This window comes from bacterium (genome assembly GCA_016699125.1).
GTDB lineage: Bacteria > Babelota > Babeliae > Babelales > Vermiphilaceae > AWTP1-30.
Map to the genome: position 1 here is coordinate 692,058 of CP064961.1, position 230,686 is coordinate 922,743.

Below are 230,686 nucleotides of genomic sequence, written 5' to 3' on the forward strand. Positions count from 1 at the left end.
ATCTGCTGCGCTGTCATTCTGGATGGCTCGACTGCTTCAAGTCCGTACTCACCAAAAAATACCTCTCTGGCACCCTTTGACAAACCCGTAAGTCGCCCTTTTTGCACTTTTCTGTATTTAACTTTTTTTGGCATTAACATGATAATTTCTCACCTTAAGACGGAAGGTTAAATGTCCTATATTCACCCCTACAAATCCACACCTTTACACCAATCTTACCATAGGTAGTAAGCGCCTCCGCCAAAGCATAATCAATATCAGCTTTCAATGTATGCAAAGGGACAGATCCAACTCGCGTCCACTCAGAACGAGCAATTTCCGCACCATTCAAACGACCAGAACAACAGATTTTAATCCCTTTTGCTCCTGCCCTCATTGAAGCCAGTGCCGCTGTTTTCATCGCTTTTTTATATGAACCACGTGCAGACAGTTGATCCGCTATACTTTTTGCTACTAATCTGGCGTTCAACTCAGGCTTTTTTAGTTCTTGTACTGAAAGTTCAACAACTTTAGACTTACCTAAAAATGTCGCAATATCTTTACGCAAACCTTCAATGCCTTGTCCTTTTTTGCCTATCACAGCACCAGGACGACCTGAATGCAATACAATTCTAATACTATTTCCAGCTTTTTCAATTTCGATACGCGCAATATCAGCAGATTTTAAGTGCTTCTCAAGATAAGCTCGCAACTTAATATCTTCAAGCAAAGATTTGCCATACTGATTTGGACGCGCAAACCAACGCGCATCCCACGGCCTGTATACACCAATTCTAAAACCTACCGGATGTACCTTTTGACCCACCTTACACCTCTTTCGTTAAAGCAACCAACTGAATTTGTATGTGGCTGGAACGTTTTTTTTGAACATTCGCACGCCCTTGTGCACCAGGTTTAAAATATTTATAAGTTGGACCATGGTCAACACGAATATCTTTAATAACAAGTTCTTCAGCAGAAATATTTTGCAGCGATTTTGCATTCGCAATAGCCGAATTCAACAACTTCAAGATCGGAACAGCACGCCTCGTTTTATAGGTATGCAACCACCACAAAGCTGCTTGCGCTGTTTTGCCCCGCATTACATCGACCAGTGGCCGCAATTTAAACGGAGAAAATTTTATATATAAAGCCTTAGCAGAAAAATTCATTCTAACCTCGAAAATACACCTATGACATCTATTTTTATAATTATAATGTAAAAGAACAAAAACAACAATCTGTGAATCACCACTTGTTACTTCTGGTTACCACCAGCCGCCTGTCTTTGTCCACTATGCCAACGGAAAGTACGAGTTGGAACAAATTCCCCCAAGTAATGCCCTACCATATTTTCAGTAACAAATACGGAAACAAATTTTTTACCATTGTGCACAGCAAAAGTAAGCCCTACAAATTCTGGAATCACCATACTTCTACGTGACCATGTTTTTATAGCATCACGTTTACTATTTTGTTTTGCTTTTAACACTTTTTGATACAACGAAGGTTCAACGTATGGACCCTTGTATGTCGATCTAGCCATCTTTTATACCTCGACTCTAATTTATGGACGTCTTCTACTAATAATCAACCTATTGGTACGCCTTGGTTTTCGAGTTCTTGTACCTTTGCAACCTTTACCCCAAGGCGAACGAGGGTGCGATCCCGATTTTGAACGACCTTCGCCACCACCATGTGGATGGTCCACAGGGTTCATTGCCATACCCCTGACACTTGGACGAAAACCACGATAACGCGTCCGCCCTGCTTTACCCCAAGAAATATTCTTAAAGTCAGCATTACCTAATACGCCTACCGTAGCCCACACATCAAGTGGCACCATGCGAACTTCCCCAGAGGGCATCCGCAGAGTTGCATGCGTTTCAGATTTGCTTACCAGCTGCGCAAACATACCCGCACTACGTGCAAAGGTACCACCAGAACCAGGTCTAATTTCCACATTGTGAATCATAAATCCAGCCGGTATATTACGCACACGTGTAGCATTTCCAACACGTGCTTCAGCATCTTCACCAGACAAAATGCGATCACCAACTTTAAGACCTTCTGGCATCAAGATATACTTTTTCGCTCCGTTCAAATACACTACAAGCGCAATACGAACGTTACGATTTGGATCATACTCAACCGAGGCCACATAGCCCTGTACTCCTCGTTCTGAGCGCGCAAAATCTATCTCTCGATATTTCCTTGCCGCGCCTCCTCCGCGATGCCTACAGGTAATGCGCCCATACGCATTTCTGCCACCACTTCTTTTTATACCTTTTGCAAGCGCTTTTTCAGGAGATTTTTTTGTAATATCATTGTTACTCAAGAAAGACTGGAACCTTAACGCTGCACTTCGCGGCTTTCTTCGATTAATTGCCATACCATTTCCTCGTTAATCTTTTTTGCTAACATTTGACTCAATATGGTCAAAGAAACTAAGCTTGTATCCATCTTTCAAAGTCACATACGCTCGTTTTTTTATAGCACCATCTATAAACGCTCTACCAACACGTCTTCGCTTACCAACCGTAATTAACGTATTAACCTTGGCAACCTTGACATCGAAAAACTTTTCCACAGCCTCTTTTATCATAACGGCATTAGCATTTTTATGCACATGCAACACAACCTTATTTGATTGACTCGCTTTGTATGCCTTATTTGAGACGACTGGACCTTGTATAACATCATAAATACTTATAGCCATCGCGACACCATCTGTTTAAATTGTTCAGCATCTTTTTCTAAAAAGACCCATTTTTTTGCTACTGATAAATGATAGGCGTTTGGTTCATCAAAAAACACAATCTGCACTCTATTTAAATTTGCAAAAGAAGCATAATGTAGATGATCGTTTTGGTTCAAAAAAACAATCACACGTTCACCTTCAATTTGCAAAGCATGCAATATTCCTTTTGTATATTTTGTTTTTGGACGCTCTTCATTCAAAAGCCAATCAACTGCAAAAACAGACTTATTGTGTACTCGATCGTTAATAAGTCCTTCAAAAACAGCTTTTCTTGCTTTTTTGTTTACCGAAAGCACTCGCACTCTTGCTTGAGGACCATGAATAACACCGCCTCCTCTCCACAAAGGAGATCGAGCTGTACCGGCACGTGCACGACCAGTACCCTTCTGTTTCCAAGGTTTTTTACCTGAACGAGCTACATCAGCGCGTCCCTTACAAGCAACCGTTCCCTGTCTCCACTGATTTAACAAAACTCTTATGGAAACAGCAAAACTCATCTTTGAAACTGTTTTATTCTCACTACCATGCAAACCAAGGTCTTTCAACTCTACCAATCTGAAAGCAACCGGGTTACTATCTATTTTTTTTGTACTTTTTTTCACCATACGTCACCTAAGATTATAACCCTTGCCTTTTGACAAATACCAATGTACCAGATTTGCCTGGCACAGATCCTTTAATCATAAGAACATTTTCAGATTGAAGAATTTTTACAACAGTCAAATTTAAAATAGAAATACGTTTATTTCCGGCATGTCCAGCCATCATCTGCCCACGCATAATCTCACCAGAACTTCTTGTAAACCCTATCGAACCTGGCCTTCGACCCATCATCGAACCATGGCTTTTAGCCGCACCACCAAAATTATGTCTTTTATAAACACCAGCAAACCCGATACCCTTTGATAGTCCAGAAACTCTTACCAGGTCACCTATTGCAAAAAACTGCAATAAATCAACTACTGATCCCAAAGCAGCTGTCGCAAGTTGCTCAGAAGAACAACGCACCTCTTTGGTATAAAAGAAATACTTCTGTTTATTTTTCAACCATAACAAATCGAAAGGAATTGATCGATAACGCTTGCGCAGACATCCAACTTGCAATGCGTTATATCCATCTTGGGCCACAGTCTTAGTACCACACACAATCCAATGCCCGACATTAACTGCCGTCACTGGAACAGCTTTTCCATCAACAAAAAGCTGTGTCATGCCAATTTTTTGGCCCCACAAACCATTTACCATACTTATACTTTCTTCTCAAATATTAGACATGCTTACTTTATTTCTACTTCAACGCCCGCTGAAACATTCAGCTTCATTAAAGCATCCATTGTTACATTTGAAGGAGAAACGATGTCCATCTTTCTTTTATGCAAAACTAACTCAAACTGTTCTCGAGATTTTTTGTTAACATGCGGCGAGCGCAAAACAGTAAAATCCTTATGCTCACTTGGCAAAGGAATAGGCCCAATAATTTGGGCCCCAGTTCTTTTTGCAGTTAAAGCAATCTGCTTCACCGCAGCATCCAACAATCTATGATCGAGTGATTTTAATTTTAATTTAATACGTTGCTTTTTCATCAAAGTTCCATCAAACGTTATTCATTAATTTCAGTAACAACACCGGATCCAACCGTTCGACCACCTTCACGAATTGCAAATCTCAAATCTTTGTCCATCGCAATAGTGCTAATTAATTCAACGGTAAGTTCAACAGTATCACCAGGCATAACCATTTCACGACCAGCAGGTAACGTTACAATACCAGTGACGTCGGTGGTACGGAAATAAAATTGCGGCCTGTAACCAGTAAAGAACGGACTATGTCGACCACCTTCTTCTTTGCTCAAAATATAACACTTACATTTGAACTTTTTATGTGGAGTAATCGAACCTGGCTTTGCAAGCACCTGTCCACGTTCAACTTCCTCTTTTTTGGTACCACGAAGCAATACACCAACGTTTTCGCCAGCAAGACCTTCTTTGAGCTCTTTTCTGAACATTTCAACGCCCGTTACAGTTGTTTTTTTAGTATCACCCAAACCTACAATAGCAACTTCTTCACCAACAGCAACTTTTCCAGTTTCAATACGACCAGTCACCACAGTGCCACGACCTGCAATTGAAAAAACAGCCTCAATTGGCATACAAAATGGTTTGTCAACCTGACGTTGAGGTTCTGGAATATAGCTATCAACCGCTTCCATAAGACGCAAAATTGACGGCTCACCCATCTCGCTTTGATCACCTTCGAGTGCTTTTAACGCAGACCCACGAATCACAGGAATCTTATCACCGGGAAAATCATATTTTTTCAACAAATCCCTGATCTCTTCTTCAACCATATCGATCATGTCTTTATCGTCAACCATATCAACCTTGTTCAGATACACAACAAGTGCAGGGACGTTCACGTTTTTTGCCAAAACGATATGTTCGCGTGTCTGAGGCATTGCACCATCCATAGCCGATACAACCAAGATCGCACCGTCCATCTGCGCTGCACCAGTAATCATATTCTTTACATAGTCAGCATGGCCAGGGCAATCAATGTGCGCATAGTGTCTTTTATCAGTTTCATACTCAACATGTGATGTTGAAATGGTAATACCACGTGCTTTTTCTTCTGGTGCTTTGTCAATCTCATCATATTTTTGAGCTTCAGCATACCCTTTTTTTGCCAAAACGGTCGTAATTGCAGCCGTTAACGTTGTTTTACCATGGTCAACGTGACCGATAGTACCAATATTAACATGTGGCTTTTTACGTTCAAATATACCTTTTGCCATTGTTTTATACTCCTACAACAGTTATATTATTTTTTTTGTCCTACTAGTGCCTCTTGAACATTCTTTGGAACCTCGCCATAACGCTCAAATTCCATCGAATAGCTAGCTCTACCTTTAGTCATAGATCGCAAGTCTGTTGAATACCCAAACATACTTCCTAACGGAACTTCTGCAACAATTTCTTGTTTTCCCAGATCCCCCTCCATGCCCAAAATTCTTCCTCTTCGAGAGTTTAGATCACCCATTACATCACCCATATATTCTTCAGGCGTGTCAACAACTACTTTCATAACAGGCTCAAGCAGTACAGGACTAGCAGAAGCCATTGCTGACTTAAATGCCATCGAAGCTGCAATTTTAAATGCAATTTCAGACGAGTCAACATCATGATATGAACCATCGTACAAAGTAATTTGACAATCAACGACCGGATATCCACCCAAAATACCAGAAGTAAGTGCTTCTTTTATCCCTTTTTCAACACCAGGGATGTATTCTCGTGGAACAGTTCCACCGATAATACCATTGATAAATTTAAAACCCGCACCCCGTTCGAGCGGCTCCATTTTAATCCACACATGACCATACTGACCACGTCCACCGGACTGCTTAATAAACTTACCTTCGGCATCAACAGCTTTTTGAATAGTTTCTCTATACGCGACTTGAGGTTTTCCTTGGACCACCTCAACTTTGTGCTCGCGCTTCATTCGATCAACAATAATTTCTAAGTGTAACTCACCCATTCCCTTGATAACCGTTTGACCTGTCTCGTCATCAAAAGAAAACTGGAATGATGGATCTTCTTGCATTAACTTACGCAATGCAATTGACATCTTATCGTGATCAGACTTGTTTTTTGGCTCAACAGATGCTGAAATTACTGGGACTGGAACAACAATCGATTCTAACAACGCACCATCTTTATCTGAACTGAGCGTATCTCCCGTAATGGTGTCTTTTACACCCACAATCGCGGCAATATCACCAGCGCGCACAGAATCGATCTCTTCCCGTTTATTTGCATGCATTTTTAAAAGACGACCAACGCGTTCTCGTGTTCCACTGCGAATATTATATACATAAGAACCGGATTCAAGGGTACCCGCATACACGCGAATAAAGGTTAAAATACCCACGAAAGGATCAGTCATAATTTTAAAAGCAAGTGCAGAAAAAGGAGCGCTCGGATCAGCAAGAATGGCAACCTTTTCTTCTGAATCCTGTTTTGTGCCTTGCACAGGAGGAATATCTAAAGGCGATGGAAGATAGTCAACCACCGCATCCAATAAGAGCTGTACACCTTTGTTTTTAAAAGCAGTACCGCAGAATGCTGGCGTTACTTTCTGAACTAACACACCTTTGCGCAAGCCACGTTTGATAGCATCAATCGACACATCACGTCCTGCAAGGTACGCTTCTGCTACCTCATCATCAAAATCAGCTGCCGCTGCAACAATTTTTTCATACAGCTCTTGAAGTTTTGCTGTATATTCAGAAGGAACATCAGACCATGTAATCGTCACACCACCATCTTCTTCACTGAACGTTGCCATCTTTCTTGTGAGCACGTCTATAATCGCACTAAACTGCTCCGCTTGACCAACTGGAAGCTGCATAGCAACCGCATTGCCATGCAAACGTGTATTCACATCGTTAATCACATGAAAAAAATCGGCCCCAACGCGATCCATTTTATTGGCAAAAATAACGCGCGGAACCTTATAGCGGCTTGCCTGTTTCCATACGGTTTCAGACTGAGGCTGCACCCCATCAACTGCAGAAAAAACAGCCACAACACCATCCAAAACACGTAATGATCGTTCAACTTCAATCGTAAAATCAACGTGTCCTGGTGTATCAATAATATTGATTTGATGATCTTTCCAAAGACAGGTTGTTGCAGCAGACGTAATAGTAATACCACGCTCCTGCTCCTGCTCCATCCAGTCCATGGTAGCTGCGCCTTCATGAACTTCGCCAATCTTGTGCACAACGCCTGTATAAAATAGAATACGCTCCGTAACAGTAGTTTTGCCAGCATCAATGTGCGCTGCTATACCAATATTACGATATCTTTCTAACGGCCTACTCATCAGATACTCCTTTTACCATGCATAATGAGAGAATGCTCGGTTAGCTTCAGCCATTCGCTGAACTTCCGTACGTTTCTTTAAAGCGCCACCACGGCCTTCAAGTACATCCAAAATTTCATGTCCTAAACGTAGACCCATTACCTTATCAGAACGTTCTTGCGCTGCCTGAACAAGCCAACGCAATGCCAATGATTTCTGTCTTTTAGGGTTCACTTCTACCGGAACCTGATACACACCACCACCAACACGGCGAGAACGCACTTCAACATGAGGCACAATCTGATCAAATGCTTTTTCAAAAGCTTGTAAGATCTTCTGATCATCGCCACTAATTTTTTTACCTACAAGGTCCATCGCATCGTACACAATTCTACGCGCAATGCTCTTTTTGCCACATTTCATCACAACATTAATCAACTTTTGCACCAGAGAAGAACTGAAACGTTCATCAACACCGACATCTCTTACAAATTCTTTGTTTCTACGCCTTGGCATGAAAAACCCTTTTAATTAAAAACTAACTTTTTGGCTTCTTAGCACCATACAAAGATCGAGCCTGCTTTCTTCCTTCAACACCAGCTGCATCAAGCGCCCCCCGAACAATGTGATATTTCACACCTGGTAAGTCTTTCACGCGACCACCACGAATCAAAACAACAGAGTGCTCCTGAAGATTATGCCCTTCGCCAGGAATATATGCGGTTACTTCATATCCATTAAGCAACTTCACCCGAGCGACTTTACGCAAAGCTGAGTTAGGCTTTTTAGGTGTTGCCGTAAACACTTTAATACACCTACCACTTGCAAATGGGCTCTTCTGCCCTCCCTTGCCCTTTAATGCATGGCTTTTAGACTTCGATTTCATCTGTCTTCTACCAAAACGGCACAACTGGTTTATTGTTGGCATATGCGCTATTCCTTGCTTCTTAATATAGTTTTACGACAACTTTTCTGTTGATTTTTTAAAATCGTCAAAAAGCCTATGTTTATAACTCAAATGCTTACTTTATGAAACGCATTTTCAGCTATTCTACCTTTTCTATAGATTTTTTCAAGTAAAAAGCAATTCTCGCAATAACTTTCAAGAAAAAAAGAAAAAAAAGCAAATTTAAAAATTATCCGTTTGAAAAAATAGCAACTTATGTGTTATCATGAAAAAACATATTTATATTAAAAACACAAAGGAAAATAATGATTTTTTCATCGCTCTTCACTCTATTAAACCATTTCCCCTTTATTTTAGCAGGGCTTGTCGGATTAGCATTCTTGATAGCATTTCATGAGTTTGGGCACTTTCTGTTTTGCAAACTGTTTAATATCTACACCCCATCATTTTCTATAGGCTTTGGACCGGTACTCTTTTCAAAAATGATCGGTGACACCCTATTCAAACTCTCTTTGATCCCGCTGGGAGGATATGTTGAAATAGCTGGCGCACAGGAAGTTGGCCAGGGTGATCAGGCACACGCACAACTGCAAGATGAACGCTCATTTGGCAAAAAACCTTTCTGGCAGCAGTTTGCAGTCATGATCGGTGGCATACTTTTCAACCTGATCTTTGCTTACCTTGTTTTTATCACCATCTTTTTTGTAGGAACCCCCAAAACACAACTGCTGTATCCAACTAATGCAACTACCACAGTGGCACACGTCATACCTCAATCTGCAGCAGATGGCAAGATTATGCCAGGCGACGTGATAAAAACAATCAATAAGCTTCCTTTAGAAAAAGGCATTGCAACCTACACAGGTCGCACCACCGAACTAAGCGAAGCAAATGTAGAAATAGTGCTTGAACGAAACGGAAAAGAGATAACAACCTCATTAAAACCAAAAATCACTTACCAACGCGGACAACAGACAGCATCGATGGGCATTATTTTCGAAACAGAATCAGAAAAAGCCGCTTCCCTTTTTGATGCAATCAAACGTGGCATTACCGAAACACATCGCTGGATTGGAAACATCATTAACGACTTCAAACATCTTTCTTTGAGCAAAAATGTCAAAGAGATGGCCGGACCACTCATGATTGTTCACATGAGTGCGAAAATGGCAAATGAAGGCATTTTATTGTTTTTCATATTTTTGGCAATTATCAGCATCAACCTTGCGGTTTTGAACATGTTACCAGTGCCTATTTTGGATGGTGGACAGATTGTGTTTTACACTATTGAAGCGATCATGGGATTTCCGCTCAATGAAAAAGCAAAAATCGGCATCCACATGGCCTGCTGGATCGGATTCATGGCATTATTTGCTTATTTGAGCTGGCAAGATATTATGCGGATCGCCGCACCTCTTTTGAAACATTTATTTTAAAAGCTCTAAAATACCCCGGTCAATTGAGCGTCCCTCTTTTGACCGGGGTATTTTCATGCACGCATCAGATTATTATTAATTCAAATTGGCTTATTTTTTATTCATGATATGCTTGAAAGTAAATGGAGGATATCATGAAGTCATTACGGTCTTTACTATTATTTTTTCTATGCATGCAGCTTTTTGGGCCTGTTTGCGCAATGGTTACAAAACTAACGCTAAAACAGATTGAGGCCGATATCCGCATGTTGGAAACGAATGCGATCGCAGAATTAAAAAAGGCGTTTCCATTGATTTCCGAATCGGAATGGGCAGAAACGTTTAAAGATATTGAAAAATGCAAAGCAGATTTAAAAATACACCTTGCACAGAAAGATGCGGCGATCACCATGCCATCCGTTTACCCTGCCAATACACCCTTTGTTTATGAAAAGTTTGAAGAATATACAAAACGGTGTACCGTGGCACGTGGCATAAACCCTGAAAAAATAGGAATCTTAATCGAATCCAGCAATGGATGGTCCCCTGTACAATCTGCCTCTGCATGGGCCATTACTAACTATGAATACAGACAGACCTTAACAAACAACACATGGCGAATAATTGGCGGAACAAACTTCAGACCAATGGTTGGTTTTGATACAAAACAAAATTGGGATAAGTATATACACAATCAAACTATATGGATGGACTACGTCAAAAAATTTTCATTCCCAGCCGAATACAAGGAATTCAAAAACATAACTGACCAAATAAAGCTTGAATTAAAAACATTTAAAAAGGATCTAAAAGATTTCATTTTTCCAAAACACGCACGTCCAGCTGCGCCACTATTCCATAAACAGTTCATAGAACACACAATTCATCATGAAATCACGCATATTATCGAGGGACACGGAATAACTACCCAACATGTAAAAATGCTTATAGAAAAATACTATGGTAAAACAACAAATAATAACCCGAGCTGGTTTGCCTTTACTAAAACACATGAATATATGGCAGAACTCATGCCTTCACTATTGTTCAACGACATAGCACAATATGCATACAAGCTTGCAAAGTTCAGGACAAATCCACCATCATGGATAGTCTTACATGAAAAAGAACGTTTTTCAAAAACCCATGCAACAGACGCAGAACTACTTCCATGGCTCCAGCGAATTGTACAGGCACACTCGCAGAGTTAAATTTACTCGAAGCTACTATTTTACTTTTGGTGCAAAACCAATTTCTTGCGCTTTGTGAGGATGCTCGGAACCAGCGTACACTTTTAATTTACGATAGATGTCACTGTTAAGGGTATTTTTTGGCAACATTCTTTTGACTGCAAGTTCAACAATTTTTGTTGGGTGCTTTTTCATAAGATCTTTTGCTAATGTAACCTTTTTACCGCTCATCCAGCCGCTGTAGGTCACGTATTCTTTGTCGCTCATTTTTTGACCGGTCATGACCACTTTGTCAGCATTGATAACCACCACATAATCACCACAATCGGTGTGCGGCGTGTAATATGGCTTGTCTTTGCCACGCAATGCATCGGCAATCTGTGTTGCCAAACGGCCTAAAATCTTACCCTCTGCATCGATAACTCGCCATTTTGGGGCACGATCTTCTTTTTTCAAATAAAACGCTTTATTCATAATCATGATCGCAAGACCTTTATTTTCAGAAATTTATATGATTTTTTAAACTCTCCTGTCAAAGATAAACAAAAAACTGATTTTGGTCAATATAATTGTCAAAGACAAACAATGCATCTTTACTTTTTTCAAAACAGCGTGGCTGCAACCTGCAAAATGATTGACAAAAAAACGATTGCATCGCAGAATAGACAGCAACTATTGACCTTTTAAAGCCAAATTCTGTTTGCTTATACACAACCCTTGAAAAACGAAATTTTAAACCATGATTGAAAATGCAGTTCCGATAATCCCTTTTTTGACGGTCATTTTTGTAACTTTATTGTCAGGACAGGTCCAAAAAGGACTTTTGATAGGAATTGTTGTGGGCGTCTGGCTGCTATCTGCCGGATCATTGTATACCTTTTTCCAGCTCTTTTTTTCACAAATTAACGACCAGATTGCAAACAAGGATAGCTGGTTTTTATACCTCTTTTTAATCGCTCTGCCCTCATTAATTGAACTGTTTTTAAAAACAGGGAGCGCGCAGGCATTTGCGCAGCGCATGACCCGAAAAATAAAAACAAAACGGGGCATTGAACTTGCTGCGGTCGCTTCATCATTTTGCCTGTCAATCGACGATTATCTGAGCATCTTGACCACGGGCCAGGTACTCAGATCACTGACCGACACGGTGGGTATTCCCCGCGTCAAACTCGCCTATTTGATTCATGCACTTTCCGGCACCGTGGTCATTTTGATGCCACTTTCAAGCTGGGTCGCAACGCTCACCTCCTATCTGACCGCATCAGGAATCGGTAAAAACGACATCATCGCGTCCGACCCGTTCACCGTCTATCTTTACAGCATGCCACACACCATGTATTCGATTTTGACAATCATGACGGTGCTTTTTATCGTGTTAAAACGAATAAGTTTTGGTCCCATCAAACAGGCTGAAAAAGACGAAACACCACAACAGATTTTTCATGGAAACGAACCTGTATCTCATACAGCAAAAACAGTTCATCTTTTTGGCCCCCTGCTTTTGCTGATCGGGCTCATTGTGTGCCTCATTCTTTTTCAAAATGATGCAGCTCTGTTTGGTGGTAGCCGATCGATTTTTCAAGCATTCAAACATAACACCGACATATTTTTTATTTTGGCTGTTGCAAGCAGCACCACCTTTGTCTTAACAAGCCTTTATTTCTGGCAGACCGGAATGCTGAGCGCGTTTGACTGTCTGCACGCAATCAAAAACAGTTTTGGCCTCATGTACAACGTACTGTTCATTATTTTTCTGCTTTCCATTTTCAGCCATCTTGCACGCAATGACCTGAAAACGGGTGCCTTTTTGGCCACAATCGCACAGACCTATGTTTCAACCGGGCTCATGCCACTCATCTTCTTTTTGACCTCACTTGCAATCGCCTTTTCAACAGGAACGTCATGGGGAACCTTTGGGCTCCTTTTGCCGATCGGTATTCCGATGCTTTTGAAGCTACACAACATCGAAACTGCAGTTGAAAGTAGTCAGATTCCTCTGCTTTATCAGACCATCGGCGCTATTTTTTCAGGCGCATTGTGTGGCGACCATCTGTCACTTTTTTCTGAAACGACGGCAATGTCGGCCGCTGCCGCACAGGTGACTGCCGAACAACATTTTAAAACGCAACTTGCGTACGCCATGCCGGTGGTTTTTGGCTGCATCATCTATTTTGCATCGGTCGGTTTTTTTGCACATACCTGGCATTCATTGGCATACCCACTCTGTTTTGGATTAAGCGCCACGGTCAACCTTGGACTGATCATGTTTTTGAAAAAACGGTGGTAAAAAGCGAATACCTCAAAACAGTTTGTACATAAAGTTTGACTTTCATCATAACCCTTTTTACACTTTGTCACTGAAGTTAAGGTTTTTATTGTTAATTACATTTTTTTCGAAGGTGACGTTATGAACTACAAAGTATATTAAGGTGTGTCCTCAATTTAATTAGTAGGGCATAAAAGCTTCAACCATATGTGCATAGATGCGATGTAGAGCATAGATTGGAAGTTTCTAGCAAGTTTTTCAAAACGCATAGCAATGCCACGAAAATGCTTGAGTCGTGCAAAAGATTTTCAACTAAGTGTCGATTTTTATACAAATGAGCATCAAATTCTGGATCTGGTCTAGTGCTGTTTTTTTCTTTTGGTATAATTACTTGCATTCCTTTTGTCCGTCCATAGATACGAATACTATCAGCATCATAGCCTTTGTCAGCGATAAAATATTCCGCTCCTTCGGCCAGGTCGATTAATTCGTTTGCAACCTTTGAATCGTGCACTTGACCCCAGTGATTTTAAAATTGAGCGGATTTCCATGCGCATCGGTGCACATATGAATCTTTGTAGTAAGTCCACCAGCGGATCTTCCAATTGCTCGCTCTTGACCACGCTGAGCTCCAGTCGCATGTTGGTGAGCTCTAACATAACTTCCGTCGGCGAATACCCATTCTTTATCAACTTCTTTTCGTAGCATAAAAAAAACCTTCCCATAGCCCTTTTTTTGACCAACGATTAAATCGATTAAATGCTGTTTGCCACGGACAAAATTCGGATGGAATATCCCTCCATGGTCCTCCAGTCCGCAATTTCCAAAGGATTGCTTCCATTATATTCCGCTCATTGCCCCACAGGTGGCATCCATGTTTACATAGTATCTCTTCTAGTTGTGACCAAATACTGTCTGTAATAACTCGACGTACCATTGCTTATCCTCGTTGCTGATTTCTGATACAAAAAACTTATCATTTTGTAGTGAAAATGCAACGTCATTACCTCATTTCAAATTGAGGACACACCTTATGCAAGTGCGAGCATGCTGTTTTCGTGCAATTTTTTAATAAGTATGCAGCAAACAAAAATTACAATTAATCAAACTGAGTTTAACGAGTGGAAGATAGACCAACAGGAAAAAAATGCACAAGATCCTAAAAAAAATGGAGCATTTGATTTTGCAGTCGCAACCAAACGCTTAAATGAAAAAAATATGCCAACCTACAAAACACTTGAAATCGCTCAGAATATCTTTTCGAAAGGTTCTGCTAACTATACATCAGGGACAATCAGATTGGGTTATATAGGAGGTGGACTTATTTTTACCATGTTCATTATAGATTATTTGAACTGGCGTGCGCACAGCTATTCTTTTAAAAATTCGACCCTCATAACGCCATATGGCGCTCCTGGAATCTTTGCACTTTCATTAATAATGGATGCTTGGTTGCTAGATAATTTAAACAAAAGCTCGAATACGATGAAGATGGCAAAAAAGGATCACGAAAAAGCATTAAAAAACATTAATTTTGTTTATGAATAATAATCCTTGACTTTGATAAGTTATAACCAAAACTCAAAAGGCAGCAGTCAATCTGCTGCCTTTTTTTATTGCCTTTTTTCTACCCATTCCAAAAGCTTTTCAGCTGCATTTTTTGGCAACAGATGCGTAGTATCAACCGTAAAATCATAGTTTTTGCGAATCCCTTCATGAATGCGATGAAACTGATCATTTGCAAGGCCCGGCTTTCTGTCTTTGCGCATAATCTCACGCTGTTGCAGCTGGGCAAGCTCGCACAACACACCAACATACAAAAACTGATGCTCACGCAAAACCGATCGGTACAATGCCAACGTCTGCTCATCAAACAGTACCTCGTCAATAATCAGGTCATGACCACGATCGGCACACAACTGCACAAAAGAGGGCAGTTGGCCAAAAAACGTAACTCCTGCTGGCGTATTTTCAACGCGCATGGTCGGTCCGTACCGGTTATGTCCAGGAATCTGTACAAAATAATGCTCCATTTTGTGTTGCGGCACCATGTCAATAAAAGCGTCGATACCGGTTGCAAGCCAGAACGACTGACTCATGCCTTGAAACGCCCGAATTAATGAGCTTTTGCCCGACGAACTGCATCCATTCAACAAAACTATTCTGCTCATACACGTCTTTGTAATCAAAAAAATCAGAATGAGTGTACCACAGCTTTGCCAAAAGCCTACACCCAGACCGACAGCCTTTTATTCAATAGCTTTATCATGTATGAGGCGTAACACATTGCACTCAATAATTTTTAACAACCGCTGCGCCTGCGAAACCCATTTTTGGGCCAGACGCTTTGTCAATCGTTTCTGGTCAATGACATGATACTGCTTCAGGTACTGGTGATAATATGAAAAATCTATCTGATCTTCTGCTTCATCAGGATCGAAAAAATCATGTGAACGGTACGACGGTGCAATAATCAATCTAATCGATCCGTCTTGACCATTAAACACGTACAACGCAACATCTTTGAACCAGAGCATATGTTTTTTTGCAACTGAAATACCAGATTCATCATACGTAACTCCAAGTGCTCTTGCTTTCACCTTTGCAAGCGTAAAAAAGGTTGCATGGGCATACAACTTTCCCAACAATAGTGCCTGTGATTCTGGCAAAATAAGTTTTTGTGCAATCGCTGCACCAATTTTTTCGATAATTACATCAAGATCATGGCGTATATCATCAAAAGCGGATATGCCGTTATTTAAATTATAGGTCTGATCGTTAAGGTACAAAATAATAGCAGCACCTTCAAAACAGGTGATTGCATTCAGATTTTCAGACGGCAAGATGAACTCTATTTTTGCATGACTATCTATATGAAACGTTACCACTGTGCGAGTCGTAACTTTATTCATTGTTTTCCACAACGTTAAAGATCAATGACCAATGCAAAAGTCGGTTACACAAGCAGCTTGCCCTTTCTGGTAATCAAACGGTTGGTAATGAGCGCAGTCTGTACATCCTCCATGCCACCATATCCACTAGAGACAATCTCATCCCAGGTCATGGTATATCCATGATACTCGCCTTCTGCAGTTTTGTTAAAAATAACAATCTCACCGTCACAGACACTCACACGCCGTCTTGCATTTCCTTCAACTGCAATGGACCTATCTAATGCCCTTTGACCATTTTTTGGCGCAGGACTTTTTCTGCCATTTTGTATCGATTTATGATACGAAGCACCTTTATACACACCGTACGGATGGGTACTTGACTGCTCATCATCTTCGTCATCATCATCATTGGGAAACAGAGGTGGCCCAGGGGTATAAAAGATACCATCATTTAATCCCGGCTCACATGACAGTTTGCCATCAAAATCTTTTGCAAAATGGGCACCAAAATAGAGACCAAATGCAATGAACCCTGCAAAAACAGTGGTACCAACAAACTGTATCCCTTCGCCAAACGCAAACAGAAAACTGATACTCAAAAACGGTGTTATATTATGAGCAATAATATGTCGTGAACCAACCAGTAGTTCATGAGGGGGATCAACAGTTAAACCATACAAAAGATGGGGTCCATCTATCAACTCAATAGCAGTAATTTCAAGCGGACCAGAAATAGCACTTAACAGATGATCGCCGGGTGCAAAATCAACTGCGGCAAGCCAGTCTTCATGTTCAACCGACCAGAACAGTTGCTCCTTTGCACAGATAATTACCTGATCGGCAACGGTGATCTTAATAACACTATCTTTATAAAAAATCTGCCTTGAGCGCAGTCGCTGTAATTGTAAATCCTGCGACACAATAGAAGCATACTCAGAAAGTTCTGCAACATGGTCAAGGCCAGAGTCGGTCAAAATTTTTATCTCTTTTGTAAACCCATGACCGGCAAGTTCAGCAAAAATAAGAAGTAAAAGAATACGAACCACCACACTAACCTGTCTAAAAAAAAATGCCAGTTTAATGTAGTGTTATTTTTCAGAGTTTGCAAACAGAAGGAATAAAAAACCGCACACTTGCGAGTTAGAACAACTCAGCAATAGAGATCTATTTTTTTGTAAACGGTTGCCGAGAAAATACAAACTTTGTAAAAATTAACCTATTTTCTGGTGGGATATTACCACGTTCATAAAGTGTTTGAAGATAACGACTCATCGCATGAGCCTTCAAAAAGAAAAACCGTTTTTGCGGTTTTAAGATTACAATAGGCTCAGGAAAAACTAATCCCCGACAGGTCGGATTAAAAGGAGCAGGATCACCAGAATGATGAAATGCCGTAGTACTAATGTTCTGAGTAGCCAGCCAACTGTTAAAAAAAGCACAGCCAACTGGTGGCGCACCGAACGTAAAAAGCTTAATGTTCGTTAACTCAGTCAACACCGTTCGCATATATCCGGCAGCAAGTGTTGCAACAGCACCTCCCAAACTATGCCCAGTCACTACAACTTTCCAATCGTCCATCTGATGCTGTAATCGCAGCTCTTTGATGATATTGTTAATGGCATCCGCAGCATTTTTAAGAATCGCAAGGTACCCAGCATGTACTTTTATACTCATATCATTAATAAAAAATGGTTGTTTTTTTTTAAAATTAAGATTGTGGAACCAATCCAAGAGCCTTTTCGAACCACGAAAGCTCATGATAATAGTTTTTTGCTCACTGTTGTATGCAAACATACCCACAAGCATCTTTTTTGAACAATGTTTCCAGTCTGACTTTCCAACGCACGCCAGAATGGGCCTAAACTGCCACCCGGCAATCAATTGCTTGTTTGAAATATATTTTTCTAAAAAGAGATACCGCTTAATGATCGGTACTGCACAGACTTTTTTAAAATCAATAGCAAAATTAACATCATTTTGATCATCTGATGAAAGATCATACAAACTAAATGCCTGCCCAACAAGCATCGCATGATGAGCAGCATTTATCTCTTCCGGATACACGACAGAGGCGGATTCGGCAACAAATACTGAAGACATAATACAACTACTTAAAAAAATATATAAAAGCATTTTTACTACTTTTTTCATAAAAAAATATCACGTAAAGTACTTTTTATCGTAACAACAAAACTGAAAAAAGCAACAAAAAAGGGAAGTAATTTTACAACCACTTCCCTTTTTTAAGGTATAACTACCGGTTATACAAGCACAAGCAGCAATGAAACAACCGACATAAGCTTTATCAAAATGTTCAATGCTGGACCGGAGGTATCTTTGAATGGATCACCAACCGTGTCACCAATAACCGCAGCTTTATGAGTCACTGAACCCTTGCCACCAAGATTACCGGCTTCAATATATTTTTTAGCATTGTCCCACACACCACCACTGTTTGCCATCATCAACGCAAGCACCACACCGGAAACGGTCGCTCCAATCAAAAGACCACCAAGCGCATATTTGCCAAAAGCAAAACGAACCAAAATTGGCAGACCTACTGAGACTACACCAGGCAAAATCATCTCATACAGCGATGCCTGTGTGGCAATAACCACGCACTGTTTATAGTCAGGCAATGCTTCGCCTGCCATTAAACCAGGGATCTCTTTGAACTGACGACGCACCTCTTTGACCATTTTCAAAGCAGCATCGCTCACCGAACGCATGGTAAAGGATGAGATCAAAAATGGAACCGTTGCTCCCACAAACATGCCTGTCATGATAAATGGATCAAGCACATCAAGTACCTGAATAGCCGCTTCCTGACAATATGCTGAAAGCATTGCCAATGCGGTCAAAAGTGCAGAACCGATCGCAAAACCTTTTCCGATCGCCGCCGTTGTATTACCAAGCGCATCAAGTTTGTCGGTGATTGCTCGAACTTCAGGACCAAAGCCTGCCATCTCTGAAATGCCACCCGCATTATCCGCAATCGGTCCGTATGCATCAACCGTCATGGTAATTCCCACTGTTGCTAACATAGCAACAGCAGCAAGTGATACACCATATAATCCACCAAGTTGATATGATGCCAATACAACACCAGAAAGCAGTACAACCGGCAATACGGTTGATTCCATGCCAACCGAAAGGCCATAAATCACATTGGTCGCAGCCCCTGATTCAGAGCTTGCAGCAACCTTGTGTACCGGAGTACTGCCTGTGTAATATTCGGTGACCAGACCGATCACAACACCCGCAACGCACCCCAAAACGATCGTTGCAAATAGTACTGTTTCAATACCAACAAAATACATATATCCGTACGCCATGCATAAAAAGATTCCGATTGCAACATAGGTCGCATTTCGAAGCATCGCCGCCGGTTCAGATTTGAGAACCAGATTCGACATAAGTCCAGCCAACGATGAAAACATTCCCATCGCAGCAAGCACAAGCGGCAACAACACATAAATTGGATCTGATTTTCCCGTATTTAATGCAAGAATAATGGTTGAAACCAACGCACCGACGTACGATTCATAAATATCTGCGCCCATGCCCGCGGTGTCACCCACACAATCACCAACGTTATCTGCAATCACTGCAGGATTTCGGGGATCATCTTCCGGAATGCCCACTTCAACTTTGCCAACCAGGTCAGCACCAACGTCAGCAGATTTGGTAAAAATACCACCACCGACACGTGCAAAAAAGGCTACCAGACTCGCGCCAAGTGAAAAACAGGTCAAAATGGTGACAAAATGTTCATGTGCTGAAAATGTATAAAACAGTGCACTCAGACATAAAAGACCAAAGCTTGCAACCGCAAAACCCATCACGCCACCACCAAAAAACGCCATCAAAAAGGCTTCGTGTTCACCCTTTTCTTTTGCTTGCATAGTAGTACGGACGTTTGCCATCGTCGCCGCACGCATGCCAACAAAACCGGTCAACATTGACGACAACGCACCTAACGCGAATGAACCAGTTGCAAAAAATGTTTTAAAAATAACGCCAAGTAACAGACCAACCAACAGTACCATGAACGAGATAATCTTGTATTCTTCTTTTAAAAACGCCATCGCGCCCTGACAGATCGCCTGTGCAATGTTTGCCGCACCCTTATGATTGACCGGCACCACATAAATAGATCTGAACAGAAATAAAACTGCTAACAGACCTAAACACCCAGCTGCTACAACAAACAGCAGTGTGTTCTGTAACCATACACTTTCTACCATAGAATCTTCCTTGTAAAAAATAAGAAAACATTATAATTCAAACGTTTTAATAGTACGTCCAATGTTTGATTTTGTAAAGATTCAAACGTGAAAAGTTTTTTAGCTGAACACCGCTACTCTTTTTTTCTGAGTCACCGCTTTTTTGCAAACCATTTTTTGTAAATCACATAACCAGATAAAGCTGTGATTACACAAACATTGGTCAATACTGAGAGGGAAAATAAAAATTTTTGATAAGCTTTATCAAATGTTGACTCAAACTTATTCATCAACCAGTTTATCTTTTTGTTTAATTCCTGCATATCGCTATCAGAAGCGGCTTTGCTTAGTTTTTCAAGTTTTGCATAAGTATCAATATTATTGCGAATCTCCATAAAATATTTAACCCAAACAGAAGTTTGATGCAGAGGAAATAAACATCTATATTTAAGCGAAGATGAAAACTTTTTTACTTCATCTTTTTTCATATTAACGACAAAATCAATTTTTGACATTAAATTTTCATATAATTCTTTATACCCATCAGCAATAGCCTGCACATCATTCTTTTGCACAGTATTTTCCGATTTTTGCAAACAGAAGCTAATTTTTTCACCAACCTCTTGAAAAGAAACAATTAGATCAACATAGGATTGAAGATTCTCCCAATTGATTCTCTTCATACAATCTTCATAGGATTTTAAGTTAACTTTCAGATCATCAAGCTCAGCATTGTCAATCATTAGCGATGTTTTTGGCTCATCAAATTTAGAATTGCGAGGCAGCGCCGCATCTCCGAACAAAACATATTGAGCGTACCAATTCCAATCTATTGCTTGGCTACTCATAAAAAATATAGCGAAAGCAATGTATATGCATTTCTTCACAAAAATCTCGAGTAATAAAGCAATATACACACAGGTAGCTTACTCGACTACTATCATTTTGGCAACTCTATGCAGTCATTTTTTTTGGCTCAAGCTCAAGTTCCTTTTTTGCATCCCATTTTTTATAGGCTGCATAACCGGCAGCTGCTGCAGCTGTAACTGTAGCGGAGATACTCAAGCATATTAATGCCACGCCTTTTTTCCACTTATACAATGCGGCGTTTGTAACCTTATCACACAAACCAATCAGTTCATCAATTTTGTGCTGCATAGAAGAATCAGCTGGTTTGAATTTTTTACTTTCACTTTTCACCTCTTCTGCACTCACTTGAATTTTTGCAAGCTCTTTCAATGAAAACATAGATGTGTTTTTTAAAGCATCAGAATAACCAGAAATAACTGTACGCTTGGTAGCAAGATCGTCTAAAAACACATCGCCTGATTCATTTATCGTTTTTAAGATTTCAGGCTTTGTATTGTCCTGTTCTGTTTTACCTTGATGTCCATACTCTTGCGCAACGGTTTTTCGATACTCCTGCACGCAAAAAGTTTTATTAAGCCTGTTTTGTACATTGCGTAATTGGCCCTCTAAACCTTTTGACCATTCATATTCCGATATACTTGAAAAGAGTGTTTTTATCTCACCAAATTCTTCCAAAAGATTATCAGCTGCTTGTATCGCATTAATACAGTTATCTTTAACTTCAATCTGCTCAGACCTAAATGTTTCATCGTCAATAGCGTCACACAAAAAATTCAGCTTGGTAGCTTTATCATGAAACAACGAACCTATTTTGTCTTTAAGCTGTGTGGTCCGATTGTTCACATTCACACTCAGCACATCAAGCTCGTTACTTCTTGGATCAATAGTCTTTCTAAGTTCGATGTGTTTTTGCAATACAACAAAATCATTAAAAAGCCGTGATAACTTCTGGGCACCATCTACGGTAAGAGACGGCTGGTTGACTATATCATCCGTTTTCATTTCTGTTGAAATTTCAAAAGGAATACGAACAAATTCATCTGCACGCGCCTGCAGAGCAGCTAACTGCGTTCGCTCATCAGAATAAGGTTGGTTTTTTACAGGCTCAGAACAAAGTATAGGAACAAGCCATATAAAAAACACTGCATACATTCTTTTTTTAAACATAAAAAATCCTTTTGATACATGACATATTATCTTTTAAAAGTATCAAAAGGATTAATTTTTTCAAGTTTTACTGAAAGTTTTAAGTAAATAACATTATAAAAACAGGTTTTTTGCACTTCAATTATTTAAATTTACTCAATGTATTTCACCCAAGAATCCCCCACCGAACTTATTATGGAGCTTCATTTTGACCCGTTTTGACCTGATCAGCTGTTTGGTCAAGCTCAGCTGCAACCTTCTTGGTAGACACCTTTTTTGGATACATTCTTTGATAGAGTGCATAAAAAGCAGCAGACACACAGGCAGCACCTAAACTGGCAAACAGTATCACATGGCGCTTAAAATGTTTTTCAGAAACTATGTTTAATAGGTGGACGATGAGCAGGTTAGTTTCTTTAATTTCCTTGTCACATTCAGGATCAGTTACTTGAAAAGCTGTATAATCAAAAAGTACTCTCGTTTGCAGTTTGTCAGCCTTTTTACTGTGCTCTTCCAACTTTTCGACTGACCATATTGAAGTATCTTCAGCCTCCTTTATGTGCATTGTAACAGCGTGTTTCTTTTCTTTTAACTTTTTCAAAACTTCATTTGTAGCATGCGAAACAAGCTTTTTTAATGATTCAACTTTAACCTCTTTCTTTTGTTTTTCAATACCAGCAAGGTTTTCGATTAATTTTTGCTCGTCTTTAATCATCCTATGATAGTGCAATATCCGCGCACCTAATCGCTGAATAGCAGATGAAGAATCAAGATCATAGTTTAAAGTGTTAAAAACCGCTTCAATAAGCCATAACTGTTTACCCCCCTTATAATCTTGCAATGATTTACCTACGCAATTCTGTATAGTTGCACCTATCAACAAAGATAAGAAACTAAAAACTATATTGTATGATATTTTTTTCATAGAAGCCCCTTGATTACACCATTTTGATCCGATAAACCAATCTGTTTTACATCCTGTTCATCAAAAACTTGGTGATTACTGTTGCCATTTTCAAACCATGTTTTATAAATAGCATACCCAGCAGCAGCTGTTGCAGCTACGCCAGTTGCAATAAGCGCGACTCCGCATTTTACTTTATAGAGACCCAACTGAATAATCCTGTCATATGGCTTATTCAGTTGTTTGCTTTTAAAAGCTGCTTCACCATTCACTGGAAAATCTTCATTAATTTCAGCTCTTACATCTTTAACAGTTTCTATAATTTCTGAAATTTTTGAAAATTGAAACATTGAAATATCTTCAAGCTCTTTTTCCAATTTTTTATACTTCTCATCAACCAGCCTTAAATACCACATCAACCTTCGCGACTGTCTTTCATCATCATTGTTTTCAGATGACATACCCGACCCTGAAAATGTATTTTGCATTGCATTATTGTTTTTTTGATCATTCGATTGACCAACCATTGACGTCTGACCTGAAACAGGAGTTTCAGGATTCAACACAGGTGGAGCCAAAAGGATTGTTGCTTTCCAATCTTTATATTTTTGTAAATCCCCTGTGGTCTCTTTTTGAATATTACCCAATAACCTACCTAGATAGCGTTTGAAATTTTTAGCCCCTAATGCACCTGAAATTATAGCCTCACACTGCTTAATTTCATCCAAAAGATTAACAAAATTAAGCTCTATAGTATCGTTATCAAAAAGTTGTTCCCTTTCAGCTTGACTATACGCATTTACATTAACTTGAAGCCGCCATTGCAAATGCGATCTTTTTAACCCTAAACCTTCAATTACATTTTTAAACTCTTGTTCGTAGGCCTCAACAGACTCATCTACTTCTTTAAATAGATCATTTATGTTTCGATTATTCGAAAGAATATCAGGCGAAATAACCTTCTTTTTACCTTCAATATCTTTTTTTAAGGCATTCAATGGTACAAAAATACGCCCTATTTCTTTGCACCGTTCAACATTTGATTCTATTTTTTTTATTTTTAAAAATTGAGCGTCAAAATTTTTAATTGCTTCATCACTCTCTTTTAAAAAATCAATATTTTTTTGATTTTCTTCTTCGAAATATTTTTGAAAAGCATCACTGGATGCTGATGAACTGTTTTGCAAAGTTGAACTTTTCCCAGTCAATGTTAAATCAGCTGTTTGGCCATCTGTTTTTTCACCAGATTCACTACAAAAAGTAAATCCGGAAAACAATAATAAGGTTAACCCCATTCTTTTACTTTTATCCAAGATAAACATTCAGATTCCTTATCATCTATTATTTTTTTTAACTAATTGAACTTCTCACAGATTATTTCTTAAACTTCTCACAGATTATTTCTTAATTTTTCTTTTTTGGCAAACCATTTTTTATACGTAGCATAACCAAGAGCTGAAAGAGCAGCTCCACCTGCAATCGTAAGTCCTAAGAAATAGCTCATTTTTTTATGTACAAGGTCAAGCGGTAGCTTAAATATATTTTTTGCCTGTTCAGCATCTTTGGTCGCTATTTCAAAACTACGTTTATCTGAGTCTAAATTAAACATGTTTGCTTTGATATCTTTGATTTGAAAATCAATAAAATTATTAATACCGTTAATACAGTTCCTTGCTTTCAAAAGTTTTAAAGGCGACACTATTGAAATCTCATCCACTTGAGACGATAATAAAGGTTGATCTATAGACTGCAATTTATCATACACCTCAGACAGAAAACGTACTTGAATTTCAGCTAAGAGTCCATTCAAAATATTTTTTTCATCTTGATTTGCATTGGCATGATACACCCGCTTAAAATCAATAAGTGCCTTATCATATTCTTCAGAAAGAGCTTTAAACTTATCCTCAAGCAAAAAGCATTTTTGCCTGTTTGCCAATTGTGCAATTTTTGGATCCAGACGCTTTCTTAGAGCTTCACCTGCATCCTTGAACCAGCGCTTTTTACCAAGCTCTAGTATTAATTTTACTTCATTTGAATCTAAATCTTGTGAACAAAAAACCAAACTGTGCGCACACAACAATAAACTTAATCCCACAAACATTTTTTTATTAAACATCAGATAATCCCTTCATTTCAACTAAACTGTTTGCACGACTTCTTGCGCATTTCTCTTTTCATCTGTTTTCTTTTTTGCAACCCATCTGTTATAGGCTGCAAGACCAGCAGCAATCACCATACCTGTTGCCCCAACAACAATCGTTCCGCCTGCTGCTAACTTGTACATGATTAGGTTGCCAATACCGTTATACCGATTAACCAAGGAACGGTTGAAAGAATCACAAAGCAGTTCTAATGTTGGAACAGTACGTTTGATCGTTTCAACACGTTTTTTAAGCTTTAATAAGGTTGAGAATGAAAATAGTGGAACCTTTTGTACTTCATCATACAACTCTTTAGACACTATTGCTTCATCGACAACATTTTTCCATCGCTTTTGACACTCTTGTATGTCATATTTACATTTTATTTCATATAGTTCTTTAAGCAGTTGTTGAGCTTCTTCGCCGCTCAATTGACCCATATCATATACTTTTAGTATTGAAAGATCATCTGGTTGATCGGGTATTTGAGAAACATTTATTTCTACTTTACCCTTGAAATCTGGTTGTAACTCTCTCAACTTAACTGAATATTCCTCTGAATACACTGGTTGTTCCGAACCAAACGTCACAACCGGCACGCACAACAGACTGAACGCCATAAAAATCTTTTTACGAAACATGGAATAATCCTTTACTATTTTGAATCTATCCTACTATATTCTAGCAAAAAAATTTAAAATTGCAACTTTTACATTAACTTTTGAATGATAAAATGCCCAAAAAAGGAGAATACATGTTCTTTGTGGAGGGTTGCATGCCCAACCCTCCACAAAAAACACATACTGTTAAAAACAAAAAAACAGTGATCATGAAACAAAATTCGAACATCCACCTTCATCTGCTTTCATACCTTTTTTTAAATCCAAAAAGAAGTGACCTTAGCAGCCGTCATGCGATCTGAATACGAAGTATTCAGGTCGCATGACGGCGTTAATGAAGCGATCAACCTGCACAGGTTGCACGGGGAGGGCTGGAGGGTTTCGTGCATAACCCTCCACAAAAAACACATAACTTTAAAAACAAAAAAAATAACGATCATAAAACAAAATTCGGACCTCCACCTTCATCTGCTTTCATACCTTTTTTAAATCAAAAAAGAGTTGGCCTCAGCAGCCGTCATGCAATCTGAATACGAAGTAGTCAGGTCGCATATTCGGCGTTAATGAAGCGATCAACCTGCACAGGTTGCACGGGGAGGGTTGGAGGGTTTCGTGCATAACCCTCCACAAAAAACACATAATTTTAAAAATAAAAAAAATAACGATCATGAAACAACATTCACACAATCACTAAAAAAAGAAAAAATAGACATAGTAACCACGAAAGCTAGATTTTTAAGTAGACTGATCTTGTGTTTCAATAACCTACTGTTTTTTCTTTCTTCAAAGATTCATCATAAGCTGCTTGAACATTTTTCTCAATGCACAATCTATTAATACTTTTTTCAAGGTTTCGATTATGTAAGACAGCTTTGCAAAGATCTGCATGACTTATCAGATCACTATGCGCATAGTATACTGTAGCAACATAGGTATAAAATTCTTTATTACGAAACTGACATTCCCAAAACTCCTTTTGCAGTAAACCAGCGTTTATACTGTTAGGAAAGTATAGCTTTTTTAACTTATGCTCTAATTCTTCAAGTTCTTTTTTTTGCTCGCTTAACGCAGTTACTATTTTTTGCTTCATTGCTATTACATAGTGCTTTTCATATTCTAGAGTAATTTTTTCCTGCTCTGAAAGCTTAGAATAGTCACAATTTTTCATGCGCTGATCATGTGAAATAACTGCATCGACAAGTTCTTTGTAATCACGCTCAATTGTAAGCACTGCAAGCCGTGCGTGTTTATCTTTATATTGTTTTTCCAGATCTGTTTCATGGGCGTACAGAGTGCTTGCGGCTATGGATAGCAAACCTGCCATCAAAGTTATTTTTTTCATTACAGTCCTTCAAATTTATTAATTTGTTTCAGCAACTGCCTTTTTTTTGGCGTCACTTATTTCATCAGCTTTCTTCTTTGCAAACAACTCTTTGTATGCCGCATGACAGCCACCAACCGCAGCGGTAAGGCCTACAGCTAAAACTGCTACGCCCGTTTTCCACTTATACAGTACGATAGCGGCAAGCTTATCACATGAATCAGCAAGCATATTGATGTCTTGCTCCATGCAAGGACCGACTGAGTTTATTTTTTTACTTTTGACTTTAATCTGTTCTATACTTTCTTTAAGCCTGGTAAGATCTTTTAGCGCAAACAGAGATGTACGTTTTAAGTCCTCAGCAGTAGCAGAAAGAAGCCCCTTCTGGTCATTAACCTGAGACTTTCGGTAAGAGATTACACAATCTTTTTCATTTATATCATCATTTATACCATTTAAGCGGTGTTGCCATTTGGATAGAGAATCTTCTCCACCACAACCTGCCAAATAGCTTGACGAATTTAATAAAACTTTTTTGATATCTTCTGTTTCTTCTAAAAAAACATCTAATGCTTGTAACACAATCACTGCTTCAGGCCATAGTTTTGGCATATGCCAACGGAAATATCCCATTTTCGAAGTTCTATTGTCAAGCTGATAGTAAATCTTCCACCGCAAACGGCCCTTACTCTTTTCTGCACATTCAAGTAGTAACTGAAACTCTTTGTCATCCAAATGTTCACGATATGATAGTAGCGCTTCTTTAGCTTTAAGTTCCGCATTTAAGACTGCAAGTTTATCACAAAGATCTGTTAACTTTTTGGTATCATCTACCGTAAGAACTGGCTGGCTAATGATATCCTTCCACTCCATACCTCTTTCAACTTTAAAATCGATCAAAGCGATCTCATCTGCACGCGCATTCAGTTCATTTAAACGCGCCCATTCTTGCGCATAGGCATTATTATTTGCAGATTCTTCAGGAAAAAGCAAACCAGACATGAAATAGGACGAAAAGGTTACATAGATTATTTTTTTAAGCATACAGATTCCATTTATGCAGGTTGAGCTTGTGTTTCAACAACTGACTCTTTTTTGATTTCACTTATTTCATCGGTCTTCTTTTTTGCAACCCACTTTTTATACACTGCATAACCGGTAGCTGCGACGGCAGTCACGCCAGTCGTAAGTGTAACACCGATGAACTTTAGAATTTTTTTATGAAGAAGCTTATGGATAGAATAGACCATTTTTTGATTAGAATCAAAAAATTCATCAATATCTGGGTACATTCGATTGCTCAAGTGATAATCCTTCAAATAGGGCTCATAGAACTTTTCTCTATATTTTATATCAGCTTCAGACAACGCGTCACGAGTTGTATCAAACTTAAAAAATTCAATGGGCCACATATCATCTATTGACTGCTTTATTGCTTCAATTTCCTTTTGACCCGCCTTCAAGCCGTTTAGTATTTTTTGCCTCACAGCAGTCACATATTTTGTTTGATATGGTAGCGTAGGCCGTTCTTGTTCTGGAAAGTTTTTACTAGCCAAGCTTCGCATCAACTTGTCATAATTGTCTAACGTCCTCAACAGTTCTTCGTAATCACGTTCAATTGTAAGCACTGCAAGCCGTGCGTGTTTATCTTTATATTCTTTTTCCAGATCCGTTTCATGAGCACACAGAGTGCCTACAGCTACAGATAGCAAACCTACCATTAAAGTCATTTTGTTCATTATGGCCCTTCAAGTTTATTATTGATTTATTTCAACAACTGACTCTTTTTTGCTTTCACTTATTTCATCAGTTTTCTTTTTTGCAAACCACTTTTTATACACCGCATAACTGATACCGGTAATACCACCGACTACAACCGTAACCGTTCCCGCAGCCAATGCGGCTAAGCCTTTAATAACCTTGTCTTCAACTGCTGCTCGTATAAATCGACAGATCTTTTGGTTTTCTTGATTTTTTTCTTCAAACTGTAGGTTATCACCTTTTCGTTCTAGTTTACCGCTATCTAGCAACTCCTGCTCAACTTGATTCAAATACATAAATGAAAAAATCGATGTATTATTAACGTCTTTTAATATAGACTCTAGATCACGCTTTTCTTGCTCAAAACCTTCTAACATTTTTTTGTTTAGGAAATCACCTACCTTTTGGAACGCGTGGATACCCTTTTTTTCTTCGTCATTAAATTTAGACTCATTTGCTTTTAATACCAAATTTATCTGACGCAAATCACGTGCCATTGTATACAATTCATTATAGTTCAATTTAAAAGACACTTCTTCTGTTAACATCTCATTAATAACTAATGGTTGATAAGATGCGATCAGTTTTGTATCCTTTCTGCTCAAAAAGCCTTTGCACTTATCAAGATCAAGCATACAAGTCACACTACATATCTGCATGGAAACAAAAAACGCAAATAGTATTTTATAGAGTCTATTCATAAAAATCCTTCATTTAAAAAGCTATATTTTCATTCAACTTTTTTGCACAGCCGGTTTTTACACAGCTTCAAGTTCGACAACCTGCTCAAGCTCATTATTTGCAACCCACTTTTTGTATGCCGCATAACCGGCAGCTACTGCCGCACCTGTTCCAGCCGCAAAAACTGCTGCTCCCAGTTTCAACTTATACATCACTGTTTCAACAATACGATTATATGGAGCTTCTAAAACATTTTCAAAACGCATCTGGCCATCTTCATGAGCATTCAAAAACTCAGTCTTCCTTTTTTCAATAGCTTTTTTAATGTCCCAAAGCTTAACTGGATGGAATATTGATAAATCTTCAACCTCTATTTCAAATTTTATGTATTCATCTCGAACCGTTTCCAACAATGCGATGCAGTCTTTATCTTCTTGATCAAATTTTGGGAACTTAGAATCATCTTTAGGTAACGCTTGATCTGTAACTGGAACCCCATCTTCTTTTGGTGTTGCATCGCTATTTATGTTTGGAGCTGAAGGAGGTGTTGGCAAAGCAGCCTGCTGACAAGCCAGAAGAGTGCTTTTTGCAAAATCTATTTCTTTATTTATCCTTTCTTCTGCGCTGTTAAACGATTTTTGAATGTCATTACGCAATTCATCATCCGCAATACCTGCAAAAATACCTTTAATCTCTTTTAATTCATCCGCAGCCGCTTCAAGCTCGGTCGTTACCTGATTCCACGCTTCAACATCAACAGACTTCTTTATTCTTAAGTCATGAGTTAACAACTCACGTCCCCAAGAAAATCTACGTATCATACTATCCACGCTACTTGATAATTCTGACAAATTTGATTTTGCACCATAGATCAAAGAATCCATACTAATGCCATTCATCTGTATATAAGCATTAGCAAACGCTGGCTTTGCAGCATCAATTTTATTTTGAAATTCTTGCAGATCAGCAAACAACTTTATAGCTTCACTGGTCGTCTGCCGAGTTAGTTCACATTTTTTCATTGCTCCGCAACGATTTTTTAATTCTTTCAGTGTTTCAGCATTGCTTTTTAAAAACTCATGCTTATCTTCTATCTGGCCACCAAAAGCAAAACCGTGTGCACACAATAAACTGAACACCAGTAACATTTTTTTATTAAACATAGAATAATCATTTACTATTTTGAATCTATTCTATTTATTTTAGCAAAAAAAGTTAAAACTGCAATGTTTGCTATCTGCAACGTTTACTGCAGGTTTTGAATGATCAGACGTTCTGAAAAAGGAATTTTTTGGGTTCCGATAATCTGGTACTGTTCCACCCCTTTGCCCAACAGCATAATGAACGAGCCGGGCATGGATAATGCATATGCCTTTTGAATGGCTTTTGTGCGATCAAGCTCAGTAAAAACCTCTGCTTTTGCGCCCACGTTAATTCCAGATGCGATCTGAGACGCGATCACGGCTGCATCTTCGGTTCGTGGATTGTCAGTGGTGATAATCGCATAATCTGCCACAGCTGCAACAATGCCACCCATCAACGGCCGACGCCCGGCGTCACGCAGACCACCTGCACCAAACACCACAATCAGACGATCGGTCAACGGGCGCACGGTATGCAGAAGCACTTCAAAGGAAAGCGGATTATGGGCCGAGTCGATGATACAGATTGCATTATTTTTGAGCTGATACCATTCAAACCGGCCAGGCACACCGGAAAACGTGGCGATCGCTTTTTGGCAATACTCAGGCAAAACGCCAGTGTACAAAGCAACCGATACAGCCGCACTTATATTATAAAAATTATATTCACCAACCAGCTGTGCATCGATCGCCACAGTGACACCTTCGGCCTGTATTTGACCCTGCAATGGAAAGCCTGCTTTGGTCAACGTTGCACGAATCGCACACTGATCAGTCATGCCAAATCGAACGACCGGTTTTTGAATCGATAGAAGCTTTTGGTCATCACCGTTGACAAACGCAACGCCATCAGGTTTTAAAAAATCGAAGATACGCAGTTTTGCGTTAAAATATGCGTCCATTGAATCAAAAAACTCAAGATGCTCACGTGCGAAATTGGTAAACACGACCGCATCAAACAGCAGCCCGTCAACACGATGTAAAACTAAAGCTTGTGCAGCGACCTCTACTGCCACATCGGTCACACCTTGCTGCACGCACAGCTTCAAAAACTGATGCAGGTAATCGGGCTGAGCAGTGGTCAACAGTGCTGGAAACTCATGCTCACCAATCTTATTGCCCGCGGTACTTAAAAGCCCAACCGAGCGGCCTGCAGTTTTTAAGATATGCATCAGAAGATGACACGTCGTTGTTTTGCCCTTGGTGCCGGTAACACCAAAGAGCCGTAATTTTTTTGCGGGAAAATCGGCGGCCTGTGCGCTCAACTGCGCCAAAGCCGCCCGACAGTTTTTTACTCGCACGAGCTCAATTTTTTTTTCTCCCAAAAAACGAACCGTTTCTGCTGCCAGCACCGCATCATCCTGAACAACCACCGTTTGAGCACCCTTTTTGACCGCATCAATAATAAAATCTGTACCATCTGCGGTCGTGCCTTTGATTGCAACAAAAGTAGTACCATGTCCAACAAAATCGGTATGCGCTGTCACAGGAAAGATTTTTGGAAAAGTAAGCTGCATTGTTACTCTTGTGTCAACTGCTTGGTTTCTGAGAGCATCACACCTCGTAGTTTAAATACAAAAAGCAAAAGTGCCGTTAAGTTCATATACAACATGCACGCTTGAACAAAATCGGCACATTTCCACACAAAAGGAACTTCAGCTAATGCCCCGAAGGCTACAAACGCTGCATAGGCCAACACATAGCCACTTTCATACGCTTTTGGAACAATAACAAGCCAACACGCACGGACAATATATGCATACGATACCGTAACACCAAGTCCGAACACAATACTCAAAAAGGTAACCAAAAATCCACCCAATGATCCAAAGGTGGTATTAAAGGTAGCAACGGTAAGCGCTGTGCTGGTCAAACCTGAACTCCATGTACCGGTGACCACAATACAGAGTGCCAACATGAAACATGCAATCGCACTTACAAAGGTGCTCATCATGCCAAGCAGTGCACTTTCTGCAGGCTTTGTGTTGCCTGTCGAACCAAACAGGACCGCAGCTGTACCAAGTCCAGACTCAGAGGCAAACACCGCACGCAAAAGACCAAACTGAATTGCCTGTTGCAAGCCAATACCAATAAGCGCTGCATGAGCAGCTGCTGGGTTTAAGGCCGCTTTGAACATCAGAATGAGTGCCGCAGGAATTGCAGTGACATGATAGGCAAGGATAACAAGAGCTGAACCAAAAAATACGAGTACTTTTACGGGAACGAGCATGTCAGAAATTTTGACAACGCGCGCTGCACCGCCAAAACCGACGTATAATACAAACAAGGCCAATGCTGCGGCCACGGCATATGCAGGAACACCAAAAGCGGTCTGCAGGCCTAAGCAGATTGAGTTTGCTTGAATTGCACCACCACCAATAAATCCATAAAAGAGACATAATATCGCATACAATACTGCTAAAAATCGCCCCATCGGTGCCTCTTGCAGATATAACATTGGCCCACCAAGCGCTGATCCTTTTGCTTTATTTGCGTACAATGCACTCACAAACACTTCAACAAACCGAACCGACATCAACAAAAAAGCACTGATCACAAACCAGACAGCAGCTCCCGGACCGCCTGCAAAGACCGCAGTAGCCATACCCGCAATGGTACCATTGCCCAGGTTTGTACTCAACGTGTTTACAAATGCTTGCACCGGAGTCATGTCACCTTTGGCTGCTTGCACAGCGCCACTCTTTTTTTTGGGAAAGAGGATAAGCCTTATGGCTGTTGGCAGATAGAAAAGCTGGATGCCTGCTAGCAATAATGTGCTGATAACACATACAATGCCCACATAGATCAACAAAGGCCATCCTAAAAATACATTTAAAAAATCATCAATATACGCAATCATTTTTGCCTTTCATATAATATACAAACCTAGTTTTATAGTATACACTTTCATAAAATAAAAACAGCTACCAAGGATTTTTATGCGAATCATCGCACTTGATATTGGAGACGTATGGACTGGGGTCGCAATTTCAGATGCATCGGGCATTACCGTACGTCCACTGACAACCTATCGGTCAGAAAACCTTTTTGAAGAACTTACAGTCTTAATCAAACAAGAAAAAGTGAGTAAATGCATTATTGGTTATCCAAAAACAATGCGTGGCACGGAAAGTGAGCAGACAAAAAAGATAGTGCAAACAGGAAATGCGATCAAAGAACGATTCTCCACCGTTGAATGTATTTTTCTGGATGAGCGACGTACAAGCATTCAAGCCGCTCAATTTTTTAAAAAGGGTTGTAAGACCAAAAATGAAAAACTAAAAGAACATGCTATTGCAGCTGCTATTTTATTACAAAGTTATCTAGACCACCTCCATTTTGCCATCCAGGAGGGACAAACGGAAAATTGATTCTAATTTGATGATATTTTTTTATTTTTATATTCCATTGTTGACAAAGCATCAATCGTATTATTAGCTTGAGCAAGATGGCGCGGCATCTGTTCAAAAAATGAAAAAAGGGGTGCACAGTGGAATGTAAAAAATGCAAAGGACTGATGGTTTTACAATCATTTTTTGATCATTTTTTAAACTTTGAAGGCTGGAAATGCCTTAATTGTGGTAAAATTATCTTAAAAAAAGAAAAAACCATTGAGTCTGATTCGTTCAGTATATTTTATCAACAACAAAAATGTAAGAATAAAAACCAACCATGAATGCACTCGTCATACAGGCCACGTACACTTCAATTGAAATAGGCTTATTTGCAGTTGAAGAAGATGAACTCTATAGCATCGCCACATCAGTTTTAGAAAAACAGAAGAGCGCACAGCTGTTATCAACCATCGATCAACTCCTGAACCGGGGGGGGTGCAGCTTGGCAGATATCTCTTTTTGCGCAGTCAACCGAGGGCCAGCACCATTCACAACACTCAGAACGGTCATTGCAACCGTCAATGGCTTAAAGGCAGTCACACCAATCAAACTTATTGGCGTTGATGGTCTTGCCGTACTGGCAGAAGAATATAAAGATGAACAGTCTTTCATATTTGTAAGTAACGCTTTTGCTGGAGATCTTTATTTTTATACACCAACAACACCAGAACATACAGGTTACGCAGCAACAGAAACTGTTATTGAAACAATAGTAAAAAATAATATTAAAAAAATAGCGGGAAACGGTTCATCTGTCATTGAAAAATACATTTCTGATCATGCCATCAAAACCTCACCTGTCAGCTATGTCGATATTGAAAAAGGCACACCACAACTTTCGACCATTGCGCAATATGCACATAGATTATGGAAAAAAGATAATGCAAACTGCCTCTTTAACACCTTTGTTCAGCCACTCTACCTGAAAGAATATGCGCTTTTCAAATAACCACATCTACCTTTGGCTTCAACGTTTTATGAGGGCCAAATAGCTTATCAAATGAAGCAACCAGTTGATGCGACGCATGGTATTTTATCAACAGATTATCATCAACACCAGCTCTCAACAATAGTTGAACAAACGCTTCATGCTTTTGTTGTTCTAGAACACATGTCAGATAATTGACCGCATCAGGTTGTTCAATCGGGACATTATATTCCATTAAAGCTGCAAAAAAAACCGGATCATTGTTTTTTAACGCATACTCATACGCTTTCTTTGCCGCGCTTAAAAATGTAGTATGCAAAGCCGCTTGACTGAGGCAACGAACCAGTACATTGAAAGCACTCAGTTCAAAGGCCTTCGCTTTTATAAAAACAGTATCTTTTGAAAACATATAAGCAAAGAGAGTCTCCTGCTCGTCACAACTATCAGTTCCAAAAATAAGCTGTAACAGTAAACTATCAAAGTTATCATGCTGAATTACAGGAAGCTCTTTGCTTAGTTTGTCAATCATGCATAGTTGACGTTCAAACACTACTCCATTTAAAAGCGCCCTCAATCGCTGAAAATCATTTGAAAAAAAAGCAGTTCGTACCTGCAAATATAACCCTGCTTCGTTAAAAATTTCTGCACCTGAAAATTTTTGGAAATAAATATGCACCAAAGGAAGTATCAGACTACCTATTAAAATGAGAGCAATGAAAAGAAAGAGAGAACGAGTTGACGTTTGAACAGTAGCCATGGCCCTCCAGAGCATTTTTAATATTTAATATATATTGTAAAATAGAAATTCAAATCAAAGCAAGGCTAAAAAAATAAGCTCGAAATAGCCACAATATAGGATATTTTTTACTTTTAAATAGGAAATATAAATACAAATATAAATCAAACTCGCTGAAAACGGAGGCTGAAAATAGAAACGCATCCAATCGATAACAACAATACTAAGTTTTAACTAATGAACGAACAATGGCAATCATGACACAAGCGGCCACTGAAGATCGAAAAATGGTTGGCCCCAAAGACAACGGCGTGTAATTCTTTTCTGAAAACTGCTTATATTCTTCTTCTGTAAAATCTGCTTCAGGACCAACAACACAAACTACAGACTGCTCACCGTTTGGATGTAATAAAGAACCTACCTGCCATCCGAATAACCCATCACATCTTGCAATAGAACCAACACTACTTTGGTAAAGATCAAACAGATCGGCAACATGAATCGGAGGAACTATTGAGGGAAAAGCAAAATGCTTCGCCTGTTCAGCTGCTGCAATCACTGTTCGCTTGAGTCGCGCCAGCTCAACTTCATTATTTTTTAACTTTTGACTACGCTCTGTATAAAGTAGCTGAATCTGAGAAACCCCTGCCTGAGTCGCAAATCCGACCGCGTCAGAAAAATCCGCACCTTTTAGAACTGGTAACGCGAGTATAATAGATGGCTTGAGCAGACGATTTTCATGCACAGAAATAACAAACAATACAAGCTCCTTTTTGGCCACACGCAAAACACTTACAACACAGTGTCTTACTTGACTAAAAAAAATCACTCTAGATTGCATAACAAGCCGTAAAACGTGAATACATCGATGATATAAAATGGGATCATCAATTGAAAATTCTTGTTGAGGTCTCATCTGATCACAATCAGAATAAAATAACGCAAATACATGCCTTTCTAACATACCACTCAACCTTTAAACTATAAATCAGCCAGCTAAACACCAAGCTTTTCTTTAATTTTTTGTTGTAAAAAAGTATAGAATTTTGCAAATGAAAAAGCATACTTTTTCGCTTTTTGTTTCAATTTAAGCCATTGCAGCAGAAGAACAACCCCATAATCCGAAAAACGCTCACGCAAGCTATCTAAAGCTGTTTTTTTCATCAACTTACTTTTTATAGTGTCAACACTTACTTTGGAATTAATGAAATCACCACTTTCAAGATCCTTTAAGTATTCTAACTCTTCCGCCGACCATTCAGCTGTCACCGGCTCAGGGGTATAAACCGCCTGTTTTTCTGGCTCTTGACAAATAACAATCGAAACAAGAAAGCAGTTTACAAGAAAAAAATATTTTATTTTAAACATATTTTCCTATTATCTTTTAAATTGAAGCGGGCAAATTTTTATCAATACTTTCACAATTATAGCAAAAAAAACTTTTTTTAAAATAATTGCAACGTATAAAAGCACCACCTTTGCCTCAAAAAAGCAGCCTATTGTTTATATAAATCGACCAAAACAAAAGCAATAAGCTAGAAAAAATTTTGATCAACAGTTCAAGCCGGGGTATACTGAATGAAAACAACATCCTCATTAAAGAAAGGATCTGATCATGCAATTTCTAAAAAAAGGCTTATGTGCACTCACATTTGGAATGTTTTGCAACGAACCACTGTTAAAAAAAGGTGATAAAGCACCTGATTTTAAACTCCTGGATCAAAATGGAGCAGCTGTATCTTTACACAATCTGCTCGCAAAAAAGAAAAAAATAGCGCTCGTATTTTACCCAAGGGACAACACAACAACATGTACCAAACAGTTAAAAAAACTAAATCAAAACACCTCCTTACTCAATGCAAAAAATATCTTGATCTACGCCATCAGCGCTAACACCCCAAAAAGTCATTTAGAATTTAAAGCAAAGGGACAGTTTGATTTCAACTTTTTGACTGCAACGGAAGAATTTTTAACTAAGTATAATGCATCAGGAATAGTTCTGAATAAACGAAAAACTGTACTGATCAACGAGGACGGTTTTATAGTATCTATTATTAATGATGTAATAATAGATGAACACACACAGCAGATTATCAACGCATTTGGTGCGTAGCAAAGTACTTTCTTCATAAAAATGAAAGTTGAAAAATATCACGTTTGATCAAAAGTTGCATTTTTTTTAATCAAACGCTTGACGTTCAATAGATAAAGTTTAGACTATCTCATGTTGAAAGCATTTTTCTAAAGGAGTATACATCATGAATAAACTCAGAAAAATTGTTTTGCTTTTGCAGATAAACTTTTTATGTGAAGCAGCACTTTTGGTATTAGAACAACGGGCTCCACAGTTCAATTTAATAGACCAAAATGGTCAATGTGTCGCGCTCTCCCAATTCGTGGGAAGGAAGGTGGCACTCATCTTTCATTCAAAAGTATCCAGTGAAAAAGATAAAAAACAGATTAAGAACATGGCACAATATGCCAAGATTTTCAGACGTAAAGGCATTGTTCCACTAGGACTGAGTAGAGACTTACCTTCGACACATCGCACAATTTTGCAAAAACTCCAAGTTTCAGATTTTACCTTACTCACCACAACTCCAGAATGTTTGAAAGCATACGATGCGGAAAATGAAAGCTGGTTTCAAAATACCTGTGTGACCGTCCTAATAGACGAAGAAGGAAAAGTGGTCGGGGTTATTACTGATGTTGATCATGAAAAGCATGCAGAACAGATTTTAAAAAAGTTTGAGGAGATCAAAGCACATCAGAGTTCTTAACAACAAGTCGATCTTCTTACTCAGGGCTGTTCGGTTCTATACTTCTGACCGAATGGCCCTTTTTTACTTACATGGGCTTTTTCTTGTGCTAATTTGAGAAAAAATGAGGTTTTGTTACTCTAAAAGTAAAAAATCTTACAAGGACTTACATGAGTTATCCTTTTGAACTGATTGAAAAAAAATGGCAAAAAATATGGCGAACCCAACCCGATGGAACGACAGAAACGCAAAGTTCTAAAAAAAAATTCTATTGCTTGGATATGTTCCCTTACCCATCCGGATCAGGCTTACATGTAGGACACTGGCGAGGGTATGTACTCTCAGACGTGCTTACACGCTTTAAATGGCTGCAAGGGTATAACATACTGCATCCAATGGGCTGGGACGCATTTGGATTACCGGCGGAAAATGATGCAATCAAAAAGGGTATTCATCCAGAAGAGGGTACCAACAAAAATATCGCACATTTTAAAGAGCAGTTGTACGAACTTGCCGCATTATATGACTGGTCAAAAGAGCTTAGTACCACCGATCCAGATTATTATAAGTGGACACAATGGATATTCTTGCAAATGTACAAAGCAGGGCTTGCATATGAAGCAGATATGCCTATCAACTGGTGTCCATCCTGCCTGACTGGACTGGCAAATGAAGAGGTGGTCAATAACGCGTGTGATCGTTGTCATTCGATTGTAGAGATTAAAAAAATCAGACAGTGGGTTTTGCGCATTACAAAATATGCCGAAAAACTGCTTGAAGGATTAGATAGACTTGATTGGCCGGAAAAAGTAAAACAGATGCAACGTCACTGGATAGGGAAAAGCGAAGGTCTTATTTTTACAGCAAAAATCAGAAACTCCAATATCATTATAGAAACGTTTTCAGCACATTTTGAAGCGTTTTGTGCAGACACCTTTTTTGTCATTGCACCTGATCATCCACTCCTTGGAGCTATCATTAAGAACACGGAAAACAGAACCCAGATAGAACAGTTTTGCAAAGAAATTTTACAAGAACGGCTTTTAAAACGGGACGAAAAAGAACCACACGGTATATTTACAGGACAGTATGTACAAGATCCGGTCAGCAAAACTGACCTTCCCTTGTGGATCGCTAGTTTTGCATTTGCAGATTACGGGACGGGAATCATACGCTGTTCAGCCCATGATGAGCGTGATTTTGCATTTGCTAAAAAATATACTATTCCATTAAAAGTTGCCATGGTTCCTGAGAACATTTCTGAGCAACATGATGTCAAAAATCTGAAACTATGCTTTTCTGACATGTCAAAAGGCATTTTACTTGAACCCACACCATTTGCTGGAAAAAATGCGCTCAATGCACGCGAGCAGATTATAGAGTATTGCATAAAACAGGGATACGCGCGAAAACACACAACGTACAAACTTCGCGATTGGATCTTTTCAAGGCAACGATATTGGGGCGAACCTATTCCGATTGTACATTGTAAAACATGCGGCGTCGTACCTGTCCCAGAAATGGAACTGCCCATCAGATTGCCACAAGTTGAAAGTTACAAGCCAACCGGAACAGGCGAATCTCCACTTGCTTCCATTGAATCATTTGTCAACACCATCTGCCCGCAATGCAAACAGAAAGCAAAACGGGAAACAAATACCATGCCTCAGTGGGCCGGATCATGCTGGTACTTTTTACGTTATGTTAACCCAAAACTGCAAAACAAACCATTCGATAAAGCAGATATGGAACACTGGTTACCTGTGGATCTTTATATTGGTGGCATTGAACATGCGATTTTACATCTTTTGTATGCACGGTTTTATGTAAAAGTATTATATGACCTGGGCCATCTACCATTCGATGAGCCTTTCAAAGAGCTTTTTAACCAAGGTATGGTCTTAAAATATTCTGAAAAAACCGGTCTAACAGAAAAAATGTCAAAATCAAAAGGCAATGTGGTGAACCCAGATGACATGGTCAAACAGTATGGATCGGATGCTTTGAGACTGTACATTTTATTTATGGGACCACCAGAACTCGATGCAGTGTGGCAGGACGGCGGCATTGAAGGAATGAAGCGATTTTTAAATAGATTATACGATTTTTTGACCAACCCCGAAACCATTGTTGATCAAGATACAGAGCCTTTGCAATCCAAACAGGCCCTAGCCAGACTACAAATCGAAATAGAAGAACGGATTGGAAGATACAAGCCAAATACCGCTATTGCATCATGCATGGAATGGTTGAACCAGGCAATCACTGAAAAACATACACTATCGCAACAATCTATTGAAAAACTCCTATCCATCCTTTCAGTGTTTATCCCACACCTTGCAAGCGAACTACTTGAAAAAATATGTCACAAAAAATTAAATGCTATGCAATGGCCAACGGTTGATCAAACCCTACTGGTACAAAATACCATAGAGATTATCGTACAGGTCAACGGTAAAACACGGGGATCAATAACTGTTGCAAAAAACACTGAAAAGGCGACTATTTATGCCTTGGCAGAGCAAGCAATAGCAAAGTGGATACCAGATAACACCTCGATCAAAAAACATATCTATATCGAAGCAAAGCTTGTGAATCTCGTACTGTAAAATGAAATAAACAAAAAGAAGGGGCAGCCCCCCTTCTTTTTGTACGATGCTCGGCCCTCGAATAGAGAAAATCAGACTCTTTGACTGTATCAATTTTTAAACTTGATATTGACGAATAGAAAATAATCATATATAATAAAAATACTATATATAAACCACTTATTTAAAACAAGTTAAAATAAAGAATAAATTATGAAGATAAAAAGATCGATTTTACTACCACTATTGCTGCTTTCATGCACAGCGCATCCTTTTTTGGAAAAATTACTCTTAAAAATGGCTACAATGAAAAGCTTAACAGTAGCAAAAAACCCTCTGGGAAAATATCTTCCAAAAAGGACTGGCATATTTGATATCTCTGTCTACCCTATTAAAACTGAAAACAAAATCACCCTTTTTGCACACTCAAAAACAAAAGATTATTTGGAACTGTCAGATGGAAGAAGACTACGTATACCACAACTTCCATGTACTAATAAAACGATCCTGATCAGATCTTTAATGGAAGGCAGTTGCAAACAGGACGCATGCATAAATGCGTTGGAAAAGTTAAAGCTAAAAAATGCCAATCTGCCATACAAACAACATGACCAAACGGGAGCCATAGAAATACCTTTACTCGAGCAAAAAACAGAAATCAAATTTCCGCCAACCATACACCGTGAAAAATCAAAAATTACGTATTCAGAATATGAATAAATAAACCTATTTATTGCACAAAATAAAAATCCATTGTATTTCTCTATTATTTTTTCATAGAATAGAGCTGTGTTTCATTTTATGAAAGAACTAATTCAATGGTTATTTTATTGTTTATTGTGCTACTGTTACATGCAACTCTTCAGACCGCAGAACCGGAACAAGAAATTTACAAGCAATTTCAAGCGATCATCACGCAATTAAATCCAGATGACAAAATAGAAGCAGATAAAACAGGTTATAAGGCATACCAGACCTATCAATTCTATAATCCAAACGCAACAAGTTGGAAGCAGTTTCAAAACCGCATTGAATTTTATGAAAAACCAGATGGTTATAACTCATTTGAGATTCAAAGAGGCGATCAAGAGATTGGAACATTCAGAACGACCGATCAAAATCAACATTATTATGAATTTACTAATTTTTGGGAAGAAAGTTTTCAGTTACCAAAAGGTGAATCCTGGAAGACCGTAGAAAACTATTTTCAAGCGCAAAAAGTTCTCAAATACATCCTACCTTACTATCCTGAAAACTGGTCTCAAACTATTACAGTATACTTCCAACTGGATAACGGAGACAAAAAGAACAGAACGGAAACAGTTACAACAGAAGAACAAGTAACTTACTTCTTAAAAAACGCTATCCCAATAGAAGCATTCAATCTTGCACGACAATTCAAGCACCATGAATCTGAACAAGCAAAAAATAAATTTGCCTCATGGCACCAAGAAAAATACACACATATGATTAATGCAATCTGGGCAAAATTTAACCAAAACAACCAACTAAAAAATCTTTTAATGAGCACACACCCTAAAATTTTAGTTGAAAATGCAGGCGAAAAAGATAAAGAATGGGGCGCTGGTGCTGATTTTAAAGGCAACAACTTCCTTGGAATTATCCTCATGCTTGTTCGCGAACAATTAAAAAAGGAAAAGCCAAATGGACAATTAAAAACTTTTAACAACCCAGCCATCGAAAACTATTTAGTTTATAATGCTCCTGCCAAAGATAATAATAATACATTAATAACACAGCTCGGGCTTAATCTATCAAAAATGGATTACTCCAAGCACATCAACACTGAAAATTTCAATACCATTTTCCCTGCTGACAACTTTACGCAAAAAATTATGATCAACAATGAAACCTACAACGGTATTGAATATTATTTAAAAAGAACTTATAGCAATCTCTACGAAGGAGGAACAGCAAAAAAAAAATATAAGCTATTTTTATGGCAAATGAGATTACAAATTCTTTTAACCGTCAATCAAACGATCAAACAAAATCTATTAAAAAGTGAGAACAAAACTATTCTGTTCACGAATAACAACAATTTGAATGATGATTTTTTTGGTGTAAATCAAACTACAATGATGGGTTTTAATCATGTTGGTATGATTGCAATGAAATTGCGAGCACAGTTGTTGAAAACTGGAAAAACAAACAAACCACTGTCAATCACTACACAATTGGTAACACCTGTAACCAAGACAAAAATAAAAAACGAAAACTCAAATGCTCATTCAACGCTCACACGAACCCCACAAGCAGAATTTCCACCAAAGAGCACACCAACAATTAAGCACAACTCATTCATTAACTGGTTACTGGGATTTGATTGGTTTAAAAGTCTTTGGAGCTGGTTAGGGTATAGCTAAAAAAAGAGCATTTTTAACGCGTACTATCTTGTTTTTGATTTTGAACAGAAGCATCACTAAAAAAAGCAGGATCATAATGAGCGTAACGAGAAGAATGCGGTAGTGGCAGCTGCCACATATAAGGTGGATGCCCCTCGGCATTTTCTAAATTATTTTCAGGATTATTTTGTAGATCTTCTACATTATTTTGTCGCAACTGTCGTATGCGCGCAAGATACTCTCTTTCTTCTCGTGCCAAGTTCCGAATACGCAGTTGATACTGAGGATTGGTACGCATTGCATACATCGGGCATGCTAAAAAATATACACCCATCACCATACCTTTGAATACAGAAAAATTTTTCATGTTGCTCCGTTCGCTCCACTTTTTAACGTGCTGATAAATTACTTGCCAAAAAATCTTTTAATAAAGTAAGGCGAACCTGCGTAACGCTATTGCGAATCGCGGTCCAAAAAGCTTTTGGCTGCCCGATTAATATACAGATTTTTTTTGCCCTTGTCACCGCTGTATACAAAAGTTTGCGCTGTAAAAGCGTGTAATGCTGCATGAATAATGGTATGATAACCGCATCATATTCAGAACCCTGACTTTTGTGAATCGAAATTGCATAGGCAAGCACCAGCTCATCTAATTCAGAAAAATCATAGACAACCAGCTGATCAAACTGCACATGCAGCTCCTTCTCATTTTTATCAATCAGCACAACAGTGCCAATATCGCCATTGAAAACATGCTTATCATAGTTATTTCTAATCTGCATAACTCGATCAGAAACTTTAAATGTGTAAGAACCATACACAATGGCATCATCAGAACGAGGATTTAAAAGATTTTGCAGCATCTGATTTAATGCAACGGTTCCGACCGATCCTCGATTCATTGGCACCAAGACTGCAGTTGCATCTAATGCAATTTTTTTCTGAACAAGAACCGATTTAAATACGTGCCTTAAATGTTCCTGAATAGTATCAGGATTCTCCTCTTTTATAAAATAAAAATCTTTTGCATGAGGAGTTGTTTCGTCAAACGTCACAAAAAATTCACCCTTATTTATTCTGTGTGCATTCGTTACAATTAAACTTTCATGTGCTTGCCGAAAAATATGAGTCAAGCGCACCGTCGGAATAAGATCACTTTGAATCAGATCAGACAAAACATTACCAGAACCGACTGATGGTAACTGATCAACGTCTCCAATAAAAACAAGATGTGTTCCACGAGCCACCGCCTTGAGCAGTGCATACATTAAAAAAATATCTATCATCGATGCCTCATCAACCACAAGCAGCTTGCAATCGAGGGCGTTTTGAGCGTTTTTGGTAAACTGCATGGTTGCAGGGTCAAACTCAAGCAGTCTGTGCAGGGTCACGGCCTGACGATTAGCGCTCTGCGTAAGCCGTTTTGCAGCACGCCCCGTTGGCGCGGCAAGTTTATAAGAGACAGCAAACTGATCACATAAGTTTAACACCGATTTAACAAGCGTTGTTTTGCCAGTACCAGGGCCACCGGTAATAATGGTAACGTTGCACGTAAAAACTGACATGACACCTTTTTGCTGTTGCTCATGCAGCTGGGCTCCATTTTTCTGATCGGTGCGCAACAGCTCATAGAGCTTATTCTGATCAATATTCAAAAAAGATGTCGCCTTTTGGAGCTCTAAAAGCAGGTCAGCGATCCCTTTTTCAGCTTTATAATGAAAAGCCAACGCAATAAAATGCTCTTGCCCCTTGGATACAAGCTTTATTTTTTCTTCGTTATACAGATCATGCAGGACAATTTTAACTTTCGATGCCGATATGGCTACATCCAGACTCAAAAGTTCTGCAGTAGCTTTCTTTAAACTTTCAAGTTCAACGTACACATGCCCATTTTGAGTACTGGTTGAAAGCACGTGCAAAAGTGCGGCTCTAAACCGTTTTACTGAATCAGGTGCAACTGAAAGTTTTTGTGCGATGGTGTCTGCAATTGCAAAACCGATTCCCCAGATATCTTCGGCAATGCGATACGGATTTTCAAGCATCAGTTCGATCGCCTGTTGCTTGTATGCTTTGTAAATCTTGACCGCATACGTACTCGATACTCCTTTTTCTTGAAGAAACACCATGATATGGGCAACCTCTTTTTGCTGCGCCCACCCGGCGATAATCTCTTTTTGACGCTTGGGACCTATTCCAGGAACTGAAGCTAACTGTTCAGGAGTTTTATCAATCACTTCAAGCGTGCGCGTTCCAAAAAAACTTACTAAACGCTGCGCGTACGTTGGCCCTATCCCTTTTATCAGACCGGAGGCCAAATATTTTTCAATACCAACAGCAGAAGAGGGCAAAGAGATCGAATACGAATCGACTGAAAACTGTCTGCCAAATTTCGGATGTTGCACCCAACACCCTGTTGCTTGAACTATATTTCCTTGATGAACAGTAGACAACAGACCACAGGCCGTCACCTTTTCAACCTGGCCTTCAGGTTTGATGTAACAGACAGTAAAACCTGTCTGTGCATTTGCAAAAAGCACTCGCTCCACAACACCAACTATTTCAACAGGTTGCTCTTTTACATCGCCTGTTTGAGTTGCTTGATTAACTACTATGTTCATAAAAACTTGTAACGAATGAAAGAATGAGAGATTCATTTATAGCTTCTACTGCCACCCGTGCTAGATGTTTTTCTTTGAGATACCCTAAAAACTTACTTTTTGTAGCTTCATCAAAAGAGATCTTCGATTCATTCTGCAACTGTTCAACTATTATTTTACACCGATTCCACTTCTCAATCATCTGCTGCAATCTTTGATGAGCAATAGGACAGCTGTACATAAGATCGGCCAAAAACTCGATTAAATCAATACAAAATCTATCCAGCTGCGCAAAAGACTGTATGTTCTGGTCAAAATAAAGGTACTCATGACCATCTTTTACCGTCATCCAGTGCAACAAGAAACTATCCTGTTTGTTATGATTGTCACAATATTCATGAACTACCGCAGTAACAAATTTTTTTCCTCCAACAGCCTGTCCAAAAAAACGCTGCGCCAACTGTATTAACCTATTTTTATATTGAGAAAGTATCTGATTGTGATCTTGATCGCTCCTACCATTAATTTCCTGTTTAAAAGCTGTATAAATGTTTTGAAGTTTAAATCGAAATAACTGAATAAGTTCCAGCTGATGCTCTGTAACAAAAATACCATCAAAAGGCTGTATTGTATTGAGCACCATGGATGATTGAAGCTGTATCTGCAACAGTAATGTTAAACCAAAAAATAGGCCTTTAAATAGTTCCATAATCTACCTTTTTTTAATACCCAGAGATCATCGTATAAAAAACCATTTTAAAGCAGCAAACTAAAAACTAATATCACATCCCACTGAAAACCCTATATCCTTTCCTATTCCACGAGAAAGTGTACTGGTATATCCGGCAATGTTAAAATCAACACTATACGCTGAACGCTTCATGCTATACGTTGCCCCGCCAAACAGTATTGCCTGGGCAGCATATTTTTTATCTGCTTTCTGTTTATCAAGTGTATTTTTAATATCAGAAGGAGCTTTGATTACGTTGATATACGTTGGTGACTTTAGCCAACTATCTGAACCAACAAAAACGCGATACTGTTTTGCATGATACACAAGTGCAGACCTATATTTTAATGCAACGCTACCACTAACCTGTGCGCAAAACGATCGCAAGAACAGCTGAGAGACCACTCCCTGCGAAAAAAGATCAAGTAGTTTTGCTGGATCGCTACTCATCGTACTATTTTCAAGCGCAGATCGATTGATTTTTGTGGCAAAGGACTGCTTCACTGTCATTGGAGCTTTGTATTCAATAAAAAATGACGATTCTAATCTGAACCTTTTTAACCATGCTTTTGAAAGAAACTTTCCTATATTAACTTTTTGAGAAATACCTGCACTTACAGCAAAACGTCCCTCTCCCAACCTATGCTCCAAAAGAGCATAAGCTATTCTGTCCAGACAGTCATATGCTAAATCCGTTGTCAACTGAAAGATTTTTTCCTGATTATTGGTAATCAAAAGCTCAGCAAAATCAGCAAAATGAAAAGCAGGCAATGCTGACTTACTTTTAAACGTGGTACCTAGCATGCCGCTTTTAATCGCAAATGCAGTTGGCAAAACAGAAGCAAGCTGTAACTGAACTTCATAATAAGGCTTCAGTCTGAACTTATGCGCACATTGCACCTTTAAATCACCACATCCAACCTTATCTGCAATTAAATGATGCTTTTTAAAAGCTTCCTGTTGTTCGGCCGTTGAAGCTCCAAACTCTCGTTCCAAAACATCCTTAAAATACTGCGGCATCTGAAAATTACGCTCACTGTATAAAAACGGCACGCTCACACCAAATAAAGACTCGCCGACCAAAAATTGGCTACTCAAAAGTGCTCCAAGCTTTCGTTGTTGAATATAGGTATGGCTCAAGCTATTAAAAACAGCAGCCACATCAAAATAAAACTGGTCAGAAAACTGTTTGAGCTGGGTAATCGAATCATGCAGCGCTGTCAATAAACGAGTTTCATTTAACGCAAGGTATGCTTGCAAAGTATCTTCCTCTTTGCTTTCAAACAATGATGGCGAAACATACGTAAAAAATGGAACAACTGAAATAGACTTTTTTCTTCCTGTTTTTCTGCAAAGTTTAAACGGATCTTTGTAAGAATGAAACAACGGATAATCATGTATCCCTTTCACTTCCAACTGATACGTTTTGAGGAAAAAATCTTGCATCAAAATCTTTTTTAAATTGACTGCTTCCAACATACTGACAATTAAAGCAGGAGGGACCATAACTTTTGAAACAGCAGGTACAGCTTCTTCCACAGCAAAAACAGGTTCGTCTTGCTGTAAAAAAGCTTGAAGATAAGCATCGTCAAGATTCAGTTGATTATTTAATAGTTCTTCAGTTAGCAGCGCATCAGAAAAATCATCGACCGTATAGTTTTTCATAACCACACAGAAGGATAATAGATACAAAAAGGCTTTTAGATATACCTTCATAATATACCTCTTTGGCAATAATACTATTTCACGATAAAACAAAGTACTCACAGTGTACTCTTTTTTGAAATAGTTCACAAATTTAAAAAAAAGCAAAAAGCCAGTTGCAATAATCATTATTTTTGGAGTACAATATGAGTTAAGCCTCATAAAAACAAAGGATTTTCATGGATGTCAACAATATTTTTTATGCAAAAGCAGCAGCTTTCATAGGATCAGCAATTGCAATGGGACTTGGTAGCATTGGACCTGCTTTGGGCCAAGGTTTAATTGGCATGAAAGCATGTGAAGGACTGGCAAAAGAAAAAGATCCAGAGGTAGCCGGAAAAATAAGAACTACCATGTTAATAGCAATGGCAATGGTAGAAACTTCGGCAATTTATTGCCTACTAGTTGCACTTCTTCTGTTGTTTGCAGGTAAAAATATGGCCTAAAATTATCAAGGAATATTTCATGAATATAAACTTCACAGTGATTATCCAAATGCTTAATTTCTGGATAACGTTTATTTTTTTGAAATATATTTTATTGCAACCATTCATCAAAGCGATCGCAGTCAACAAGAAAACTCAACTTGAACTTTCTTATATGATCACCAATATTGAATCTGCAATCGCACAGATTTATTACGAAAAACAGTTACATTGGCAGGATTTTAGGCAATATTGTAATTTTAACCAGCCACTTATAGACAAGCTATCTCCAATTTTAATGACAAACATTGAAGACAATAGTGAGCAACCTAGCATACTGATTACCGAAAAAACTGCTCAATTGCATATTCAGATGTTGACACAAAAGGTTGTTAGCAAGTTAAAAGATGGTTCTCAATAGGGTCTTACAATGGAAAATATGGCAGATCTTCTGTTTAAACTTATTAGTATGTTTTCAATTTTTGGATTTATTTTTTTCACTTTTATAGAGTATTTTTTACCTGCTTTAAAATCTGAGTTTGTATCAGTTGAAACAGAACAGGAAAGACTTCAAAAAGTCTTACAAAGACTTGCAACAAAAGAAACAGATTTAAAACAAAAAATATCCCAAGAAGTTGAAACACTCACCTTGCTAAAACAGAAAGTCTCATTTTGGAACAGTTGTGCAAAAGAAGCACATCAATCGTCGCTTTCAGAACAAAACGAAAGAACTGAAAAACTGTTGTTACAAAAAGAGAGCTTTTTAAAACAATGCGCCCTCGATACTGCATATAAAACATTGCAACTGGCTGCAATTGAAAAAGCAAAGATTGACTTAAAGCTATTTTTTCAAGATTTTGAACATGGCAAAACATATCTCAACTCGTTAGTTCAAAAGATAGCCACGAAAGAATAATGATGCAATTAACTTCTTCCTTATTTCAGTTGATTAATCTTTATGCACAAGCCTATATTGCAACTTCAGATCGATCACTTCTTAATGAAGCCCTGTGCATCAAATTTGAAAAAGCAACTAAAAATATTTCCAAAAATCATATGTTATTATCATTATTTGGCGTCTTTTTTGAAAATCACGAAAGCATAAAAGCAAAAGCTGTTGAACTTATCGTTCAAACCTACGATCTTCCAAAAAATATAAATAGTTTGGGTAAATTACTTATACAAAAAAATAGACTAGAGCTCTTGCCACATATTTTAAAAAAAATCATAACAATGATTCACGTAAGTGAAAATAGTATGCATATGAATATTACAACTTCTCACTCCTGTAATAAAGAAAATGTCGAACTGCTGATCAAGAGTTTTGAAAAAAAAACAGGCAAAACTATTGTATGTCACTGGTCAATAGATTCAGATCTTATTGCAGGTATTCGAGCACAAAGCGCTACACATTTATGGGAAAGTTCTATCAGAAAAAAATTGAACTCCTTTACAACCACTTTAAAAAAATAAGGGATACACAATGGAAATTCAGGTAACAGATTTAAGTTCTTTATTTGAACAGGCATTGCAGAACCTGCCTGAAGATACCTTAGAAGAAATAGGTATTGTTATTAAAGTTGGTGATAATATCTGCAGAGCTCATGGTTTAACCAATGTATTATTAAATGAACTTGTTACCTTTGAAGGTGGCAACACAGGAATGGTCTTTCAACTTGAATCAGACTCAGTCGCAATCTTTCTCTTTTCAAACACAATTCCTGTTGCAGAACTTGAAGTAGTCAAGCGAACCGGAACAGTGTTTCAGATAGGTGTAGGAAAGCATTTACTGGGCCGTGTTTTAAATGCACTTGCAGAACCGATCGATGGTGGACATGCAATTCAAAAAGATGAATGGCGATCAATTGAAGCTGCAATTCCAGGAATTATAGACCGTTCGCCGGTTAATGAATCGTTAGAAACAGGTATATTAAGCGTCGATGCATTGTTTCCAATTGGAAAAGGCCAAAGAGAGCTCATTATCGGCAACAGAGGCACCGGAAAAACATCGATTGCTATTGATACTATTTTGCATCAAAAAGGCAAAAATGTTATCTGTATTTATGTTGCAATTGGCTTGAGACAGGCGAATGTAGCACGTACCATAACATTACTTGAACAACAAGGCGCATTGGCGTATACCATTATCGTCAATGCTCAAGCAGGCGATGCCGTTTTGAATCAATATGTCACACCATATGTTGGATGCACAATTGCAGAATTTTTCAGAGATCAAGGTAAAGACGTTTTGATTGTCTACGATGACCTGAATAATCATGCAGTCGCTTTTCGTGAAATGTCTTTGCTGCTACGACGAGCACCAGGACGCGAGGCGTACCCAGGAGACGTTTTCTATTTACATTCCCGATTATTGGAACGTGCAGGCAAACTAAAGCGGGGCGGATCTATTGCAGCGCTGCCGATTGTCCAGATCCAAGGGGATGACATCACCTCTTATATTCCAACCAATCTCATTTCAATTACCGATGGACAGATATTTTTGGACACACAGCTTTTTAATCAAGGTATTTTTCCAGCGGTAAACACAGAACTTTCAGTCTCACGTGTCGGTCGAGCAGCACAAACGAATGCGATTAAAAAAATGACTCGTGCACTCAGACTTGAACTTGCGCAATATCATGACCTGGCAGCCTTTGCACAGTTTGGCACTGAACTTGACGAAGTATCACGCAAACAGCTTTTACGCGGCAAACTGATCGTTGAACTTTTGAAGCAGAGCGAGCACTGCACCTATTCATTTGTTGACAGTACACTACAGCTTTTTTTATTAAAAGAGAACGTTTTAGATACGATTGATCCAAAACAGGCACATAATTTTGCAACACAGTTTGTCAGTTACGTAAAATCGGTATACAAAAATATCTATGATACCATCGAGCGGACAGCGGACGTTTCACACGAAACACAACAACACCTTGGGACCGTTGCACAAGAGTTTTGCAAAATATTTGTCAATATGTAAAATTGTCAGTATTTTTAACATATTAGTTTACATTTACATATCTAAAAAGCTTGATGTAACAGCAATGAATAAAAAACGTTCTTTAACTTTGGCTGTTTTAATGATGATGCACGCTATGCAGGTCAAAGCATCTGAATTTGATCATCAAAAATGGCTTGCGTTTTGTATACAACAGCTCAATGAGCATAAAAATTTGTACTGTGGAGTTGGAGTCGTAGCTATAATAATATTGCGTTCATATCTACAAGCGATTACCAATCCAAAAGTAAAAGCAATAACAGACACGAAAGATCAGCTGCCAGAATCGAATATCAAGGATTTTGAAACTGTTATCAAACAGATGATTAATCAAGAGACTGTCTACAAAACTATAAAAAATCATCTAAACTATATTTTGTTTCAAAAAAAACAGTACATCTCCTTAAAATCCCAACTTGATAAAACCATAAACCTATTAATGAACCCTCCTAACACATCTCAAGATGATCAAAATAATCCACAAGCAAAGTGGAGCGAGTTTGAAAAACTACTTGCAGAACTAAATGAGCTTCCAATAGTATGTAACACAAAGGTTGGCCGTTTAAAAGACGTAGCTTTGAGCATTCAAAAAGCTACTGACAAAATTTCCGGGGAATTAACAAAACAAAAAAACAGTGCAGCAAGAAGCTTACTATTACCGGAGTATGAAAAAAAGAAAGATACATTACATAACGCAATTAATCTGACAATGCGCACATTTAAAAGAAATGATACTATCGATACGATATTACATAGTTACCTTGAGAAAGCTGAGTCTACATTCAAAAATGGTACAATAATGACTTATGAGGCCTGGGTGGATGCCGGGATAAACAACAGATTTTCATGGCAAAAATATTTGAATTATTTTAAAAAAAGCAATGTGAAAATCATAAAAATCTACATATCGGCGCGATGATTATACCTGAAGATTGCACCTTGCATATTATTGGAGATGTACACGCAGCAGCAGAATCGATACAAAGCATTATGCAAAACTTCATAAAAGAAGGGATAATGGATGAAAATTGGAAATTAAAAGATCCAGCAAAACATAAAGTCATTCTTATGGGAGATCTTGTTGATAAGGGTTGGCATACTATCGAAACGCTCATTTTTCTATCCCATTTTAAAGCCGTCAATAAAGAAGAATCTGTTTTAGTTCTGCGAGGCAACCACGATGACCTTTCTTTTCACTACTCTAATGGTTGGAACTCTAATGGTTGGACATCCGAGTCATTTGTAAATGAACTTCAGGCTCGCATGCCAGCCCTTTTTGAAGATAAAACACCAACAGACCAAGGACTAAGGTTGCTCAATAAAATTGATAATTTTTTTTCGAAAATGGTCTGTCTTTATCTTTTGAAGAAAAACAAAAATAACTACGATGTATTACAGTTTTTTCATGCAGCACCTGATCCGGTATACCATCCAAAAGCACTGTTTGAGCATGCCATCAAGCGTGGCGAAAATAGATTAGCATTTGAAATATATTCGAATAACATTTTCAATGATCAAAGCTCAGAAATAAAACAACATAAAGAATACAAAAGTACATACTTTAATGAGGAGTCAATTGAAAAAATGAAAAACGCTCAAGCAACTGAGCCCTGGTTTTCTTTTGTAAGCTTTTTGTGGGGCAGCTTAGAAAAAAATGACGAAAACCTTTTTTTTCAATATACAGCCAAGGGTGGACCACAGATCAAATGTAACGAGCAGATGATAAAGGATTTACGAAAAGAACAGCGTTGCACGATTAATGGCGCTGAGTTTAGCATCAAAGCAATGATTCGAGGTCATCAACATTGCTACAGCCACAAAATAGACAAAGACAGACATGACTACAATGATACCATGACCATCATGGAGAATATCATAAAGGATGGTTATTCGCATTGGCTTTCTGAAAACAACAGCAACTGTTTTTCTGACGATGAAGCCAATATTTTCACTGTGCCGCCATTGATTTCAAATTTATATGGCGCACCGTCAAATGTACATAGACAAGATGGCGTAGTTCAACCAGGGTTACATGAGCTGCGCATTACCAAAATTACCACCTTTGACAAACTTGAATCGGTTATGGTTCAGTAAAGAAATAGTAAACAAACTTACATTTGTATATTTTTGCACCTCTGTTATACTAATCCGTACTGTATCTGTGCCTGTAGCTCAGTTGGATAGAGCGACAGACTTCTAATCTGTAGGTCGTAGGTTCAAATCCTACCAGGCACACCATCTGTTGTGTAAATATCAATGAAGAACCTATCGCGCGTATGCAGTATTGACTTTAACTCTAAAATACTGTTAGGTTGGCCACTAGATACTAAGAAAAAGAAAGTTTAATGTTATGTTTGAAGGGTTTATAAATTTTTTGACATCTGTTGGCAATCTTATCGGAAGCGCTGCTACAACTGTTGCCAGGACAATAAGAGTGGTCGCTCTGTCCATCTTCTTTAGCCAAAATTCTGATAATCAAAAAAAACCACCAGTTGTTAAAACTGAAATAGAAGAAGTGGTAAACGTAGACCAACAAAAACAACAACAAGAAGAACAACAGAAACAAGAAAGACTAAAAAAAGCACAACTGGAAGAAAAAAGACTAAAACAAGAACAACAATTAAAAGAAGAAAAAGAAGCACAAGAACAACAAAGGCTAGCTGAAGAACGACGGTTAGCAGAAGAACAAAAACAGAAAGACGAACAAGAAGCAGAACGGTTAGAACAGGAGCGACTCGCAAAGCTTCCCCAATCAACAAAAGAATTCAATGCTATCATCCAAACGATTCAAAAATCTGGCATCAATGATCTTTTACAGGGGAATAACCATCCGCAAAGATACTTGAAAAAACTCCCAGAAAATCGAAGCGCTCAATTTGAAAAAGATTTTGTGGCCGCGTACAAGGCGCAAGAACTTGTTTATGACAATCGTCTAAATGATCTCATTGCGGACTTTTTAGGGTACATAAAGAGATATGGGTCTGACGAGGAAAAAAACTTTTTCAAAACTTTTACAAATAAAGCATCCAAAGAATGGATTTTTCGGCTTTTTGAAGCAAGAAATCTAACGTACCTGTGGAATCTTGGAGCATTGTATATCAGAGCCAAAGACCCTCAATATGAACGCACTGACAATGATCCAGCTGTGATTGCTCGATTCAAAAAAGATTATAACCCATTAAAAGATTATATCACCGACGAGGAGCAGCTCCTATCTCCGTTTGTGTCCGTTTTTGGTCCCACTTTTTTTATCAATGATGGGGCACGATCAAACAAGGCAGAATTTAAAGCGAACTTTGATGAAAATGATAATTGCATTACAAAAGGTTATCACGCAGGGCTGGTCGGACCATCATTTGAAAGAGCAAATAACCTTGAATATCGTCATATGATAATCACCAAAGAACAAAATACAACGGAAAATGGGTATGGTAACAAGCGAAACGAAGGAAGCAAAGAAGCAGCATTGAACAAGATTTTTGAAGACTTTTATGAGTTGAAAACACCATTTAAAACCTTTGACCAAGCATGCGATGATTTAAACGAAAACCCAAAGCAGGAAGATTTGATTGTACTTAATCCATGGCAGGAAAATCGTGATGAACAGATTATTTTTTCACGATCACTTTATGAAAAACGTATTAAAGCTGTTATTGTGCCATTTTTAGATAAAGTAGAGAAAACTGCGCAAAGTCTAAAAAAACAGGCTATTCTTTATACCGTTGGACTTGGTTTGGGGACCTGGACAAAACTTCCAGGGGATTCAACCTCTTGCCAATTGCAAAATATACCTCAAGAATCAAAGATTAAAAGCTTCATTAATACATACTTTGACATAAAAGATACTGAAACAACGGTTAACACACTTACCTTGCTTGGCACATGTATTCAGATAGAGATTTATAAAAAATGGTTTGAACAGAACAAAGAGAAAAAGATGATTTCAGATCTTGTTTTTGGATACATGGGATGGGATAGCACGTTTGAAGAGTTTCAATTAAACAGAAAGATCTTTGATAACTCTGAAGAATTACTTAAAAAAGAAACTGTGGATAAAGGATTCAAAATAAATTGTGGCCTTTGGGGTTCTACTAACATTATATGCAGTACATTAAACCCGTCATCAAATAGATTTTCTACGCCTGAAGATCAACAAAATAAAATACAGGTTTGTGCGTACGCATGGGATGGTAATTCATTTCCTGGAAACGAGTATTGGAAGGGGCAAGGATTTCTTACATGGTCAGGCGATCCGGCAGCAATGGCATCATCATTATCACCAGTGCTTCAAAATCCAATGACTAATGACACATTTCAGCAGAAGGCTAAAACAGGCGATTAAATATGGAACATTCAATCCATGTAAGCTTTGGCCAAACTTTTGTCCGCTATCTCTTAACCATGTTTGATAAAAAATCTAGCCCAAGCCCGCATACCACACCCACGAAAGCTGCGAGTACGTAAGTTTTTATAAAATTCTTTCGTATCCGCTGAATGATCCGTTTTGTAACATTTTTCTCATTTTTATAACGACCATTTTTCTCATGAATGTCTACGATTTTTTTAAGTAATGGATAGAGCTGGCGATTGGTTGGATGCGTTGCGCAATATGCTGGTTTTATAATTCGATCAAGCCTTATTTTTTAGAGAACCTTTCAAGCCACGTCCATAAAGCAACTTTTTGAAATGCAGCTTTTGCAAGATCAGGATACCGAATACAGGGTGCAATATCAGCATAATATTCCAATATTTTGCAGTAGTTCAAATAAGCTGCGGTATTTTCAATTGCAGTCATGGCGTAATATTTGCGAATTCCTCTGTAGATTTCTGCTTTTGCACTATGATGCATAAAAGCGATATGAGTAATTTCACGCTGGATGATCCATTCAATGAAATGAAAGTTTTTGCAATTCGTTAAAGCATCAGATCGCGATTTAAAGAGTGAAAGAAGCCTGAAATTGATCAACCAATCCACTGCATCTACGTGATTCCTCACCGTCTTATCAAACGACAGTTTCGATGGAAACGCCATAAATTCTTGGTGAGATTCTAACGTATCATTTTCAAAAGTATATCTACTGTGCGTCGCCACAGTAGAACCAGCACAACCTGCACCAAATTCTAACAAAACCTTTTCTGGATTAATTTTACGATCTTTAAGACATTTTAGGACGTATGCAGGCAGGTTCTCATACAAATACGGAGTATCATTTGGAAATACAGAGCCGCAACAAAGACCTTCTGATTCATTTGGAATTGCAAGGTCTGCAGCAATCAACTTTTGTAACCTATTGATACGCTCAAATATACACTCCCATTCATCCGCAGGCACATTTGGGAATGTGGCCCTCAACTGTTCAAGCGCAGCCCAGTGTTTTTCATTAAGAAATGTATAAATAGGTTCAAATGTCTCCGGCTCTGCCCAATTGAGCAGTGGAAAAGCAAGCAATACTAACAAAACAGTTTTTCTTTTATAATTCATCAAACTCATTATTATTTTTTAAGACATATTATGACGAGCATTTACTGTTATGTAACAGGTATTTCAGAGTAAAATAATATCCGAACCCGAATGCTAAACTAATACCAGAGAAGAGTGTATTAATCATGACCCATTTGTTTCCAGTTCGCTTCATAATCTTTTCGGCAACGTTTTTTTCCTTTTTATAACGACCATTTTTCTCGTGAATAGCCACAATCTTTTTAAGAAAGGGATATAACTGACTATCAGTTGGGTGTGTTACAGAGTATGCCGGTTTTATAGCCCAATCAAGCCTCATTTTTTTAAACAGATTCTCAGCAAATTTTACAATCGAAACATACTGCAGCGCTGCTTTTGCTAGATTCGGATACAAAATACAAGGCACCAGGTATGCCACATATTCATCTGTTTTTGTATAGTCAAGATACACTTGCGTAATTTCGATTGCAGTCATAGCGTAATATTTTCGAATCGTGTTAAGAACCTCTGTCTCGATAATACTATGCATCTGGTTGATATGAGTAATTTCATGTTGAATGATCCATTCGATAAGGTGGAATCGTTTGGCATTGGTTAAAAGATCAAATTTAAACTGTAAAAGTCTGAAGCTCAGAATGTGCCACCACAGCCCATGATATATACGATGACCAAACTCATCGTCAAAAAGTTCCTTTTGGGGAACCCATATAAATGCTTGATGCGATTTCAATGTATCATTTTCATAAACATAATTGCTTTTCGTTGCAGCAGCAGCAGCAAAATAGCTTGGTCCAAATTCCAACAAAACCTTTTCTGGATTTATGCCCCGATCTGCAAGGCACTTTTTAATCTGTGCAGGTAGGTTTTCATACACATACGGAGTATCATTTGGAAATACTGAACCATCAGAAACACCTTCTGATTTATTTGGAATTGCAAGGTCTGCAGTAACCAGCTCTTTTATCTTTTTGATGCGTTCAAAGGTTTTGTCCCATTCCTGCCTAGGCACATTTGGAAAGGCGGCCATTAGCTTTTCAAGAGCTATCTGTGTTTTCTGGTGCAAATAGTGCTCAATGGCTTCAAGGGTTTCTAGCTTGGTGTAAGTGAGCAATGGAAGATAAAGGGATACAAAAAAAAGTAAACGGGTTACAGTGATCATGATTCTTTCTTCAGTCTTTTTGAAGGTACCACAAATGAGTTAACTAGATTTTTAAGTCTACATTTTTGCTAAAATTTGTCAATTTTGCATTTGGCTGCGCTGCTTTTTTATCAAGCTTTAGTTTACGCAAATTGCATTTTTTACAAAATAGTACAAGGCTGGTTGTTGTTTTGTCTCTGTTGCTGTATTGCTACTAATCCTGCAACGCCAACTGTTCCAGCAGCCAAGATGGCTATGTGTTGTATGGGACGGATGGTTAGTGCTTCTCTCTGCATTCGTTGAAGTCTCTGGTCAATTTGCTCGAGTCTCTGATCCATTTGTTGCAGATCATTACGTAAGCTTTGTGTTTCAGCCCGCACTAAACCTCGTGCTATTCTCTCGCTGGTATACTCGCCACCTGTTCTGCCAGCCAAAACTATATTTGAGATACCTAGCAAACATACTAAAATTAACCTTTGATACAACATAGAAGTCCTTTAAAAAAAATTAAATTGAAATATTTAACAAATAACGTCGATAGACAAGTTAGAAAAAAATATATCTGTTTTTATTTATTTGTCTATTATTTTTTCAGGAGTCACATACGAAAAACCTAGTATTCATCAAACAACATGGTAAAAGCGCCGCCCTTATTTACAGTTCTTGTTTACCAAGCAATCCATTCGATTCAACTGGCAACTGACTCCCTCTTAGAAAAAATGAAGTAGTGCGAGCATTCTTTTGCTGCTGTATCTCATCTTTCAATAGAGCCTCAGCATGGTCAAGATATGCAAACCGTTTTAATGGATGTGGATGTGCTTTATCACGGTCATTTTGTAACTCGTCCCAATCAATCTGCCCCGGTTCACTTGTACCAGCCAGCTGAAAAAGGTGAATAAGTGTTCGCTTGGCCTGCTTTAATAGCTTTAATTTTTCTGTTTGGCTAAACCGTTCAAATCGCTTATCAAGAAAAAATATATCCGCTTTATGTTCATTCCAGCTCTGCCATTCAACTAAACTTTTTTCAATTGTTGGATTACTTCTTTTTATTTTTTTACACATCGACTTAATAACTTGAAGCTTCAAACTGTCCCTGTTATAAAAATGTGATAGTTCATGCACCGCAACCCATGCCAGTTCAGGCCATTGCTCATTGGGAAATGATTGAACTGAAGAAAGGTCAAACCTGATATATTTGAATAGATCGCACATTGCCGCTACAGAGCCGTAATGATTATTCGAATAAAAGAGTGTAATTTCATATTGATCTAAGCCCATTTTTGCAATAAGAGTTCTAATGTACGCAGTCATAGCGTGATATTGGCTATTGCAATCGATACCGTTAACGTTCAAAAACAGCTGATATAAACCTGTTTCATCTGCTGTATCAGTACCATTTTTGATTGCATTGCACAGTACGTTACAATCGACATCAGTTGCAAATTGCTGTGCAAAATCTTTTTGTGCTTGTGTATACAAAAGGCCTGATCGCTTTTCAATTTCATTGATTAATGTTTCAAACGCCGCTTTTTCTTGATCAGATACATAATCTACTAATGCTTGCATGTTTTTGAATGTTTTGAGCTTTTTGTAAAGTCGTGAGTCAGACGTTTTTAAGTCGTCAGAAAACTGTTTGGCACTTTGTTCAGTTGTAATAATTTTTTTTTACATTGCATATCAACATGCCCAGAAAAGGGTTTATAAACTCTTTGTTTCTGCATAGCAGTTGTTAGTTTTTGCGAATTTGATGTGTGAAAGCTATGCATTTTTGACGGCACCGTTACCTTTGTATTGAAAGGGCAAGACACAGGCAAAGCTTTTTTAGAAAATGCTATTTTAAACTGCTTTGACAGTGCTGAAAACATCGCTGGCATGTCACAAGAGGATAAAAATAAGCATAAAACGATTATCTGCCTTAAAAACATGTTACAACCCCCCTTTTTACCATTTAATAAAAAGCATATCAGAATATTTATATTTGTCAATAATTGATTAAGTGTGCCTTCAAACCGAGGCTTTTCAATGAACGTCATTATAAACTCACTCGTTTTCATAGAAAGTCCCATTACTATCCCTGTATTGCAAAAACTAGTTTTTATATTTGGCAAAATTGCTTTATTTTTAAAGTTTATTAAGCTTGTTTTAAAATACATTTTTCAAGCTAAACACATTAAAAAAACCGGTAGGAACAGTTACATGCATACAAAAGTACTTTCTGCAACCACCATAGGCACGCAAGCACATCTGGTAGAAGTTGAAGTCGATGTCGCATTTGGACTCGTACAGTTTTATATTGTTGGACTGCCCGACACGGCAATTAAGGAGAGTAGCAAACGGATTTTGGCCGCATTGAAAAATAGCGGCTGCCGCCTGCCTGCAAAAAAGATTACCGTCAACCTGGCACCAGCCGATTTAAAAAAAGAGGGAACACTTTTTGACCTGCCGATCGCACTGGGAATTTTAATCGCAACCGAACAGCTTGAGGTGGACAAACAGTTTTTGCAAGAAACAGTGTTTCTGGGCGAACTGTCTTTAGATGGGAGCCTCCGTTTTATTAAAGGTGCTTTGGCAATTGCGTATGACATGGCAAAAATGGGCAAAAGGCGAATTATAGTCCCTGAAAAAAATGCACAGGAAGCCGCACTCATCAAAGGCATTGAGGTATTAGCTGTGAAACATATCACCGAACTTGTGGCGATCTTGCGCGGTGAACAGACACCACAACCCGTAAAAACAAGCGAAACCTATGTGCCAACGAAAACAGACCACATACTTGATTTTTCGCAGGTAAAAGGACAAGCAGTTGCAAAGCGGGCATTGCAGATTGCTGCTGCCGGAAGACATAACATCCTTTTTATCGGCTCACCTGGCGCTGGAAAAACGATGCTTGCAAAACGGTTAGCATCGATCATGCCACCAATGAGTTTTGATGAGATGCTTGAAACGAGTAAGATCTATTCGATCTGTGGCAAACTGTTAGAACAACCTTTGATTACCCACAGACCCTTTCGCTGTCCACATCACACCACTTCGCAAGCGGGACTGATCGGTGGAGGATCGTTTCCTCAACCTGGCGAAATAAGTCTTGCTCACCATGGCATACTCTTTTTGGACGAGTTAACTGAGTTTAAACGTGAAACATTGGAAGCATTACGCCAACCACTTGAAAGCAAAGAGGTCAATATTGCACGGGCACAACAATCGATACAGTTTCCTGCCGGATTTCTTCTGGTTGCTGCATTAAACCCCTGTCCCTGTGGTTTTTTTGGAGACAAGACAAAAGAATGTGTCTGCTCAAAAAATCAGATTGCACGGTATTTACAAAAACTTTCTGGACCACTGCTTGATCGAATTGATTTGCAGATCTATGTTGAAAATGTAAGTTATGATACAATTCAGGACAGCTCTGTTTTGCATACAAGTTCTGAACAGTTATTTCAAAAAGTAGCAGTTGCAACTGAAAATCAGAAAAAACGGTTTGACAACAAGATGTGTTTTAACAGCCAGATGACTTCATCGCACGTTGATGAGTTCTGTACTGTGACCGAACAAGGCCGGCAACTTTTGAAAAATGCGTTTGAACGGTTAAACTTAAGTATGCGAGGTTATCACAAGCTCTTAAAAGTCGCCCGAACCATTGCAGACCTTGAAAGCTCACCGCAAATTGACGTTGCACATATTCAGGAAGCGATCATGTATCGATCATTAGACAAATTTATGGAAAAGCTTTGAATGAAGTAACGGTCACAGGGGTTGACATTTTACAGTTTGAAAAACAAAAACCTCCCTTTAAGTCTATTTGATACAGAGAACTGAGCTTCTGGCTTGATATTATCAATTTTTGACTTTTATTTGAAATATGTTACAATGATAAAATAAAATTATTTGGTCTACTATCTATATGAAAGGTATAATCAATGAATAAAACTAAAATAAAATATATTTTACCACTTTTAGCCTTCATGATTCGTGAATCATCGGCGATGAACTTTTTGAAGTTAGTTTTTAATCGCAAAAGTCCTGCTAGCATCATTTCTTGTCAGGATCCATTTGAAATGTGGCTAAAAAAAGCTACTCAAGTTAAAAATGATACCGATGCGATTAAAGGCTATATTGCAAATAAGCATCGTGTACTTGATGACCAAGTAGAAGAGTTGAGAAAACATGTAAATGTGGCTGATAAGGCGTTCAAAGCTGAAGGATTTGAGCTAAACATTTCGGAAAATGGTCATTTTAATATTCGTTCTTCTGATCGTAAAGAATATCAAGTCTCATCTTTTGATAAAGATTTAGCTAAATTACCTGGCTTTAATGTTCCACAAGAACAGTCAGCAACCTATTTACAGTTTTTAAAACTAAAAGCAAACTATACTGCTGAGAAACGCAAAGGGCACAAATTTAATCTTTCTGAGGCGCTCTTTGCAACAAAAAAATTAGAAGAAGATACAACAAAGGATATTAAGAAATTCAAAGACGAACTGTAAAATCATTAAAAATACAAACAAAAGAGTGAGTCATGGTTTCAATATGACTCACTCTTTTGTTTATTGACTCACCTTGTACTGGAAAAACGATGTTTGCAAATGGAAAAGCTTTGAACAAAGCAACGGTCACAGGGGTTGATATTGTACAGGTTGAGAGGTTTGAAAAATGGAGAACTTTTTCCAAAAAATCAATATTGCGCATTTTTTCAGCTGAAGAGTTTGCATACGCTGCGGCAAATGATCATTTTTTTGCACAGCGACTTGCAGTCCGATTTGCGGCAAAAGAGGCATTTTTAAAAGCTGTACAGCAAATATTGCCAAACTATCGTTTTTCTTTGCTACAGATTGCGAACGCTATTTCAGTTTCAAAGCATCCAAACGGCACACCTTTTTTGAATATTTCTTACAAACAGCTACCAATTCCACTCACAACACAACAGTTTACAACCACTGTATCTTTAAGCCACTCTCAATGTTGTGCAATCGCCACCGTAACAGTCACATTCGAACATACACTGTTATAAAAACTACCTGTTTTGTTAAGGGCTTGGCCTCTGACCAGCTTTAATTATGTATTAATGATAAAGTAACACATTGATATTTCATTTTGAATTGTCAGTTGTTCTCAATCTATACATAAAATTTCATATTGATATTGATCTTTCCATTTAAAATCTGCTTCACTAAAGCTAAATTGTTTAAAAAGGACAACTATGAAAATAAAGAAAATTTTTGCACGTGAGATTTTTGATTCATTCGGGTTGCCAACTATTGAATGTGAAATAATGCTTAGCTCGGGGGAAACTGCAACTACAGCAATCTCTCATCATGGTGCACACAACAGTAAAAATCAAACCGGACTCTATGATTTAGAAAGATTTGATGGAGCGGGAGTACAGAATGCAGTTAACCTTATTAATAAAACGTTTGCACCGTTACTATGCGACCGTGAACCACATCTTTTGGACCTTGATCAACTTTTACAAGATACTACTCAAACCAGAATAAAAGAAAACCTCGGTTCAAACACCATGCGTGCATTAAGCACAGCTATTTGTAAAGCACAAGCACTTTCAGAAGGTATTTCAGTATATGAAACCATCGGTCACATGTATGATATACAATCAGTTTCAATCCCCTTGTGTATGCTTACCATCTTTGAAGGACACAACAGTCACAGTTCATTTCCTTTTAAAAGTATTTCCATCATACCCCATGGAACAGTTACCTTTAAAGATGCATTTGAAATAGGTGCAAAGATTTTTCAAGCTATTGGCAAACGTTTAACAAACAAATCTTCTGCAAAATGTATTGGAATCAATGGCGGGTATGCTCCCCATAACACTGATATTGCAGAACTTTTTAAGCTACTTTTAGAAGAAATCGAACTACTTGAACTTACAACACAAGTAGTCATAGGACTTGAAATTGGTGATGCCCTACTCTACAACAATGAAAAACGGATATATCAGATCAATGATACTATTTTTACATCAGAAGACATTATTGGTAATTATGCATCAATGATTGAAGAGTTTGGACTGTATACCCTTGAAGATGGCCTTGGCAACCAAGACTGGGAAGGATGGAATACCATGATGGAAACCCTGGGTGATTCTGTTCAGGTAATAGGCAATGAACTATTTTTATCAAAATATAATCGCATTATTGAAGGCATTGAAAACGCACTCATGCATGGTATTGCAGTTGTACCAGCCGACACAGCAACCGTAACTGAGATCCTACAAGCATCAAAATTAGCTGATATGTACGAGACAGAAACAATGGTCACTCATGCAGCCCAAGAAACAGTTGATGACTTTATTGCAGATTTTGCAGTTGGTACCAATGCAACGTATTTAAAAGCCGGCGGCCTTTTAAGATCAGAATTCCTTGCTAAATACCATCGTCTTATTAAAATAGAAGAAGAGCTTATAGCTTTGGCTGACCCTGAACAAGAAATGGATTTTCAAGATTTTTAAGCAACTCTTGCAAAGAAAGTTCATCGGTTAAGACTTGTTTGCTTTCTGTCTTACCAGAAGGTGTCTGATTTTGCTTTGACTGTGGTACAAATGATACATTATTAAGTTTGCTTACCGTTTTTTCATCCACCAACGCATCAACGGCTTTAGCAATCGATTCTGATGTGTCTTCAATTTTTTGTTGTTCAGGTGACTCTTGTACAAATAATGCTTTCTCTCTCACTTCGGTATTTTTTTTAATCGGAGTTGCGACAGAATGCTCCAATCTAAACTGTTTAACTGTCCCCTTAGCTGGATCAACCTGCCTGTTAATGAATTCTGAAAAAACAGTATTTCCAGATCCCTGATTAATATCATTTTTGAAGAACCATCGCGTTATCGGATCTTTTGTTTTATCAAAAAGCCCTGCCTGTTCAACAAACCTCTGATTCAGCTCTATACAGTTTTTGGTATAATCACCCAAGCCTTTTCTGAATTGTGGTTGAATAATGGTAGGACATATAAAGACTGTAAGATTATTTTTTGTTACTTGCTGATTTTTACCTTTAAAAAATAGTGAACCGATAATAGGTATCTTTTCAAAAAAGGGAGTCTTATTGTCATTTGCATTTTGCGTAAGATTAGTGAGTCCGCCCAAAGAAAAAATATTTCCAGAAAGAATGTTTGCGCTTGTATTAATTTCACGAGTCGTACGTGTTGCCGTTGTTGGTGACAAAAAATCATTAATCTGAATCTTGATTTGTAAAGTCACAGTATCATCTGGTGATATACGTGGAGTAATGTCAATTTGCAACACAGCTTCCACTTTTTTCTTTTTTATAATAGCTGCACCACCAGCACTTTCTGAGGTGTCATCGTCAAGTAACTTTTCAGTACCTATACGGACCGTTGCCTGCTGATTATTGATAGTGGTGATATGAGGCTGTGAAACAATTTTCGAATGTGAAAATAACTTTAAAACCTGCAACATACCCCACGTTCTACCATCACTATCATTAAAACTAACCAAGGTTGCTCCCTTTGGAGCAGACGACGCAATGCTCGTCGAAGACGTTACCTGCTGTAAAAGATCTGGCGCTATGGTTGTTGGTGTGGTGATAGCAGAAGCGTCTGTCTGATCAGTTAAAATACCAGAATCAAGTTGTGCAGATTGAAACTCCATATTGCCTGGCAATGGTAAAAATGCTGGATTTCTAATCATTGAACCAAGCTTCCTTGAATCTTCAATTGTAAGATCGACAATCAAAATCTCCAAAAGAACCGTTGGTTGTGGTGTGTCAATTTGAGCTATTAGTTTTTTTATCTGCTCATAATCATCATTTCTACACGCTATAATCAGATTGTTACCTCCATAATATCGATTTTCTTCACCACCTCCTGCAGGTTTATCTGCACGAATGATAATCTCATCAAAAACTCGTTCATTACCTTTCACTTGACTATTAGCCTGACCTGCTGACGACTGACCAGTACCGCCCGCTTTTGCTGAGTCCACAATCTTTTGTAAAACTGGCGCAAACGTTTCAGCGTTAATATATTGCAATGAATACACATGTAACGTCGACCTTCCGTTCCGCTTGTGTTCCTGATCTAATGTATTCTGAATGAACTCTTTTAATTTATCCACGGCCTGTGCTCTGCCTATCAACATAATACTATTGTTGTGAACAATAGGAATTACCTTTGTACCCTTTGCAAAAAGCATATTCTCAGATGGTTTACGTGCATCAAGATTTGCAGGAAGACCAAGCCTATTTGCCGGTTCCTGATTACCAATTTTTAAAATATATTCATTTAAAAGGTCTGCAGTCATTTTGGCTTCAGTATTTCTCAATTTTACAAACTTTATTTTTTCTTGATACACTTGATGGTCAAACTGTTGAACAAACAGTATTGTTGACCGCAATACAGAAGCTTTATCTTGCATAAGCAATGAGTTTGAAAGCGTATCAGCTTTAAATGTCCCTGTTGTTGATAGCAGCTCTTTTAATGCAACATTCAGTTCAGCTTCAGTCTCAGTGGGTACTTTGATATTGGAAAAATAGTACAAATAACGAACTACATTATCAGTATCAGGAATCAGTTCTAATGGACTGCCCAAGAAAAGCGGTACCGGTTCACGCAATGAATCTTGGTTTTTTTTAGTTATAAACAGGCCCATTGTTTTTGGCAACACCGTATAATCACACAGATCAAGTAAGGTAAGAACTAGTTTCCACGCATGATCAACTGATATCTGATCCTTATAACTAAACGTTACTTTTTCTTTCATTTCAATACCAGCATGCGGCACAATAATATTTATTTTTTTAAGATCAGCAATAGCTTGAACAATATTCAGTAAAGGTTCGTTAACAAAATTCACTGTAATAAGCTCGTCTGTACTGTCTTGCCCATTCACGAATACATCAAGATTATTATCACTCAATAACGTACTGCATGAAAATACTAACAACAAAACTACTGTTTTCGAAACTATTTTTTTCATCATAATACAAGATCTACTTCGATTGTTATAAAAGTACTGTCATTCATTTTCTTTTTTCAATAATGTAGCAATCACAAGCAGAATATCCAGTGAATCTGAATTTTTTTTAGATTTTGCTATTTCAAGCTTTTTAATGTAAATTCTTTTTTTCTGCTCAATCTCATAAAGCAACTCAGTTAACTGCTTCATGTTCATCCCAGTCAAAGCAGTGATTAATTCTGATTCACGATAATCACTTTCACCATCTATTTGTGACATCTCTTCAGTTTTTTTATTGTTAGTAAGTGCAAATTTCTCAAGGATCTGAGCAAAATATCCTCCAATTTTAAAATCAACCTCTTCTTGCAACATCTTATCAACCGCTATCCTTTGAGTCTGGACATATAGAAGCTGCTGTCTAATCATCTGAACTTCTTCACGCAGATCATTCAAGGTATACAATTTTTTCTTGTAAAAACTTATAGTATTGTAATACTGAAGTCCCAAAAGAGACACCAAACCAACCACCGCTATTATAAATCCTAAACAATATTTTTTCACCATAGTATTATCGGCCTGATGCACCAGTTCAAGCACACCATTGATTGTATCAAAGATCCTCATGAAACTTCCTTTTCAATTGGAGCCAGTCCTATATTCATAGTAAATTGCGGATTATCTTGAGGAGGTATAGTTGCAAAAAGCTTGGATGATTTTAATTCCCGCTCTAACACTTTTAAAGCCTCGTAATCTTTGACTTTTGCCTTCAAGGTTAAAATACCTTCACCTATAGTAATTTTTTCAAGTTCAAAACCAAGCATATCTTTATCAATTTTTTCCGTTAATTCAAGTAAATAATGCAAATATCGAGACTGATTAGCATAGGAAAAAGCGCCCCACAATTCCTTTTCAGCAGTAATAGCCTGTTGTGCCTGATCTATAATCTCATCAATATTATTTTCTTCACGTGGAATTTTTACAAACTGTTCCTTTAAAGCTTTGATTACCTCCATTTTTGACTGTTCTATTTCATCGGTTAACTTGTGCACTTGCGTAACATGAACAGTAATCAAAGTTCCCAACAACAATAAAGTCAAAAATAGTCCAACGAATAACTGTTTCAACAGTAACATATTATCTTTAATCGCAAATGAATCCTTCAAAAGATTAAAAGACTCATTTACTTTGTGTGTAGTTGCACTACCAATACTATATAACATATCTGAAGTAGTACTTTCGTTAGAAAGCTGAAGAAATTGATTTGAGCTCATCAAAAAATAATGAACTGGCATATGTAGAAGCTCATTCAAATAGCTATCAAATCCATCAATTCGAGAGGCAACACCATATAAAATTACCGTATGAACGATCGAATTCGGAAGTTTACTTTGATAAGAATTAATTGTAAATACAATAGGCTCAATGATCACTTTGATTGCAGACTTGAACGACATAATTTCAGCATCCTGCTCAGCCGCAAAGCCAAAACGTATTAATTTTTCAAACAGATCGTGTGGATTATTTCCGCTATTTTCAACAGTTTTTTTAAGCGCAGCACCCAATCCTTGCTGAAGGACACGTACTATTTTAAATGCATGTTGCGTAATAAAACATATTTTTGTTGAACTCATACCAATATCCAACAAAATAGTATTGCCATTACCATTCTGCTCTGGAAATTGACAATATAATCCATAGATTCCAAACAGATCAACCGTAACTGTTTCTGGCGCAATTCCTGCGGCAGCAAGCAATGCCAAATGTGAGGCAATATACGTTTTTTGAACACATGCGGCCATTACTTTTGCACTATTGGTTTGCTGGTCAATATGAGTAATAATAAAATCTATAACTGCATCATTCCTATTAAACGGCAATAAAGATTCAATTTCATACTTAATTACGAGCTTTATCTTTTCATAATCTGTAAAAGGAAACACCAGCTCTTTGTAAAACACATGACTACTGTGAATATGGGTACGATACGCGACATTACCAAAAAGCTTTTTGATTTCCATCAGTGGTTTAATATGCGGATCGATAGTTTTATCCTGATCATTACCTTCTACAGGAATGGTAACCTGTTTTTCAATAGTCTGACTTATCCCTTTTGCCCATACAGCCGTAGCAAAAATAAAATGCTTTTGAATATCAATACCAACAATCATTTTTCCAAAAAGTAGGTTGTCGCCAATCTTTTCCGGTAAAAAAATGTTTTTGATCATACCCGTTCTCCTGCGTGCTCAGAGGTACAAAGGGCTGAAAGATCGACTTTTTTTGTCTTCTTTAACTTCTGCACCGGAAACTCCTGTTCAACCATGCTTACTTGTAAAGGTATCGGCTTATCTGTCTGCGCAATCTGCTTTTCAAGCTCCTTTGGCTCGGCCGTTAATACTGGTTTTTCTAATGCCGCTTTTTTTTGAAGCCTTAAGGATTTACGCATACGCTTACGTTTGATAATCACATTGCTATTTACTTTTCCAAAAAATGAATCTTCTGCTTGAGTAACAAGTGAATTTTTGGGTTCTTCAAAGAACATTTTATGCACAGGATCCTTACGATCTGAAGCAGAAGCCATCTGACCAAGTGTCAAATAATACTCATCTGCATGTTTTTGAGTCGCTTTGGTCATCTCAACCTTATCATGAGGATCAACAATACGACAGGTAAGCAGGATAAGCAAATTATCTTTTTGAACAGCTTTCTGTTTATTTTTAAACAACAACCCAATACCTGGAAGATCACCAAAAAATGGGGTTTTATTCATATCATCATTTGACTGCGCACGAGCCAGTCCCCCGATTCCCAAAACTTCTCCATCTGCAAGCGTAGTCGAGGTTTTTAACTGCCGCACATTTTTCGTTCCATCATTGACAGAGCTTGAATTGGTAAAATCATCATATTTTACATTAAGGTTCAACTTGATCATGCCATCCGAATTAACTTGCGCCTCAATTTCAACGCGTAATTCTGCAGCCTGGTCCCCTTGCGCAGTTTGAGTTGTACTGCCCACAATGGTTGACGTTACCACACGTCTTGTTTGCCCAAGTGAAACGATAGCCGGGGTTTTATTGGTAACTGTTAAAAATGGATTTGCAATTGTATTGGTATTTGCAACCGTTTGTAATGCCTGAAAAACACCCCACACATTATAAAGATCTGATCCTAATGATAGAATAGTATTACCCGAAGCTGCACCCTGCACAAGTTGAAGCAGGTTTCCCAATAGTCTTGTCACCCCATTTGATTCTTGAAAGTTCTCAACAATACCTTTGTTTTGAAACAGGCCAGAAGTCTGGAACTTAATATTTTGTCCAAGCAATGATGAATTACCCTCTTTACTTCTTATTTGCGCACCGATCGACTTTGTATCTTTAATAACAACACTTAAAATGAGCATTTCAACTTCCACCTGCACAGGCGGAGCATCAAGCTTTTCTAAAATCTCAACTGCAGTCATATAATCTTCAAACTTACCTTTAATCACCAGCCTATTTGTCTCTTTTTCTGGAACAAATAAAATCGGCTTCATATACTGATCTTTACCCCGTGTTCCACCAAATTTACCTGCTTCAGTATCTTTGCCAAACTGAGTCACATTATTCATGATATCAGCGATAGTATTTGCATCAGCATATTTCAGCTGATATACAAAAAATGCGGCATACGGTTGACTAAGCTCTGTATCAATATATTTTGTAATAAACTCTTCTACTTTTTTTGTTGCATCGTAAGGCCCAATCAAAATAAGCGCATTTCGACGTGGCTCGACAATCATCTTAAGATTTTCCGGGAAATAACTACTTGTTGGCTGCTTCCTTTGAGTCGGAGGAGCAAACCTGTTTTGATTATTTTTTTCATCACCAGTAATCGTATCATACAGCTCTTTCACCGTTCTGGCGTCAGCCTGTTTTAACTGAAGCAACGACATAGTCTGAGGCACTGCCGCCTTATCCACCTCTTTAATGATCTCCATTAATTTTTTAATATTGTAAGCACGATCAGTTAAAATGAATGCCTTCTGCTCTTGCAAAATAATGAACATTGATGCACTACTTCTTAACGCATCAACCATCGTTTTAATTGTTTCCATGCTGCTATTTTCAATAAAATAGACAAATCTGATCAGCTCATCTGAATCAGGAAGTTCAGTATAAGCAGAACCGATAAAAGATGGCATCGGCATCTTACGCGCAGACTCTAAATTGGTAATACGATAGGTGCGAGGCAAAGCATGTTTGACTACAGAAAGTCCCGCAATCTGCATGAAGGTAACAAAGAGCTCCCACGCTTGCGTTCTTGTCAAAGGATGTTGTGTTTTAAAGGTTAACTTATTGCCCTTAATAGCCCGTGCACCTTTTAATAAAGGTTCTATTGCATCGTCACTTAAAAAACTAATATCAAAAATTAACTCAACCTGTTTAACCAAATTAATTAAGTCAGCATTTTCAAAATTAAATTCGATAAACTCTTCAGCATCAGCTTCAGCCTCTTCTGGTGCATCTGAGCCCTTATCGTCAAGGTTCTTCATAATTGCCACCATTGATCGATCTTCTACCTCCGTTTTTGCCGGTTGGTCAAACTCTTTTTCAAGATGATCGGCCGCCACTGGCACCTCTTGCGCAGCATTTGCAGCAAGCATAATCTTTGGTGGCAGATCGTATGCAGTTTCTACTAATGATTCTGTTTGATTGTTGAATGCAATAATATCCTTTTTTGAAAAGCTCCTTTTTTGCTTGGCAATCACTGCAATTTGCAAAAAGCAACAAAAAAACGCACTTAATAAAACATATGTGTTATATCTTTTCATCTTCAGCTTTCTTCAAATGTTCGGGTGACTCAGCGTGCGTTACCATGTTATGCATCTCTCGTTTACGTACAACATCTTTCATCTGCGCAAACATATCATCACTATCATATCCATTATCATAATCTAAATCATCAGAAAAAGGTTGTTGCACAGATGGATAATCTATCTGCAGATTATTCTGATTCGACGCAGCACCAGGTAACTGTTGTGTTGGTTTGGTACTTTTAATCGTAACTTTTTCCTGTTTCATCTCTTCTATTTCATAAAAAAACTGTCCCAACCTACCATTTCTTAAAAACTTTACTTCAACAACACCAGGCAGATTCATTTTAATAATAGTATTATAAATAGTAACACGATTTTGAATCGTCGTTGCCGGAACTTCTTGAATCTCAGTCACAATGTCTCCCGCTATAAACCCAAGCGCAGCACCCAGTGAATCTTGTGAAATGGAACCAATTCTCATACCAACTGGCTCACCTTTTTGATAAGCCGTCGTTAAGTTGAGCATTTCAATAAAATGGGGCAGATTTTCAACACGCTTTAAAAACGGAAATGAAGCAATATGAAAATGTGTTCCGTCCTTTCTGGTAATACTCGTATGCCAATCATTAATCTGAGCAAATGCGGGATCAGTTTTTGCGTCCTGTTCACGTAGATAAAGCACTTCCTGTTGCCCATTATTACGTAATAATATTATTTTATTACTAAAAATTCGTATTAACTGTGCATCTTGCACCGTATCACCTACCTTGAACGTTCCTTCCTGGTTTGTTTTATTGTCAGCAATCATAGCATTGCTTTTCGTATCATCCGTACTTACAATAATCCCCCTGAGGGTGATGTTCAAAGGTTCCAAAAAAGTAAGTTTTGGTTGTTCAGGCGGCATCACTCTTTGTGGCATTGGTGGCTCTGGGGGCAGCTCTACCTTTTCAGGCTTTGGTTTTTGAGGAACCTGCTTTTTAAATGTTCCAAAAAGGTCATGTTCATAAATATGCCTGATATTAATAGCAATCTGCTGCTCCTTTTTTGGTGCACTATATAAAATAGGCTCAATATCTTTCCGTTCTGGTACACGTACCCTAATAAAATATGTCATAGCAAACGTGAGCATACACAGAAGTAACAAACTGCTATTTACCAACCAAAACGGACGACTCATACAACATCCTCATATATTTCTTGTACAAACTACTGTTCTTCAGTTTCATCTGTCAATAATCGATTCATGAAACTAAAGTATCACTATCATGGAACTGGAATGGTACTCACGATCTTTTTTATCAAACCATCCTGTGTCACCCCATCAGTTTCTGCATGATAGGTTAATGCAATTCTGTGTCGCAATACTGCCGGCACAGCCGATTTTACATCGTCTGGCGTTACAAAATGACGACCCTTTAAAAATGCCTGGGCTTTTGCTGCTTGAAACAGTGACAAGGTTGCGCGTGGAGAAACTCCATATTGAATGTAATCGGCAATCTCATGCAGTTTGTAATCTATCGGAGTTCTGGTTGCATAAATCAGATTAACAATATAATCGATAATCTTTTCATCGCAATACACCGCTTGCACAAGTGCATGTGCTCGCAAGATATCATCTTTATGCAAAATTTCACTCGCAACCTGCGGCCGGTTCGAACGCTTGACTATCTCCTTCTCTTCCTGCACTGACGGATATTTTACCGTAAGCTTGAACATGAAACGATCAAGTTGGGCTTCCGGAAGTTGATAGGTACCTTCCTGTTCAACCGGATTCTGGGTTGCAAAAACCAGAAATGGCGCGTCTAGCTTGAATGTATGCGAACCGATCGTGACCTGTCGCTCTTGCATTGCTTCAAGGAGCGCTGCTTGTACTTTTGAAGGAGCACGGTTAATCTCATCGGCTAAAATAAGGTTTGCAAAAATAGGTCCTTTACGCGTCTCAAAATCATGGGTCTTTTGATTAAAAATAAGGCTACCGATAAGATCCGAAGGCAACAGATCGGGTGTAAACTGAATGCGTTTAAAATCAAGCCCAAGCGCACATGCTACTGCTTTGACCATCGTCGTTTTTGCAACACCTGGCACACCCTCAAGCAAAATATGCCCGTCAGATAACAATGCCATGATGACTTCTTGTACAATCATGGTTTGACCAACAATTACTTTGCTGACTTCCAACGCAAGTCCTTGAAATCGCTGACTTTCCTCTTTTATCTGATCAATTGTCGTCGCGCTTGGTAGTTCATTTTGTACCATCATACATAAAACCTTTTAAAAAAAGTTCACAAGTTTGTGTTTTATTGTAATCTATTCCCTATAGGATGACAATCCGATAAAAATTATTAACTGTTTGGAAAGGGGATTGTAATGATTATTTCTGGAAAAGAAATTTATAAAAGGCTGGGAAAGACCATTTTTATTGAGCCTTTTCACCTGGAACAGCTCAACCCAAATAGTTATAATTTGCGACTCCACAACGAACTGATGATATACAATGAACCGGTACTTGATATGAAAAGCCAACATCAGTACAGCAAACTGACCATTCCAGCAGAGGGCATGGTACTCGAACCAGGCAAACTCTATCTTGCACGTACCGTTGAATACACCAAAACCCTCGAAGCAGTGCCAATGCTTGAAGGCAGATCCTCAATCGGTCGACTTGGCCTTTTCATTCATATTACTGCCGGATTTGGCGATGTAGGCTTTGCAGGGTTCTGGACACTTGAAATGTTTTGCGTACAACCGATCCGAGTCTATGCAGGGGTTGAGATCTGTCAGATCTTTTATCATACTCTTGAGGGAAATTTTGATCTGTACCGCAGCAACAAGTATCAGAATAATAATGGCATTCAACCGAGTATGTTGTACAAAGATTTTGAAAAACAGATCTAACAAGGGACTATTCACTGCTTCATTTCTTAAATCCTTGTCCTTGTATTTTAATTATTGGTAAGATTTTATTGAAAATTAAAATCAAGAAGCGTGTTATATGTTTTTTTTGTATATAAGTTTGATAGTGTACTTTGTTACCATTCCATTTTTTGCATCACCTTTTTTCAATCTTTTTAAACCTCACAAGAACGATTGGACCGCGGAACGAAATAACTTTAAAAAACTGACTGCCGACCTGAACAATTTTGAAAAACAGTGCAATGATTGGTTAATACAGCGTTCTCCAGAAAATTTAAAAATTATTGAAGCCTTTTTGGATTACCTTGATTTGGGAAATCAGAACCTACTTGAAAATAAGCCTGAACGATATGAAAAAATCAAGACGCTTACCGATACCATGCGTAATCGTTTATTTCAGGAAGGCAGCACGGTTTATTTACAACAGCTGAATGGTTATTTGAACGGTTTAGATGAATTTTTAAAGAAAGAATTTCCTGAGTTGCCACACATAAATTCATATGGTCTGGCGACAGTTGAAACGTTGATTAAAAAAGAGCAAGAACGCGTGAAAGGCGAATTTGGGAATTTGATTCAACAGAAAAAATTTGTTCATACAGAATTATTGAATATTACAAGTAAAATTGAAACTCAGACTTTAAGGCGTAATGAGTTACTTGCACAGCAGAAACAAGTTCAGCAGAAGCAAAAAACCTTACAATCACTTGAAAATATTAAAGAGGACAAAGACTTAAATGAACAGAAAGAAAAAGAAAATAAAAAGACAGTAGAACAATCCAGTGAATACGCTAAATTGAAAGAAATATTATCTACAATTGAACCTCTTAAAAATAGTATGATTAAATGGAATTCTGATTTTATTCGTGATGAAATACTGGAAGCAGACATAGAGAATCAATTGAATGAAATACTAACGGGATTATCAGAAATCATAAGTGGTTTTAAGAAAGATATAAACTCTTTTAAAAATATACGTCAAAAAATATTATCAAATGGATCTGAAACAGAATCATTTAAGACCAAGGAATTGGAAAAACTGAAAAACATAATACAACTTAAAATAAAAGAAAAAGAAGAAGCAATTAGGACCCATGCCAGCGAAACAGATAAACTTACTCCAGCTAATCTGACACAACTTAAAAAATTAACGCAAGAAGACGTAACGCTTGGTTTTCGAATAGATGAGCTTGAAAAAGAGCTTGAAAAAAAGCAAACTGAATTTCAGAAGCAAAACGAAGAATATTTACGGCTGCAAGGTTTATTAACGAAAATGCCACAGGATACGGATTATATAAATATAACAAACGATGACCAAGTAATTAGGGCCCACAACACTTATTTTCAAAACACTTTTAAAGAGTCAATACAATTTTACTCTACCTTATCATTGCATATTTTTCTTGTTCGATGGGCTTTATACAAATGTGTAAGACTGCCAAAATTTAACACAGAAAAAGGCAAAAATCCACTCGGCACACTGCAGTTTAATAAAAGTATTACAAGACAGTTAAAAGAGGTCAAAGCAGATGCAGAAAAATGGGTAAATACATTGATAAGCAAACCAGTACATAAAACAGTAATGGGAGAGGTCACAAATGTAATAGATTATTATTACGATCCTGGCGAAAACCTCAAAAAAGAATTTGCTGAACTCAAAGAGAATATCTTTGGCAGTATAAATTCAATCATTGGGCAAATTAACAAAAAAATAGACCCCTTACCTTTATTGATTCAGAACAGCATACTATCATTTAATAATGATTTTAAACAGTTGAATGCTTGGTTTAATCGCACCGAGCATTTTGAACAAATCGATAAGCCTGCCAAAAATGCAATTGTACAACCTGATACTGTATCAAAGTTACAACAAGAATGCATTGAGTCTTTTTTGAAAAATATGGTTGATTTTATTAAGGTTGAATTACAAAAAGAACTAAAGGCAAAAAATAAACAGTTACAAGAAGAACTGAAAGCCTTATCAGTTAACAGTCAAACAGAAAATCCATTGATCAAAAGTGATCAGGATTTTTTGAAAGAAATCGATCCCTATCAACAGAATCTTATTATGATCATGTATTTTCAGACAGAAATTTTGGAACAATATAAGGCTTTTTTTGCTAAGGACGCAGACAAAAACTCAGTTTTTAATCAAACTCACACAAAATTAATGCAACTTGGCTTAGAATCAAGATCAATACAGCGTGGAATCGTAATTTCATATTTAAACTATTTTGCCAAACCATTAACACCAGATGAGATGCCAAAGCCAAAAAACACTACACCAGAACATCAACCAGTTTTAAAACACATAGAACAGATCGCCAAAGACATAGCCTTATGGCAGGGAATAGACTGTTTTAAAAACATTTTTCCGTGGATATGCGATGAAATTGTTAATAATACAAATAATACTAAAAAGTCACTTGTAAACCAACAGCAGATCAATCTGGCTGAGTTACAATTAAAAGCTCATCTTGAAAGTGCACGGAGCCGTATCAATAAGCTGCAAGGTAAATCTGACAATAAGTTGTTTCAAAAATTTAATGAACTATTATTGCAAAAAGAAGAATGGCAAAAAACAACAGATACATGCAAACAAAAAAGGACGGAAGAGGTACAATGAAAAAAATTTCTCTTGCAACTCTTTGTCTTACAGCTGCTCTTAACCTATTTTCACAACAGTTACAAGAGGCGTCATACAGAGATTTCGGTTTATTGAAAATTGATGACATATTAATTTATATCAATGAAAATAAGAATTCATATTTAAAACAGCTGCTCATTTTAGACTTTTTGGATCGAGGCATTGTACAAGTTTTTCGTGATTATGAACAAGATCAAACGCAGTTTAATAAATATTTGACACGATTGAAAAATAAAAGAAACGATCTTTATGAACATTATTTTTTATATAAATCTAGCTCATACGCAAAAATTATTTCTGAATATAGACTGTTACAAAATCAATATAAACCTGATCGCATTAAGCGATTATTAGATGATGCCACACTAAAACCTTCATCTATGATTCACCATATCACTGAAACTATTGTGAAACTAAAAAAACAAAATGAAACATCTTTACAAAAAGAACTTGAAACAATAAACACAGAACGACAAGACGGCGAAAAGAAAAGAGAAGAACTAACAAACGAAAACGTAAAGATTGGACAGGAAATAAACGAACTGGAAAGCAAAATTAAAAAATTTGAAAAGATCAATGCATTAAAAGCTAGCAAATTCGAAAAAGAAAAATTTTTAAAAGACTTAAACAAGAAAGACGAACTTAGTCTATTAAATATCAGAAAAACAAACTTAAACACTATTATAGAATTTATTAAGACATACAATGAAAATGTAAAAAAAGAAAAACAGAAAAGGCTTGATTCCAAAAAAGCAGAGTCAACCAATGATTTTTTTTCTTGGTTGCCAGATTCGATAAAAGAGGTGTTTACTAATGCTGATCAGTTGCCAAATGATTTAATCCAAAAAAGAAGCACCTATGAAAGGCAAATTACTGAAATTGTTACTCAAAGCAATCTTATATTCGATGCAACAAATCTCATAACAGACGATCTTTTTAATCTTGAAAAAGTCAATGAAATCAAACTGCTGCTTGAAGCCGAGCTGAACGCAATAACTGCAGCAATAACAAACAATGCTAAGGCAATAGAAGCGAATACTCAGGTGATAGCAGAGCTTGAAAAACAGATTCAAGAAAACATGACCGGTCTGAACAACGATACCTCAGATAGCGCTTTAAAAAACATTGAAACCAAACTACGTGAACTCAAAGCACAAAGTGAAGCAAATAAAAAGGAAAAGAAAGTATTACAGGTACAACAAAATGTATCAAAAAAGATTCAAAAACATAAAGAAACTGCGCAACAATCACTCCAGAAGCAATTAAGTGAGCTTAACTATAAAAACTACGCAACTGAATTTATAAAAAAGTTCTTTAGCACGACTGAACAAAAAGCAGCCACTGAAATTGAAAAAGATAAGAATGTACTGATCAAGCAATCTGAAAAAACAGACAACCTGTTTTCATTTGTTGAAAGCATTGAAACTTTATCCCATGAACTGAATAAACTTTTGTTGCTCGTGCCGATAAAACAGACAATACGTTTTGACGAGCTTGCGGCGACAAACAAAATAATCGCACCAGTAAATTCTCGTCGATTAGCAAAAAAAATGTTAAACCAAGCACAAAATAAAGCAGAAGATGCTAAAAAAAGCTTGCTTAATTTCTGGACAGCGGTCAAAACAATGGGGAAAAACAATCCAACCTCAAAACAAGCACCTGAGAAAAAATCAAAAAATCCTGAATCAGAACTGTCAAAAGACCTTTATTTCGATCTTTCAACATCAGGACCATTGGTTGAAAACGTGGCTGCACATATTGAATCTGTTTTTGAAATGCTGCATGGATTTTTGCCCTCGATGAATGATGTCATGAATACACATAACTACCTTGAAATAAAACTGATTAAACTGTTATACATCGACCCGATCAGATCACAACTTGAACAGTTAATGAATACCATCAAAAAAGTTGGATTAGCTGACAAAGGAAAACTTCCTGATTTGCAAAACAAATTAAAAACAGTTGATGCGACGATTAATAATGCAATAACTACTATGAAAGAAACTAACGATAAACCGTACTTTGAACCTGAGATTATCCAATTAATAGACAGCAAACAGTTGATTCAAGCAGTGTTCAAGACTATTGCCAATCAGTATGAAATCATTATTGCTCCGATTGCAAACAAATTACCCAAGGACAATAGAAATCAAGCTATGCCAAAATCCACAAATCCATTTGACAATCTAGATACACAAACCGAAAATCTACCAGGAGGGCAAACTGAAACCGAACAACAACCCACCAACCCCTTTGATGTTCCAATTATGGAGTGGGACGTGTTAACAAAGGTAAAGCTCTCATTAAACCATCTCGAACGAAAAGTTAATAGCATAACTTATGCCCTTCAGACGATCTTTAATACTACAGAAACAAGAGAACTTGGCAAAAAAGAAAAAGAAGCCATAATTGAAAAAATGAAATCTGCATATCAATATCTTAAACTACAGATGCAAATGAGCATCGAAAAAGCAGTTAACAAGTTAAAAGATCCATTGAACCTCGCAACTGAAATATCACTTCTAACTATTGAAAACAATCAGCTGAGCGGCCCAGTTGCACAGCAGGCAGATTTGATTGCACAGTTAAAATCAAAACTGATCGACCTGCAGTTATTAAGATCCCCAAACACTGTCAAAAACAATCAAAAATCCAACTTTTTTGAAACATTAACAAATGATTTCAATGAGATGATTGATGAACATAAAATCACACTTTTTGGTCAATGGAAAAGTGCACAGTTAAAAGCTTTAACTTCGGTCCTCAATTTAATGAGTGATATAGGAAAGTCGTAACTATCAAATGTTGAGGCCCACATACTAGTATGCCGCTCACTTTTGCATTAAAACATGATGACATTGCAAAAGTTAACTACCTTTTTCTAAATAATATTATTTTTTGAAGCTGGATATGCTACTGTCCTCATCCTCAACTGGATAGTTTGGATCCTCCAGTACTTTAAAATTTTCTCCATTGAAACCAATGTTTTGCAAGAAGGTTATGAATTCAGATTCATTTTATCCCAGTTCTCCTTCAAAGAAGTGTATGTTTTCACCATCTTCTACGAAGCGTTCAGCTCTGCCGTCAGTATTGTTTTCATTTTCAGTAAGTTCACTTTCACTAGCGTCCTCTTCAACTACTGAGTTGGAGCTCTCATCGCTTAACGTAGAAGCTTTTTTTTCAAAATCGATATGGTTTCATCTGTATTTTGTCCAAAGTAGATTTCAAGCATATAGTCGAGGTTCTCTAGCCATGTATTATCTTCTTGAGTAAACACATTCTTTAACTCTTTATTTACTAATCGATCAGAACGCAACATGGTAAGAAATAATTTCCCAAATGGGCTTTTAATAGGATCAAGTGTATCAGAATATCTAGACTTTCTCTCATTGTAAACTGGTTTAAAACATGGTCGACTTTGTTCTACGAGAATTCTTGCCTGATCTTCCAAGGAAGGATATTGAAAAATAGATAGCTTGTGTTCTGTTTCATGGACATAGATTTTTGACTTTTTAAACATGTCTGAATCCGTTATACTGTCAGATGAAACGATAGTTAAATGAGACATGTCTGCGTCAACGGCATTTGAATTTGCCGCTTCATTTACAATATTCCCTACTATGGCCAATAAGACGTTATTTCGTTCTGCATTGATCTTTTTATACCATGCCTTAATTGGCTTTATCAAACAGGCGTGCTTTTTATTGAATTCTTTACAAGTGGCTCCTACCACACAAATTAATTCATAGTCAGGAATGATGATTGACGCGAGTTGTTCTAGTTTTTCTTCGTTTCTGTAAATTGCGTGACCCTTGTAAGTTTCCATTGCAGTTGATACAGTTTTTGTATCGATTTGTGTTGATTCAAGCGACTCGCTAGTTTTGTTTATTGCATTAATTATAGTACCAGATACATGTTCCATAGAAGCTTCTAATGCTAGATACCCATTACGGTTTTGTATGTTATTCATTGCATCTATTTGGCCTATCAAATTAAGGGTACATACATAAAGTAGTTTTTTCATCAGACTTCCACCTAGTTTTTTAAATATAATATTATCTTTAAATATAGCTTAAAAATAATTCATTTAAAGAGTTTTTTAAAAATAAAATGTTTTCTAAATTTTCTATTCCTTTCACCGTAGGCCAAGTTGCTCTTGATGTAAGTTGCGTGTATTATTATTCATAAGTTTTATTTCATTTTCAGCAGGAAAAGTATGTCCAAGAATGGTTCTGCACTCGATCGTCATCCAACTTACGAAGTTGTTATTGGTATTGAAGTCCATGTGCAACTCAATACGAACACAAAGATTTTTTGCGCCTGTTCAAATGCGATTTCAACGGTACCTAACAGCAATACATGTCACATCTGCACAGGTCACCCAGGTGTTTTGCCAGTTTTGAATGAAGCGGTCGTGGTTGCAGGTATCAAAGCTGGACTTGCGACTAATAGTCAGATTGCGCAAGAATCATTCTTTGATCGCAAGCATTATTTTTATCCGGATTTGCCAAAAGGTTATCAGATTACACAACAATACAAACCTATCTGCTTGAATGGGTATGTTCCAATTCGTCTGACTGATGGAGCAGTAAAAAAAATTAAGTTACGTCGCATTCACATTGAAGAAGATGCAGGTAAAAATACACATGTAAAAGCAAGTAAAGAAAGTCTTGTTGATTTAAATCGTGCTGGCACTCCACTGCTTGAAATTGTAAGTGAACCCGACATTTCATCATCGGAAGAAGCACGTGCATATCTAAAAATGTTGCGTGCTACAGTGCAGTATGCGGGAATCTGCACAGGGAATATGCAGAATGGTGCGTTTAGAGCTGATACAAATATTTCGGTTCGCAAAAAAGGTACAACTGAACTTGGAACAAAATGTGAACTAAAAAATATTAACTCATTCAAATTTATTGCAGATGCAATCGAATATGAGATTGAAAGGCAGATTGCGCTTTTAGAATCAGGCCAAAAAGTCAAGCAGGAAACACGCCTGTGGGATACAAAAAACAAAGTCACAGTTTCCATGCGTTCCAAAGAAGAAGCGGCAGATTATCGTTACTTTCAGGATCCAGATCTACCAGGCATTCAAATATCAGATGAACTTTTGCAAACAGTAAAAGCAGCTATGCCTGAGCTGCCATTTGAAAAATTTGATCGATACGTTACTGAATACGGCCTGTCGCCTTATGAAGCAGACATTCTGGTTGAAGAATATGAACGTGCAATGTATTTTGAAAAAGCATATTCGATGCATCGCTCAAAAGCAGTTGTTAACTGGATTTTGCGTGATGTCTTGGGTTTTATTAATCAGCAACAGATAAGCCTGACAGAATGCAAAGTGACCCCCGAACATTTAGCAACAATTGTGAAAATGATTGAAGACGGTCTGATCAATGGTTCATCAGCAAAAACTGTTTTTGAAACAGTTGCACAAACTGGCCAAAATCCTGTTGAAGTGGTCAAACAAAAAGGATTAGAGTCTGTCGGAGCTGAAGATGATTTTATATTGATTGCTCAGAAAATCATCGCACAGAATCCAGATATTGTGGCACAATACAGATCCGGTAAAGAAAAACTTTTCGGCTTTTTTGTTGGTCAACTGATGAAAGAAACAGGTGGCAAAGCAAGCCCACAGATGATCAATCAGATATTTAAAAAACTATTATAACTCAGCGGTCCAATTTGTAAGCAGTACATTTTAGATTTGAAACGGCCCTTGTAATCATAATGTTTAGCTCTATTTTGATAAAATTACATGGTTATGACAAAGCTCTTTCTCGGTGGACTGAGGACCGCGATAAAGCTATTTAAAAAGGGTTTTATAGTTTTCATAGCCCTTTTTTGACAAAAAAAATGTTTTCGGTACAATGATGGTGTGAATATTTTCAATATTATTTTATAATAGAAAAAATATTTAGAACGCGATACGTGTTTTAAATGCGAGGATTTAAATGAAAATAGATTGTAAAACATTATCTTGCTTAACGGTTTCAATGGCTATTTTTACGGTTCATATGGACGCTGTTCCTGTTGAACAGGCACTTGAGATTAAGAATCAGTGTACGGTAATTAAACGTATGATGCATGGGTTGAATGATGGTTTTGAATTGTTACTTGACAAGGGCGATGCTCAAGCATATGAAAAGATCTTAAATTCTATATCGGTGCTTGAAAAAATTGAACAAAAAGCAGGGTACGATCAACAGCTGACAAATATTTTTAATGATATGGTTAGTATGATTAATAATCAGGTTCTGGCGATAGCTCGTTTTGTAAAAAGTAAGCCCGCACAGCCAGATATGAACTATGTAAATCAATTTAAAAATGAGATTGATCTTATTGGTCTCATGGATCTGTCAAGTAAAGAGCTCCAGCTTGTTTCTCAAAAACTTTTGCAAAAGGGACACAAGCATGAAGCTGTGGTTGTACATATGATTTCGGGAGATATTACAAAAATAAGACAGAAATGGGATGAAAAAATCAAAAAAAATTCCCTTGTCATGATTAGTAATTTATATAATAGCATGAAAAATTAATAAATTTGAGTTGTTGGTAACGTCTACGTACAGTGTTATTTTTTAAGAAAAAAGCTAGCGATGGTTGATGTAAAAACGATTGAGCTTCTGATAAGGCTTATCTCATTTAGTTTCGCCTATGTGTTGGTGAGTACCATACCTTCAGCCATTAGATCGCGAGTAGCTACCTATTTTGGCGATGATACAAGCGAGCAACTCGGTTTAAGCTCTTTCAATCCAGTTAACCACCTTGATATTGTTGGCTTTTTGGTTTTAATGTTTTCAACAGTATGGGGTTCTCTGATTGGTTGGGGAAGGAATCTTATTACCAATCCATTTGGGGTGTATGGACCATACAAAAAATTGAAGCTCATTGTTATTTATTATACGGATGTGGTAGTACATTTTTTAATGGCATGTATAGGTATTATTATTTTTGTAGTTATTTTTAAAAATCATGTCAAAGATTTTGCTTACTTTATCTCAGTTGATGAGTATATGCCCTCAGTTGCTCCAGATATTTCAGGGCTCATTGACCTGATGTTAATGTATCGATTTATGAGTAATACTTTTTTAGTAAAGGCATTTCCGCATGTGTCATCTTTTCATGTTATCATCGGTTTTATTTCTATAGCAGCAGCTTATTTGCATATTGTCCTTGGCGTCTTGTATATGATTTTGAATACGCGCGAATTGTATATGCTTTTTTCTTCCGATGAAGATGATATTGCGGCTTATGAGCAAATGCGGTCCGGAGCATCCACTTTTTTTGTGCCGTTATTACTGTTATTTTTTTTGGCAGAACCGTTAAGGGAACTTGTTGTACGAGTGATAACAATGATAGCTATCGCGCTTGCTGCTATTATTTAAAAATTATCAAAATAATCAGGAGAGATGGATGAAACAGTTGGATGTAATTCTTCAGGGCACTGCTCAAGTAACTCCTCGCGAACAGTTAATCAAAAAACTGCAAAAAAATGTTCCTTTAAAAATTAAACTTGGAATGGATCCAACAGCACCAGATTTGCATTTGGGGCATGCGGTAGTATTAAAAAAAATGAGACAGTTTCAAGATTTAGGACACGAAGCGATCTTGATTATTGGTGACTTTACGGCACAGATTGGTGATCCAACAGGAAGATCAAAAACCAGGCCAGCTCTTTCTTTGGACGATATCAAACGTAATCAGGAGACGTATCTACAGCAGGCAACAAAAATTTTGTCGAAAACTCGTTTAACGATTGTAAATAATGGAGAATGGTTATCAAAACTTACTTTTACAGACATTGTTAAATTAGCTGCAAAGACAACGGTGGCACGAATTGTTGAGCGCGAAGATTTTCAAGCACGACTTGCCGCACAGCAGCCGATTGGGCTTCATGAGTTATTATATCCTTTAATGCAAGCTTATGATTCGGTTATGATTCAGGCAGACGTTGAACTTGGTGGTACCGATCAGACTTTCAACCTTTTGATGGGAAGGTTTTTGCAGGAACAGTATGGCCAAGAAGCACAAGTTGTTTTGACTATGCCTTTGCTTGAGGGTTTAGATGGAGTGCAAAAGATGTCAAAATCATATGGAAATTCGATAGGGATTGCCGAGGAAGCAAATCAGATGTTTGGTAAACTTATGTCCATTCCTGATACAGTTATGTTCCGTTATTTTAATCTGCTTGGCTTGAAAACGGAGGCCGAAACAAATGCATTGCATATGAAAGTATCTATTGGAGATATTCATCCAATGGAACTGAAAAAAGAGCTTGCGCGTTTAGTGGTAGCGCAATTTCACTCTTTAAGTGCTGCCCAACAGGCACAGCATGCATTTGAAAAAGTTTTTCAAAATAAAGAGTATACTCATGCACGAGAGCTGGTTGTGCCTGGAAATTTTTCTGGTGAGATCTGGATTGTAGATCTATTAAAGTTGGCAGGGGTGGTACAAACCTCTTCTCAAGCAAAAAGGTTGATCGAATCAAGAGCTGTCCAGCTTAATGGAAGCGTGATCGATGATTTTAAGGCTGTTGTTATGTGGGACAATGAAGCAATTTTAAAAGCTGGTAAAGTTGCCATTTTCAAATTGATAAAGAAGTAATATTTATTTAAGCGTTGCTTGTAGTCGAGATAATTGAGTCACAACTGATTTAACCTGTTTGACCTCTTTGATGGCATCTTCTATTGATTGTGCACCTAGTTCGCCCAAAAGTGTTTTGAGATTAGTTTGCATCTTTTCCACAGCATGTAAAACTTCTTGAACAGAAGAGACTTTGAGATTGTCAAAAAGTTTATTCATACCTTCAATGCGATCAAGCATATGTCCCATTGAATCTTTTTGTATAATTTTTTCAACTTTTTCTGAGGCTCTGCGTTCAATGATCCGTTTTTTTAAAAGACCATTGCCTGTTTGTGTGAAAACCTCTGATACCGGACAGATCATGGCTAAAAGGGTTAAAATAATGCTGCTTTGTTTTTTCATTTTTTTTTACTATTTCTATGCACCGTTATTTGTAGATTAAACAAAGTTGTATTTTTAAAACAATAGTTTTTATAGTTCAACGATTATGAATTCATTGTTCCGCTCTTTAATTGCGATAGAAAATGCGTTGCATGTTATACCAAACTCTGCCTGCATTGGTTGATAGTTTACCTTGCGTATTAAGCTTGGCTTGCTTGTTTCAATGTCTATTGAAGCGGTACAACAAATGCGAGTATCAAAAATTTTCTTTTGGCCTGCTTCAATGATTAATCTACTGTTAGGGCAAAGAGAGTAACCGCCAGCAAAAAAAACGGTGATTATAAGTTCTTTGTTTGTTTCATTTGAAAAAGAAATCTGATATGATTTTGTACTGGTCATTGACAAAAGCATGCATGTATTACTGGCCATCGATAAAAGTAGGTATAGTTTCAAAATAGTTATAGTATTCATAAAATAACTTTCAAATTGTATTCTTATGATTAAGAATAGCAAAAAATATTCCCTATGATCAATAATTTTTATTAAATATGAGTTGCAATATGTCTTTGAAAGCTAAAAGACCGATTGGTGTTTTTGACAGTGGTGTTGGTGGATTAACCGTATTAAAGGCTCTGGCTGCAAAGATGCCATACGAAAATTTTGTCTATTTCGCTGATTTTATGAATCTTCCCTATGGCAATAAAACAGCTGATCAGATAAAGCTACTTTCCGATGTAGCCATTTCACATTTAATAAATACGTACAAGGTCAAGGCAGTTGTCATTGCATGTCATACAAGCTCATCATCTTTTTGCTGGACTGATCAGGCTATGTATCCTATTTCAATTTTTTCTATGGTCACTCCAACCGTATCTATGATCAAAAATGCCAATATAGATTCGATTGGTATTTTGGCTACGGAATATACCACAAGAAATAAGATTTATCCTGATCTTTTGTATCAAAATGGATATAATGGCCGCATTGTTTCAATAGCATGTCCAGAATTTGTCCCATTAATTGAAAACAATGCCAGTCACGTAGAAATAGACAGTGCGGTCAGAAAGTACTGTTTGGCAGATGTTTCGGCATTTTTATTGGGATGCACACATTTTCCTATTATTGAACCTGTAATTAAGAGAGTGGTTGGCACCAAAGAACTTCTTAATCCGGCAGATGCGGTAGCTGAGCATGTGTATGCATCATTGTATCAAAAGGGATTAATTTCAGAACAATCTGCCAAGGGGACTATTCACTATAGTACTTCAGGAGATCAAATAAATCTCAAAAAGTTAGCATTCTTTGCAAACTGTTTGGGATTATAAGTTTTATATTTTAAAATCTCTTTCTTATTGACAAAAAAATAGAGCAGCACATAATAAATATACTAAAATGAAAAAATACGCAGCAAATACCTATAATAAGTGGTCTATACTGATTTACAATAATTCGTATTTGTTATTTTAGTAGTTAGGGTATTACTATATAATCTGATAAGTATTATGCAAACGAGGAATTTTATGTTACACACTGTACGCGCGATGACAATAATAATGATGCTATTTTCTAATCAAACTAGTTTTTGTATGTTTCAAAAACTCAAATCGTTGATTGAAGCTGGAAGAAAGAATTCATTTGCTCCTTTTTGGCGATTTAAGCAAAATAAACCAAATAGTACTGATAAAAATGCATATATTGTTTCACTCAAACCATCAAAGCGTGTGTACCAGACAGAACTGCGCTTTATTGTTCCAGGACGAACAGTTCCCGTGAAGCTTATGGAAAATCTTCTTAAACACTCACAATATGACAATCTTTCAGAAATAGAAAAATCGGAAAAGTTATCTAAAGAAGGTATTTTTATCGGAGGAAATAGGTTATATTCTATGAATGGAAAATATTTTATAAGTGGATGTACTACTGATAATATAGATGATGCGATACGTGCATATTATGCAGTCCATGGAAATTCCTTTCAGATTCAAAATGGAGACGTTATTACGCTGCGTTTGAGCCATGAGTTCGATGGCGTGACTACGAAAAAGAAGTGTAACACGGAGGAATTTCGGCAAAATAAAGCTCGATTTGATCGGTGGGTTAAAGCAAAAAATAAACAAGTCGATTCAAATGTATGCCATTCAGATACTTCACAACTTTGATACAAAAATTTCTGATTAACCGGGGCGGCGCGATATCGCGCCGCAAAATTGATGAGTTGTTGGGAAAAGATTTCTGACGAACAAAATAAAAACAGGCCCACTACACAAAAAGCTTAGGCGATGTGCCCATCACCCACAATTGATCGGTTCATTTACGGTTGCGCACACTTTGTGTGTACCATGAGATGCAGCCACAGTGGCAGGCGTGGCGGGAATCTATTTTGTAGACAATAAGATATATGAACGCCATAAGAAAAACAATCAAAAAAAAAGACAATTGGATAAAAAAAATTTGAGATTGTACTTCAAAAAACAGTCAACGGACTCTAAAAATGCTTGCTTTGAAGACGTTACAAATAGTAAATATAAAGTATTATTTTACATTTTAAGGACATTGTTTTATAGTAGAATGGATTATAATGATACATTTTTTGAGGGATAGTAAATGAAAAATACAAAATTATTGGGTACTTTTTGGTCGGTTGTCATCTGTGCAACCACGCAAGCATCGTCTGTTACAGAAAAAAATAGTGTATATGAAATTTTAATGGAAAAAAGGCCCGATCTGACAGCTATATTCTCACGTGATTTTCTAAATAATCAGATGGATCAATCTTTGGCAAAACGTATTGCAAAGGCAGTGATGCGTGGAGACCAAAAAGAGGCGGATAGGCTTTTTTTAAAACATAAGTACACCCAAGAATTTAGAACACATATGAGATATTGTGATTTTGATCCGAAGACGGATGGTGCTGAAGTTGACCCGTTATGTGACCAATTGAAAAAAGCGTTCATTGAAATAACGAATGACTGTGATGCCCTAGGTCTTTTTTGTAGTGCAGATTTAGGGCACTATATTACGCTAAATAGTGTCGATTTATCAGAAGCTGAACGTAAACAGCAAGAGCAAGACCGAAAGAAAAGGTTCTTGGCAATACCAAAAACTGAAACGCAAAAAGCTGTTTCCATGGCAAATAAGATGTTGGGCACTATTTTCCCTCAACTTAGTTTTCAGCGCAAACAAAATAGTGCCATGTTATTAGCCGGAAGCGCTGGGGTTGGAGCTGCAGTGTATGTGGCGTACAGATGGTACAACGGGTACAAAGCGAAAAAAGAGCAAAAACGGAAACAGATAGAAAAGCAGAAAGAAAAACAGAAGGAAAAGTTAAAACTGGCCAGCCCTGTAGCTGCTGGTACTGAAGAAAAAGTGAATGTTGCAGCAGTTTAGTTAAGCTGTGGGAAAGGAATACACATGAATAAATACGCACTAGTTGGGGTGGTACTTGCTACTAATTTGATGTATGGTTCTGAGATGAACGAGCGGTCAAAGGTTTTAAAAGACGGTCAAGAGCTGCATATTGAGGCAGCTGGTCAGGGATTTTTTGGACTTGTAGCTACGGTAATCGGTGTAAATCTATTGCCATCCAGGATCGCTTCAAAAGTTCCAGGTTTTGTTTCACAAGATCTTGTCAGAACATCTAAGACTGTTGCATCTTATAGTTTTAGCAGTTCTGGACCTGCAAAAGGTTTTGTAGAAACGAGTAAAAAGAATATTAGCCGTAAACTGCCAAAAAAGGCAGTAGCTCTTTTTGCTGGAGCTGAGATCGGTGCACATTTATGGCAAGCTCGTAAATTTAAGAATGTAGAAGAACAACTTTATAATCCAAATTTGACTTTGGTAGATAAAGAGCAAGTGTTTAAAGATACTGAAGCTAATTATCCTATTGCATTTGAACATAGGGACGTAAAGCTAAAATCAAAAATAATGATAAATAGTAACGCTTCGAATAAACTATTATTTCCATTTTTTTCAATAAAACAGTGGGCCTTTTCAAAATTTGCAGTAAATCAGTCTAAATAGTAAACAATCAAAAGTTTTTTTAAAAGAGAGCCCTGAAAAATTTCAGGGCTCTCTTGCTTTCAATTTAAGCTATTTTCAGTATGTTTATTTCTCAAAAAGGTTGGGATATCAAGCTCATCTTGGCCTGACAAGCCAAATGGAAGCTTGTCTTCGATAGTTTGCTTTTCTGGCATCTGTTTTACAGCTGTCTGTTCCTGTTTTGTTACCATCTCTTTTGCAATCTCATGCTCAACTTTCAAAGCAGCCTGCACATGTACCGACTCAACAACCTGTGCTGCTTGCAGTTCCGACACAACTATCTCTTTTTGAGTAACCACTTCTTTCTGGTTTTGTGTCTGCTCAAACCCTGTTGCAATAATGGTTACCATGACTTCATCTTTTAATGATTCATCAATGACAGTGCCCAAAATGATGTTTGCATCTTCATGTGCAGATTGATACACGATTGCTGCAGCCTGACTTAACTCATGAAGTGTTAATGTTTTTGATCCGGTAATATTTAAAAGTACGCCGTGCGCACCTTCGATACTCATATTTTCAAGCAGTGGTGAAGAGATGGCTTGCAATGCTGCCATGCCTGCACGGTCAGGTCCGGATGCTTTGCCAGTTCCCATGACGGCAATGCCACGGTCTTTCATAATTGCTCGTACGTCCGCATAATCAACGTTAATATGTCCTGGTCGTGTGATAATATCTGAAATTGAACGTACCGACTGGCTTAAAATGGTATTAATCATTCCAAATGCATCAATCATTGCAACATGCGGATCTGAAAGCGCCAGTAGTCGTTGGTTTGGTATGATAATTAAGGTATCAACAATCGATTCTAACTGTTTGATAATATCTTCTGCAACTTTTGCACGCCGTTTACCTTCAAATTCAAAGGGCTTTGTTACAATTGTTACTGCAAGCACGCCACGTTCTTTTAATGCTTTGACAATCACCGGCAATGCGCCTGAGCCAGTCCCGCCGCCCATGCCGGCAGTCAAAAAGACGATATCTGCATCGCCGATTGCTTCAATAACTTTATCAATATCTTCCTCTGCAGCCCGTCTTCCGATTAGTGGATCTGCACCGGTGCCCAGTCCTTTTGTTGATTTGATTCCGATCTGTATTTTTGTTTTTGCTTTTGAAAGTTCAAGTGCTTGTGCATCGGTATTAATCGCAATGCATTCGATCTCGTTACATCCTGATTCAACTATTGAATTGAGGGTATTTCCGCCGGCCCCGCCGATTCCAAGTACTTTGATTAACACAGATGATTTTGTCCGATTTGTATGAGCAACTTCAAAATCAATCATATTCCAAACTCCCTGTTAAAAAAGGTCTACAATCCACGATTTCATACGGTCTAGCACAGCGGTAACATTTTCAAATGTGCCCGTTTTTTTACCGTATCTCTGTTTTTTTAAAATATGCACAAGCATTCCATAGCCGGTTGCATACATAGGATTTTTTAATGTTTCCGGCAGATCAAAGGTGATATGCGGATTGCCAATTCTGACCGGAAGTTCAAAAATCGATTCTGCAAGTTCCTGCATACCTTTCATCAATGAACCACCACCTGTCAAAACGATTCCTGCAGGTATGTATCCATGCAAGCGATTTTGTAGGATCTCTTTTTGTATGAATGACAAAAGTTCTGCTGCTCGTGGTTGTAAAATGGAAAGCAGCTCTTGATGATAAATGGTTCTTGATCCTTCGCCTTGCACACGCAACATATCAATAAGCAGTTCATTATTAAGATAGTTCTTATGGACAATGCCAAAGTTTTTTTTAATACGCTCTGCCTCTTTGATTGTTGTTCGCAAACCGATAGCCAGATCGTTGGTAAAATGATTGCCTGCAACAGGTAGTACTTTTGTGTACCGTATAGAGTCCTGATGATACACTGCAAAATCGGTCGTGCCACCGCCGATGTCCAAAATTGCAGCGCCGAGCATCCGTTCGTCGTAACTCAAAACAGCGTCAGCGGAGGCCAGCTGTTCAAGGATAATATCCTGCACAATAATGTTGGAATGTTGGCAACAGTTGATCAGATTTTGGACCGATGCAAGTGCACCAAGGATGATATGTGCTTCAACTTCAAGGCGAATACCAAACATACCAAGTGGATCATAAACAAGCTCTCTCCCGTCAATCATAAAATACTGAGGGAGTACATGTAAAACCTGTTTGTCTTGTGGAATTGGAATTGCAGATGCCGCTGCCAATGCATTTTCAATATCTTGTAGTCGAATAACAGATTTTTTAATGGGAACGACTCCATGAGAATTTAAAGCTTCAATGTGGCTGCCGGATATACCAATGACAGCTTTTTCAATGCTTTGGCCTGCCATCAGTTCTGCTTCTTTGACAGCGCTGCCAATTGCATAAACTGTTTTGGCAATATCAACTACGACACCTTTTGCAAGACCTTCAGAAGTAGCTTTTCCAATGCCGATAATTTCAATGACCTGCTTGTTTAAGATGCGCCCTATTAAAACGCAGATTTTTGTAGTACCTATGTCGATAGAAGTTAGTATAGTATTATTGTTCCCATTTATCATATCATTTCACTTTCCTGATATAACACAATCTGTTTTTCAAATCTTAGGTCTGCAATATATCTGGGTGTCTGTTTTGAGGTTTTTTTTAACGTAAAGTTTTCTTTTAATAATGAGAGGGCAGTGTTAAATGAAGGGGTTGTACACCCGTTTTCAGGAGAAAACACTATTAAATAGTGCGGATGTATTTTAGAGTATAAGATTGCAGTGTCTCTGTTCTGAATTGTTAAAGATGCGTTTTCAAAAAGAGTAGCATCAGTTTTTTTCAGTAGTTCAATCAGATACGGTGGCTTTTCAAGTAAGCCATTATTTTGAATAGTGCAGTGTCGCGTTTTGAGAATTGTTTCTGAGTCAATATAGTTACAAGCAAAGAGGCAACCATTATCACTTAGTGCATACTGATTATTGATAATCGCATATGGTTGTGGTACGACCGCGTCAACAAAAAGTTTATTGCCAAGCACACGAGTGACAAATAGCTCAGTAAGAAAAGGGAATCTATTTTTTAGTGCGTGTAAAATTGAAAAGCTTGGATCGTTTTTATACTGCAGGAGGTGATTTTCAAGCGCGGTAATACATTCAGGTGATCCGTTGTCAACTGTAATGTTTAGTGATGTGCATAGTAACATCTTTTTTAAACTATAATTGACTGTATAAAAACAGAAACATAAAAACAAAATCCATTGGAATGGAATGTATCGTATTACCATTAACTTCATAGTTCTCCCTTTAAGATGTTGTACCTCTTTGAATAGATGAAAGTCAACAAATATGCCTTCTGCTATCAAAAGCAATAATACCTTTGTTGGTCATGGATTATTTTTTACATTTATTCTATGTTTGCGCTAGTTAATAAGTGCTTTAAGGATGCAAATATATAGCAAGAAGATTGATAATTTTTACAATTTGATTATTCTTGACAGTAAGTTTTTTACCATTAAAAAAAGTTGATCCTTTAAGTCTGTTTTTTACTGAATTTTTATAATCTTTGCACGACAAGGTCTATTGTAAATTATGTTTCAAAACTTATTGATACACAATGCGATTCTGATTCTTCTTTTATCACATTGTTTAAATACGTGCGGATCTGAGTCGGTAAGAACACTAGAGATCTTTCCAATTGAAAGATTGCCAATAGAACTCACCTGCACACTTGTGACATGGACGATCAACAATAATAGGTATAAAGAAGGTGAATTTATTACTGATTTTAATATTGCAATGTATTTAAAAAATATGTTTGTAAAAACAAAAAAGAAAAATAAGGATAAGTTTTACAATCAGCTTATATTCTTAATGTCAGAGATAAAGTCAGAGAATAGGCGAGAAGTATCTTGTTTTCAAGAAAAAATTTGCGAAAAAATAAGTTTTGGTGGTAGATTGGACCATGTTTGGCAATGTGTGAATAAACAAAATTTTGACCTTGCTTTCAATACAACTGAAAATATAAAGGAATCTATAGAAAAAAGGTTGACTCCAATACAAGGAAATTATAAATCGCTAACTACCAATTTAGAAAACATACAAGGTGCCACCAAGCAGTATATGAGTCAATGTAGTGAGGCTAAAATTCGGCCTATGAAAAATGACTGTAAAGAGATTTTATGCTCATCAAAAAGTGAAAGGGAGATAGAAGATCTACTTATTCAGAAATTGTTGTGCAAAGAAGAATGTCCAATTGTGAAAAACAATATTCCTCAAGAAAAGTGTTTTAAAAAAAAATAACTATTTTAAAACCTTTTCTGGCTTTGAATACAAAAAAAACAGTGCTGAAAACACGATTTCTATCGAATTCTATAATCAAATATTATTATTAAAAAAGCTAATCAATCTCAAAAAAATAAACATGCTACGAACCAGCTTGAAGCAATTGGGCAACTTCAAAATGCAATTTCTACATTATATAAATTTCTGTGGCAATATAATGAGTCAGAAGAACTTTATTTAAAAGAACTTGATAATTATAAAGAAAAAACACGAAAGCATGATAAGTCAACCTGTCTAATTTGTTACAAAAAAGCGTTAAGTAATGAATTATTGACAAAAAAATTTTCCGGTAGAGTAATCTTTAGGCGACGGGAAAACCCGCAAGCTGAGCTTGCGGATGGCAATGGCGCTAAAAATGGATTAGAATTAGCACTTGAATATCTAAACGAAAAACAGAAAGGTTGGTGTGTACAGGAAGTATCTTTTTTTTATTCTATCAGATTTCTCTACAAGGTTCCCCTTAAAAAAACAAATCCTTATTTCTTGATAACGTATATTTTAATTATCGCTGTTCTATCTTATTTAATAAAACAAGAACAAATTAGAATATTCATGATAGGCATGTATGTCTCCTTGTATCCATTGGTGCTGTTTATCTTCTATGATTACTTTAAACCAGATGTAATAGCTAATTTGCAATTTCATAGTCCATTACCTTATGGCGCATGTCCGCTTGTGCTTGATCTTGTAAAAGATTGATTATTTATCACACATACTTTACGATAATAACTGACGTTTTATCAAAACCTTTTACAAACAAAGGTATATAATGAATTCACAAGATGTAAGAAAAAAGTTTTTTGCTTTTTTTGAAAAACAGAAGCATGCACAAGTTGAAAGTTCATCCTTAATTCCAGCGGGTGATAACAGTATTCTTTTTGCCAATGCAGGTATGAATCAGTTTAAAGATCTTTTTTTAGGAGTTGAAAAACGTTCATATTCTCGAGCGGTAACCATTCAAAAATGTGTTCGCGCTGGTGGAAAGCATAACGATCTTGATAATGTTGGCTTTACTAAACGACATCTTACTTTTTTTGAGATGATGGGAAACTTCTCATTTGCTGACTATTTTAAAAAAGATGCAATCATTTTTGCGTGGGATTTTTTGACAAAAGAGCTAGGGTTGCCCACAGATAAACTTTCAGTAACGGTTTTTGAAACAGATGATGAAGCTTTTGACATCTGGCACACAGTGATTGGAGTTCCAAAAGGAAAAATATATCGACTCGGTGCAGAAACCAACTTTTGGCAGATGGGTGACGTTGGTCCTTGTGGTCCATGTACCGAAATTTTTATTGATCGTGGCAGTTTGTATGGAGGACCGGAAGAAAGTCCTGCAACAAGCTCAGAGCGGTTTTTGGAGATCTGGAATCTGGTTTTCATGCAGTATGATCGTCAGCAAGATGGTAGCTTGAAACCTTTAAAAGCTACGGGTGTCGACACAGGAATGGGACTTGAGCGACTTACGCTTATTGTACAAAACAAGGATTCAGTGTATGAAACTGACCTTTTTGCAGCAATTATCCAAGAAATTGTATACTTAACAAGTCAGTCTTACATCGATAAAACTGATGAGTTGAAAGCAGCGTTTCATGTGCTTGCAGATCACATTCGATCGTCCACTTTTTTGATTGCAGCAGGCTGTGCTCCTTCAAATGAGGGTCGTGGTTATGTGTTGCGCAAAATTATACGCAGAGCAGCTCTTTTTTCACTTAAATTAACAGAAAAAAATATATTTCCTGAGTTGTCAAAGGTGGTGGTCAAACAGTTTGGGCAAATATATCCAGAGCTTGTCGATCAACAGGAAGTAATTTTTACTACTTTGTATCATGAGATAGAAAAATTCAGTGTCAATCTTATGCGTGGCAATGCATTATTGGAAGGGCTTTTTGCATCAAATAAAAACAAGATTATAAGTGGGACTGATGCATTTAAATTATATGATACGTACGGATTTCCATTTGAAATTACCGTTGCTGCAGCTGCTCAAAAAGGATTTTCAGTTGACAGTGGGCAGTTTGAAAAAGAGATGGAAACACAGAAGAATCGCTCAGGTTCTAAGGTGTTTGATATGTATGAAGCTATTGAAATCGATGAAACGATGCATTCAGAATTTGTTGGGTACGAAAAGCTTGCAATAGATTCGTCGATCGTAGCGTTCTTTAAAGAGGGAAAATCGGTTACGCAGGTTGAAGCTGGACAGCGTTGTTTTGTGGTGACCAAGCAGTCGCCTTTTTTTATTGTTGGGGGCGGGCAGGTTCCAGATCAAGGATGGATAACCGTTCAAAATGTAAAAGTTGCTATTTTGCAAGCACGTCACATAAAACAGTTAATTGCTGTTGAAATTATAGCACCGGTCCGATTGAAGATTGGAGACCTTTTGCATGCAGCGGTTGATCAAGTTTGGAGAACCAACGCTATGAAAAATCATACCGCAACACATCTTTTGCAAGCAGCACTCATGCAGCGTTTTGGCCAGCAGATAAAACAGGCAGGTTCTTTAGTACATCCCGATTATTTGAGGTTTGATTTTACCTATGCAGGCACCATAACAGCGCAAGATATTGAGGCTGTTGAAACAATGGTAAATCAGAAAATTATGGAAAATATCCCTGTTTCAATCTCCTACATGTCGCTCAAAGAGGCCCAACAAAAAGGAGCGCTCGCATTTTTTGGTGACAAGTACAAACCAGAAAACGTGCGCGTGATTGAAGTGCCAGGGTTTTCAGTTGAACTGTGTGGCGGAACGCATGTGCGAAATACTGGGGATATTGGATTATGTAAAATTGTTGAAACCACCTCTCCGGCAGCAGGTCAAAAAAGGTTTGTGGCAGTGACTGGTCCAGAAGCGCTTAAGTTGTTTCAAAAGACTTTTGCAACTTTAAAAAAACTGAGCGTTGATTTCAAGGTAAAAATAGAAGAAGTTGAAACCGTTATTCAAAAGCAGAAAAATGATTTGAAATTAGCAAATACGTCATTGCAGGCAGCTAAAAAAAATCTTGTTCTTTCAAAGCTACCATACTGGGAACAGCAGTTGCAGATGTATGAGAACATTCCTTTTTTTGCAATAGATTTGCAAGATACTGAACAAGGTACCATGCAAGAAGTTATGTCCTATTTAGTTGCAAAAAAAGATGCAGTTGTTTGCATTTTTAATACAATTGCCGGAAAAAGTGTGCAGTTTTGTATAACATTGTCAAATAAATTACACAATGTTATATCGTTAGAGATGCTCGCGTCAAAGATAAAACAGTTATATGAAGTGCAATGCAACAGTAATAAAAATATGTTAAGGGGTGGGCTTGGTAGCTCTGTAAATATTACTGCTCATGAATTTATGACAAAAATACTAAAAAAATAGACGTTAAAAAGAGGTAAGCTGAAATGAAGATGAATGTTTTGTGGATATGCTTTTTACTGTTTTCAAAAACTTTATTGTCAATGGAACTTCAAAGTCAAAATCAAAACAAGATTGACTGGCGTGTTACAATAATGGCGTTAAATACAGATGGATTGGGTATAGTCGATGAGCAGCGGGAGCTTGATGGACGTGATTGGATTAATACAGTTCTTCATGTTTTTGGAACCTGGATAAACATTGGTCAAGCTAACCCTATTGTTATGATTGAAATTGAAAAAGAAGATAAAGAGCAAAGGACAGTTCCTTTGTATTTTTTGCCTATTCGTCGAGAATCGCCAAAATACAGTAGGCAATGTCAGTTCAATTTATTTGATGAAACTCTTTTTTATGATCCTGTTTTGATTTTTCACCGCCTTCATCCGGCAGGTGAAATTTCATTTGCGCCATTGAATGTCAAACTCTTCTGTTATCCAACCGCAGGCAATAACGCTTTTGTATTACGCATAGAACCACATATTGCCGATCGAAGTAAAGGACAAGAGCTGACTGTGCCTTTAGTTTGAATAATGAACTTGTGCAAATGAATTTATGAGACCTTGCAACTATCTGTTTGATCAACTACATCGATTGGATAAAGTTCTTCAAGGGTAAATGTAAATGTCTCAAAAGAGAAATTTTGTCGCATACCATGCTTAACCAAAAAACCAAATAAAAAAAGATTGAAGTGACGATCCTCTCTAGAAGCAGAAGCATATTTTGCAAATTTTTTAGTATTAAATACATACTGTTTTTGACTCATATCTTTGAGTAGTAATGTATATAAATTACTTAATGGTTCATAATGTATTTGATTCATAGCCCAAAGTAGTAGTTCAGGACCGGTCCATTCTATGTGTACCCCTTTTTGAGCATCCACTTCCGTTTTTGCGCCCATACATTCTTGCAGATTAATTTTACACGGCCATAATTCTTTAGTTGCTTTTGCTATGTAATGAGGGTTTAACAAATTTTTTATAATTAATCTGACTAATAATTCTTTAGTTTTTAGTTTACAATAGTTAAGTTTTATCATATATCTGTTGTTATCAGTAGTCAATATTTGCATACCATGTGACACCTGTCCCAATCGGGCAAAGTCACGTATACATGTTTCTAAATTCGAAATCATAAGATGTACGTTTAGGGCTTGAACGGTAGTTTGCTTATTGTAACTTTCTGCTTCATGTCGCATATATGATATGACCGGTTTCCATATTTTAACCTCTTTTTCTGAAAGATTCCCAACCGGTTCTCCTCTGGTAGCTTCCATAGCGAACCCATTTGAAATAGTGCAGAAAATTGTTAAGCATAACAAGATGTTCATGAGGACCCCCGTTGTAATAAATGGTTTTTATTTTCAAATAAATCATGCTAAAAAGATAGCATTCATAAAATAAAAATGAAAGACTTATTTCTTATAATATTATTTTACGAAAATATGACATATGCGTCCTTAATGCCTTCGAAATGCATCAGCCTCTTAGGTGTAATCTGTTTTTCAAAAATCTTTTTATAGTGCTTTTCAGTTGTGTTGTATTGATAACGGGCGAAGGTCGAGTGGTTTGTTTGCTCATTATAAAAAACTGTATCAAAACCGTCATGGTCGTTGTCATTGTCTTGTTTGTGCTTGGTTATTGCCGATAAAATAGAATTTTTAGGGCGTTCAGGTAGATTTTCTGCTCTGTTTGAAAAATCTATTGTCTCTGTTTGAGTTACAAAGACATGGCTGTTATGCTCACGTTTTTTTTGCAAAGCATGATATAACGCATCTACTTTTTGGACATCTTGATCAATTGAAACGATGGGCAGCTGTTTGGAAAATGTAATGAAATTATTGACTTGTACATTTTTGACATCTTTGGTTAGGCGTACCGTGCATTCTTGCAGTAACTGTGCTTGTGTTTCTTCAATAAATTTTAAAGCGGTTGCTTTTTCTTCAAGTTTTACTTCTGTTTGATTATTTTGCAATCTTATATTTATTGGAAATTCAATATTTATTTGCAATTTTAAATTATTTTTTAGGGTTTCCAATAACGCATAGTCATCTGAATATACCGGAATTATTATCTGATCAGATGGTGTGGAATTAATTGGATTAATACGCACAATATCTTTGAATGGCACATTTTTGTGTTGCACCACTACCTCAGCCCACGCAGTTCCTCTGCCCTGAGCGCCTACTGTGCCAAGGTAATTATAATCTGGAAAAAAAGTGAACTTCTTATCAAACGTTAATGTGATTCCTTTTTCAGTAGCTTCAATTGTCAATTCTTTATTGCCAAACAGTGTATATTTTTCTATTCCAATGATATGATCAGGTCCTTGCACTTTCTCACTTTTGTCAATCTTTGTTTGGTAAATAGTTTCTACTGAAGCTAAATTTAGATAATGTATGTACCAGTTTTTTGATACTTCATCTTGTTTTAAAAAGTAAACGATAGTGCCAACTACATCCAAAAGATAACAATCCGGCCATTCAACCTTATTAATTCTGTCATTATCTTGTAATGAAAATTTAATGGTTGGTGCACGTGAACCCGAAACGATAACATTTTGCTTATCATATTTTAAAAAGGCGATTTTATGCACCGGCTGGTTGTGGCCCCGTGTGTTTATGATGGTTACCGTTGCTTTCGTCTGGTTGTGTATGTCAATTGAGATCTGCGCAATATCTGTTCTGCCAAAAAAACCTCGCCAGCCGTTTTTTCTCACAACAGCAGGAAAAACCAAATGCTGCGGATTGTTTGCGGTATCCCGTATCGGGTTTCCTATTTTGAAAATTTTGTAATCGGGGATTGAGATTTCATCTGGCAAAATTTTATCACTGTTTTCTTGAATGGTTGTTTTGTATAACCTTCTTTCGTCGGTCAAAAGATAGGTGTTTTCTAACAAAGTGCCATCTTGTGCTTGGTTGACCATCTGTGTGAATCGGTTGCTGCATGAAAGTGACAAGGTAATCAAAAGAAGGCCGTAAAATTTTTTCATTTTTTTACTCATTTTAAAGAACTTATATATCTATCCATAGCATATTCACAGTCATTTGAGCAAAAGGTTTTTCAAAAAAACAGAAAATGAGTTTTATCAGTGGGCTTGCTTTATCGTTATGCAAGAATAAACTATACTATTAATAGATTTTTCGCCCCTAAAATAAGGCTTTATGTATGGTTGAACAGCTGCAAGAAATGCAAACACAGAAAAGTAATAATGGATATGTGTCTCAAATTGCCGGAACTATTATTGATGTTCAGTTTCCACGAGAACATACGCCAAATATTCTGAATCTTTTGAAAATATCGCTGAGTGAGACAGAACAGGCAAGCATTGAAGTTGCACAGCAGCTTGGCGATGGTCTTGTCAGGTGTATTGCGATTGAAAATATTTTTGGCATTCGCAGAGGTTTGAGTGTTGTGGATACGGGCAAACCGATTTCTGTGCCTGTTGGCAGAAAGGTGCTGGGTCGCATATTTAATGTGTTGGGTGATACGATTGATGCAAAAGAACACTTAGAAGAGACTGAGCGTTGGTCTATTTTTCGTGAGCCGCCATTGTTGATTGAGCAGAAAATAGCTTTTGAAATTCAAGAAACGGGTGTCAAAGTTATTGATCTGATCTGTCCCTTTTTGAAGGGTTCAAAAATTGGACTATTTGGTGGTGCAGGTGTTGGAAAAACGATTATTGTTCAGGAGCTCATTCGTAATATTGCTGTTGCGCATGGTGGTGTTTCGATCTTTGCAGGTATTGGCGAACGTACACGAGAAGGCAATGAGTTATGGCTTGAGATGGAACGATCTGGAGTCCTTGAAAAAACAGCCCTTGTGTTTGGCCAGATGGGTGAAATGCCAGGAGCGCGCTTGCGTGTTGGGTTGACCGGACTTACCATGGCTGAATATTTTAGGGATAAAGAAAAGAAAGATGTTTTACTTTTTATTGATAACGTCTTTCGTTTTGTGCAGGCGGGTTCAGAAGTTTCTGCATTGTTAGGCCGGATGCCATCAGCTGTTGGGTATCAACCGACTTTGGCAACTGAAATGGGGATTTTGCAAGAACGGATTACCAATACTCACCTTGGTTCGATCACTTCCGTGCAAGCGGTATATGTGCCAGCAGACGATATTACTGATCCGGCTCCAGCGACCACCTTTTTGCATCTTGATGCAAGCATTGTGTTATCACGAAAACTGGTTGAGCTTGGTATTTATCCTGCAATCGATCCGCTTGCGTCCAGTTCAAAGGGTTTGAGTATTGAAAGTGTTGGCCAAGAACATTATCAGGTAGCTCGAAAAGTGCAACAGTACCTTCAACGATACAAAGAGCTGCAAGATGTGATTGCGATCTTGGGACTTGAAGAACTTTCAGATGAAGATAAAGTAATCGTTGCTCGTGCAAAAAGGATACAAAAGTTCTTAACTCAACCGTTGTTTACGGCTGAATTTGCTACGGGCATGGAAGGGAAATATATCAAAAAAGAACAGACAATAGCTGATTTTGCTCAGATCATTGAAGGAAACTATGATCACCTGCCAGAAGAAGCATTTTATATGGTTGGTGGCCTTGAGGATGTTTTGAAAAAGGCTGATCAGCTGTTACAAGGAAAATAGCTTATGGAATTGCGAGTTCTTTCTCCAACTCAAGATCGAATAGTGAATATAGAATGGTTGGAAATTAATACTCCTGCAGGTAATTTGGTAATTCAGAATAATCATGCACCTTTCATTGCAAATATACTTCAAAACAGTGTTGTAAAGTTGTTTACTGAAAATAAGGTTCATGAGATTCCGGTTGCAACAGGTAGTATCAAGGTCCTGAATAATGTTGTTACTTTACTTATGCATGACCAGGAGCTGTAGCGTAAGTTTTGTATGCTCCATTCCAGCATAGCGCAGAGGGACTTTTGAATGTTACAACAGATCGGATATGTGATCGGTGGATCGATTACGCAGGGGTTGAGTATCAGACTTTTGGAAAATGATGCGCATGACAGTATTAAAACAGGCAAATTTGTCTGTATTATTGCTGGCATGCATAGATTCTTTTCACTCATTACCGATTTGACTTTACATACCACGCAACCGGAAATTGGACTTTTTCCACCTACACAGAATGAACAACTGTTATTGGCATTATTAAAGCGAAAATATATGTATATTGTTGGTCAAGCAAAGCCTTTGATTATGGTTGATCAAGCATATCAGCTTTGGCCAGTCAAAATGCTGCCAACACATTTTTCACCTGTTGTTGCAGCACAAGAAGCTGATATGGAGTTGATTTTTGGAAAAGAAGGCGACAGTGAACGGAAATATTTTGCAATCGGCAAACCACTGGATATGCATACGCCAATCTGTATCGATCTGGAAAAACTTACTGAGCGAAGCAACGGTATCTTTGGAAAAACTGGCACGGGAAAAACATTTATTACACGCCTTATTTTGGCCGGATTAATTAAAAACCAGAAGGCAGCATTGCTGATTTTTGATATGCATAGTGAATATGGAATTCAGGCGCGAACCGAAAAAGCTGGTACACAGTTTGTCAAAGGTCTGAAAAGTCTGTTTGGTAACAAAGTTGCCATCTGTTCGCTCGATCCACATGCAACGCGCCGGCGAGGTGTGAGTCCAGACATTGAATTAACGTTTTCTTACGATTCTGTGCATGTTGAAGATATTTTGTCACTGCAATATGAGTTAAATCTGCATACAACCGCCGTTGAAGTTGCTCATCTGATTGCTGCACAGTACAAACAAAACTGGCTTGCAACACTACTTTCGCAAGGTTCGCAATTAAAAGAGTTTGCAGCGTCACTTGGTGCTCATCCCGAGTCGATTGCTGCACTTTACAGAAAGTTAAAGCGGATCGAATCATTGCCCTTTTTTACACCAGAACCAAAACCGAATGTGATCGATGCAATTATGTCATATCTTGATCAGGATATTTCAATCATTATTGAGTTTGGTAATTTTAACTCCTCGTTTGTATATCTTCTGATTGCAAACATTATTACCCGACGTATTCATCAGTCTTATATTCATAAAACGGAACAGTTTTTGGGTGGATACACCACAAAAGAACCACGCAAACTTATGATCTGTATCGAAGAAGCACATAAGTTTTTGAATATGCAGGCTTCCAAACAGACAATTTTTGGCACAATTGCACGTGAAATGCGTAAATATTATGTGTCATTGCTTGTCGTTGACCAAAGGCCATCTGGAATCGATCAAGAAATCTTGTCTCAAATTGGCACCAAAATTATAGCACAGATGCATGATGAGCAGGATATACAGGCCGTGTTGACCGGAATGCCGAATGCTCAAAACTTGCGCACCGTTCTTTCGTCTTTGGATAGCAAACAGCAGGCGCTTGTCATTGGCCATGCGATTACCATGCCGGTCGTGGTGCATACCAGATCATACGATCAACAGTTTTATCAACAGATGACCAGTTCAGTCGCACATCAATCTGTTGATGAGTTGATCAATGAGCTTTTTTAATAGCCTGTTTGGGCACATCGTGCTTCATAAAAAGTTGCGGCTGTGGCAGCCGTAATTGGTATCCAGTAAGCTTTCAGCAGCATAGCATATCGTTTTGCTAGATTGTTATCCGGATGAATTTTACCATGTTCATCAAAGTGATTTCGCTCTTTCATTTTATTAAACCAGGTGGTATGTGCAACCCCGACCAGAAGCCAATATTTCCAATCATACAAAATACGGTTTTCAGTTCCTTGAATTCCAAAACAGCTCAAAACAGTCAACGTGAGCCAGATGTATTGACGTGCTTGAAAGTATTGGTCTAATGACTGTGAGGGTACTATATTCAAACAGGTAGATAAACAGAGATGCGATTTCCACCATGATTCTGAAAATAGATCATGACTTATATTTTTAAAATGAAGAGCAACAGGATGAGTAAGTACTGGATTTTTTTCTGCAACAACAAAAAATAGCATTTGCACAAGAATTTTGGTTGTTAAAACTGAAACCGTTTCTCCGTTCCAAAATGGGTTCAGCAGTTTTGTATCTCCTAGTTGTGATTCTGTACTCAATACGGCAAAACTGTTTGGCAAATATGTGGAAATGATTTCTGGCAGAATATGTAATCGTTTCAAACTAGTTGCGCATGTATGAATAAAATAAGGAGACATAAGAAATGATCTCTGTATACGCGTGCTATCAATTTTACAGTGATGATAAATTAAGTTATAGAGCGAAGTAAGCAAAAAACAATTCTTAAAAAATGTTTTATTTCGATGAGTCATTTGTTTGAGACAGCGATAATAACCATTCAAATGGGCGTCAATTTTTTTTGTTCTCTGACTCTCTATAGTCTTTCTAATTGTTGAAAGGCTTGGTTGCACACTTTTCAAACCAGCTGCTCCAATATTCCAACCTATGTGCAAACAATCGGAGCAAGTGAGCATGCCGAACGACCTCTGCTGCATCGTCAAAATATAAAAGAGAAAAAACACTATTTTCCGGTACCGGTTTGTCATTGAGCTATTCTTTCAAGTTATAACGCCCTCATAAAATGAGGGGCTTAGCGGATGGGAGCAGTCTCGAAGACTGCCAGATAAAAAATATACTAAGTCGTTTTAAAATTCACCGGATTCATCGTAACCAAGAGAATCAAGTTGATTTTGGTTTTTGATGTAAGCGTATATCTGTGCTTTTTCAAAACCAACAGTAGAAACAGCATAACCTCGTGCCCACAATCGTTCACCGTTAAAATTCCTTGCTCTTCCACCAAACCTTCGCGCAACAGCTATCGCACTTTTACCTTTGATAAATCCTACAACTTCTGCTACAGAATATTTTGGCGGTATACTTATCAACATATGAACATGATCCTGAACCATATTCCCTTTCTCTATTTTACATCCTTTTTGACTCGCCAATTCATGAAATACTTCCGCCAAAAATTGCCTGACTTTTCCGTACAAAATTTTCTTCCGGTATTTCGGAACAAATATTATGTGATATTTGCAGTTCCATTTCGAATGACTTAAACTTGCATATGATGATGTTGTTCTGTTTTCCATTGCTAATTCCTATTGTTGGCCCGTCAAGCCCAACAATAGTTTATCATTTCTACAACATCATCTTTCTTCTTGAATCCGGGGGCCGAGCCTTGACAGTCTCACCAGTCTAACTGGTGGTTTACCTATCGATCAATTATCAGCCTGTCTTAGCACATTGTACTTCATAAAACGTTGCGGCTATAGCAGCTGTAATCGGTATCCAGAATAAGCCGAGCAAAAACGCATATCTTCGCCATAGTTCTGATGTTTCTATTGTTTGGCCAGTATTTTGAAACCTTTGTTTTAGATCATTTTCTTTCGTATTCACCCAGGCCACATGTGTACTCCCAACCAAAACCCAATATTTCCAATCATACAAAATACGGTTTTGTGTGCCTTGAATTCCAAAACAGGTTAAAATTGCAAGAGTGAGCCAGATATATTGACGTGCTTGAAATAGGTGGGTTAGGTAGATTGGAATTTTGTTTACATGAGAAGCCATTTTTTTGCTTTTGGGGGGTAACTTTTCTGAAGCTTTGGTGCATATTTTTTCTGTACATTGTGGCCTAAGAAGTAAGAAGCATATCATATGTGCTATCAATGGTAATTGAGGAGATATTTCTTGGCTTATTTGATTGAAAGTTAATGCATTATACTTATTATTTAAAATCGGATTATTTTGTGCAGCAACACAAAATAAAAACTGAATGATGAACTTGGTTGCCAGATAGTGGTTTGTTTCATCCCTCAATAAAAATGGATTAAGTAAGGTAGTGAGCCCTACATCAATTGCCATGGGTGATACCGCAAAAGTATCTGGTAAATATCGGAATAAAGGTACTGGCAAATTCATTTTTTTAACCGCCGCAAAGCAGGTGTGAATGATCTGTGGAGTTCGCAAGAATACTATAGGTCCAGCGACTTTGAACAGATTGGTGCAGCTTTTGAGAATGCTTGTTAGTGACTCAAGAGTTAAACTCTGTCCTGATTCTATTGTCCTCTTTGCCTCGGTGCTTTCGAATACATTTTTTAGGCAATCTGCTATTGTGAAAACGCAAGCCAATCCAATATTCAAACCTATCTGTAAGCCGTCAGTTTTAGTTATCATACCAAATGATGTTTGTTGTATTGTCACAATACAAAACAGAAAAGCTATTTTACTGTACCATTTTACCATTGATTTATTCTTTCACATGTATTGTTCCTATTTGAGTTACATACAGAAATAGTACTTATTTTTACAGAAAAAACAATTTTTTGTGCTTTAAACTATTTGAAAATTGCATCTAGTTGAATTACACTGTTTTTACATTGTAATTTTTTTTAGTAAAAACTATGGCATTTGCAGAAATCATTAGCAGTTCGTTGGTCTCCTTTACGGCACAATGTTGGGATTGGGAGCGTGTCCCTCAGTTTGGTCAGTGTGTAGTGGTTGATGGATTTGCGTCAAAAACAAAAATATATGGCGTGGTATATCAGATCAACACAGGATCAGCAGATGGACAAAGAGAGGCACAGGCTTTTGGCAAAACGTATGCGGAATTGCGGCAACAGCAGCCACAGATTTTTCATTTTTTAAAAATAACCTTTTACTGCACTCCCATCGGTTACTCTACTGATAATGTGTATTCTGTTGAAGCACTTACATTTCCGGCCATGATTCACGCCTTTGTTGGTTTTGCAAATAGCGATCAAAAAGAAAAACTGTTTTCAGATTTTGCTTTTTTGGATCAGCTTTTTACGGTCCAAAATCTTACAATACCGATTGAAGATCTTTTGCTGGCTGTTTTGAAAAGTAACTGCAACGTAACGGCTGAGTATGCACTCAGATTGCTTGAAAGATATACCAGTTTTGTGGACAATGATTACATAAAAATCAGAAATTTTAGCAAGAAACTTCAAACGGTTTCAAAACTCTGAATTCCAGTTTGCTTTTCGCATATTAATTTTTCAAAAATTAATATATTCATTAAAAGTTTTTTTCTGGCTATAAAAAAGTAGCAAGCAAATTTCTATTGCGTTTATTTTTTTAATGCTTATATTTAGGCAATAATTAAACAATATAGTATTTTATTAAAAAGTAGGATTCAACTATGTATAAATTAAAATCTAAAAATTATACAATTATAGTAAGTCTGTTATTTGTTGTCAGGATATATAGTATGGAAACTGATACTGGCATAGATAATAATCTCTTTTCTGTTAACAATCTTTATGAGCCAGCAATTTTAAGTAGGTGGTTGCCGACAGATGAGCGGCCTGAAAATGTTGAACGTATCAAGGAATATTGTTTAGATGATTCTTCCGAACGAGTTCGATCTAGAAGATTAGTGGAAAATAATGGGGGCGATTCAAGGTTTTATGGAGTAGTTTTTCCTTCGTTACCTGCAATTCAATATGCTTATCTTGCACGTGTAAGAACTTTAGCGCAGGATGGAACTTCTCCGATTTGTGTTCATTTTGGAGAGGCTGATGGAAGAGTTGCTTTTAAGGCGCGACTTGCGTGCGGAGATAACGGAACGATAATTGTAAACGATTTAAGTGTAAATGAGATAAAAAAAGCAAAAAGACTTTTTACAGAAAGATCAGATGTTTTAAATAAAAGTATGAATAATGTACAGTTTGATGCTGGATCGCTATTCGAATTTGTGAATCGTCAACCACATTTGGCAGGAAAGGTTGATGTGTGTTACATACAAAATGTGGAGCATTTTATGAATCCTCGGGAGCACCAACATTTTGTTGCTCTTGTTAAATCTTTGTTAAAACCACAGGGACACATATTTGCTACAGCTCATACTATAGAATCTAGTGATGCAAAAAAAGGTGACCCTTATTTTGATCAATACATGCGATATAAAGAAGATAACAATCCATATCCACTTTTTGCAAAAATCAAAAAAACTATTGTGCAAGATCTTCAAACAAGATTATTTGTTTCAAACAGGAATTCAGTTGTTTCAGTGGAAAGACCAGCAGAAGATTGTATTTGTGAGCAGTTTAGTGAACCAATCGAGTTTTTAGGTAATACAGAAGTTAGATTAATGCAAAATATATGTACAAATCGATTCACCCCTACTATTTATAAAAATGCTTTTGGGGATTCATTTGAATGCGTAGAAAGCTTTTTTATGGATACACGTGGAAATGGCTTTAAAACATATAAAGAATCACCACAGATGTCCCTTGCATCATATATAGGTAAAAAGAAAAGTTAATTTTTAATAACTTATTTGCAGAAAGCGTGGCATGATAAAGTCATTATCGTGCCACGCTTTGTTTAAGCTATTTCAAATCTGAAGTCTACTACTTACAATTCAGTAAGCCAATCACAAAATTGCTTTGAATGAATTAATAAAAATTATTCTACATCTGTCATAAAAAACAAGATAATTAAAACTTATAGGGCTGTTTTGTATTTTTTATTTGACAACTGCCCAATTTAGATACACAATCATAATATGAAGTATACTTGAAAGGGTTTTATGATTTTTGTGAACTATTTCTTTTTTTTAGTCTTTTTTTCAATTTTTCCTTCAATTGCTACTGAAAGCGGTGTGCCTCGACCCTTTGTGCTTGATTTTAAAAGCTTTTCAAAACAAGAAGGCGCAAAAGCAAAATTTGATTATCTGGTCAATGAGCAGCAACAGCGAAAAGCTGCGTTACAGATTGAGGACAATGGTTCTTTCCAAACGCGAATGCAAAGGTCCCAGGCGCATAAACCTGCTGATAATGATAGTGGCAATCCAAAAGCTATTGAAAGAATAAAAAGCCTGATCTCAAAGTTAGGCTATAATCCAGATCAGATTCAGCTGAATATAGGTCAAACTATAAGTTACTATATTCCTTCGCATATTAGTTATTCTAAAGAAGCTGCTTTTTATACACTGTCTTTGCAGGAACGCGCATGTGGTTGGTCGGATAAAAAATTGTTGGGCCTGCTTCAGAAAGAATTGAGTAAAATAAAATACAATACTCAAGGCGTTTATGTAAATCCGCATATTACTTTCAAAAATACGCGTGATTTTACAGACGGTCACGTAAGGTTAGATGCAGAAAATCAGCAGCTTGCACGCTATATAGAAGCACTCAGTCCTATTGATAACGAGGCGCTGTCTCAAGAAGAAAAAATCGCTCTTTTACATCAAGCATATCTACAGTGTGCAAACGCAGGCCCGTGGACCAAGGTCGTAGACTTTCTTGATGGTGGGCATCGATCAACATTGATCATCCATGAAGAGGCAGCCATTAAGTTGGCATTAAAGGATCTATTGAACGAAAAGGGCGCTTCTTCAATTGCTCCGTTGTTGCGCCTATCATTTATGTTGTTTAATGCCTCAGTTTATGAACGTTATTTTGTAATTATAGCCGGTATAAAAACTGGTTTGGTTGCAGGATTGGCTTACGGATTGTATACAATGAAAGAAAAACTACAAAAATGGTACAGAAACAAACAGCAGACAATTGATAATGAGGAAGAAAAAGAAAAAGAGGCAGAATTGAGCGCAAACAATAATAACGTTAATGACGTTGTTGTACAGGATAACGGATGAATGGCTGGGTTGTTGTTTGCTTGATTACGAGTTCATTTTTTGCAATTTATGCAGAAGAAAGCGAGCCTGAATATTTTGTGTGTCAGTTTATACATATTCCGACAAGTGAAGGATCAGTTAATCTGAATGAAGCAGTTGGCAAAACTTATTTTTCCCTCAAAAAAATAACCGCTCTGCCAACTAATTCTGACGTATACGATTTTCTGCATACACAGTTGTATGAAGAGTTTAAAAATGAGTCGAAAAATGTATCACGATCTTTGAATGAACGATTGAGTGCTTCAAAAAAAAATAAAATAGCTGGTCAAAATTATGGAACCCCAGAACAGTTGGCGCATGTGCAGCAGATGGTCCAAAAGTTAGGAGTTGATCCGGATGCTTTATCTATTACCGTTGATCCTTCCAATCATTGCAATCTTGCCGCATCACCGTATGTCGGCGTTGGTTATAAAGATGATAGTAAAAGCCCAGAGAATCTGTACTATGGTTTGTATATCAATCAACTATTTTTTAATGCATCGTATTACGATCAGCTTCAAATTCTTTCACACGAGCTTGAACATCTCAAACATATGTATGATGACAGTGTTGGCGAGGGCAAAGCGCAACATTTTAATGAATTAATTGCTGATGCAGCGATTTTTATCAATTCACACTGTAGTAATAAAGAAAAATTTTTAGCAGGCAGTCAGGCAATTGCAAAACTGCGTACATCTGACATACTTTTGGCTATGGAAAAACAGTCTATTTCGCCAGTCTGGCGTTCGATGGTAATACGTGAGCAGTTAAAAAAAGTCGTAGGCAAAACTCCAAGCGTCGTCTTTGCTGCTCCATTGTCCTGCCTCGGCCTGTTTTTGTTTAATCGCTCTCTGTACGAATGTGACTTTTTTAAAGTAGCTTTGTGCAAAACAGTTGTGGCTGCTACAATTGCTTATGCAGGTTACAAACTCATCCAAAAAGTTTGTGTGCAGCGCAAACAAAAAGAATAAAAGAATGCTATAATGAAAATAAGCGATAGTTAGGCTTTAATGGTTATTGATATGATAAAAAAATATAAATTATCGTTGTTCATTTTCAGAAGAGATTTACGACTTACAGATAATACTGCTCTAATAAAAGCATGTAACAAATCAGATTTTGTGATGCCTATTTTCTGTTTTGATCAAAGACAGGTTGTTCCTAAAAATAATCCTTTTTTTAGCGAACATGCAGCGCAATTTATGCTTGAATCTTTAAAAGATCTTACTGATGAGATAAAAGCAAAAAAAGGAAGGCTCTACTTTTTTGTTGGAACAATTGAAGCCATTTTATCGTCAATCATTCCAAGGCTTCCTATTGAAGCGGTTTTTTTTAACAAAGATTATACACCTTTTTCATTACAACGTGATCATGCTATCGCCCAGCTATGCATCGAGAATAACGTTGCATGCCATGCGTACGATGATGTGACACTATGCTCAGTTCAAACTTTAAAAAACAAACAACAAAAACCGTATACTGTTTTTACTCATTTTTTTAATGCCGCAATTCGTACAAGTGTAATTGATCTGCCTGTGGCCATGCCTTTTAAAATGAACTGGTACATAAAATCTATTGAAGATTCGTATGAGTATCACAAGGTGATTGATTTTTATCAATTAAATAAAATCAAAAAACCTGATACTGGTATTCTTGGTGGATTTAAACACGCAGAAAAGATAGTTTCTGATCTATTAGCATTTTTGCATTATGATAAAACTAAAGATGTGCCCTCGTTGTCAACCACAAAATTAAGCCCTCATATAAAATTTGGCACTATTTCTATTCGACAGGTATATCATGCAATTGTTGCACAGCTTGAAAAAACACATCCATTAATGCGGCAACTGTATTGGCATGATTTTTTCATTTATACATCATTTTACCGACAGGACATGTTTGGTTCATGTTTGCGTTCGGAATATAATGGACTGTCCTGGTCTGAAAATCAGGATCATTGGGATGCATGGAAGGATGGTAAAACCGGTTTTCCAATTATTGACGCAGGCATGCGTGAACTCAACCAAACTGGGTTTATGCATAATCGGATACGAATGATGGTTGCTTCTTTTTTGGTCAAAGATCTGCATATTAACTGGCAGTGGGGTGAGCGCTATTTTGCTCAAAAGCTTGTTGATTATGATCCTGCAGTGAATAATGGAAACTGGCAATGGTGCGCGTCTGTTGGTGTTGATGCACAGCCGTATTTTAGAATTTTCAATCCATGGCTTGGTCAGAAAAAATATGATCCTGATTGTGTCTATATCAAACAGTGGATACCAGAACTCAGAAAGTATGATTCTCAAATTATTCATACGTGGTATAATAATAAGGTTGAGAGCAATAAAAATTATCCAAAACCGATTATTGATCACAAAATTGAACGTGTAAAAGCCCTCACTCAGTACAAACATATGAAATAATAGATTTTTAGGTGAAAACATATGATTAAAAAATTGTTTTTAATAAGTTCCATTTTTATTCTTAATACACAAGCAACCGTTCAGGAAATTACCAAAACAGCTGTCATTAATAAGCAAAGGGCATATAAGGAGTATCTGGATTCTTTATCGTCGCAGGTCAGTTATCCGTTTTGGGTTATTAAAAAAGGTATGCAGTGGAGTTCAGATGGTTATTCTGCAACAGAAATTGATGCAGTGCCTGCAGCATTTCCGTTTTTATGTGAAAAAAAATATGTTGGATTAATGCATAGTATAAAATCGGATGAATTTGTTTTGAAAGTGAATGAGATGCTTGCTAAATTTTATAACTCAGTAAGCCAAACTTCTACAATAATTGAAAAAAGGCAAATTTTACATTGCATTTTTCATGAACATAATTGCAAAAAATTAAAATTAAGTCATAATACAACCACAAAGCAACTTTCCGACCTGGTGCAGACTTGCCAGGTCAACATGAATCTGTTTTTTGAGGAGCAGATGGTACAGTTCTTTGTTAAATTCTTATTACATTTATAATACAACATAGTTTAACCAAAAAGCTTTTTTAAAGGATTAAAGAGGATCAACATGAAATATAAATTTCATATAACAATGTTGCTGAGCTGTGTACTTGCCGCTCTTTTTAATTATATACCATTTTCTGTTATTGTTGGATCTGTCTTTTCATTTTTTTCCTTTTCAAATGGTGTTTTACCATTGCTAGGTTTTTTTGGGGGCTCGTTAGGTGCATTTATCGGAGTTTCTTTAAAGTTTATGCTCTATCCGAGCCACGCCTTGTCCACTATTTTGGTGCATAAAGTGCCCGGTTTTTGTGCATCTTTATACTGGTCATTGAACCGATTTATTACAGGATTAATTATTCCCATAATTATGATACTTCTGTTTTTGGTACACCCTGTAGGTAGGTACGCGTTTTTATATCCTATGCTCTGGATGATACCAATAGTACTTTATCTAATTCGTTCAAATTCATTTTTTTGCCAAGCACTTTCTGCAACTTTTTTAGCACATGCAGTTGGTTCAGTTGCCTGGTTATACCTTTTTTCTACACTTGAACCGATGATGTGGCACGCGTTAATTCCAGTCGCATTAACTGAGCGCCTCTCTTTTGCTTTGCTGATGACCTTTATCAGAAGTGTTGTGGTATTTGTTGTGTGTCGCTTGCGAAATTGGCGGATGGTACGATCTTTCACGATGAGTACACACTCATTCTAAGGATTTAGATGATGAAGCATCTTGCCTGTATTATGGATGGAAATAGACGATGGGCAATCGAAAACAAGGTTCCGCTGGCTTATGCGTATCAACAGGGCATTGAGCGAATCTGTACAGTGATTGATTTTGCATTAGCGGAAGAGATCGAATATGTATCTTTATTTGGCTTCTCTGTTCAAAATATGGGGCGAACGTTTGTTGAAAAACAGCTTTTATATTCAGTAATTTTGGGATTATCTGACAGAATTATTAGTTTTATAAAAGAGCGTAAGGTCCGTGTCCGCTGCATGGGAAGACGGGACTATTTTCCCGAGGAAGTACGTAATTTTTGTGATCGGTTAGAAATGACTACCTCACAAGAAGTTGGTTTAAATGTAATACTGTTGTTAGGCTATGGAGGCCAGGAGGACATTGTCGCTACAACAAAGTTGATAGCAGAGCAGGTCGCTTTGCAAAAAATTGTACCAGAGCAGGTTACAGATTCTTTTTTTAAATCGCACCTTTTAACCTCTTTTTTGCCTGATCCTGAATTAATTATTCGCACAGGAAAAGTGAAGCGCTTAAGCAATTTTTTTTTATATCAAGCTGCATATACTGAGTTGGCATTTATGGACTGTTTGTGGCCAGATATCACGACTGAACAGTTAAAAGTGGTTTTTAATGATTTTTCTTTAGTGAAAAGGAATTTTGGATTGTGAGCACCGGGCTTAACTCTCATGCAATAGGAATCATTGGTGCAGGGGCATGGGGAACTGCTTTGGCCTATGTATTAAACAAAAATGGACATGTCGTTTATTTATGGTCATATGAAGCAGAAGTAGCAGAAACTATGAATCAGAAAAGGGTCAATGAAAAATATCTGCCCGAGGTCTTGCTTGCCGATCAGATAGTGATTACGACTAATCTTGATTATGTCTTAGAGACGGTCTCTGTTGTAGTGTATGCGTCACCATCCCGTTTTATTGTACAACTTTTAAAAGATAAGTCAGTTAGCTTAATAAGGTCTAAAATTTGGGTTTTGGCAAGTAAAGGTATCGATGAAGTACATGGTTGGCATGTGTTAGATCTGTTACAGTCGATTGTGCCAATACCGTTAGAAAATATTTCCGTATTATCTGGACCAACGTTTGCGACTGAATTATGTAGAGACCTGGAAACATTTGCAGTTATTGCAGCGGCAAAAAAAGAGTTGGCATTGTTTGTCAAAAGACTTTTTCAAAATAAATTCTTTAAATTTACCATCTCTTCAGACGTGGAAGGCATTTTATGGTGTGGTGCACTTAAAAACGTTGCAGCTCTGCTTTTAGGGATGATCGATGGTATTGGATATGGAAAGAACGTACAAGCTTTTCTGTTTGTTAAAATCGTTGACGAAATAGTAGAATGGCTTGTTCTTGTTGGAGGCAAGAAAGAAACTGCGTATGATATTGTTGGAATAGGTGATTTTTATTTGACCGCCTGTTCTGATATGTCAAAAAATAGAATGTATGGATTCTACGTGGGCCAGAAGCAGCAGGATGATTTTATAAGATCAAAAATACCTATTGTTCCAGAAGGAGTTGGAAGTGCCTGCGGTTTATACGAATGCATTCAGAAAAATAGTTTAAGCGCAGCGTTTCCACTGCTTGCTAGTGTACATATTATTTTAAAAAAAAGATGTACGGCGCAAGCATATTTAGAACAGTTTTTAGGCAAGATAGAATAAGCTATCCTGCCCAATTTTTTATAAATTCATAGTAGTTTTAGAATTTTTGTATTGTGATATCAATAGGCGTTATTAAGTTATACTTGCTTTTGCACAAGTTCATTGTCTTTTTCTACTACTTCTTCAATAATATTGATTACTTCTGATACATCTTCAACTATATCAACCAATCCAAGAGATATTTTTATATGAGGCGTCTCAGCTTCTAATTTATTTTTTAACTGTACACATTCGTTATTTACAAAATCTGAAATAATTTGAAACCCTCTTGCGCGTTCTTCTTCAGACGCCTCTTTTTGATCGATAAGCGCACCAAACTGTAAGCTTGAGCATTTGGTTACAAGCACCGTTCGTTGTACATTTTTTGTTTCATCAGTCTGCTGTGTAGTACTTTCTGCCACCGCTTGCGCTATTGCCAAGCTATAGAGACCTGTTAGCAAAATATATTTTTTCATTGTTACTCCTTTTTGAAGGTTACATAATATTCCTTAGCACAGTTTACCATGGGATAGGCAATTAACAAGCTCTCAATAGTAAATTAAGATCCTGTTTGAGTTGATTAATATGACAAAATAGTATCGCATTAATCCCACAAAACTGTGCGGATAGCACGTTTTGTAACTGGTCATCAATAAAAATAATCTGTTTTCCACGTAGTTCATGCGCATGTTTTTGTAAATAGTTATAAAAAAACCCTTGATTTGGCTTTTTGTTGAACGTATGACTTTCTTTTGTATTGATAATGTGGATAGCCGTAAAGTATTGAAATACAGTATGATGTTGTGAGGCAAATTTTTCAAACACATCTTTTCCAATATTAGATCCGATATGTTGTACGTATCCTTTTCGATTTAAATGTTCAATAAGATTCAGAACCGATTTATTGAGCTTGTATTCACAAGAGATCTTAATTGTTAAATTGATAAGCGCTTGATTTTTGCTTCTGCTTGCACAGTTTAAAAATTCTTGATTTGTGATCTCCTCAGACAATAGTCCAAGCTTTTTACCGGTATACTTTAAAAGTAAGAGAGTTGTTGCCCAGTCTAATTTTCGTATGACAGAAAATAGGTAGCCAGATGTTAAGATTTTTAAAAACCAGTTTATAATATTTTTCTTAAAAATTACCCCATGAATATCCCATAAAATTACTATTTCATGAGTATTGTGCGGAGGCACAAACGGTCGGTCTGTTGCCAAAAAAATGGTTTGCCTTTTGGTATGCGCAAGCAGTTTTTTAGCGAGCAATAGTATGATAAAAAATAAGAAAATAAAAATATATTTCATGGGTTTCCTCTACTATTTTTTGAGTCACACTGTAAATAAATCATTTTTATATAAGTAAGATCTAAAATTGAATATGGTAACGGTTCTTGATAAATTATAGTGTCATTGCCAGTATAATAAGTTGGCTCTAACTGATGTGGTAGGCCATGTAAGCAAAGCATATCTGTAATATCTTTAGCACAATATCCGATAAACGAAGGTAAGACGGTCAATTCTTCTATATTCTGCCCAATATATACAAAAGGCTTTGTTTCAGACTTTACTTTTTCTGCTGAAGAAGGGAACTGTGCAATGACTGTGCCATTTTTATTGCGTTGCGGAACATAGTAAGAATCCAAATGACATCCGATTTTTTGCATGACAAGTTGTGCATCCTGTTCGGTGAGATTTAAGAGCAATGGCATACGATTACTACTGTTTTTTTCAACAATAGTTAAAAAAATAGTTTGCCCCGTTTTTATTTTTTGTCCGGCCATTGGTACCTGTTTTACAATATACCCCTTTTTCAATGAAGGATCATAAATTGTTTCAAGTATTTTAAAACTTACTTTTAGATTTTTTGCTTCAATCATTGCTTCAGGTAGTGTCTTTCGAATAAATGATGGACATTCATATTCGCGGGATGTAAAAAAATATGAGCCTGCAAATATTCCAATCAACAGTCCAAAAAAGGGCGCAAAAACAATCAAGTTTGCATGATTCACATATTCCTTTAAATGTAACTTTTACAGTTTTTCTATGATTACAAAGTATGCCGTATAAGATATCACATGAAAGAATAAAATAGAACCATTATACACGGTATGAAACAGTAAGGACCGTTTTTATGGTAAGGAGAGTAACTCACATAAAGATCGCTTCATAAGCCGGATTCTGTCCCTTTTTCAAGGTGGCAATCATCTATCTTTGCGGCATACCCGTACATCGACAGGAATAAGCACCCTCCGCACTATTTTGCCTTGCACCACGTGGGGTTTACCCATTGGCTGAGTTACCTAAGCCAACTGTATGTTCTTACCATACTTTTTCACCCTTACCGTTTTTACAGGCGGTTATTTTCTGTGGCACTTTCCATCACTTTAAAGTGTCCATCTTCTTCAGATGGCACGTATCTTATTTAGTGTCCGGACTTTCCTCATACAGTAAAAAATCAACAGTATGCGATTGCCTTAGCGATCTTTATATGAGCTTATTTTTAAAGCAAATCCAAAAAAAACTAATGCTATCATGTTAACATAAATGGACGGTAAAAGATAGATCGAAGGAGTCAGCAAACCAGTAAATCTTTGAATTATTCCTATTTGAATAATTATTACTGTTGTGCTGGTTAAGAAAAAAAGGGTCCTATTAAAGTAAAGTGATTCTTTGCCATATTCTGACAGACTATATAAAAGAAAAAGAGGAATGAACGATGAGATTTTTATAGCATACATAAACTCTTGTTGAATGGTAAAAAGCAGCACACAAAAAGTGACTGTAAAATCTGAGTGTTTTTGTGTGATAAGGTAGATTAACATAAAGATGGTTGCATAAGTTATCTGATATGTAGTACAAACATAAAAAAAGAGATCTATATAAAAGAGGCTCAGTATTAAAAAAAATAGATAAAGCGTACGCATAAGCTCTTGAATAGTTGTTGTTTATATGGATATATAAGTTAAGCATATCAGAAATATCAGCAAATGCTTCAAAAAAGGATTGTATATGTTACTTTCTTCAATTTTTGCCCTACATTTTTTTGCACTTTTATTTATTTTGCACCCAGAAGAAAAAGATTTACAAAGTTTTTTGGAAAAGAAATATAAACTTGTACTTATGCCGTTATTTTTACATACTGAGAAAACATTTACTACGCATAGACCCCACAATGCCATTGATGATATCGATTCACTTGTTGGCAACTATCCTCCATCTCAACACGTCATTGGCGGAATGGGTGGTGGCGGTTTTGGTGGAATATTTCCACAATCACCTGATCAGTTAGCATCACTTGCACCTATTGTTATGGTTATGTACTGCTTTAATCAAGCACCCCAGCTGACTATGATGATGTTGACCGGATTAATGATGTATGTACTTGGCTCGACATGATCATGTACTATTGAGCAAAGTACTTTTTTAGATGATCTTTGAAGGCAGTAATGCTTACTGAACCTAACTCTTTTGCAACCAGCTTTCCTTTATTGAAAAACAAAAAAGTAGGAATTGAAGTAATGCCAAGTTCAGTTGAAAGAGCTCTGTCTTCTTCAACGTCAAGGACGACAAATTTATAAACACCGTCATATTCTTTTTCTAACGAATCAAAAATAGGTTTCATATATTGGCATGGTCCACACCAGACAGCAAAAACATCCATGACAACAGGTATTTTTGAATCTAAGACTTCTTGTTGATAGTTTGCTTTAGTAATACTAATTGCCATATAAAACCTTTCTTTAAAATAAGTATGTAGAAGACTCATTCTATAGTTAGAATAGTTTTACAGCAATACTGAATCTATTTTTTTTCTACAATTTCTTGTGTCTTTGACCCTGCAATAGTAAGTTTTTTAATTGATCCAATCTGGATATTTGAATTTACAAGACCAGAGCTGCTTTTTTCATCCCACATAAGTTTTGTTGATTCAGTTAATAAGCAGTGATACTGCTTCAAGTTTTTATCTTTCATGGTTACGATCAGTTCTGTGTATTGTGTTGGATAGTTCTTATTTGTTTGTGAACCACTGTAAAGATAGATCAGGTTTGGGACGGCTTCAATAGATTCGACCTCTTCAAGATCAATTTTAGTTTGTGCATACTGATTTGGATCATCTTTTAAAGTAATCGATTCTTTGTTCGTTTGTGTATTCAAAACTTTCTCAGGCAACAGTTCTGGTTTGAAATACATCTGTATCTGTTTGTATCTGCCATCGATGGTGATGTTTTCTGCCTGTTGCCATCTATTTCCTTGATGTGTGCTAATACTGCCATAAAAATTTATTTTTGGAACCGTAGTGTTGCCCACATTTCCTTCTGGTGTTGCCCAGCCATAGGCAAAACTTGTCTGTAGTAATGAACCTAAAATGGCTATTTTTATAACTATTTTTTTCATAGCGCTTTATTCCTTTTTCAACATATATTCTTTAGTATGGAATACTGGTCGTAATAATTGCAACACTCAATGAGGTTTTTTTGATAAATCTTTTTTAATAAACACTAGTTGCATTTCCTGTCTTTTTTTGTGTATACTATTTGGCAAGTTTTTATATGGTGAAACAGATGAAGCATTTTAAAGCTGCCGTGTATGCACAATGGCTTTTTTTAGTTACCGTTCTTGTTTGTCTGATTGGATATTTTTATGTTAATGATTTTCAGTCATTGCTTGCAGCTATTCCGCAAAAAAAAATATCTAAGCATGTAGTTATACATCCAGATGGAACAGTCAAAACTGTTATGCCATCTGAAAAAAAACGTTCATCTTCAAAAAAAGTAAAAACGGTTTCTGTTAAAGATGATTCATCTCAGTCGACTAGTTCGAATGAAACAAAAGTTGATCTGATTGAAAAACTGCGGGCAAAAAAAGGATATGTGACATTGTTTGCTCCTGATGATGATATTTATGCATTACTTTTAAAGTTGATTAATGATGAAAAAGAGAGTTTAAAAGTCGCCATTTTTACCTTCACCGATCCTGTAGTTGTTAAAGCTTTGCAAGAGGCAGCTACTCGTGGAGTTAAAGTTGAAATGATTGTCGATCGTGGCTGTATTTCTGATCGTTACAGCAAAGTTGATGAGGTGCACGCTGCGGGTGGCAAAGTATTTGTGTATAATCCTGCATATCACAATAAAGGAAAACAGGGAATCATGCATCATAAGTTTATTGTTTTTTCGAATAATTTTACAGGCACAGGTCTGGTTTGGACCGGTTCGTATAACTTTACAAAAGCAGCACGGTACTATAATCAGGAAAATATTGTTGTGCTCAATCGAAAAGGCGCTGTCAGAAAGTATGCACGCAGATTTGAACATGTCAAAACATTGTGTGACCATTATCAGCCGTTAGTCAAAGTTGATGAAGCTTCGCGAAAATAGTTGTTCCTCATTTTTTTGTTTCCTTTCTTTCTTGGTATGCACGATTGATTGTATGGATGCGCAACTAGCTGAGCGTGCGTTTCAGCTTGCGTGGCAGCATTATGACAATATTGGTCAGGTGTCAGTGAGTGGCAAAAAAACAGAACTATCTTTTCCTGCCCAGTGTGTTATTGAAAAATATGCTTTCTGTCATGTAGAATATTGCGGAGGAAGTGACCTTTTTGATACATTTTCTCCTTTTTATAAAGCATGGTTATTCTGGCGAACAACACCTGTGCATTATTTTAGAAGCTATTTTTACACCAGAGAATTTTAAACCTTCGCTGGGTTCAACGTCTTGTTTTTATCATAGCATTCAGCACTTTACAGAAAATGAACAGTACTTACAAAAGGTATGGAGCAAAGCATTTAAGAATCAAGAAACCAGGTTGTTAAAGAAATCATCATCTCAACAAAAATCTGCAGAGCAAGAAGATATAGGGCTATTAGAGCAAGAGAAAAATGGTGTATGCGATATTGATGATGCCAAAGTAATTCTAGAGAATGTAACTCCAGGAAAAACTAAAACTTGGTTCATTGAAAATAATCTATATTATACGCAAGCTAGCCTGAAAGCCGTCTGTCGATTTAGTGGTTTGTTACGTGCCGAAGAACTTGCACTCTTTTATTTTTACGTTTTGAAAAGTCGTGATAAAAATATAACGGAAGAGATAGCAAAGGCTGCTTTCATGAAGATGTATCAGGTTGCAAATCTTATTAATAAAAATCAGAGCGTGGAATGGGAATGCATTTTACATCTGTTTTCAAAAAATCCTAATGCATTTACTCCTGATAATCTCATTGATGAGCATAATACATTGGTAAAATCGAAACTCATTTCTATTGTTTTAATCAATTTTCTGTTCCAATGTTGGTCTGTGTATCTATTGTCGTTCATGTTGATATATCTTTGTGTGCCCGAGCAAAATCTGTTATTTCAAAGTGCTTTCAAAACGAACATGTTGTTCTGTCCATTGTATCCATTGCTTCTGACCACTATGGTTCTTATTTTTGGTGACAAGACCGGAATGTATGGTGATCCGCAGCTGAAAAACCAGTTTATTTATAGGCAGGCTAATGGTTTTTTTGCTTCTGGGCTACCTTCAAAAGAAATTCTCTTGAACTGTAAGTATAATTTTGACTGTTTTTTCTGGGAGTATCCTGGATATCTCAATAATTTTGGCTGGTTCATAAGACAGTGGTGGCAGTATCCTCTACCAGATTTTCGTTTTTGGAGGTTGTGAAAGCAATTTTTGTGGTACTTTGAAGGGCATGAAGGTAGGCACTTTTTATTGTGTGGGCTTCAAAATAAAAGGGATCGGCAGAAATTGTATCGACCCCTTTGTACACATAGCACGTTCGTGAAAAATACTTAAAAACTTCGTTAATGGTCCAGTATAGCTTTATATATTTACTACTTACTTTTTCGGTCGACGTTCGAGAATCCCTACTGCTATTGTGTTGAAAGTTTTTTCTTTTGCATCATAGTATTGAGATTCACTTACCTTTGTGAATATTTCTTCGATTTGATCACTTGTATGTGGTTGCTGTATGTTAGATGAGGAAGTTTTGTTATTTTCTAGATGGCTATTAGAAAGAGAATTGGTTTTTTTATTAAGGTGTGTCCTCAATTTGAAATGAGGTAATGACGTTGCATTTTCACTACAAAATGATAAGTTTTTTGTATCAGAAATCAGCAACGAGGATAAGCAATGGTACGTCGAGTTATTACAGACAGTATTTGGTCACAACTAGAAGAGATACTATGTAAGCATGGATGCCACCTGTGGGGCAATGAGCGGAATATAATGGAAGCAATTCTTTGGAAATTGCGGACTGGAGGACCATGGAGGGATATTCCATCCGAATTTTGTCCGTGGCAAACAGCATTTAATCGATTTAATCGTTGGTCAAAAAAAGGGCTATGGGAAGGTTTTTTTTATGCTACGAAAAGAAGTTGATAAAGAATGGGTATTCGCCGACGGAAGTTATGTTAGAGCTCACCAACATGCGACTGGAGCTCAGCGTGGTCAAGAGCGAGCAATTGGAAGATCCGCTGGTGGACTTACTACAAAGATTCATATGTGCACCGATGCGCATGGAAATCCGCTCAATTTTAAAATCACTGGGGGTCAAGTGCACGACGCAAAGGTTGCAAACGAATTAATCGATCTGGCCGAAGGAGCAGAATATTTTATCGCTGACAAAGGCTATGATGCTGATAGTATTCGTATTTATGGACGGACAAAAGGGATGCAAGTAATTATACCAAAAAGAAAAAATAGCACTGGGCTAAATCCAGAATTTGATCCTCATTTATATAAAAATCGGCACGTAGTTGAAAATCTTTTGCACGACTCAAGCATTTTCGCGGCATTGCTATGCGTTTTGAAAAACTTGCTAGAAACTTTCAATCTATGCTTTACATCGCATCTATGCACATATGGTTGAAGCTTTTATGCCCTACTAATTAAATTGAGGACACACCTTAGCTAACCATTTTGATTTTGTTCTTAAAAAATCACTTAAATGAGAGCGAGAAAATAAAATTTCGCGCAACGACCTTGAACTGATCCGACTTGCAATGCGTGATAAAAAAGGGAAGGTTGATTGGCTGATAGTTAAGCATGCGATGACTACAATGACATATTTATTGATTATTTTAGACATGTTATCCTTATTTGAAATAATATTTAAATATATTTTTATTTTATCGGTTATTTTAAATTTGTGAAGCTTTACGACTAGGTTGAGCTAAAAAATTAAACAGTATTTACAGTTTTGAATAAATTTGATTCTTTAAAGCTAGCATGACTTGATTTAACACAGCAGTATTAATGATTGGCTCAGCAAAAGAGACTTGCAAAAATGGGCTATTTTCATCAAAACAGTATTCATCAGAACTTGGCGCATCCATTCCTTCACCGTCTGAATCAGATGACATAACTTCACAGTCGGCTGCACCAACTGCATAGCTTTTTATGGCTGGATAGTTTCTTTTTGTAGCACTATCTGTTTCATAATAAAAAAGGTTGATGTTCTGTTTTATTATATTACGTATAAATAGTGGTATCACATTTCTATCCGTTTCTACAAAAAGGCTGGCAGGACAAAGCCCTTTTTGGTTTTTTTGATGATCTGCAAACAAAAATAACGAGAGTAGTGAAAAGTTTTGATGTGCTTCTATTGTTTCTTGAATTTCAGTTAGCTGTCCCTGAGCATCAAGATATTCTTGAGGCTCACACCAGAAATAGTTATTTTCATTGTACAATGGTTGGTATTGAATAGCAAAAAGCGTTATACAAAAAAGAATGTTATTAATTTTTGGTGCACATTTATTTAAGAGAGCATGTTTTTGTTGATAGCCTCTTTTATATCCAAAATTGTAAAGTTTGTTAAGAGAGACAATAGTTTCTTTTAGTTGATTTTTTATATAAGTATCAATCTCTATCTGTATTCCTTTAATATTTGTATAGCCTATTTTTATATTAAAAAGGTCAAAATCAGGTACTTCATTATCTTTAGTAGCATCGTTGGTGTATTTGAGAAGCTGCGTCAAAATATTGATCTTAAGATAGGCTTTTTCAAGTGCATATAACTCTTCTAACTCAATTTTATGGCATAACGCTTTTGACATTGCTCTAAGGTTTTTTGCGAAAGCTATTTTTGCTTCTATGTTTGTTTTGTAGTGTTTGAAATTTCCTTTATAATCTCCATTGAAGGTTAAAAGAGCCTCACTACTAACATGTCCATTTTCATGCACACATCTATCTAAAATAACCTTGTGGATATCCTTTTCCATAATCACAGGATGCAAGAGCTGCTCATAAACCTGAAATAAGACCATAGTATTGTCTCGAAGTTGATACTTTGTTGCTTCAACTGCTCTTTTCATGGGAGTAATAGTTTGAAAAAAAAAGTTAGATAGTCCGATGATTAATAATGTCAATTTTTTTATACACACAGCATTCATTTTTTGTTTTTCCTTTTAAATAATGCTTCTCAAAAAAAAGTTATGCTTTAAAAGAAACAATCTTCAAAAGTATATCAAAAAGTGAATCTTTATGAAATACGCTTTTGATTGGCTATTGGTATCAGAATTTAAAGCAAGCTTTGTTTGCATTTATGCTTAAAATAATACTCCAATATACGTGCCCATGCTGGCGATACACAAATGGAGACGATCTACTGTCCCACTGATTATCTCTTTGGCAAGTGGTTTAAAATTCTGATTAAGTTTCTGAAAATTTCTCTCTTTCCACTCTTTGATGCTATGTTCTGGATAGTTACGATCCGCATAGGCGCGGTTAAGGAAATTTTCAATTGCGATATCGATTTTCGATGCTTTTGTTATAACCTACACTGGTAGAAAAAAAAGGAACAGAAGGAGAACTCTCGATAAAGATTTTTTTTGCATAAATGACCTATTTTTAAAGAAGCTATGTTTAAAAAATGTACTAAAAGCTTTTAGTTTGGGCAAATATTGATTGTTTACATTTGCATAAATGATCTTTTTTATAGAATAATTGTGATTGCTTATTGTACTGCTTATTTTTATAAGTAATTCTACTCGATTCTTTATACCTTGCAATCTGACATATTGTTTTAAATAGTTTACAATGATAACAAATAAGTTTTTTGAAAATGAAATATGGAAATTATCGCATTTCAACAGCATGTCAAAGCTTTTTACGCGAAAGCAAAGCGAGAATTTGTATGGCGCTATGTTGCCGATCCGTATCTGGTTGTTGTGTCAGAATTTATGCTACAGCAGACACAGACAGCACGAGTAGTTGAAAAATATAATCTGTTTATAAAAGTATTGCCGACCTTTCAAGCGCTTGCCGCATGTTCAAATCATCAACTATTTCAACTGTGGCATGGACTTGGTTATAACAGGCGCGCGCTGTACCTCAAACAGTTTGCACAATGGGTAGTCGAAGATCATAATGGCAAGTTGCCTGCCGATCCTGCACTGTTGCAAACTCAAAAAGGCCTTGGGCATGCGACGGCAAGCTCGATCTGTGCCTTTGCATTTAACATGCCAACAGTATTTATTGAAACGAATATTAGAACCGTTTTTTTGCACCATTTTTTCAGTCAACAGGCCGAAGTTACTGACAAGCAGATTGTGCCACTTGTCCAACAAGCAGTAGATCAAACTGCTCCCAGGTCGTGGTATTATGCTTTGATGGATTATGGGGTATTTTTAAAAAAGCAGCTACCCAATCCATCACGCGCAAGTGCACATCATGCAAAACAGTCAAAATTTGAAGGTTCCGACAGGCAGGTCCGAGGCCAGATCGTTAAATTTTTGGTAGAAGTTCATCGCGTACATAAAAGCACGCTTGAACAACAGTTAAAACAGCTTTTTCCAAATAAGACCGACAAAAAAATAGCTGGAATTTTAAGCAAAATGGTCGCAGAGCAGTTAATTAAAATGGCTGACGATAGTTTTTATTTATAAACAAGCGGCACGTACTAACTCAATTTGCGTCAAAACTGTTTTTAAAAAAAGTTTTGTATTTCCCGTATTTGGAAGACATTCCAACATTTCATACAAAATCTGCAATATCTGATTGATGTAGTTTGGTGAAAAATGTGAGGCATGAATAGCTCGTTTCTGTTCCTGCCAAAAACCGATAATCTTATATAAAAGCGCTTGGGCAGATTCTTCAGAGATTTTTGCTCGGTCACATTCCTGCAATATCACTGTGATTGCTTGTGGCTTTGAGGTACAGTGCAGAAAAAAAAACTCAAACTGAATATCTACCTCCTCGTTTTGAAGACAAACAGGCAAGCAGCGTGATCTAATGGTGGACAATAAAGCCGCTGGTTGGTGAGTAAGTAAAATAAAATGGTATCCAGCTGGCGGTTCTTCCAAAATTTTCAGCAAAGCATTGCTGCAAATTATTGATAAAAGTTCTGCATGTTCAATAATAAAAAAAAAGCGCTCGTTTTGATTTAACATAAACTTGCTTTTTTCTCGTATTGGCACCAGGTCATCAAGCACATATCCCTTTGTGGTCGTAAGCCACATGATTTGAGAATGCTGCCTATTTTGGATTTGTATGCATGCCACACAACTTGTACAGTTGTTGAAAGGGCAAAAAAGACTACGCAAAGTAGCACATACTCTCTTTTCAGTTATCTTTTCTGTTCCAATATACAGCTGCGCACTAGGAATTATCATAGTAAAATACCCTGTCCCCAGCGTGAGGTTAAAAATTCTGAAACCATTTTATAGGTATTTTCAAGCAGCGCGTCCGGATTGAGTGTACCATCAACGGTTATGACATTATTTTTTGAGGCAAAAATTTCCAAAAAACCGTTTCTGACTTTTTCTAAAAATGTAGCTTCTTTCTCAAACGTGTTTGCATTGCCACGCTTGTTAATTCGTTCAACAGCCAGCCAAACAGGGGTATCAACAAAAATAATAAGGTCAGGTTCACAGTGATCCATCGTCCACCGATTCACATATTGAATGAACTCAATATCAAGACCACGTGCATAGCCTTGATACGCCAAAGAAGAGTCAGCCATTCGATCAGAAAGAATGATAGATCCTCTTGCAAGTTCCGGCAGTACAAAATCATTCATATGTTGCGCACGATCCGCAGCAAATAGGAGGTATTCAGCTTTTGTGCAGATCGGCATCTGTTGTGCGTGTAAAAGTTGACGTAAATACTTACCCAACATGCTGCTGCCAGGCTCTTTTGTTAAGAGTACATCAAGCCTTTCAGTAACCATTCTTTGATGCAAAAGTTTAATTAATGTGCTTTTACCAGCACCATCAATACCTTCAACACTTATTAAAATACCTTTATTTGCCTTCTTCATTCTCTAAAACCTTATTTAAATACAACACAAAAAATGACTCCCAGACACGACATAACTGTTTTTATTGATTATACTACAATTAACAGGTAATGTAGAGATTAAAAATATGAAAAAAGTAATAATAGAACCGGGATGCATTAGTTGTGGGAGTTGTGAATTTATCTGCCCTGCGGTGTTTGAAGTTACCGATAAATCATACATTAAAGAGGCTATCGACACTGATACTTGGTCTGAGAAAATAAAAGAAGCTGCAAGAAAATGCCCTGTACAGGTAATAAAGTATGAAAAATAATCAAAAACCGGTTGCACAAACTCTTGTGCATACACTTTTGAATGGTGCGGTAAAGCTTTTTGCCGATCGCATTTTTTTGTTGTACAAAGACCAGACGTACTCCTATCAACAGTTTTTTAATATGGTCATGCATTGTGCTGAAAAAATGCTTACCGCTGGCGTTAAAATAGATGATAGAGTACTGCTTGTTGCCGAAAACACCCCCCTTTTTTATGTTGGCTATTTTGCCAGTTGGCAGATCGGGGCAGTGGCAGTTCCTGTAAATAATTTCTTAAAACTGGCAGAAATTCAGCATATCATTACAGACTGTCAGCCTGTTTTTTTAATTTGTGATGATCACAGGGTTGAGTTGTTGCAAAATGAAACAGTCAAAACAGTGTTTAAAGGTATTTTTACACAGCAATTAATGTCTTCTGATCCGTGGCAAAAAGAGCCGACCAATCCACCCTTCGACCAACTTGGTCCAGATAAACTGGCTGTACTTGTCTATACATCAGGCACAACTGGAGTGCCAAAAGGCGTGATGCTGAGTTCCCGAAATATCTTAACAAACATTAATCAGTGTGTTACTCGACTTGAAATAGGTTCTGAAGAACGGGTTTTATGTGTATTACCGCTTTTTCATGTATTTACGCAGATTACCTGCGTCTGGTTGGCAATAAAGCAGGGAGTATCAGTTGTTATTGTTCCAAAAATAGAACGTAGCCATATTATTGATGGCTTGGCCAAAAAACCGACCATTGTGCTCGGTGTTCCTGCATTATTCGGTCTGTTCTGTTTATTCAGGAATCTTGATTTTTCACACGTTCGACTGTTTGTCGCGGGTGGTGATGCGATGCCTGATAAAATCAGATCTTTGTTTGCGCTTTTATACGGACGCAAGATTATTAATGGTTATGGATTAAGCGAGGCATCGCCTGTTGTTGCAGTGCATCTGGATGATGTCATGACCTACACAAACACGATTGGAAAACCACTTGATGGCATCTCTTACCAGATCCGGCCGTTGACCGATCTGTCGCAGAGTCCATACACGAACCCCTATCAGATAGGACAGCTTTTTATTCGGGGCGACAATGTCATGCTCGGCTATTATCATGATCAAAAAGCAACTGAACATGCATTGCCAAATGGTTGGCTTGACACGGGTGACTGTGCATATTTTGATAACGATGAAAATATTGTTATCACTGGCCGTGAAAAGGATCTGATCATCAGCAAAGGGTTCAATATCTACCCGCAGGAAGTTGAAAATATCATTGCGCTTTCGCAGGCTGTCATTCGAGTTGCAGTAGTGGGCAAAGATGACCAGATGCATGGGCAAGTTCCTATCGCATTTGTTCAGTTGCGACAAGAACAAAAAGGAATTGAGAAAGAACTTTCAAAACTATGTGCTCACCATCTTGCCAGCTATAAAATTCCCCGTCTTTTTAAATGCAGCACCGAAGCTTTACCAACAACAGCAACTGGCAAAGTTGATAAAAAACAGTTAAAAAAACAGCTTCAAGAAAACTGATTTAAAAAAAACTTAAAAATAATTTAAAGAGAAGAACTGGCACAGTCATAAAAAAGTCCCACATTCCTTTTAATGCAGCAAAAAATCCTGCAGAATTAGATAGCTTTTCAAATAGCATAGCCAGCCAACCTTTATTTTCGTTGGTACCAGTTGATGGTATATTAGCTGGTTTTACCGTTACCGAAACGGCCGTTGTTTCGGGCTCATTTTTATTTGCTTCAAGCTTGTTATCCTCTATCTGTTCGGTATGTTTTTTTGGTATTTCAACTTGCACATCAATCGGTTTTTCAATGTCTGTCGGGATATTCACATGCGCATCTGCAAGGTCAATGTGTACGACAGATTCGGTTTCTGGTTTAGGATCAATGTTTCGATTATTGGCTATCCGTGTTGCGGTTGTTGACAAAAGCCTGTGTGGCTCTTGGGCATATAGCTCGCGATTTAATGCTGAAAACTTAGATCTGTCCAAACTTATGCTGGAAAAATAGTTCAAAGCAAAAGGAACAACGATTAAAAACGTTACATAAAAAACTTTACTTACTGTCATGATAAACTCCAGGATGTAAAACTTTATTTTCTACTGCTCACGTTTTTTAGCATACAGTTCTTTTAATAGTTGTCACTCTTTTTTTAAAAAATTTTTTCAAAGCTATGTTTTTATAAACCAAAATCTTTTCAAGCGACCCCTCCAAGCCATTTCAAAATTCCCCAGAAGCCCTCTGTGGCTGTTGTCACTATATTCCAGAATACGGTCGAAATATTTGAAATCAAGCTAGAATTGTTTAAAGGTGGTACTGGGCTTTGGTTTGGTGTTTGTGTTGATTGGGTTAGTCTTTCAAGTCCTTTTTTATGTTCTACTTTTTGCTCAGTGACTAATTGCTGATGTCTTTGAACGGTCTCATCCGATATTGTGAAGAACTGTTTAAGGTCTGTTTTTTTGGCATTGACTGGTTTCTTGTTATGATCAGTTGGTACAAGTGGCACAGGAGTATAGTCAATCGTGTGCTCTGTCCATTTCTCAGAATCATCGTGAGATTTGTCAGCGTCTGTTACTGGATTTTTAACAGATGATTGATTGTTTGAGTTTTCTGGATCGCCAAATTCAGGTACTGTTCCTTCCTGTTTCCATTCATCTTTTTTTATCAATGGTGTCCAACCTTCCATTCCTTCCTTCTGCATGTCCAGATCAAATATCTCTGGGCTATTCAGACCTTCTGTGCCCATTAGTTTGAATCCAGTAATATTTGCCAAAAGAGAATCTTTGAATGAATGACCTTCTTCGTTTGGTTTTGCTTCAAAAAAAAGGTTACTGGCTTTGATAAAAAATGTTTGATTTGCATACTCGGATTGTCCTATTGCAAGGATGACGGTGTTATAGTTTGGAATGCTATTTTGCTTGTTGAGATCTTCATTTATTGGTTTGACGGGATGATGATCAAATCCTAAGCTTTTAGGATCATCAAATGCGCCATCTTTTTCTACAACATAAACAGTTTTTGCGTCTATAACAAATTCTTGGTCCTTTTGTATTTTTTGAGGGCTTTCAAAATGTGCTCTACCCAAATCAAACACATGAGCGTGCGTTCCATTCAATGCTTTATTCTTCTTTTCGTCTTCAAGCATAGGTTCTATTTTTACGTTGTTACCAGTAACCTTCTTTTTAAAAAAAGGTATAACTCCAGTTGTTTTTATTTTTTCAAAGGTCTTGATTTCTGGAGCAGGAAATAATTCAGAGGCATATAATTGAAATGTTTTCCATTCAGCTTCCGTAACAGCCAACGGTCTACTTGTATTTAAACTAATTTTTTTACTTAACCACTTGATCCCTTGATTCATCCAGCCTTGCGTTTGCTGATGTGCCTTGCGGTCATAAACTATGAATGCCTTATCTTTAGCAGTATTGCTTTTAGAATAGAATTTAAAAGCATTTGAATACTTCAAGAGAACTTTGCTCAGCTCGTGGTGTAAAATAACTAATTTTTGAGCTTTTATATAAAGAGAAGATTCAGTGATACTAGGCTTGTCAAGATGTGAAAAAAGAGTATTTAACGTATCGGGTAACACAAGCACAAATGGTTTTTCCCCTTGATATTTAGATTGCTCATGTACAATACCTGTAAGATTTGTTTTTTTTGTTACTTTTTCAAGCCATTTAGCACCTAATGCTTCCAAAAAAATAGATCTACTCACTATAAATACATTAGCAGTATCAATTGCTATTTTAGCATCAGTAAAATCTGGAAAATCATACTCTCGAATAGTACAATTTAATAATGCATCAGGACTGATGGTATTTTTTATTTTATTTTGAAACTCACCAAAACTATCATAGCTGAGTTTCTTTACTGTCAACAAAGGCCTTTCACTTAATGCGCTGCTACCCTCCTCAACTGACGTCCATTGAGCACTCTCTAACCGCAAAAAAACCATACAATAGCTCGCAGCAATCAAACATAATCGTCTCTGCATAAAAACCCTTTTAAAATTTTTAAAAACACAAAAGGAGAGACTTGCGCCTCTCCCACCTTTTTTTTCTTCAGACTGATTACTTCATTTTTACTCTGCCTGACTGCTCAAGTTTTGGTAACAGAACTTTGTTAAGTACCTCATTTGCGTGATTTACCAGAACAACGCCAATTCCATTTGTTATATTTTCAATACCAACAAGATCATGCTTATTTCGATCGGGTAAAATAACATACGGAACTTTGTTTCTGACGGCTGCCAAGATCTTTTCTTTGACACCGCCGATCGGCATCACTTCACCACGCAGGTTTAGTTCTCCAGTCATTACATATTGTGCACTAATTGGCCGTAAAGTCAATGCAGATAGAATTGCAGTGAGCATGGTAATGCCTGCAGAAGGGCCATCTTTGGGCACTGCACCTGCCGGAACGTGAATATGTAGATCATGTTTTGTAAACAAGCAGTCGTTGATTCCAAACTCTTTTGCATGTGCACGAGCGTAACTGAGTGCCGCTTGTGCTGACTCCTTCATCACGTCACCAAGTTGTCCGGTCAACGTTAGTTTTCCTTTTCCGGGCATGAGCACTGCCTCAATTTTTATAATCTCACCACCAAATGCTGTCCATGCAAGGCCATTTGAGATACCGATCTGATCATTTTTCAGATGAATGTCTTCAAGAAATCGACGTGGTCCAAGCAGATTTTCAATATTGTTAGCATCAACCTGAATCAATGTATCATGTTCGACCAGCTGACGTGCGACTTTTGAACAGAGCTTTCGAATGAGCCGTTCAAGTTGGCGAACACCAGATTCGCGCGTGTAGTTCATCACAAGGTCGGTTAGCACTGTCTCAGAAAGATCGACCGGTTTTTGATCAAGGCCTGCGTCATGAATCGATTTTTTAATCAGATATTTTTTACCAATGCTCACCTTTTCTTCAAGGGTATATCCACTTAACTCGATAATTTCAAGTCGATCACGCAATGGTTCTGAAATAGTGTCGATCGTATTTGCAGTTGCGATGAACATCGCTTTTGAAAGGTCAAAAGGAATACCCAGATAGTTATCATAAAATGTCTTATTTTGATGTGGATCAAGCACTTCAAGCATGGCAGCAGATGGATCTCCACGAAAATCTGATCCGATTTTATCAAGCTCATCAATGACCAGTACCGGATTACACGAGCCCGCTTTTCGCATCGCCTGAATAAATCGTCCTGGCATTGCACCAACATACGTACGTCGATGGCCACGAATTTCCGCTTCATCTTTGACGCCACCCAATGAGATCCGTGCATATTTTCTACCCAAGCTTGCTGCAATCGATTGGCCAAGCGAAGTCTTGCCTGTTCCCGGAGGACCAACCAGACACAAGATAGGACCAAAGCCATTTTTTTTCAAGTTGCGCACAGAGATAAAATCCAAAATTCTTTCTTTAATATCACCCAAGCCATAATGCTCTTGGTCAAGGATCGCTTTTGCATGAGCAATATCCAGATTATCTTCCGTTTCAACGCCCCATGGCAATGCAAAGATCCATTCCAGATGATTTCTGGTAACAGTTGCCTCCAAAGAATCAGGCGCGGTGCGTTCAAGTCTGTTGATTTGACGATTGATTTCGTGCCGAATTTCTTCAGATACAGGAAGAACAGAAAGTTTTTGTCGCATTGTTTCAATCTCTTCAATGTCATCTTCGCCTAGCTCCTGCTTGATTGCTTTCAGCTGTTCGCGCAAGTAAAACTCTTTTTGTGACTGATTGATTGAGTTGCGAGCTTCGTTGCGTATCTTTTCCTGAATCTCTGAGATCTCCGCCTCCTTGCTGAGCAGTGTGTATAACTTTTCCAAAAAGTCATGCTGCGTTCTACTTTCTAATAAAATCTGTGCCTGTGTTACTTTTAATGTTAAATGTGAAAGAATAAAATCAGCTATTTTTTCTGTGTCCTGCATTTTTGAAAGTATCACATGAAAATCTGGAGAAAAAGTGCCACCGTTTGCAGCTGACATCTGTTCTGCAAGTGCTTTTATATTATTAACAATATGCGGTACGTTATTATCTTCTTCCTGTTCGAATGGAAAAGCTGTTACCTGTCCATACAAAACCTGTTCATCGCTATGCATTATTTCAACGGTTGCACGATATAAACCTTGAACCAAAACTTTAATGCCACCATCTGGAACTTTGATGATTCGCATAATTGATCCGACAGTACCGACCCGATATAGGTCCTCTGTACCAATTGAGCCATGTTGTTGCGCAGTATCTCTTGCGGCAAGTAATAAAACTAACTTTGATTCCTCAACGGATTGATTAATTCCCTGAATAATGCGTTCGTCTAAAACCAAAAGAGGTACTATAATATGAGGAAACACAACAACATCCATCGTAGGTATAATTGGTAAAATGTCAGGCACTACTTTGGGCATTGCCTCATTCACGAGATTTTTCATTAATCCCCCTCTATAAATAACATGTCTGTAAAGCCATGTTCCGTTTTTTCAGTTTCAAGTTTACGTTATACTCAAAAGCTTTCTCAAGATTTTAAGTTACAAAGGTTTAAAATTCTGTCATCATGCACAGTTGGGTATACTTAAATAAAGTAGCCGTTTATTAATTTTTAAAGCAAAATGAAAACTGACTAACCAATGAATAAAAAAAAGGAGGATCTATTGAGTATTTTAAGTCTTGAAAATATTTCCAAAAGCTTTTCGACCGGTATTCAACGGAAGGACATTTTACGCACTGTCTCGTTTGATTTTTGGCAGGATCATACGTATGCATTAATGGGAAAATCAGGATCGGGAAAGTCGACTCTGCTTCAGATATTGTGTGGGCTTTTAAAACCGGACTTTGGATCGGTCAAACTTGACGGCCAGGAGATTAATCAGTATGTGCAGGGTACGTTTGAAAGGTTTTTAAATGAAAAGATCGGCCTTATTTTTCAACAGCCTTATTTTATTCCAGAGCTCAATGTACTTGAAAATATTATGGTACCTCTGTTTGTAAAAACTGGTGACAAAGCACAAGCAACTGAAAAAGCTGTAGACTTACTTGAGCTTGTTGAGCTTTCTGACTATAACAATACACCCATCAAAGCATTGTCAGGTGGACAGCAACAAAGGGCAGGTATTGCTCGCGCACTTTGTAACCAACCATTATTTTTACTTGCAGATGAGCCAACCAGTGGACTTGACCAGGCTGCGGCAGCACACGTAACAGAAATTTTAAAAAAAGCACATACAGAGTATAATGTTGGCATCATTTTATCTACACATATGCATGATATTGCATCGCAAATGGATTATCAGATCGAGCTTTATCAGGGAATAGTACGTTTCAAATAATGCTAAGTTCAGGATAAAAGGTATGTTTAATAGAAAAACAATATTAAAAAAAACATTTCAAGTCGGTTTTTTAACGCAATTAAGTAGGTTTTTAGGAGTCATACGCGAGGTTTTAATGGTGCAATACCTCGGTGTTGGGGTTCTTTCTGATGCATTTATTACGGCATTTAAAGTTCCCAACTCTTTACGAAAAATTTTTGCAGAGGGAGCTCTTTCTGCCGCGCTTATCCCATCGATTGTTCAAGTATCAAAGCAAAAAAAACAGACTGATTTTGCGACACAGTTTATCACCGCGGCATTTCTGTTTTTTGAAGGCACCTGCTTTCTACTCGCTTTATTGTTTATGATACGCTCAGAAAATATCATAGATCTTATTGCCGTAGGTTTTTTACCAGAACAGAAAGCGGTCGCAAGCAGACTCCTTTTTATTTTAATGCCATTTATTTTATGTATTTCAATATCCTCTTTATTTGCAGGGGCATTGCAAGCACAAGGCCATTTTTTAATCCCAGCAGCAGGACCACTCGTTTTAAACATATTTTTTTTAGCAGCATTGACCTTATGTCTATTCAAACAGCTGGCCGTTTCATACTTATGTGTGTTCATAGTTGTTGCTGGAATGGTGCAGGCATTTATTCATTCCTATGCATACTATTTTTATCAGGGTGGTTTTTCATGGCCTGACAAAGCCGTTATTTCACCATTAAAACATATGATTAAAAAATTTCTGCTCTGTTTGCCAAGTATCTCATTTTCTGAAATAAACCTTTTTATTGATACCACCTTTGCATCATTATTGTCCTCAGGTTCTATTTCATTGTTATATTATGCAAATCGATTTATGGGTATTCCGTTAGGTGTCTTGGTTGGATCATTGACCACCGTGCTTTTGCCACAACTTTCACATATTGCACTCAGCTCTCCAAAACGGTTGTCTTTGTACATTTTTGAATCAATAAAGCTCATCTTATGGGTTACCATTCCCGTTACTATTGTGATGATCATTACAGCTCATCAGCTTTTTTATTCAACCTTTTTTTCAAAGAATTTTTCACTCGAACAGGTTGAAATAGCGGGAACGGTCCTTCAAGTATTCTGTGTGGGCCTTCCATTTTTGTCCTTAAATCGGCTTTTTTTGAATGTTTTCTATGCATTGCACAGAACATTTGTACCTGCAATAATTTCATTGATTTCAGTTGTTGTAAATATTGTATGTAACTATCTTTTACTGTATAACCTAAAGATTATAGGTTTGGCCCTTGCCACCTCAATTTCAGCTGTACTGCAGATGATTTTATTTATGATAGCATTGCATTATTATGGATACACGCTTTATCTGTCCAAACTTGCTGGGCTTTTGTTTAAATATATGATATGCTTGCTGGCAATTGGGATTCCGATAAAAAGCATTCACTACACAGTGTTGTTCTGGTTACCAAGTGGTGTTGTAGATATGTATGTAGGAACGCGATTTGGGTATTGGTTTTTGGCTGGGCCATTATCGATACTATTTTGTGTTCTCATTTTTCTGTCCCGCAAAAAAGCAGGGTTTCGTAGTTTTTTTATAGATTAAGGAATAAAGCGTATGAAAAATATTTATTCTGCTGGTATTGTAACGTATATAAAAGAAGGCAGTACCATCGAGTATCTTTTATTGAACTATCTGGGCGGTCATTGGGATTTTCCAAAAGGAAAGCTTGAAGGTGGTGAAAACAAATTTCAAGCAGCGGTACGTGAACTTGCTGAAGAAACAGGGCTAACCGCAGAGGTTCATCCAGGTTTTGAGGTCTCGTATTCGTATAATTTTAAAGACAAGCTCCGCCAGCCGATCTCAAAAACGGTCTATTTTTTTGTTGGATATGCATCAAGCAAACAGGTGGTCCTTTCACATGAACATCAACATTATAAATGGCTTGATTACGAACAGGCACTTTACATGTTGACCTATGAAAATGCAAAAGGCGTGCTTGCAAAAGCTGATCATTTTATCAGAAGTGGTAATTTTTAAAGCAACCAAACAACGTTGAAATCATCATTGCTTTGTACAATAGAAAGGAGTGGAGCGCATCCACTCCTTTTCTATTGTACAAAAAAAATGTCCCTGATGTCTTTTTTCAAAAACATCAGGGACAAAAATGCAAGACCTGTTAAAAGACAGGTTATTATTCAGATAACTAATACTGTTAAATCAAGATTTAATGTATTAAAAACCAGCAAAAATCAAGATAGAAGCAGACATAATCCGAGGAGAGCACCGTAGTCGTATCTTGCACACATCAAACAGCTTATTCACGACAAATTCCTCAAAGTCAGCTTATCTTGTTTTAATCAATATCTAACTATAAATTCAAATTCAAATTAACCCATAAATGGGGGACCTGCTGGATCCAATACAACAATAGAAATCACAGCACTTGCAAGCATAACCATGGAGCGGTACTTTGAGAGTGCCATATATACACTAAGCAGCTTATTCATGATGAACTCCTTAAAATTAGCTTATCTTGTTTTAATCAATCTTGATCTAATTTTACTTCACAAATCCGTCAAATGGGGGACCTGCTGGATCTAACATAACAACAGAAATCACAGCGATTGCAAGCATAACCATGGAGCGGTACTTTGAGAGTGCCATATATACACTGAGCAGCTTATTCATGATGAACTCCTTAAAATTAAGATTGTAAAATACAGAAGTTAGTGTATCATCAATATTTGAAATTGCAAGCAGTTTTAAAACGCAGATTGCACATGAATGAAATGATACAGATTTTAAAAGACATTTTTGATAATAACGCATTCGTCCTGACAGCAAACGTGATCGCATTTTGCGTCAAGTTCTTTCTGATGGTACGGCTCCTGCGCCATCTACTTGATAACCCCAACAGGCCGGTGCCTCAAGCAATCATGTTTTACACGATCGTTTCAAGTGCGTTTGTTGATTTTGGCTGGATTTATGGGGTAATAAGTCGAAGTGCTCCTTATATTATCACACACCAAAATGCAATTTTTTTAGGACGGTTGGGTTGGGTAGCATTTATTATTCAGTATCACTCAATGCTACTTTTAATACAAAGTCTTTTGAGCAGCGAACGATGGGCGATTTTAAAAGAGCACAGATTTTTTACTGTTGTGAGTAGTATTTTTGCGGTGCACTTTTTGACGTTGGCCTTCTGGGCGTACGAGCTGGTTGACCGACCGGATCGACCACAGATTGAGTATCTCATGCGTAGTCTGTACAATGTGTATACCATGTGCATGATGGTGCCCTATATTTTGTGGATAGTCTACAGGCAGATGACCCGAACGGATATTCATATTCCGTTCATGGTCCGCCAACATACGCAGCTACTCATTTCGCACCTTTTCATTCCATATGTGTTGTCAGATCTGGTCAACATGAATCCGTTCAAATTCAGTTATTTTGCATCAGCAGTGCAAAATCAGGGATTTGTCGGATTTTCGGCGTTACTTTTAGCCTATTTTCTCTATTATTGCTCGCGACATGTGCTGAATATCGACATGTTCCCCGACAAAAAAAAGATGCTTTCTGCATTTGCAGATCCTGATTTTAATGACGAATTTCGTGACATACTCATCGATCTGAGCATGGTTGAACATGATTATCAGCTCATTCAGCACACACGTGGTTTTATTGCAAAAGCATTAAACATCGAATACAAACAGATCGACCTGCTGGTAAGGCCCGCAGAAGATTCAGATGGGCTCAAGGAAAACGAAGCAACCGGTGCATTCATGAATAGTCGCATGGCCACAGACAGTTACACGTTTGGCATGTTTCAGGGCTATCGTGAACGTATCGACTTTATTTTGCGTGAACTTGATAACCTCGTTGCGTACAACCGCTCACTCATGTTCAAGATTTTCAAAAGGAAACGAATTATCGATTATCACGAACTTGATTTTGCAAACTTTTATGATCAGAGTGATGTGTTGCAGATGATGATGACTACACTTGAAAACATCAACTGTGACGCGATTATTCCGGTCTTTGAAAAGTATGATATCACTGCGTATGTCATCATTCAAAAAGTAAGCCTCGTGGTGAGTTTTTCGACGAGACATACAAAGAGGCAGTCGGTGTGTTTGGAAGCTATCTTTCAGGTGTCATTACCAACTTTTATCATCGAAAACGAAAAGCGTTCGTTGACGAAGTTGGGCTTTTGCGCCAGGAGATCTTCAAAGATAAACAGGAGTTGAAAATGCTCAAAGAGAGTGTGAAAACCTTTCTTAATCAGCAGGAAACTCGTGAAGTTGGCATCTTTTTTATCGCAACAAACTGTTTTATCCCTGCAACTATTTTGCAACAACCTTTATCAACATTGACCTGAACAAAGATCATGAACATGAAGTAACCAAACAGTGCAAAGCACTCATTCAAAAGGTGACTGAACACAAAACGATGATCACCCGTCTGATCAAAACGGAGCAGGACAGTCGAGGCGTGCTTGCCATGGCCATTCCGCATCTTGACGAGAAACATATTATTATGGTGGTCGCCCACCCAAACATTGCCGACGTGATGCACAAGCAGCTTTTGGCACTGCCCTCTGTTGATGAGTTTGATTATCTGTTGCATCTACAATCAACCGAGTTAGGAAACCAGCTCCATTCCTTTCTTCCTATCAACACGCCACGGGGCATTGTATTAAAAGTTGCTATGTTAAAAAGTATCCTGTCACACAAAACAGTGTTTTTGGCTGCGAACGAGTCGATGCACTTGCGATTGCCAAGCTCATTCATCACGCAACCAAAAGAAAAGAGTTTAAAGATATCGATCCGATCTATTTTCCTGAATATCAGAACGGCATTTTCGGCATACAAGCATCTCCGTATGATCCACCCAAAGAAGCCGGCCTGCTTGAAAAACTTGATGGCGGCTCCCTGTTTATTGAACGTGTTGACCAGCTCCGCACGGAGGTGGCAGAAAAGCTGGTTGATTACATTAAAAAAGGGTCATTCTGCAAATTTTACAGCACCGAGGTCTTTCAATCAGACGTCAGACTGTTCTTGCATTCCACGATGGAACCGAACGATATCGACATGCTCAAAGATTCACCACTCTATCAGATCTGTAAACAGTCCTTTTTTGCCGCGCCCGATCTGAGTACCTTTGAACCTGACGACGTAGCTCAACTTATTGACGGATATACGATGCAGATTAGAAAAAACAGTGACTACAAAAACAAACCGTCACTCACCGCTTTACAAAAACAACGAATTTTTGTTCAAAGACCGCTTTCATTTGCCGCTTTGCGCAATCAGATCATGGTGTATATGCAAGAAAACTATTTAAATCCAACAGCGCCAGTCCAAAATACTGGACCGGTCATTACCGCAAGCTTTCTTGCCGCCGATGCCACAATCGAACGGGCTGCAAAACTAGGCAAAAATGCCTTGAAAGACAGGCACACCGTTGCCCTTTTGTGGTACCGCTTTGAAAAAAATCAGAACAAGATTGCTCACTATTTGGGCGTCAACCGATCTTCCGTTAGCCGAAGAATCAAAGAATATAATCTTGAGTAAACATTTCGAGCGGGGATTTCCCTTGGTCATTTCAAGTTGTGAAATGCCGCATCTGGCAGTAAAATCTGATGCATAAAAAATCCTTTTTTAAAAGTAATTTTTCAAGAAAATGTAAAGTAATTATAGATCTTGTATATAATTTTATCACTGTTAATATAGTTAAAAAAGTAGCTTATTTTAAATATTATTTTTAAACAGTTAAAATTACAATAAGGATAACAAGTGGCTCGAATAGTACATCTTTCTTTTTGGTCTTTACTCTTGGTTAGCTCGGCTGCACAATCGTGTGAAGATCAGTTACAATTATCTGGTAATAATCGAAAAGCGGTTATTTTTTCAGATGACTGTTTTTTGCCATCGTCTGATACATATACGCCCATCTTGCTTCCACCCTCAGTTGGCTATTTTTCTGAAAAGGATCAGTATTTTATGAGTCTTGCTGATGAGCATATGTCACCTGAGTTAAAAGCATGTAAAAATGAAGAAGATGTTTTTAGATTGATAAGTGACCATGAAAAAGAACAGGAAGAAAAATTTTTATCACACTTAAAATTTTCTGATCGTATGAAACTTGCACCACATATGAAAGCGATCGATCAATATTTTTCATTGTATCATATCATAAACATGACAGATCTATACGCTGATGAGGCGATGGAGATAATGGACCATCATCAAAGTCAGTTCTTTCCGCGTTTAAATGGACAAGAACATTCTGCGAGTAGTAAAGCCGATCTTCCGATTATACAAGCTTCTTCTGTTTACAAACATATTGTTCTTCCAGTAGCTGCACATTATGGCTTTCAATCGAATTCTATTTTACCGTTGGTTGGTGAACCGCGGCTCATGTATTTGAACAAACGAGGATCATTGCTTTTCAGGCTTGAAACAGTAAATGGTATTGCGCTTAACATAGCAAAGAAAGATGTTCAAAAAACTTCATTTACTTTCAATGATAAGGCAGTACTGCATTCAATGTATGTTCATGAATGTGGTGGTCATGGGATAAGTGGTGATATTTTAAAAATAGGATATGCAAAAAATTTTTTTTGGGAGCGCCCAAAAAAGTATGCAAAATTGCAGGTTGCTCAAGAACAGAAAGCTGACATCAACGGCATTTTAAATCCAATAGTTTTAGCAAAAAATCAAGGCTGGGCTGAGGCTCAGAGAAAAATGTTGTATTTTGGAGGAATACTTCATCATGCAGGAAATATGCAAAAATTTTCTGAGAAAAATCCTGTTTTTCAAGATACGACCCATGATCCAAATCTTGAGACAAATTGGGAGTTGTTTGGTTCTGCAAAAACAGATCAAACGCACCCGCCAGATGGCACACGAGTGATGGTATTTAAAAAGCTCTGGGATATTCTCACCAGCAAACAGATGTCGCATCGACTGTTGGACTTTCTTGAAAAATAAGCACTCAAACAATAAAAAGCTACGTTCTTTTACCGCATAGCCGAGTGAGAATACTTCATCTATTTTTACTCGACCTTTTTTTATGTATTTGGTACAACACCTATCAAGCATAACCTTTTCAAAAAAGTTTCTTTTCAATCAAACATAGACCCGGTTGTGGATTGTAATGAATATGTTAAAAGTATAAAAAACAGTTAAAAAAGGATGGTAATGAAACCTTTTAAAGATAGCGTGAAACATGCAGTAAAAGATTACTGGACACGGTTTATGCACTCTGTAAAAAATAACAAAATCTCCCGCGGGGCCTCAAATTTTATCAGATCAATGTCTGCACCTTTCAAAGATAACTGGCGTAGAAAAAATGATAAAAAACATTAAAAACCTCGTTTGGCAATCATGGCATGTCCTGTGTGTGCTCATTTTTACGTCGATGCAGGGGCAAACGCATTATTATAGCTCCACGATTAATCGACAGCACAATTGTAATAATCCTCTAGTTTTGACTAATTCAACAGTTGTGCACATGGACGAAGACATGTATTTTGCTACCTGCTTTCCTTTTGTTGCGGGGCCAACCTTTTTGCCAACTGATACAGTAACTTTTGTTTCAACAGATAGTAAACAGTGTATGTTTGCTTCGTATGCCACGATAGATTTCAGGCCTGTGTGTCCATTGGGTCAAAGCATCATTTTAAAAGGAAATATTCAGTGGGTTGTCAAACAGGGAGTCACTTTTATTTTGAATAATAATCTTGAAGTGCATGATGACGCACACCTTATTTTTGAAGATGATGATCTATGAAACGTGTAGTACTGATTACGTTATTTTTTCCGATGACAAGTTGTGCTGTGCACTGGTGGCAAGATTCAACCAAGCAGTCGGCACTGTTTTATTTTTTGCAAAACGATCATAACGAAAAACGTACAAATGAGATCGAATATACCTCGATGGTGCAGGGGTTCGCTTTTCATGCAAGCAAAGCATTGATGAAAGAAACAAAGCATCATGAAATAGTTCATAGTCCATTATCGCGCCTACTATTTCAGTCCTCAAGTTTTTCTCCTTCGCAGGCGCTGACGAATGGTAACAGTATCAGTCTGCTTGCGCCGCTGGTTGATCAGTTGATTGGACCACGAATGAAAATAGATCAGCGGGGTCTGTATGTCGGTTTGCAAGCATCATATAAAATAAATGATGAATGGAGTCTGGTTGGTCGTGTTCATCTTCCTTTTTCAAAAATAACGGTAAAAAAAACAGCACCTGCATTGACAGGAAAAAGTCTTTTTGGCGGACCTGTGGTGACAGATTTTTACGACAGTACAACTGATATTCCAGAGGGTGCCAACAAACCGATTGAAGGCTTTGCAATTCGACTTGACCTTGCAAGCAAGCTTCCGGCTACCATTAATCCCCCCGGAAATAAGGTACCGTGGATAACGTATCATGACTCAAGCTCGGGTAGATTTAAAATCAATGGAGAGCTCATTTATGATGTTCCTTTTGTAACAGTTATTCAAACAGCAAATGGAACAAAGCCCGCAACTCCGTATGGCATTTTAAAGCCAAATGCGGATCTGCTGCCAGCTCTTTCAGGTGCAGGAGCTGTTACTGGATTACGAGCACGACTTGATGAAACGATCGATTATACGCCGCTTGCAGGAAATCAGGCCGCACAATCAGATCTATGGCTTGTGCCGACGGCTGCCAATGTTGCAAGTACAACTATTATCAATTTCCAAGCTTATTCGATTTTGCAAAATTTTAAATCACTTATTGCGAATGTATATGAAACGCCTGAGGCATCTTTTCAGGATAATAATGTCTCATTCGATGATTACCACAAAAGTGGCATAGGCGATATGCAGTGTGATCTTTTTGCGCGATACCATATCAATAAAAAAGATTTCTGTGAATGTGGATTCTCTTTTGAAGTTCCCACGTCAAAACAGATTACTCCGGAGGATTCTTCAGTTTTTGCAGTTCCGTTAGGGAAAAATGGACATGCGACCTTTTCAAGTGCAGTGCGTGGCATTCATAATGCCGGATATCTTTTTGACATTGCCTGGTCATCAACGATTGGTCAAGTATTGAGCACACAAGAATACATTCCGGCAGCGTTCATGGGAGCGACAGTGACCAATTTTAATCCATTAACTCCTGCGTTTACCTCCTGGACCACGGTAAAAAATAGTATCGATCTTTCGTTAAAACTGCCATCATATTACCAGTCAATGGGGAGTCTCATGCTTGTCTGTGGTTATGAGTTTTATTTTAAAAGCAAAACAAATATACGATTTGTGTATGCAAAAGCATATGACGGAACTGGATCCTTGCAACCATTAAATGCGCAACTTGCCTCCAAAAATTCACAACAACAGTCACATACGATCTCTGGTAAACTGTTTTACAAGCATACATTGGTTAACCTTTTTGGGTCTTTTGAATATGTGGTAGGTGGTAACAATACACCGTGCAGGTCTGGATGGCAGATCGGAATTGAAAAAACTTTTTAAATAAGGAGCATGTATGTTTTGGATGAGTGCATGTATCATGTATGCTCAACTTCTCTTTTTTTCCTTTGTAATGCATGCAGATAGTATGTTGATCGTTGATACAGTGCCGATTGTCAATAGTACTGTTTTACCTTCACCGGCGGCAACAGATAATGTTCGATTTATTACGGTCTATCTGCCAGCTCAGGCGATGCAGGCAAATAATAGGAAGCGATTTCCGACGGTCTATTATCTGCCAGGTTTGGGTGGAACGCATGCAAGTTTTACGGTGGGTAACAAAAATCTGATGGACGAGCTGATTAAAGAAAATGAGATTGAGCCATTTATTGTTGTGCATGTTGATCCGAGTTTGGTTACTGGCATTGATGTTGATGGCAAAAGAAGATATCAGGGTACCTGGTATGTTAACAGTGAACTGAATGGAAATTTTGAAGATTTTATCGTCAATGACCTTATTCCTTACGTTGATGCACATTATCCAACAATTCCAGATGCTTCCTATCGAGCAGTGATGGGACAATCGATGGGTGGTTTTGGATCAACGTATCATGGAATAAAACATCCAGAACTTTTTACTGGTTTTGCACAAGCAAGTGGAACCCCATTTTTTTTAATGACACAACCAGATGTTTTGCTACCAACAGTTGCTCAGTCCGCACCTGGTCATCAGATGTTTACGTTTAATAGCTTTATTATTCCAGAAATACCATCAAATGGGCCCAATAGTGGCAAAGTAACACCAGATAATGGTCAATTTTCTTTTTCAATATTTTCATACGCAGCAGCCTTTTCACCAAATCTTTCAAATCCGCCCTATTACGTTGATCTGCCTTTTGAAGTAAACGATCAATGGGAGCCGATCTTTGTAACAGGTGATTTTTTTATTAATAGTCCGATCAATGGAGTTCAGATAAATACCGGCAAATCACTTATCCCACGTCCGGACATTATTGCAAAATGGCAAACGTTTGACCCCTTTTTATTCTTAGACTCAGCAGTGAATACAGTATCCCAGCAAGCAATTTATCAGGATGGCGGAGCTTCTGAGCCATTAAATGCCGCTGGCGCGCGGACTTTCTCAGATAAGATGGCTTTACTTGGTATTGATAATGAGTATCTGCTTTACAACGGTGGACATGTTACCTGTTTGACTTCAGAAACCTGTGCACGTCATCGAACGATGTTTCAACGCATGTCAGCACAGTTTGCACGCAACAAAAATCTTAAAAAGAACACCATTAAGCTTGTTGGACAAGGATCAATAGTCTTAAAAAATAATGGACAAGCGACCATTGCCGACAATACCGTTGTGAGTGTGCAGACCGATATGCCAACAGATATTCATGCAACACAGGTATCTTTTGATATTCAAGACAATGGTTATTTTGCAATCGGAAACAGTAGTCAAAGTGCAGTTGGTGCTGTGCTTCAGTTTGGCAACAGTTATTCAAAGGCAGTATTCAAACAGATAGCATCGATTGAAACTGATACCATTGACGGTGCGTTGCTTGTAAATGGTAAAGGAGCACGCTGTATAATTAACAATAACAGTGTTTTGGCAATTGGAGCTACTGTTAATGGAAATCGTTTGCCAACAATCAAACAGGCGGCTTTTTCAAGTTCGACCAATCTTGCTTCATTCAACTTTTCAGTTTTAAATGGTACGTTTACGGCACAACAGGCCAGTTCCTCTGCTGAAAACAGCAGTGCTGCCATTATTATTGGCCAAGATGCCAACTACCGTTGTATCGTCAATCCTGAGCAAAGTTTATTGCAGGGGGGCTGTAATATGGTACTGTTACATGACTGTATTACGCGCCACCCACTTGCGCTTTCGACCGTTGGACAGCAACAACCTGGCGGTATCAGGAATAATCTCAATATTAGCCAAACTATAATCGACTATTTTACAAAATTACCCATTAATTCTGATATTTTTTACACAAATAGTATCCAAGTCGGTCTTTTAACAACCGTATCATTGATGGATAACACGATTGCTCAGCAGACTAGTCCATTTAACTTAAACAATGCAAATACCGCACAGGAACTGTTTGAATTTCTGGCTACTACAGAAAATGATGCCTATAATAATGCTGGCACCATGATCAAGGAGGCAACGGTAGGCTTGGTAAATGGCAAAGCCGTTATTGTGTATGTTGACCAGGGCGTTATCGTACGTATTCCGGCTGAACAGGTACCTTTGGACCAGGGGCAGTCGATCGACTTTGTGAAGGTTGCTCAAACGACTGGCGTTGTAAATATCTGGATCGAAGAGGTTGATGGCCAAAGAACCTTGATACGAGTTGATGAAAAATAAAGAAACGTAAGTATAAATTTCAAAGCTTAACTTTTTTATTTTTAGAAATTTAAAAATATTTACAATAACAATTAAATTGACTTTGTTATAAATTCTTGTTTACAATGATGGTATGAAGAACTTATACCATTTTATTTTAGATGACCATTTCCGTAATCCACGCAACAGCCGTTTTTTAGATGCTGCACATATTAAACTTACTAATGTCAATCCATTGTGTGGTGATATTATTAATATTCAGACCTGTTATCATAACGGGATTTTAACCGAAATTGGCATTCAGGCTGACGGATGTGTTATTTCGGTTGCAACTGCCTCCTTACTTTCAGAACACGTATTGCAAAAGCAGATTGCTGAGATTGAAGCTATTAATGAACAGGTTATCTGTAACCTGATCGGAATGGAACTTGGACCAACGCGCCTTAAATGTGCACTAATGGGCCTGAAGGCGCTGTTGTGTACCATCAATGAGTTGAAAAAATCCTGTTGATTATGGTTTTATGGAAGATTTTTGACTTTTTTAAATCGCCGCGTAGCATAGAATTGATATTATTTGTTTAAAAAAGACATCTATGCAAACCTGTATATTTTGCAAACTTGGTTCTGATCTGGAAAAGCCACACGTGCTTTTTAAAAGCGAGCATTGCTTTGTCATCAAAGACATTGCTCCCAAAGCACCGATTCATTACCTTATCATTCCAAAACTACACATTCAAAATGTTGCTTATTTTCAAAAAGAACATGCAGCAGTGGCTGCCGATATGTTACTGATGGCAACAACAGTGGCACATGCCCTGCCAAACAAGTCCGATTTCCGCCTTATCATCAATAATGGTCAAGCGGTGGGGCAATCAGTATTTCATCTGCATATGCACCTGCTTGCAGGATTTACAACCCACAATGATATTGATTGAATATGCAAAACTGTTTTTAGCCCAAAAGCGCTTTAAATACCATCCACAAAGAGTTTGCTGTGTATACTCCAGAGGCAAATGATAAGTGCAGGTCTTTATTTTTAGTAAAATGTGCAATCAAACTTCCAACCAAAAGACCTAAAGAATAGTCGATCGGCATCAGAAGTCCTCCTAAAACCATTCCAGGATTGATCTTAAATCCTTGCACTATCCAACCGCCCAAGATTCCTACGCAGACCACTCCATAATCGAATGTTCCTGCGGTTACCAGAAGTGCTCTGGCCTGAGCTTTATATGCCCCAAGTTGTATAGAACCAAGTGCGAGCCTGCTGGTTAAAATATACATTGCAAAAGTGCAGCCGATAGCGGCTAGCCCTATTCCAAACAGTTGCATTTTCATAATGGTAATAGGACATGTTTTGGTTAACAGTTGGGCTTTCTGCCCAAATAGTACGTCAACTGCGACGCCGCCTGCCACTTCAACAAAGGTGGCGATTAAAATGATCTGCATGTAACTCATTTCAAATAAAAAAAGTGCCGGTACCATGACAAAAGTGGCAAATCGGCCCAGGGGTGCGATGCCCATGGTGCCACCAATAAGAATCATCTGATATACACAAACATAGGTGCCAACCAGAAGATAGAATCCTAATGAAAATGAAAATCCAACAAACCATGCCCACCATACAAAAAACAGTAAAAATAGTGTGCTATGTACAAGCAGCTGTGGATTTATTAACAGCATACTGTTTTTGAAACTGGTCTGATTAGTGACAGAGGTCCAATACCATTGCCAAAATATGAGAAAAAATTGTTTTATTGTAGTTGGCATGCGTTGCAGGGTTGAAAAAAATCCGGACAAAACCATTCCTGCACCGAAGGCTAAAATAAAATCTGAAGATGAAATTGCATTAAAAAATAAAAGTCTGACAGTGTCAATAACAAAATATTTTAGCATGATGCCTGTCAGCAAAGGCCGTGCAATGACAGAGCCGGTCACAAATCCAACTGAAACAAGCATAGGCAAAACGGACAGGTCAAAAACAAAGGCAGGCAATTTTATGCTTGGCAATGCAGGTAATGTAATTTTTTGAACTCCCAATAAGCTGTTAAGCCAGGCAAAAAGTCCAAAAAAGAGGCCTCCTTCAATAAGTTTTTTTTTCTGATTTTTTTGTTGATCGGCACCATCAATTGCCGTGGCAATAACTTTTCCAATCGGAAAGGTCAGTGTTTGATCGTTCAAAAATCGTTCCTTTAAAAAATGTGCAATTGCAAAACCAAATAAACCAGCGGTTAAGACAAGTCCTGCCAAAACACAAAAAAAGGTAGTTTGTGAATGTAATAACTGATCATATTGTTGAGGGTCTAAAAAATACAGAGCGGGAAAAGAAAAGCCGCACGCAGTTGCGGCAATGCCTCCAATTGAAGCGGAGCACACCACTGCAAGAATATCAGACTTTGCTGCTTTAACATACGCAGTATAGTGCAACGGAAAGCGTATAAAATAAAGTTCCAAAAAAAAATATATCATCATGATAAGCGTGGGCGCAATCCATGGCCCAATTGAGGCAGCCATTGCAATATATGCCATCACCACTGATGCGTAAAAAGACATAGCAATTGCAAAATAATAGGGAGCTGTATGTAAACTCATTTTTCCTCTCCTTTGTAAGGTACAGTACTGTTTAGCGTACCTATGCAGAAAATAAAATCAAAAAATTGAGCTTTGCAAAAAACTGATACATGGTAACCTGTATAGATATTGTAAAGTTATACGTTATGTATGAGAAGTCATGACACTTATTATTTTGCTACACATCCTTTTTGCAAGTACATTTACAACAGGAAAATTTTTAAGTTCTCAAACAAGTCCCGTATTTTTAACTGGGCTGCGTATGTTTTTGGGTGGTATCATAGTTCTGCTTTATTTATTGCTTTACAACAGAAAAAAACATAGCTATCATTTTGATCTGTCTGATCTGCCACAGTTTATTAAAATAACCTTTTTTGGTATCTATTTTAACTACATACTTCGTTTTTGGGCGCTTGCCTATTTACCATCTTCAAAAACCTGCTTTTTGTTTAATTTTCAACCATTTTTGTCTGCGCTTTATCTCTATCTTTTGTATGGACAGAGACTGACAAGAAACAAATGGATAGGCCTTTTGGTGGGATTTATTGGTATGATGCCAATGCTTGTCGGCACAACAACGGCAGAAACGGTGACCAATGAATATCTTTTTATCTCATTGCCCGAGCTTGCGGTACTTGTTTCTGTTGCAATGCACAGTTATAGTTGGATTGTGGTTCAGGATCTGGTTAAAAATAAAAAATATAATCCAGCATTTATTACCGGAACGACTATGACCACGGGTGGCGTTCTGGCGCTCTTGACGGCATTTTTTATTAATGATCTGCCACCGTTGAATCATTCAAAAGAGTTTCTGTTTTGGCTCATGTTTGTGGTGCTTGTCAGTAACGTATTTTGCCACAATCTGTACGGTCATCTGTTAAAAAAATATTCAGCAACGCTCATGGCGTTTGCATCATTCTTGACACCCATTTTTGCAGGGTTTTTAGGCTGGGCATTTTTGCATGAAACGATTTCATGGCATTTTTACGTCTCAACCATTATAGTGTTGACTGGGTTGTACGTTTTTTATAAAGATGAGCTGAATGTTGTTCAGTAATCATCTACTATAAAAAAAGGTACAGACGTGAAGCAGAGCCTCTTTTATGCTATTAGTTTAGGTTTGTGCATGCACTTCATTTGTGCTGAAAATCCTCCCTTGCCCATTACCATCAACGTGACCACCCAAAACAATGCTGCAAGTCAGAGCTCTGCGACTGCACAGAATGTGGTCTCGTTGTATCAGTGGATTACAAGTTACAGCCAGGCTCAAAAAGAGTATCTTTCAGGCATATTTCAGACGCTTGTTAATCATGTTTTTGAACATAAATTGAGGTACGCCTGTTACACGGCAGGCGGAAGTTATGTTTTTCTGTTGTGGTATTTACAGTCATTTGAGTACTTTTTAAATGATGCAACCTGCTGGCACAACTGGCCTTACGATGTTGCCGGTCAACAGCTCATGACGTATTCACAACAGGAGCTGTCACAACTGATGACACGGTCGATCAAAGAACGATATTTTGATTCACACAATCCAACCAGGCAGATTGATTGCATCGTTCATTTTTTTCAGGCAATCAAAAAAGAACGAGCAACGCTTGAACGAGGGCTTGATGTAACGTTGTGGGTCAAGCGCCTTTGGATCTCAAAGCTCCCTTTTGTCCATCTGCCCAAAAAAGAGACAATCAAAAATAAGCTGCAAAGACTTTCATTTTTAGAGAATCTTTGCAAAAACTGGTGTCTTGAGATGATGGAAAGTCAACGGTATCACAAAGATTGATGGGTGCAAACCAAGTTGCTGGTTTTTGCGATAATGGTAATCAGTAACTCCAGATACTGCGTGTATCATGCTGAAAAGTGATTTTCAAGCTGCACGTCTGAAATTTTTTCATAGTCTCAAAAAGATTGAACTTGCGTAATTTTTAAATTGTATCATCATGATAAGAATAAAAAATCACACATTATTTTAACAAGTGGGTTGTTATGAAAAAAATTCTTATCATGCTGTATATTGTAACCATTGCAAACTTCCATGTTTATTATGCATCGCAAATTTCTGAGCAGCAACATGCAGAGGCACAGAAAATTGCACAAGACGAAGAAAATAAAAAAAAATGTATACAGTATTTGGTTGACAATGAAAAGATTGTCTGCATGGATTTTCAAGCTTGGAAGACTTATATAACAAAACAGCAAAATTTTGATTCATTTATGACTCAATTTGGATATTCTTATTTTGATTTGCCGTTACATGAACAGATGGTTATAGATGTAGATAATATTTACAAAACTAATAAAGACGTATATCTAAATTTTAAATTGAACATACTGTATTTTAATAAAGTCTTATTCACCATCGTACAGCAAAATAATGAAAACCTTAAGAAACAAAATCAACAATTGAATGAAGAAAATAAGAAACTGGTTGTTTCAGTCAATGAGTTGCAAAAGGAAGTGTCGCATTCAAAAGATTTATCATATTTGCTAGCATTTAAGTTACAGCGATTGACAAGAAAAAAAGAAAAAGATTTCAAATTATGTTGCTTCGAATTGAACGTCAAGCCTTCTGTGTGGAATAAATATCTACCAAAGGAATCAAAAGGGAAGTTCAGCTTTCAGTCAGAATAGGCACCCAGACAGATTTAATTCAAAATAGAAACTTTAATCATTCGACTCATCATCAACAGCTGCACGTCAATCAAAACTAATACTTGTAATACCTTTTAACTATGCTTACTATTTGAGACAAAACTTAAACATAAAATTGACTTTTTTTGTGTTTAACGTATAATTAAAAAAATGTTTATCTGTATTTTGACTCATCAGAAAACTTATCAAAAGGTTTCCTATGCGTATATTAAAAGGCATTCTATTTTTATTTTCCACTATGCATCTATGCAATGCATCTTTTTCTGAAAAAATGAACTGTACCTATTTCCGACAACAAGCTGCTGTGTACGGTGCCATTAAAGATGAATGTGCCAATTTGCCAATGCTTGAAGAAGTGTGGCAGAATCAATATATGTCTTCAGAGGTAAAACAGCATATGTTACAAAAAATCTTCATGTGTCAGATGTTTTATCCAGAAGTATTGCTCAAGTGTGCTTGTTTGAATGCTGCCTCTTCTGTGTGCGATGCGCTTGATAAAATGGGGCAGGAAGTTATAACGCCCTCATAAAATGAGGGGCTTAGCGGCTGGGAGCAGTCTCGAAGACTGCCAGATAAAAAATATACTAAGTCGTTTTAAAATTCACCGGATTCATCGTAACCAAGAGAATCAAGTTGATTTTGATTTTTGATGTAAGCGTATATCTGTGCTTTTTCAAAACCAACAGTAGAAACAGCATAACCTCGTGCCCACAATCGTTCACCGTTAAAATTCCTTGCTCTTCCACCAAACCTTCGCGCAACAGCTATCGCACTTTTACCTTTGATAAATCCTACAACTTCTGCTACAGAATATTTTGGTGGTATGCTTATCAACATATGAACATGATCCTGAACCATGTTCCCTTTCTCTATTTTACACCCTTTTTGACTCGCCAATTCATGAAATACTCCCGCTAAAAATTTCCGTACTTTTCCATACAAAATCTTCTTCCTACATTTCGGAACAAATACTATGTGATATTTGCAGTTCCATTTCGAATGACTTAAACTTGCATATGATGATGTTGTTTGATTTTCCATTTTTAATTCCTATTGTTGGCCCGCCAAGCCCAACAATAGTTTATCATTTTTTACAACATCATCTTTTCTCTCTTGAATCCGGGGGCCGAGCCTTGACAGTCTCACCAGTCTAACTGGTGGTTTACCTATCAATCAATTAAATGAAACTATTTTTACAATCAAAAGGATACATTATGAATAAAAAATGCATACTTCTTCTTACATTGACAATGGCTGTTTTTGCTTTTTGCAAAGATGGTGAAAGTAAAGAAGAAATAGACAAGCGGATAAAAGAACGTGAAGCTATTTTTAAAGAAATTGATAGTGGATATTTTGCTGATGGTACGCCAATAATCTGGCGTACCTGCTTTACCATTGCATGTAAAGGAAACCAAAAATGGTCTAATGATGGTTCAGAGTCTTGTGATCGTCCTGAGAAAAATTATGTTCAAGGTCAATTTATCGATATTAAAGATTATGCAAAGCGGATTAATATGACCGAACAGTTATACCATCAGTGTGTCAAGAAAATGGCTGTAAAATTTGTTACTGATGCAGGTCAATTTTGTAATGAGAATATTTTGAATAATGCTGAAGGATATGAAGGATTGGTACGGTTGTGGTTGAATTATTATGATCAAGCGTTGATAAAAGAGCAGTTGCCGCTTAATAGTTCAGGATCTTATGATAGATCTTTTAGTGATAAAAGGGAAGATAATTTTTGGGATAATAAAACAGGGGTTATTGATCAGCACGATCAATCTCTTAACCCAGTGGCTGTTATCAAATTGATAGAAAATTCGAAATTTGATTTTTTAGAGAAAAGTAATGAAAGCGATAATTATAAAAAGCATGAGTGTTTGAGAAATGGAAAAACAGATCAGTTATTGAAACAGTATGTTCTTCAAGAATTGAAAGAGCGTGATATAAAGCCATATACAACTCAGGAAATTGCAAACATGGACGCAGATGAGTTAGAAAGGCGCTTTCCTTCCAATGCGCGAGGAATAACTGGCCATGACACGATGTATAAAGATTCCCCGACGCGTATTTTTTCGATTACTAATAAAAGTACGAATACACTCTTCCCGCCTGTTGTTAATATTATCACGGTCTTACAACGATTTTTTGGATTGCCACGAGTGTTTGTTAATTAAGATTCATTAATGGAAGGATTTTTATGAATTATACGAAATTATATGCGATTGTGTTTTTTAGCCAATCTATTGTGGTTACTTCTATCAAACCGAATGACATTCCACAGGATGTGGTTAATGTTGATCGAATAGATGAATTTGTTGATATGAAAGATGTTCCGAAAGAATGTGACCAACGTATAGCAACTCACAAAGCACTTTGGGATCAGATTGAAAAAGGTACATATAATAACGGACAACAGGTCAAATTTAGAGTTTTATCAACAGTTGCAGGCAGTTATGCAGACACTCGATATAATGATGCTGCACTGGCGCCGCAATATGGAAAGTATATTGAAAGTCTGGACACATCTGTTGAGAAGCAATATAGTGGGTCAAAAACTCAACCTGAAATAGATAAAATTACTGATAGATTCCTTCGTGAACTTGCAAAAATGTTTGTTGATGATGCAGGCAGGTTATGTAATCAGGAGGTTATGCAGCATCCTGCAGGACTGCCTTTTGCCGAACGCTTATGGCTTAATCGTCATGGTAAGCAGTTAGTCAAAGAGCACACAAAAGTTGTTGTGGATACAGAAAAAGCAATAGATGCCTATAATGAAAACATTCTGCAAGCTATTGCACATGCTGATCAGGCGCCGTGTAATGTGACTGTTAACGATACATTTGTTGATGATACATTTTGGCAAAGGCCTGAAATTGCAAACAATCCAGTCACAAAGTTAACAACATTGACTATCTTGTATCAAAACAATAAGATACCCTTTCAATCTTGGGTGAATGGCCAGCTAGATGAAAAGTTTAATCAGTATGTGAAAGAAGAGCTTGCTCGGCAAAACCCTAATCCATACACAGTTGAAGAGCTCAAAAACATGAGTCCAGAAGACCTTGAAGAACTTTTCCCATCGCCAGACTCTATTAATGAACGGCCAGTTAGAGTGTTTCCAGCGGACAGCAAGGATTTTCATAATCCACCCTATTTTTTATTTCCAACAGTTTCGCGCATATTACAGATATTTTTGAAAATAAAGCCTACGTTTACAGGTAATGTTGGGTTTACAAAAACTGAACCGCTTATAAAAAACGTCTTGAGGATTTAATTAGTTGTAAGCGGGGCAGGTACAAAATCATACCTGCCCCGCTTTTTTACTTTGAAAATAACATTCTTCTACTCATCACGCCAGCTGAAAAGCGTAACAATTCCGTCGATTGCGGTGATACAAAATGCAACATCACAGACAACATGCAAGACACTATCTTTAAAGCAGTTTTTAAAAAGGTAAAAAATCGAAGCCAGTGCACAGTCTTTTGCTATACGAGTAGCCTGTTTTGAATATACTGCTTTTTTCTTTTCCGCCTGGTTCAAAACGGTTTCTAATGAACTTGCAAGTTTGTCAAAAAATACAATGAGCTGTTCCGCTTCCGTTTCATTAACTGCTTCTACAGGAGTTTGATACGCTAGTCTGCAAAGTACTGTCAATGGCCCCTGTGAACCATTGGCATAGGAGATCTGATGCATAGCTTGGATATCATTCGTTTTAGATAGTTGATCAATTCTGATAAATAAAAGGTCCATGCGGTTATACACGGTCTGAGCCTGCACAATGAGGTTTTTCTGTTTTAACAAAGGGTCATGGATGGGTTCTGTTGCAAAGGTTATTTGTAATGCAAGCAGAGTAAGCAAAAGAAGATTTTTCTTAATTGTCATAATTTACACCTTATTTTTTTTGAAAAAATCATATTGATAATAACTATTTTGCCATATTTGTCAATTTTTTACAGAAGCAACCTGATATCTTCCGGAACTGGAGCTGTCATCTCAATCACTTGGCCATCGAATATAAATAAGATGGCAGAAGCATGCAGTGCTTGGCGCTTGATCAGTTCGCTTTTTTGGCCATACGTGGTATCTGCCAATATTGGATGGCCGATTGAAGCACAGTGTACCCTGATCTGATGAGTTCTGCCTGTTTTTGGAAACGCGTTGATGATGCTGTATGTGTCGCAATGTTTTACTGTTTTAAATTCTGTAACTGCAGTTCGAAAGGTGTGATCAAACTGTACATGGTGTGCTTTCATTTTCACTTTTGTCACCGGATCTCTGCCAATAAATGAGTTGATGACGCCAGATTCTGGTGTGTGGCCTTGCACGACTGCAAGATAGGTTTTATGAACCATGCGATTTGCAAAAAGCGATCCGAGCGCTGCAAGTCCGTGCATGGTACGTGCGATCAGTAAGATTCCTGAAGTATCACGGTCAAGGCGATGCACAATGCCAGGACGATTGGGCATGCCAATGCTCTGTGGAATAAGATTATATTCCAAAAGCCAATCAACCACAGAAACTTCGGCGCTTAATCGATGCGGTTTGTGGACAATCAGGCCTGCCGGTTTGTTGATAATAAAAAAATCTTTGTGTTCAAACAGTATCGAAACTGTTTTGCTTGCTTGGGCAATAAGTTCCGGTGCGGGGCGTTCGTCTTCTGGAATGGCAATCTCAATCTGTGTGCCCTGGCAAACAGGATAGCTGTTTTTTTTTATAACAACCCCATTTGCTTTTACATGTCCTAGTTGTATTATCTTTTGTAGAAAGCTGCGTGAGTACATTGGTATGCGATCTGTTAAGAAACTATCTAATCGCTGATTTAAAAAACCTTCAGGAACAGTGAGTATTATATTTTTCATTTGATTTATCTGGTTTTAAAAAGTTTTATTATTAAAAAGTACTGCAGAACTTAAAAGAATGGTATACTATCTATTCTTAGCAAATAAGAGTAGTGGTGATAAAGTAAAAGTCAAAAGTGTACGGTCTTTACCATGGAGGATTTAGTATGGATAATCCGAAAAAAATACTGAAAAAAGTGCTTGAATACTCTTCGGCTCCAACTGTTAAAGATGATACGCTGCAAAAATCTGTTTGGCAGGCATTTTTGGATATGCACCCAGTAGATATTGCCGATTTTTTATCAGAAGCCGACAAAGCAACTGTACAGAAATTATATGCATCGATGCCACACGAGTTGCAGCTGGAAGTATTTAAAGAGTTTTCTAATTCTATGAAAGCCTTTATTTTGCAAACAATGAGTGAGCATGAACAGGTGAGCGCATTCAAAACACTCTCGCCTGACGAGTTAACCGATCTGTTTGATTTTTTGTCTGACGATGATCTGAAAAAATACCTGGGACTTTTACAAAAACATGTTCGTCATCAAGTTATCTCATTATTAAAATTCTCTTCTGATTCAGCCGGTGGTGTTATGCAGACTGACGTGATTACATTGATGCAAGATTTTACGGTAGAAAAAAGTATTCAGATCTTGCAAAGACTGCACCCAAGTAAAGATATTCATACCCGTATTTTTATCGTTAATCATGCGCATAAACTTGTTGGATACATTAATTTAGAAGATCTGGTGCTCCATAAACCATCACTGCATATTAATGCTTTTATGCATGAAAACGAGGTTATTGCAAATGCGCATCAAGATCAGGAAGAGATTGCAAAAACGATGATCCATTATAATGTCACCATTGCTCCCGTGGTTGACGATGAAGGCCATTTTTTGGGTGCTATCCCTGCTGACACGCTGGTTGATGTGGTTGTTGAAGAGGCAGCAGAGGATATTCAACGTATCGGTGCGGTCATGCCGATGAAGTACCCCTATTTTGAAACCTCATTTTTGCGGATGGTCTGGGCACGGGGATATATTCTGGTTATTTTATTGATCACCGGCTCGTTTTCTACGAGTATTTTGCATTCCTATGAAGCGACGTTAAGTGCTTTTTTGATATCGTTTATTCCCATGTTGATCGGCGTTGGTGGAAATACCAGTAGCCAGTCTTCTGCGGTACTCATTCAAGGGCTTGCGGCAGGTGATATTACGACCGATCATGTGTTTAAGTTTTTGCGACGTGAGATCTCAATGGCAGTTGTGCTTTCACTGTTTTTGGCTATTGCCGGTTTTGGACGTGTCTATTTGACAGGTGGTTCGGTTCACGAGTCTCTGGTTATTAGTGGGACATTGGCATTAATTGTGGTAGTTGCAACGACACTTGGAAGCTGCACTCCACTTTTGTTGAAAAAGATGCGTATAGATCCAGCATTTTCGGCAGGACCATTTTTGGCAACCATTATGGACATTTTGGGCACTACGATCTTCTGTTACATGGTCTACTTTTTCTTAAAAAAATAGAAAAAGATTTTTTTAAAATATACTGTTTTTGACAAATTTCCTTTTTAACTTTTCTTTTGTATAATAAAAAATGTTATTCTACGCATTTTATTATTCTTACGAAGGATTGATTATGAAACGTTGTTTGTTATTATCTTCTTTGCTGAGTGTCACAACGACCATGTTTGGTAGTGAGCTATCAAGGGCTATGTGCATGGAAGATGCTTATAAAATCTGGAATGAGAGAAAAGAGAAGGAATCAGATGATGACATTATAAAATTTTTTAAGATTCAGTTAGATATGCTGGTGGATTCATTTATTTTGCCTCAGAATCTAGTTGATATTAAATACAAAGATGCCTTTAAAAATGCAGGCGTGGAACATCTTGAATTACTTCATGCACTTGGTGATCTGGATGTAAAAGACAGTCGGGCGCTCTATCAGAATACATTTAAACGAGTGCAGTATCTTATGCAGGAGATCAAAGATTCTATGCAGAATTATAAGAGCATGGATAAGAGATCGTTTAGTTTTGAAGGTCTTGTCCAGCTACAGTTTGTTGTTGAAAAGTTAAAACGAGAAGCAAAATCAATCAAATCAACAAGTTCTGTGGATGATGAGTTTGAAGAGAAGTTGTCCAAAAGTATCAGTAATTTAAAAAATAAGGTAGAAGATCTATACCGCAACAATGGGGTGACTTTTTCCTGCTCCTCATTTTTGTTCAAAAGTTATACTACAAAAATAGCAGGTCTATGTTCAGTGTGTGGTGTGGCGGGCTATGCGATTATGAAACTGTATCGAAAATACAGCAGGCAAAAAACCCATGCAAAGCAAACCAAAATTAAGGCGATGGTAGAGCCTGAAACAGCTTTTGTGGTCGGCTGAAAAATAAATAGTTGATTTTTCTTGACAAAAGAACGGTAAATCTATAATTTTTATAAAGTATTTTTTGACATACATATTAATTTGTCTTTTGCGTTGAGCAATCTGCAAATGTATGAGCCGCTAGCTCAGTCGGTAGAGCAACAGCCTTTTAAGCTGTGGGTCGTTGGTTCGAATCCAACGCGGCTCACCATTAGTTTTGACTTATCGCGTCCCTATCGTCTAGCCTGGTCTAGGACGTCGCCCTTTCACGGCGAAAACAGGGGTTCAAATCCCCTTAGGGACGCCACATTATTACATCTTCCTATTTTCATCGTATGTTCCGTATATCTATTCTATATCTGTCTTGAATTGCTCTACATTATTTTAATTATTAGCTTAACTGCTTTTGCACTGCTTTTTTTTAGCGGTCCAACACTATGTTTTGCTGTTTTTGATCATGCCCCAACCAAAGCGACAAGCGTCTTTTGATAATTAATTTCTATTGCAGATTAATACTTTTCAGTTGAGCTTTTTTATTTGTAACAGTTTGTTTTTTGTGTACCTTTTTTGATCATTTCAGATCGGATATTTTTTTTAAAAAACCCTTTTGTTTTCAGGCTAAAATCAGCATTTGAACTGCTTTTTCAAATAAAGCTGGAGTCCCGCAGTTTTTTGTAAAATAGAAAAAATAACCCTTTAAGTTTAAAAAAATCTTTTATTGATTTGACACAACTTTCATAATAGTTTACTATTTTGATTGTGGATGTTTTAAAACTATTATTTTATATACTATTTATAGTGAAGGATTCATTATATGAATACAAATAAAGCAATGTTGTTAGCGTTGTTAACTATTACTGCTGGTATTAATTGTTTAAACGGTAGTCAGGGCAATGGTGCTCCTTTAACTACAAATAACACTGAAGCAGAACAGTTGGACATAGAGTGGAAAAAATATTGCGATCTTTGGAAAATAGAAGATCGAACCACTGATCAGGATAAGGAGCTAGAGGCAGCGTATGTAAGAGTTCACGATCTTCATAGCAAAGTAAATTTTTGGACGGCGTCCGCACAGAAGTGGGTGGGTGGTTCAGGCGCTGCACATGCATTCGGATTCAAATATAAGAGCAAGTTGCGACTTCTTACTCAAGCAGTACAGGTTGGTGCTGAAGTAGCGGGTGCTGTTGCTGCAACAGCATGGGCACTTGGTTATAAGCTAATGGGAAAATCAGCAGACGAAGAAGAAGAACTGGATGAAGTTCTTTAATTGAAAATCTCAACTAAGATGTTTTCATCTTAGTCTCCACAAACTTTAGTCTAAAACAGACAAGGGGATGGTTTTTATGCCATCCCCTTATCTGTTTTAACGTGATATTGATTTTTTGATAAAGTAAAACAGAGCTTGCGTTTTAGCCGTTATTCCTCAAATCCATTCATTTTTTCTGCCATCTTTAACGCATATTCAGTTATTACTTTGCATAGTTTCTGCATACTCGATATTGAGTGCTAACAGTATAAAAAATCTTAGTCTCATTCTGTCAAAAAAAATATTGAAATTTATCAGCTTTCAATTATAATTTATATGAGTGTTTACTCGAATTTGTTAAAATTTTATGTACTAAAAACCTGTGATTTAATCATGTAACGCTATATTTAAAGTTTATGAAAGGAGCCTGTTTTATGATTGAAAAAATAAGGCCTTTGGGTGACCGCGTGTTAGTAAAAAGAATAGAAGGCGAAAGTCAAACTGCATCGGGTATTTTTATTCCAGATAGTGCCAAAAGCAAGGGCCAGATGGGTGCAGTCGTGGCCGTTGGTGCCGGCAAAAAGGATAAAGATGGTCATCTGGTCCCGTTAGACGTAAAAATGAACGATATTGTGTTTTTTGGGCAATATGCGGGTGTGGACGCTGGTGAAGATCATCTTATCATCAAAGAAGATGAGATCTTGGGTGTAGTACAGAAATAGGAAAGTAAAGGTATTTTTTTTACTAAGGAATTATACTATGTCATCAAAAAAAATTTTATTTGGTGCTGAGGCACGTGAAAAAATGCGTCGTGGTGTTGATATTTTGGCCGATACGGTAAAAATTACCCTTGGGCCCAAGGGACGCAACGTTGTTATTGATAAAGCGTCTGGAAGCCCAGTGATTACCAAAGATGGGGTGACGGTTGCAAAAGAGATAGAGCTGCTCGATAAGTTAGAAAACATGGGCGCACAGATGGTCAAAGAGGTGGCCAGCAAAACAGCAGATGTTGCTGGTGATGGTACAACGACCGCGACCGTTTTGGCGCAGGCGATTTTTCGTGAAGGCAACAAGGCAGTCACTGCCGGCGCAAATCCAATGGCATTAAAACGTGGCATAGAACGAGCTGTGACAGTGGTTGTTGAGGCAATCAAAGCGAGTGCAAAAAAAGTAAATGATGAGAAAGAGATCGAACAGGTAGCAACTATTTCGGCGAATAACGATCTTGCAATTGGCCGTCAGATTGCACAGGCAATGAACCGAGTAGGCCGTGATGGCGTGATTACAGTCGAAGAAGCAAAGGGTATGCAAGACGAGCTTGATGTAGTTGAAGGCATGCAGTTTGATCGGGGTTCCTTATCGCCTTATTTTTTTGGTAATTCAGAAAAGCTAGAAGCGGTACTTGATAATCCGTTAATCTTGCTTTATGAAAAGAAGATTAGTAGCATGAAATCACTCTTGCCTTTGCTTGAACAGGTTGCAAAATCAGGCAGATCATTGCTTATTGTTGCCGAAGACGTAGAAGGCGAAGCACTTGCTACTTTGGTAGTTAATAAGTTGCGTGGTGCGTTGAATGTTGTGGCAGTCAAAGCTCCCGGTTTTGGTGATCGTCGCAAAGCGATGCTTGAAGACTTGGCTATTTTGACCGGTGGCAAAATGATTAGCGAAGATCTTGGCTTGAAGCTTGAAAATGTTTCTGGTGCGGATCTTGGTTCTGCCAAAAAGGTGACTGTGACGAAGGATCATACGACTATCGTGGAAGGCCAAGGCAGCGATATGAACATCAAAAGCCGTATTGCTCAGATTCGTATGCAGATTGAAAACTGCACCTCAGATTATGACAAAGAAAAACTCCAAGAACGCTTGGCAAAATTAGCGGGTGGTGTGGCAGTTATCAAGGTCGGTGCAGCAACTGAAATTGAGATGAAGGAAAAGAAAGATCGCATTGATGATGCACTGCACGCAACTCGAGCGGCAATTGAAGAAGGCGTTGTTTCTGGCGGTGGCGTCTGTCTGCTTCGTGTGCAAAAGCAGTTGGATGGTTTGCAGTTTGAAGGCGATGAGCAACTTGGTTTGACCATTATTCGTCGTGCACTTGAAGAGCCAATGAGGATTATTGCAAGCAACGCTGGTTACGATGCTTCTGTTGTCGTAAATCGGGTAAAGGAAGAAAAAGATACTATTGGTTTTGATGCAAATAAAGGCCAGTATGTCAACATGATTGAAGCTGGCATTTTAGATCCTGCAAAAGTAACTCGATCGGCTATCCAAAATGCAGGTTCGATTGCGGGTCTTTTGCTCACCACTGAAGCTTCCATTTGCGAATTACCACAAGACAAGAAAGAAACACCAGCTCATCCAGGAATGGGTGGGATGGGTGACATGTATTAGTAGCTATCTTATTCTTATAATAACAAAGAGCTGAGATTAAATAATCTCAGCTCTTTGTGTGCCCTGTGAGAGATGACTTTTCAAACATTAAAAACAAACGTTATGCATTATATCTTTTAAATATTCGAATGTTTTCCATTCCTAAATTCATAATTTTTATGTTGTTTGTTTTGCAACATATCTTGTATTCGTTACTCTCACTAGCTTTGTGATCGAAGGAAGATAGTTGTTTGAAAAATCCTGTATCTTCATGCTTCGCCTGAATAGATATATCTAAGAGGCTACAAAAAGCAGCTAATATTGTAGTTGCTGTATATTGATTACTGTGACGCTCAAGAATATCCGATACTGTTAGATTATCATTGTTTTCTATGTCCTTTGTAAATATAATGGGGACAAAGGTGTGTGCTTTGTGTGTCGCAAGTGTTTTTTCTAAAAGTATACTGTCTTTTTTGATCTTGATGCCATCTGCTTTTTGCTTTATAAAAACTATCACGTCGGTATGGTTGTTTTGATACCAATTAATAACCTGATTAAGGTCACATCTCTTTTTTGCAATACTTTCAAACAGGTTATACATTTCCGTAGAAAAGATATTGCGGTATAAGAGACCGGAGTTTTCCCAGATTTTTTCTTTAAATAGATCGTATTTATCGTCTTGATACATTTGAGTAATGAACATATCTTCTCTGTTGTTAATAGATCCTTTGTTCTTATTTTCAACTAACCCTAATAGAATATATATTCTTAATAGCTGTTCCGTGAATATTTGGTAGTTCCAAATGATTGTCGTATCTTGTGGAATATCAATATTTATGTGGGCTGCTTTAAAAATGTTTATTATAGTGTTCAATTGAGGTCTAGTTTTTTCAATAAATTCGTTTGGATTGTATGATTGAATAGTTTTTTCACAATGTCTGACCTCTTTTTTAATAAATTTTACATTTTCTGCATCATTTTCAAAGGAATCATTTACACTATTGGTAACCAATTGTTCTATCGCTAATAATTGGGCTTTTATATGCTTGGTTACTGGAGTTTCAAAGTAAAATATAGAAGGATAACGTTTATCGTTGAGCTCGTTTTTTAATATTGCAAAAGTCTGTTCGTACCGGATGGCTGAAAGCAAATAATCTTTACGTCCATCTTTTTTTGCCTTAGCTAAGTAGTTATCTGATCTGGTAGTAGTGGTATCCTTAAGTGATTTTTCCTGTGAATCTATTCTGATTTCGAATGTTGGTGTCTGAACATTATTATATTCTTTTTTATACTCAGTTGTAGCTGTTGTAGGTACCATAACTTCAGACGGATTTGGTATAAAGATGCTTTGAACTGACAAAAGTAGTTTGGTAAAACTCTGGCTAAACATATGCACTCCTCACGATGATTTTGTAAAGTAGTATTTTGAAATCTTTGTAACGATAAAAATATACTATTAAAAAAAATTTTCTACAAGAAAGTTGTATTTTTGAAATATCAAAATACGTTGAATGCGTTCATCAACATGCGAAGTTCTTTCTCTGTAAAGCATTTCTAAGTTAAAGCATATTAAAAAAAACTTTTTACAATGGCTTTGTCATAAAAAAGATCTAGGTTATGCTATAGCATCAATAACATTATTTTAAAAAGAATATATGAAGCAACATAAAAAAGATGTTATCTGGCTCCTGCTTTGGGTTATTTTACTATTGTCAGTTAGTGGTTTTCTTGGAATGGTAACGCAACAGAATATCGCTACATGGTACAACACTTTAAAACGTTCTCCGCTTTCACCACCGAACTATCTTTTTGGAATTGTATGGCCGATTTTGTATTGCATGATTGGCACAAGTGGCTGGTTGATGTGGCAGATGCCCCGATATGATGGTCACGCAATCATTCGATATGCCTATATTCTGCAGCTGGTGTTAAACTGGTTGTGGACACCGCTTTTTTTTAGCTATCATTTTATCGGATGGTCTTTGTTCTGTCTTTTCTTAATAGTTGTAACGGTCATGTTTTTGATTTTAAGATTGTATAAGTTGAATCGAATAGCTGCCAGTCTTTTGTTACCATACCTAGCATGGTTATTGTTTGCAACGCATCTGCATGTTTATGTTTGGTTGTATAATTGAGTAACAGTAGTGCACTTTACATTGTTTATGCTTGCTAACCAATATTTTATAAACCATGACCTTATTAAATAAGTTATCAACGTTGCAACAATGATTTCAGCAGTTGCACATAAAAATGCTTGTCCTTTGAAAGTTTTCTTTGTTTTTATCGCAAAGTTTTTTCCCTCAAGTATCTCTGAAAGGCTGAAAGTTATAGTTTGTTTTCTAATCTTTCTTTTCCAGCTTCTTTTGCCAAGAGATAGATATGTTTTAAAAGACCTGAAAAGTAGACCCTGTTCTATTTTCATACGTAGCTCTCTGTCGTATGCACCGAGCTCATATCCGGTATCCTTTTTTTTAGCGCGCTCGACAAATGTTTGCCAAAAAAAGTCCTGTTTCTAGCTTTTTTTTGTTTAGTCCTAACAAATAATTTGTATTAAACGCATTTGTACAATGGGTTTTAATCCATAAGTTAAATCTATTGGAATCATAGCTTTTGTACCGGTCAGTATAGGTTTGTAATATTTTACTTTTTAACTTTTCTTGCTTGAAGCAGTATAACAAAAAATTGATACCAAGTTGTAAAAATGGATTTCCAGTTAACAACAATGGAAAATAGTGTACATAATATTTTTTATACTGATCTTCAGTTACGCCAGAGGTAAGTGCATTATATTCAACTGCAAAATATTCATTTTGACTTGCAGAAGTTTGCTTTGATAAAAGGAGCAGAAATAATACAATAAGTTTGATCATTCCAGATATTTTGTCATGAGGATTGTTTGTGTGGTGCATAGATGGTAGATGGACACCTTATTCTTTTCTAAAATGTGCTGTATATGCGAGCCAGTTGCCTCTATATTTAATTTCTGCAAATCCATTATTTTTCATCAACTTTTTCACTTTTGCATGTCGTTGAAAGTGTGGGTCAAAGACTGTTTCAGTCACTGAAATAATGCCTTCAGGCACCAGATGGGAACTCATTTTTTCTAATACTTTGGCGTGTTCAGTAGCGGGTATTTCTCCCAGAACACATACCATAAGCATACTGTTATAATAAGTATTATCCGGAAGCTGATCTATGGTGCCGCAGATAAAGTCGATATTCAAAAGACCTAATTTTTCGGATTTTTCTCTTGCTTTTTCAATCATGTCACTTTGAATGTCAAGGCCGGTGACATGTCCACCGATCGCATCAATTTTTTCAGCAAGTGGCACACAGATGCGTCCAGGGCCACATCCAATATCCAAAATTTTCATTCCAGGTCGTAAGGACAAAAATCGTATAATTTCAGTTGCTTTGTGAGCTTTGGCGAATGGATTGTCCAGTTCAACCATCCATGCTAACCATGAAGGGCAGGGTAATACATGGCGTTGTGAGTAAAAACGCCATACCACCCAACTGCTCATCAACAATAAAATCCCAGTATACAGATAATAGATCATACGTTTTTCCCAAAGTTTTAACTGTATTTCAATAGATTCAAAATTTTATTGAAAACCTGATTGCAATGAATAGTGTATCAAAATAAACGTTGTTTGAAAAAGTCTATAAACACAGGTTATAAAAAAGTTATTGTTTCTTAATAATCGTGCCATTCACAACTTTACCTTTGATTTCAGAGCCATTGTAAAGATAGACATCTCCTGCCTGCTCAAAAATAACATCACCTGAAACGACCGTACCATCTTTAAGTTCTAATGTTTGGATCCTACCATGTTTATCATTTGACTTCTTAATAGAAATGTTCCCATCAATGTAAGATGATTTAAATATTGATCTAGAAGCCAAAATAAAAACATTTTTTAAAGTTCCATCAACGATTGTAACTTTGCCTTGAAATGTGGCATCGCTCGAAACGGTTAATTTTTGCACTGAAAACAATCCCATTCTGTTGATAGTTTCTGCTTGAACATTCTCAACCTTAAAACTACCTTGTCCTTCCAGCTTGTTGCATATCAAGCCTTTTCCTGTAACTTTTCCTTGACCGAAAAATCTGTTTTTGATAACTATATTTTCAAAATGAAAGGGTCCTTGTACATGCAGCTCGTTGTATTCTTTATTGGCTACGCTCTTAACGCCCTTTATGAATTCAGCTTTTTTTGATTGGAATTGAATATCATTCCTGCTGAATCCAAAACCCCAACAAAGCAGATCAGAATAATTACATATTGAAATCAATATAATAACTAGAGTCATCTTGTGACTAACTGTCATAATGTGAACCTTTATGTAGTTTTAGGAACCATCTATTGTGAGATTATAACCAATTTTTAGAATACTATCAAATTGATGAAAAACTTAAAAATACATTAAAAATTCAAAGTTTGATACTATTTTTGAATAATCGTGCCATTCACAACTTTGCCTTTAATTTGAGAGCCATTGTAAAAATGTACCTCACCTGCTTGTTCAAAAATAACATCACCTGAAACGACTGTTCGATCTTTGAGTTCTAATATTTGAATGGTAGTTTCTGGAAGTACTTTTTTTATGGTGATAGAACCAAGGATATTAGTAGCAATAAATAATGGAATGGTGGAAGCTACTGTTACATTGTGCAATGTTCCTTTTCGTATCTGAACTCCTCCCAAAAAGAAAGCATTTGCAGTAACGGTAACCAGCGATCCGACAAATGTTCCATTGCATTGGAGACTTTCTGTTTGGAGAATACCGCCTTCGTATGACCCATTAACGTGTAACGTTTTGCAGGTTACTCGCTGGGCAGTCGCAGATCCATTAATATTCAGATCTGTTTTTACATTGACATCAAGCAAAGTTGCAGCGCCATTGATCTGTAATGCATGGTACTGTTTATTTTTTAAGTCAGTTTGACCATTGACGGTTACAAACATACCAGCAGGTGTGACAGCTGGTGCCTGACTGGTAGCCAAACTTATCTGTTCAAATGATACAAGCAGTACGAGCAAGTAAAGTTTTTTCATTGTAATCCTTTAAAAATGTTGGTTGTTATTGAAAAGATAGCATGCATCGTGAGGTTGAGTAAAGTTTATTATTGATACATGTGCTACGCTGTTCAAAAACTATAAGAACGGCATACTAAAAAGATAATCAAAAGATATAATGTGGACTGATGAATCGAATGGTCACTCTGGACAATGTTAAACGGGATATTCTCACTGCAGTACTATATACGCCACAAGCGGTCAAACGGTTTTTCAAAACAGAAGTGGGTGCTTATGCTGAGCATGACCAGTTTTTGGGTGCATCGGTACCGCTGCTACGCGGTGTGGCACAAAAACATGCCGCACTTGAGCTTGCACTGATACAACAGATCCTTACATCACCTTACAATGAAGAACGGTTGTTCGCTCTTTTTGTCCTAATAAAACAGTATCAAAAGGGATCAGCAAAAGAACGGGCACTGTTGTATGAGTTTTATTTGGCCAATCTTGCATATGTTAATAACTGGAATCTGGTTGACTGTTCAGCACATCTGATTGTTGGAAATCAGCTGTATGACAGTGGGCAGACAGATCTGTTATATGAATTTGCAGCTTCAAAAAATCTGTGGAAAAAGCGAGTGGCGATTATTGCCACCTGGTATTTCATAAGACAGAAGCAGTATGAGCTAACGTGTAACATCGCACTCAAACTTGCAGCCGATACACATGACCTGATTCACAAAGCGACGGGCTGGATGTTGCGAGAAGTTGGCAAAAAAGATGTTGATGTACTTCGTACATTTTTACACCAAAGCAAACACCGTTTTTCACGCACTACACTGCGTTATGCAACGGAACGAATGATAGCTCAAGACCGCGCGAAGTTGTTAAAACTAGAAAAATAGGCTACGCTGAATCTGTATGGATCATTGTAAATTGTCTCTAGCCTTTCCTATTCTTACGTCTCATTCATTATGTAAAACCGGAGGGAAACAGCATGGAATCTATAATGAAAAACTTCCGTTATTATTACGAGAAATACATGTTTTTTATAGGCGCGTTTGGTCATACAGCAGGTCTTTTTCAGGCGTATACGATTTTTGCAAAGCAGACCGCTGCAGGAGTGTCGCTAGTCGGTAATCTAGTGGCGTTCGTGTCGATTGCAAGCTGGTTGTTCTATGGAACACTTACCAAAAATACCCTTTTAATTACTATTAATATCTTTGGACTAGTGTGTTACGCAATTTGCTTAGTGCTGGTGTTACTCTACAATTAAATGATCATGCGAAAAGCAGAGGATATATCAAAAAAACTTTGGTATCCATCTAGTGATCGATGAAAAAAGAGCATTAAAAAACCTACCAATGGTTTTTGACACAGATGCAAGGAAAGAAAAAACCCCGGATGGAAGGTCGGGTGCTGTTTCACTTTCTGTAGTCTCATCGTTAGATGTACTTGAACTTTGTGTATTGTTCGGATTTTTATTTTCTTGAGTGGCCAACGTATGCGAGTCTGTGGCTATGCGTGCGGTATGCGGTGTAAAACCGGAAGATTTTTGGTCATGGGTAAGATCTGCATCTATGTCAATTTTGGTGTCTTTTGACAGAACCGTATCTGGGGTCGGGGGCAATTCGGGGGCTTGTTTAACGCTCTTATAATATTTTTCAAGTTTTATGAGGCTTTCTTTTTTTAACTGTTCACCAGACGCTCTCTTTTGTTTTAAAATTTCATATAAGTCATGTTTTTCTATAATTAATCCTTTCCTGTCTTGGATGGGATCAGTATCATTGCTTATATGTACTTTTAACAGATCTATCTGATTCTTTAATGCATGAATTTCTCGGCTATTTGTTGCCTTGTCATGCTCTAGTTGCTCTTTTTTTTGTTGATTTAATGCATTGTTGCCTAACGCTGTGTTTATTTCTTTATTGGCTTTTTGAAAGGACTTCATCTTTGTATCTTTTAAACTTATCTCGTTTTGATAGTTTTCTATAAGACCAGGCAAAATATCCTTGTTTGGGTGCGAATGGTCAAATAGGTCAATTCGTTTTTTAACATTGTAGTAACGATTCATTGCTAGATTAAACTGCTCAAATATATTTTTATCGTCATATTGTCTTACTTTCAGTAGCTTTGGCTTAATTGCATCGATCTTTTCTTGAAGATCGTTTATTGATTTTGTAAGAATGTTCATAGCGTGTTCATATTGATCTATCGCGTTACACTCAATATCAAGATATTTGAAATCCGCCTTGATTTTTAATGCAAAATCATTTTGCTTAACCTTGTCAGTTTCGGAATCAAAAGATTTTTTGTCTTCAAGAATAAGATTTTTTCGCTCATTGTATTCTTTTAGCGCTGCTTTAGGTAAAGATACTGACTGGCTAAAATCATTATTCAATAGATTTCTAATATTATTACTTTTTCTAAAAGCCCATCCATACAAAAATTCTGTAGCTTTAGTTTGATTAGCTCGTAGCATTTTAGACAATAAAAGAATAAACTTTTCGTAATAATTATTTTGCAGAGTAAGGTTTGTTTCCGAATTTGTAGTAAAAGATTTTTTTAGAGCATTTTTTACGTCGTCTAAATTATTGCATTCATATATATGAGTTAGTAAATGTACATATTGTTGGTCACTTAATTCAAATATAGTGTCTTTCAAAGAATCGGTTGACGAATTATTAAGCAAAAAAGGTTGATAACACTGTGACCATTGTGATAGTACATTTGATGTATCTGACTGTTTCTGCTTAGACCAATTGTTTATATTATTAATAAAAAAATATGCATTATGTAAAAAATAATACATATTAAAATTAATATTTTTATGCTTGATCTCATGATAAAGCATAAAAATACGATTATAAGCTGTACAAAATGTATCGATGGCAGGATATGTAATATTGTCAATATGCTGAACTGTTTCTGGTATTAATAAGAGACCGTACCTTTAAAAATTTCATTGCAAACGTTGAAGGACAATTCGGCATTTTTGGTGTTTGCTAGAACTGTAGTCTTATGCTCATTCATAGCATGAAGCGATATAATAAAAAGTATACTTATTTGCAATCTCCTTAACATAATTGTCTTACCTTTTTAAGTTCTAAAACAGAACGTATTCATATCATTTGATCATATTGCTTAGCTTTACATGAAGTCAATATGTACTTAAAAAGTGCTTAAAAATTCTACTGATTTTTAGAAAAATAAATAATGATTTAAAAAAAATATTGAATATAAAGCATTCTTAAAATACAATAATCACATTGTCAATATTATTAAAACGTAAGGACCTGTATATGAAAAAGGTACTTTGTCTGTTTTCTGTAAGTTTTATAATGCCTTTATATGCTATGGATGCTGGTCAAGTAATAAGTAACGGAAGGTCTATCAACAATGGAGAAGTTTTTTTAATACTTGAACGCATCATTGATAATCGATTGCCTTACGTCGATGCTTTGTTGGACCAATGGTATACGATTCAAGCAGGTTTTTTTTCTGAGTATAGTCAAGATAAGATTGTAACTGATAGTGTAGCTGAGGCGCTTGTTGGTGAACTACAAACACTTTCAAATATAAAATTGAGTTGTACAAAATTACATGGTTATACAGGTGATGTTTTGACTTTTGAAGCAAAAAAAGAAAGTCTGTGTATAATAAAAAAAGCAAAACAGGATAGATATGATTGGTTCAATCGTTCCTGTATCGCCATAGTATCGCCACGCCTTGGTATAACACCGACAAAAGCACAGGCAAGCTTAGAATATATTTTTCAGACGGGATGGTTTCAGAATTGTGATATGAATACGGAGCCGTCATTACAGCAGTTGGTTATTCCCGTTATAAAACAGTTTAGATTTTGTCAGGATTTTAATAGTATTCCAAATCCAATTATAGAAAAAATGACTCTGTTTTTTTTACCAAAATTAATACATCTATCCTTTAAAAATGAATGTAGTACCGCTGCTATTTTTTATAAAAATGATGCTCAATGGCTTAAAAAGCTTGGATATGTACTTGAAAAGAACGTCATAGATAATTCATTTATTTTATCAAAGCATGAATCGGTTCAAGAGCATGAATAATAGGCGCTTTTGCTAGTCATCATGCAACAAAACTGATTAAAAAACATGGATGCCAAGCGGGACCTATGGTTTCAGCTTTCCTTATTTGGAAACGTAAAATCAGAAAACAACTTAACATACATTTTTAAGTCGAATTGGTTTACACACTGTGATACATACACACATCCTACCTTACAACAACTAGCTATTCCCCTTTTACAACGCTTTAGACTTCCTCAAAATATTGATACAAAGCGAATGTTAATCATAGAAGTGGTAACTTTATTTTTTTTGCAAAAATTAATAGACAAACCTTTCAAAAATGAAAAGGGCAACGATTTTTTTGCTGCAGACGATTGTAATTGGTTGGCAAAGTTTGGTTATGATTTGAAAAGAAATGCTTCAGATAATTCTTTGAAGGTAATAAAAACAGGTAATTATTCGCGTTTATTACAAAATGGAACACCTCAAGGACCCGAACACCAAAAAAGCTAGTCAACTCATACTCTACACTACATATGTACGGGTTTTTTTCAAAAGGGACCTGGTAGCTTCTGATCCACGCCCCTTTGATGTTTGTAGGTAGATTTTGTAGCAAAATTATTCACAGTTAATCAGATAATGATTCTGAGCAACCTCTTCATTGGTTGCAAGCATTATTTTAATACCACTCATTTTTTCAAGTTCCAAAATCGCTTTGTATTCATTCTTGGTAATATAATCAAAAAGTGCACCGTGTAGCTGAATGGTCACTGCTTTAGTTTTAAGTGGTCGCAACAGTTCACATTTTAAATGCCTAAAAATGTCATAGGCCAATGTTTGTAACGACTTAATTGCGCCAAGTCCATTGCAACTTGTACAGTTATGCATAAGCTGCTGCATCAACGTTTTTCCCGAACGTTTGCGGGTCATCTGTACAAGGCCAAATTCAGAAATTTTCAATACAACGGATTGAAATTTGTCCTGTTCTTTTAAAACCTTTTCAAATGTTTTAAATACTTTTTGTTTATTTGCATAGGTCGCCATATCGATAAAATCGATAACAATCAGGCCTCCAATATTTCTCAAGCGCAGCTGTCGCGCAATTTCGTAAGCAGCCTCAATGTTCGTCTTTACAATTGTTTCTTCCATATTTGACTTGCCAGTGAATTTACCTGTGTTGACGTCAATAACCGTCATTGCTTCGGTTGTTTCAATAATAAGCGAGCCACCACATTTTAAATGTACCTTACGGTCGAGTGCTGACTGGATCTGTTTTTCGATATTAAAATGATCAAAAATATTTTGATGACCTGTGTACAATCGCACAATGTGTGAAAACTCAGGGCTCATATCTCGTATGAACTGATATATTTTTACCTGCACAGCCTCATTATCAACAATGATAGCTTCTATCTGTTCATCAAGGTGATCTCTAACTATTTGTAACACTAAATCGAGGTCTTCGTACAATTTTGCTTCCAATGGTGCTTTTTTAAAGTCCAACTCAATTTTTTTCCAGATAGAGCTCAAGTATGAGATATCCTGCTGAATACTTTTTACACTTGCTCCTTCAGCAGATGTTCTAATGATTGCCCCCATTGATTCTGGAAGGTTCTCTCGAATAATAGCCCTCAAACGTTGCCTTTCATTACCGTCTTCTATTTTTTTAGAAATGCCTATCTTCGGGATGTTGGGCATTAATACTAAAAATCTTCCCGGAACAGTAAAACAGGTCGTAAGTTTCGGTCCTTTTTCATAGACCGGTTCTTTGCACACTTGCACCAAGATTGTATCGTTCTCGTTCAAAACATTACTGATATCAACTTTGGCCTTTTCAATTTTTGGGCTTTCGGTTTGTTCAAGCGTTTCCTCATCTGACTTTACATATTTGAAAATTTTTTCAAAAGCTAGGTCCCGATCAAGCTCTGAAATATGCAGGAACCCCGCCTTACTTTGTCCTATATCAACAAATGCCGTCTGGATACCTGGTAAAACTTTACTTACTTTTCCTTTAAAATACGCCCTTTCAATAGGTCTTTGTAAATGTTGGTCAAAGTATAAGTGATACACATCACCATCTTGGATAATGGCCACTCGTGTCTGCCACTGATCGCTATTTATAATAATTTTTTTCACTGTACCCGCGTCGCTTATCCTAAAATTGATTTTAATGTACTATCTATATCTTTATAGTACCACTATACTGGATCAAAAAAAAGCTGGGTAGCAAATCAAAAAAAAATATGCTACATTTTTGTCGACCATAAAGTTTGTATTGAAGTTTTAATTACTTTGCCTCAGAGGAGAGAATATGAGTGGTTTCCATCAAAAAAATAAACTATTTTTACTGTTAATTGCATCAGGTTTATTGGTTTTACCTGCGTGCAGAAAAGATAAAAAAGCAAAAGCAAAGCATCATCACCACTATGAAAAACCTGCACAAGTTAAAAAAATAGCAGATGACTTTGACGTTCCACTTGAACAAGATGCATTAGCATTTGATTCTCAAGAGTTAACAGATCTTTTTGATGATTCAGTTGATACAGCTGCACACAATGATGCTATAGAACCACAAGGTACGGCTGCAAAAACCGATAATAGTTATGAATGGGCAGAAGAAGCACCAATTGAACATTCATTTAAAACAGTTTATTTCGATTTTGACAAATATAATGTTCGAAATGACCAAAAAGAGTCTGTAAGCTATGATGCAGTGCAACTTAAACAGTTACTTGCAGAAGCCAGGGAAACCGGTAAAGAACCGAAAATCATGATTGAAGGCCATGCAGATAGTGCTGCTGGAACGAAGGAATACAACTTCGGCATTTCACACAATCGTGCACATGAAGTTGCAAAATTACTTGAAAAAGAAGGCGTGCCTGCAGCAAATATTAAGGTAGTCGGTCGAGGGCAAGATATGCCTGCAATGATTGATGGTAAAAAGGTTACTGGTTCCAAGAATGAGCAGTGGCCAAATCGTCGCGTAGAGGTTCATATTATTAATAGTTAAGACATGTCATAAGTTAAGCCTGCCCCGACAGAACTTCGTTGAGGCAGGCATTGAAAGAAGTTCTACACTATTTCACAAAACATTTTATTCTATGACTTTATCTAAAAGCTCTCTTACCGTGTCTGACCCATTCTTTTTTTCAAAAAACTGCATATTATTTTTATAAATATTGGAGCTGTTATTTTCTTTTTGCAAAACATTCACAAGGAGCTGAGGAACATCTTTTAAAGAATGGATAATTGAGCCAAACTCATTTTTTTCAACAAAATCCTGATTTTTCTGCTCCCAAAAAATAACTTCCGAGGTTGCATCTAAAAACATAGGCAGGTCCATATATAATGCTTCACTTATACTAATCCCCCCAGATTTAGTTATAAGTACTGTTGCAATTGACATTAATTGTGGAATAAAGGGAGTAAAATCAAAAATTGAACATGTTATCAACGGTTCAAACTGAATGTGCCTTACTTTTTGTCGTAAGGTTGCATTTGCTCCAAGTACAATTATCAGATGAAAAGAAAGATTTTTGATTTTTGCTAGCATTTTCACATAATCAATAATAGAAGTCGAACCTTGTGAACCCATTAATAAAAGTACAACAGGTTTTGCTTGTGGAATTGAAAAACGGCTACGAACTGCATATTGATCGTGTGAAACAAAAAAACTTGATTTTAAAGCGACACCGCTTAATATAATCTGATTTGGCAAAACACCTTTTGCGATCGCATAGTCATAGACATACATATCATAAATGGGAATTAAAAAGTAAAATTTTTCATACGATATTTTTTCAATATTATAAAAAAAATGTGATAATTCAATGTCTGTTGGCATGAGAAAGAATGGAATATTTAACTCCTTTGCGATTGCCACAAAGTGATCGTTAAACCAGGGAATGACAGAAATAATACATTTTGGACGTTCTTTTATTATCGCATTTTTAATTTTTTTATGAATAAAATAATGCAACAGATTGAACACTTTTAAGCTTGGTTTGAAAGTCTTATTTAAAAAACGTGTCATTCGATTACGAATCAAAAAACCGTAATATGTTTCAGCATTTTGAAAGCCAAAACTAAGGATTCTTATAGGATCAAACCAGCGAATAATATCAAGAAAAATATTCATTACTCTGATGTTATACTGTTGGCCTAACTGTTCTTTCAATGATGCACTTATGGTATTATGACCACCAATACAGGTGAAAATAATCACTTTTTTCACAACTAATGCTCCTATGTTTACTTGCCAACACAAAAGGTTGCAAAAACACGATCCATCACCTGTTCATTTATTGTTTTTCCAGTTAATTCTGAAACTGTTACAAGTACATTTTGTAATTCAAATGCAATAATTTCATAGGCTGGATATGCACTTTGACAAAGTCGTAGTATGTATAAAAGTTTCTCTTTTGTTGCATGTAAAATGTGCATATGTCTTTGATTAACAATAAAAGGAGGACTGTCTTGATCTGCTAACTGCAACAATCTTTTTTCTATCTGATCATACACTTGGTCAAAACCATATTGTAAAACCGCTGAGCATGATATGCCTTTAGGTTGATTTTCAATGATGATACCTTGATCTACTTTGTTCCACACTACAACTACTTTTTTATTATGCATATTCAAAATGTTATCATATACCAACTGTTCTGCGGGTAATAACTGTCGAGATCCATCATAGACTAATAAAATCAGATCGGCTAAAATTGCTTCTTGTAAGGCTTTTTCAACTCCAATCTGTTCAATTTCATCGTTGGTTACACGTATCCCGGCGGTATCGACCAGCGTTAAGAACCTGTTTTTATATAGTATGCCAGCTTCAATGACATCCCTTGTTGTACCCGCTTTATCACTTACAATTGCTCTGCTTTTTCCTAAGAGCCCGTTAAAAAGAGAAGATTTCCCAACATTTACCGAACCTAGTAGTACAACTCGAAATCCATTTCGGGCATGGAGCTGCCGATCGAATAATTTTTGGCAATTGTCTAGCTCGTCTATCAATGCGATAAGCTTATTGATAATAATATGCGCAAAATCGTTCTGTTCTTCTTCGATAAATTCGAAGGTTGCAGAGACAGTTGCCAAGAGTGCTAATAGCTCATTTTCATACTGACTTACTTTTGCAGAGAGGCTACCTGCCACCTGGGACAGTGCAGCCTTTGCAAGTACCGGTGAATTTGCATGTAAAAGCTCTTGAATAGCCTCTGCCTGTAAAAGGTCAATTTTTCCATGTATCATTGCAAGTTTGGTGAACTCTCCTGGCAACGCCAATCGCGCACCAAGACTCAAAAAGAGATCAATAATAGATTGTATAATGAAAATATTATTGTGGCAGGTAATTTCAACGGTATCTAACCCAGTGAAAGTGGAAGGCGCACGCATAATCAAGATAATCACAAAATCTAAAATTGATCCATCTTGATCAAAAATCTCTGCACAATGGGCGGTGTAGGACTTCTGTGCAGAACATTTTTTTTTATTTTTTAGATTTACACACTGCTCCACAAGGTCTAGTACACCAGATCCGACCAAGCGCAACAGAGCAAGCGCACCTACTCCTTGCGGGCTGGCTTGCGCAATGATAATGTCAGAAAATGTTTTTTTACTCACGTGCAAGTACTAATCTCAAATTTTTAAATTCAGTTTTAAAATGTACTCTCAGTGAAACAACTATTAAATGAGCAAAATTTTTAAAGAATGCTACCTGTTCGGCCTGATGCTGCACAAGTTCACCGTAAAAAATAACCTTCAAAATCGTTGCCTCAGGCTGTAGAGAAAAGGAAACTGTCTCTTTACCCATAAGCCGCAGCCCATCTTGAACCATAGTTTTCACATGGTTCGTCATAGTATCTGTCCATGTAAACGAAGATATAGCTGCCGCACCGTTCTCCGGAATTACCGCAACATTGGTATGAGACGTTCCATGAGCTTTTCCGTTAGTATTAGCTGTTGCTGTTTTCGATTTGAATAAGTTATCTTTCTGTTCGTCACCCACAGCATCTTTATGCTTTTCATGATTCTGATTTGTTTTATTTTCTATTGACTTTTGCTTTGCTTTCTTTTGCATGTCATAGGTATCATTCTTTTTCTTTTTTGTATTTTCAGTGTTTTTATGCTCATTATCATTAAAAACTAATCCAATTTTTGCATTTTTTTTGACAAATCCCAAAAAACCATACTCGGGTGTTTCATACACGGTTACCGTAAAAGAGGTTGGCATTCCGGCTCTTTCCCAAGCTTTTTCTAAGGCTTTACCAACTGTTTGAGCCTCTTCGACCAGCGATTTCATTTTAAAACCTTTTCTATAGTGGAATATTACTGTGATTTAACCTTAATATCAGAACATTCAGCCAATAATCGGAACAGACAATCGCTTTTTCTAGAATCAATGGAGCGGGAAACGGGACTCGAACCCGCGACCTTTGCCTTGGCAAGGCAACGCTCTACCAATTGAGCTATTCCCGCTTATTTATACGATCTTCGTACAGAAAAATATGGTACAAAATAAGAAGCCTCTTGTCAAATAAAAGAATAAAAATATACCAACCCTGCGGTTGCTAAAAAAAAGAAAATCAACTATTCTTTTATAAAATAAAAAATAAAACAAATTTCATATGATAAGTCATATTACAGGCCGTGTAAAAGAGGTTGGTCAGTCAACCATTGTAGTCGAAACCAATGGGTTTGGTCTAGTATTGTGCACGCCGCAGCCAAATCTATTTGAAGTAAATACTGATTGTCTGATTTATGTGCATTTTTACTGGCATCAAGAAACGGGACCTTCTCTGTTTGGCTTTCATTCGCTCGATGAAAAAAATGTGTTCCTTTTATTAATACAATGTACGGGAGTGGGGCCGAAATTGGCACTGACATGCCTGGCAACGCTGTCTCCTGGTACCATTATTAGGGCAATACAAAACGATGATTATAAAGCAATAGCATCAGTACAAGGTATTGGTACAAAAAAAGCAGAAACAATTACCTTATTATTAAAAGAAAAGGCTAATGCCATACAACTGCAAGAAGAATTAGCCTCAGAAGTGCAACTATGGCCAACTGTATGTGAAGCATTGACGTCCTTGGGCTATTCAAAAAATGAGATCCTAACGGCGGGCAGGCAGATCAAAAAAGAGATGAGCCAAAAACAGTTGCCCTTCGACCAGTTGATGCGTAAAGCACTTGTGCTTTTAAGTAAATGAAGTGGACCATATGCTGTTATGCATAGAGCTTGGCGTGTAAAGAACTCTGTTATTTGTTGTTTTGTTCATTATAGCCATTCACATACAACCAATCAGTTGCTATCTGTACCTCAATCGAATCTGCTCCTGCTACTTTCGCTCCTGCCATTTTAAACAGTTGAGCTTTTGTATGGTTATCGGCTTTAAAAAAATCGCATTCAAATTTTTCCCATTCTTGCGTGTTTCCTGTTACATTACAGGAGGCTTTGTAGAGTTGTAACACACAGGTTACAAATTTCTGTGTCTTTAAATTATTTTGCTGCTGGAGTTGGGCTTTCTCAATGGAAGGGAAACAGTATTGTGAACAAAAACTTACAAAACTAATAATACCGATCAAGACAGTAAGACCCGGTGACCAGTCTTTCAAAGCTGCACGAACCGTAGTTGGTTGCGCTATGACCAATAAAAGACTAAAAGAGATAGCGATAGATTTTTTCATAACAGCGTTTTTCTATTATAAATTTTTTTAACTCAGTTATGCTGTCTTTGCAACTGCTGGGCATGCATGTTTCTCTGTTAAATTAGCTGCAGGTATTAATGACGCTTGTGATAGTTCGTAGCGATCTGATGCCTCCAGGATTGATATATTGGCACCTTTTGCAAAAGTTGTAATATAGGTAAAATCATTCTTCACTGACGTCTCTTTTTCTATACTTTTCAATGTAAGAAGATATTGTATGATATTCGTTTTATGAGTAAAAGCAAGATTTTGAGCTTCAATCTGTTGTTTTCTGATATCATCCGATGCCTGTCTAAACTTGAAGATATCATTCAGTGTTCTTCCCAGACCTGCTACCTGCCAGAAGAATTTTCCATCATCTGTTTGGGACATTTTTGCTACACCTTTATACATGTCATACCATCCTTTTAAGGACAGTAGTTCAAAAGGGGTCCACGAATGTATTTTGGTTGCATTTAATAATAGTAACAGCGCTATAGTTTTTTTCATATAATTTCCTCTTGTTTAGTTAAAATAGCTCATTAAAAGCATTATGTAAACATCTGTTGATATAAAGTGCAGGAGTACCTACCGAGTTTAGCGTTTTTATTTTAGTTGAATAAAGTTCTATGCTCAAATTTTGCATCATATTTCTGTGATGAACGGTATGTTGAAAAATGGCTGGATGCTGTACAATTTTATTGAATAGCTGGTCTTTATTCTCCTCAAATGCCGTATAAAATCCTTTCTTTGAAGCATACGTTTCATAAAAGCTCAATAAGCCATATGCGTTTTTCGTGTGCTTTTCCATATCATTATTTTCAAAATCCTCTTTTGAAACATATGGACAGAGCCTGTTCAAACAGGCAAGTAATGCTAAATTCGCTGGCGTACACAGACCTCTGTTAACATTCTGTTGTGTATAAAACGGCTTCACTCGATCTTTAACATCTTCCAAGGTGGTATTTTTTAAATAGGTGTAAGAGTTTTTACCTCCGTAACCCAAAAGAAATGTTTGATAGGTAAGCGTTAAAGTATCTATATAATCGAAATCTATTCTATTGTTTTGCACCGGCGGGGCTAGTACTAAATGATCTTTTTCAATTTGCTCGGCTTGATTATTTGAATTTTCTGTTGGTGCCATACTTTCAACAAACTCTTGCCATACTGCAGGTTCCAGTCGATCAGTTGATTGTCCAATAACACGAGCGACACAGGCAGCAGAAAATGCAGCCTTTTTAGCATTTTGCATTTCTGTTTGTTTTAAACCCTGCGTTTTTAATGAGCCTTCAATCTGTTTTTTGTATTTTTCTGGCAACATAGTTTCATAAAAAACATGTGCTTCCTTTTTAAACTGTTCAATTTTACGAGCGGCAACGTTAGCAATAAATTTTTGATTCTCTTCTCGAGTATCAAACCCTTTTTCGAATAATTCTTTATTACCCGCGCCTTCAAAAAGTTTTAAAAAATGGCAAAAAACATCAGGTTTTCCGAAATTAAGATGCATATTGTTTAAAATGTCTGCAGCTAAGGTTAAATAACATATACTTTTGCTTTCATTGTTTTCAACTTTTTCACAACTTTCTTTTACAGCGTTAAAATCAGCATCACTTAAGCCGTTAATCCGTGCAAATGCAAGAGATATAATGAAATTATGGCGCAGTGTTTCTATTTGTTCTTTTAAAAATTCTGAAATGTGGTTAGAAAAATACCTGCCAAAACTCATTTTTATTGTTTTTGTTTCATTTACAAAATCAGTAAATGTATACCGCTTATACTTTTTTAACTTCGAGAACTTGAGATTTCTTATTTGATTATAGTAACTCCCGGCCAAGTTTAGGTAAGAATCGTTATCTGGCAATTCAGGTATTACTTCCTCAAAGTCTGATTTCAAGCAAAATTTTGATGACAAAAACATTGTTTGTGTCATTTCATTGAGCACCTTATTTTTGTCTTTAACATCTTGTAAGGCTTCAAAAAAAGGTTGCTTTGTAAAATAGTGAGACACTTTTTTATGGCAAACTTCATATTCTTCATAACTGCTTTTTTTGTCGTCTAATAAGGTTACTACTTTCAAAAAATTTCCGATCCTAATGCTTGCTTCTTTTTTGTCGAAATCTCGTTGCTGTTTTATAAAGTCTTCTGCTTGCGCAAATGAGTCTGCTTTATGAAAATAGAGCTTAGTCAATGCATTATTCAACTTAATATCACCAGAATTAGTAAGATTAAACTCATTATTTTTCATAAGATCTTTAAAAATAGTTTTCCAATCAAAAAAATCAATCTGTTTAAGATTGTTTTCGTTACAGTCAGTATTGAAATCAGTATACGTTTCAAAAAGCAGTGAGTCATGTTGTTTGTATGTGTGGTAATTTTTTTTAAACCGTTCTATAAAAGCTGGCAGCTCTGTTTTCGAATAATTTGTTAACAAAAGATTGAATGCCTCGGCAAACTTTTTATCTTTATCAACCGGTATCGTATTGATATACTGATACCAGGCTTCAAAATCAATCGGTTTAGTAGCTTTTTTGGCATACGTTATATAAAGATCTTTGATGAGTTTTCTTTTTTCTATCGATAATGTATTTAACAACTTCAGCTCTCGATCTCTATGCTGTTTCGAATAAGAAATTGCATATTCATGGTGTAGATAGGCATTAAATTTCGAATACTGTGTTTTCGTCTCCTTTAGATCATAAAAACTGTTCATTGTACTAGCATAATCAGCAAATGGTATGCATTGAAAAACAGCTATTGTTTCATGCAAATCATTGAAAAAATTGATTATACAAGCTTTTCTAGAGCCGATATCTTCTTGAGAACCAAGATCGTCTTTGAAAGTTGTCAGGAGTTGTGTTAAATAGGTTGCGACTTCCTTTTTGGCTGATTTTTCATATTTATCTGGATGTATCAATCCAGTAAGATTTTTATATATTTTTTTAAATTCATCGTTTGTCGTTGCTTTATTCCTGTCGTAATTATGAAGCATCTGAACCAGTAAAAAATACGCGAACCTGTCCTCATCGCTTTTTATATTCATTAAATTTGCATCAGTTACGAAAGGCTCTAATTCGGCTTTCAAAAGACCAATAGTAGTTTCTGGGAAGAACGTTTTTTGATAATTATTTAGCAAATCAGCGCAATTTTCGTCTTTTAATAGTTGGTCCATTGTTGGATGTATCAAATGAATGATTCTATCGATTTTTTCTTCATTTGGATGTAGTTTATTTTCTGATGGTTGAGCATCTCTTTTTTCATTGGACCGCTTAAAATGTTGAGCCAAAAGACCAGGCTTACAATCACCTACGTTTTGATTTAAACGTAAAAAATCATCCAGCGTTCCTTTAAAATCTTTATATAGTTGATGTTGGATAGAATAACTTAATACATCAAAAAAATCACCTGCTAAATCTGAATTAACTAAAGAGTTTATTGTTGTATCTTGATTGCAAATATCATAAAAAGCATCTCCCAACAATGCTTCATAATGATTTTTTAAATTATCATCACAAGGTTGTTTGCTTTTGCCATGATATACCAGATCAAGATAACATAAATACCGACAGGCATTGTTTCGTTCAGTAAGATCTTTTGAGTTTTCGAAAGTTGCAAATAGATTTTGATAATTAATATTATGTTGCGTAAAAAAGGCTTGTTTTTTTTGTATTTTTTCAGCTTGATCTTCAAATGCCATACCACCTAATTTATTTTTTACGTCATCAAATGCAAGCCTGTATGTTTCATTATTCCCTTCATAGTAATCGTCTATTTTTTCATAATACGCTGAATCATATTCCTGAAATAAGTTACTGACTAGATTGAAATTAAATCTACTTTTATTTTCACATTTACAGATTTGATCAAATTCATTTATAGTCTTTTTGTCAACTTTCGAGCCATTTGCAAACAAATCTATGTTTGATCTCTCTAAAAATAGATTTGCAGTTCTAATTGAGTTGTATGAAAAAGCTTGCTCTCCGTCTTTGTGAAACGCTTTGATTTTTGCATGCCAATCTTTAACATCACAAATCTTCTTGTTCTTAAGTAATTTTTCATATTCCGTTTTAAAATATTTTTTTTTCCGTTCATCATCAAAAATATTCTGATGTAAGGCATGTTCAAAGTATTGTAGAGCATCATGATGTAAGGCATGTTCAAAGTATTGTAGAGCATCATTAAGATTTAATTGAGCAGCATTTTCTTTTCGCTCCATTGAAAAACAGGCCTGAGTTAAAAAAAGTAACAGCAAAACCATTCTTTTGATCATACAAGGCCCACCTGTTTTAAATGGGTCAGAATTTTCTGTTCTTGCGCATTCATAATTTCGTAATCAGCATCTTCAATATGATCATAGCCCAACAGATGGCAGATGCCGTGAACCAGAAGAACTGCAAGACGATATTCAAAGGTCTGCTGCCACTGCTCAAGGTTGTTTTGCACATAACGTGGTGCGATCACAAGGTCGCCAAGGTTTTTGTCATCTTTTGTGCGAGCGACAATTCGCTCACCCGCTTTCAGATCCGGATAAAAAGGGAACGAAAGCACATCGGTCGGTTTGTCTGTGTTTCTGAAACGCCTGTTGTAATCCTGCATCGTCTGATCATCGACAAGCTGTATTGCCAAGTCAAAGCTTTTGTACTCTAAAAACAGTAAAATTGCCTGCGCTATTTTTTTTAGCTTTGCAACGTCAACTGAAACTGATTGAAGGTTTTGTACCATGACCATATGTGTTTTTCTTTGTTTTCAAAAAAAGGCTTATCTGAAAAGTATTATATCCAAGCAAATACACAAAGTAAAGATTAATCAGACAACCACATGCATATACCATAATCCTTCACGTTCAATCAAAACCGATTCAGATGATATGACCGATGAACCAATAGAAGGATGGTAATCGGTCAGCCGATTTTCAACATAGATTTTGATCTCCTGTGCATGCGTTACCCCGTTCAACATGGTCAGATGTTCTTGGAACAGGTCAACATACTCTTGCGATTTTACACAAATCAAAAGTCTGGCCAGTGGCGCTTTTAATGAGAGTTGTTGCTGTGTTTTGAGTTTGCGGACTTGCGATACCAGCATGACCAGCAGCTGTCCTGCGCTCGCACTTTTTTCAAACACATACGGTGTTTGATACTGTGCAAACTCGGTCTGATGGAGCGAAGCCAGTTCAAGTCGTGCAGCATACAGATCTTTGAAGATGGCTTCTGTCACGAACGGAATATAGGGTGCATAAAGTTGCAGCAGTCGCAGTCCAACATGTGCCAGTGTCCAACGTGTCGCATCAACCTGGTGTGCAGGATACAGGTCTGGATTGAACAGGCTATGTTTGACAAGTTCAATATAGTTGTCGCAGTAGATTGTCCAGAAAAACTGCTCAACCTGTTGTAGCGCCGGCCCAAACTCATAACTGTGCATTAACTCATGATATCGCTTTTCAGTCAACGTAAGTTCATGCAAAAGCCATTCGTTGATAAAACCTTTTTCCGGCATCTCTTTTTTCGGATCAACTGACTGAATATGTGGCTCTGCAAACAGAAACGCATTCCATAGTTTTGTTACCAATCGACTGCCTTGCCTGATCTGATCAGGCGAAAACGCAACATCGTGACCAAGTGTTGCAGATGCGGTCCAGTAACGTACTGCGTCTGCACCGAACTCTTTCAACAGATTTTCCGGCTTTTTATTTTCATTACCTTTTGATTTTGAGATCTTTTCATTTTTTTCACTCAACACATGCCCAGAAATAACGATCGTTTTCCAGGGCAGCTTCCGTTCATGAAAAAATGCTTTGACGATCGTATCAAATGCCCACGTACGAATAATGTCATGTGCTTGAGGCCGCATTGCCATCGGCAAAAATGCAGCGTGATCAGAAAATGGATCAGCCATTCGCTGGTACAGATCTTTGACAATATATGGTGTCAACGATGAGGTGTTCCACGTATCCATCACATCAGAATCGGGTAATACGTTATCGCTTTTGCATTTTGGACATGCAGCAAGGGCAAGCTCCTGCGGATCGACAGGCAACTGTTTGACTTCAGCTGGAATGATTGCTTGACATGCTTGGCAGTGCCATACCGGGAATGGTATCCCGTACATTCGTTGTCGCGAAACGCACCAGTCCCACTGCAGGTGCTCGACCCAATCAACGTAGCGAGCTTTCATGAATGTAGGTTTCCAGTCAAGTTTATCAGCAAGCGCAATAAAATCTTTTTTATAGTCTAAAATACGCACAAACCACTGCGCAAGTAGCATATATTCAACAGGCATCTGACATCGTTCATGCACACTGACTGCGTGCGTGATCTGTTTTTGCTCGGTTAGCAATCCGTGCTCGTGCAGATCTTGGATAATTTTCTGCCGTGCAGCAGCAACGGTCAATCCTTGATATTGATTCGCCTGCGCAGTCATTTTACCATCAAGACCGATTGATTGAATATACGAAAAGTGATGTTTTTTGTACCATTCAATATCGGTAGTATCACCAAACGTACAGACCATTACAAGTCCCGTCCCTTTTTCAGGATCAACTTTTTCATCGGACAGGATTGGCACCTGTATATCAAAAAGTGGAACTTTTGCCTGCTGTTTATACAGATGCGCATACCGTTTGTCAGACGGATGAAAGAGGAGCGCAACACATGAAGGCAATAGCTCAGGTCTGGTTGTTGCAACCAGCAGCTGCTGTTCGTCTGCTGTTTTGAAAACAATCGTATTAAAGGTACTTGGCAAAACAGCGTCATCAAGCTCTGCTTGTGCAACTGACGTTCTGCATGATGTGCAATATAATGCAGGCTCGTACCGTCGATAGACCAGATCTTTTTGCAAAAGTTTTAAGAAGGAAAGTTGTGAAATGTAGCGTGAACGATCTGAAATAGTGCTATACGTGTTTGACCAGTCCGCAGAAATGCCTAATCGCTGCCACAATGATTTAAACTGCCCTGCCGCCTCTTGTGACTCACGTAAACAGAGTGCGATAAAGTCTGAACGTTTCATGGTGTACGATCGTACTTCACATTTTTTTTCAACATACCGTTCAGTTGGCAAGCCATTATCATCAAAGCCAAAGGGATAAAAAACTGCATGGCCTTGCATTCTGCGATAACGCACACAGATATCGGTCTGTGTGTATGAAAATACATGCCCAATATGCAATGTTCCAGAAACGGTTGGGGGGGGTGTGTCTACCGCCCATAATGTGAAACTATTTTTATCACAATGATAGATCTTTTGCTCGCACCACTCCTGTGCATACTGAGTTTCGGTTGCTTGCGTATCATATTTTTTTTGCATCGCCATAAGTCTGCTTTCCTGCTGTTTTTGGTAGGTTCATCATAAAACAGTATATCTACAAAATTCCGTTTAGCGAATAAGGGGTGAGTATGGAATGCGCAATACAGATTTACATACACCTATTGGATTCAGTTGCAACCATCCTAACTTCAATACCACCAAACTAGCCTATGTAATATTAGCAAAAACAAAAAACAACAAGAATGAAAAAATACGCACGTCAAAATTTTAAATCTTGTTGTTTTGTAATTGCATTTTACAACTGCTTTAAAAATTATTTAAATAAAATGTTTTATGCTATATTTACAAAATTAGTACTATTATATTTAAAGGAAAAGGTCGAAATCAGATGAAAAAACTATTATATATATACATCATCAACTTTGTCATCAAAATAGATGCAATGGACTCCCTCATGCAATGGAATCAATTCGCTCAAAATTGGGTAGTTTCACGCATAAAAACCGAAAAGAACACAGCCAATGATTTTCATGAAAAGCAATGCAAAATGTATGAATTTTCATTGGCAAGTTTAAATGTCGTCCTTGATTACACTAATCAAAACATAGATAAAACAATACAACCTATAATAAATAATAATCTCCCAGACGTTTCAGACACTTCAGATGATTTTCCAGACAATATTACAGAGAGTAATCTTAGCGGCTTTAACATTTCTGAAAAACAAAAATCAATGCTTCATTTAATAACGAGCGGTGCAGAAAACGGTCCAAGCCATAAAAAATGTCAAAAAGAGGTCGCTCGCAAAAAAATAATTGAAATTATTTTGCCTAATTACAAAACCATTTGTAGCATAGGTAGTACGTGCAAAAATTTACATAAAAAGCGGGTGAAAATCACCCAATTCATAAACGGCTGCTTTCAAAAAATAAATGCAGAACGCATTGCAAATCTTGAAATTTTATTATACAAAACAGCAAGCAAACCTGAACCGTCCCTACAGTCTAGAATCGATATAAGTCTAATCAGGGGTTCAGATTGGTTCACCAAGTCAAAAATATATCAAGGCAAAACAGAGCATAATCCTAGTGTTTTTCAATATCCAAACTTATTAACTATAGCAAGTATTACACTTAATATAGGTCGCCCTCTTTTCAAAGATAACAATTGGTCCATAGCCAAAGCAGAATTGCATCAGACTGTTTGTAATATTATTTCACGATTAGAAAATAAACCTGTAGAAAAAATGTTTACCATAGACGACAATACCTGGCTCGAAGAACTCGACTATTGTGTGGTGCCTGTTACCTCAGAACAGAAACAAGGAACTATTTTTATTCTGGAGAAACAACTTACTACTAAGCAAAAATTTGCAATGAAGGCTTTCCTGCATTTATTGAATCCAATCTCGATCATAACGAGTTCTGTTTTACCAAACTATCTTATGCAATATGACCAGCCTCAAGCGCCGAAAAACAATGCACAGTAAACTTTTCAGGCTAAAAATAGTAAAAATACAAGGGATATTTTTAAACATAAAATATCCCTAAAAAATCATTACTTAACCTTTCAATAGTATATGCAGAGCGGAGATCTAAATGTTCTATTGAAGAATTAAATAAAGCCTGCAATGAAAGTCTTTTTATATTAGACAATTATTGCACAGCCGATGATGAAGGGATTACAAAAATATTAATAGAGAACGGTAAACCTCAACCCAAAGAAGAAGACATTTCAAAGTTCAAAAATACGTACCACAATAATATCTGTATAAAACTTAAAAGAGAAGAATGGTTCCTTCATCTTGTACGAAAAACTGAACTAAAGAAACAAGAAAATGAACTGCGGAAAAAAGCCTTCAATCACTTACGTCCCTCTTAAATTTTTAATGACAACAACATTTTGCAGGCTCTGTACCATATTTTTGGTCTAACAGATAAGTAAGTACTGTTTGACTCCAGCTTTCCAGATTTTTGTTGTACAGCATACATTCTTCAAGCGGCACCAGGGATCCACTTTTAAGTTCAGATTTGATTTTGATCTTAGCTGAACTACCTTTTAAAAGCATCACAAAACCGATATGAACTTTACCAACCTCATTCGAGTCATCATTCAAAATTCCCAACGGCTCGACAGAAAGCGTGCCCTCATACTCAACCTCTTCATGAAATTCACGCCGAGCCCAGTCAAAAAGCGTCTGACCCTCAATGTCCTGTTTGTTAATATGCCCGCCAATGCCCAACGAATATTTATTTTGAAGGCGGGCTTCTGAAGCTTGCGCACTCCGTTGCATTAAAAAATAGTTTTGGTTGTGTTCAAAAATAAGATAAGGAATAATCTGTTTATACCTCTGATCTTCTTCTGCTTGCGCACGGACAATAAACTCTTGGTGCTGTCTGATAATGTTAATATAATCATCAAAGCAGACCGCCTTAATTCCATTCCAAGCACTTTGTGGAAAAAGATGCTCCCGCTTGACGACCAAAATAAGCTCTTGCAATGAGGGATTGATAACAACGTTCTGCACTGTTTGATTCATAATAATCCTAATAAAATGTAATTTTGCTTCACTACTTTTTCTCTTCAACTGTTATTTTGTGTATTCGTAATAGATACATCCATCTTCATCTTGCAAAATCTCTTTAAAACCAAGACCGGTATACACTTTTCGAGCAGGATAATTGATTAAACGGGTCACAATATGAATCTTTTGTGCGCCCAGCTGCTTTAATCCTTCAATAGCCGACTTGATCAAAGTTTTTCCATAGCCTTTACTTCTCATTTCCGGCTGTATTGCCAAGAAAAGAATCATGCCTATTTGTCGATCAAGCATGTAAAATGCATTAAATCCAACAAATTTTTCATTCAAACGTGCAACATTTATATGCAGCGCACCGCGATACTGAAACTCTTTATTTGGCGTCATATATTCAAGCATATAATAAGGAGAATAGTCAGGAGTAGAGGTAAGCCAAAAACGTTCAAGTTCAAATAAAGTAATAATGTCATGATAATCACGAGCTTTATTGTATGCAGCTACGACAAGCTCGTGCTTATGCGAATAATAGTACCATGAAAAAACTCCTGCCGCACCAAGCATAGTTGCAAAACTGATAAAAAATAATACTATACTTCTTTTTTTACTTTTTTGAGCCTGTATCATTATAACCTTTCATGATAAAAAACTGATTCCAAGACCAGACCACACGCGTGCGCAGTCGGAAATTCCACTACCCTTTTTTGATGATACAATGCAGTTTCAATACACGATAACCCATCCTGATTTTTTCCCGCAACATATGCTGCAGCGCCCACTATTCGTCTAATCATATGTCGCAAGAATGATTTTCCCTGAATACGGATTCGCCAGGCTTGTATACTACTATCATATTCAACAGTTATAGAATCGATTTTTTTTACAAGTTCTGCTGTAGACTTTTGACTACTATCGGTTGCAAATTGACTAAAATTATAAGTCCCAACAAATAATCGTAATGCCTCTTTAAATCGTTCAATATCAAAGGACGCTCGAACATATTGTATAAATCGGCTATACATTGGCAATGGTCTATTAAAACTAAAAAGATAATGATATTCCTTCATTGATACATTATACCATGGATGAAAATTAGGTGGCGCATAACAAACAGCTTTAAAATGAATATCAAACGGAAGATGGTCATTCATAATTTTTAATAGCTTATCCGGATCTAGCTGCAATATATGCTTAAAAAGTAGCACCTGTCCATTTGCATGTACTCCTGCATCCGTTCGTGATGCAGCAATTAACGAAAAAACTGGTACACCAAAGGCTCGTTTGAAAACTGTTTTTAATGTAGATTCTATCGATGGAAGATCTTTTTGAGCTTGCCATCCGTTATAACTCGTACCATCATACGTCACTATTGCTCTGTATTTAGTTGGAGAATTAACTGATGACAAACTTCCACTATCATAAAAAGACATCTTATTTTCGCATACCCGCAGACAGAATTTTTTTGCGTAAACGTATTGATCCAGGAGTCACCTCAACCAATTCATCAGGACGTATCCATTCCATACATGTTTCAAGTTCCATAATCTTTGGTGGATCAAGTTTAACGGCTTCATCAGTTCCTGAAGCACGCATATTTGTAAGCTTCTTTTCTTTACATGGATTCACATCAAGATCATTATCACGACTATGTTCGCCAATGATTTGGCCTTCGTATACATTATCACCAGGTTTTACAAAAAGAATCCCACGATCCTGCAATGTATCCAAAGCATAGCCCGTCACACGACCATTTTCCATTGAAACCAATGATCCTTTGATGCGCGATGGAATATCACCCTTATACTCTTCATAACCTTTAAAATGAAAATTAATAATACCGGTCCCACGAGTATCGGTCAAAAACTGTCCACGCAATCCGATCAAACCACGCGATGGAACATCATATTCAAGCCTCACTCGCCCAGAATCCAACGCTTCCATTTTTTTAAGTTCAGCTTTACGTTGACCAATATTTTGCATAATCGCACCCTGATACTCTTCAGGAATATCAAAAATTACAGATTCGATCGGTTCATGCTTAACCCCATTAATCGTCTTATAAATAACTTCTGGTGCTGAAACTTGCAGTTCAAAACCTTCACGACGCATATTTTCAATCAGAATACCCAAATGAAGCTGCCCTCGACCAGACACTTTAAAAACATCTGCTGATTGAGTTGGCTCAACACGCAAAGCAACGTTTACACGCAACTCATTTTCCAAGCGTTCTTTAATCTGTCTTGAAGTTAATAACTTACCTTCTTTGCCCGCAAATGGAGAGTTATTCACTGAAAAATACATAGTCAATGTTGGCTCATCAATCTTGACGTACGGATATGGATTGATAGCATCTGGAAGACAAAGCGTCGTTCCTATGCTCGGAACTTGATCAAAACCGGTTACTTGTCCAATATCACCAAACTCTATAGTTTCAGTATCTTTTTTATTAAGGCCCACATAGGTAAAAAGTTTTGTAACTTTAAACGGCTTGCTCACCGTACTATCTTTGCAACAAACAACCTGTTGTCCAACAGAAATAGAGCCGCTGAAAACCCTTCCAATTGCTATAGGCCCTAAGAACTCTGAATAATCTAAGCTGGTAACCAAAAATTGCAAACTTTCACTTTTTGCTTTTGGCACAGAAATATGCTTCAAAATTGCTTCAAACAGCGGTTCAAACGTGCCGGAAGTTGCATTTTTATCATATCCAACAAAACCCATGCGACCCGAACCATACAAAACAGGAAATTCCAATTGAGATGCATCAGCCGCAAGCTCTAAAAATAGGTCATGTACCGCACTTTCTGTCTCTGTAATTGTTGCATCTTTCCGGTCTATTTTGTTAATCAAAACAATAGGCTTCAGTTTTAATTCAAGCGCCTTTTGCAACACAAACCGCGTTCCCGGCAATACACCCTCTGCCGCATCAACAAGTAGTAAAAAACCTTCCACAAGCTGTAGTGTACGCTCCACCTCACCACCAAAATCACTATGACCGGGAGTATCAACTATATTGATCGTAGTATCTTTGTAATGAATACCGGTATGCTTGGCAAGAATCGTAATACCCCGTTCCTTTTCTAGCTTATTGCTATCCATGACACGCTCACCCTCATTGACATCAACAGTACCTGATTGACGCAACATCTGATCTACAAGCGTTGTTTTGCCATGGTCAACGTGAGCTATAATAGCTATATTTCGAATATTTTGACGTTCCTGTGCCATAATTAATCTTTCCCTTGAATAAAGGTTGTGCGTGTGCAGACGTACCCACTATCTTAATCTACATTTAAAAGAATATACTCAGTACCGCTATTACTGAAAAGAATGTGCTGAATAAGGTAATAATGCAATTGTGCGTGACTTTCTAATCTCCTTTGCAAGCCCCCTTTGATGCTTACAGCACACTCCAGAAATACGCGAAGGCAGTATTTTCCCTCTTTCAGTCAAAAATGAACGTAAAAAAGTTGAATTTTTATAATCAATTAAATTTTTTTGATCTATATTTTGACAGAAACGGCAAGAGCGAACACCTGTACTGGTGTTACGCCTGTTTTTCTTTTTATATAAACGCTGACTTATCTTTAATCTTATTTTTTTTGTCATTGTATATTCCTTATTTTAGCTTACCTTATTCATTACCCAGATCATCACCTTCTTGTCCATTATCAAGTTCTGGATTCATATCATAACTATTGTTCCTGCGATCTTTCGTTGCCATTTCAAGACCCACTGGTGCTTCCTCCAACGAACGCGGCCTTTGATATTCTAATGAAACTGACTTATCAAGTAATGATATCATAGACCGCATAATAACAGTTTCAAATTTTACTGAAAGTAGCATATCAAGCTCTTTTAATAAAGCAGCATCTTTTACAGTTTGAAAACGACCAAGGAAATAGACTCCGTACTCATTTTTTCTCACTGGATAAGCCAACCTATATTTTCCCCAACGCTCAAATGAGATCATGGTGCCCTTTTTCAACTGCACCACATTTTCAATCTGTTTTTCAAGCTCTTTGCTCTCATCCTGTGTAATTTCAGGGCCAGCTAAAATAAGTACTTCATAGCGTACTATGTTTTCCATAGAAACCTTTCTTAAATGGAAGTGTTATATTTAAAAAACACTATAAAACCTATGGCGGTTTTATTTAAAAAATAATGTATACATTTTATACACTTAGAATAAGATTATACCATAAAAAAAAAACAATAAAATATTTACTTATTAATCATTATAAGTTTCAATTAAGAATATATTTATATACTTTTAAAATAATATATAAATTTTGCATTTAATACGCATTGAGCCAGCTTAAAAACTTCTCTATACAAAGGTGACAACTGTTTTCTGTTTTAATGCTACCAAAAATGTAGTAGACTAAAGGTCGTAATAATTTTTGCTAGCATAGCTAATCCCGAAAGGATTTTAAGTTTTGATACGTAATTTTTCAAAAAAAGTATTACTATTGTGTTGGTTTACTGGGATGGCCATTTTCTGGCGTTATGCTTTTGAAAAGCGCGAACCGGAACCACTCATTGTGACCCCTGCCCGCGGACTTTATATTGGGACAAATGCCGAGTTCAAGCCTTTTAGTTTTATTGACAAAGACGGCAAACTTACGGGATTTGATATTGAGGTGATGGAAGAAATCGGCAAAATTTTTGGATGCCCGATACACATAAAAGATCTTCCATTTGATGTGCTGATTGCGGAACTTCAAAACGGATCTATCGATATCATTGCAGCAGGTATCACGCCAACCGTTACCCGTACAAAACAGGTGGTTTTTACCAAACCCATTTTTGATGGTGATCCGCTCGTCATTATCTCTTTAAAAAAATACCCCATTGATACCTTTGAAGAGTTAAAAGAGAAAACGGTGTTAGTCAACGAAGGATATTATGCCGATAGCTTTTTATCGGCATATGAAAACATAAATATTATAAGACTAGCCTCTGCACTCACCACAGATGGATTACTGGCATTAGAGAGTGGCCGCGCTGAGGCTTTTATCGGTTCTTACGCGACAACTATCCCATTTCTTAATAAAAAGAATGCACATCTATTTCAACATGTTTTAATTGAAGGAACTAGCGAAAAAGATGCATTGGCATTAGCAAAACACAATGTTGAATTTGCCCAACAGTTAAATGAAGCAATCGACACCTTACATAATAACGGAATTTTGGATAGATTAATTGATAAATGGTTTCAAAAGCGAGCATACAATGATTGACCTAGACTTAATTATTGAATCAGTTCCCCAGCTACTACAAGGGCTGAAAAATTCTTTATTAATAGCATGCATCAGTAGTATCATCGGTCTGATCGGTGGCACAATAATCGCTATGATAGAAAAAAGCTCAGAGTCAACCGATTATATGCAATATGTTATCTTTGTATATGTCAATGTAATTCGTGGCACCCCCATGCTAATTCAAATACTATTTGCCTATTATGTACTTCCGCAATGGGGAATATATATCTCTCCATTTGCCACTGCTTGTGTTGTGATTGGGATTAATAGCACCGCATACATAAGTCAAGTAATTCGCTCAGGAATTGATGCAATTGCTCAAGGGCAATGGGATGCAGCACGGTCACTGGGATTTACAGAATGGCAGATTTTCCGTTTTATTATTTTACCACAAGCAATTGGCAATGTTTTGCCATCACTCGTTAATGAGGTTATCACATTAATCAAAGATTCAAGCCTTGCATCAGTTATTGGGGTTGCTGAACTGACCAAAGAAGGACGAATCATCATCGGTCGAACCTATGATTCTATCACAGTATTTTTTGCACTCGCACTATTTTATATCTGTGTTACCTGGACAATTACCTATGGAATCTACAGATTAGAAAGAAGGACACGTCGTCATGTTAGCAATTAAGCATCTTTTTAAAGTATACAGAAAAACCACTATTTTACATGACATCAACGTATCACTTTATCGTGGTGAGATAGCTGTCTTTTTAGGAAAGTCGGGCGTCGGCAAGTCAACCCTCCTCAGAATTATTGCAGGCATCGAGCAAGCTGATCGTGGAAGCTGCACCCTTGACATGCAACCTATCAATACCAAGGTAGTACATCATTCACCACAGGTAGGTATGGTGTTTCAACATTTTAATCTCTTTGAACATATGAATGTTTTGCGAAATATTACACTTGCACTTGAACTGGTACAGAAAAAATCAAAGACTAATGCTCAACAGATAGCGCTTGCACTACTGGAATCTTTCGGACTTGTTGAAAAAGCGTACGCCATGCCTGGCCAACTTTCTGGCGGACAGAAACAACGGGTTGCAATCGCACGTGCAATCGCTTTAAAACCTTCGGTTTTATGTTTGGATGAACCGACCTCTGCACTTGATCCAGAATCTGGAAAAATGACGATCAAAATCTTACAGGAACTTGCTCAAAAGCAGTACACGATTGCCATTGCATCTCACGATCCGCGCTTATTGGATCAACTTGACTGTACGATACATTTGATGTACAAAGGAGCGATCATAGAATCTGCTTCATCTACTTTATTCAAAAAAGAGCCCGACAACTATCCATGCATCCGTGATTTTATTTACGGAGCGACAGCTACACAATAAACACACAAGCATACGTCAAAAATAGTGGTTTATTCAAAGAAAACATATTACAACTGCACAAAGAACGCTTAATCGCATTTGTATGAGTGAGATCAATTGGTGCCGGAGGCCGGACTTGAACCGGCACGATGTTGCCACCGCGGGATTTTGAGTCCCGTGCGTCTGCCTATTCCGCCACTCCGGCAATAAAAAACTTCAAAACATCAAAAATATAACAGTGAGTGCACTTTTTGTCAAGGACAAATGCACTCACCAAACTTAACATTTAAAATCTATCTCTCTATTTTCAAAAGGTACGGTCTATATATCAAGGCTGTCTTTGATCTTTTGAAAGACACTTTTACGCTTTTCCTGTTCCTTCAGCTTTTTTTCATACGCTTCTTGTGCCTGGCGTTTCTTTTCTTGTATTGCCATAACTGCTTTCATGAAAGCCTTTTTTTCTTCTTCAAGCTGTTTTCGCAACACAGTAATCCAGTCAACAAATTTAGCACGTCGATCAACATCGAAGAACCACCAGTGTGCAGGACCGTCCGCAAGTTTAAATGTTCGAATAAAACTTCCATCTGCCGCATCTTCAATATGCATATGACCATTGCCAAAGTCTTGAGGAAACTCTGTTTCTAACTTTGTTGGCTCAAAAACATGTGTTTCCAATCCCATTACAAACCGTTTGTTATCAACAATCTCTTTTCCAAAATTAATAATTTTCCTTGCTGTTTCACTTTCTGGCGTACCGCGATACGGCTCCCCGCAGAACACAAAGCCTCTTTTTCCATTTTGCTCAAGAGAATTGATAAAGATCCTCAACCGTTCTACTGCTTCGTCTGCAGCCATATACGTTGACAACCCTTCATCCATATTATCATTGATCTGCAAGCTTGTTCTTATCCCATCAACAAGCGACATATGTGCCATTGTTGCTGGTGCAATACCAAAACAATGCGCCAACAGCGCTGCAACCCCCATTGTTTTTAAAATGGTCGATTTACCACATCCATTAGGCCCCGTCAAAATCAAAATGCGTGCCTTGTCACCACCCAAATGAATGGTATTAGTGACAAAGCTGTCAAGAATGGTTAATGGCAACCATGCGTTTTCTAAAAACAGCTCTACAGGCTTGTCATCTTCAATAAAATCAACAAAACATATTGGCAATCCCTTTGTTTGACATTTTTTCATAAAATGAGCTACCGCCACGTGTGCATCAATAACTGCAAGATTTCTCAGTCTGTCGATAAGTTCATTATGAGTCTCTTCTAAAAGTTTGTTTGCATGAAGTACTGTTCCGCGACTGTAAAGCAGTTTTGCTTTTTTCTTATTAAATGTACCGGTATGCAGAAGCTTGATTAATTTTTGCATTTTTTCTGAATATGGCTTTACTGTGATTAAACATTTTTCTGCAAACAGCGCAGCCTTGCCACCATTTTGAGCATATTTTTCAATTAAAGCTTCGATTTTTTCTGCAGTTTTAATGTACTGCGAAACTGCAATCATGCGTCTGTGTACATTTTCCATTGAATGATAGGTTGATTGTAACAACTCAACCTGTTCCTGTGCAGTTTTGTAATACATCCAGGTATGAACAAGCTGTGCCGCAACTGCCAAAGGAGCCGCCGCCAGCATTGGAAAATAGACCGTTTCGCCAACCAGATCAGTCGGAAAAGACAGTTTTTTACCAAACATTTTTACATCAAAATACCACCCCCGATCATAAAGATCTAAATGAGCTGCCCGATTAAGCGTTATTGTACGATCAGCTAAAGATTCATCAAAATCTGTAAATAACAATGAATTTATCCAATCTCTTAGTGTCAATTTTTTAGTTATAAGCTGAAGGCCCATTTTTACCTCTTTGGCTTTATTAACATAAGGAATAGGATGAAGCGCGTGTAACTCATGATTTCCATCTTTCCACATCTGATAATATTCTGGTGAAACCGAAAAAGGCCAATGTGCTTTGAACATTTTTTCAGGATACGCTAACACGTTACTGTAATCTACAGATCGTCCTTGAATTTTTGCCTTTGCAAATTCATCGATCAATCCTTTTAATGCAAATATTGCAAGTATCGAGCTAACCCTTTTTCCCACGTCCAAAACGATACTTGCCTCAAGACAGCCTGCTGATCGATTCAAGCCACCGACAAAATCAGGTAGTTTGAAAAGTCCAAAAAACGTTTTTGGTTGCCAAAAATAATGTGATTGTGCTTTTCGGGAGATCTTATCTTCTGTCCAATACGAAACCATATCAGCTTCATTTTTGGCCAATTCTGCAAGCAGCTTTGAAAGTTCTGTTGCAAATGATTCATCTTCAAGCATCAGCTTAATAAAATCCTGACTGGCCTGAAGCGTCTGCCTATTATTTGTCGGGCTCATCAACTTCCACACACCAAGCATGCCAATTTTGGTAGCTGGCTCAAATGCCGGCTTTATATTTTGGGAGCCGTGTATGAGTCTTATTTTTTCAAGCTCAACCTCCTCGACTCGTGTTACAAAGCCATCAGAGTCATGCGTCTTCCACTCCGAAAACCCAAGACAATCATATAATGGATTGGACTCTTTGGCGATAATTTGACCAAAAGGTAGCATGACCAATGCAATAAAAATGGCTTTTATTAAAGAATTAAAGGTCTTTTTCTGTTCTTTTTGATTATTCATTTCTTCCACTCAAAAAATAGTTGTTTTGAATAATAGTATCTAACCACACATATTTTGCAATTTTATTTTTTTAGAAATATTGCTAAAAAAGCTAGACATAAGAGGTCTTGGTCGTCATTTTCATGCCAGAACTTATTTTTTAATGCATTTTGCAAAAGACATTAAAATGAGTTTATTTTCAATTAATCAATAATCGACAAGGTCACCACAGATTACTCGGGCCTTCTTTTTCTTGCATTTATCTTTTTATTTTATTTATAATTGAAATAAGTTAAAAATCTTTTTAAAAAGGCAGACCTCATGAAGCTCACTATAAAATATCTCATATTTAGCAGCCTGTTGATTAGTTCGATGCAAGCAATGGAAATTGAAGAAATAGTAACACCAGAAAAGAATGGTACCGAAGCCACATTAACACCAATCAATGCATTTTTTGAAGAAAAGCCTTCAACTCATCCTTTGGATAAAATTATAGATAAACTATACCAATGGAATTTTCATAGCATTGCGCAGCTAGTTGAAGATGGTAATGACTGCTACATCATAACCGCGTGGAATGACCAGAAAAAACTTATCAAAAATCAATCAAAAGGTTATCAAATTGATACAATAGCGAAACAAGTATTAATAAATCAGTTTAATAATATTTTTCAACAAAAACCCGAGACAGCATCACCTCACACATTAACAAAAAACCCAATCATGACTTGGGAAGAAACTCCTTCAATATTGAGTTTTTTGGGTATATATGACAATAGTTTTTTCTACAGTTTTGAAACAATGCTCATGCCACAGAATCTATCTAAAAAACTTTATGATCGCTATTTTCCTTTGCTTATTAATGAAGCGGGTACAAATTCTACTGTTTTAGTTGATACGAAAAAAAATACTATATCCGCCAAACAAAATCAGTCACATAACACACCAGCATATACAATCCAGATGATGAATATTGACGGTACTCATTATACCGTTTCATCATCGCTCTTTCCATCCTTACTTTTCACACCAACTGATGAACGCTTGGGAACCCTAAAATATTTTTTTGGCAGAAAACATGGTCATTCATTTAACAATCACCGACTTATTGGAATTACACAAAACAACCAACTTGTTTATACAAAACTGAATAAAACTAGAACAACAGAACAAGTATATGCTAAGAAAATTAAAAGCATTAATGACCTTGCTTCATTAGAAAATGATGCTAAAAAGATAAGGGAAATTCAATCGGCCTATCCAAAAAAATTTCAAAAAATCAATGGATTTGCAAATATCAGGCGACCATTTTTGGTTCAATTTGGAAAAGATAATGATAAGTTTGCAATACTAAAACGATATATAACTACGCAAAATGAAAGTTATCAAATTACAGATTCTACGGATATCATAGAGCAAACTGCTAGCAAAAACCAAGTACAGAATTCTAAGAATATTAAATACAGCTACGGCGCAATCAAAGCTCCTGATAATTCATTGTTATACTTTACCTATGGAGACCAACAAAATGAAATCAAACTGGTTAACTATCTTCCAGGAGAAGAAACACTCTACAAGGCACAAAACTTTGTAATCAAAGAAAAAGAAGATAAGGAATATCAGTTCGCATTTTCATTGACCAGCAAAATTGAAAATACAAATAACTACATTATCTATGTTGGTTTTTATGAAATTGACAAACTTACCGATGAAATTTTAAAAAACAAAAAATTTGAACCTACAGAGCCAGAGCAGTTTGTCACCCAAATATACGCAATGAAAAATGAAGAAAACGAACATTATACGTACTACGCTCAATATCCAGCACAACAACAGGAACAAGGTAAGGAAGAAGAATGATCCTGACGATATTAGCTTTTTTACATCCTCAAAACAGATACAAACTGACTTTGATGATCTCATTGTTTGCATCATTACAGGCAATGCCAGATCCGATTTACGCAAAAAAATATGCGTTGCTGCAAAAACTGAAATCAGACTTTTTAAAAGACCTGCTTTTCAAAGGTGCGGACCAGGCAAATGTCACGTTTATTCTTGATGCAATTAGACAAAGAGTTGATATCAATGTCAAAAACGGCGAAGGCAAAACCGCACTGATCAAAGCAGTCGAAGCAAATCATACCGAAGCAGCCCGAGCACTGTTACTTGCAGGTGCACAAAAAGACCTTCAGGACAAAAATGGCGCAACTGCTCTCACATATGCTGAAAAAAATCAAAATCAAAGATTAATACAACTACTTAAAAATGTGAGATAAACATGATAGATCGCTTGGCTCTCTACTCCTCAACACTCCCAAAAGGAACGATTAGTTTTAAAACTAGCCGTTCCTTTTTTAAAATCTTTTTTTTGATCGGCGTGTTCTGTTTTTTGATAATCGAAAATACAACATTTTGCATGCAACAAGGTATAGAATTAACAAGAGCAAGCGAATTCAAAAAATCAACCAATAAGAGTCTTATCTCATATGATATCAACAGCACCATCGCAAAAGAGGGGATCAAAGAGATTCAAGCAGATGAAAGCAAAATAATCCTGCTTACATGGCAAGGCACTGTTTATGTAAGCATCAGAGAAGAAGTATATGCGCCAAAATTTGAAAAAATCAATACCGAAGAACAGGTGTCTCACATTTTGTATCCATTTGAAAATGGTGGAAATCAACAGTCACTTGTGTATTCAGTTGCAAAAAAGGTTCTGAAAGATTCAGTCTACCTGTATGATTTTACAAGCGAAACAAACTCCAGAATCGCGACACACAATACGCATATCTTCAAACTTGGACAGCTAACAACGAAAAACAAAGATCACAAAATTCTTTCAAACTCAAGATTTCCAAACCTTACATTCACCGATCCCAATCATATGATACAACACAACCAAAAATCATGGCTTAACTTTTTTTTAAAAAAGCCAGCATATGAAGGACAAAAAGAAAATACAGATAAAAAACCTGTGTCATTCAAACATCATATTTTACTCGCAGCACAAGATGACATCCTTATTTTTGCTTTTAAAAACTCAAAAAAACGCTTTTTTAATGTAAATCATCTCAATCAAAAAGTACAATTTATACCATACAACATTGGATACAATTTTCACTTTGACTCAAAAAATACTGAGTCAACTTTAAATACCCCTGCAATACTCTTTCAAAACATTTTAAAAAATAAAGCCACACACCAAGAAGAACCTTTAGATCAATATTTTGGAAATCTTTCTTCTGAACAACTAACAAAATTAATGACTGAAGAAAAATATTTTTCCAATTTAAAGGCAGACGACCTAGTCAGCCAATATCTTTTTAAAAAATTGGGAGAAAAATCACAAATAAAAGCGCACACTGAAATAAATGATGATGATGATGATGAAAAAGCCATTCAAACAGCATTTGAAAATTATCAGCAAGCTTTAAAAGCACAACCTACCTCAAGCCATAACAAATCTACATCTGAACAAGATCATACTATCTATCAAGTCTCAATTCCGATATTAAGAAAAGCACCAATTGCAGCAATCAACTCTGAGTATGATCTTTTTAAAAGTATTGTACTCAAAACCAAAACAAAACTGATTTTAATAAATTCAGCAAACCATGATCACCACAAAGAAATAACCCTAAAAAAATCGATGGAAAGAAAACCAACTGCACTGTACCTAACATATCCATTTATGCGTACAAAAGACATTTTGATCAAAAACATAATGAATAATAATGTTCCATTGTGGCTCATATTTGTGTACAAGCATGGCATCTATCATCTTGATCTACAAGAAAATTCACTAAAAACCCCTCAGGAACTTGTCAAATTAAACACAGACCAGTCAATCTTGTGCTCATGCTTTGATCGAAATGCGAAAAAGTTATATTATGTCGCACAAGACAACAAAAAACAACATTAAAGATATTGAACATTGTATCATTGAACCAAGATCGAGAAGAAGAACGCACAAGAGCTCAAGCCGAGATCGATCAAAAAGCAAAAAAAATTCAAGGCTACCTACAACAAACACCAGAAGAAAAGAAAAAAGCTCAGGCAAGAAAAACAGAAGGAGCTGCGAAAGCCCTTGAAAAATTTGTAAATGCATTAACCAAAGCCCAATAAATCCTACTCTGCCAACTCAATAGTTGCTGCAGGAAACTCAACGAGCGGTGCATGCCATGTGGGCAATGGCATCATCGGAAACTGTATATTTGAAGAGGCGTCAGCCATGATAATAGGTGCCTCAGATAAACCAGGTGCTGGTGATTTTGTACTATTTTTTTGCTGTAACGTATGTTTTTGATTTTTTTCAGACAATTCAGCATCACCTTCCTGTTTTGACTGATCAGCAGTTTTTTCTTGAACTTTTGGCTTATGTTTAATGACCGCATTAAATCCATCGGCTGCGACAGGAATCGTCATTTTAAACGGCTCTTTGTATCGATAGCTACTGCTCCAAAACTGACCTTCGACTGTCACTGCGCGGGGCAATAACGAATAATAATCATTTTCTTTTGAAAGTAATTCATCGCTATCCCACTGAGCAACCGTTGCAATGGTTGTTTTCGGTTTATTTGATTGTACTGATTGCATAGGATTTTTTGCATCTTTTGCTTTTTCCTCTTTTTGAATAGTATCATACGATAACATCAAAGAAAAAGAGGCAATATGATCAGCAATTTCATACGCAGGAACACCATCTTTGAATGAGTCAAGCAGGAGATTTGAGCTTTCTTGCCGCATCAAAATAAAGGAACCTTGGTGCTGCGGGTCTGGTTTTAAAAAATAAACCACACGAACTTTCAATGGCTTTGCATTACCAACTGTTCCATGCCAATAGGAAGGAAGTGGGTTATTGGTGATAAAAGAGATCTGCTGCATCTGATTTTCCTGCCCAAGTGCGACAAAAAAAACCTTTTTCAGTCGTGGCACTGTCTGCTTTGTTTTATCTGTATTCGATGTAGCTTTGCTTTGATTCTTTTCTATAACTTGATTGTCCTCATTCTGCCCATCCTGTTTTTTACTTTGTAGCGGCTCCTCTTTTTCTTCAATAATCGCTTGATGTACCACGCACATACCGCTCACATCACGCTCAAACTGATGCTGAATCATGGTTAGCTGCAACACCTGATTGGCCATACCATCGACAAGCGTTGACATCTTGGTCATATGCGAAAGCGTATTCATCAAAACGCCAGTAATCATCGAGGCGATTAACGTGCCAACAACTACCTCTAGTAAAAATGATCCGCCTTTTTGGTTCATGCTGCATCTTTCTTTTTGTCATCAAGTTCAGGTCTGACAAACACAAAAGTGGTCAACGTATTCGACTTGCCAAGTCCGCTCCACTGCCAACCAAACGTCACCGTTGCCTTTTCTAGGTATTTGATCGATTTTAAGGATGACGAGGCAGGAATCGGTTCCTGTTTGAAAACAAGATTAGTCAGCGGCTCCTGTGCTTGAAAATCAACCTGTTTTGGCAGATCAGCTTGTTGTAATCGTTTTAATACATTTTCCATTAAAAACTGTTTTGCCAAAAATATACGTTGCCCAGCACCGAACGCAGAAGATAAACGACTGACCACCGCATTTTGCGACATGTACAAGGGTCCAAGAATCATGCCAAGGATAAGCGTTGCAAAAACAGCTTCCAATAAAAGAAATCCACTACGGCTTTTGAAATTCATCATACACATAAAATCGTGCGGTTAAAGGGTTTAAAACAAGACCGATTGATCGAGGATTACCTTTTTCATCTTTTGAACCATTGTCAAACATATTAATCACCACTTTTTGCGCCATGCCCTCTGGAACGAGAAAAAACCAAACACGGGCAGCATTTTTATTGCCCTGATACCGAGCAATTTCATCAAAGCCTTCGATGAAAAACTGCTTAATTTCAATGAATGGCGGAATTTCACAACGTGTTAAAACTCCACTCACCTGCGCTCTGGTAAATTCAAGTTCACCTTTCTGATTAAGATTGTCTGTCGCTCGCTCTAATACAATAATACCTTCTTGCAAATCAAACAAAACTTTATGAATTGATCGGGTGACAAGCGCCTGCTGCCACCCGATATTCACTACTGTTTCAACTGAACTTAAAAACTGCCTTCGCTTGTATCCAGGCATAAGCCGCCCAACATTCGGCACTGCAAGCACTGCAATCAATGCAAGAACTGCAAGCGCAAAAACAAGATCAAGCACAGCAATGCCAGACTTTTTTATTCGTCCCACACCGAAATCCATTCAGATTTTGGAGCACCACGGCCATTTTGACCATACGAATGCAACTCATACGGATGCTCAGTCTGTGGAGTCAACTTATACACATATCGCTCACCCCATGGATCAGAAGGAACTTCTTTTGCGTCAATATAAGGACCTTCCCATTTTTTTGCAGCTCGTTCTTCTGACGGTTTTTTGATCAACTCATTCAACGAAGTAGGATATCTTCCAATATGTGCATTAAACATGTTAATAGAACCTTTTAATGTTCTTATTGTTGATTTTGCGGAAGTTTTGCGTGAACTCTGCAAATATCTGTTTAAATTCGGAGCCAACACACCCAAAACTACAGCCATAATTGCGATAACAAACATCATTTCAACAATGCTAAAACCACGTTTTAGCCGATTTGGATAAACTTCTGTTTGTACAAACGTCATACAATAGTCCTTTCATTTATATACCTTTAATGTCACCCATCTGCATCATTGGCAGCATAATTGCCATCACAATAAATCCAACAAGTAATGCAGTAATAATCGTCATAGCGGGACTTATGATACCAGCAAGACCATCAACCAGCTCATCAACTTCTTTTTCATACGTAGACGCAACACCAAGCAACATTGTATCAAGCTGACCACTCTGCTCACCTGTTTCAATTAAGTAAATTGCAATCGGTGGAAATACTTTCGTCTGCTTTAAATATTCGGCAATTTTACCCTGTTTTACAATTTTATCACGAGCAACCTGCAACGCATCTGCCAATATCTTGTTATCAATAACACTAACGACAATATCAAGCGCTTCTGCAAGGTTGACACCACCTTCCAGCAACATGCCTAACGTATACGAAAACTGCACAACCGCATTCGTTTTTGCCAAAAATTTCACAACGGGCAGACTTATTTTTAACTGGTCAATTTTACGTGCACCATCTTTGGTTGACGCCCAATACTTATAAAATGAAGTAAAACCGATAATAGCAAGCAATATCAAAATGAAATAACTACTTAAAAAATCTGAAATCTGCATCAAAATAGCAGTCGGTAAAGGCAGTGGTTTTCCAGAGGAGGTAAAATTTGAAACAAGACCAGGAATCACAAATACAACAAGTGCAGTTACCACAATCAAAATGAGCGCAAGCTGAATCAATGGTCCTTGCAAGGCACTTTTTACACGTGCTTTTAGCATTTCTGATCGTTCAAGATACTCAGTTAATCGCTTTAAAATAGGTTCAAGCTGCCCGCTTGCTTCTCCTGCTCGCACAAGTTGCACGTAGATGGTTTCAAATGTTTTTGGATATTTTGCCAGACCATTTGCAAGCGAACTCCCTTGTTGCAGATCATCTTTAATAGCAACAAGCATCTGTCTGAATCTTCCAGAAAACTGTTCAACCAGAAGCTCAATGGCCTGCAGTAATGGAACACCCGCACGCAATAACACGGTAAGCTGTTTCGTAAATAATACCTTATCTTTCAAACTTACAGATGACTGAAATAATGAACCTAAAAAAGAGGCGCTTGATTCCAATGGAGCAAGTTCTATGGTAATTGGGAAAAGTAACTGTCTTAACAAAAGTTCTTTCACTTGCGCCGTAGATGCAGCATCAAGCGTGCCTCCTACACGCTTACCATCCTTTGAAAATGCTTCGTATCGATAGATGGCCATTTATTACCTTTTGGAAAGTTTTCACACACATGCCTTGAAAGTATACCACATTTTATGATATCCTTTACTTTCGATAAGTATATTTTTCAAAGGTTACGGTGTATGAAAAGAGCTTTCATTTTTTATTATTTATTCTTAATACTCATCTTCAGTACCTTTCATGATACATCAGCTGAAGATTGCAATCAAGAACCCATTAAAATCAATACAGTACAACAAAATGAAACACAAAAAGAACAAAACTTTTTTTTAAACACCATCATCAGAGAGTTAAATAGTGATAATTTGAATAGTACACACACGCTTGCATATACAAGTCAACTGCTTGAACAGTGTGCCATCAATAAAAAAGATCGTTCAGAAATGAAAGATGTTTTAAAGCTGTTTCATAACAGATGCAAACGAGTTGAATATATCAATCCTGAATCATTAAGTACATTTTTAAATAGCTTACCAAAATATTTGTCATCCTACATGTACACAGGACAGTCAGATCAGAGTTTAATTACTTTTTTACGACGAAACAATGTTTGATCAGTTTAACAAGAGAATGAACAATCTCCTTTTGAACTCGTTTTCAAAAAAGTTTGACCAGTTCAAATTGAGCCCCGAACTTTTTTTAAGCAATATTGCAAAACAGATTGCTCAGCATGCACAAACAGAAGTTGAAATTGAACAGTTGCGACAAACAACTTTAAGGTTTTTAGAAACAAATATTGGAAAATTGATCTGGTCACCAAAAAATGCAGAAAAAACATGGCAAAGCCTTACAAAGCTGTCAAAAGAACTGACAACATTACTCGAAAAAAACATTATCCTTGAAGTTGATGATTTGAACGATCTTTTATGGAGTTTGACTAATCGTTATTGCTACTTTTTGGAACTTGCAGGCGCCATGATGCCTGAAGATTTTTACATCAGTTCACTTGAAAAATTAAAAGAAAACAGTATGATCATCAGTCGGGTTGAAGAACAAAATGAGTATATTACCTCAAAGACGGATTATTTAAAAAATGCGCTTGAAAAGGGACTTGAAAAGTCAAAAATGAATCAAGACACAAAAATTCTGTAACCACTTTTTAAAAAAATCTGTACAAACGGTTCGTTTTTTTTTACACTGTCTTGGTGAATATTTTTCATTATGCATTTAATACTTAAACAACAGGTAACTGAAAGCCATGTTCTTATTTTTTTTAGTTCTATTTTTTGCTTTTACAGATAGTTTTGGGATGCTTTTGTTTAAAGAGTCTCGGCCAACGTACAACAGATCTAACAACCGAGCTGTAGGCATCGTCAATCTTAATTTTTTAAACCAAACCCAAAGGCTACATTTTCCAACTGGTAAAAACGGAAGTTATTTAACAAATTTTGCACAACAAACAACTTTAAATGAAAACAATGAAAGCAAAGAAGCGCATTCTGAAATTGTCCTATTTAAAACTGAATCAAAAATTAATCTAACTCAAGAAAATCAGTTATCTGTAAAAAGCAATGCAATTTCTTTACAATCATTCGTTTTTACCCTCGCAGACCAAAACAAACACATGCTATTGCAAGGCGGCATTAACTTAGCAGCACGGTTTTTACCGTATGGCCATATTGTAAGTAATTGGGCTCCAGCACTCATCCAAACTTGCTCACAGGTCTGTCTAATCAGTGGATATAAGAAAGAAATTGAAACATTAATGAAAACTATAACTGAGCTACAGCAAAAAAAAACCATAGGAAAAGAAGCGCAAAAAGAGGTAAAAAAACTAACACGTGAGAATGGAAGATTATTAATAAAAAATGCTTCAACAGAAACAATAAACACTACATTACAAAATACAGTCGAACAAAAAAATCAAGAAATTAAAGCCCTGAAAACCAAAGAACAAACGATCAAACAAGAACTTGCACGAGCCAATATACTTTTACAAGAAAACGAAACACAATTGCAAGCTGCAGAAAAAAAGTTACATGACTTAAAGTCTCAATTGAAAAACTTAGAAGAAAAACAAAAAACAGAACTTCTCAAAAAACATCAAAAGTTTGAAATGACAAATGCACAGTTGCAAAACGAAACTACTCAAAAAAATGAAGCTTTGATGAAATTTACAAAAACTTTTGAAGAATTGACAAAAGCCAACGAAAAAGTTCAGCGATTGCAAAAAGAAAAACAAGACTTAGAACAAAAATTAAAACTAGAAGCGGAAAAGGCTGTTTCAATTTCACAACTAATCCTGGATAAAAAAAAATTAAAAAAAGATTTAAAGACAATGGAAAGAGAAAAAAACGTTACCGCCAATGAAGCAGCGGCAAGAAAAATCGCTGAAGCACAAAAAGATGCGAAATTGGCTATGTATGAGACTTTTTCAGCAGGAGCAAAATTTTTGCTTCTATTACAAATAGTACGTTGGTCATATGACTATAATCCGCCGTTTGCTGCTACTGCTTCTTTTTTCATTTTAAAACTATATGTGACCAAAGCGACCGAGAAATATCATAGCATTACAGAAACATACAAAAAACATGAAACTAAAATCAATTTTGCTATGTATACAACAAAATTGCTCCTCAATCCAATACTGATTAATTTTTTCAATGATTATGTAGATGCCTGAACCATCCACAAATAGCGGTACTACTTACTTCTGACCACGCCTAAACCAAATATCATCAGGAAGATTGCCACCCATTGCTGTAAAATAATCGTTTGCCCTAATAAAAAATGGCTGTATCCAGCAACAAAAACAGGTGAAAAATTTTCTGCAAGTGCCAATTTTGTCATCGAATGCTTTTTTAAAAGCATCGTATGAAACGTTTTTCCAAGGATATTACTGATCAGAATAAGCAGACAAAAATAGGGTATAAATACGGCCTTTTGCTGAATTTCAAATGAAACATGTAAAAAAAAGCCTGTAAGGAATGCACAGAATGCAGCGCCCAAGTTTGAAAGCGCACTCAAAACAAAGGGATCAAAATCATGCATAGCTACCAGCTCTTTTGTGCAACTGGTACCATACGCGTGTGCTGCCACTGCAATCATAATAGCACAAGATGGTAATAACCGATCGAGGCAAAAAATATATGGAATAGTACATTCATTTGATATAAAAAAGAGCACAGATGCAACGATTACAAATACACTACCCACTATCTCTCTTTTTTTGAATGGATTATCAAAATGAACATGCTCATAAAAAATAGCCCACAAGGGAGTCGTATTTATCAATAATGCCATATGCAGCGCACTTATATACTGCAGTCCCCAATATTTGAGCATATATTTTACATATGTTCCTAAAACAATCTTATATCCAAGCAACCTCAATATATGAAAATTCGTCAAATGAGGTAACCGTTTTCTGGAAATCAAAACAATAAGAGCCATCATTAAGCCCGCAACACCAGTTCGCCACGCTATCAGACCAATAAACGTTGTATGATTCAGCAAAAGCTTATTTAAAGGTGTTGAAAATGAAAATAGTAGTTGAACTAGCAGACAATCAAACATCGTATCCATCATCTCTAAAAATGTTTTAACTAAAAGAAGAAACCAACCATTTAATCTATTAAACCAATATTTTTTGGCATCCTCTTTACAAAAAGCTTATTTTCTATATATATAGAATACGTTTTTTAAGTCAAAATAAACAGTTTTACAATAAAAAATCACACCGTACAAAAAGAAATATTATAAACAAAGAAAAAGAGACTAAAAACAGCAACTAATCAGTTTTGTTAACAGATATGCGAATTTCATATTTTTTATAAGCCTTTAAAAGGCTGATTGGCAAATGTTTTATGGGTGCTTCTCAGCCTTAGAATAGTGCAATTTCAGCATTAGATGGTACTTATTGTAAATAAACAGCCTTAAGATATCATTCAAATTGGCTTTATATTTTACTTGACAAATTAGAATTTAAGTGTACTATTAGTAATAAGCAGTGTTTTTTATAAATTATCAACCATTAAGGCCATTTACGGCGCAGAGGAGTATAGAATGACTTCAACTTCAACCCAACTAAGAGTAAAAGAACTCCTCAGAGAGAAAAGCTGGACTACTAAAGTACTTGCAGAAAAGACCGGTATGTCTGAAAGCTACCTTACTCATATTAAAAATGGAACACGACGCTGGAATGAAGACTCCCTAAAAAAGCTCGCACAAGCATTTGAAATTAGCCCAATAGAGCTCTTTGCAGAACACAGACAACGCACCGATGATATTGAAAACAATATCGCACTACCTGAACGTTCCGACGTTGAGTTAAAAGTACAGTTAGTACCAGTGGTCGGTGAAATTCCTTCTAATCCTTCACCATATAACAACCAATTGCAACAGATTACAACCGGCTATAAGGATTGTTTTATTTCTGTACTCAATTCAACAGATCTTTCAATGTTTGCGTACTGTGTTACCAATAACATAATGGCTCCAACCTTTATCAAAGGGGATTACCTGATTGTTTCTCCCGAAGTGTGGACACGTTCTGGAGATATTGCCGCTGTTGAATATGGTAACGATACACATGTTAAAGCAATAATGACGGTTACGTATACTGAAGACTTCATTGTACTTGAATCGGTAAATCATAAGACTTCTCCAATCGCACTTGTTCGCGGTAAAGACCATTTTAGAATCATTGGAAAAGTAATAGCACGTTACCAACAACTTCCTTAATATTTAAAAAAAATTGAACAGTAAAAAAGAGGCAGCGATAATACGCTGCCTCTTTTTATAATGTTTACTACTACCTTTTTATACCCCCTGATTTAACAAACTAGACCTACCAATAATATCACATATGATTCCATGCGCTTTACACAATGAAATATCACACACATTTCGCATATCAACAATAATCGGACTAGCCATTACCGATGCCATTTTTTCGAAATCAAACCTTTTAAATTCAGCCCAATCAGTCATAATCACACAAGCATTTGCGTCAACCAATGCATCCATTGCCGTATGAACACATATAAGATCTGGAAATAGTTTTTGCATGTTTTCCATCGCATACGGATCATATGCAACAATTCTTGCGCCTGCAGATTGTAACTGCATAATAAGATCAATCGAAGGGGAATACCGAACATCATCAGTATTAGCTTTAAAAGCAAGCCCTAAAATAGCTATTTTTTTATCACGTAAATCTGAACCACACAAAGCGGTTAATTTCTGAAAAGCAACCTGCTTTTGTAACTGATTTGTAAGCAATGAACCTGAAATTGTCGGCACATCTAGTCCACAGTCACGTGCCGTGGAAGCTATTTCTAATGAATCCTTTGGAAAACAGGATCCACCAAAGCCAGGCCCCGGATTCAAAAAATATGGACTAATTCGATGATCAAGACCTAGCCCTTTGCTTACCACAGAAACATCAGCACCCATACGATCACAAAGATTTGCAATCTCATTAATAAAACTAACTTTAACTGCTAAAAATGCGTTACTTGCATATTTAATCATTTCTGCTGAAGTTGGATCAGTAACAATCAACGGTATCTGTTTCGTTTGAATAAAGGGAAAAAGTTGTATAACTTTGAAAGCACTTTCATTCGAAGATGCCCCAACAATCATCCGATCTGGATTGAAAAAATCATATACAGCGGAACCTTCACGCAAAAACTCAGGACAGTTCACAATATCAAAAGATTCTTTTTGTACACCTTTTTCTATCATCCATTGAATAAATCGACCATTCGTATTCAATGGCACCGTACTTTTAATGACAATCAGTTTGTAAGCATTCATTTTGCAATGGTTCATTGTTTCTGCAATAACATCAAAAACCATATGCAAAGCAGAAAGATCCGCATGCCCCTCCACAGTAGCAGGGGTACCAACGGCAATAAAAACAATATCTGCAGCCTCAATTTCTATAGATACATCAGTAGAAAAACGCAAAATTTTTTTTTCCATGCCACTTTTAACCAGCTCTTGCAAACCAGGCTCGAAAAATGGCATGACACCATTACAAAGATTATCTATTTTAAATCGATCGACATCGACGCACACAACAGAATTATTACATGCCGCCAAACCGGCAGCGGTGACAAGTCCAACGTACCCAGCACCTACCACCGCAATATTGGCAGAGGTCGCTTGAAAATACAAAAAATTAAAAACTATCAAAAGAAGCATACCCACTAACCGTAGCTCTTTCACCTTCATTATTACTCCCCTTTTCTTTTCCAAAAAATACTTGTTAATACTCAATGAAGATAACAAAATACAAATCGAAATTTGAAGGTTTTAATAATAAAGGCTTGTATGCAAAAAAACAGTCTACCAAAGCACATCTTTTTTTCGTTGATTTATGTATCGCAAATATTGGTCGCAAACGATCTACCGCTTGTTGCTGTGACATGTATGTATAATAACGAAAAATGGGCACTCAAAAACCTTGAGTCGATTTTTAATCAAAAATACAATAATTTTAGAGTTGTTATTGTGGATGACTGCTCAACCGACAATACGGTTTCTATTATTAAAAATTATCTCAATGTCTCAAAGAATAATAAAAGAACAGTTTTAATCGAAAACAAAAATAGAAGGCGCAAACTGGCAAACTTATATGATGTATTATACCAGATTGCAGATGATGAAATCGCTATACTGGTTGACGGAGATGATTGGCTAGCAGATAATTCAGTATTTTCATACATTAACAGCATCTACCAAAAAAACGATGTATGGTTTACGTACGGCCAATATGAAAATATCCCGGCACAAGAAGCAATCGCATGGGGCTTTAATCCAAAAGGTTATGCAAAAGCAATCCCAACAGAAACTATCAAAAACCGATCGTACAGAAAAGGACCTTTCTATTATATGCATCCACGAACCTTTAAAGGCTGGTTATTCAAACTAGTAAAACTGGAAGATCTCATTTCCACTTCAGTGGAAGGTTTTATAGGCGATTTTTTCCCCGCAAGCAATGACCTTGCAATGTACATTCCAATGGTAGAAATGGCACATACAAAAGTCAGATTCATAAAAAAAATATTATATAAAAGAAATCTATTCTCAGATTTGGTAGGATTCAAAGTAGATCGTACCATACAAGTCAACAGTGGACACGAGATAAAAAAACGAAGTCCGTATACACAAATTCAATATCCTATCTCAAGAAATCTTACCCTACATAAAAACAGTTCATTAAAATTCATCATAGAAACGAATAATCTAGACGAGACCATATATTCTATAAAGGCACAGGAATATCTCGATCAAAAAATAGATTCATTTACCATTATTCTAAATGACAAAGTTGATCCCAAAACAGTCTATATTCTAGAAAAGCAGTACCCAAAAATTACTATCATATACTCAAAAAATCCTAAAAATTCTGCTTTCAAACACATTATGTCTGCTGAAACTGAATACATTTGCTACATGAACAATACTAGTCAAGTGATTAATTTCGATCAACTGATCTACCAACTCAATAAGACCTATGCTGATATCATTATTCTTGGCGAAAAACATACATGCTGCCCACCAAAAATGAAAGCGCAACTTACAGAAAACCTTTACGCAGTAAAAAACTGTTTCTTAAAAGAGGTACTGCAACCGTACACCATAAATGGCTTCATTCTTCATCAAAACAATAAAAAACGGATAACGATATTTGATGACGGCATAACAGTAACATCACTTGAAGCTATGAATGACCATATATCGCTTCTGTATGAATTATAAACAGTCTGACCGTACACAGATAATATTGCCAAAAAAGTGTTTTGTTGTATCTTCAAAATCACGAGCAACAACGGTAAAACCTTGATTTTGAACCCATTTTACAACTGCTTCATATAATGGATGACCATCATACGCCTGAATGAAATATACTTCCATATGAATAACACGTACAAACGGTAAAACAGCCTCAGCTGCCTCCAAAACTGCATATTCATAACCCTGTAAATCAAGCCACAAAAGATCTATTTGGTCGATATTATATCGACTCATAAAAGAAGACAATGTAACAGTTTGTACATACCTACTGCCATTAAAAGTGATTAGGCTATGCTTTAGTCGGTCTTTTGGCTTTAAAAAAGACGCTGCTTGCGATAATCGTTCACCTTTGAAAGAAAGAAAAAGCTCTTTTACTTCATTTTTGTCAGCAAGTGCAAGTTGATGAACTATAATATTGTTGTATGTCATAGTTTCAGTTGCAAGTCTTTGAAAATGTTCAGGAATCGGTTCAAACGCATGAATAGTTGCCTCCGGCCACATTAATGCCATTTTTTTTGAATCATGACCCCAAAAAGCCCCAGCTTCAACAACTGTTTTGCAAGTATGCAGATAAAGCTGAAGCACAGAAAAAACATCTGTTTTTTTAAAAAATCGATACATCACTTGTTTCAAAAAACCTTCACTTTATTTTTTATAAGACGAATCCTGCAAAAGCCAAGGAAAACGGCTTATTAAAATTTTAATTTGCAATAAATATACAATATAATACAATAAGCATCAAGGTCATTTTGTAGAAAAAGGGGTGCATCAGGTCAAACATAAATTAAAACGTCATTTCGTAGTAACAGCATTACAAATAAAGGTAGCATAATATGAAGAAGCTATTATCAATAGTATCACTTTTTTATTTATATTTTGATATAAGTTCCATGGAGTCAACTGATGCTCTTAAAAAGAGTAGCATGACATTCCATCGGGTTAACGTTAACCCGATGGATCCGGGCGATTTCCTACAACAACCGATACAACATCAAATACAGCAACAAGCTTCAAAATGGGGAATCGGTCACTATGTAAAATCATTGCTTGGGACAACTACACCATCCAGTGAGAAAAGAAACAGTGCGGAAGATGAGTCTGAACCAGATATAAAAGCTATAAATCATAACCTAAGCACACCACAATCAGTAGAATCACATAAAAAAATAGCAAGTAATTTAAGCACAATAACACTTGGCGGACTTAGCGAACTTGGCCAATTCATAGACTCAAAAAGACACCAACAGTTACAACAGGAACGCAACAACAAAGAAATAGAAACAAGAGAAAAAATTGAGGCAACGTTTAAAGCAATGAAACCAAAAAAATCTATCTTTGTACCAAAGAACAACTTTAAAATAATCCAGGAGGCAGGTACCTATCTATGTTTTCAAAATCCACAACCTTCAGCAGAAACCTTTATATTAGGCAAAATTAATAAACATAATTCAGATGGAAAAAAACTTGGTACCATCATAGAAGATTTTGAAACCGCAGAAAGTCGCCCACTAGCAGGATATTCTATAAAAACAGTGAAAATTGAAGCAAATCAGTATGCAATCTACAAATTTCAAGGATTAAAAACGCTGACAAAACTACCAAATACCGACTATTTTAACCCAAGTGATTTTATTAGTATTGAAAAAGAAATCAAAGAAACATTATCTGCAAATACATTTGATATTTCATCCTTATCTTTTGACTCAGGTAGCGGAGAAACCGAATCAGGCAACGAAGAAACCGAGTAAGAATAACAAAATCAATCGATCAATTTTTAAAGTAGTAGTTATTTTTTTCAAAAAAACTGTTAGGAACACATATAAGGGAAGTGGGCAAAACTTCCCTTATGCTACTTGATATACATTTACTAACTGTACATTTTTATCTTTAGTCCATCAAAATTTGTGGCTTAGCAGTACCATTTTCATTTAACGTAGCAAAGCCCCATGAAAAATCACCAACCGACTGTATATACAAGTTTCCATCAACCGCCCACCCGTTTATGTCTAAATTAACAAAATAACGCTTTACACAATAGATTCCATCACGCCTTGCTTCTTCAGAACGCGGTTGGACAATTTCATAAATAACTTTTTTAATATTATTAATACCGCAATCTATTTTACCCGATGCCTGTCCAGGAGCAAGTTCAATTAAACCAGTTTCACCATTATTCCAAAAAACCCTTACCTTTATAACCGCACCATTTTTACCAGCAGCATCAGTAGTTCTGTTGTGCACCCAAAAGGTCGCAGCATCAGCCAAACCAAATGATACAACTATACCTAAAAGCATAAAATAATTTTGCAACTTCATAGATTTCCTTTATTTTTATAATAATTACAAATTGTCATTTTAATAATACATGAATCACCAAAAAAGTTGCAATATTTTATAAAATCTAAAAAAATCTATTTTTATTTTGACCAACCAAACAAGATACAATATCCTAAAAAAAAAACGATAAAAAGCGGCAAATAAATGAAAATCTGTATTGTAATTCCTGCTTACAATGAAGAACTTCGAATAGAAAAAACGTTATTAACGTATTATGAGTTTTTTCAAAAACAGGCTCAAGGTATGAACTTTTTGATAATTGTAGCACTCAATGGTTGTACTGACAAAACTGGTACCATTGTCAAAACCATCAAAAAAAATAACCCGCATATTACCATCATAGAAACTGCAAAGGCTGGCAAAGGCCTTGCAATCAAGGCCGGTTTTTTGACAGCCTTGCAAGACAAAACTATTGATATAATCGGATTTGTTGATGCAGACATGGCAACTGAACCAGCCTATTTTATGGATTTATACAGAGCACTGGATACCGAATACGATGGTGCAATTGCAAGCCGATATTCGAAAGATTCACACATATTTCCACCACGACCGTTTATTAAGCGGTGGGGAAGCTATCTGATCTACGAATCTTTCATTAAAATACTTTTTTCCCTATTCTATGATGACTATCAATGCGGCGCAAAGCTATTCAAACGGCATGTATTAGAAAAAATCGCAAATCAACTGAGCATGCAACAGTGGGCTTTTGACGTAGAACTGTTATATTTATGTAAACTATACCATATCAAAGTAAAACAGGTACCAACTGTCTGGTATGATCGCTCTGGAAGCAAATTAAAACTGTTTTCGGGCATTTTAATGCTATGGCATCTTATAAAACTGAGATTAAATTACTTTTTTACTAGAAAGACTCCATGATCCTTTTAAAAAATATTACCCTTGCTTTTGGAACCCAGAGCATTTTTAATGGCATTAATGAACATATTTTCAAAAGAATGAGAATAGGCCTTTTTGGCCTCAATGGTGCGGGAAAATCAACCCTTTTAAAAGTCATTGCGGGCCATCAACCGATCGACAAAGGTACATTAATCATTGAAAAAGGCATGCAGATAGCCTACATGCCACAAGAAGTCGTGCTTCAATCAGATCGTTCAATTTTACAGGAAGCGATGCAGACCTTTGATGAACTCATCAGGCTCAAAACTGAAAATCAACAGCTTGAAAAACAGATTGCATCAGACAAAACTAATCATGCATTAATCGAAAAATACGCTGACAGCTGCCATCAACTGATTGCACAGGAGCCTGAACGAAAACAGGCTGAATGTGAACGAATGCTCTGTGGGCTTGGATTTACCAAACAACAGCTTGATGAGCCCGTCAATAGTCTGAGCGTTGGATGGAAGATGCGCATCGTACTTGCACAACTACTACTCAAAAAGGCCGATTTTTACCTTTTTGACGAACCAACAAACCATCTTGACCTTGTTGCAAAAGAATGGTTTATGCGCTTTTTAAAACAGACCGGAGCTGGATTTTTACTTGTCTGCCATGAAAAACAGTTTTTAAACGTGTTATGCGAGAACATTTTGGAACTCGAACATGGAAAAGGAACGATGTACAAAGGAAATTATGATGCCTACATACAACAAAAAGAGGAAGCAACTGAGCGAATTTTAGGCGCATATGAACAGCAGCAAAGAGAAATTGAAGATCTTGAAAAGACCATTAACCGTTTTCGCGCAGGAACTCGTGCAAAACAGGCAAAAAGCATGGAAAAACGGCTTGACAAAATTGAACGCATTGTACTGCCGACAAGCACAAAAAAAGTGAGCGTACGCTTTCCACTCGCAGAACCAAGCGGCAGGCTTGTCCTTGATGTTAAAAATATCGGCCATGCATTCGGCCCAAAACAGCTTTTTCAACACTGTTCCTTTACCATTGAACGAAACAATAAGATTGCAATTGTCGCACCCAACGGGGCAGGCAAAACAACACTGATCAACATTATCATGAAAAAAATAACCCCACTGGACGGATCGCTTGAATGGGGCAACAATGTAACCCCTGCACTTTTTGATCAGGATCAACTAAAAAGTTTGGATCTGAATAAGTCAGTATTTGAAAACGCAACCTCGGTCAAAACAAGCATGCCGATGAAGGACATTCGAACCATTTTAGGCTCATTCTTATTTGACAGCAACGCATTAAGCAAGCCAGCTTCTGTTTTGAGCGGTGGCGAACGAAATAGACTTGGCATGATTCGAGTACTGCTTCAAAACGCAAACTTTTTAATGCTCGATGAACCAACCAACCACCTTGATATTCCATCCAAAGAGATTCTTTTGGAAGCTTTAATAAACTACCAAGGCACCATCTTATTCGTTTCTCACGATCAGGATTTTGTCAACCGACTAGCAACACACATTCTGGAACTCAATGCTGAAAAAAGCTTCCTTTTTGCAGGATCATATGATGAATATCTGTATCAAAAAGACGAAATGGTCAAAATCACCGGCCAGCAAACACCTCAAAACAACGAATCCAAAACAGGAGACAGCGCCTCCATCAAAAAAGAATTTGTCGATTCAAAAGAGCATGCAAAAAAAATACATACGATTGAGCAAAGGATTGCAAAACATGAAGCGCTTATTAAAAAAATTGAGCTGTCATTTGAAAAGCTTGAATACGGAACAGACGCTTTTGCAAAGGCTCAACAACAACTTTTGACTACACAGAAAGAACTCGAAACCACAATGCATGAATGGGAAAGACTAGTGAATGTGTAAAGATATTAAAGTAAGCAGCATGCCATTTCAAACACTATGGAATGGCCCAGCAACTTTCTTGGACTTTTTCATACTGACCTGTAGTTTTTTTGACTTTCTCATTTCGCTTATCAACATATTCAACTACCAAAGAAGTAATGTCAATCTCATACATTTTTTCCGTAAGTTTGTTTAAAAAAGCTTCAGCTTCTTTATTCCTTGGCATCGAATCATACATGACTTGATGTAACTCTCTTTCCTGTTTCAATTTCACTAACACATCATGATGGTGGACTTTTAAAAATTCTTTTGTATTATCAGTTAGTGCTCCACTGGTTTTATCAATTGCTTCCTCCAAGCAATTTTTAAGTATTTGATCATTGGCATCAATTAAGGAACTCATTTGTACTAAATAACTTCTAGATTTGAGCACATCTTCAACTGTCCGTTTGTCTGCTTCAGTAAATTTAGTCATCGAATAGAAACGTAGTTTACTATTGTGGACAAAATTTAATATCCCAAAACCCTTTTCTAACATGTACATCCCGTTGCCCGTCCCGCAAATCAGTAGCATGGGCAGGATAATTTTTAGACGTGTTTTCATATAAAAAAATTCCTTGATGATTCGATTTTCACTGTAAAGTTTACAACTCACGGCATTGAACGGCAACTATCTCTAATCTCTTTTTGTTGCTCTGTAAGGCTGTCTTCTGTAATTTCATCGGTATTTCGTATTACATGAGCTTGAATTGCACTTTTAAGCTCCACTTCTATGAATTGTTTCTTCTGAATTTTACAATTCAAGCTAGCAGATACGTCTTTATTGTCACATAAACCCATATTACAATCCAGTGCATAACTTACCCATAAACCGCGCCATTCCGACAATTCCTTTTTAGCATTTTCAGATAGATCACTTGCATCATTAGTTATTATAAAGTCAAGTTCTTTCTCAATTTCATCCGGTGTACAATACATATTATTCTTGCCACGCGCAGCCCTTGCTGTACTTAAGGTCACTACTCTGTAAATGTCATCAACCGTTTTTTTATCTTGCAAACTAAGTTCTTTGATAGAGTGGAAACTCATATCCCTAAAATTTTTCAGCTGAAGTCGCTGCGTATCAATAAAGAAACGTAACCAATAAGCATGTGCTTTCTGCACTTGCCCAAAACCAACGATCAGCAGGAAAGCTAGCGTAGTTTTCATATTTATTTTCATAAAAAGTTCCTTTTAATTAATAAAAATATATTTACAATATTAGTTTATTTTTTAATACATCATGTGTCAATTTATACATTCTTTAAAAATCACTTCAAATAAGATCATATTTAAACAACTTTTTTTGTAAGAACACGATCAAATCGGCCATGCTACCTTTTTTTTAAATCAACTTTCATACAATTATACTATCAATCAACAAACTTTCCTTTTATAAATAAATGCATATTTGAAATAGTAAAATTAAAAAGTCTATATAACTCCGTACAGCAATGATACTTAACGTTTTCTAACTTGCTGAGTATTTAATGTGCAACATACTCGTTCAACTTTTCAAGATACTATTGCATTTATTTTTAAAACTATTACAATATGAAACAATTTAAAAAATATATAGTTTTAAGAAAAATGAAAGTATATAGATGTTATCCAAATATAAAAAACATTTTACATATTTTTCCCTACTTATATGTGCCATGATCTATGGAATGGAAGAAGCAAGAATCTCCAAAAATATCTTTTTGGTAACAAATCTTTATGAAGAAAAAATCTTAAAGACATGGATAGCAAGTGACGAAGCAACTGAAAACATTGGGGCCATTAAACAGTTATGCCTTGAAGACTCTTTCGAGAAATTCAACGGTCCCAAACCAATCGTCAACAATCCTTATGATAAAAGAAATTACGGATTAATATTCCCTTCATTGCCCGCAATTCAATATGCATACCTAATGCATGTAAAAGCAGTAGCAGAAAAAAATGAAAATCCGATTTTTGTTCACTTTGGTGAAGCCGATGGACAAGTTGCATTTAAAGCACAACTTGCATGTGGACACAATGGAACCATTATTATAAACGATTTAAGTGCAATTGAAATAGAGAATGCAAAAAAACTTATCAATGAAAGGTTAAATCTTTTAAATAAAAGCATAAATAATATACAATTTGATACAGGATCTTTATTTGAATTTATAAAGCGTCGACCAGATTTAATAGGAAAAGTTGCCAGTTGTTACATACAAAATGTTGAACATTTTATGAATCCTGAAGAACATCAACAGTTTGTAACACTTGTTTCACATTTATTAATGCCAGATGGATATATCTTTGCTACAGCGCATACAATAGAATCAGAATTAGCACACAATGGTAACCCATATTATGAACAATACCAACAGTACAAGAACAAAAATGAAAAATACCCACTTTTTTTTACAATCAAACAAAAAATCGCACAAGACAAAAAGAAGGGCTTATTAGATCTAAATCAATCGCACATTTTAGAAGTAAGCAGGCCAGTCAATAAAGCCCTATGTAATCTCGAGGCTTTCAGATTAAAAGATGAAAATAAAACATCCTCAGAAAATTTTTATAGAATGATAGAAGTTAAAACATTAAACTGTTTTACCCCAACTATCTATAACCACGCTTTTCAGGGCTTTGAGGCTATAAATAGCTTTTTTATGAACGATTGCGGACAAGGATTTCAAAAATACAGTCAGTCCAAAGATATTATTTTTGCATCATTTATAGGTAAAAAGAAGTCCAATAATTGACTAAACTTGTTTTTTATCACCCTTTTGCTACTATAAAATGTATAAAAAGCAAAATTTAGTTAATTTTTATTAATACTGCAAAGGTTTTTTCAAATATGTTTTTATTTTTTATAGTCTTGTTATTTTTATCAGATCTTTCAGATGCGACCTTACAACTGCCACCGTTAAGGGGTGTGGCGATTTCTGAATACCAGAATTCTGGCTCTTGTATGTACGATCTGTTTGTCAACTCGCATCAAAAAACAAGAGCAGCTTCAAACTGGTCAAACCATGAAAGAAGGCACAAATTTGCTCAAACGGTTGGTCTTTCTTCAAACATGCACTGTTCATTTTTAAAGGACTACAAAAAGTATATCAAGCTATTAAAAGAGATGGGTTGCAACACGATTAGAATATCGATTGAATGGGCGTTGGTCGAACCAGAAGAAGGCGTTTTTTGCCAGGAGGCAATAGCCCTTTACCATACCATTATCGATGCATTTTTAGAAGAAGGTTTTGTGGTGATGGTCACCATGCATCATTTTACCCATCCACTTTGGTTTGAAAAAAAGGGCGGCTTTGAAGATAACCAAGCAGTGAAAAAATACTTTGATCGATTCTGTGTGAAGATATTTGGCGAGTTTTGGCAGAAGGTCAAACTATGGGGCATCATCAACGAAATAGCCCCCTTTGCTTTTCAAGGGTATCTTTCTGGATGCTTCCCTCCCGCAAAACATAGTTTGCATAGTACCTTGATTGTTATAAAAAACATGTTGGCTGCGCACTGCCGCATCTATAAAAAGTGTCGCCTTATCGATCCTCAAAAAACAGCTTCGATTGGCGTTATCCACAATATGATGGCCATAGAAACATTTTCAAAAGGCTTTTTGTCCTATTTCAATATTTTGGAACAGCTACCAGTATTATTTTTAGACTATATTTTTAATGGTGCAATATTACACTTTTTAAAAACTGGAAAACTGTTTCCATGGAATCCATTATATTCATTTTATGAAAAAGATGCACCAACCTGCTACGATTTTTTTGGACTTAATTTTTATGGCCATGTCATTGCCAGATCAGGAGTAAAAGATGCAATGTTGGAGTTAAATCCGGCAATGATTGTACAAACAGTTGGTCGCAAAAATGAGTATGTAACGGGAATGCGCTGGGCAGTATGTCCAAAGGCTTTTGAGAAGGCAATCGAAAAAGTAGCATCATTTGGAGTGCCTATCTTTATTACTGAAAATGGCGTGGAATCAAAGGATGACACAGTCAGAGAAAAGTATCTACAGTCTCATTTAAACGTTATTTCCAAAGCACTACAAAAAGGCCTAGATATAAGAGGTTATTATCACTGGAGTTTCATTGATAATTTCGAATGGGACCATGGATACACAATGAAATTTGGACTCGCTTATTTCGATCAAACTTCCAATGAATACATATTAAAAAAAAGTGGTATACTTTATAAAAATATAGTATCACAACAGCACAAGTAAGCGTGATTATTTAACAAGGTAGTCTCTGTATGTTTGATTATTTAAAAGAGGTTGTAGGATCATTCGCGGGTAGTTTATCAAAAAAAATAGCTTCGATCCTTGACAAAAAGGAGCTTGACAAGGAGTTTTTAAATCAATTAGAAATGACCCTTCTTGCAAGCGACTTTGGGATGAAAACAACAAAACGGATTATCGATGAACTTATCAAACGAAACATCAACGATCCTTTGGACGTTAAAGACAGCCTCAAAGAGATTTTGAGTAATATTTTAAACAAAACAGTAGAAAAAACAGTAGAAAAAAAAGCTTATATCTATCTGATTGTCGGTGTTAATGGAAGTGGAAAAACCAGTTTTTCAGGCAAATTTGCAGCATATCAAAAAAGCCAAGGCAACAAAGTTTTATTAGTGGCGGCTGATACATTTAGAGCTGCAGCAGTTGATCAGCTCTATTATTGGTCAAAAGAAATCGGCATTGACATATGCAAAGGAGAATCAGACACTAGTCCATCTACTGTTGTTTTTAATGCATGCAAACAGTTTCAAGCAAATCATTATGATCTTATGATCATAGACACGGCCGGTCGCCTCCAAACAAAAACATATCTCATGCAAGAACTAGCAAAGTTAAAAAAAGTCATCAAAAAACAGATGCCTGAATATGAAATAGCAACGTTACTTGTACTTGATGGATTAATAGGCAACAATGCCTTTGCACAAACACAGATTTTCAAAGAAGCAACAGATGTCGATGGAATAGTATTGACCAAGATGGACGATCCAAGTCGCGGCGGTGTTATATTTGCAATTGCAATTCAGTTTGACATTCCAGTCAAATATATTAGTTTTGGCGAAAAATTGTATCAGATGACCCCTTTTAATGTAAGTGATTACATCGATGGTATTTTAAAAAGGATTTAGCTATGCAAGCTATACAGATTACTGAACTTACTTTTCGAATCGCTGAAGCTCTTAAGATTGCGTTTAAAGAAGAATCGATTCGTTTACAGCATGCGTGGTGGATCCTCGAAGCATTGTTGAAAAAAACAAAATCAGAACTTATCACTGAGAATCAGGTTGTCTATACAGCCGAACTAAAAACACAAATCAATTCATGGATTGGAAGGATAGTTGAACACAATGAACCCATCCAATACCTTATTGGCCATGTTCCATTTGGTCCTCTGTCAATAAAAGTTGAACATCCTATATTGATTCCACGACCAGAAACGGAAGAATGGGTACTCCATTTTGTCAAACAGTGCATGGATTTACACCTGCATAAAAAAGAAAAAATAAAGATATTAGAAGTCGGTACAGGATCAGGCTGTATTGCGCTTACGGTGGGACACTTCTTGCCAAATGCAACCATTATTGCAGTTGATATAAATCCGTTAGCATTAAAAGTTGCCCAAAAAAATGCTGAAAAATTAAAAATTAAAAATGTTTTTTTTGTTGAATCAGATCTCGATGCATCCGTTCCTCACGACATTTCTTTTGACCTCATTCTGTCGAACCCACCCTACATTTCCATAGAAGAGTTTTTAGAACTTGATTGCAGCGTAACAGCCTGGGAAGATTGCAACGCTTTAGTAGCTGAAGAGGATGGATACCAGATGCTCAACAAAATTGCACATATGGGCCTGAACAGACTTTCCAAAGGATCTTTATTTTCAGCCGTAGGCCTACCTTCAATCATCCTTGAAATAGGTCATACGCAAGGAAAATTAGTTCAAGAAAAATTAGATTCACTTGGCTATCAAAGCATAAAAATCGGACAAGATCTGCAAAAAAAAGATAGAACCGTTTCTGCCCACCTTTAGTCTTTTATTTTCGCTGGACAATCTGTTTACACCAGCTATATTCGAGAACCTTTTTTTCTGTTTCAGTTAATTGCCATGCCAAGCCACTACTTTTGATTTTTTTCAACAATTCCTGTAAACAAAGGGCAACACTCACCGAAAGATTAAAGCTTTTAGTAAAGCCTACCATTGGAATATGAATTTTTATATCTGCTAACTTCATGGTTTCAGGTTTTATCCCAACCAGTTCATTGCCAAAGACAAGCGCTATTTTTTGGTTTACCTGCATCTTTTCAAGCGGTATACTGGTATAATCAAGACTGGTCACAGCAATAAGGTACCCAGCATCTTTCAAAGTCGCAATACAATCGGCCGTATTGGCATACTGTAAAATACTTAACCACTTCATTGCGCCACGGCAAATTCCAACACTTGGTCTAAATCTGTTTTTTTCTGCAACTACATGAATATCTTGAATTCCAAAAATTTCTGCAGTTCGTAAAATTGCACTCGCATTAAAAGCCTGAAACGTATCTTCCAGAACAATTGTCAGGTACCTCGTTCTTTCGGGCAAAACAGTTTGGATAAGTCTTTTTTTATTCTCAGAAATCTGTAAATAATAAGTATCTATCTGTTTCTGCAAACTAGCTAAATCTTTATCATTGACCATCATGCGCAAGATCCTCAAAAACCATGCATTAAAAAATTATATAATTTTGGTAACAACGTTGTAGCTTCTTTATCAATAAAATTGGTTAAAAGGTAGGTAATTACCGCTGCAATACCATTAGCAACAAAGGTTACCATTAATATACACTGTAACCGCACTTTGTAAGCATTATGTACCATTTTGATAAAAAAACCCTGAAGCATAGTAAAAAAAAACGCTAAAACAGCAGCAAAGGTTATCCCTGAAATAATCTCTATTTGAGCATTAAGCGATTTAGTCATATAGAGTGATACCAGCAATAGACACATAAGATACACTATAAAAGCACTCCAATAGGAAGTGATTATCAAAATAAGCGCAGGTAGACTTTTCCGCCTTCTCATCCCCATAAAAATTGCCGTTGAGCAAACCAATCCTAATACAAGCTGATACCACCCCCAGGTGATACTCCATCGCCATTGATTTATTGCCCAAAGATACAAATTTGTCATAAGCTCCTGCTTTAGATATAGTTATAATGTAAAGTGTAAGCATCAAAAATAGTTTATTGCAAGTAAAATTAATTTACGCATTACAAGTAAATTTTATAATAAAAATTTACAAATTATATAATTTTTATTTTGAGTTATGTATGAATCTTTATTTAATACTTCTATTGTTACATATAAACATGTATCCTGCTACCTTTGATATCGGTTATGCCAAAAAAACAATATCAAAATTAACCTGAAGCTTTAATTCGATTGCCAAAAAAATGTTTTACGATTTTGATAAAGATAAGATTATTTCTAAATTCACCTTTTTATATTCATTGCCAATTTCTGAACTTTATGTCATTTTTGGCAGCTCAGAATGTAAAGGATTGACTAACAGCCAAGTTGAGAATAATCGCAAGAAATATGGTGAAAACGTATATAAACGCGTACATGATAAATCATTTTATACCCTTTTTTTAGAACAGAGCGGTAGACCAATCAATTTTTTTATAATTATTGGAATTATAATCATCCTGATAGTTACACGTGACGCACATGCGGCTACCGTTTTATTTAGTATGCTTATCATCCACACAATCATAGCCGCAATATTTGATTGGTATAATCAGGCCCTTTTAGAAAAGCTTGAACAACTATCACCTTTCTATGTGATGGTTTTACGAAATAAAGAACGCCACGTCATCAAGGAGCAAGAGCTAGTAGTAGGTGATATTATTTATATCTCTGCCGGTCAACGAATAGCGGCTGACATACGCATCATATCAACTGATGGAATTACGGTAAACGAAGAACTTTTCACAAAGAGTGACTCAGCAATAAATAAAAATAATAAATTAGTTTCCCATACAGAAGAATTCAGTGATTACACGAACTGTCTTTTTGCAGGAACCGTTGTTGTAAATGGCAACGCAACAGGTATTGTCATTCACGTGGGAAGCGAAACGCAACTGCATAAAGACGATCTGTACAGAACAATAGATAAAATACCAGTACCACTTAAACGAAATTTAGCGAACTATTGTTATTGGTTAAACGGATTTATTTTTGCATTATGCGTAATGATTCTGTGTCTTTACAAAGTCACCCTCAATATGAGTTTTGAAGATGCTCTTCCACTAATGATAGCAATTTTTTTTTCAATTACTGTAGATTTTTTTCAAATTTTACTAATTTTTATCTTAATTGCCAATATTGAACGAATCACCAGTAGACATATTTTAATCAAGCAACTAGATATTCTTGAAAAACTTTCGGCCATCGATATTGTTATGACCAATAAAGATGGAATATTAACTTATAATCAAAAAATGGTGAGTGTCTTATATGCACAAAACATTAAATGGAATCCGACTGGCTTTGGATTTAATCCTGAAGGCACGGTAAAACCCTTTGATCAGTTTTGCTCAACAAAATGCTTAGAAAAACTTGGCTTAGTTTCAATCTTAATGAATAGATCGGCAGTTGCACATAATACCGACGCACACTCTTTGGTGCTTGGAAATGAAGTTGAAATAGCATTAGCAGTTTTCGCTCAAAAATTAAACATTACGCTTGAAAAAGCTAATGAAGAGTATCAGCTATTATTTGATGCACCTTCAGATCAAAGTACTCCATATCACGCCGCTTTATATGTCAGCAAAGCCTCCTATGAGATTTTTGTCGTAGGGGCACCCGACGTCTTAATTAGGCAAAATGATACCATTCAACGTACCAACTATATCGATCTTTTAAATCAAGGATATGAAGTTGTAGTTGTCGGCTGTACTACAGTAGATCTCAAAAAGGAAGACTTTGATTTATTAACGTTTGAAGAAAAAAAACAGTTTTTAAAAACTCATATTGAATCGGGAATCCAGATTTTAGGTATTTGTGGTATTTACGATATTGTACGCAGAGATACGTACTGGTCCCTTGAAAACATATATCACCTTGGTATGAAATTCATAATGATAACGAATGACTCAACACGAGCTGTCAAAACCGTCGCCCATAGACTGGGTCTTTTGGGTCAAAAAACTGAATGTGTAGACGGATTCACATTGGAATTAGTCCCTGAACAGAAACTGTCGGCGCTCGTCGATAAAACAACGCTGTACTCAATGATGAGAGCTGATCAAAAAGCACATATTGTAAAACTACTTCAAGAAAAAGGTTTCACTGTTGCAATGATAGGCAACAAACCAGAGGATATTCCCGCAATGGATCAGGCCGATGTTTCTCTGGTAAGTAACTCGTACTCATTCTATGATGTTAGAAAACATGCAGATATCATTATCTTAAATAATTCGTTTGCAACTTTTATAGAAATTATCTATCAGGCAAGGCATCTATTTTATACGTTAAGAAGAGCAATAAGATATTTCTTAAGTGTAAATACAGTAACCGTTTTTCTGGTTATCA

Annotated in this window: 220 protein-coding genes, 5 tRNA genes, 1 other RNA gene and 2 pseudogenes (2 of these 228 only partly in view); 112 read left to right on the forward strand and 116 right to left on the reverse strand. The window is 36.9% G+C overall.

Features of this window, described 5'->3' with window-relative positions; genetic code table 11:
* From rplP to IPG37_03360, 13 genes are all read right to left on the reverse strand, one after another.
* Positions 1–140: the beginning of a 50S ribosomal protein L16 gene (rplP, locus tag IPG37_03300; GenBank protein ID QQR53459.1), read on the reverse strand. The gene continues 274 nt to the left of window position 1, outside the view; 140 of the gene's 414 nt are visible here — the first part of the coding sequence; its start codon is at positions 138–140; its stop codon lies off the left edge, out of view.
* A gap of 14 nt (positions 141–154) precedes the next feature.
* Positions 155–805, reverse strand: a complete 651-nt coding sequence (gene rpsC / locus IPG37_03305) for a 30S ribosomal protein S3 (protein ID QQR53460.1) — start codon at positions 803–805, stop codon at positions 155–157.
* Position 806: 1 nt separating this feature from the next.
* The gene (gene rplV / locus IPG37_03310) at positions 807–1,151 is read right to left on the reverse strand and encodes a 50S ribosomal protein L22 (GenBank protein ID QQR53461.1); all 345 of its coding nucleotides are present in this window, start codon (positions 1,149–1,151) and stop codon (positions 807–809) included.
* Between the two features lie 86 nt (positions 1,152–1,237).
* The gene (rpsS, locus tag IPG37_03315) at positions 1,238–1,525 is read right to left on the reverse strand and encodes a 30S ribosomal protein S19 (protein ID QQR53462.1); all 288 of its coding nucleotides are present in this window, start codon (positions 1,523–1,525) and stop codon (positions 1,238–1,240) included.
* Positions 1,526–1,546: 21 nt separating this feature from the next.
* Positions 1,547–2,371: a 50S ribosomal protein L2 gene (gene rplB / locus IPG37_03320; protein QQR53463.1), complete on the reverse strand. Its 825-nt coding sequence runs from the start codon at positions 2,369–2,371 to the stop codon at positions 1,547–1,549.
* A 12-nt stretch (positions 2,372–2,383) separates the two neighbouring features.
* Positions 2,384–2,698 carry a 50S ribosomal protein L23 gene (locus IPG37_03325; protein ID QQR53464.1) on the reverse strand — a complete coding sequence of 105 codons (315 nt, stop codon included), beginning with the start codon at positions 2,696–2,698 and terminating at the stop codon, positions 2,384–2,386.
* Positions 2,689–3,345 (reverse strand): 50S ribosomal protein L4, encoded by a 657-nt coding sequence (gene rplD / locus IPG37_03330; GenBank protein ID QQR53465.1) that lies wholly within the window; start codon positions 3,343–3,345, stop codon positions 2,689–2,691. The genes IPG37_03325 and rplD overlap by 10 nt, the downstream gene beginning before the upstream one ends.
* 13 nt (positions 3,346–3,358) lie before the next feature.
* On the reverse strand, positions 3,359–3,985 hold the full coding sequence (gene rplC, locus IPG37_03335) for a 50S ribosomal protein L3 (GenBank protein QQR53466.1): 627 nt from the start codon (positions 3,983–3,985) through the stop codon (positions 3,359–3,361).
* Positions 3,986–4,017: 32 nt separating this feature from the next.
* Complete coding sequence (rpsJ, locus tag IPG37_03340) at positions 4,018–4,323, reverse strand: 30S ribosomal protein S10 (protein ID QQR53467.1); 306 nt, start codon at positions 4,321–4,323, stop codon at positions 4,018–4,020.
* 17 nt (positions 4,324–4,340) lie between these two features.
* On the reverse strand, positions 4,341–5,531 hold the full coding sequence (tuf, locus tag IPG37_03345) for an elongation factor Tu (GenBank protein QQR53468.1): 1,191 nt from the start codon (positions 5,529–5,531) through the stop codon (positions 4,341–4,343).
* A 26-nt stretch (positions 5,532–5,557) separates the two neighbouring features.
* Positions 5,558–7,627: an elongation factor G gene (fusA, locus tag IPG37_03350; GenBank protein ID QQR53469.1), complete on the reverse strand. Its 2,070-nt coding sequence runs from the start codon at positions 7,625–7,627 to the stop codon at positions 5,558–5,560.
* 12 nt (positions 7,628–7,639) lie between these two features.
* A complete protein-coding gene (gene rpsG / locus IPG37_03355) occupies positions 7,640–8,122 on the reverse strand; it encodes a 30S ribosomal protein S7 (GenBank protein QQR53470.1) in 483 nt (160 codons plus the stop codon).
* 22 nt (positions 8,123–8,144) lie between these two features.
* Positions 8,145–8,534 carry a 30S ribosomal protein S12 gene (locus tag IPG37_03360; GenBank protein ID QQR53471.1) on the reverse strand — a complete coding sequence of 130 codons (390 nt, stop codon included), beginning with the start codon at positions 8,532–8,534 and terminating at the stop codon, positions 8,145–8,147.
* Positions 8,535–8,818: 284 nt separating this feature from the next.
* Here IPG37_03360 and IPG37_03365 point away from each other — a divergent pair, with 284 nt between their 5' ends.
* Together IPG37_03365 and IPG37_03370 are read left to right on the forward strand one after the other, a co-directional pair.
* A complete protein-coding gene (locus IPG37_03365; protein ID QQR53472.1) occupies positions 8,819–9,949 on the forward strand; it encodes a site-2 protease family protein in 1,131 nt (376 codons plus the stop codon).
* 134 nt (positions 9,950–10,083) lie between these two features.
* Positions 10,084–11,139, forward strand: a complete 1,056-nt coding sequence (locus IPG37_03370) for a hypothetical protein (protein QQR53473.1) — start codon at positions 10,084–10,086, stop codon at positions 11,137–11,139.
* 15 nt (positions 11,140–11,154) lie between these two features.
* Here IPG37_03370 and rplM read toward each other — a convergent pair whose 3' ends face one another.
* The gene (gene rplM / locus IPG37_03375) at positions 11,155–11,598 is read right to left on the reverse strand and encodes a 50S ribosomal protein L13 (GenBank protein ID QQR53474.1); all 444 of its coding nucleotides are present in this window, start codon (positions 11,596–11,598) and stop codon (positions 11,155–11,157) included.
* Positions 11,599–11,857: 259 nt separating this feature from the next.
* On the opposite strand from rplM, the gene IPG37_03380 reads away from it, so the two are divergent.
* Positions 11,858–13,405 carry a hypothetical protein gene (locus tag IPG37_03380; protein ID QQR53475.1) on the forward strand — a complete coding sequence of 516 codons (1,548 nt, stop codon included), beginning with the start codon at positions 11,858–11,860 and terminating at the stop codon, positions 13,403–13,405.
* A gap of 155 nt (positions 13,406–13,560) precedes the next feature.
* On the opposite strand, the pseudogene IPG37_03385 reads toward IPG37_03380, so the two are convergent.
* Positions 13,561–14,321, reverse strand: a pseudogene (locus IPG37_03385) (IS5 family transposase).
* A 110-nt stretch (positions 14,322–14,431) separates the two neighbouring features.
* Here IPG37_03385 and IPG37_03390 point away from each other — a divergent pair.
* Positions 14,432–14,932, forward strand: a complete 501-nt coding sequence (locus tag IPG37_03390; GenBank protein ID QQR53476.1) for a hypothetical protein — start codon at positions 14,432–14,434, stop codon at positions 14,930–14,932.
* A gap of 65 nt (positions 14,933–14,997) precedes the next feature.
* Here IPG37_03390 and IPG37_03395 read toward each other — a convergent pair whose 3' ends face one another.
* From IPG37_03395 to IPG37_03480, 18 genes are all read right to left on the reverse strand, one after another.
* A complete protein-coding gene (locus tag IPG37_03395; protein ID QQR53477.1) occupies positions 14,998–15,555 on the reverse strand; it encodes a hypothetical protein in 558 nt (185 codons plus the stop codon).
* A gap of 78 nt (positions 15,556–15,633) precedes the next feature.
* Positions 15,634–16,296: a hypothetical protein gene (locus IPG37_03400; protein ID QQR53478.1), complete on the reverse strand. Its 663-nt coding sequence runs from the start codon at positions 16,294–16,296 to the stop codon at positions 15,634–15,636.
* A gap of 44 nt (positions 16,297–16,340) precedes the next feature.
* The gene (locus IPG37_03405; GenBank protein QQR53479.1) at positions 16,341–17,327 is read right to left on the reverse strand and encodes a hypothetical protein; all 987 of its coding nucleotides are present in this window, start codon (positions 17,325–17,327) and stop codon (positions 16,341–16,343) included.
* Between the two features lie 115 nt (positions 17,328–17,442).
* Positions 17,443–18,378 (reverse strand): lipase family protein, encoded by a 936-nt coding sequence (locus IPG37_03410; GenBank protein ID QQR53480.1) that lies wholly within the window; start codon positions 18,376–18,378, stop codon positions 17,443–17,445.
* A 161-nt stretch (positions 18,379–18,539) separates the two neighbouring features.
* Positions 18,540–20,525, reverse strand: a complete 1,986-nt coding sequence (locus IPG37_03415; GenBank protein QQR53481.1) for a sodium-translocating pyrophosphatase — start codon at positions 20,523–20,525, stop codon at positions 18,540–18,542.
* 131 nt (positions 20,526–20,656) lie between these two features.
* Positions 20,657–21,421 (reverse strand): hypothetical protein, encoded by a 765-nt coding sequence (locus IPG37_03420; GenBank protein ID QQR53482.1) that lies wholly within the window; start codon positions 21,419–21,421, stop codon positions 20,657–20,659.
* A gap of 37 nt (positions 21,422–21,458) precedes the next feature.
* On the reverse strand, positions 21,459–22,541 hold the full coding sequence (locus IPG37_03425) for a hypothetical protein (protein ID QQR53483.1): 1,083 nt from the start codon (positions 22,539–22,541) through the stop codon (positions 21,459–21,461).
* 172 nt (positions 22,542–22,713) lie between these two features.
* Positions 22,714–23,445 carry a hypothetical protein gene (locus tag IPG37_03430; GenBank protein ID QQR53484.1) on the reverse strand — a complete coding sequence of 244 codons (732 nt, stop codon included), beginning with the start codon at positions 23,443–23,445 and terminating at the stop codon, positions 22,714–22,716.
* Complete coding sequence (locus IPG37_03435; GenBank protein ID QQR53485.1) at positions 23,442–24,746, reverse strand: hypothetical protein; 1,305 nt, start codon at positions 24,744–24,746, stop codon at positions 23,442–23,444. Before IPG37_03435 ends, IPG37_03430 begins: the two co-directional genes overlap by 4 nt.
* 68 nt (positions 24,747–24,814) lie before the next feature.
* Positions 24,815–25,543: a hypothetical protein gene (locus tag IPG37_03440; protein QQR53486.1), complete on the reverse strand. Its 729-nt coding sequence runs from the start codon at positions 25,541–25,543 to the stop codon at positions 24,815–24,817.
* Positions 25,544–25,564: 21 nt separating this feature from the next.
* Entirely contained in the window at positions 25,565–26,209 is a 645-nt protein-coding gene (locus IPG37_03445) for a hypothetical protein (GenBank protein ID QQR53487.1), read from the reverse strand.
* A gap of 736 nt (positions 26,210–26,945) precedes the next feature.
* Positions 26,946–27,530, reverse strand: coding sequence for a hypothetical protein (locus tag IPG37_03450; protein ID QQR53488.1), 585 nt, complete (start codon positions 27,528–27,530; stop codon positions 26,946–26,948).
* 18 nt (positions 27,531–27,548) lie between these two features.
* Positions 27,549–28,553, reverse strand: a complete 1,005-nt coding sequence (locus IPG37_03455) for a hypothetical protein (protein ID QQR53489.1) — start codon at positions 28,551–28,553, stop codon at positions 27,549–27,551.
* Between the two features lie 11 nt (positions 28,554–28,564).
* Entirely contained in the window at positions 28,565–29,248 is a 684-nt protein-coding gene (locus tag IPG37_03460) for a hypothetical protein (GenBank protein ID QQR53490.1), read from the reverse strand.
* Between the two features lie 18 nt (positions 29,249–29,266).
* The gene (locus IPG37_03465) at positions 29,267–29,971 is read right to left on the reverse strand and encodes a hypothetical protein (protein QQR53491.1); all 705 of its coding nucleotides are present in this window, start codon (positions 29,969–29,971) and stop codon (positions 29,267–29,269) included.
* 57 nt (positions 29,972–30,028) lie between these two features.
* Positions 30,029–31,114, reverse strand: a complete 1,086-nt coding sequence (locus tag IPG37_03470; protein QQR53492.1) for a hypothetical protein — start codon at positions 31,112–31,114, stop codon at positions 30,029–30,031.
* 83 nt (positions 31,115–31,197) lie between these two features.
* Positions 31,198–32,610, reverse strand: a complete 1,413-nt coding sequence (locus IPG37_03475; GenBank protein ID QQR53493.1) for a UDP-N-acetylmuramoyl-L-alanyl-D-glutamate--2,6-diaminopimelate ligase — start codon at positions 32,608–32,610, stop codon at positions 31,198–31,200.
* Positions 32,611–32,612: 2 nt separating this feature from the next.
* Positions 32,613–33,953 (reverse strand): sodium:alanine symporter family protein, encoded by a 1,341-nt coding sequence (locus IPG37_03480; protein QQR53494.1) that lies wholly within the window; start codon positions 33,951–33,953, stop codon positions 32,613–32,615.
* 79 nt (positions 33,954–34,032) lie between these two features.
* Here IPG37_03480 and ruvX point away from each other — a divergent pair, with 79 nt between their 5' ends.
* The 3 genes from ruvX (at position 34,033) to tsaB (ending at position 35,437) form a co-directional block, all read left to right on the forward strand.
* Positions 34,033–34,464 (forward strand): Holliday junction resolvase RuvX, encoded by a 432-nt coding sequence (gene ruvX, locus IPG37_03485; protein QQR53495.1) that lies wholly within the window; start codon positions 34,033–34,035, stop codon positions 34,462–34,464.
* Between the two features lie 119 nt (positions 34,465–34,583).
* A complete protein-coding gene (locus IPG37_03490) occupies positions 34,584–34,769 on the forward strand; it encodes a hypothetical protein (protein ID QQR53496.1) in 186 nt (61 codons plus the stop codon).
* The gene (gene tsaB, locus IPG37_03495) at positions 34,766–35,437 is read left to right on the forward strand and encodes a tRNA (adenosine(37)-N6)-threonylcarbamoyltransferase complex dimerization subunit type 1 TsaB (protein QQR53497.1); all 672 of its coding nucleotides are present in this window, start codon (positions 34,766–34,768) and stop codon (positions 35,435–35,437) included. The genes IPG37_03490 and tsaB overlap by 4 nt, the downstream gene beginning before the upstream one ends.
* Here tsaB and IPG37_03500 read toward each other — a convergent pair.
* From IPG37_03500 to IPG37_03510, 3 genes are all read right to left on the reverse strand, one after another.
* A complete protein-coding gene (locus tag IPG37_03500) occupies positions 35,430–36,173 on the reverse strand; it encodes a hypothetical protein (protein ID QQR53498.1) in 744 nt (247 codons plus the stop codon). The two genes, tsaB and IPG37_03500, sit on opposite strands and share 8 nt — an antisense overlap.
* A 202-nt stretch (positions 36,174–36,375) precedes the next feature.
* Complete coding sequence (locus tag IPG37_03505) at positions 36,376–37,116, reverse strand: RsmE family RNA methyltransferase (GenBank protein QQR53499.1); 741 nt, start codon at positions 37,114–37,116, stop codon at positions 36,376–36,378.
* Between the two features lie 32 nt (positions 37,117–37,148).
* Positions 37,149–37,520 (reverse strand): hypothetical protein, encoded by a 372-nt coding sequence (locus tag IPG37_03510; protein QQR53500.1) that lies wholly within the window; start codon positions 37,518–37,520, stop codon positions 37,149–37,151.
* A gap of 247 nt (positions 37,521–37,767) precedes the next feature.
* Between IPG37_03510 and IPG37_03515 the strand changes: the two genes are divergently transcribed.
* The 5 genes from IPG37_03515 (at position 37,768) to IPG37_03535 (ending at position 43,886) form a co-directional block, all read left to right on the forward strand.
* Positions 37,768–38,265: a redoxin domain-containing protein gene (locus IPG37_03515; GenBank protein QQR53501.1), complete on the forward strand. Its 498-nt coding sequence runs from the start codon at positions 37,768–37,770 to the stop codon at positions 38,263–38,265.
* 145 nt (positions 38,266–38,410) lie between these two features.
* Positions 38,411–38,932: a redoxin domain-containing protein gene (locus IPG37_03520; protein QQR53502.1), complete on the forward strand. Its 522-nt coding sequence runs from the start codon at positions 38,411–38,413 to the stop codon at positions 38,930–38,932.
* Between the two features lie 149 nt (positions 38,933–39,081).
* Positions 39,082–41,520, forward strand: coding sequence for a leucine--tRNA ligase (locus tag IPG37_03525; GenBank protein ID QQR53503.1), 2,439 nt, complete (start codon positions 39,082–39,084; stop codon positions 41,518–41,520).
* Positions 41,521–41,712: 192 nt separating this feature from the next.
* On the forward strand, positions 41,713–42,219 hold the full coding sequence (locus tag IPG37_03530; protein QQR53504.1) for a hypothetical protein: 507 nt from the start codon (positions 41,713–41,715) through the stop codon (positions 42,217–42,219).
* A gap of 98 nt (positions 42,220–42,317) precedes the next feature.
* A complete protein-coding gene (locus IPG37_03535) occupies positions 42,318–43,886 on the forward strand; it encodes an NADAR family protein (GenBank protein ID QQR53505.1) in 1,569 nt (522 codons plus the stop codon).
* Between the two features lie 13 nt (positions 43,887–43,899).
* Here the strand turns inward: IPG37_03535 and IPG37_03540 are convergent, their stop codons facing one another.
* Genes IPG37_03540 through IPG37_03555 form a run of 4 tightly spaced genes read right to left on the reverse strand, consistent with a single transcriptional unit; the run spans position 43,900 to position 48,908 of the window.
* A complete protein-coding gene (locus IPG37_03540; GenBank protein ID QQR53506.1) occupies positions 43,900–44,232 on the reverse strand; it encodes a hypothetical protein in 333 nt (110 codons plus the stop codon).
* Positions 44,233–44,254: 22 nt separating this feature from the next.
* Positions 44,255–46,483, reverse strand: coding sequence for an ATP-dependent RecD-like DNA helicase (locus IPG37_03545; GenBank protein QQR53507.1), 2,229 nt, complete (start codon positions 46,481–46,483; stop codon positions 44,255–44,257).
* Entirely contained in the window at positions 46,467–47,171 is a 705-nt protein-coding gene (locus tag IPG37_03550; protein QQR53508.1) for a hypothetical protein, read from the reverse strand. The genes IPG37_03545 and IPG37_03550 overlap by 17 nt, the downstream gene beginning before the upstream one ends.
* 60 nt (positions 47,172–47,231) lie before the next feature.
* Complete coding sequence (locus IPG37_03555) at positions 47,232–48,908, reverse strand: hypothetical protein (GenBank protein ID QQR53509.1); 1,677 nt, start codon at positions 48,906–48,908, stop codon at positions 47,232–47,234.
* A gap of 167 nt (positions 48,909–49,075) precedes the next feature.
* Here IPG37_03555 and atpE point away from each other — a divergent pair, with 167 nt between their 5' ends.
* The 9 genes from atpE to IPG37_03600 all read left to right on the forward strand — a co-directional run bounded on the left by atpE (position 49,076) and on the right by IPG37_03600 (position 56,664).
* A complete protein-coding gene (gene atpE / locus IPG37_03560; GenBank protein QQR53510.1) occupies positions 49,076–49,342 on the forward strand; it encodes an ATP synthase F0 subunit C in 267 nt (88 codons plus the stop codon).
* Positions 49,343–49,361: 19 nt separating this feature from the next.
* Positions 49,362–49,742 (forward strand): hypothetical protein, encoded by a 381-nt coding sequence (locus tag IPG37_03565; GenBank protein ID QQR53511.1) that lies wholly within the window; start codon positions 49,362–49,364, stop codon positions 49,740–49,742.
* A gap of 9 nt (positions 49,743–49,751) precedes the next feature.
* The gene (locus tag IPG37_03570) at positions 49,752–50,237 is read left to right on the forward strand and encodes a hypothetical protein (GenBank protein QQR53512.1); all 486 of its coding nucleotides are present in this window, start codon (positions 49,752–49,754) and stop codon (positions 50,235–50,237) included.
* 2 nt (positions 50,238–50,239) lie between these two features.
* Positions 50,240–50,794 (forward strand): F0F1 ATP synthase subunit delta, encoded by a 555-nt coding sequence (locus tag IPG37_03575; GenBank protein ID QQR53513.1) that lies wholly within the window; start codon positions 50,240–50,242, stop codon positions 50,792–50,794.
* Between the two features lie 10 nt (positions 50,795–50,804).
* Positions 50,805–52,304: a F0F1 ATP synthase subunit alpha gene (locus tag IPG37_03580; protein QQR53514.1), complete on the forward strand. Its 1,500-nt coding sequence runs from the start codon at positions 50,805–50,807 to the stop codon at positions 52,302–52,304.
* A 64-nt stretch (positions 52,305–52,368) separates the two neighbouring features.
* A complete protein-coding gene (locus IPG37_03585; protein QQR53515.1) occupies positions 52,369–53,241 on the forward strand; it encodes a hypothetical protein in 873 nt (290 codons plus the stop codon).
* Positions 53,238–54,416: a metallophosphoesterase gene (locus tag IPG37_03590; protein QQR53516.1), complete on the forward strand. Its 1,179-nt coding sequence runs from the start codon at positions 53,238–53,240 to the stop codon at positions 54,414–54,416. The genes IPG37_03585 and IPG37_03590 overlap by 4 nt, the downstream gene beginning before the upstream one ends.
* A gap of 67 nt (positions 54,417–54,483) precedes the next feature.
* A tRNA-Arg gene (locus IPG37_03595) sits at positions 54,484–54,560 on the forward strand.
* A gap of 112 nt (positions 54,561–54,672) precedes the next feature.
* Positions 54,673–56,664, forward strand: a complete 1,992-nt coding sequence (locus IPG37_03600) for a DUF4804 domain-containing protein (protein ID QQR53517.1) — start codon at positions 54,673–54,675, stop codon at positions 56,662–56,664.
* Positions 56,665–56,958: 294 nt separating this feature from the next.
* On the opposite strand, the gene IPG37_03605 is transcribed toward IPG37_03600, so the two are convergent.
* From IPG37_03605 to IPG37_03625, 5 genes are all read right to left on the reverse strand, one after another.
* Entirely contained in the window at positions 56,959–57,804 is an 846-nt protein-coding gene (locus tag IPG37_03605) for a hypothetical protein (GenBank protein ID QQR53518.1), read from the reverse strand.
* A 28-nt stretch (positions 57,805–57,832) separates the two neighbouring features.
* Entirely contained in the window at positions 57,833–58,942 is a 1,110-nt protein-coding gene (locus IPG37_03610) for a hypothetical protein (protein ID QQR53519.1), read from the reverse strand.
* A 140-nt stretch (positions 58,943–59,082) separates the two neighbouring features.
* Positions 59,083–59,259: a hypothetical protein gene (locus IPG37_03615; protein QQR53520.1), complete on the reverse strand. Its 177-nt coding sequence runs from the start codon at positions 59,257–59,259 to the stop codon at positions 59,083–59,085.
* Positions 59,260–59,575: 316 nt separating this feature from the next.
* Positions 59,576–60,487 carry a hypothetical protein gene (locus IPG37_03620; GenBank protein QQR53521.1) on the reverse strand — a complete coding sequence of 304 codons (912 nt, stop codon included), beginning with the start codon at positions 60,485–60,487 and terminating at the stop codon, positions 59,576–59,578.
* A 47-nt stretch (positions 60,488–60,534) separates the two neighbouring features.
* A complete protein-coding gene (locus tag IPG37_03625; protein ID QQR53522.1) occupies positions 60,535–60,987 on the reverse strand; it encodes a hypothetical protein in 453 nt (150 codons plus the stop codon).
* Between the two features lie 130 nt (positions 60,988–61,117).
* Between IPG37_03625 and IPG37_03630 the strand changes: the two genes are divergently transcribed.
* From IPG37_03630 to IPG37_03645, 4 genes are all read left to right on the forward strand, one after another.
* Complete coding sequence (locus tag IPG37_03630; GenBank protein QQR53523.1) at positions 61,118–62,653, forward strand: YifB family Mg chelatase-like AAA ATPase; 1,536 nt, start codon at positions 61,118–61,120, stop codon at positions 62,651–62,653.
* Positions 62,654–62,838: 185 nt separating this feature from the next.
* On the forward strand, positions 62,839–63,405 hold the full coding sequence (locus IPG37_03635) for a hypothetical protein (GenBank protein QQR53524.1): 567 nt from the start codon (positions 62,839–62,841) through the stop codon (positions 63,403–63,405).
* A gap of 89 nt (positions 63,406–63,494) precedes the next feature.
* Positions 63,495–63,929: a 4'-phosphopantetheinyl transferase superfamily protein gene (locus tag IPG37_03640; GenBank protein QQR53525.1), complete on the forward strand. Its 435-nt coding sequence runs from the start codon at positions 63,495–63,497 to the stop codon at positions 63,927–63,929.
* A 189-nt stretch (positions 63,930–64,118) separates the two neighbouring features.
* Positions 64,119–65,387 carry a hypothetical protein gene (locus tag IPG37_03645; protein ID QQR53526.1) on the forward strand — a complete coding sequence of 423 codons (1,269 nt, stop codon included), beginning with the start codon at positions 64,119–64,121 and terminating at the stop codon, positions 65,385–65,387.
* Here the strand turns inward: IPG37_03645 and IPG37_03650 are convergent.
* The 6 genes from IPG37_03650 to IPG37_03675 form a co-directional block, all read right to left on the reverse strand.
* A complete protein-coding gene (locus IPG37_03650) occupies positions 65,338–67,878 on the reverse strand; it encodes a hypothetical protein (protein QQR53527.1) in 2,541 nt (846 codons plus the stop codon). The genes IPG37_03645 and IPG37_03650 overlap by 50 nt on opposite strands.
* Before the next feature lie 36 nt (positions 67,879–67,914).
* Complete coding sequence (locus IPG37_03655; protein ID QQR53528.1) at positions 67,915–68,478, reverse strand: hypothetical protein; 564 nt, start codon at positions 68,476–68,478, stop codon at positions 67,915–67,917.
* A complete protein-coding gene (gene pilM / locus IPG37_03660) occupies positions 68,475–70,079 on the reverse strand; it encodes a pilus assembly protein PilM (protein QQR53529.1) in 1,605 nt (534 codons plus the stop codon). Before pilM ends, IPG37_03655 begins: the two co-directional genes overlap by 4 nt.
* The gene (locus IPG37_03665) at positions 70,076–72,664 is read right to left on the reverse strand and encodes a hypothetical protein (GenBank protein QQR53530.1); all 2,589 of its coding nucleotides are present in this window, start codon (positions 72,662–72,664) and stop codon (positions 70,076–70,078) included. Before IPG37_03665 ends, pilM begins: the two co-directional genes overlap by 4 nt.
* A complete protein-coding gene (locus IPG37_03670; GenBank protein ID QQR53531.1) occupies positions 72,651–73,826 on the reverse strand; it encodes a hypothetical protein in 1,176 nt (391 codons plus the stop codon). Before IPG37_03670 ends, IPG37_03665 begins: the two co-directional genes overlap by 14 nt.
* Positions 73,827–73,912: 86 nt before the next feature.
* Positions 73,913–74,905, reverse strand: a complete 993-nt coding sequence (locus IPG37_03675; protein QQR54283.1) for a MoxR family ATPase — start codon at positions 74,903–74,905, stop codon at positions 73,913–73,915.
* A gap of 111 nt (positions 74,906–75,016) precedes the next feature.
* Between IPG37_03675 and IPG37_03680 the strand changes: the two genes are divergently transcribed.
* From IPG37_03680 to IPG37_03690, 3 genes are all read left to right on the forward strand, one after another.
* Positions 75,017–75,544 (forward strand): dCTP deaminase, encoded by a 528-nt coding sequence (locus tag IPG37_03680; protein ID QQR53532.1) that lies wholly within the window; start codon positions 75,017–75,019, stop codon positions 75,542–75,544.
* Positions 75,545–75,641: 97 nt separating this feature from the next.
* Entirely contained in the window at positions 75,642–78,185 is a 2,544-nt protein-coding gene (locus tag IPG37_03685; GenBank protein ID QQR53533.1) for a hypothetical protein, read from the forward strand.
* Complete coding sequence (locus IPG37_03690) at positions 78,182–81,004, forward strand: hypothetical protein (protein QQR53534.1); 2,823 nt, start codon at positions 78,182–78,184, stop codon at positions 81,002–81,004. Before IPG37_03685 ends, IPG37_03690 begins: the two co-directional genes overlap by 4 nt.
* A 365-nt stretch (positions 81,005–81,369) precedes the next feature.
* Here the strand turns inward: IPG37_03690 and IPG37_03695 are convergent, their stop codons facing one another.
* On the reverse strand, positions 81,370–82,233 hold the full coding sequence (locus IPG37_03695) for a hypothetical protein (protein QQR53535.1): 864 nt from the start codon (positions 82,231–82,233) through the stop codon (positions 81,370–81,372).
* Positions 82,234–82,425: 192 nt separating this feature from the next.
* Here IPG37_03695 and gatB point away from each other — a divergent pair, with 192 nt between their 5' ends.
* The 4 genes from gatB to IPG37_03715 all read left to right on the forward strand — a co-directional run bounded on the left by gatB (position 82,426) and on the right by IPG37_03715 (position 86,819).
* Positions 82,426–83,883, forward strand: a complete 1,458-nt coding sequence (gene gatB / locus IPG37_03700; GenBank protein ID QQR53536.1) for an Asp-tRNA(Asn)/Glu-tRNA(Gln) amidotransferase subunit GatB — start codon at positions 82,426–82,428, stop codon at positions 83,881–83,883.
* Between the two features lie 283 nt (positions 83,884–84,166).
* On the forward strand, positions 84,167–84,751 hold the full coding sequence (locus IPG37_03705) for a hypothetical protein (protein QQR53537.1): 585 nt from the start codon (positions 84,167–84,169) through the stop codon (positions 84,749–84,751).
* Positions 84,752–84,811: 60 nt separating this feature from the next.
* On the forward strand, positions 84,812–85,600 hold the full coding sequence (locus tag IPG37_03710) for a hypothetical protein (GenBank protein QQR53538.1): 789 nt from the start codon (positions 84,812–84,814) through the stop codon (positions 85,598–85,600).
* 28 nt (positions 85,601–85,628) lie between these two features.
* Positions 85,629–86,819: a tyrosine--tRNA ligase gene (locus IPG37_03715; GenBank protein QQR53539.1), complete on the forward strand. Its 1,191-nt coding sequence runs from the start codon at positions 85,629–85,631 to the stop codon at positions 86,817–86,819.
* Positions 86,820–86,822: 3 nt separating this feature from the next.
* Here the strand turns inward: IPG37_03715 and IPG37_03720 are convergent, their stop codons facing one another.
* Together IPG37_03720 and IPG37_03725 are read right to left on the reverse strand one after the other, a co-directional pair.
* Positions 86,823–87,200: a hypothetical protein gene (locus IPG37_03720; GenBank protein QQR53540.1), complete on the reverse strand. Its 378-nt coding sequence runs from the start codon at positions 87,198–87,200 to the stop codon at positions 86,823–86,825.
* Positions 87,201–87,269: 69 nt separating this feature from the next.
* Positions 87,270–87,650: a hypothetical protein gene (locus IPG37_03725; GenBank protein QQR53541.1), complete on the reverse strand. Its 381-nt coding sequence runs from the start codon at positions 87,648–87,650 to the stop codon at positions 87,270–87,272.
* 89 nt (positions 87,651–87,739) lie between these two features.
* Here IPG37_03725 and murI point away from each other — a divergent pair, with 89 nt between their 5' ends.
* The 4 genes from murI to IPG37_03745 all read left to right on the forward strand — a co-directional run bounded on the left by murI (position 87,740) and on the right by IPG37_03745 (position 91,199).
* The gene (murI, locus tag IPG37_03730; protein QQR53542.1) at positions 87,740–88,504 is read left to right on the forward strand and encodes a glutamate racemase; all 765 of its coding nucleotides are present in this window, start codon (positions 87,740–87,742) and stop codon (positions 88,502–88,504) included.
* Positions 88,505–88,699: 195 nt separating this feature from the next.
* Complete coding sequence (locus IPG37_03735; protein QQR53543.1) at positions 88,700–89,338, forward strand: hypothetical protein; 639 nt, start codon at positions 88,700–88,702, stop codon at positions 89,336–89,338.
* A gap of 445 nt (positions 89,339–89,783) precedes the next feature.
* Positions 89,784–90,566, forward strand: coding sequence for a hypothetical protein (locus IPG37_03740; protein ID QQR53544.1), 783 nt, complete (start codon positions 89,784–89,786; stop codon positions 90,564–90,566).
* A gap of 24 nt (positions 90,567–90,590) precedes the next feature.
* Complete coding sequence (locus IPG37_03745) at positions 90,591–91,199, forward strand: hypothetical protein (GenBank protein QQR53545.1); 609 nt, start codon at positions 90,591–90,593, stop codon at positions 91,197–91,199.
* Positions 91,200–91,258: 59 nt separating this feature from the next.
* On the opposite strand, the gene ftsZ is transcribed toward IPG37_03745, so the two are convergent.
* The 3 genes from ftsZ to IPG37_03760 are packed head-to-tail and all read right to left on the reverse strand — an operon-like array spanning position 91,259 to position 94,464.
* A complete protein-coding gene (ftsZ, locus tag IPG37_03750) occupies positions 91,259–92,500 on the reverse strand; it encodes a cell division protein FtsZ (GenBank protein ID QQR53546.1) in 1,242 nt (413 codons plus the stop codon).
* A 15-nt stretch (positions 92,501–92,515) separates the two neighbouring features.
* Positions 92,516–93,748 carry a cell division protein FtsA gene (ftsA, locus tag IPG37_03755; GenBank protein ID QQR53547.1) on the reverse strand — a complete coding sequence of 411 codons (1,233 nt, stop codon included), beginning with the start codon at positions 93,746–93,748 and terminating at the stop codon, positions 92,516–92,518.
* On the reverse strand, positions 93,745–94,464 hold the full coding sequence (locus tag IPG37_03760) for a hypothetical protein (GenBank protein QQR53548.1): 720 nt from the start codon (positions 94,462–94,464) through the stop codon (positions 93,745–93,747). The genes ftsA and IPG37_03760 overlap by 4 nt, the downstream gene beginning before the upstream one ends.
* 517 nt (positions 94,465–94,981) lie before the next feature.
* Between IPG37_03760 and IPG37_03765 the strand changes: the two genes are divergently transcribed.
* The 4 genes from IPG37_03765 to IPG37_03780 all read left to right on the forward strand — a co-directional run bounded on the left by IPG37_03765 (position 94,982) and on the right by IPG37_03780 (position 99,436).
* Positions 94,982–95,470, forward strand: coding sequence for a hypothetical protein (locus IPG37_03765; GenBank protein ID QQR53549.1), 489 nt, complete (start codon positions 94,982–94,984; stop codon positions 95,468–95,470).
* Between the two features lie 312 nt (positions 95,471–95,782).
* Positions 95,783–96,211, forward strand: a complete 429-nt coding sequence (locus tag IPG37_03770; protein ID QQR53550.1) for a hypothetical protein — start codon at positions 95,783–95,785, stop codon at positions 96,209–96,211.
* A gap of 70 nt (positions 96,212–96,281) precedes the next feature.
* Positions 96,282–98,873: an alanine--tRNA ligase gene (gene alaS / locus IPG37_03775; protein QQR53551.1), complete on the forward strand. Its 2,592-nt coding sequence runs from the start codon at positions 96,282–96,284 to the stop codon at positions 98,871–98,873.
* 23 nt (positions 98,874–98,896) lie between these two features.
* Positions 98,897–99,436, forward strand: a complete 540-nt coding sequence (locus IPG37_03780; GenBank protein QQR53552.1) for a hypothetical protein — start codon at positions 98,897–98,899, stop codon at positions 99,434–99,436.
* A gap of 23 nt (positions 99,437–99,459) precedes the next feature.
* On the opposite strand, the gene IPG37_03785 is transcribed toward IPG37_03780, so the two are convergent.
* Both IPG37_03785 and IPG37_03790 read right to left on the reverse strand, forming a co-directional pair.
* Positions 99,460–100,182: a hypothetical protein gene (locus IPG37_03785; protein ID QQR53553.1), complete on the reverse strand. Its 723-nt coding sequence runs from the start codon at positions 100,180–100,182 to the stop codon at positions 99,460–99,462.
* 158 nt (positions 100,183–100,340) lie between these two features.
* The gene (locus IPG37_03790; protein ID QQR53554.1) at positions 100,341–101,897 is read right to left on the reverse strand and encodes a hypothetical protein; all 1,557 of its coding nucleotides are present in this window, start codon (positions 101,895–101,897) and stop codon (positions 100,341–100,343) included.
* 197 nt (positions 101,898–102,094) lie between these two features.
* On the opposite strand from IPG37_03790, the gene atpD reads away from it, so the two are divergent.
* Genes atpD through IPG37_03805 form a run of 3 tightly spaced genes read left to right on the forward strand, consistent with a single transcriptional unit; the run spans position 102,095 to position 105,400 of the window.
* The gene (gene atpD, locus IPG37_03795) at positions 102,095–103,510 is read left to right on the forward strand and encodes a F0F1 ATP synthase subunit beta (GenBank protein QQR54284.1); all 1,416 of its coding nucleotides are present in this window, start codon (positions 102,095–102,097) and stop codon (positions 103,508–103,510) included.
* Positions 103,511–103,513: 3 nt separating this feature from the next.
* Complete coding sequence (locus IPG37_03800; GenBank protein ID QQR53555.1) at positions 103,514–103,759, forward strand: hypothetical protein; 246 nt, start codon at positions 103,514–103,516, stop codon at positions 103,757–103,759.
* A gap of 48 nt (positions 103,760–103,807) precedes the next feature.
* Positions 103,808–105,400 (forward strand): ATP-binding protein, encoded by a 1,593-nt coding sequence (locus IPG37_03805; GenBank protein QQR53556.1) that lies wholly within the window; start codon positions 103,808–103,810, stop codon positions 105,398–105,400.
* Here the strand turns inward: IPG37_03805 and IPG37_03810 are convergent.
* From IPG37_03810 to IPG37_03820, 3 genes are all read right to left on the reverse strand, one after another.
* Positions 105,397–106,017, reverse strand: coding sequence for a hypothetical protein (locus tag IPG37_03810; protein QQR53557.1), 621 nt, complete (start codon positions 106,015–106,017; stop codon positions 105,397–105,399). The genes IPG37_03805 and IPG37_03810 overlap by 4 nt on opposite strands.
* Positions 106,018–106,500: 483 nt before the next feature.
* Positions 106,501–106,947 carry an IS200/IS605 family transposase gene (tnpA, locus tag IPG37_03815; protein ID QQR53558.1) on the reverse strand — a complete coding sequence of 149 codons (447 nt, stop codon included), beginning with the start codon at positions 106,945–106,947 and terminating at the stop codon, positions 106,501–106,503.
* Positions 106,948–107,083: 136 nt separating this feature from the next.
* On the reverse strand, positions 107,084–108,103 hold the full coding sequence (locus tag IPG37_03820; GenBank protein QQR53559.1) for a hypothetical protein: 1,020 nt from the start codon (positions 108,101–108,103) through the stop codon (positions 107,084–107,086).
* Between the two features lie 158 nt (positions 108,104–108,261).
* On the opposite strand from IPG37_03820, the gene IPG37_03825 reads away from it, so the two are divergent.
* The 9 genes from IPG37_03825 (at position 108,262) to IPG37_03865 (ending at position 116,879) form a co-directional block, all read left to right on the forward strand.
* The gene (locus IPG37_03825; GenBank protein QQR53560.1) at positions 108,262–108,846 is read left to right on the forward strand and encodes a hypothetical protein; all 585 of its coding nucleotides are present in this window, start codon (positions 108,262–108,264) and stop codon (positions 108,844–108,846) included.
* A gap of 242 nt (positions 108,847–109,088) precedes the next feature.
* On the forward strand, positions 109,089–110,144 hold the full coding sequence (locus IPG37_03830) for a class I SAM-dependent methyltransferase (GenBank protein QQR53561.1): 1,056 nt from the start codon (positions 109,089–109,091) through the stop codon (positions 110,142–110,144).
* 267 nt (positions 110,145–110,411) lie between these two features.
* A complete protein-coding gene (locus IPG37_03835; protein ID QQR53562.1) occupies positions 110,412–111,479 on the forward strand; it encodes a hypothetical protein in 1,068 nt (355 codons plus the stop codon).
* Positions 111,476–112,468 (forward strand): hypothetical protein, encoded by a 993-nt coding sequence (locus IPG37_03840; protein ID QQR53563.1) that lies wholly within the window; start codon positions 111,476–111,478, stop codon positions 112,466–112,468. The genes IPG37_03835 and IPG37_03840 overlap by 4 nt, the downstream gene beginning before the upstream one ends.
* A gap of 51 nt (positions 112,469–112,519) precedes the next feature.
* Positions 112,520–113,920, forward strand: a complete 1,401-nt coding sequence (locus IPG37_03845) for a deoxyribodipyrimidine photo-lyase (protein QQR53564.1) — start codon at positions 112,520–112,522, stop codon at positions 113,918–113,920.
* A gap of 21 nt (positions 113,921–113,941) precedes the next feature.
* Positions 113,942–114,475: a hypothetical protein gene (locus tag IPG37_03850; protein QQR53565.1), complete on the forward strand. Its 534-nt coding sequence runs from the start codon at positions 113,942–113,944 to the stop codon at positions 114,473–114,475.
* Between the two features lie 51 nt (positions 114,476–114,526).
* Positions 114,527–115,174 carry a hypothetical protein gene (locus IPG37_03855; GenBank protein ID QQR53566.1) on the forward strand — a complete coding sequence of 216 codons (648 nt, stop codon included), beginning with the start codon at positions 114,527–114,529 and terminating at the stop codon, positions 115,172–115,174.
* Positions 115,175–115,182: 8 nt separating this feature from the next.
* The gene (gene uppS, locus IPG37_03860) at positions 115,183–115,872 is read left to right on the forward strand and encodes a di-trans,poly-cis-decaprenylcistransferase (protein ID QQR53567.1); all 690 of its coding nucleotides are present in this window, start codon (positions 115,183–115,185) and stop codon (positions 115,870–115,872) included.
* On the forward strand, positions 115,869–116,879 hold the full coding sequence (locus IPG37_03865; protein QQR53568.1) for an NAD(P)H-dependent glycerol-3-phosphate dehydrogenase: 1,011 nt from the start codon (positions 115,869–115,871) through the stop codon (positions 116,877–116,879). Before uppS ends, IPG37_03865 begins: the two co-directional genes overlap by 4 nt.
* 77 nt (positions 116,880–116,956) lie before the next feature.
* Here the strand turns inward: IPG37_03865 and IPG37_03870 are convergent, their stop codons facing one another.
* From IPG37_03870 to rnpB, 4 genes are all read right to left on the reverse strand, one after another.
* Complete coding sequence (locus IPG37_03870) at positions 116,957–117,334, reverse strand: hypothetical protein (GenBank protein ID QQR53569.1); 378 nt, start codon at positions 117,332–117,334, stop codon at positions 116,957–116,959.
* A 61-nt stretch (positions 117,335–117,395) separates the two neighbouring features.
* The gene (locus IPG37_03875) at positions 117,396–118,163 is read right to left on the reverse strand and encodes an HAD hydrolase-like protein (GenBank protein QQR53570.1); all 768 of its coding nucleotides are present in this window, start codon (positions 118,161–118,163) and stop codon (positions 117,396–117,398) included.
* On the reverse strand, positions 118,160–118,867 hold the full coding sequence (locus tag IPG37_03880; GenBank protein ID QQR53571.1) for a PASTA domain-containing protein: 708 nt from the start codon (positions 118,865–118,867) through the stop codon (positions 118,160–118,162). The genes IPG37_03875 and IPG37_03880 overlap by 4 nt, the downstream gene beginning before the upstream one ends.
* A 142-nt stretch (positions 118,868–119,009) precedes the next feature.
* An RNA gene (rnpB, locus tag IPG37_03885) (RNase P RNA component class A) lies at positions 119,010–119,343 on the reverse strand.
* Positions 119,344–119,867: 524 nt separating this feature from the next.
* On the opposite strand from rnpB, the gene IPG37_03890 reads away from it, so the two are divergent.
* Complete coding sequence (locus IPG37_03890) at positions 119,868–120,254, forward strand: hypothetical protein (GenBank protein ID QQR53572.1); 387 nt, start codon at positions 119,868–119,870, stop codon at positions 120,252–120,254.
* Between the two features lie 7 nt (positions 120,255–120,261).
* Here the strand turns inward: IPG37_03890 and IPG37_03895 are convergent, their stop codons facing one another.
* Both IPG37_03895 and IPG37_03900 read right to left on the reverse strand, forming a co-directional pair.
* Positions 120,262–120,585, reverse strand: a complete 324-nt coding sequence (locus IPG37_03895) for a thioredoxin (GenBank protein QQR53573.1) — start codon at positions 120,583–120,585, stop codon at positions 120,262–120,264.
* A 74-nt stretch (positions 120,586–120,659) separates the two neighbouring features.
* Complete coding sequence (locus tag IPG37_03900) at positions 120,660–121,253, reverse strand: hypothetical protein (protein QQR53574.1); 594 nt, start codon at positions 121,251–121,253, stop codon at positions 120,660–120,662.
* A 167-nt stretch (positions 121,254–121,420) separates the two neighbouring features.
* Here IPG37_03900 and IPG37_03905 point away from each other — a divergent pair, with 167 nt between their 5' ends.
* The 4 genes and pseudogenes from IPG37_03905 to IPG37_03920 all read left to right on the forward strand — a co-directional run bounded on the left by IPG37_03905 (position 121,421) and on the right by IPG37_03920 (position 124,746).
* Positions 121,421–122,233 carry a DUF1669 domain-containing protein gene (locus tag IPG37_03905; protein QQR53575.1) on the forward strand — a complete coding sequence of 271 codons (813 nt, stop codon included), beginning with the start codon at positions 121,421–121,423 and terminating at the stop codon, positions 122,231–122,233.
* A 52-nt stretch (positions 122,234–122,285) separates the two neighbouring features.
* Positions 122,286–122,549, forward strand: coding sequence for a hypothetical protein (locus tag IPG37_03910; protein QQR53576.1), 264 nt, complete (start codon positions 122,286–122,288; stop codon positions 122,547–122,549).
* A 112-nt stretch (positions 122,550–122,661) separates the two neighbouring features.
* Complete coding sequence (locus IPG37_03915; protein ID QQR53577.1) at positions 122,662–123,516, forward strand: hypothetical protein; 855 nt, start codon at positions 122,662–122,664, stop codon at positions 123,514–123,516.
* A gap of 468 nt (positions 123,517–123,984) precedes the next feature.
* Positions 123,985–124,746 (forward strand): annotated as a pseudogene (locus IPG37_03920) (IS5 family transposase).
* A gap of 299 nt (positions 124,747–125,045) precedes the next feature.
* On the opposite strand, the gene IPG37_03925 reads toward IPG37_03920, so the two are convergent.
* Positions 125,046–126,245: a hypothetical protein gene (locus tag IPG37_03925; protein QQR53578.1), complete on the reverse strand. Its 1,200-nt coding sequence runs from the start codon at positions 126,243–126,245 to the stop codon at positions 125,046–125,048.
* 678 nt (positions 126,246–126,923) lie between these two features.
* Here IPG37_03925 and IPG37_03930 point away from each other — a divergent pair.
* Entirely contained in the window at positions 126,924–127,739 is an 816-nt protein-coding gene (locus tag IPG37_03930) for an A/G-specific adenine glycosylase (GenBank protein QQR53579.1), read from the forward strand.
* Here IPG37_03930 and IPG37_03935 read toward each other — a convergent pair.
* Together IPG37_03935 and tmk are read right to left on the reverse strand one after the other, a co-directional pair.
* Positions 127,734–128,465, reverse strand: coding sequence for a hypothetical protein (locus IPG37_03935; GenBank protein QQR53580.1), 732 nt, complete (start codon positions 128,463–128,465; stop codon positions 127,734–127,736). The genes IPG37_03930 and IPG37_03935 overlap by 6 nt on opposite strands.
* Complete coding sequence (gene tmk / locus IPG37_03940; GenBank protein QQR53581.1) at positions 128,462–129,112, reverse strand: dTMP kinase; 651 nt, start codon at positions 129,110–129,112, stop codon at positions 128,462–128,464. The genes IPG37_03935 and tmk overlap by 4 nt, the downstream gene beginning before the upstream one ends.
* A 106-nt stretch (positions 129,113–129,218) precedes the next feature.
* Here tmk and IPG37_03945 point away from each other — a divergent pair, with 106 nt between their 5' ends.
* Positions 129,219–129,404, forward strand: coding sequence for a ferredoxin (locus tag IPG37_03945; GenBank protein ID QQR53582.1), 186 nt, complete (start codon positions 129,219–129,221; stop codon positions 129,402–129,404).
* A complete protein-coding gene (locus tag IPG37_03950) occupies positions 129,394–130,920 on the forward strand; it encodes an AMP-binding protein (protein QQR53583.1) in 1,527 nt (508 codons plus the stop codon). Before IPG37_03945 ends, IPG37_03950 begins: the two co-directional genes overlap by 11 nt.
* A 1-nt stretch (position 130,921) precedes the next feature.
* On the opposite strand, the gene IPG37_03955 is transcribed toward IPG37_03950, so the two are convergent.
* The 3 genes from IPG37_03955 to lon all read right to left on the reverse strand — a co-directional run bounded on the left by IPG37_03955 (position 130,922) and on the right by lon (position 135,835).
* On the reverse strand, positions 130,922–131,467 hold the full coding sequence (locus IPG37_03955) for a hypothetical protein (protein ID QQR53584.1): 546 nt from the start codon (positions 131,465–131,467) through the stop codon (positions 130,922–130,924).
* Positions 131,468–131,595: 128 nt separating this feature from the next.
* Positions 131,596–133,389 (reverse strand): hypothetical protein, encoded by a 1,794-nt coding sequence (locus tag IPG37_03960; GenBank protein ID QQR53585.1) that lies wholly within the window; start codon positions 133,387–133,389, stop codon positions 131,596–131,598.
* A gap of 76 nt (positions 133,390–133,465) precedes the next feature.
* Complete coding sequence (lon, locus tag IPG37_03965) at positions 133,466–135,835, reverse strand: endopeptidase La (protein ID QQR53586.1); 2,370 nt, start codon at positions 135,833–135,835, stop codon at positions 133,466–133,468.
* 195 nt (positions 135,836–136,030) lie between these two features.
* Between lon and IPG37_03970 the strand changes: the two genes are divergently transcribed.
* The 11 genes from IPG37_03970 (at position 136,031) to IPG37_04020 (ending at position 149,443) form a co-directional block, all read left to right on the forward strand.
* A complete protein-coding gene (locus IPG37_03970; protein QQR53587.1) occupies positions 136,031–136,729 on the forward strand; it encodes an ABC transporter ATP-binding protein in 699 nt (232 codons plus the stop codon).
* Between the two features lie 22 nt (positions 136,730–136,751).
* Positions 136,752–138,302 carry a murein biosynthesis integral membrane protein MurJ gene (gene murJ, locus IPG37_03975; protein ID QQR53588.1) on the forward strand — a complete coding sequence of 517 codons (1,551 nt, stop codon included), beginning with the start codon at positions 136,752–136,754 and terminating at the stop codon, positions 138,300–138,302.
* Between the two features lie 12 nt (positions 138,303–138,314).
* Positions 138,315–138,737, forward strand: coding sequence for an NUDIX domain-containing protein (locus IPG37_03980; protein ID QQR53589.1), 423 nt, complete (start codon positions 138,315–138,317; stop codon positions 138,735–138,737).
* Positions 138,738–139,480: 743 nt separating this feature from the next.
* Positions 139,481–140,950, forward strand: a complete 1,470-nt coding sequence (locus tag IPG37_03985) for a hypothetical protein (GenBank protein ID QQR53590.1) — start codon at positions 139,481–139,483, stop codon at positions 140,948–140,950.
* A gap of 384 nt (positions 140,951–141,334) precedes the next feature.
* A complete protein-coding gene (locus IPG37_03990; GenBank protein ID QQR54285.1) occupies positions 141,335–142,276 on the forward strand; it encodes a sigma 54-interacting transcriptional regulator in 942 nt (313 codons plus the stop codon).
* A 222-nt stretch (positions 142,277–142,498) separates the two neighbouring features.
* A complete protein-coding gene (locus tag IPG37_03995; GenBank protein QQR53591.1) occupies positions 142,499–143,695 on the forward strand; it encodes a hypothetical protein in 1,197 nt (398 codons plus the stop codon).
* Between the two features lie 361 nt (positions 143,696–144,056).
* Positions 144,057–144,497 (forward strand): hypothetical protein, encoded by a 441-nt coding sequence (locus IPG37_04000; protein ID QQR53592.1) that lies wholly within the window; start codon positions 144,057–144,059, stop codon positions 144,495–144,497.
* Positions 144,494–146,209 carry a hypothetical protein gene (locus tag IPG37_04005; protein QQR53593.1) on the forward strand — a complete coding sequence of 572 codons (1,716 nt, stop codon included), beginning with the start codon at positions 144,494–144,496 and terminating at the stop codon, positions 146,207–146,209. The genes IPG37_04000 and IPG37_04005 overlap by 4 nt, the downstream gene beginning before the upstream one ends.
* Before the next feature lie 13 nt (positions 146,210–146,222).
* Positions 146,223–148,529, forward strand: a complete 2,307-nt coding sequence (locus IPG37_04010; protein QQR53594.1) for a hypothetical protein — start codon at positions 146,223–146,225, stop codon at positions 148,527–148,529.
* A gap of 112 nt (positions 148,530–148,641) precedes the next feature.
* The gene (locus tag IPG37_04015; protein ID QQR53595.1) at positions 148,642–149,019 is read left to right on the forward strand and encodes an iron-sulfur cluster assembly scaffold protein; all 378 of its coding nucleotides are present in this window, start codon (positions 148,642–148,644) and stop codon (positions 149,017–149,019) included.
* A gap of 82 nt (positions 149,020–149,101) precedes the next feature.
* Positions 149,102–149,443, forward strand: coding sequence for an HIT domain-containing protein (locus IPG37_04020; protein QQR53596.1), 342 nt, complete (start codon positions 149,102–149,104; stop codon positions 149,441–149,443).
* A 16-nt stretch (positions 149,444–149,459) separates the two neighbouring features.
* Here the strand turns inward: IPG37_04020 and IPG37_04025 are convergent, their stop codons facing one another.
* Positions 149,460–151,097, reverse strand: coding sequence for a hypothetical protein (locus IPG37_04025; GenBank protein ID QQR53597.1), 1,638 nt, complete (start codon positions 151,095–151,097; stop codon positions 149,460–149,462).
* A gap of 139 nt (positions 151,098–151,236) precedes the next feature.
* On the opposite strand from IPG37_04025, the gene IPG37_04030 reads away from it, so the two are divergent.
* The 4 genes from IPG37_04030 (at position 151,237) to IPG37_04045 (ending at position 154,254) form a co-directional block, all read left to right on the forward strand.
* Positions 151,237–152,133 (forward strand): DMT family transporter, encoded by an 897-nt coding sequence (locus tag IPG37_04030; GenBank protein QQR53598.1) that lies wholly within the window; start codon positions 151,237–151,239, stop codon positions 152,131–152,133.
* 69 nt (positions 152,134–152,202) lie between these two features.
* Positions 152,203–152,856, forward strand: a complete 654-nt coding sequence (locus IPG37_04035) for a hypothetical protein (GenBank protein ID QQR53599.1) — start codon at positions 152,203–152,205, stop codon at positions 152,854–152,856.
* 203 nt (positions 152,857–153,059) lie between these two features.
* A complete protein-coding gene (locus IPG37_04040) occupies positions 153,060–153,704 on the forward strand; it encodes a hypothetical protein (protein ID QQR53600.1) in 645 nt (214 codons plus the stop codon).
* Positions 153,705–153,924: 220 nt separating this feature from the next.
* Positions 153,925–154,254, forward strand: a complete 330-nt coding sequence (locus IPG37_04045; protein ID QQR53601.1) for a hypothetical protein — start codon at positions 153,925–153,927, stop codon at positions 154,252–154,254.
* 65 nt (positions 154,255–154,319) lie between these two features.
* On the opposite strand, the gene tnpA (IPG37_04050) is transcribed toward IPG37_04045, so the two are convergent.
* Entirely contained in the window at positions 154,320–154,766 is a 447-nt protein-coding gene (gene tnpA / locus IPG37_04050) for an IS200/IS605 family transposase (GenBank protein ID QQR53602.1), read from the reverse strand.
* Positions 154,767–154,939: 173 nt separating this feature from the next.
* Here tnpA (IPG37_04050) and IPG37_04055 point away from each other — a divergent pair, with 173 nt between their 5' ends.
* Positions 154,940–155,902, forward strand: coding sequence for a hypothetical protein (locus IPG37_04055; protein ID QQR53603.1), 963 nt, complete (start codon positions 154,940–154,942; stop codon positions 155,900–155,902).
* A 23-nt stretch (positions 155,903–155,925) separates the two neighbouring features.
* Positions 155,926–157,002 carry a hypothetical protein gene (locus IPG37_04060; protein ID QQR53604.1) on the forward strand — a complete coding sequence of 359 codons (1,077 nt, stop codon included), beginning with the start codon at positions 155,926–155,928 and terminating at the stop codon, positions 157,000–157,002.
* 68 nt (positions 157,003–157,070) lie between these two features.
* On the opposite strand, the gene IPG37_04065 is transcribed toward IPG37_04060, so the two are convergent.
* Both IPG37_04065 and IPG37_04070 read right to left on the reverse strand, forming a co-directional pair.
* Positions 157,071–157,610, reverse strand: coding sequence for a hypothetical protein (locus IPG37_04065; GenBank protein ID QQR53605.1), 540 nt, complete (start codon positions 157,608–157,610; stop codon positions 157,071–157,073).
* A 68-nt stretch (positions 157,611–157,678) separates the two neighbouring features.
* Complete coding sequence (locus IPG37_04070; protein QQR53606.1) at positions 157,679–158,587, reverse strand: RluA family pseudouridine synthase; 909 nt, start codon at positions 158,585–158,587, stop codon at positions 157,679–157,681.
* A gap of 146 nt (positions 158,588–158,733) precedes the next feature.
* Here IPG37_04070 and mgtE point away from each other — a divergent pair, with 146 nt between their 5' ends.
* The 7 genes from mgtE (at position 158,734) to groL (ending at position 164,576) form a co-directional block, all read left to right on the forward strand.
* Positions 158,734–160,095, forward strand: coding sequence for a magnesium transporter (gene mgtE / locus IPG37_04075; GenBank protein ID QQR53607.1), 1,362 nt, complete (start codon positions 158,734–158,736; stop codon positions 160,093–160,095).
* Positions 160,096–160,207: 112 nt separating this feature from the next.
* Positions 160,208–160,960 (forward strand): hypothetical protein, encoded by a 753-nt coding sequence (locus IPG37_04080; protein QQR53608.1) that lies wholly within the window; start codon positions 160,208–160,210, stop codon positions 160,958–160,960.
* A 114-nt stretch (positions 160,961–161,074) separates the two neighbouring features.
* Positions 161,075–161,150, forward strand: a tRNA-Lys gene (locus IPG37_04085).
* A gap of 18 nt (positions 161,151–161,168) precedes the next feature.
* Positions 161,169–161,246 (forward strand) — tRNA-Glu (locus IPG37_04090).
* Positions 161,247–161,753: 507 nt separating this feature from the next.
* Positions 161,754–162,206 (forward strand): hypothetical protein, encoded by a 453-nt coding sequence (locus IPG37_04095; GenBank protein QQR53609.1) that lies wholly within the window; start codon positions 161,754–161,756, stop codon positions 162,204–162,206.
* 413 nt (positions 162,207–162,619) lie between these two features.
* Positions 162,620–162,907, forward strand: coding sequence for a co-chaperone GroES (locus IPG37_04100; GenBank protein ID QQR53610.1), 288 nt, complete (start codon positions 162,620–162,622; stop codon positions 162,905–162,907).
* A 37-nt stretch (positions 162,908–162,944) separates the two neighbouring features.
* Positions 162,945–164,576, forward strand: a complete 1,632-nt coding sequence (gene groL, locus IPG37_04105) for a chaperonin GroEL (protein QQR53611.1) — start codon at positions 162,945–162,947, stop codon at positions 164,574–164,576.
* A 100-nt stretch (positions 164,577–164,676) separates the two neighbouring features.
* Here the strand turns inward: groL and IPG37_04110 are convergent, their stop codons facing one another.
* Positions 164,677–165,945, reverse strand: a complete 1,269-nt coding sequence (locus tag IPG37_04110) for a hypothetical protein (protein QQR53612.1) — start codon at positions 165,943–165,945, stop codon at positions 164,677–164,679.
* A gap of 265 nt (positions 165,946–166,210) precedes the next feature.
* Between IPG37_04110 and IPG37_04115 the strand changes: the two genes are divergently transcribed.
* Complete coding sequence (locus IPG37_04115; GenBank protein ID QQR53613.1) at positions 166,211–166,690, forward strand: tryptophan-rich sensory protein; 480 nt, start codon at positions 166,211–166,213, stop codon at positions 166,688–166,690.
* Here the strand turns inward: IPG37_04115 and IPG37_04120 are convergent.
* From IPG37_04120 to IPG37_04140, 5 genes are all read right to left on the reverse strand, one after another.
* Positions 166,669–166,977, reverse strand: coding sequence for a hypothetical protein (locus IPG37_04120; protein QQR53614.1), 309 nt, complete (start codon positions 166,975–166,977; stop codon positions 166,669–166,671). The two genes, IPG37_04115 and IPG37_04120, sit on opposite strands and share 22 nt — an antisense overlap.
* 49 nt (positions 166,978–167,026) lie before the next feature.
* Positions 167,027–167,425 carry a hypothetical protein gene (locus IPG37_04125; GenBank protein ID QQR53615.1) on the reverse strand — a complete coding sequence of 133 codons (399 nt, stop codon included), beginning with the start codon at positions 167,423–167,425 and terminating at the stop codon, positions 167,027–167,029.
* A gap of 57 nt (positions 167,426–167,482) precedes the next feature.
* A complete protein-coding gene (locus tag IPG37_04130; protein ID QQR53616.1) occupies positions 167,483–168,115 on the reverse strand; it encodes a class I SAM-dependent methyltransferase in 633 nt (210 codons plus the stop codon).
* Between the two features lie 127 nt (positions 168,116–168,242).
* Complete coding sequence (locus IPG37_04135) at positions 168,243–168,887, reverse strand: hypothetical protein (GenBank protein ID QQR53617.1); 645 nt, start codon at positions 168,885–168,887, stop codon at positions 168,243–168,245.
* Positions 168,888–169,003: 116 nt separating this feature from the next.
* Complete coding sequence (locus tag IPG37_04140) at positions 169,004–169,615, reverse strand: hypothetical protein (GenBank protein QQR53618.1); 612 nt, start codon at positions 169,613–169,615, stop codon at positions 169,004–169,006.
* Positions 169,616–169,764: 149 nt separating this feature from the next.
* Between IPG37_04140 and IPG37_04145 the strand changes: the two genes are divergently transcribed.
* Positions 169,765–170,481, forward strand: a complete 717-nt coding sequence (locus IPG37_04145; protein QQR53619.1) for a DNA alkylation repair protein — start codon at positions 169,765–169,767, stop codon at positions 170,479–170,481.
* Positions 170,482–170,573: 92 nt separating this feature from the next.
* Entirely contained in the window at positions 170,574–170,852 is a 279-nt protein-coding gene (locus IPG37_04150; GenBank protein ID QQR53620.1) for a hypothetical protein, read from the forward strand.
* Positions 170,853–170,879: 27 nt separating this feature from the next.
* On the opposite strand, the gene IPG37_04155 is transcribed toward IPG37_04150, so the two are convergent.
* Positions 170,880–172,058: a hypothetical protein gene (locus IPG37_04155; protein QQR53621.1), complete on the reverse strand. Its 1,179-nt coding sequence runs from the start codon at positions 172,056–172,058 to the stop codon at positions 170,880–170,882.
* An 820-nt stretch (positions 172,059–172,878) separates the two neighbouring features.
* Here IPG37_04155 and IPG37_04160 point away from each other — a divergent pair.
* On the forward strand, positions 172,879–173,664 hold the full coding sequence (locus IPG37_04160; GenBank protein ID QQR53622.1) for a hypothetical protein: 786 nt from the start codon (positions 172,879–172,881) through the stop codon (positions 173,662–173,664).
* A 45-nt stretch (positions 173,665–173,709) separates the two neighbouring features.
* The gene (locus tag IPG37_04165; protein QQR53623.1) at positions 173,710–174,138 is read left to right on the forward strand and encodes a hypothetical protein; all 429 of its coding nucleotides are present in this window, start codon (positions 173,710–173,712) and stop codon (positions 174,136–174,138) included.
* Positions 174,139–174,243: 105 nt separating this feature from the next.
* Here the strand turns inward: IPG37_04165 and IPG37_04170 are convergent, their stop codons facing one another.
* The gene (locus tag IPG37_04170) at positions 174,244–175,761 is read right to left on the reverse strand and encodes an Rne/Rng family ribonuclease (protein ID QQR53624.1); all 1,518 of its coding nucleotides are present in this window, start codon (positions 175,759–175,761) and stop codon (positions 174,244–174,246) included.
* 175 nt (positions 175,762–175,936) lie between these two features.
* Here IPG37_04170 and IPG37_04175 point away from each other — a divergent pair, with 175 nt between their 5' ends.
* Positions 175,937–176,635, forward strand: a complete 699-nt coding sequence (locus tag IPG37_04175) for an OmpA family protein (GenBank protein QQR53625.1) — start codon at positions 175,937–175,939, stop codon at positions 176,633–176,635.
* An 84-nt stretch (positions 176,636–176,719) separates the two neighbouring features.
* Here the strand turns inward: IPG37_04175 and IPG37_04180 are convergent, their stop codons facing one another.
* From IPG37_04180 to IPG37_04195, 4 genes are all read right to left on the reverse strand, one after another.
* The gene (locus tag IPG37_04180) at positions 176,720–177,859 is read right to left on the reverse strand and encodes a hypothetical protein (GenBank protein ID QQR53626.1); all 1,140 of its coding nucleotides are present in this window, start codon (positions 177,857–177,859) and stop codon (positions 176,720–176,722) included.
* Positions 177,860–177,876: 17 nt separating this feature from the next.
* On the reverse strand, positions 177,877–179,250 hold the full coding sequence (gene mnmE / locus IPG37_04185) for a tRNA uridine-5-carboxymethylaminomethyl(34) synthesis GTPase MnmE (GenBank protein QQR53627.1): 1,374 nt from the start codon (positions 179,248–179,250) through the stop codon (positions 177,877–177,879).
* Positions 179,243–179,929: a Jag N-terminal domain-containing protein gene (locus IPG37_04190; protein QQR53628.1), complete on the reverse strand. Its 687-nt coding sequence runs from the start codon at positions 179,927–179,929 to the stop codon at positions 179,243–179,245. The genes mnmE and IPG37_04190 overlap by 8 nt, the downstream gene beginning before the upstream one ends.
* 100 nt (positions 179,930–180,029) lie before the next feature.
* A tRNA-Gly gene (locus IPG37_04195) sits at positions 180,030–180,105 on the reverse strand.
* 149 nt (positions 180,106–180,254) lie between these two features.
* On the opposite strand from IPG37_04195, the gene ruvA reads away from it, so the two are divergent.
* Positions 180,255–180,839: a Holliday junction branch migration protein RuvA gene (gene ruvA / locus IPG37_04200; GenBank protein QQR53629.1), complete on the forward strand. Its 585-nt coding sequence runs from the start codon at positions 180,255–180,257 to the stop codon at positions 180,837–180,839.
* 49 nt (positions 180,840–180,888) lie between these two features.
* Here the strand turns inward: ruvA and IPG37_04205 are convergent, their stop codons facing one another.
* From IPG37_04205 to IPG37_04225, 5 genes are all read right to left on the reverse strand, one after another.
* Positions 180,889–181,317: a hypothetical protein gene (locus IPG37_04205; protein ID QQR53630.1), complete on the reverse strand. Its 429-nt coding sequence runs from the start codon at positions 181,315–181,317 to the stop codon at positions 180,889–180,891.
* Between the two features lie 36 nt (positions 181,318–181,353).
* A complete protein-coding gene (locus IPG37_04210; protein QQR53631.1) occupies positions 181,354–181,827 on the reverse strand; it encodes a hypothetical protein in 474 nt (157 codons plus the stop codon).
* A gap of 19 nt (positions 181,828–181,846) precedes the next feature.
* Positions 181,847–185,584 (reverse strand): hypothetical protein, encoded by a 3,738-nt coding sequence (locus IPG37_04215; protein ID QQR53632.1) that lies wholly within the window; start codon positions 185,582–185,584, stop codon positions 181,847–181,849.
* Positions 185,581–186,036, reverse strand: a complete 456-nt coding sequence (ybeY, locus tag IPG37_04220) for an rRNA maturation RNase YbeY (GenBank protein QQR53633.1) — start codon at positions 186,034–186,036, stop codon at positions 185,581–185,583. The genes IPG37_04215 and ybeY overlap by 4 nt, the downstream gene beginning before the upstream one ends.
* Before the next feature lie 84 nt (positions 186,037–186,120).
* Complete coding sequence (locus IPG37_04225; protein ID QQR53634.1) at positions 186,121–188,622, reverse strand: valine--tRNA ligase; 2,502 nt, start codon at positions 188,620–188,622, stop codon at positions 186,121–186,123.
* A 343-nt stretch (positions 188,623–188,965) separates the two neighbouring features.
* Between IPG37_04225 and IPG37_04230 the strand changes: the two genes are divergently transcribed.
* Entirely contained in the window at positions 188,966–190,066 is a 1,101-nt protein-coding gene (locus IPG37_04230) for a hypothetical protein (GenBank protein ID QQR53635.1), read from the forward strand.
* 396 nt (positions 190,067–190,462) lie between these two features.
* Here the strand turns inward: IPG37_04230 and IPG37_04235 are convergent, their stop codons facing one another.
* From IPG37_04235 to rpsF, 6 genes are all read right to left on the reverse strand, one after another.
* Positions 190,463–191,116 carry a hypothetical protein gene (locus IPG37_04235; protein QQR53636.1) on the reverse strand — a complete coding sequence of 218 codons (654 nt, stop codon included), beginning with the start codon at positions 191,114–191,116 and terminating at the stop codon, positions 190,463–190,465.
* Positions 191,117–191,167: 51 nt separating this feature from the next.
* Entirely contained in the window at positions 191,168–191,740 is a 573-nt protein-coding gene (locus tag IPG37_04240) for a GNAT family N-acetyltransferase (GenBank protein QQR53637.1), read from the reverse strand.
* Positions 191,740–192,543 (reverse strand): tRNA pseudouridine(38-40) synthase TruA, encoded by an 804-nt coding sequence (gene truA, locus IPG37_04245; GenBank protein QQR53638.1) that lies wholly within the window; start codon positions 192,541–192,543, stop codon positions 191,740–191,742. The genes IPG37_04240 and truA overlap by 1 nt, the downstream gene beginning before the upstream one ends.
* A gap of 1 nt (position 192,544) precedes the next feature.
* Positions 192,545–194,341: a translational GTPase TypA gene (typA, locus tag IPG37_04250; protein ID QQR53639.1), complete on the reverse strand. Its 1,797-nt coding sequence runs from the start codon at positions 194,339–194,341 to the stop codon at positions 192,545–192,547.
* Positions 194,342–194,431: 90 nt separating this feature from the next.
* The gene (locus tag IPG37_04255) at positions 194,432–194,722 is read right to left on the reverse strand and encodes a 30S ribosomal protein S18 (protein ID QQR53640.1); all 291 of its coding nucleotides are present in this window, start codon (positions 194,720–194,722) and stop codon (positions 194,432–194,434) included.
* 25 nt (positions 194,723–194,747) lie between these two features.
* Entirely contained in the window at positions 194,748–195,203 is a 456-nt protein-coding gene (gene rpsF, locus IPG37_04260) for a 30S ribosomal protein S6 (protein QQR53641.1), read from the reverse strand.
* A 349-nt stretch (positions 195,204–195,552) separates the two neighbouring features.
* Between rpsF and IPG37_04265 the strand changes: the two genes are divergently transcribed.
* From IPG37_04265 to IPG37_04275, 3 genes are read left to right on the forward strand one after another with little or no spacing between them, the layout of a single operon-like run.
* Positions 195,553–196,356 (forward strand): amino acid ABC transporter substrate-binding protein, encoded by an 804-nt coding sequence (locus IPG37_04265; protein ID QQR53642.1) that lies wholly within the window; start codon positions 195,553–195,555, stop codon positions 196,354–196,356.
* Complete coding sequence (locus IPG37_04270; GenBank protein QQR53643.1) at positions 196,349–197,014, forward strand: amino acid ABC transporter permease; 666 nt, start codon at positions 196,349–196,351, stop codon at positions 197,012–197,014. Before IPG37_04265 ends, IPG37_04270 begins: the two co-directional genes overlap by 8 nt.
* Positions 197,001–197,726: an amino acid ABC transporter ATP-binding protein gene (locus tag IPG37_04275; GenBank protein ID QQR53644.1), complete on the forward strand. Its 726-nt coding sequence runs from the start codon at positions 197,001–197,003 to the stop codon at positions 197,724–197,726. The genes IPG37_04270 and IPG37_04275 overlap by 14 nt, the downstream gene beginning before the upstream one ends.
* A 97-nt stretch (positions 197,727–197,823) precedes the next feature.
* Here IPG37_04275 and IPG37_04280 read toward each other — a convergent pair.
* Both IPG37_04280 and IPG37_04285 read right to left on the reverse strand, forming a co-directional pair.
* Positions 197,824–197,910: transfer RNA gene (locus tag IPG37_04280), tRNA-Leu, on the reverse strand.
* A gap of 116 nt (positions 197,911–198,026) precedes the next feature.
* Positions 198,027–200,384, reverse strand: coding sequence for a hypothetical protein (locus IPG37_04285; protein QQR53645.1), 2,358 nt, complete (start codon positions 200,382–200,384; stop codon positions 198,027–198,029).
* 300 nt (positions 200,385–200,684) lie between these two features.
* On the opposite strand from IPG37_04285, the gene IPG37_04290 reads away from it, so the two are divergent.
* The 4 genes from IPG37_04290 to IPG37_04305 all read left to right on the forward strand — a co-directional run bounded on the left by IPG37_04290 (position 200,685) and on the right by IPG37_04305 (position 204,488).
* A complete protein-coding gene (locus IPG37_04290; protein ID QQR53646.1) occupies positions 200,685–202,223 on the forward strand; it encodes a hypothetical protein in 1,539 nt (512 codons plus the stop codon).
* Entirely contained in the window at positions 202,220–202,639 is a 420-nt protein-coding gene (locus IPG37_04295) for an ankyrin repeat domain-containing protein (protein ID QQR53647.1), read from the forward strand. Before IPG37_04290 ends, IPG37_04295 begins: the two co-directional genes overlap by 4 nt.
* 140 nt (positions 202,640–202,779) lie before the next feature.
* On the forward strand, positions 202,780–204,285 hold the full coding sequence (locus tag IPG37_04300) for a hypothetical protein (protein QQR53648.1): 1,506 nt from the start codon (positions 202,780–202,782) through the stop codon (positions 204,283–204,285).
* Positions 204,286–204,290: 5 nt separating this feature from the next.
* Positions 204,291–204,488, forward strand: coding sequence for a hypothetical protein (locus IPG37_04305; protein QQR53649.1), 198 nt, complete (start codon positions 204,291–204,293; stop codon positions 204,486–204,488).
* Positions 204,489–204,491: 3 nt separating this feature from the next.
* On the opposite strand, the gene IPG37_04310 is transcribed toward IPG37_04305, so the two are convergent.
* The 5 genes from IPG37_04310 to IPG37_04330 are packed head-to-tail and all read right to left on the reverse strand — an operon-like array spanning position 204,492 to position 208,265.
* Positions 204,492–205,631, reverse strand: coding sequence for a hypothetical protein (locus tag IPG37_04310; GenBank protein ID QQR53650.1), 1,140 nt, complete (start codon positions 205,629–205,631; stop codon positions 204,492–204,494).
* Positions 205,628–206,053 carry a hypothetical protein gene (locus IPG37_04315; GenBank protein QQR53651.1) on the reverse strand — a complete coding sequence of 142 codons (426 nt, stop codon included), beginning with the start codon at positions 206,051–206,053 and terminating at the stop codon, positions 205,628–205,630. Before IPG37_04315 ends, IPG37_04310 begins: the two co-directional genes overlap by 4 nt.
* Positions 206,034–206,603, reverse strand: a complete 570-nt coding sequence (locus tag IPG37_04320; protein QQR53652.1) for a hypothetical protein — start codon at positions 206,601–206,603, stop codon at positions 206,034–206,036. The genes IPG37_04315 and IPG37_04320 overlap by 20 nt, the downstream gene beginning before the upstream one ends.
* Positions 206,591–207,034 carry a type II secretion system major pseudopilin GspG gene (gene gspG, locus IPG37_04325; GenBank protein QQR53653.1) on the reverse strand — a complete coding sequence of 148 codons (444 nt, stop codon included), beginning with the start codon at positions 207,032–207,034 and terminating at the stop codon, positions 206,591–206,593. Before gspG ends, IPG37_04320 begins: the two co-directional genes overlap by 13 nt.
* Before the next feature lie 16 nt (positions 207,035–207,050).
* Positions 207,051–208,265, reverse strand: a complete 1,215-nt coding sequence (locus IPG37_04330) for a type II secretion system F family protein (GenBank protein ID QQR53654.1) — start codon at positions 208,263–208,265, stop codon at positions 207,051–207,053.
* Between the two features lie 102 nt (positions 208,266–208,367).
* Here IPG37_04330 and IPG37_04335 point away from each other — a divergent pair, with 102 nt between their 5' ends.
* The 3 genes from IPG37_04335 to IPG37_04345 all read left to right on the forward strand — a co-directional run bounded on the left by IPG37_04335 (position 208,368) and on the right by IPG37_04345 (position 210,868).
* On the forward strand, positions 208,368–208,799 hold the full coding sequence (locus tag IPG37_04335; protein QQR53655.1) for a hypothetical protein: 432 nt from the start codon (positions 208,368–208,370) through the stop codon (positions 208,797–208,799).
* Complete coding sequence (locus IPG37_04340) at positions 208,792–209,337, forward strand: hypothetical protein (GenBank protein ID QQR53656.1); 546 nt, start codon at positions 208,792–208,794, stop codon at positions 209,335–209,337. Before IPG37_04335 ends, IPG37_04340 begins: the two co-directional genes overlap by 8 nt.
* Positions 209,338–209,443: 106 nt before the next feature.
* Positions 209,444–210,868, forward strand: coding sequence for a hypothetical protein (locus IPG37_04345; protein ID QQR53657.1), 1,425 nt, complete (start codon positions 209,444–209,446; stop codon positions 210,866–210,868).
* 20 nt (positions 210,869–210,888) lie between these two features.
* Here the strand turns inward: IPG37_04345 and IPG37_04350 are convergent, their stop codons facing one another.
* Positions 210,889–211,761: a DMT family transporter gene (locus IPG37_04350; protein ID QQR53658.1), complete on the reverse strand. Its 873-nt coding sequence runs from the start codon at positions 211,759–211,761 to the stop codon at positions 210,889–210,891.
* Between the two features lie 489 nt (positions 211,762–212,250).
* Here IPG37_04350 and IPG37_04355 point away from each other — a divergent pair, with 489 nt between their 5' ends.
* Entirely contained in the window at positions 212,251–212,928 is a 678-nt protein-coding gene (locus IPG37_04355; GenBank protein QQR53659.1) for a helix-turn-helix transcriptional regulator, read from the forward strand.
* Positions 212,929–213,006: 78 nt separating this feature from the next.
* Here the strand turns inward: IPG37_04355 and IPG37_04360 are convergent, their stop codons facing one another.
* Positions 213,007–214,425 carry a UDP-glucose/GDP-mannose dehydrogenase family protein gene (locus IPG37_04360; protein QQR53660.1) on the reverse strand — a complete coding sequence of 473 codons (1,419 nt, stop codon included), beginning with the start codon at positions 214,423–214,425 and terminating at the stop codon, positions 213,007–213,009.
* A gap of 99 nt (positions 214,426–214,524) precedes the next feature.
* Here IPG37_04360 and IPG37_04365 point away from each other — a divergent pair, with 99 nt between their 5' ends.
* Positions 214,525–215,955 carry a glycosyltransferase gene (locus IPG37_04365; GenBank protein QQR53661.1) on the forward strand — a complete coding sequence of 477 codons (1,431 nt, stop codon included), beginning with the start codon at positions 214,525–214,527 and terminating at the stop codon, positions 215,953–215,955.
* Here the strand turns inward: IPG37_04365 and IPG37_04370 are convergent.
* Entirely contained in the window at positions 215,950–216,624 is a 675-nt protein-coding gene (locus IPG37_04370; GenBank protein QQR53662.1) for an FkbM family methyltransferase, read from the reverse strand. The two genes, IPG37_04365 and IPG37_04370, sit on opposite strands and share 6 nt — an antisense overlap.
* A gap of 200 nt (positions 216,625–216,824) precedes the next feature.
* On the opposite strand from IPG37_04370, the gene IPG37_04375 reads away from it, so the two are divergent.
* Positions 216,825–217,739 carry a hypothetical protein gene (locus IPG37_04375; GenBank protein QQR53663.1) on the forward strand — a complete coding sequence of 305 codons (915 nt, stop codon included), beginning with the start codon at positions 216,825–216,827 and terminating at the stop codon, positions 217,737–217,739.
* A 139-nt stretch (positions 217,740–217,878) separates the two neighbouring features.
* Here IPG37_04375 and IPG37_04380 read toward each other — a convergent pair whose 3' ends face one another.
* Positions 217,879–218,307 carry a hypothetical protein gene (locus tag IPG37_04380; protein ID QQR53664.1) on the reverse strand — a complete coding sequence of 143 codons (429 nt, stop codon included), beginning with the start codon at positions 218,305–218,307 and terminating at the stop codon, positions 217,879–217,881.
* A 165-nt stretch (positions 218,308–218,472) separates the two neighbouring features.
* On the opposite strand from IPG37_04380, the gene IPG37_04385 reads away from it, so the two are divergent.
* Together IPG37_04385 and IPG37_04390 are read left to right on the forward strand one after the other, a co-directional pair.
* Positions 218,473–219,210 (forward strand): glycosyltransferase, encoded by a 738-nt coding sequence (locus IPG37_04385; protein QQR53665.1) that lies wholly within the window; start codon positions 218,473–218,475, stop codon positions 219,208–219,210.
* A complete protein-coding gene (locus IPG37_04390) occupies positions 219,207–221,081 on the forward strand; it encodes an ABC-F family ATP-binding cassette domain-containing protein (GenBank protein QQR53666.1) in 1,875 nt (624 codons plus the stop codon). The genes IPG37_04385 and IPG37_04390 overlap by 4 nt, the downstream gene beginning before the upstream one ends.
* 34 nt (positions 221,082–221,115) lie before the next feature.
* On the opposite strand, the gene IPG37_04395 is transcribed toward IPG37_04390, so the two are convergent.
* Both IPG37_04395 and IPG37_04400 read right to left on the reverse strand, forming a co-directional pair.
* Complete coding sequence (locus IPG37_04395) at positions 221,116–221,664, reverse strand: hypothetical protein (GenBank protein QQR53667.1); 549 nt, start codon at positions 221,662–221,664, stop codon at positions 221,116–221,118.
* Positions 221,665–221,711: 47 nt separating this feature from the next.
* Positions 221,712–222,281 carry a hypothetical protein gene (locus tag IPG37_04400; GenBank protein QQR53668.1) on the reverse strand — a complete coding sequence of 190 codons (570 nt, stop codon included), beginning with the start codon at positions 222,279–222,281 and terminating at the stop codon, positions 221,712–221,714.
* A 488-nt stretch (positions 222,282–222,769) separates the two neighbouring features.
* On the opposite strand from IPG37_04400, the gene IPG37_04405 reads away from it, so the two are divergent.
* The 4 genes from IPG37_04405 to prmC all read left to right on the forward strand — a co-directional run bounded on the left by IPG37_04405 (position 222,770) and on the right by prmC (position 227,140).
* Positions 222,770–223,837 (forward strand): hypothetical protein, encoded by a 1,068-nt coding sequence (locus tag IPG37_04405; protein QQR53669.1) that lies wholly within the window; start codon positions 222,770–222,772, stop codon positions 223,835–223,837.
* A gap of 95 nt (positions 223,838–223,932) precedes the next feature.
* Positions 223,933–225,318 (forward strand): glycoside hydrolase family 1 protein, encoded by a 1,386-nt coding sequence (locus IPG37_04410; GenBank protein ID QQR53670.1) that lies wholly within the window; start codon positions 223,933–223,935, stop codon positions 225,316–225,318.
* 29 nt (positions 225,319–225,347) lie between these two features.
* The gene (ftsY, locus tag IPG37_04415; GenBank protein ID QQR53671.1) at positions 225,348–226,238 is read left to right on the forward strand and encodes a signal recognition particle-docking protein FtsY; all 891 of its coding nucleotides are present in this window, start codon (positions 225,348–225,350) and stop codon (positions 226,236–226,238) included.
* Between the two features lie 2 nt (positions 226,239–226,240).
* Positions 226,241–227,140, forward strand: a complete 900-nt coding sequence (gene prmC, locus IPG37_04420) for a peptide chain release factor N(5)-glutamine methyltransferase (GenBank protein ID QQR53672.1) — start codon at positions 226,241–226,243, stop codon at positions 227,138–227,140.
* Between the two features lie 4 nt (positions 227,141–227,144).
* On the opposite strand, the gene IPG37_04425 is transcribed toward prmC, so the two are convergent.
* Together IPG37_04425 and IPG37_04430 are read right to left on the reverse strand one after the other, a co-directional pair.
* On the reverse strand, positions 227,145–227,792 hold the full coding sequence (locus IPG37_04425) for an RNA methyltransferase (protein QQR53673.1): 648 nt from the start codon (positions 227,790–227,792) through the stop codon (positions 227,145–227,147).
* A gap of 11 nt (positions 227,793–227,803) precedes the next feature.
* Positions 227,804–228,280, reverse strand: a complete 477-nt coding sequence (locus IPG37_04430) for a hypothetical protein (GenBank protein QQR53674.1) — start codon at positions 228,278–228,280, stop codon at positions 227,804–227,806.
* A 263-nt stretch (positions 228,281–228,543) separates the two neighbouring features.
* Between IPG37_04430 and IPG37_04435 the strand changes: the two genes are divergently transcribed.
* Positions 228,544–230,686 carry the 5' portion of a cation-transporting P-type ATPase gene (locus tag IPG37_04435; GenBank protein QQR53675.1) on the forward strand. The gene runs 587 nt beyond the window's last position, so 2,143 of the gene's 2,730 nt are visible here — the first part of the coding sequence; its start codon is at positions 228,544–228,546; its stop codon lies off the right edge, out of view.

Coding starts and splice junctions, on each gene's coding strand:
- mgtE (QQR53607.1), top strand. CDS start 158,734: ATGGATAATCCGAAAAAAATACTGAAAAAAGTGCTTGAATACTCTTCG.
- IPG37_04365 (QQR53661.1), top strand. CDS start 214,525: ATGCAAAAAAACAGTCTACCAAAGCACATCTTTTTTTCGTTGATTTAT.
- IPG37_04395 (QQR53667.1), bottom strand. CDS start 221,664: ATGAAAACACGTCTAAAAATTATCCTGCCCATGCTACTGATTTGCGGG.
- rpsS (QQR53462.1), bottom strand. CDS start 1,525: ATGGCTAGATCGACATACAAGGGTCCATACGTTGAACCTTCGTTGTAT.
- IPG37_04240 (QQR53637.1), bottom strand. CDS start 191,740: ATGATACAGGCTCAAAAAAGTAAAAAAAGAAGTATAGTATTATTTTTT.
- IPG37_03480 (QQR53494.1), bottom strand. CDS start 33,953: ATGATTGCGTATATTGATGATTTTTTAAATGTATTTTTAGGATGGCCT.
- IPG37_04175 (QQR53625.1), top strand. CDS start 175,937: ATGAGTGGTTTCCATCAAAAAAATAAACTATTTTTACTGTTAATTGCA.
- IPG37_04030 (QQR53598.1), top strand. CDS start 151,237: ATGACACTTATTATTTTGCTACACATCCTTTTTGCAAGTACATTTACA.
- rplD (QQR53465.1), bottom strand. CDS start 3,345: ATGGTGAAAAAAAGTACAAAAAAAATAGATAGTAACCCGGTTGCTTTC.
- IPG37_03705 (QQR53537.1), top strand. CDS start 84,167: ATGAAAATAGATTGTAAAACATTATCTTGCTTAACGGTTTCAATGGCT.
- IPG37_04025 (QQR53597.1), bottom strand. CDS start 151,097: ATGAGTTTACATACAGCTCCCTATTATTTTGCAATTGCTATGTCTTTT.
- IPG37_04380 (QQR53664.1), bottom strand. CDS start 218,307: ATGAAGTTGCAAAATTATTTTATGCTTTTAGGTATAGTTGTATCATTT.
- IPG37_03985 (QQR53590.1), top strand. CDS start 139,481: ATGAATGAAATGATACAGATTTTAAAAGACATTTTTGATAATAACGCA.
- IPG37_03570 (QQR53512.1), top strand. CDS start 49,752: ATGGAAAATATGGCAGATCTTCTGTTTAAACTTATTAGTATGTTTTCA.
- IPG37_04130 (QQR53616.1), bottom strand. CDS start 168,115: ATGATCTATTATCTGTATACTGGGATTTTATTGTTGATGAGCAGTTGG.
- gspG (QQR53653.1), bottom strand. CDS start 207,034: ATGACGTTTGTACAAACAGAAGTTTATCCAAATCGGCTAAAACGTGGT.
- IPG37_04390 (QQR53666.1), top strand. CDS start 219,207: ATGATCCTTTTAAAAAATATTACCCTTGCTTTTGGAACCCAGAGCATT.
- IPG37_03900 (QQR53574.1), bottom strand. CDS start 121,253: ATGAAAAAAATAGTTATAAAAATAGCCATTTTAGGTTCATTACTACAG.
- IPG37_04340 (QQR53656.1), top strand. CDS start 208,792: ATGTTTGATCAGTTTAACAAGAGAATGAACAATCTCCTTTTGAACTCG.
- IPG37_03430 (QQR53484.1), bottom strand. CDS start 23,445: ATGAAAAAAATATCATACAATATAGTTTTTAGTTTCTTATCTTTGTTG.
- IPG37_03895 (QQR53573.1), bottom strand. CDS start 120,585: ATGGCAATTAGTATTACTAAAGCAAACTATCAACAAGAAGTCTTAGAT.
- IPG37_03650 (QQR53527.1), bottom strand. CDS start 67,878: ATGATGAAAAAAATAGTTTCGAAAACAGTAGTTTTGTTGTTAGTATTT.
- IPG37_03640 (QQR53525.1), top strand. CDS start 63,495: ATGTTTGCAAATGGAAAAGCTTTGAACAAAGCAACGGTCACAGGGGTT.
- IPG37_03585 (QQR53515.1), top strand. CDS start 52,369: ATGAATAAAAAACGTTCTTTAACTTTGGCTGTTTTAATGATGATGCAC.
- IPG37_03645 (QQR53526.1), top strand. CDS start 64,119: ATGAAAATAAAGAAAATTTTTGCACGTGAGATTTTTGATTCATTCGGG.
- IPG37_03510 (QQR53500.1), bottom strand. CDS start 37,520: ATGTTTAAAATAAAATATTTTTTTCTTGTAAACTGCTTTCTTGTTTCG.
- fusA (QQR53469.1), bottom strand. CDS start 7,627: ATGAGTAGGCCGTTAGAAAGATATCGTAATATTGGTATAGCAGCGCAC.
- rpsG (QQR53470.1), bottom strand. CDS start 8,122: ATGCCAAGGCGTAGAAACAAAGAATTTGTAAGAGATGTCGGTGTTGAT.
- IPG37_03725 (QQR53541.1), bottom strand. CDS start 87,650: ATGAATACTATAACTATTTTGAAACTATACCTACTTTTATCGATGGCC.
- IPG37_03410 (QQR53480.1), bottom strand. CDS start 18,378: ATGTCTTCAGTATTTGTTGCCGAATCCGCCTCTGTCGTGTATCCGGAA.
- ruvA (QQR53629.1), top strand. CDS start 180,255: ATGATAAGTCATATTACAGGCCGTGTAAAAGAGGTTGGTCAGTCAACC.
- ftsZ (QQR53546.1), bottom strand. CDS start 92,500: ATGATTGATTTTGAAGTTGCTCATACAAATCGGACAAAATCATCTGTG.
- IPG37_03765 (QQR53549.1), top strand. CDS start 94,982: ATGTTTGTAAAAACAAAAAAGAAAAATAAGGATAAGTTTTACAATCAG.
- IPG37_03380 (QQR53475.1), top strand. CDS start 11,858: ATGATTGAAAATGCAGTTCCGATAATCCCTTTTTTGACGGTCATTTTT.
- tsaB (QQR53497.1), top strand. CDS start 34,766: ATGAATGCACTCGTCATACAGGCCACGTACACTTCAATTGAAATAGGC.
- IPG37_03505 (QQR53499.1), bottom strand. CDS start 37,116: ATGTTAGAAAGGCATGTATTTGCGTTATTTTATTCTGATTGTGATCAG.
- IPG37_04255 (QQR53640.1), bottom strand. CDS start 194,722: ATGACAAAAAAAATAAGATTAAAGATAAGTCAGCGTTTATATAAAAAG.
- IPG37_04110 (QQR53612.1), bottom strand. CDS start 165,945: ATGTTTAGCCAGAGTTTTACCAAACTACTTTTGTCAGTTCAAAGCATC.
- IPG37_03460 (QQR53490.1), bottom strand. CDS start 29,248: ATGAACAAAATGACTTTAATGGTAGGTTTGCTATCTGTAGCTGTAGGC.
- rplB (QQR53463.1), bottom strand. CDS start 2,371: ATGGCAATTAATCGAAGAAAGCCGCGAAGTGCAGCGTTAAGGTTCCAG.
- IPG37_03500 (QQR53498.1), bottom strand. CDS start 36,173: ATGGCTACTGTTCAAACGTCAACTCGTTCTCTCTTTCTTTTCATTGCT.
- IPG37_03515 (QQR53501.1), top strand. CDS start 37,768: ATGCAATTTCTAAAAAAAGGCTTATGTGCACTCACATTTGGAATGTTT.
- IPG37_03455 (QQR53489.1), bottom strand. CDS start 28,553: ATGCTTAAAAAAATAATCTATGTAACCTTTTCGTCCTATTTCATGTCT.
- IPG37_03615 (QQR53520.1), bottom strand. CDS start 59,259: ATGGATCAGAGACTCGAGCAAATTGACCAGAGACTTCAACGAATGCAG.
- rplC (QQR53466.1), bottom strand. CDS start 3,985: ATGGTAAATGGTTTGTGGGGCCAAAAAATTGGCATGACACAGCTTTTT.
- IPG37_03905 (QQR53575.1), top strand. CDS start 121,421: ATGAAGCATTTTAAAGCTGCCGTGTATGCACAATGGCTTTTTTTAGTT.
- IPG37_03360 (QQR53471.1), bottom strand. CDS start 8,534: ATGCCAACAATAAACCAGTTGTGCCGTTTTGGTAGAAGACAGATGAAA.
- rpsJ (QQR53467.1), bottom strand. CDS start 4,323: ATGAAAAAGCAACGTATTAAATTAAAATTAAAATCACTCGATCATAGA.
- IPG37_04150 (QQR53620.1), top strand. CDS start 170,574: ATGGAATCTATAATGAAAAACTTCCGTTATTATTACGAGAAATACATG.
- IPG37_04210 (QQR53631.1), bottom strand. CDS start 181,827: ATGAAAAAAACTATAGCGCTGTTACTATTATTAAATGCAACCAAAATA.
- IPG37_04375 (QQR53663.1), top strand. CDS start 216,825: ATGAAGAAGCTATTATCAATAGTATCACTTTTTTATTTATATTTTGAT.
- IPG37_04230 (QQR53635.1), top strand. CDS start 188,966: ATGAAAAAACTATTATATATATACATCATCAACTTTGTCATCAAAATA.
- IPG37_04425 (QQR53673.1), bottom strand. CDS start 227,792: ATGATGGTCAATGATAAAGATTTAGCTAGTTTGCAGAAACAGATAGAT.
- IPG37_04035 (QQR53599.1), top strand. CDS start 152,203: ATGCACTTCATTTGTGCTGAAAATCCTCCCTTGCCCATTACCATCAAC.
- lon (QQR53586.1), bottom strand. CDS start 135,835: ATGAAAAATCTCGTGAATGAGGCAATGCCCAAAGTAGTGCCTGACATT.
- groL (QQR53611.1), top strand. CDS start 162,945: ATGTCATCAAAAAAAATTTTATTTGGTGCTGAGGCACGTGAAAAAATG.
- truA (QQR53638.1), bottom strand. CDS start 192,543: ATGTCTTTTTATGATAGTGGAAGTTTGTCATCAGTTAATTCTCCAACT.
- IPG37_03855 (QQR53566.1), top strand. CDS start 114,527: ATGAAATATAAATTTCATATAACAATGTTGCTGAGCTGTGTACTTGCC.
- rpsF (QQR53641.1), bottom strand. CDS start 195,203: ATGGAAAACATAGTACGCTATGAAGTACTTATTTTAGCTGGCCCTGAA.
- IPG37_03390 (QQR53476.1), top strand. CDS start 14,432: ATGCTGTTTTCGTGCAATTTTTTAATAAGTATGCAGCAAACAAAAATT.
- typA (QQR53639.1), bottom strand. CDS start 194,341: ATGGCACAGGAACGTCAAAATATTCGAAATATAGCTATTATAGCTCAC.
- ruvX (QQR53495.1), top strand. CDS start 34,033: ATGCGAATCATCGCACTTGATATTGGAGACGTATGGACTGGGGTCGCA.
- IPG37_03835 (QQR53562.1), top strand. CDS start 110,412: ATGATTTTTGTGAACTATTTCTTTTTTTTAGTCTTTTTTTCAATTTTT.
- IPG37_03370 (QQR53473.1), top strand. CDS start 10,084: ATGAAGTCATTACGGTCTTTACTATTATTTTTTCTATGCATGCAGCTT.
- ftsY (QQR53671.1), top strand. CDS start 225,348: ATGTTTGATTATTTAAAAGAGGTTGTAGGATCATTCGCGGGTAGTTTA.
- IPG37_03840 (QQR53563.1), top strand. CDS start 111,476: ATGAATGGCTGGGTTGTTGTTTGCTTGATTACGAGTTCATTTTTTGCA.
- IPG37_03590 (QQR53516.1), top strand. CDS start 53,238: ATGATTATACCTGAAGATTGCACCTTGCATATTATTGGAGATGTACAC.
- IPG37_04430 (QQR53674.1), bottom strand. CDS start 228,280: ATGACAAATTTGTATCTTTGGGCAATAAATCAATGGCGATGGAGTATC.
- IPG37_03910 (QQR53576.1), top strand. CDS start 122,286: ATGGATGCGCAACTAGCTGAGCGTGCGTTTCAGCTTGCGTGGCAGCAT.
- IPG37_03690 (QQR53534.1), top strand. CDS start 78,182: ATGAAAAAAATTTCTCTTGCAACTCTTTGTCTTACAGCTGCTCTTAAC.
- ftsA (QQR53547.1), bottom strand. CDS start 93,748: ATGATAAATGGGAACAATAATACTATACTAACTTCTATCGACATAGGT.
- tuf (QQR53468.1), bottom strand. CDS start 5,531: ATGGCAAAAGGTATATTTGAACGTAAAAAGCCACATGTTAATATTGGT.
- alaS (QQR53551.1), top strand. CDS start 96,282: ATGAATTCACAAGATGTAAGAAAAAAGTTTTTTGCTTTTTTTGAAAAA.
- IPG37_04165 (QQR53623.1), top strand. CDS start 173,710: ATGGATGCCAAGCGGGACCTATGGTTTCAGCTTTCCTTATTTGGAAAC.
- IPG37_04190 (QQR53628.1), bottom strand. CDS start 179,929: ATGAAATCGCTGGTCGAAGAGGCTCAAACAGTTGGTAAAGCCTTAGAA.
- gatB (QQR53536.1), top strand. CDS start 82,426: ATGTCCAAGAATGGTTCTGCACTCGATCGTCATCCAACTTACGAAGTT.
- IPG37_03525 (QQR53503.1), top strand. CDS start 39,082: ATGAGTTATCCTTTTGAACTGATTGAAAAAAAATGGCAAAAAATATGG.
- IPG37_04215 (QQR53632.1), bottom strand. CDS start 185,584: ATGATCAAAAGAATGGTTTTGCTGTTACTTTTTTTAACTCAGGCCTGT.
- murI (QQR53542.1), top strand. CDS start 87,740: ATGTCTTTGAAAGCTAAAAGACCGATTGGTGTTTTTGACAGTGGTGTT.
- IPG37_03470 (QQR53492.1), bottom strand. CDS start 31,114: ATGTTTAATAAAAAAATGTTACTGGTGTTCAGTTTATTGTGTGCACAC.
- atpE (QQR53510.1), top strand. CDS start 49,076: ATGGATGTCAACAATATTTTTTATGCAAAAGCAGCAGCTTTCATAGGA.
- IPG37_03440 (QQR53486.1), bottom strand. CDS start 25,543: ATGTTTAATAAAAAAATGTTTGTGGGATTAAGTTTATTGTTGTGTGCG.
- IPG37_04055 (QQR53603.1), top strand. CDS start 154,940: ATGAATAAAAAATGCATACTTCTTCTTACATTGACAATGGCTGTTTTT.
- uppS (QQR53567.1), top strand. CDS start 115,183: ATGATGAAGCATCTTGCCTGTATTATGGATGGAAATAGACGATGGGCA.
- IPG37_03600 (QQR53517.1), top strand. CDS start 54,673: ATGTTTGAAGGGTTTATAAATTTTTTGACATCTGTTGGCAATCTTATC.
- IPG37_04010 (QQR53594.1), top strand. CDS start 146,223: ATGTTTTGGATGAGTGCATGTATCATGTATGCTCAACTTCTCTTTTTT.
- IPG37_03820 (QQR53559.1), bottom strand. CDS start 108,103: ATGGTAAAATGGTACAGTAAAATAGCTTTTCTGTTTTGTATTGTGACA.
- IPG37_03465 (QQR53491.1), bottom strand. CDS start 29,971: ATGAATAGACTCTATAAAATACTATTTGCGTTTTTTGTTTCCATGCAG.
- IPG37_03735 (QQR53543.1), top strand. CDS start 88,700: ATGTTACACACTGTACGCGCGATGACAATAATAATGATGCTATTTTCT.
- IPG37_04405 (QQR53669.1), top strand. CDS start 222,770: ATGGAAGAAGCAAGAATCTCCAAAAATATCTTTTTGGTAACAAATCTT.
- IPG37_03635 (QQR53524.1), top strand. CDS start 62,839: ATGAATAAAACTAAAATAAAATATATTTTACCACTTTTAGCCTTCATG.
- IPG37_04295 (QQR53647.1), top strand. CDS start 202,220: ATGATCCTGACGATATTAGCTTTTTTACATCCTCAAAACAGATACAAA.
- IPG37_04205 (QQR53630.1), bottom strand. CDS start 181,317: ATGAAAAAATCTATCGCTATCTCTTTTAGTCTTTTATTGGTCATAGCG.
- IPG37_04070 (QQR53606.1), bottom strand. CDS start 158,587: ATGAAAAATATAATACTCACTGTTCCTGAAGGTTTTTTAAATCAGCGA.
- IPG37_03825 (QQR53560.1), top strand. CDS start 108,262: ATGGCATTTGCAGAAATCATTAGCAGTTCGTTGGTCTCCTTTACGGCA.
- IPG37_04065 (QQR53605.1), bottom strand. CDS start 157,610: ATGACAATTAAGAAAAATCTTCTTTTGCTTACTCTGCTTGCATTACAA.
- IPG37_04120 (QQR53614.1), bottom strand. CDS start 166,977: ATGAAAATAGAACAGGGTCTACTTTTCAGGTCTTTTAAAACATATCTA.
- IPG37_04225 (QQR53634.1), bottom strand. CDS start 188,622: ATGGCGATGCAAAAAAAATATGATACGCAAGCAACCGAAACTCAGTAT.
- IPG37_04020 (QQR53596.1), top strand. CDS start 149,102: ATGCAAACCTGTATATTTTGCAAACTTGGTTCTGATCTGGAAAAGCCA.
- IPG37_04335 (QQR53655.1), top strand. CDS start 208,368: ATGAAAAGAGCTTTCATTTTTTATTATTTATTCTTAATACTCATCTTC.
- IPG37_04160 (QQR53622.1), top strand. CDS start 172,879: ATGAAAAAGGTACTTTGTCTGTTTTCTGTAAGTTTTATAATGCCTTTA.
- IPG37_03800 (QQR53555.1), top strand. CDS start 103,514: ATGGAATTGCGAGTTCTTTCTCCAACTCAAGATCGAATAGTGAATATA.
- IPG37_03580 (QQR53514.1), top strand. CDS start 50,805: ATGGAAATTCAGGTAACAGATTTAAGTTCTTTATTTGAACAGGCATTG.
- IPG37_04290 (QQR53646.1), top strand. CDS start 200,685: ATGAAGCTCACTATAAAATATCTCATATTTAGCAGCCTGTTGATTAGT.
- IPG37_03565 (QQR53511.1), top strand. CDS start 49,362: ATGAATATAAACTTCACAGTGATTATCCAAATGCTTAATTTCTGGATA.
- IPG37_03395 (QQR53477.1), bottom strand. CDS start 15,555: ATGAGCAGAATAGTTTTGTTGAATGGATGCAGTTCGTCGGGCAAAAGC.
- IPG37_04095 (QQR53609.1), top strand. CDS start 161,754: ATGAATACAAATAAAGCAATGTTGTTAGCGTTGTTAACTATTACTGCT.
- IPG37_03785 (QQR53553.1), bottom strand. CDS start 100,182: ATGGAAGCTACCAGAGGAGAACCGGTTGGGAATCTTTCAGAAAAAGAG.
- IPG37_03575 (QQR53513.1), top strand. CDS start 50,240: ATGCAATTAACTTCTTCCTTATTTCAGTTGATTAATCTTTATGCACAA.
- IPG37_03680 (QQR53532.1), top strand. CDS start 75,017: ATGATTATTTCTGGAAAAGAAATTTATAAAAGGCTGGGAAAGACCATT.
- IPG37_03980 (QQR53589.1), top strand. CDS start 138,315: ATGAAAAATATTTATTCTGCTGGTATTGTAACGTATATAAAAGAAGGC.
- IPG37_04140 (QQR53618.1), bottom strand. CDS start 169,615: ATGAAAAAACTTTACTTGCTCGTACTGCTTGTATCATTTGAACAGATA.
- IPG37_03710 (QQR53538.1), top strand. CDS start 84,812: ATGGTTGATGTAAAAACGATTGAGCTTCTGATAAGGCTTATCTCATTT.
- IPG37_04005 (QQR53593.1), top strand. CDS start 144,494: ATGAAACGTGTAGTACTGATTACGTTATTTTTTCCGATGACAAGTTGT.
- IPG37_03685 (QQR53533.1), top strand. CDS start 75,642: ATGTTTTTTTTGTATATAAGTTTGATAGTGTACTTTGTTACCATTCCA.
- IPG37_03935 (QQR53580.1), bottom strand. CDS start 128,465: ATGATAATTCCTAGTGCGCAGCTGTATATTGGAACAGAAAAGATAACT.
- atpD (QQR54284.1), top strand. CDS start 102,095: ATGCAAACACAGAAAAGTAATAATGGATATGTGTCTCAAATTGCCGGA.
- IPG37_03540 (QQR53506.1), bottom strand. CDS start 44,232: ATGAAAAATTTTTCTGTATTCAAAGGTATGGTGATGGGTGTATATTTT.
- IPG37_03445 (QQR53487.1), bottom strand. CDS start 26,209: ATGTTTCGTAAAAAGATTTTTATGGCGTTCAGTCTGTTGTGCGTGCCG.
- IPG37_03545 (QQR53507.1), bottom strand. CDS start 46,483: ATGAACATAGTAGTTAATCAAGCAACTCAAACAGGCGATGTAAAAGAG.
- IPG37_04400 (QQR53668.1), bottom strand. CDS start 222,281: ATGAAAATAAATATGAAAACTACGCTAGCTTTCCTGCTGATCGTTGGT.
- IPG37_03745 (QQR53545.1), top strand. CDS start 90,591: ATGAATAAATACGCACTAGTTGGGGTGGTACTTGCTACTAATTTGATG.
- tmk (QQR53581.1), bottom strand. CDS start 129,112: ATGAAGAAGGCAAATAAAGGTATTTTAATAAGTGTTGAAGGTATTGAT.
- IPG37_04115 (QQR53613.1), top strand. CDS start 166,211: ATGAAGCAACATAAAAAAGATGTTATCTGGCTCCTGCTTTGGGTTATT.
- IPG37_03655 (QQR53528.1), bottom strand. CDS start 68,478: ATGAGGATCTTTGATACAATCAATGGTGTGCTTGAACTGGTGCATCAG.
- IPG37_04385 (QQR53665.1), top strand. CDS start 218,473: ATGAAAATCTGTATTGTAATTCCTGCTTACAATGAAGAACTTCGAATA.
- IPG37_03955 (QQR53584.1), bottom strand. CDS start 131,467: ATGACAGTAAGTAAAGTTTTTTATGTAACGTTTTTAATCGTTGTTCCT.
- IPG37_03695 (QQR53535.1), bottom strand. CDS start 82,233: ATGAAAAAACTACTTTATGTATGTACCCTTAATTTGATAGGCCAAATA.
- IPG37_04015 (QQR53595.1), top strand. CDS start 148,642: ATGAAGAACTTATACCATTTTATTTTAGATGACCATTTCCGTAATCCA.
- IPG37_03830 (QQR53561.1), top strand. CDS start 109,089: ATGGAAACTGATACTGGCATAGATAATAATCTCTTTTCTGTTAACAAT.
- IPG37_03845 (QQR53564.1), top strand. CDS start 112,520: ATGATAAAAAAATATAAATTATCGTTGTTCATTTTCAGAAGAGATTTA.
- IPG37_03550 (QQR53508.1), bottom strand. CDS start 47,171: ATGGAACTATTTAAAGGCCTATTTTTTGGTTTAACATTACTGTTGCAG.
- pilM (QQR53529.1), bottom strand. CDS start 70,079: ATGATCAAAAACATTTTTTTACCGGAAAAGATTGGCGACAACCTACTT.
- IPG37_03670 (QQR53531.1), bottom strand. CDS start 73,826: ATGAGTCGTCCGTTTTGGTTGGTAAATAGCAGTTTGTTACTTCTGTGT.
- IPG37_03925 (QQR53578.1), bottom strand. CDS start 126,245: ATGAATGCTGTGTGTATAAAAAAATTGACATTATTAATCATCGGACTA.
- IPG37_04330 (QQR53654.1), bottom strand. CDS start 208,265: ATGGCCATCTATCGATACGAAGCATTTTCAAAGGATGGTAAGCGTGTA.
- IPG37_04155 (QQR53621.1), bottom strand. CDS start 172,058: ATGCTACGAGCTAATCAAACTAAAGCTACAGAATTTTTGTATGGATGG.
- IPG37_03520 (QQR53502.1), top strand. CDS start 38,411: ATGAATAAACTCAGAAAAATTGTTTTGCTTTTGCAGATAAACTTTTTA.
- IPG37_04000 (QQR53592.1), top strand. CDS start 144,057: ATGATAAAAAACATTAAAAACCTCGTTTGGCAATCATGGCATGTCCTG.
- IPG37_04350 (QQR53658.1), bottom strand. CDS start 211,761: ATGTTTGATTGTCTGCTAGTTCAACTACTATTTTCATTTTCAACACCT.
- IPG37_04270 (QQR53643.1), top strand. CDS start 196,349: ATGATTGACCTAGACTTAATTATTGAATCAGTTCCCCAGCTACTACAA.
- IPG37_03720 (QQR53540.1), bottom strand. CDS start 87,200: ATGAAAAAACAAAGCAGCATTATTTTAACCCTTTTAGCCATGATCTGT.
- IPG37_03325 (QQR53464.1), bottom strand. CDS start 2,698: ATGGCTATAAGTATTTATGATGTTATACAAGGTCCAGTCGTCTCAAAT.
- IPG37_03625 (QQR53522.1), bottom strand. CDS start 60,987: ATGGGACTTTCTATGAAAACGAGTGAGTTTATAATGACGTTCATTGAA.
- IPG37_03425 (QQR53483.1), bottom strand. CDS start 22,541: ATGTTTAAAAAAAGAATGTATGCAGTGTTTTTTATATGGCTTGTTCCT.
- IPG37_03805 (QQR53556.1), top strand. CDS start 103,808: ATGTTACAACAGATCGGATATGTGATCGGTGGATCGATTACGCAGGGG.
- IPG37_03675 (QQR54283.1), bottom strand. CDS start 74,905: ATGGTACAAAATGAACTACCAAGCGCGACGACAATTGATCAGATAAAA.
- IPG37_03760 (QQR53548.1), bottom strand. CDS start 94,464: ATGAAGTTAATGGTAATACGATACATTCCATTCCAATGGATTTTGTTT.
- tnpA (QQR53558.1), bottom strand. CDS start 106,947: ATGGAAAACAGAACAACATCATCATATGCAAGTTTAAGTCATTCGAAA.
- IPG37_03740 (QQR53544.1), top strand. CDS start 89,784: ATGAAAAATACAAAATTATTGGGTACTTTTTGGTCGGTTGTCATCTGT.
- IPG37_04300 (QQR53648.1), top strand. CDS start 202,780: ATGCAACAAGGTATAGAATTAACAAGAGCAAGCGAATTCAAAAAATCA.
- IPG37_03945 (QQR53582.1), top strand. CDS start 129,219: ATGAAAAAAGTAATAATAGAACCGGGATGCATTAGTTGTGGGAGTTGT.
- IPG37_03365 (QQR53472.1), top strand. CDS start 8,819: ATGATTTTTTCATCGCTCTTCACTCTATTAAACCATTTCCCCTTTATT.
- IPG37_03960 (QQR53585.1), bottom strand. CDS start 133,389: ATGCAGAGACGATTATGTTTGATTGCTGCGAGCTATTGTATGGTTTTT.
- IPG37_03415 (QQR53481.1), bottom strand. CDS start 20,525: ATGGTAGAAAGTGTATGGTTACAGAACACACTGCTGTTTGTTGTAGCA.
- IPG37_04275 (QQR53644.1), top strand. CDS start 197,001: ATGTTAGCAATTAAGCATCTTTTTAAAGTATACAGAAAAACCACTATT.
- IPG37_04060 (QQR53604.1), top strand. CDS start 155,926: ATGAATTATACGAAATTATATGCGATTGTGTTTTTTAGCCAATCTATT.
- IPG37_04345 (QQR53657.1), top strand. CDS start 209,444: ATGTTCTTATTTTTTTTAGTTCTATTTTTTGCTTTTACAGATAGTTTT.
- IPG37_04315 (QQR53651.1), bottom strand. CDS start 206,053: ATGAATTTCAAAAGCCGTAGTGGATTTCTTTTATTGGAAGCTGTTTTT.
- IPG37_03850 (QQR53565.1), top strand. CDS start 113,942: ATGATTAAAAAATTGTTTTTAATAAGTTCCATTTTTATTCTTAATACA.
- IPG37_04100 (QQR53610.1), top strand. CDS start 162,620: ATGATTGAAAAAATAAGGCCTTTGGGTGACCGCGTGTTAGTAAAAAGA.
- IPG37_03610 (QQR53519.1), bottom strand. CDS start 58,942: ATGATCACTGTAACCCGTTTACTTTTTTTTGTATCCCTTTATCTTCCA.
- ybeY (QQR53633.1), bottom strand. CDS start 186,036: ATGGTACAAAACCTTCAATCAGTTTCAGTTGACGTTGCAAAGCTAAAA.
- IPG37_03870 (QQR53569.1), bottom strand. CDS start 117,334: ATGAAAAAATATATTTTGCTAACAGGTCTCTATAGCTTGGCAATAGCG.
- IPG37_03890 (QQR53572.1), top strand. CDS start 119,868: ATGTTACTTTCTTCAATTTTTGCCCTACATTTTTTTGCACTTTTATTT.
- IPG37_03555 (QQR53509.1), bottom strand. CDS start 48,908: ATGAAGGTATATCTAAAAGCCTTTTTGTATCTATTATCCTTCTGTGTG.
- IPG37_03475 (QQR53493.1), bottom strand. CDS start 32,610: ATGCAGCTTACTTTTCCAAAAATCTTTCCTGTGACAGCGCATACCGAT.
- IPG37_03790 (QQR53554.1), bottom strand. CDS start 101,897: ATGAAAAAATTTTACGGCCTTCTTTTGATTACCTTGTCACTTTCATGC.
- prmC (QQR53672.1), top strand. CDS start 226,241: ATGCAAGCTATACAGATTACTGAACTTACTTTTCGAATCGCTGAAGCT.
- IPG37_03435 (QQR53485.1), bottom strand. CDS start 24,746: ATGTTTATCTTGGATAAAAGTAAAAGAATGGGGTTAACCTTATTATTG.
- rplM (QQR53474.1), bottom strand. CDS start 11,598: ATGATTATGAATAAAGCGTTTTATTTGAAAAAAGAAGATCGTGCCCCA.
- IPG37_04410 (QQR53670.1), top strand. CDS start 223,933: ATGTTTTTATTTTTTATAGTCTTGTTATTTTTATCAGATCTTTCAGAT.
- IPG37_04080 (QQR53608.1), top strand. CDS start 160,208: ATGAAACGTTGTTTGTTATTATCTTCTTTGCTGAGTGTCACAACGACC.
- tnpA (QQR53602.1), bottom strand. CDS start 154,766: ATGGAAAATCAAACAACATCATCATATGCAAGTTTAAGTCATTCGAAA.
- IPG37_03400 (QQR53478.1), bottom strand. CDS start 16,296: ATGAATAAAGTTACGACTCGCACAGTGGTAACGTTTCATATAGATAGT.
- IPG37_03930 (QQR53579.1), top strand. CDS start 126,924: ATGGAAATTATCGCATTTCAACAGCATGTCAAAGCTTTTTACGCGAAA.
- IPG37_04040 (QQR53600.1), top strand. CDS start 153,060: ATGAAAAAAATTCTTATCATGCTGTATATTGTAACCATTGCAAACTTC.
- IPG37_03620 (QQR53521.1), bottom strand. CDS start 60,487: ATGCAAGCATTAGTAGATTATGTATCTGATCAAGAAAAAGCGGCGTTT.
- IPG37_04285 (QQR53645.1), bottom strand. CDS start 200,384: ATGAATAATCAAAAAGAACAGAAAAAGACCTTTAATTCTTTAATAAAA.
- IPG37_04045 (QQR53601.1), top strand. CDS start 153,925: ATGCGTATATTAAAAGGCATTCTATTTTTATTTTCCACTATGCATCTA.
- IPG37_04310 (QQR53650.1), bottom strand. CDS start 205,631: ATGAACCAAAAAGGCGGATCATTTTTACTAGAGGTAGTTGTTGGCACG.
- IPG37_03630 (QQR53523.1), top strand. CDS start 61,118: ATGCATACAAAAGTACTTTCTGCAACCACCATAGGCACGCAAGCACAT.
- IPG37_04360 (QQR53660.1), bottom strand. CDS start 214,425: ATGAAGGTGAAAGAGCTACGGTTAGTGGGTATGCTTCTTTTGATAGTT.
- IPG37_03715 (QQR53539.1), top strand. CDS start 85,629: ATGAAACAGTTGGATGTAATTCTTCAGGGCACTGCTCAAGTAACTCCT.
- IPG37_03450 (QQR53488.1), bottom strand. CDS start 27,530: ATGAAAAAAATAACTTTGATGGCAGGTTTGCTATCCATAGCCGCAAGC.
- IPG37_03535 (QQR53505.1), top strand. CDS start 42,318: ATGGTTATTTTATTGTTTATTGTGCTACTGTTACATGCAACTCTTCAG.
- IPG37_04125 (QQR53615.1), bottom strand. CDS start 167,425: ATGATCAAACTTATTGTATTATTTCTGCTCCTTTTATCAAAGCAAACT.
- IPG37_03665 (QQR53530.1), bottom strand. CDS start 72,664: ATGAAAAGATATAACACATATGTTTTATTAAGTGCGTTTTTTTGTTGC.
- rplV (QQR53461.1), bottom strand. CDS start 1,151: ATGAATTTTTCTGCTAAGGCTTTATATATAAAATTTTCTCCGTTTAAA.
- IPG37_03970 (QQR53587.1), top strand. CDS start 136,031: ATGAATAAAAAAAAGGAGGATCTATTGAGTATTTTAAGTCTTGAAAAT.
- murJ (QQR53588.1), top strand. CDS start 136,752: ATGTTTAATAGAAAAACAATATTAAAAAAAACATTTCAAGTCGGTTTT.
- IPG37_03780 (QQR53552.1), top strand. CDS start 98,897: ATGAAGATGAATGTTTTGTGGATATGCTTTTTACTGTTTTCAAAAACT.
- IPG37_03875 (QQR53570.1), bottom strand. CDS start 118,163: ATGAAATATATTTTTATTTTCTTATTTTTTATCATACTATTGCTCGCT.
- IPG37_03950 (QQR53583.1), top strand. CDS start 129,394: ATGAAAAATAATCAAAAACCGGTTGCACAAACTCTTGTGCATACACTT.
- IPG37_03530 (QQR53504.1), top strand. CDS start 41,713: ATGAAGATAAAAAGATCGATTTTACTACCACTATTGCTGCTTTCATGC.
- IPG37_04235 (QQR53636.1), bottom strand. CDS start 191,116: ATGAATCAAACAGTGCAGAACGTTGTTATCAATCCCTCATTGCAAGAG.
- IPG37_04355 (QQR53659.1), top strand. CDS start 212,251: ATGACTTCAACTTCAACCCAACTAAGAGTAAAAGAACTCCTCAGAGAG.
- IPG37_04135 (QQR53617.1), bottom strand. CDS start 168,887: ATGACAGTTAGTCACAAGATGACTCTAGTTATTATATTGATTTCAATA.
- IPG37_04145 (QQR53619.1), top strand. CDS start 169,765: ATGAATCGAATGGTCACTCTGGACAATGTTAAACGGGATATTCTCACT.
- IPG37_03605 (QQR53518.1), bottom strand. CDS start 57,804: ATGAATTATAAAAGAAAAACTGTTTTGTTAGTATTGCTTGCTTTTCCA.